Origin of the sequence: Streptomyces sp. A2-16, from assembly GCF_018128905.1 — a bacterium.
Lineage (GTDB): Bacteria > Actinomycetota > Actinomycetes > Streptomycetales > Streptomycetaceae > Streptomyces.
In genome coordinates this window covers 3,987,564-4,215,152 of record NZ_CP063808.1, presented here as the reverse complement: position 1 = coordinate 4,215,152, position 227,589 = coordinate 3,987,564, and the positions used below count along the sequence as shown (strand labels likewise).

The window sequence follows — 227,589 nt, the reverse complement described above, 5'->3', positions numbered from 1 at the left end:
ACAGCGACCACCCGTCCCACGCCCCCTCGGCCAACCACCGGTGACGCACGGACCCCGGCTCTCCTTCACGCGTTGCCCCCGCATCGGGTCGAGGAGAGCAGCCACCCACTCCGTTCCAGCACAGTCGCTCCCCTGGATGGCCGCGGTCGGATTGCCGCCCCACCACGACCGGGGCTGTGCTGGGGAAGGCTGCGCCGAACGGGCGCGGGCCTCGAGCGTGGGAGAGCGATCATGGGTGACTTCATGGTGAACACGTCCGTCGTCGGGGGGCAGTCGCAGCCCTGCGCCGACGCGCTGAACAGCAACGCCCTGTTCACAGCCCTCTGGGCGGACGACTCCGACGCCGGCATCAAGGGGCAGCGGATCAACGCCGCCGGAACGAAGGTCGGTACGGAGTTCCTCGCCAGTGAGGCGATCGCGGCTGACGGCAACACGAACCGACGGTGGCCCTTCCTCGACTCCGTCGGTATGAACACCTTCGCCACGTGGATCGAGCAACCCTTCAACCTGCCCCCGCCGACCCCGGTGGTGGTGCTTCGGCGGTTCTTCGACGGTCAGCCCGCCGGGCCGCCGGTCCAGGTCAGCACCGACTCGATCGACCCGGACTTCCCGCCCACGGTCACCCGCATGATCGACGGCGGTTGCCTGGTCACCTGGACGGGTGGCGGGGAGCAGAAGCGTATTCGCGCGCAGCGTTTCACGCCCGAGGGGCAGAAGACGGGCCCCGAGATCGCCGTGAACACCACCGCGGCCTTCCACCGCGACGCGGCAGTGACACTCCTGAGCGACGGGAACTACGTCATCGCCTGGACGAACGGCGAGCCGGTGGGAGGCGGCGGGCTCGTCTACCGCGTCTTCTCCCTCGACGGCACACCCCTGACCGGTGAGAAGCGTCCCAACCTCGCAGGCTTCAAGGGGCGGAGCGCGCTGACGGCCCTCGACAACGGTCGCTTCGTCGCCGCGCACATCAAATCGACGGTGCAGAGCGATCTCGGAGTCCTCCAGACGACGGCCGTGGCCAGCGTCATCGATCCGGAAGGCGGTCAGGTCGTCCTCAGCGCCTCCGCGGGCTCACCGAAGCACTTCCACCGCAGCTCTCCGGCACTGACGGCCCTGCCCGGCGGACGCTTCGTCCTCGCCTGGGTGGAAAAGAGCGCGGACACGGTCCAGACCGTGCCGACCGTCATGGCACAGCTCTGCTCGGACACCGAGCTCGAGATCGGCCCCAAGGTCCAGGCCAGCTCCGGCACCGACGGCAACCGTTTCCACCTGAGCGCCGCCGCCGTGTTCGGCAACGGCACTCCGGGCAGCGTGTTCCTGTCGTGGGCGGACGCTGCGAACGGCGGCGACACGACCATCCGGGGCAACGTCCTCACCGCCGAGCCCGGCGGGCTTTCCTCTTGAGCCCTCGTCACCCGAGTGCGCCCGCGCGCCTCCTCGTGAGGTGCCGGCGCATCCCAGCAGGATGCGGAACGGCCGTCCGAGCATCGAGGGCTGCCGCATGCGACAGGACCCGAACTACAGGGAGACTCCCATGCCGAACAACGCATTGGCTGGACCGGTGCCGGACCCGTGGCTGGCGGCGGTCAACGTCACGGTGCCGGTGTCCGTGGCCAACGACCTGGACAAGATGCAGGGCGTGATCAAGGACGTGATGACACAACTCGGGTGCCCCACCTGCCACTCGGGCCGAGACCTGCGCATCACCATCGCCCGCGACTTCGTGGTGGATCCGGACGGCCAGGTCCAGCCGGCGGTCTCTGCCCCGTTGACCCGCTGACCCAGGGCCCGCCATGACGAGACCAGGGGTGGGACTCACCTACGTACCCGGTCTCGACGACATTCTCCACGAGGTCGCCGACCTGCTCGACGTCGTCGAGATCGAACCGCAGAGCCTGTGGCGGGTCCGCGGAGACGGCGAGATCTCGGTCGACGAAGACGTACTGGAACGGCTCGCGGACCTCCCCGGCGCACGGCTGCTGCACGGGGTCGGCAATCCGGTCGGCGGCTCCTGCCTCCCCGACCCACGGCACGCGGCGCTCTTCGGTGAACTGGCCGGAAGGCTGCGCGCGCCGTGGGTCAGTGAGCATCTCGCTTTCAACCGGGTGGCGGACGGGCGGGACGGGTTCCACACCGGATTCATGTTGCCGCCCTGCCAGACGGAGGCAGGGGTGAGCGCGGCCGCACGGTCCATTCGCACCATGGCCGACGCTCTTCCGGTGCCGCTGGCCGTGGAGATCGGCGCGAACTACCTCCGGCCACGGCCCCAGGACCTGTCCGACGGCGCGTTCGTCAGGCGCGTCGTCGAGGACAGCGACTGCGGTCTGCTCCTGGACCTGCACAACGTCCTGGCCAACGAACGCAACGGCCGTGGCACCGTGGACGATCTGCTGGCCGACCTGCCGCTGGACCGGGTGTGGGAGGTGCACCTGGCCGGTGGTTCCGAGTACCGCGGGTACTGGTTGGACGCCCATTCCGGGCTCCCCGACGACGAACTGCTCGCGCTCGCCGACCGGATCCTGCCGCGACTGCCGGCCCTGCGCGCGGTCCTGTTCGAGGTGACGCCCTCGGCCGTACCGGATCTCGATGCGGGCGCAGTCCGCGAACTGCTCGTGGCCATGAGGGAGTTGTGGCCCGCGCAGGCCCACCCGGCACCGCTGTCGCCGCCGCGTCCGGCCGACGTTCCGCGTACGGCGGGTGTTCCGCGCCCGGCCGGAGGCGAGACGACCGCACCGTCCGACTGGGAGTTCACACTCGGCAGTCTGGCCGTCGGCCGCGATCCGGGAACACCGCTGGCCCAGGAGCTGATGACCGACCCGGCGATCGGGCTGCTCCGGGATCTGGTGGCCGAGTTCAGGGGCAGTGCGCTCACGGGCACCCTCCGGTACACCATGCGGCTGCTGTTCCTCACGCTGGGACCGGTCGGGACAGGCCAATTGCTCAGTGGCTACACGCGTTCGTGCCCGCCTCGCCTCTTCGCCTCCGAGGAAGCCTTCGCGTTCGCGGACCACCTGCGGGAGGTCTCGCCGCCCGTGCCCTGGCTGACGGACGTCGTCGAACTCGACCTCGGTCTCCTCCGCGCGCGCCTCGATGGCTCACCGTGCACCGTCTGTCTGCGCACGGATCCCACGGCCCTCCTGACGGATCTGGGAGCCGGCCGGCTACCGATCGCACCGCCTCGGGGCCACTACCGGGTCCGTCTCGTCGACGACGGGGCACCCGCCTGGACCGCGCCGGCCTGATCGTCGGAGAGCCCGCCGGCGAGTCACTGGCCCGGATCGAGGGGGGAGTCGATCCTGAAGCAGGCGGACTGAAGCTCGTCGAGTGTGCTCACCGGTTCGGCGAAGAGCTGGAAATCGCGGTGCCGGATGAAGCGATCGGGAAATTTCACGGATCGGAACGAGATCTGATTCGGATCGACCTCCGCCTGTTCAATGACGAAAGTCGAGTCCTCGCGGACCTCGGCGGCAACGTCAGGATCCGGAATCCCTTCGAAGAACTTGCTGTGAATACGAAACCCGTCGAACGTCGCGATCCGCAGGCAGAAGCCCAGGGGAGCCACAGCACGCAGCAATCTCCCCTGTTTTCCGACGCTCAGACTCGATCCATCCCACTCGAACGTGGCGTTGCCGCGGTCCACATCGCTTTCGATCTTGGCGATGTCCACGAGGCCGTCGTGATCGATGATGAAGAATTCCGGGAAGTTGTTCGAAAACAGCGAGAGCCTATTCGCGGCCATGACATCCTCCGTGCACTCGCACAATCAGGGCGCTATATCCATCATGTGCTTTCCAGGAAGCACATGCCACTCCGGCCGCCCTCGCGGAAGTTGAGCCGCCGGAAGTCGCCGTCGTCCGCCATCGGCACAGAACGCCCTCCCCGCCTGGTACGTCAGAGCGACTCATGGCGCGCTGAACGGGTGGACTCCGGCGGAGGCCGTCACACGGGCAACACGCACCACCTCGCGAATGGTGACGTAGCCCTTCCGCCCCCAATTCTGGAAGAGGGACTCAGACGTGAGACGTCGTATCCCCGCCCGCCGCGCCCTCGCCACGGCACTGCTCGCGGTGTCCGTGCTGGCTCCGACGACAGCGACACCGGCCGGCGCCGCCCAGGCCCTCGCACCGCACCATGCGGTCGACGAGGGTTGCCCCTCGCATGAACTCGACCCCGCCCTGGCCTCGCGGCTGGACAAGGCCATCGAGAAGGTTCGTCGGCAGGCCGGCATTCCCGGTGTGGTCGCCGGTCTGTGGATGCCGGGCAAGGGCAGCTACGTCCGTGCGACGGGCGTCGCCGACAAAGCCAGCGGCGAGCGCATGAACAAGGACGTGTTCGTCCGGATCGGCAGCGAGACCAAGACCTTCACGGCCACCGCGCTGCTCAAGCTCGTCGACGACGGCCGGGTCGGACTCGACGACCCGATCTCTCGCTACGTCCCGCACGTGCCCAACGGTTCGCGGATCACCTTGCGCCATCTCGCCGAGATGCGCAGCGGTCTCTTCCCGTACACCGACGACCCGGACTTCCAGCACGATCTGCTGAGCGACCCGCAACGGTCGTTCACCCCGAAGCAGGTTCTGGCGTACGGCTTCAAGCACAAGAACACCTTTGCGCCTGGCGCACAGTTCCAGTACTCCAACACCAACTTCGTTCTGCTCGGACTCGTGGTCGAGAAGGTCAGCGGCCACCGCCTCGCCGGTTTCATCGAGAAGCGGGTGCTGCGTCCCGCCCGCCTCTCCCACACGCTGCTTCCGGACTCCCCCGAGTTTCCGCGGCCGCACCCGCACGGCTACACCAATCAGACGCTGACCGGGGAGGTCGCCGACAGCACGGACTGGAACCCCAGTTGGGCCTGGGCGGCCGGAGCGATGATCTCCGACCTGCACGACCTGCGCAGCTGGGCGAAGACCGTCGCCACCGGCACGCTGCTGTCGCCCGAGACCCAGGCGCAGCGTCTCAAAATGCTGCCCACCGGCCACCCCGGCACGAGCTACGGCCTCGGCATCTTCAAGAGCGGCGGCTGGATCGGGCACAACGGCTCCATCCCCGGCTACGAGACCGTGACGGTCTACCTGCCCTCGAAGAAGGCCACCCTGGTCCTGATGATCAACACGGACATCACGTACCAGGGTCAGGAACCGTCGTCTCTGCTGGCGCGGGCCATCACGGAGATCGTGACGCCGGACAACGTCTACGACCGCCCGGCCCCCACGCGGTGGGCCGGTTCGACACTCCTGCCGTAGAGCCGGAGCTTCGCGTCCGGGCGCACCGGACGGGACGGTGGGGAGCCGGGGCCGCGGATACGGCCGGTCATCCGGGTGACCGGCTCCCCTTCTCCCACGGCCCAGCAGTTATGTACATTTGTACATAATCGATGGATGCGGGACCCGTCGCCTGCCCGCCCATGCTGCCTGAGCCCCCGCGGAGCCTCCCCTTGACAGACCCCGCCGTGCGTCGGCGCCGCCAGGCCCTGTACCTCTTCTTCTTCCTCCCGGGCATCGCCATGTCCTCCTGGGTCACGCGCACTCCCGACGTTCGGGATCAACTGGGCGTGTCCACCGCGGAGATGGGGCTGATCCTGTTCGGCCTCTCGGTGGGATCCATGATCGGCATCCTGTGCTCAGGCCGCTTCGTGGAACGGCTGGGCACCCGTCCCGTGATCGTGCTCGGCACCGCCCTGATCATCGCGGGCACGATGGTCATCGGCGCCGGAAGCGCCGTTCCCTCGGCACCCCTGGTCACAGCCGGGCTCTTCCTGTTCGGCGCGGGCATGGGCTCGGGCGAGGTGGCGGTGAACGTGGACGGCGCCGACGTCGAGCGCATCACCGACACCCCGGTTCTGCCCACGCTGCACGGCTGTTTCAGCCTCGGCACGGTGGTCGGCGCCCTCGCCGGGATGACCGCCACGGCCGCACAGCTCCCCGTCTCCTGGCACCTCGCCGTGATCACGCTCGCTGCCACAGGGATGCTGATCCACGCCTCCCGCGCGCTGCCGACGGGTGTCGGCCTCAGCACGAAAGTCCGCACCACCGACGCGGCCGAGCACACCGGACCGCAGGTCTGGAAAGACCGCAAACTGCTCCTCATCGGCGCCATCGTGCTGGCCATGGCCCTGGCCGAAGGAGCGGCCAACGACTGGCTTCCGCTGCTCATGGTGGACGGCCACGGCCTGGACGCCACAGCCGGCTCGCTCGTCTACGTCGGGTTCGCCGCCGCGATGACACTGGGGCGCTTCTGCGGCACGTACTTCCTCGTCCGTTTCGGACGCGCCACCGTTCTGCGGGCGAGCGCACTCTCCGGTGCCCTCGGACTCGTCCTCGTGATCTTCTCCGACAACGTGGCCGTGGCGGCGACCTCCGTCGTCTTCTGGGGACTCGGGGCCTCTCTCGGTTTCCCGGTGGCCCTGTCCGCGGCCGGCGACTCGGGCCCCGACCAGACCGCGCGCGTCTCGCTGGTCGCGATCATCGGCTACGTCGCCTTCCTCGTCGGTCCGCCGTCCCTCGGCTTCCTGGGCGACCACTACGGTCTGCGTACGGCGATGGTGGCGGTGCTGGTGCTGGTCGCCTCCGCCATCCTGATCGCCCCCGCCGCCGACACCCGCGACCGGGCCGCTGCGAGGCTGGACGCCTGAGGCAGGCCTGGTACCCGGGCGGGCGGAATCGAGGAGCGCCGTCCACCCCACCAGGTCCGATCAGGGCAGACCCGTACCGGTCTCTCGCCGCGGCAAGTAGGGTCCATCCTCGTGAGACTCGCGATCTTCGATCTGGACGGCACCCTGGTCGACCGCACCGGCGCCTTCGCCGATGCCATCACCTCCCTCAGCCACGACCACGGCTACGGCCCGGAGATCGAACGGTGGCTGCTGACCGAGCTGGCCGACCACGCCGAGCGCGCCGACTTCGACCGGCTGCGGGCCGCCTTCCCCGTCGGCGAGAGTGCCGACCACCTGTGGCGCGTGTACATCGACCGCATGGCGGCCTCCATGCACTGCCGCCCCGCCGTCCTCAGCAGCCTGGAACGCCTCAAGGAGGCAGGCTGGAGCATCGGTGTCGCCACGAACGGCGCCAGTGACATCCAGCGGGCCAAGATCCAGGCCACCGGCCTCTCCGAGCTGATCGACGGTATCGCCGCCTCCGGCGACATCGGCATCCGCAAACCCGACCCGCGCATCTTCGAGCTCGCCGCCGCACGCTGCGGCACACAGCTCTCCGCCGGGGACTGGATGACCGGCGACAACGCCGAGACCGACATCGTCGGCGGCCACGACGCGGGGCTGCGCACCATCTGGGTCACCGGCCGTCCCTGGCCCGACGGACTGGTGACTCCGCACCACACGGTCGACGACGTCATCGAAGCCATCGACTACCTGCTCGACCAGGACTCGGCGTAGCCCCGAAGAGAGATCACCTCCCGGCGCCGTACGGTTTCGTACCCTGGCACGCATGCGGACCCGTCCCACACTTCACTGGACCCCTCCCCCGGACCTGCCGCCGGGCACCACAGACCTGCGGCCGGTGGTCGACGCGCTCGGCGCCGGCGGTGTGCTGGTCCTCAGCGGGGCGGGCATCTCCACGGAGTCGGGCATCCCCGCCTATCGCGGCGAGGGCGGAAGCCTGAACCGGCACACGCCGATGACGTACCAGGACTTCACGGCGAGTCCGCAGGCCCGGCGAAGGTACTGGGCACGCAGTCATCTGGGCTGGCGTACCTTCGGCCGCGCCCGTCCCAATGCCGGGCACCAGGCCGTCGCCGCGTTCGCTCGCCGCGGTCTGCTCTCGGGCGTGATCACCCAGAACGTCGACGGTCTGCACCAGGCCGCAGGCGCCGAGGGAGTTGTGGAACTGCACGGGAGCCTGGCGCGGGTCCGGTGTCTGGCCTGCGACGACGTCACCTCACGCCGTGACCTCGCCGTGCGCCTGGAAGAGGCCAATGCCGCATTCGTGCCGGTGGCCGCGGAGATCAACCCCGACGGTGACGCCGACCTCTCCGACGAACAGGTCGCCGACTTCCGCGTCCTGCCCTGCGCGGCCTGCGGCGGCGTCCTCAAGCCGGACGTGGTGTTCTTCGGTGAGACCGTGCCCGCCCAGCGGATCGAGCACTGCCGCCGGCTGGTCAGCGCGGCGAGCTCACTGCTGGTTCTGGGCTCCTCCCTCACGGTGATGTCCGGACTCAGATTCGTGCGCCAGGCGGCCCAGGCGGACAAGCGGATCCTCATCATCAACCGGGACCCCACCCGCGGCGACCCGCTCGCCCGCACCCGCGTCAGCCTCCCGCTGGGACCCGCCCTGTCCTCGGTCGCCGACGCGCTGAACCTGCCGGTCCAAGGGCACAGGGCCGGATGAGGTCAGGCTCGTGCCGCTCGGGTCCCGGCCGGTTCGGGGGCCCGGGGCAGGCGTAGCCGGAAGCACGCTCCGAAGGGCTGGGGGGTGAGGGTCAGGGTGCCTCGGTGGCGGTGAGCCAGATCGCGGGCGATGGCGAGGCCGAGGCCGGTGCCGCCGTGGTCGCGGGAGCGGGCGTCGTCAAGTCGGACGAAGCGTTCGAAGATGCGCTCGGCTTCCTCGGCGGGCACCCCCGGTCCGTCGTCGTGCACCGTGAGGACGACCCAGTCGCCCTCGTTGCGGACCGTGATCTGGATGCGGTGCGCGGCGTGGCGTGCCGCGTTGTCGACGAGGTTGCGCAGCAGCCGTTCGTATTCGCCGGGGTTTCCGTGTGCGCAGGCGGGGGCGGTGCTGTCGCAGGTGAGGATCAACGGCCGTTCGGTGGGGGGGTATTGCTCGGTCAGCCGGGAGGCGAGGGCTGCCAGGTCGACGGATTCGGGGTCCGCTGTGGGGGTGCGGGTGTCGAGGCGGGCGAGGAGCAGCAGGTCCTCGGCGAGGGCGTGCAGGCGCCGGGTCTGCCGTGCCGCGGTGGTGGCCGCGGCGGGCCAGTCCGTGCGTTCCGGATAGGCGAGGGCGACTTCCAGGCTGGCCAGCAGGGTGGTGAGGGGGCTGCGCAGTTCGTGGGCGGCGTCCGCGACGAAGCGGCGTTGCTGGGCGGCGGCATTGTCGAGCCGCTGAAGGGTGCTGTTGATCGTGGTGGCCAGGGCGGTGATCTCATGTCCGGAGGCGGGGACGGTGACGCGTTCGCGAGGGTCGCTCGCGGTGACCGAGGCTGTGAGGACACGGATGGCTTCGACCGGCCGCAGCGCGATGCGGACGGCGAAGTAAGCGGCGGCGGCGATCAGTACGAGGCTCACGAGCCCGGCCCGCAGCAGCAGGCGGTCGGTGGTCCCGGTGATCTCCTCGGCGGTCTGCGGAAGCACCAGCACATAGACCCGCAGCCTGGCGTCGGCAGCGACACCCAGGGCGGCGGCCTTGTCGCCGCCGAGTTCCTGGGCACTGATGTCGGCGGAGAAGACCTCATAGGTCCCGCCGGCCATGTCACCTCTGACCCCGGAGTTGTAGTCACGGTTCACGGGCAGGCGGACGAAGTTGGGCGACCCGTGCCCGGTCGGGGCGGGCAGCACATGGCGAGTGCCAGGACCGAAGTCGACGATGCCTCCCCCGTAGGCGACGGCGCTGCGTCGGCCGGTCGCGACCACCTCGTACGGCACGGCGCTCGTGCGGACGGGAACCACGCCCTCGTTCACCTGGTCGACGAGCGACCAGAGCTGTGCCAGGGCTTGTTCCTCGGCGATCTGCGTGCTCTGGCGGTAGACGTCGTGGTGTACCCACCAGCCGATGCCGAACAGGATGACGGCGGCGGTCGAGGCGGTGGCCAGGGCCGCGCCGGCTCGTACCGAACGCGGCCACCAGCGGCGTCGCGGCTCAGTCGCGCTCACGGTCGTCCACCAGCCGGTATCCGGTACCCCGTACGGTCTGCAGGGACTGCCGCTGGAACGCGGCGTCCACCTTCTTGCGGAGGGCGCTGACGCGCGCCTCCACCAGGTTGGGATCCCATGCTTCGTCGGGCCACGCGTGGTACAGCAGGTCCGCCTTGGAGACCGCCTGACCGGCCCGGCGGGCCAGCAGTTCCAGCACGGCGAACTCCCGGGGTGTGAGTTCCACCCGTACCCCGGCCCGGCGGCAGACGCGGCCGGCGACGTCCAGGGACAGGTCGCCCACGGCGAGGACGGGCGGGGCGACCGCGGCGGCTCGTCTGACCAGGGCCCGCATGCGTGCGACGAGCACCATGTAGGAGAAGGGCTTGGCCAGGTAGTCATCGGCCCCCGTGTCCAGAGCCTCTGCCTGATCCCAGTCGCCGTCCTTGGCGGTGAGCACCAGGATGGGGGTCGCGTTGCCCTCCCGGCGCAACTGGGCGCAGACCTTGTACCCGTTGAGTCCGGGCAGCATCAAGTCCAGTAAGACCAGGGCGTATTCGCCGGTGCGGGCCATCCACAGTCCCTGTCGGCCGTCATGGGCGAGGTCGACGCTGTAGCCCTCCGCGGTCAGCCCCGTGTGCAGGGTGTGGGCAAGGTCCACCTCGTCTTCGACCACCAGGATGCGCATGCGGGGCAGCCTCGCACAGCGCCGGCCCGACTTCCTGATCGGCCGGTCAGCTCGGGTCAGCTACCGGTCAACGAGGTCCGGGCACGCTGACGGCGTTTTCTCCGCCGCAGCTGAAAGGCCCTGTCGCCCGATGTCCCTTGATGAACGTGGCTCCGCCATGGCCAGGACGCCATCACCGCGCCCGGCCACCACCGTTGTCGTCCTCGCGCCCTTGTCGCTGACCGTCGCGCTGGGGCTCTGGGGTATCCGCCGGGAGAACACCTTGTGGGGGGACGAGTCCGTCACGTACCAGCTCGCGCACCGCGATCTTTCGCAGATATGGCACACCGCCCAGCATGTCGATCTGGTCCATGCCCTGTACTACGCCGTGATGCACGGGATCTTCGGTCTCTTCGGCGGAGGGCTGCTGACCTTACGGCTGCCTTCCGTGCTGGCGATGTCCGCGGCAGCGAGCGGAGTCGGGCTTCTGGGGCTGCGCCTGGCGGGACCCCGTGCAGGGCTGCTGGCCGGGCTGGTGTTTCCGCTCCTTCCCCAGGTACAGAAGTACGCGCAGGAAGGCCGCTCGTATGCCATGGTCTGCGCCCTGGTCACCTGGGCCACCTGTGCGCTCGTGGCTGGTGTCGCGCACCGCGCCCGGTGGTGGTGGGTGGTCTACGGCTTCCTCATGCTGTCGGCCTGTCTGCTCCACGAGTTCGCGGTCCTCGCCCTCATTGCGCACGGCGTCACACTGGCCGTCTCCCGGGTGCCACGACATGTGCTCAGGGCGTGGGGAGCGGCCGCAGCGGGCGTGGTGACGGGGCTGTTGCCCATGGCGATCTGCAGCGTGGGGCAGTCGGGACAGCTGTCCTGGATCGACGGGCCGGTGCGGCTTCAATACTTCCTGGTCGTGGCGGTCCTGGGCGTGGCATGTGCCCTGGTGCCCCACAAGGTGAGGGGGCCGGTGCGGCTTTCCGGGCTTGCCGTGCCCATTCTCGTGCTGCCGGGCCTTCTGCTGCTGATCGCCTCACTGGTCAAGCCCCTTTTCGTCGACCGGTACGTGCTCTACAGCAATCTCGGAATCGCTTTGCTGCTGGGCGCCTCGATGGATCACGTCCTCGAGCGGCAGCGGCCCTCCCGCTACGTGTGGATGGCGGCGGTCGCCGTACTGGCCGTGCTCGTCCCGCCGAGCGTCTCGCTCAGGACGCCCCAGAGCCGGAGCAATGACGCCACCGCCATCGGCGCCGCCGTACGCAAGGAAGGGCGTCCCGGCGACGGGCTGCTCTTTCTGCCCGGTCAGCACCGGATCCTGACCGCGGCCAACCCCGAGGACACCCGCCTTCTGACAGATCTCGCACTGGCACAGGATCCCGTTTCGTCGAACACCCTTGCCGGTGTCGAGCTTCCCGCCCGGGCCATTGCGGCACGCATGCTGGATTTCGACCGGATCGTCGCCGTCCGCGCGGCCGGTGGGCACACCAACGCGCGGGAGGAAGCGAAGAAACGGACCCTGCGGCGCCACTTCCACGAGTACGCGACGACCCGGGTCAACGGGGCGCGAGTCACGGTCTACGTCCGAGACCGCGACCCGTCACCGAAGGCCGGTCCTGGATACAGCTGTCTCATGTGTAGTAGTCCGTGCAATAGGCCGAGTACTCCTCGACGCGGAAGCCCTCGAAGTCGCCCGCCTCTTCGCACTCGAGCAGACGCCGAAGTGCCGCTTCCGCTTCGGGTGTGCGCAGGAGCGAGAGATACGCCTTTGTCTCGGTGAGTCCCCGTCCGCACAGCAGCTGGACATCGATCGAGCAGGCCGCGTCCATGCTCGCGGTCTTCGCGCTCCAGATGAGGAGTACGTCGTCGATGACGCCCGTATGGAACAACTGGACGCAGCAGAGCTTCATCAGCTCGGTGTCGCCCGCGCCCTGAGAGCGTCGCTCGAGCAGGGTCCGATCGCGCAGCAGTTCGCGTACTTCGTCGAGGTCGGCGTCGACCGGGTGGAGGCCGTAACGGCGCAGGCTCTCGTCCTCGTTCACCCGTGCTCCTCCCTGTCTCGGCCTCGAACTCACACTCTAGGGTTCGGTAGTTCAGGGATGAGGCGGCGGGGGCGGCATGGTGGGCAGCCCCGGCGGTGGTTCCGGCCAGACCAGCAGGACCTGGCAGGGGGCATGGTCGACCACGAAACGGCTGGCCGGGCCCAGGCTGCGCGGCCCGAGACGGTTGCGGTCGCCGTCGCGGGCCAGGATCAGCAGATCGGCGCCCTCGGCCGCGGCGACGACCTCGCGCTCCAGGCGTCCGGTGCGTTCGACACGCGTACTCGGGCGCCCCAGCCGATCGGCAGCGGCCTGGAGCAGTTCCTGCGCGGAGGCGGCGGCGAGCTGTTCCAGACGCGTGCCCGGATCCCGCTGGGGGTGACCGCGGCCGAGCAGCCCGGCGAAGGCGCCGTGCGCGGCACCCGACACGTCCGCCGGGGTGACGTGCAGCAGGACGACGTCGGCGTCCGCCGGGGCGAGGGCGCGGGCGGCGTCCACGCAGGCGGGCCAGTTGCCCTCGACGATCCAGACGACCACAGCCATGAGGTCAGCCTCCTCCGATCACGGCCAGTGAGCCCCACAGTGCCAGCACCGCGGCCGCGAGGCTCGCCGGTACCGCGTACACGCCGAGCCGGGTGAACTCCTTCAACCCGACCTCGCCGTCGTGGGCATGGACGATACGCCGCCACAGCAGAGTGGCCAGCGAACCCGCATAGGTGAGGTTGGGGCCGATGTTCACCCCGAGCAGTACGGCGAGGACTGCGCCGGGACCCAGGGGGGCGGTCAGCGGCAGCAGCACGAGTACCGCGGGCAGGTTGTTGATCACGTTGGCGAGGACGGCGGCCAACGCGGCGACGGCGAGCAGTTCCAGCAGCCCGGTGCCGCTGGGGATCAGTTGTCCCAGAGCCTTGTCGAGCCCGTTGTCCACGACTGCCCGTACCACGATCCCGAGCGCCAGCACGAAGGCGAGGAAAGGCACGGAGGCGGCGCTCAGCAAGGCTCGCGGGGTGCTGCGGCGTCGGATCAGGGCTCTGACGGCGAGGGCCAGTGCGCCGGCCAGGGCCGCCCAGGCCGGGTCGATGCCGATGGCCGAGGTCAGCACGAATCCGGCCAGCGTGCATCCCACGGTCACCAGCGCGAACATCGGAAGCGGCGGCGGCTCGCCCGCGAAAGCGGCCTGCGCCCCGGCATCCAGGTCGGCGGCGAAGAAGCGGCGGAAGATCAGATACTCGACGCCGATCGCGGCCACCCAGGGCAGTGCCATGAGGGCGGCGAACCGGGTGAAACTCAGCCCACTCGTGTTGAACGCCAGCAGGTTGGTCAGGTTCGAGACCGGCAGCAGCAGTGAGGCCGTGTTCGACAGATGGGTACAGGCGTAGACATGCGGTTTGGGGCGCGCGCCGATCCGGGCCGCGGTGGCGAACACCACCGGTGTCAGCAGTACCACCGTGGCGTCCAGGCTGAGCACCGCCGTGATGACCGACGCCGCCAGGAACACCTGGACCAGCAGACGCCGTGGGCGGCCGGCCGCCGTGCGCGCCATCCACGCCCCGCACGCGTGGAACAGCCCGTCCTCGTCGCAGAGCTGGGCCAGTACGAGCACCGCCGCCAGGAAGCCGACGACGGGAGCGAGCTGTTCGACCTCGTCCAGCGCGGTGTCCCACGAGATCGCCCCGGTGGCGACGACCAGGACCGCCGCGGGGACGGCCACCACCGCCTCCGGCCAACCGAAGGGGCGGACGATCGCACAGGCCAGCACCATCACGAGCAGGGCCACGGACAGAGTCTCCGCGAGCTGGGTGTTCAGGATCGTTTCCTCCCGCGCGTCGGCGGATGACCCGCCTGTACATCACTGCGAAAGGTACCCCGCTCGAACCTCACGGGCGCACAGGGACGAGGGGGTGGTCCGACATCAGTGCTGTGACAGATTGGGGATCCTTCTCTGGCATGGCCTGGGGAGCGCCTGCAGAAGGTACGGCGCTGGGTCCGAAAGGTGGAAACACTGTGCGCGTGCTCTCCAGAACGTCGCTGGGCGGCGTGATCGAACAGCTCTTCACCCTCGACGAGATCCCCGGCGTGCTGTGGACACCGGAAGACGCGCGCGGCACCCGCCCCCTGATCCTGATGGGCCACGGCGGCGGACAGCACAAAAAGGCCCCCGGCATCCTGGCCCGCGCACGTCGCTTCGCCGCCGAAGGCGGGTTCGCGGTCGCCGCGATCGACGTGCCGTACCACGGCGAGCGGCCGACGGACGAGGAGTTCGACCGGCTCGCGACCGAGTACCGGGCGCATGCGGCCGCCGGAGCGGACACTGCTGAGCTGGACACCGCCCTGTACAGGCTGGTGGTCGGGCAGACCGTCACGGACTGGCGGGCGGTCCTGACCGCGGTCCAGCGACTCGACCACGTCGGCGCCGGACCGGTGGGCTACTGGGGCGTGTCACTGGGCTGCGCGCTCGGAATGCCGTTCATCGCCGCAGAGCCTTGCGTCCGCGCCGCGGTGCTGGGCCTCCAAGGGTCGCCCGAGCTGACCGGGACCGCCGCGCAGGTCACCGTGCCGGTGCAGTTCCTGGTCCAGTGGGACGATGAGCTGATGCCGCGTGAACAGAGCCTGGCGTTGTTCGACGCCCTCGGTTCAGCCGAGAAGACACTGCACGCCAACCCCGGCAAGCACGGAGATCTGCCGCGGTTCGAGTGGGACGACTCGCTACGGTTCTTCGCCCGGCATCTGGGCTGACGTCTGTCGTTCCAGCTGCCGTCTGTGGTTCAGGGTGCCGTCCGTGGTCCACGCTGCCGACGGCTATGAGGAGATCCTTCGTTCCTCGGGCACCAGACCGCGGAGTGTCCAGAGCCCGTACAGAGCCAGCAGTGGTTTGGCGAACGTCCACTCGCCGAAACGGTAGTCGTCCGCTCGCACGAGCTTCTGAGCGAGATCGGGTCGTCGGCGCCGCAGGTACGCGCGCGCCTTGAGCGCGTGAGCCGGCTGCGAAGCGATCTTGATGCGGTCGACGTCCTCGAGCAGCGGGATCACGTTCGTGACGTTCTCCCATGTCGTCGCGCTCTGGTCCTCCAGAAGCACCGTGCCGTCGAACCGGAGCACCGACTTCGCGTAGTCGGCCATCAGTTGGGCCTCCGCGGCGCAGCCGCCGGTCACCCCGCCGGTGAAGATCACGCGGGTGTTGGGCGTCGTGTCCTCGGCAATGGAGCGGATGCCGGCCCGGACCCGCCAGCGGTTGATGAAGTTCGCCGACGGCTGGGGGTTGCGGTAGCCCAGCACGACGACGGCTTCGGAGTTGCCCTCGCCGCTGCCCACGAGGGTTCGGGACCAGCGCCAGTTCAACCACTCGCCCCAAGCCAGCGCCACGGCTCCGGCCACCGCGAGTCCTGTCCTTCGTCGCATCCGGCGACTTTAGGGCACCGCGGTGCCCACCTGAGCCGGCAGCGGCCCTCCGCCGAAAGATTCTGGTCACGGATGCATGGACTCAACGACACCGGGCACGCGGGGTGCAGGGCCTTGCAGCGCTGTTCCCCCGTGGCGTTGCAAGGCCCTTCCCCTTCCTGACCGGGTGCCGGCCTTGTGGCGACGTCAGTCGAGCGCCCCGGCCTCCTCGGGGCGCTCGTCGTCGTCCGCGACCACGGCTCCCTGGGACGGGAGAGTGTCCCCGCTGCCGTAGCGGCGCAGCAGCCACCAGCCGAACGCGGCGTGAAAGACGTACACCGCCACCTGCCACCCGTCCGGGGCAGCGCCCGGAGAGCGGATCTGGAAGAAGTCGTCGAGCGCGTGGACGAGCACCATCGGCCAGACCGAACCGATCGCGAAGCGCAGGCCCGCGCAGGCGAAGCCGAACAGTCCGGCGGACAGCATCTGCCACAGTGTGTCGTCCAACGGGGCGCCGAAGAAAAGGTAGTTCTGCAGGTGCCCGGCACCGAAGAGCACGGCGACGCCGGTGGCCGCACGCAACGGGCCGAGCGGGGCGAGGGTCTGCTGGACGAGGCCACGGCTGCAGACCTCCTCGTTGAGGCCCACCCACAGCAGGGACACCAAGGAGCTGACGACCACCGTCGTACTGCCGTCGAGCCCGGCCAGCGCGTACGAACCGGCGATCAGCAGCATCGGCGCGGCCAGCCACCAGCGGCGGGGACGGCCGAGGGTGGCGGTCCCGGACACCCGCAGCCATCCCCACCGCCACAGCACGCACCAGACTCCGGCGAGACAGATCGCGTTGACCACGGTCGCACCCAGGCCGGGGAACCATGACGGTGCCAGCGGGGGCAGGATCACCTTGGCGAACAGCAGGAGCGCGGTGTGCCAGGCGAGCGTCAACTCCACGGCGCCTGCGAGGGGATGACGGGTTACGTGAGCCTTCCACCGTGCCATCACGGAGCGAGCGTAACCGCAGCCGCCCGCTCGGCGCCCCGTGTCGTCAGGAATGCGGTGGCCGCGAGGACGGCCTCGCATTCTGCCTCACGCACGGCCGAAGCGACGGTGGAAGTCCTCGGCCAGGGTGACACCTGCGGTCTCGGCCAGGTTCGCCGACGTCCAGTCCAAGCGGGCGAAGGCCTAGATATGGGAGTGCAACACAGCGCTCGGGCCCTGGCGTGGCGAGGCGGCCTACCGTCCTGTCCTGAGAACTCACCTGCCGGACGGCGTAGGGAGTACGTCCTGCGCTGGATCCGCCGGCCCTCAGACGTAATACCGGACACCCGCCAGACCCCGGACTCGACCAACCTCCGACAGTGATCGCCGCATGGGTGAAGTCGCCCCCTGCGAAGCCTGGTTGGTGGCGCTCACCGCCGACGGCAAACACGCGATCGGCGAGCCGCAGGCGAGGACATCCCCGAAGCACAAGAGGCTGCTCGCCGATCAATGAGTGGTTCCCGGTCGTGAGCCGACGCAAGCCGCGTGGGCGCGGGCAGGCCTGGTCATTGGCCGGCCTGCGACAGGCCGGCCACGAGTTGGGTGACGACGTCCAGGATCGACTTCCCGAACGCGGTCGGAGCGATCAGCACTCCGAGTGTGACGCAGAGGACCACGGTCATCTTCTCGTCGACCCGGCTCCGAGCGTGGGTACGGCGGCGCAGCCTCACCACGACGATGATGGCGAGCAGCGCCGCCACGTTGATGGTCACGATCACGTGCCCGGACCTCCCGTAAGTCCCCAACTTCCTTGCGAACACAGCACGTTCACTCCGATTTTCGCGAACGGCGCGGCTTGCGAGGTCTGGTCCGCTCGGTACTCACCGTTCCGGCAGAGGGTCGAGCCGAGCAGAGGTCCCCTGCAGCGCAGCTGCCCGAATACGTCATGCCGACGCCGGCGCACCTCGGCCACACAGGCCAGGCCAGCGATCGGGGTGTGCGGGTAGGTGGCTCACCAGCGCCCCCTCATGAACCTACGACGATTCGCGTACGACGAGCTCAGTGGGAAGCGTGACGCGCCGACGCGGTCTCTCGGGATCGCCGATCTCCTCCAGGAGGATGCGGGCGATCATGGCGCCGAGCTCCTCGACGGGCTGACGCACGGTGGTGAGGGGCGGATTGGTGTGCCGGGCAATGATGGAGTCGTCGAATCCGACCACGGCCACGTCGTCGGGGACCCGCCTCCCCTGCCTGCGCAGCTCCGCCAGAGCCCCCGCAGCCATGACGTCCGAGGCGACGAAGACGGCGTCGAGCTCGGGGACTCGTTCAAGGAGTGAACGCATCGCCGCCGCGCCGCCCTCCCCGGTGAAGTCGGCCGAGGTCACGAGTCGGTCCGTGGCCTCGTGGCCCGCCTTCTCGAGGGCCTCGCGCCAGCCCTGGAGCCTGCTGCGCGCCACGTCCATGTCGAGCGGTCCACTGATGGTGGCGACGGTGCGCCGCCCCCGCGCGAGGAGGTGGTTGACGGCCGCCGCGGCTCCCCCCGCGTTGTCGGAGTGCACATGGCTGAGCGACTCGTCGGAGGAACGGCGTCCGGCGAGCACCGTGGGCAGCCCCATGTCCTCCAGCAAGCCGGGCAGCGGGTCGTGCTCGTGCACCGAGACCAGGAGCACGCCGTCGACACGCCGTTCCGCGACCGACTCGGTGAGCTGGTCCCGCTCGGCCTGGTCGCGCACCAGCACCAGTTGGAGTTGCGTGCGGGTCTCCGCGAGGGCGGTGCTGACCCCGCGGATGACCGCCGAGAAGTAGGGCTCGGAGCCCAGTCTGCTCTCCGACTCGGGGATCACCAGGGCCACGGAGTTCGTCCTGCTCGTCTTCAGCCCCCGGGCAACCGAGTTCGGGACGTAGTTCAACTCGGCAATGGCGGCGAGCACGGCGGCCCTCGCCTTCTCACTGACGAGTTCGGAGCCGTTGATGACTCGTGAAACCGTGGTGCGTCCGACACCGGCGCGCGCGGCCACGGTAATGATGGTCGGGCGTTGCCTCTCCCCCATGGCGCCTCCCTCGCTCGGCGATGCCTGGACGGCTTTCACCTGCGCATTGTGCCAGACCCGAGGGGACCGCCCGCAGCGCCCCGGTGCGGGCTCGCGACATCTCTCGGCAACGAAGTGGATTCAACTTCTTGACAGACGCCTTTCGTGGCGGCCAGGCTGCGGGCTCTCAGGTGGGTACGTTCCCATCGACTTTTGGGAACGTACCCATCGGACAAATCGTGCCTACGGAGCGGACCGTGGGGCTCGAACTCCGGTGCGCCAGCGCCGCCGCTAGGAGGACGAAATGGACAAGTTCCGAAGCAAGTTGCGTACGAGGGTCGTGGCCGCCGTATCGGTCGCGTCGGCTCTCGGCCTGGTCGTGGGCTGCGGGGGCAGCGACGGCGGGACCGGTGGGGGCAAGAAGGACGGCAAGGTCACCATCACCATGGGGCTCTTCGGCGTCATGGGCTTCAAGGAGACCGGTCTGCTCGACAAGTACATGAAGGAACACCCGAACGTCGTCATCAAGGCGGACGTCGCGGGCGACGAACAGACCTACTACACCGCCCTGCAGACCCACTTGGCCGCAGGCAGCGGACTCAAGGACATCCAGGGCATAGAAATTGGTCGGGCCAAGGAACTGTCCGACACCCAGAAGGACAAGTTCGTCGATCTGGCCGGCGTGGCCGGGACGGATCACTTCCTTCCGTGGAAGCAGAGCCAGGTCACCGCCGCCGACAAGAAGGTCATCGGCCTCGGCACCGACATCGGCCCGATGGCGGTCTGCTACCGCAAGGACCTCTTCGAGCAGGCCGGCCTGCCCACCGACCGCGACGAGGTCGCCAAGCTGTGGGAGGGCGACTGGTCGAAGTACGTCGAGGCGGGCAAGCGGTTCAAGCAGGACTCGAAGGACGACAAGGTCGCCTTCATGGACAGCTCCAGCGGCCTGTTCAACGCCATGATCTACGGCAACTCCCAGCAGTTCTACGACAAGCAGGGCAAGCTGATCTACGCCACCAACCCTGTCGTGAAGGACGCGTGGAAGCTGGCCTCCGAAGCGGCCACCTCCGATCTGACCGCCAAACTCCGCCAGTTCCAGCCCGGTTGGGACCCCGGACTGGCCAACAGCACCTTCGCCAGCACCGTCTGCCCGGCGTGGATGCTCGCGCACATCAGCGAGAAGGCGGGACCGAAGAACAAGGGCAAGTGGGACGTCGCCAAGGCACCCAAGGGCGCCAACTGGGGCGGATCCTTCCTCGGCGTGATGGAGAAGAGCCCCGTCAAGAAGGAGGCGCAGGACCTCGTCGCCTGGCTCACCGCCCCCGAGCAGCAGGCCTACCTCTTCGAGAAGATCGGCAACTTCCCCTCTTCGCAGACCGCGTTGGAGATGCCCGAAGTCGTCAATGCCAAGTCGGACTACTTCAGTGGTGCGCCCATCGGGAAGATCTTCGGCGCCGCGGCCCAGGAGATCCCCGACGAGCAGGTGCTCGGCCGCAAGGACGGCACCATCAAGGACATCTTCTCGCAGGGTCTGACCTTGATCGAGGCGCAGAACAAGAGCCCGAACGCGGCATGGAAGACCACTGACGAGCGCATCGAGAAGGCCGCCGGCTGACCTGGGCCCCGTTGCCCTCCGCCGCCCGGCGCCCCACGCACGGCCCCTGAACGGGTCGCCGGGCCCTGCCCGCCTCTCCATCCCTCCAGGAAGGACGCCTTCCGGTGGCCATCTCCACCTCGACACCCCCAGACGGTGCGCCCGGCATCGGCGAGGAGCGTCAGCGGCGCCGTACGCTGCTGCACCGCCTCGACGTCCGGGGTGCGCCGTACGCCTTCGTCGCCCCGTTCTTCATCGTGTTCGCCGCCTTCAGCTTCTACCCGCTCATCTACACCTCGTGGATCTCGCTGCACCGCGTCGAACTGTCGACCCTGAACCTCATGGAATGGGTCGGCTTCGACAACTACACGGCGCTGTGGGACGACGACCGGTTCTGGAACGCGCTGCTCAACACCTTCACCATCGGCGTGCTGTCGACCGTGCCCCAACTGCTGATGGCGCTCGGACTGGCGCACCTGCTCAACTACCAGCTGCGCGGCTCGACGTTCTTCCGCGTCGCCGCCCTGACGCCGTACGCCACGTCGGTCGGTGCCGCGGCCCTCGTGTTCACGATGCTCTTCGAACGCGACTTCGGCATGATCAACTGGGTGTTGAGTCTTGTCGGTGTCGACAACATCGACTGGGAGAACAACAAGTGGGCCGCGCAGACGGCCATTTCCTCCATCGTGATCTGGCGCTGGACCGGCTACAACGCGCTGCTCTATCTCGCGGCGATGCAGGCGATCCCGCGCGACCGGTACGAGGCCGCGGCCATCGACGGCGCCTCGCGGTGGCAACAGTTCCTGAAGGTCACCGTTCCCGGAATCCGTTCCACCATCGTGTTCACCATCGTCCTGTCCACGATCGGCGCCACACAGCTCTTCGGTGAGCCCCTGATCTTCGGCCAGGGCCCGAACGGCATCACGGGGGGAGCCGACAACCAGTACCAGACGCTGGGTCTGCTGCTGTACGAGGAGGGCTGGAAGAACTACCAGATGGGCCGGGCCGCCACGGTCGCCTGGGCGATGTTCCTGCTGCTCATTCTCGTGTTCGTCGTCCAACGAATCGTCAAGCGTGTCCTCACGCGCAGGACCTGACCGGGAGATCTCCATGACCACAGACAGCATCCCGGTCCAGGCGACGGACACACGCCCCGGGACCACGCGGAAGACCAGCAAGGCCACCCCGTCCGGTGAACGGCGCCGCCGACTGTTCCGGCACCCGGGTGCCGGACGTCAGCACCACGCGGGTCCCGTCGCCTACATCCTGCTGGGGCTCGCGGCGCTGGTCTCACTGTTCCCGCTGTACTGGACGATGGTGGCGGCGTCGACCGACAACACGCGCGTCACCCAGACGCCTCCGCCCTTCCTTCCGGGGCCCCATCTCCTGGAGAACCTCGGCAAGGCCTGGGAGGACGCCGCGCTGGGCAAGGCCATGCTCAACAGCCTGATCGTGGCCGGTGTGATCGCCCTGTCCACGGTGCTGTTCGCCACCCTGGCCGGCTTCGCGTTCGCCAAGCTCCGCTTCAAGGGCCGCAACATCCTGCTGATGCTCGTGATCGGCACGATGATGGTGCCGCCGCAACTGGGCGTCGTGCCCCTGTTCATGATGATGACGGAACTGGGCTGGGGCCAGAAACTGCCCGCCGTCATCTTCCCCACCCTCGTCAGTGCCGTCGGCGTGTTCTTCATGCGGCAGTACCTGGCCGAAGCGCTGCCCGACGAACTCGTCGAGGCAGGCCGGGTGGACGGTGCGCACTCCCTGCGCATCTTCTGGAGCATCGTGCTGCCGATCGCCCGGCCTCCCATGGCCGTGCTGTTCATGATCACGTTCGTGCACGCCTGGAACGACTTCTTCTGGCCCTTCATCGTGCTCGACATGACCAATCCGACGGTACCCGTCGCCCTCACCCAGCTCAGCGCGGGATACGTGCGCGACCAGTCGCTGATCATGGCGGGCGCACTGCTCGGCACGCTGCCTCTGCTCGCCCTCTTCGTCGTCTTCGGCCGTCAGATCGTGGGCGGAATCATGCAGGGGGCCGTCAAGGGGTGAATGCCGTGCCGCCCCCGCTGTCGCGGCCCCTCGAAGGCCCCGCACCGCTTCGCCTCTCCCGCCTCGCACGTCACCTGGAAGGACCCACGTGAGCACCGCAACCCGACACGTCGCGCCCGCCCCGGAGAACACCACCGGCCGCACTTTTCCACAGGGATTCACCTGGGGCACTGCGACCGCCGCGTACCAGATCGAGGGCGCCGCCTCCGCGGACGGACGCACTCCTTCGATCTGGGACACCTACTCGCACACGCCCGGCAGGGTGCGCAACGGTGACACCGGTGACGTCGCCACCGACCACTACCACCGCTGGCGCGAGGACGTCGAGATCATGGCCGACCTCGGAGTGAGCGCCTACCGGTTCTCCCTGTCGTGGCCGCGCATACAGCCGACCGGCCGCGGCCCGGCCGTCGAAAAGGGACTCGACTTCTATCGCGCCCTGACCGACGCGCTGCTGGAAAAGGGCATCGAACCGGTCGTCACGCTCTACCACTGGGACCTGCCTCAGGAGTTGGAGGACGCCGGCGGCTGGCCGGAACGCGCCACCTCCGACCGGTTCGCCGACTACGCGGCCCTGGCAGCACATGCACTGGGAGACCGGGTGAAGACCTGGATCACCCTCAACGAGCCCTGGTGCAGCGCCTTCCTCGGCTACGGCTCAGGTGTCCATGCGCCCGGGCGTACCGAGCCGGTCGCAGCCCTGCGCGCGGCGCACCATCTCAACCTCGCCCACGGCAAGGCCGTCCAGGCTCTGCGCGCCGAACTGCCCGCCCGCGCCCAGGCGTCCATCACGCTCAATGTTCATCACGTCCGCGCGCTGACCGAGACAGCCGAGGATCTGGACGCGGCCCGGCGGATCGACGCACTGGCCAACCGCGTCTTCACCGGCCCGCTGCTGGAGGGCCAATACCCCCAGGACCTCCTCCAGGACACGGCGAGCCTGACCGACTGGTCCTTCGTACGGGCGGGCGACACCGCCACCATCCACCAGCCGCTGGACTTCCTGGGCGTCAACTACTACACACCCACACTTGTCTCCGCCGCCCGGGGCGAGGCAAGCCACGGATCCGACGGCCACGGGATGAGCGAGCACAGCCCCTGGCCGGGCGCCGATGCCGTCGCCTTCCACCGGCCGCCGGGCAGCACCACCGCCATGGGATGGGCGGTCGACCCCAGCGGTCTGTACGACCTGCTCATGCGACTCGACGCGGACTTCCCCGCGATGCCTCTGGTGATCACCGAGAACGGGGCCGCGTTCGACGACTACGTGAACCCGGAGGGCGAGGTGGCCGACCCTGAACGCATCGCCTACCTCCACGGCCACCTGTCAGCGGTGCACCGGGCGATCCTGGCCGGCGTCGACGTCCGGGGCTACTTCCTGTGGTCCCTGCTGGACAACTTCGAGTGGGGTTACGGCTACAGCAAGCGCTTCGGTGCCGTCTACGTCGACTACCCGACCGGCAAGCGCATCCCCAAGTCCAGCGCACGGTGGTACGCCGACGTGGCCCGCACCGGCAGTCTGCCGCAGAGCGGCGGCAACGGATGAGTACGGGGACAGCCGCATGGCCGCCCGATGCGCTCAAGGCTTCGCCCGGCCCACGGCGACAACTTCACGGTCGGACCTGCTCGCCGTAGAGGGTTCTCACTTATGCGGTGCATGCCGTCCCACACCTTCGCGTCCCGTACAAGGCGAAGCCGACCGAACCGGCGGGAAGGCGCGGCGCATCCCCCGTGAGAGCTACCCGGACCGTCCCGGCACGGGTGATTCGCGGATGCCGGCGGATTTCTAGCGTGGTCGTCGAGTCGGCCGCCACCGGGGTGGCCGTCGCCGCAGGGAGGTCACGATGAGCACGCCGTCCGCCGCGCAGCACGAGGAAGGGTCCACCCCGGACAAGAACGGTGGCGGCAGGAGTGGACGTCTCGGCCGGATCGTCCGCACTCCGCTCGGCTGGATGCTGACGGGCATGGTGGGTGTCGGCCTGCTCTCGGGGCTGACCGCGACCGGCCCTGGGCCGGTGCCGGTGCTGGGGGCGGCCGCCGCTGTCGCCGTGTACTGGGTGGTGATGCGCCGCATCGCGAAACGCTCCACACCGGAGATCGCCCGGCAGAGGGCCGGCCGGGAGGCGCTGCACGGCAGTGCGGTCGGCCTGGGCTTCGTCCTGGTCTCCGTCCTCCTGATCACGGTGTTCGGGGGCTACTCGTTCTCCTGGGCGGGCAACGGCTTCTTCTCCGTCGTCTGGTCCGCGGCGATGATGCAGGCCGGCGCCGCGGTCGCCGAGGAGCTGATGTTCCGCGGTCTCGCCCTCCAGGCTCTGGAACAGCTCTGGGGCAGCCGGGCTGCCATCGTGATCACCGCACTGTTCTTCGGAGTCGCGCATCTGGGCGCTCCAGGAGCCGGCATGTGGAGCGCGCTCGCCATCGCACTGGAAGCCGGTGTGATGCTCGGCGTCGCGTTCCTGTGGCGCCGTAGCATCTGGTTCGTCGCGGGTCTGCACTTCGCCTGGAACACCGCCGAGCAGCTGCTCGGTATCCCGGTCTCCGGACACACTCCCACGGGCCTGTTCACGGTGGACACCCACGGCTCTTCCCTGCTCAACGGCGGCACTTTCGGTCTGGAGGCGTCGATCGTGCCCGTTCTCGTCGGACTGCTGCTCACCGTCCGGATGTTCGTCCTCGCCGGCCGGAGCGGCGGTGTGCGGCCCCGGCGTCCCGTCCGGCACTGAGACGGGCCGGCTCACGGGACACCGGCCGATGGGAGGATGGGAGACGTGATGCTTCGTCAGGGACTTTTGCTGCGACCGTTGTTGCGGGCGCCGCTCGACCGGTGGAAGGAACAGGACACCTTCCTCAAGGACGGTTTCCTCGCCCTGGCGCTCACCCTGCTGGCCTTCGTACCGACCCTTTCGACGATCGGGGCGCAGATCGGTGATCTGCCCGAGAGGTCGGCGAACGGGCTGGGCGTAGCGCTGGTCCTGGCCCAGACCCTGCCGCTGGCGGCCCGCACACGCCGGCCCGGCGGTTGTCTGGCTGTCGTCGCCGTCGCGTTCGGCGTGCACCAGTCGCTGGGCTTCGCGACGACGTTCGGCAGCATGGGGCTGTATCTGGCGCTGTACTCGACCGGAGCGCACCAAGTCCGCTTCCGCCGGGCCCTGGCAATGGCGGCCGGCGCGGGATACGTCGTGCTCGCCGTCACCCTGCACCGGCTCGGCTCCCCGCAGGACGTGACGGACTATCTCGCGTTCTACCTCGTACTGGCCGGCGTCTGGCTGGTGGGGAGCGGCGTGCGCAGGCGGCGCGAGGAAGAAGCGCAACGGCGTCGGCTGGCGGCCGAGGTGGCCACGGCCGCCGAGCGGGCGCGGATCGCCCGGGAGCTGCACGACGTGGTCACCCACCATGTGACGGCCATGGTGGTGCAGGCGGACGCTGCGCAGTTCCTGATCACGTCCGCGCCGGAACGGGCCGCGACCGCCATGGCCTCCGTAAGCGACACCGGCCGCCGGGCCTTGACGGAACTGCGGTATCTGCTCGGCGTGCTGGAGGCGACCGGCGAGTCCACGACCGCCGGTCCCGCGCGCGGCTTGCTGCGTAAGGGCCTCGCGCGTGAGGGCCTCGCGCGTGAGGACCTCGCACGTCAGGACCGGGGGCCCACCCTGGGACAGCTGGAGGACCTGGTCGAGCAGGCCCGCAGGTCGGGACAGCCGGTCGAGTTCAGCGAGAGCGGCGAGCGGCGGCCGCGGAGCGTGGACGTGGAGCTGGCCGCGTACCGGGTGGTACAGGAAGCTCTCACCAACGCGATGAAGTACGCGACCGGGCAGCCGACACGGGTCCTGGTCCGGCACGGCGAGAAACGCGTCGAGATCGGGGTGACCACGGACGGGCCCGGCCCCGTCAGCTCACCGGCGGCCGTACCGGCCACCCGCGAACCGGGCCCCGAGGGCGGACGGGGGCTGGCAGGGCTGCGCGCCCGGGTCCGGATGCTCGATGGTGAACTGGAGGCCGGCCCCCGGCCGGAGGGCGGGTTCGAGATCCGTGCCACCATTCCGTCCGAGCCCGAGCCCGTTCGAGAGTGACCGGAGCGAACCCCGTGAGCGATGTGCCCCCACCGATCCGTGTACTCGTCTGCGACGACCAGGAATTGGTGCGAACCGGCTACGTCACCATCTTCTCGGCTCAGGACGACATGGAGGTCGTCGGTGAGGCTGCGAACGGGCACGCGGCGGTGGAGTCCGCACGGCGGCTGCACCCCGACGTGGTGGTGATGGACATTCGGATGCCCCTGCTCGACGGCATCCAGGCGACCCGGCAACTGGCCGGCCCCGGCGCCGGGGAACCGCCGAAGGTACTGGTCGTCACCACCTTCAACGTCGACGCCCATGTCTACGACGCACTGCGCGCCGGAGCCAGCGGCTTCCTCCTCAAGGACGCGCCACCCGCGGAGCTGGTCAACGGCATCCGGACCGTCGCCCGGGGCGAGGCCCTGCTGGCGCCCGCCGTCACCCGCCACCTCATCGGCCACTACGCCGAGCACCTGCGCCCGGCCGAGTCCTCCCGGCCGGCCAGAGAGGACGTCGTACGCGCGCTGACGCCCCGCGAACTGGAGGTGCTGCGGCAGATGGCCGAGGGGCTGTCGAACGCGGAGATTGCGGCGCGGCTGTACATCACCTCCGAGACGGTCAAGACCTACGTCTCCCGGATCCTGGCCAAGCTCGACCTGCGCGACCGGGTCCAGGCGGTCGTCCTCGCCTACCGCGTCGGACTGGTGCCGGGCACACCGTGAACCGGCGGCCCGGAACGTCACTCCGTCCGTACCCGCGCATCACGGCCACCGGCACCGGCTCGTGCGAGCACGGTCGACTGGGGTCGTACAGCATCACGGGGGGGGGACCAACGGAACCGAGTACGCAACTGGCCGGCTCAAGTGCTGGTGAGTCAGCTCCTAGCTGCACCTTCCCTGACGAATGGTGTGTACGGCGAGCACTGGGTTCATGGGCTCGATGAGTTGTTCAACGGCGACAGCCACTAGGTGAGTCGGGGCATCGGCGTGCAGCAAGGCACTCACGTACTCAAGGGCCTGTGATGGCGTCAGCGTCGGCAGTCTCCGGCGCAGGGTGCGTGCCGCTTGCATACGTCCGCGTGCTGAGGCAGCTTCGCGAACCTCATCGTGCAGATCGTCCACAGGGGTGCGGACTGCCAGCCCGCGGATGCGAACTCGGTAGTCGGTCTCCCAAGCTCCCTGTATCTCGGAGAGCGCTCCAATCCGATGCAGCCCTCCGTCGAAGCGGTCGACCAGATAGGGGCCGTGACCGATCAGCATGGTTGCGGGGTCTCGGGTACGCGCGTACTCCTCGGACTGCCAGTAGACCTTCCAGACCAGCTCGTGCTCCGCGACATGCAGCACCGTTGTGCGCACCGGGTCCACGCCAAGCGCCGCCCACCTCTGGTTCTCTCGGTCCAGCTCTTCCTCGACGATACGAACCGCGGTCTCTCGCTCGATCACGCGTGCAGCATCCACCACGGATCGGATGCCGGCCAGCAAGTTTCCTGGCCCGCAGTGACAAGTCCCCTCGTCGCGGCGACTCGCTCCTGCTACGTGCGGTTCTTGACGGCGTCGATCAGTCTCCCCACCCCGGCCCGGGAACGTGGCCGCCACCATCATCGAGACCGGCAGCACTCCCCCGCCTCGCACACCCCAGGGCCCAGCCGGGCGACGACCGACCGATGACAGCCGGAGGGCTCACCGGAGCGCGAACGAGGCCCGCTGATGCCACCTTGCTCCGTCGTGCACCATGAGATCGACCGACGACACGCGGGCAGTGACGGGAAGCCGGCCGCGAAGGTCGGCCTCGACCTCATCCAGCACGGCATCCTCCTGCCCCTGAGCGATGGTCAGATGCGGGACGACCTCGTCGAACTGCCCGCCGAACGGTGGGTTCTCCGGCCACCGGTCCGAGACTGCCTCGGTGAGCCGGCGGAACGGGAGGTCTGGTTCTGGGACGAGATACAAGATCCCCGGGAACCGCCCGCAGTGCTCGAACCGGGCCTCGAAGGGACGGTGACGCCCGATCACTTCTCCGATGGCGGCGAGGGCAGCATTGTCGATGCGGCTCTCCTCGAGGAACGGGAAGAGGACGGTGACATGGGCCGGAACACCCGCACGAGCTGAGGGATCCAGCCGCTCACGCCACGCTCGAACAGCAGGTTCTGCCTCGGGGACCCTCACGACGAGTCCCGACTGCCCTGCCTGAAACCCACCGGAGTCGCCGCGTGCCATCGCACCTATGTAGCAGCAAGCCCGGAACGGCGGCGACCCGATTACGATCGCGGGTGGTTGAACCCGCGGTGGGCACCCAACTCGAGGTCGGGTGGGCCGATCAACTCGTTCGAAGCCGGGGCACTGGCTCGTTAGCATGGCCTGATGGCCGGGACGAACGAGACGACCGACGCGCCGGCGCCCCGCGTGCTGGCCCGTGCCGCCGACGAGAACTTCGGTGAGTTCGAGCAGCGGGTGCGCCGCCGCCCCGGCCTCGGCGGGGCGGCGGCGTGTCTGGTGATCCTCGTCGTAGTCATGAACTTCCTGGCCAACGGGCTGGACAGCGTCTGGAGCCGCAGCGTTGTGGTGGTCGGCCTCCTGATCGTCATCACATGGGGTTATGTCTGGTTTCGGCGCGTGCGTGGTGGGCTCTACCTGTTCTCGGAGGGTTTCGTCGACGCCGCCGGCAGGCGTGTGGTCAGCGTGGCGTGGTCGCAAATCCGGTCGATCGAGGGCCAGAAGACGCAGTTCGCCATTGGCTCGCTTCCAGCGGGCAGTGCCTTCGCCTACGAGGTGGCGTTCACGTCGCGGGTGGGCGACCACGAAGTCGTGTGGAGGCTCAACACCACCTACAGCGACGTGATGGGGCTCGCCAAACTGATCTCCCGGCGTGCGGGTGTCCCGGTGACCGGCCTCACCAACCCGTACCAGCTGTGAAGTGGTCGAAGGCACGCTGAACGGCGCAGCACCGCGGACTTGCCGATGCCCGGGCAGGGCCCGGCCCGCGGGACGCTCCCGCCCACGGGTCGGGGGCTGCCCCGGCGGTGGAGCCGTACCGTGTTCGAACCGGCCATGCGCTCCCCATGGGCCGCCTTCGGGACGGAGGCAAGTCTCGCCGGGTGCACCGGACGGCCGGAGTCAGGAGCTCACCCATGGGCCCGAACCGCATGTCCGACCCCGGTCACCGATCCCGGTCACCGCGCCCGGGCCCGTCGTCGGGGGTCTGTCGCCGGGCGGCGGGTGGAGCGGCGGGGGGTCAGGAGCGGTTGCACGAGGCGGCGGCGGTCCGTGTCGGTGCGGGCGTTGAGGACGGCGATCAGCAGGTCGATGGCCTCCTCCCCCCTCCGGTCCGGGCGGAGGCTGAGCGTGGTGACGGGCGGGGTCGTGGTCGCGTAGTCCGGGTCCTCACTGACGCACGCCACCAGCAGGTCGCGCGGCACCCGAAGACCGTGGCGCCGGGCGGCGGCGAGGATGTTGTGGCCGGAGTCGGAGTAGACGCCGATCACGGCGTCGGGACTCGGCTCGCGGTCGAGGAGCCGTCGGACCGCGTCCTGTTCGGTCGTGAAGTAGTCCGGCATCGAGGCGTACTCCTCCACGAGCACGGGTGTGCGGTGGGCCTCGCACCAGGACCGGTAGGCGTGGGACATCAGCAGCGGGTAGGCGTCGTCGTGCTGGGGCAGGGAGAGCGCGATCCGCCGGGCACCGGACTCCGTGAGATGGTCGAGCAGAAGGGCCAGGCCCGTCTCGTGGTCCGTGTCCACCCAGGCGTCGCACCAGTGCGGTTGGGGCGGCCGCCCTTCGCAGACCATCGGGAGACCGCGCTCGCGCAGGAGGGAACGCACCGGGTCGTCCGCGCGCGGGCCGACGTGGACGACACCGTCCATCGGGGTGTTCAGCCACATCCACGGTGACATCGAGCTCGGCATCACCTGGAGCAGATAGCCACGCCGGTGCGCCTCCGCCATGGCTCCCAGCGTCAGTTGGGCGTAGTACGGGATCTCGGTGTACGGAACGGGCAGGTCGCCGTACGTCGTCATGGTCAGGCCGAGCACTCCGGTGCCGCCGCGGGCCACGGCCCGGGCCGTGCTGGAGGGGGCGTAACCGAGTTCGCCCGCCGCGGCCAGCACCCGCTGTCTGGTGGCCTCGGAAAGCCGTCCGGTGCCGTTGAGCGCGTTCGACACCGTGGCCGTGGACACGCCGGCACGTGCGGCGACGGCATCCAGGGTGGGACGCCGCCACACACGCGAACTCGTCATGCGTACCCCACGTTCCCCAACTGCGCTGTGACGGCTTGCGGTTAAGGCCTTAATCAGCCAGCGTGACCGGCGATGGCGGCGCGGTGCGGCCCGCTGGGTGAGGAGTTAACCAGATGGCAGAGCTCTTCGACGGGCAGTCACCGTGGCGCCGAGCGGCGCCGTCGTCGTCGCCGTCGCGAAACCGGATCGATGTAGTGGCGTCGCTGTAGGCATCTCGTGACCTGAGCAAGACACTCTGTTCCTGCCGGCTCGCCGGGTCGGGCCCTCATGCGTCACTCGGACAAGAAGAGGAAGCGGTGGAAGCGACACAAACACAGGTGCGGCAAGGCACCACATCTCCGGTCATGGCGGCGCGCTGGGCGCTGTGGACGTTCGTCGCCATCAACCTGGTGATCGTCGAGGTCCTGTTCGTCACCGCCGGGTCCGGCAAGAACGGCGTGCTCACCGTCGCCAAGTTCTTCGGCCTGCACGCCGCCGTGCTGATGCTGTTCCAGCTGCTGCTGGTGGCACGGCTGCCGTGGCTCGACCGCCGTATCGGCATGGACCGGTTGACGGTGTGGCACCGATGGGTCGGCTTCACTCTGCTGTGGACCATCCTCACCCACGCCCTGCTGGTGGTGCTGGGCTACGCGAAGCTGGACGACGCGTCGATGACGAAGACGTTCTCCTCGCTGGCCGGGGTGCCGGCCTCCCTGCTCGGCATGTGCGCCGCGGCGATCGTGGTCGTGGTCGCCGCGGTCTCCGCCCGGTTCGTGCGACGGCGGCTGCCCTACGAGGTCTGGCACGGCCTGCACCTGCTGCTGTACGTGGCGTTGGGGCTGGCGTTCGTGCACCAGCTGCAGGAGACCACGACCTTCACTTCCTCCGCGTTTGCGGAGCTGTACTGGTGGGCCCTGTGGCTGTTCGCGTTCGGTGCGCTGGTCACGGGGCGGTTCGTCATGCCCGTGTGGCGCAACGTCTACCACCGCTTCGAGGTGTCGGCGGTGGTCCCGGAGTCCGGGAACGTGGTGTCGGTGCACGTCACCGGCCGCAGGCTCGACAAGCTGCCCGCCCGGGCCGGTCAGTTCTTCATCTGGCGCTTCCCCGGCCACAACAACTGGTGGCTGGCCAATCCGTTCTCGCTGTCGGCGGCCCCGGACGGCCGGACACTGCGCCTGACCGCCAAGGCGGTCGGCAGCACCAGCGCGGGCCTGCGGCACCTGCCGATCGGCGGCCGCGCGTTCATCGAGGGCCCGTACGGCGCCTTCACCTCGCTGCACCGAACGCGGCCCGGCGCCCTGCTGATCGCCGGAGGAGTCGGCATCACGCCGATCCGAGCCATGCTGGAGGAGGAATCGGCCGGAGACGTCATCGTGCTCTACCGGGTGCGCACCGAGAGCGACGCCGTGCTGCTCGACGAGGTGCGCGACCTGGTCGCCGGCCGGGACGGGCGACTCCACCTGCTCACCGGCCACCGGAACGAGGGACCTCCGGTGTTCGAACCGGACAGGCTCCGCGCCCTGGTTCCGGACATAGCCGAACGCGATGTGTACGTGTGCGGCCCGCCCGCGATGACCTCGACCGTCCTCGGCTCCCTGCGGGCCCTGGGGGTGCCCCGAGGGCAGGTGCACGCCGAGCGGTTCGGACTGGCCTGACGCGCGGGGGCCACGGGCCCACGCAGTGACAGGTGGAGCGAGGGACGAGGTCCACGCGGCTCGTCGCCGACGGGATTGCGACGGCGGACCGCTCCGCCCGGACCCCGACGAGCTCGCCATCACGGACCGCGCCGCCCGGCCCCCGAGGGGTCCGGGCGGCGCGGTGCCGCTGCCGGTGTGTCAGGGAGTCAGCTGCCAGCGGGCGATGTATCCGACGTCGATGGACGCCCGGTCCTGGACCCGCAACTTCCAGGTGCCGTTGACCGGTTGGGCGGAGGCGTTGACCGTGAAGGTCTGGTCGACGTTGTCGGCGGAGCCGCCGCTGCGGTTGAGCAGGGAGTACACGGTGCCGTTGGGCCCGACGAGGTCGACGGTGAGGTCACCGCGGTAAGTGTGGACGATGTTGACGTAGACCGTGGTGGTCGCGGAGGCGTTGCCGTCGCGGCCGGTGATGGTCACCGGGGACTCCACGGCGGCCCCGTTGTCGGGGATGTCCACGCGGGTGGTGTTGGCGTAGACGTAGGCGATCTGCCAGGTGAAGGTGTCCGAGGCGCTCGCGCCGGTGCTGTCGGTCACGGTCACGGTGACGTCGCTGGTGCCGAGGGTGGTCGGGGTACCGCTGATCAGCCCGCTCGGGCTGACGGTGAGTCCCTCGGGCAGGCCGGTGACCTCGTAGGTCAGCGGTGAACCCGTGTTGGTGGTGTAGGCGTCCAGCTGGAGGCTCACGACCTGGTTGACGCCGCTGATCTGGTCGGCGACCGGGGCGAGGTTGACGCCGAGGGCGATGCGGTTGCCGACATTGATCCCGGCCCACGCGTCGGCGACGGCGAGGTAGGTCGGGCTGTAGGCGCCGAAGAGGTCGGCGGCGGCCGACAGGGTGGCGGTGCGGGCGCCGGCGTAGTCGGTCGTCGAGGTCATGTACGTCGTCAGGGCGCGGTACCAGATGGCGGCGGCGTTCTCGATGCCGATGCCGGTGACGGGCCGGCCGTCGGAGGTCGGGCTGTCGTAGGAGACCCCGTTGACGGTCTTGGCGCCGCTGCCCTCGGAGAGCAGGTAGAAGAAGTGGTTCGCGGGGCCGGACGAGTAGTGGACGTCGATGCTGCCCAGGGTGGAGCTCCAACTGTCCCTGGAGTCACCGTCCTTGGAGGGCTTGTCCATGTAACGCAGCGGAGTGCCGTCGCCGTTGATGTCGATCTTCTCGCCGACCAGGTAGTCGCCGGGGTCGGCGGCGAGGTTCTCGTGGAACTCGACGGCGGCGGCGAAGATGTCGGAGGTCGCCTCGTTCAGACCGCCGGACTCACCCGAGTAGATCAGCCCTGCGGTGGCTGCGGTGACGCCGTGGCTCATCTCGTGGGCGGCCACGTCGAGCGCGGTCAGCGGGTGGGTGTTGCCCGAGCCGTCGCCGTAGGTCATGCAGAAGCAGGAGTCCTGCCAGAAGGCGTTGACGTAGTTGCTGCCGTAGTGGGCGCGGCTGTAGGCGGCCACGCCGTCGTTGCGGATGCCGTTGCGGCCGTAGGCCTCCTTGTAGAAGTCCCAGGTGGCCGCGGCGCCGAAGGCCACGTCGACACCGGCGGTCTGGCGGTTGGACGGCAGGCCGTTGCCCCAGACATCGTTGTCGTCCGTGAAGAGGGTGCCGGTGCCCGAGGTGCCCTGGTTCAGGTCGTACGTCTTGTGCCCGGCACGGTCGGGGTCGGTGAGCTGGTACGTCGACCCGGACAGGGTGGTGCCCAGCGGGACGGTGCCGACGTACTGGCCGGTGCCCTCGCCGGTGTGGACCTTCTCGGCGGCCAGGAGTTCCTTGCCGGTGGCGGCGTCGGTGACGACCTGGAGTTCGCTGGGCGTGCCGTCCTTCTGGACGCCCTCGACGAGGGTCTCCCAGGCCAGCACGGGCTTGCCGGTGCCGGCCCAGACGACCAGGCGGGCGGTGTTCTCCACCTCTGCGCCCTTGACCTGGTTCTTCCTGGAGGCGGCGAGTGCCTTGTCGGTGGCGCCCCGGGCCGTGACCTTCGCGCTGAGCGAGGGCACCGAGAGCCGCGCAGCGTTCGCCTTGGTGACGGTCGTACGGCCGCGGCTGTCGTGCACGACGAGGTCTCCGCCCAGGACGGGCAGGCCGGCGAAGGTGCGCTCGTAGCGGGTGTGCGTGGCGCCGTCGGCGTCGGTGATGACGTCCTTGACGACGAGTTTCTCCTTGGCGCCGAGGCCGATGCGGCGCGCGGTGTCGGGCGCCGCGGACCGGGCGCTCTTGACCAGGGCGGCGCGGCGGGCGGGGGTCAGGGCGGTCTGGGCCGCGCCGGCCCGCGGGGTGGCGGTGATCTTCGCGGGGCCCGGGTCCTTCGGGGCGGCGCCGGCCAGGCCGGGGGCGGCCAGGCCGAGCAGGGAGCCTATGGCGGTGAGGGCGACGACGGTGGCGCGTCTGCGCCGCCCGAGCGCGCGGTGTGACTGGGACAACGAGTTCTCCTTCGAAACGACGGCCGGCCCGTGGTGGGGGCCGTGGACGAGACGGATCGGCGGGGTACACCGGTCCGGAGCGCTGCACGGCATGCGGGTGGAAGGAGGTGGGGGGTGGTGGGAACGCGGCTGTCTCGCGTACTGAATCTGTGAGGGAACTGTGAATGCCGGGAGAAGAGTGACACCGCGAGGACGTCGTTGTCATGAGTGCATCAAGACAACGGCTTGAATTGACCATGCCAGTCAGGCCAAACCGGCACACTCGGTGCCGGTTTGGCCTGACGTGTTCGCCGTGGCGTGTCGCCGCGGAATCACGACCACGAGGCCGCGACGTCAAGGACCCAGGTGACGCCGAAACGGTCGGTGAGCATGCCGTACAACGGCGCCCACGGTGCGCTCTCCAGGGGCCGTACGACGGTCGAGCCCTCGGCGAGCCTGCCCCACAGGGCGCTGATCTCCTCGGCGTCCTCGCCTCGCACGGAGACGAAGAACGCGTTCTCCCCCAGATTCCAGGGCAGTTGAGAGGGCACGTCGTAGGCCATGACGTGGAACCCGTCGTCGCCGACGACCTCGCCCCACATCACCCAGTCCGCTTCGCGCTCGTTCCCCACGGCTCCCGCGTCCTTGTAGGTGACCACGACGGTCCGTCCGCCGAAGACGGACCGGTAGAAGTCCAGCGCCTCGCGAGCGTCGCCCCGGAAGTTCAGGTGGGTGGTGGTCGTGACGGACATGTTCGTGCTCCTCGCCTCGGTGGTGAGTCGCTCCTGGTGGGCGGCTCATGGGCAACCCTGGCCGAGGTGGCGGACAGGTTGTGTCCTGTACTGCCACGAGAATGGGGCGCATGCAGAAAACCTCCTCCCGGCTGCTCTCGCTGCTCTCACTGCTGCAGACACACCGCGACTGGTCCGGCCGGGATCTCGCCGAGCGTCTCGACATCACCTCGCGCACCGTGCGCCGTGACATCGACCGCCTGCGTGAGCTCGGCTACCTGATCACGACCGTCAAGGGGCCCGGGGGCGGTTACCGGCTGGCTGCCGGCAACCACCTGCCGCCCATGCTGTTCGACGACGACCAGGCGATCGCCCTGGCGGTCGCACTGCAGACCGGGACCGTGGGCACCGCCCTCGCCGACGACGCCGTACGCGCGCTGGCCACCCTTCGCCAGGTCATGCCGCCCCGGCTGCGACACCGCATCGACCTGCTGCGCGTCACCGCGGTCCAGCCGCCCGCCGGCCACGAGGTCCCGCGGACCGACGGTCAGGTCCTGGTGGAGGTCAGCCGCGCCATCCACGCCCGTGAGGAACTGCGCTTCGACCACATGCCGGGTTCGGGCACCTCGGCCGATGCCCCTCGCCGTGTGCAGCCCCATCATCTGGTGACCTGGCGCCACCGCTGGTACCTCGTGGCCTGGGACCTCGACCGCGCGGACTGGCGCACCTTCCGCGTCGACCGCATCCGGCCCCGCACACCCACCGGGCCCCGCTTCGCCCCGCGTGAACTCCCCGGCGGCGACGTCGCGGCCTTCGTCACCAGCCGGTTCCGCGGCAACGACGGCACCCGTGCACGGTGGCCCTGCGAGGGCGAGGTCATCCTGCACCTCCCGGCCGCCGACGTCGCCCCCTTCGCCGAGGACGGAGTCGTCCAGGAACTCGGCCCCCACCACTGCCGGCTCACGCTCGGCTCCTGGTCGTGGACCGGGCTCGCCGCCGCCGTCGCCCGCTTCGACACCGACATCGAGGTCGTGGGACCACCCCGACTGGCCTCGGCGTTCGCCGAACTCTCGGCCCGGTGCGCCCGTGCCGCGAAGGTCGCTTGAGCACGCTTCATGGACAGGGTTTTGATCTTGTCCATTCGTCCGTTGCCAGCGCTTGTGAATCCTCCACAGGGCTGGGCGTCCCAGCTGCAGAACGAGGTCTCCAAGAGTGCTGTCACTCTCCCGTACGCGCTGCGACATGGCAGCGGTCATGGGAGCCTCGGGAGGCGCGTGGAAGCGTCCCGCCCTGGGCAACGGGGCGTCGTGAGCCACTGTCAGTCCTCGTAGTCCGCCAACTACTGCATATCTAGATCTATTTGCCCCTCCAAGGGGTCAGCGCAAGCATCCCGGCCACACGTAACACACTGAGCGGAACCAGATGAAACGCACCATTGGCCAGTCCATCGCCGCGACCTTCGCAGTCGCCGGGTTTCTGGTCTGGAACCACACCGGGACCTTCTTCGACGAGCCGCAAGTCTGATACGTCGCCCGGGTGGAGAGCCCGGGATACAGCAACGCCTCCGTCGCTCTGGACGGTCGCGCCCTCGTGAAGGTCACCAACAGCACCCACGGCACCGTGGCCGGTGGCATTACTCAGCAGGTCGTCCTGTGCGACGCGAAGGGAAGCATGGTGGGCGGCGACACCGGTTCCTCCGACAACGTCCCCGACAACTCGCCGCCCGACATGAACTAACGCGAGGCGTGGACGGGCATTCCTGCTGTGGCCAAGACTGTCCGTGCCGTGTACATGGTGTGGTCGGCCGAACCGTCGCAGCGTCCGTCGCCAACGACGGGGAGCTACTGGACGCCCGGACGTCGCGAGGGAGATCCACGTGCGCGAGTGTGGTGACGACGTCGCCAGAATCACAACAAACGTACCGCCAACTGGAGTTGCAAGGTCCCACCCCTTCGACCCGGGGCACCGTCCAACGGCTGGCGCACATTCGGTACCTGTACCGCGACGGCATCGAGCAGAGCAGTCGGCCGGCCCTGCTCCACTCGCGCGCCCATCACCTCCTTCCACGACGCCGTCGAGAATTCAGTGCGCATTCGGCGACAGGGATCGTCCTCCCTCGCGGCGCATGCTGCGGCCGGCAGTCGCCCGTTGTCGTCTCGCGGATCAACGGGTCGCACGGTGTGGGGTCAGAGGGCGGTCTCAAGATCGTGAGCGAACCAGCGCCTGGTGAGATCAATGGTCTCGCGCAGATGATCGGTGAAAAGCTCGAAGTGGGTCTGCGGGATCTCGACCACCTCAAGCTGCCCGATAGGGCTGAGGGCGCGGCGCGCTGCGGGCGCCGGGGTGATGGCGTCGTCCGTCGCAAGGACAGCGTGGACGGGGCAGGCGATGAAGTCGAGGTTGTCTGCCGGATGGTAGTTGGCGAGGTTCCACAGCGAGGCGAGGGTGACCTCGTTGCGGTAGGTGGGGGCGTCGGCGGTCATCCGTTCCATCCACTCCCAGGCGCCGTCACTGGTCATCGCGGCAACCTCACCGGGTTTGCCCGTAGTGGCGATCATGGCGGGCTGCTCACCCGCTGCCTGGCGGCGGGCGGCGTCCTCGAACATGTCGAGGACGCTGGGGTCCAGTCCGGAGGAGTCGAAGCCGGTGAAGGGGATCAGGGCGACGACGGAGCGTACCCGCGTGTCGGAAGCCGCGAGGGCGAGGGCGTGGCCGCCGGACATGCTGGTGCCGAAGACTCCGAGGCGGCTGCGGTCGATATCGGGTCGGCCGGTGAGGTAGTCGAGCGCATGACGGTAGGCACGCTGCTGGGCGTCCAGATCCATGTGCTGGCGGGGCTCACCCTCGCTGCTCCCAAAGCATGCGTAGTCGAAGACCAGGACAGCGATGCCGGCTTCGTTCAGGGCTGCCGCGTAGGGGGGCATGAGCATTTCCTTGACCCCGCCGAAACCGGCGGCCATCACCACCGCCGGTACGGGCGTGCTGGTGCTGTCGGGCAGGTAGAGATCAGCCGCCAGTTGCAGGCTGTCGGAGGCAAAAGTAACGGGCATGAAGGCCATCGCATGCTCCTGGCGCGAGGGCGGGCACACTGGCCCGCCAGTGGATCAGTGGATCCTTCCACCATAACTGAACCTGAGTTCAGGTTCAGTTAAAGTAACGGAGTGGCTATGAGAGGACGCGGGCAGCAGATGGAACAGCCCGAGCAGCGTGAACCCCAGCAGGAACGCAGCCGCGTCACGCAGCGCAAGATCTTGGACGCCGCAGGGCAGGTGCTGGGCGAAACCGGGTGGGACGGGCTGGTGATCTCGAAGGTGGCGGCAACTGCCGGCGTGTCGGTGGGATCGGTCTACGAACGCTTCACGGACAAGGGCGGTCTGGTGCGCGCCGTCCAGCACGATGTTCTGGACGCCGTGGACAAGGACCTGCGTGGCGCCTTCGCCCGCCTGGAGCGTGCGGAGCAGATTCCCGTGGCGGATCTGATTGCCGTGGCGGTGGTTGCGCTGGCGGAACAGCTGGCCCGGCACAGGACGGTCATGGGGCCGCTGATTCTGCGTGCGGCAACCGACGCGTCCTTGCGTGAACGCGGCAACGCCACCAGCGCACTGGCCGAGGAACTGTTCACCTCCCTGCTGGTGGCCCGGGCCCACGAACTTTCCTGCTCCGACCCGGCGACCGCCGTGCCCGTGATCTTTCGGACGGTGTTCAGCACCGCTATGTGGCAGGTGATGTTCGGCTCCGAAACGGGCCTGCAGCACGAAATCTCCGAGGAGCGACTGCTCCGAGAACTGATCAGTATGTGCCAGCTGTACCTGTTGAGTCCCGATGGCGGGCGGAAGTGATGCATCGTCATCGACGGGCAGCGTCCACCTGGCTCAGGGGGCATGGCCTGCTCAACGCTGTCAGCCATTGCAGCAGGCGACGGCGACGATTGTCCGGTCGGCGTGCGGGAGCGGTCATGCCTCGAACTGCCGTGCAGGTGCCTGCCCTTGTGCCGTGCGCGCGGCAGGCGTTCTGCCGCGCCCACGGGGTGGGTCAGCGCCGACGCAGCCGCTTGTCGGCGAGGGCCGGGATGGTGGCGTCGAAGTTGTCGGCGGGGTTGAGATCGGTGCCGGGTTCCACGATTTCGTCGATGCGGTCCAGAACCGCTTCGTCGAGGACGACGTCGGCGCCGGCGAGCAGGTCGTCGAGCTGTTCGAGCGTACGCGGCCCGATCAGTACGGCGCTGACCGCCGGGTGGGACCGGACGAAGCCCAGCGCCAGGTGCGTCATCGGTACGCCCATAGCGTCGGCGAGTTCACGCAACTGACGTGCGGCAAGCACCTTGGCCTGATTGGCGGGGCTGGCGAGATCGAAGGCGTGCTTCTCCATCTCCGCACGCTGCCCGCCTGTCGGATCGGTGCGGCCGGCCAGCCAGCCGCTGGCCAGTGGTGCGTAGGTGAGCGCGCCCATCCCGAATGACTGCAGGGTGGGGAACACGTGTGTCTCCGGGCGGCGGTTGAAGATGGAGTAGCGGGGCTGCTCGCTGACGAAGCGCCGACTCGCGCTGCGCGCGGCGGCCCACTGGGACGCAACGATCAGCTCCGCAGGAAAGGTGGAGGAGCCGATGGCACGGATCTTCCCCTCCCGCACCAGGTCCGTCAGGACGCTGAGAGTCTCCTCCGGATCTGTCCGGTAGTCCGGCCGGTGCATCTGGTAGAGGTCGATGTAGTCGGTGCCGAGGCGCCGCAGACTGTCCTCGACAGCGCGCCTGACCCAGCGCGCCGACCCGCCGGCCTGGTTGGGGTGCTCGCCCATCGGCAGGCCGAACTTCGTGGCCAGAATGACCTCGTCGCGCCGCCCGGCGATGGCCAGACCCACGACCCGTTCGGATTCGCCCCGGCTGTAGACGTCCGCGGTGTCGATCAGGTTGACTCCGGCGTCCAGGGCCCGGTGGACCATGGCCACCGCCTGGTCGTCGCTCGGGCCACCGGGGAAGCCGAAGTTCATCGCTCCGAACGCGATGTCGCTCACCACGATGCCCGATCCGCCCAAAGTGCGCTGTTCCATGATCACTCCGTAGGTTGCTGCTGGGACCCCCTTTCCGAGAGAACACTGCAGTTGCCTCGGGCGGAACGCACAGCTGTGGCCCGCCACGGCCTGAGGGGGGACAAACTGACCCCCCTCAAGCGTCTACCAGGGTCGTTAACCTGGGATGCATGAACGAACCTGCCGCCGACGGACTGGGGGCTTTCCTGCGCACCCGCCGCGCCCGCATTTCGCCGCAGGATGTCGGGCTGCCGCCGTCGGTGGGCATCCGCCGGGTACCGGGGCTGCGCCGCGAGGAAGTCGCCCTGCTCGCCGGTGTCAGCGCCGAGTACTACGAGCGGCTGGAACGAGGCCGCAGAAAGAGCGCGTCCGTATCGGTGCTCGACGCCATCGCCCGGGTGCTGCAGCTGGATGCGGCCGAACGGGACCACCTCCACGCCCTTGCCAGTCCCCAGGGGTCCAGACGGCCTCGCACGGCTTCCGTGCGCCTGCGGCCTGGGCTGCGCCGGGCTCTGGATTCGGTCACCGACGTTCCGGCACTGGTCCTCGGACCGCGCCACGACCTCATCGCCATCAACGATCTCGGAGGCGCGTTCTACGCGGGACTGGACCTCCTGCCCCCGGAGCAGCGGAACATGGTCCGCTATCTGTTCACCGTCGATGCGGCCCGCGACCTGTACGACGACTGGGAAGCCACCGCGCGCTCGGTGGTCGCCGAACTGCGCCGATACGCCGGCACCCACCCCCATGATCCAAAACTCACCGACCTCGTCGGCGACCTGGCCGTGCGTGACCGAGACTTTCGTCGCTGGTGGGCCGACCACGACGTGTACCGGCGCGACTACGGCAGCAAGCGGTACCACCACCCCCTCGTCGGTGACCTGGAACTCGGCTACGAGGCGATGACACCGGTTGGCGACCCCGACCTGACATTCGGGACGCACACCGTCGAGGCCCACTCGCCCTCCGCCGGGGCGCTGGCACTCCTGTCGAGCTGGTCGGCCTCATCCAGGCACGACAGCAGCGCCGACAGCGCAAACACGGCCGCTGCAGATGCCGCCACCATCGACCCCGGGGCAACCGCGTAGCCAACCGGTCACCATTCGCTGTCCGTGCCGGAGCATGCGACAGCAGATCATCGAACGGCGGTCGGCCGGAATCGTACCGACGAATACCACCTACCCAGAGCCTGTGTTGCGGGCTGCCCAAAAGGCCCGTCGGCGTCTGCTGACCTGAAGTCCGGCACGCGCTCCACGCCTCGCAGTCGTCCGGCGCAACCGGACTCCATACAACGCAAATCGCGACGAGAAGGGATCCGTCATGTCTCATCACCTCGACACCCCGCTGGCGGCGCAGAACGGCCAGCTGTTCATCGACGACCTCTACGTCTTCCCCGGCGAGGACAGCACGGTGTTCGTCATGGACGTGAACTCCAACATCACCGGGGTATACGCCGAGCCGGGCTTCCATCACGAGGCACGCTACGAGATCAAGATGCATTTCGACGGCGCCGACCAGGAGACGCTGACCTTCCGGTTTTCCTTCGGCGAACCCGACCCGAACGGTCGGCAGCCGCTGCGCCTGCACTCCCTGACCGATGGGAACGCCCAAGGTGACGACGCCGACGGCGAGTTGGTGCTGGAAGGCCGGACCGGCGAGATGGCCGAAGCAGGCGGCATCCGCGCCTGGGCCGGGCGGGTCCAGGAAGCCTTCTACGTCGACCTGTCCTTGCTTGCCGCCGTCAACGGCGCCGTAAGGAAGGGCACCGCGGTGGACCTGTCGTCCTGGAACCTCCAGGAGGCACAGAACTCCTTCGCCGGTACGACGGTGGAGGCGATCGTCCTCGAAGTCCCCCACACGCATGACCGATTGCGGCCCGGGGCCCGTACCGGAGTGTGGTGCGCTACCAAGCTGGCCACCGACGCCGGGGGCTGGCGGCAGATCAACCGGGCCGGCTACCCGATGATGTGGCCGATCTTCTGGCCCGACGACACAGATTTCTCGAACCCCGCCAATACCCGCCACCCGTCCCAGGACATCGCCGCCGACGGCCGGGCAATCGCCGATCAGATCGCCACCATGATCGCGGCCACCGGTACCTCGGCCGACCCCGCGGGTTACGGGCAGAGTGTCGCCGCACAGCTGCTTCCGGACGTCCTCCCCTATGTGATCGGCACCCCCGCCTCCTTCGGCTTCGCCGCCCGCAACGGCCGGACCCGCGCGGACAACGCACCCGAGGTGATGATGTCCCTGGTCACCAACATGCCTGTGCCCAGCGGCCTCTCGCCGGCCACCACCAAGGCCCAGCAGAACGACCAGTTCCCCTACGTCGTACCGCAGTGAGCACGAGACCCGCGACGCTGCACGGAAGCCGGTGGCGCGGAAGCCGTCCAGAAACCAACACCTATGCCGCAATACCTGCGGGCTGTAACCGCGGCCTGCGTCTCACCCCTGAGGAGTCATTCAATGAGCGTGTGGTTTGTAACGGGCTCGTCCCGCGGCCTGGGCGCGGAAATCGTGCGCGCCGCCCTGGAGAAGGGGCACCAGGTCGTGGCCACTGCCCGCAGCGCGGACGCGGTGCTCGGCCAGTTCCCCGACGCCGGCGACAGGCTGCTGGCGCTGCGGCTCGACGTGACGGACCCTGCCGGGATCGCCACGGCGGTGGCAACCGCCGTGGCGCGGTTCGGGGGCATTGACGTGTTGGTCAACAACGCGGGCCGCGGGCTGCTGTGCGCGGTGGAAGAGGCCGACGACGACGCAGTCCGCGCCGTGTACGAAACCAACGTCTTTGGGCTGCTGGCCGTCCAGCGTGCCGTCCTGCCCCTCTTGCGCAGGCAGCGCTCTGGGCATGTCATCAACATGAGCTCGATCGCGGCCTTCGGCGGCCTGGCCGGCTGGGGTGTCTACGCATCGACCAAGTACGCCGTCGAGGGCTTCAGCGAGGCGCTCCACGCCGAACTTGCCCCGCTCGGCGTCCACGTGACGCTCGTCGAGCCCGGCTACTTCCGCACAGACTTCCTTGAGCCGAGCAGCCTGCACACGGTCGAAGAGCCGATCGACGACTACGCGGCCACCTCCGGCGCGATGCGCCAGGCGGTCCCCAGCATCAACCAGACCCAGCAGGGCGACCCGGTCAAGGGCGCCCGCCTGATCGTCGAGATGGCTTCCAGTGCCGAGCCCCCGCTGCGCCTGCAACTCGGCTCCGACACGATCCAAGCGGCGGAAGCCAAGTTGGACGGCGTCCGTAAGGAAATGGACGCCTGGCGCCACATCGCGGTCACCAGCGACTTCAACTGACTCGTCGGCAGTGTGCGACTTCTACTGCTGGTGCGGCACATCCTCCTCGGGACCCGGAGTGAAGCCGTTGCTGTCTCCCGAGGAGCGTGCGGAGTTGGATCGGCGGGCGTACCGGGCGACGGTCCAGGCCCTGGCTCCGCGGGCCCGTAATGATCCTGTACCGGCCCCGAGGCATCGCCGCTCTTGGCGCGCACGGGATCTTCGGGTGGCCTCCGATGCGGTCGCCAGGCGGCGGCTGCTTCTCGTCCAGTGGCTGGAGGGGCCGACTGATGGGCCCGGACTGCCGGCCACCATCAGGGCACCACGCTGGAAGAGCTGCGAAGAGCGCCACTCGCCGGTCGCGGAGATCAATCATCGCCGGCTTGGGCCCCAACCGGCCGGAGGGTGCGGTGATGCTCCGGGTGGGCGAGAAGTCACAGCACCGAGCCCGGGACCGCGCAGCCTCCACTGCTGATGGGCCCGCCGGGAACACGGAGAGCACGCTCCAGCACTCGAAGCCCAGAGCTCTGGGCAGGACCGAGCCCGGACCACGGGTGGTCCGCCCGCGAAGCGTTCCATGGCCTGCGGCTGCATACCTTTCCTGACGGCCCCGTCCCGTCTGTCGGCCCGCCGTCCTGCGCGAACGCCTCCTCGTCACCGCCCAGCCCTGCGACCTGGTGCCAGGTACACCTCGGGCGCAACGGCTCGGGCGTGATCGACAAGGAGCCCGGTGCGATGATGGCCGTGACGATCCGCACGATCGTCTCAGCTCACCACCAACCTCGTGCTCACCCGGCAGGATGCCCGCCGACGTGCTGGGCGGCCAGTTTTCGGATCCAGTCCACCAACCCGCTGGAACGGCCTCAGATCGAACAGCCGCTCACCGAGACAACCCCAGAAAGTATGACCCAGGCCACAGTAGAGGCTGTCAACACTGTCCGCCTTGCCTGCGTATCCCCCCGCGCAATCACGCCTGGTGAGATCGGAGGATGCCGGATGAACGCGTGGCCTGATGGGAACGGCACGTACCCGTAGTGGGCGTCCGAATGTGGCGCGTACGGCGGAAGAAGGCCGAAGACGCGTCATTGGGGAGCGAGGCCGGGATGCGGGCCGCCTACAGCGAGTACGGCGGAGAGCTCCTGGGTTTCGCCTGCAACCAGCTCGGTGACCCGCAGCTGGCGGAGGAGGTCGTGCAGGAGGTGTTCCTGCGGGCCTGGCGCGCTTCGGATTCCTTCGACAGCAGGCGGGGCAGTCTGCGGACCTGGTTGTACGCGATTGCGCGCAACGCGGTCGTGGACGCGCGCCGGCGGCGTGGGATCAGGCCGGCCGTGGCTCATGCGGAGGAAGCTGAGCGGGACGCGAGGGCCACGGAGGCCGACCCGTACGACCAGTTGCTTGCGCGCATAGAACTGCGTGAAGCGCTGGACCGGCTGAGCCCCGAGCACCGAGAAGTGATCATCGAGGTGTACTTCCTGGGCAGGACCTGCGCCGACCTGGCCGACGAGCTGGGTATCCCGGCTTCCAGCACTCGTAGCCGCCTCTACCACGGTATCCGTGCGCTGCGCGGCATTCTCGACCAGAACGGATGGCTGGCGCCATGAACGACTTCTGCACTGCGATCCGCGAGGAGGTCACCGAACTCCTGCTGTTGGGCAAGCCGTTGCCCGCTCCGCTGGCCCGCCACGTGGCATCGTGCGAGGGGTGCTCCGAAGAAGCGGAAGGAGTGCGCCGGGTGGTGCGGACCTTTGAGCGTGCGGACTCCCTCCGTGTACCGTCCGCCCTTCCCGACGCCGGCCGGACATCAGCCGGGGTCCCGTCGCGGAAGCGGGTGCCTATCAGTCGCCGGATGGCTGCCGGAGTCTCGTCCCTGGTGCTGGCGGCGTGCGCAGCTTTTGTGACGATCGTGGCGACCTCCGGCAATGACAGCCACACGTCCGTCGCCGCGATTCAAGTCGCCCAGGACGGTGAGATGATCGCGCACCCCTGGGGCACCGAGATCCCGGTGTCGCTGTCCGGGATGCGGGACGGCACCACCTATCGGTTCATGACAGGCAACGCTCGTGGTGATCGGGTGCAGGCCGGCAGCGTGCAGCCGAGTGGGCAGAGCGACGGTCCCATGCGCGTTCACCTGACCACGGCCATGCGCAAGGACACCATCACCATGGTGTACGTCCAGGACGCTGACGGGCAGTTCGTCGCCCAGGCCGCAGTGGGACCACACCGCAGCTCCTGACACGGGGGCAGTCCCCCCGTAATCGACCACCCGAATCAGGGCCGGCAACATGCCTGGCCCCTCCTCGACGCGCCCAATGGGCGCACCTTATATGGAGGTTTGTACGTGATTTCGATCAAAAGGGCTGCGCGTGCCACCGCGGTGCTCACCGGCATCGGTGCCGCAGCCCTCGGAGCGGTGAGCATCGCCCAGGCCGACACGCCCACGACCTCCGGTCGGCACAGCGGAGTGACGGCCACCGCTGGTGACGGCACATCGGTGGCCGTGCCGATTTCGGGCCGCGACCGCGTCTACACCGCGGACCAGACCTCCAACACGGTCACGGTCATCGACCCCTCCACCAACAAGACGCTCGGCACGATCGCCCTCGGTGCACAGCGTCTGGGCGCAACGCTCAGCCCGCAGTACACCGACAACGTCGGCGTGCACGGTCTGGCCTTCTCCCGTGACGACAAGCGCCTGGGCGTCGTGAGCGTCACCAGCAATACGGTCGACATCATCGACACCGCCACCAACAAGGTGATCAACGAGACCGACGTCGGCCGTGCCTCGCACGAGGGCACCTTCACCGCAGACGGCAAGCAGTTCTGGGTCGCCGACCGCGGCCGGGACACCGTCACCGTCGTCGACGCCGTGCACGGCGGTGTGATGAGGAACATCAATGTCGGCCCCGGGCCCTCCAAGGTCGTCCTCAGCCCCGACGGCAGGACCGCCTATATCAACCACATCAGCGCGGCCGAGCTCACCGTTGTTGACGTGCGCACCCACAAGGTCCTCTACAACATCAAGGGCCTCGGCGACACCTTCTCCTCCGACGAGGCGATCTCACCCGACGGCACGGAGCTGTGGGCCGCGCACAAGCGCGTCGGCCTGACCAGCGTCATCGACCTCGAGCACCGCAAGGTCGCGGCCGTGCTGAAGACCGGTCCGGACACCAACCACCCCAACTTCGCCAACACGAAGAACGGCTCGTTCGCCTATCTGACCGTGGGCGGCCTCGACCAGACGCTCGTCTACCGCCGCAAGCCCGGCGGCACGCCCGAACTGGTGACCCGCATCCACGACACCGGCCACGCACCGCACGGCCTGTGGCCCAGCGGGGACGGCAGCCGCATGTATGTGGGCATGGAGAAGTCCGACGCCGTCGACGTCATCGACACCGCCACCAACAAGGTCATCGACACGGTCGGCGTCGGCCAGGAACCTCAGGCCCTGGTGTACGTGCCCAACGCGGCACCCGCAGGATCCGCTGCCAACCTCGGCCGTCAGGGGCTGGGGGAGGCACCCCGCAACGTGCCCACCACCCTGCCTGATGGCACGGCGGGCGAGACCATGCGCCCCGGTGACAAGGGCCGCCAGCTGGAAGCCACCATCCGCCCCGTGAGCGGGCTCGACATGATTCAGCTCCAGGCCCGCGGCCTTCAGCCGACCACCACCTACCAGGCCTACTCCGTCCAGACGGACGGCAGCAAGATCCGCCTCCTGTCGTTCACCACGGACTCCGCGGGCAACGCCCCCCAGATCCTGGCCTTCGCCGACTTCACCGGCGTGAGCGTCTCCATCACCGCCCAGGGCAAGGCCACCGCACAGACACTGGCTCGGATGTCGTCCGCGGTCGCTTCCATGCACCCCGGCTCGGACAGCACCGTCGAGGCTGCCGATCTTCTGTACTGCGACTGCTGCTGAAAGGCCTCACGCCACCATGACACGCTCACCTCGCATCCGCTCCAGGCGGCGCGCACACCGGGCGGCGGCAGTGCTGGCAACTGCCGCGGGAGCACTGTTCCTCGTGGCGGGGCCGGCCTCGGCACACGTGCGGGTTTTCGCCGACGGCGCCAAGGAGGGAAGCCCGGCCACCCTCCGGTTCCGAGTGCCCTCCGAGGAAGCGGACGCCACCACCGTCCGCGTCGACGTCACCCTCCCCAAGGGAGTCACGTCCACCGGCATTCCACCGGCCTCCGGCTGGACTCGGAAGGAGATTCCCTCTCCTTCCGGCGGAACGACCCAGGTCATGTGGACAGCCACAGCGGGCCACGAGATCAAACCCGATGAACACCGCTACTTCGACGTACAGGTGGGGCCGCTCCCGAAGAAGGCCAGTATCGCCTTCGATGTGGCCCAGACCTACTCGGACGGGTCGATCGTGAACTGGAACGAGCGTCAGACAGGCACCAAGATGCCGGACTTCCCTGCCCCCGTACTCGTCCTGGACGCGGCCGCCGCCAAGGCCGAGGAGATCCACCAGCAAGCCACCGCGCAGCCGACGCCGACTACCGCGGCATCCCCTGCAGCAGTGGCAGCCATTCAAGAACAAGCCGCAGGCGGGGTGTCGTGGCTCCCGTGGACTGTCGCCGGTGCCGCCGTCCTGGGCGCAGGCGCCGTGGTCGTCAAACGGCGCAGGACGCCTTCCCGCAGAGCATGAGAACAACAGTCGCGAGGAACTGACCGCGCCAAGAGTGGAGGGGCAGGGGCCAACACCCCTGCCCCTCCACTTCGTAGGCGCCTGTCCCCGCGCCGCTGCCCACACCAGCGGGGTACAGCCACGACCGTGAATGTGAGGACACGCACCATGCCCCTGTGGTCAGTAACCTTCCGCACTCACCTTCTTGACGGCGACACCCCTGTCCATGGCACACAGACCTGGGTCCTGGATGCCGCCTGCCGCCGCGATGCCCTCCTCATCGCGGCCGCCCGCACACAGTCGGAGGCCGCACGCCGCCACCGCCGCTACGCCATGGTCGACACCAGCACAGGCCACGCGGCACTCTGGCGTCCCCCATTTCTGGCAGCACCCTCAGAGACCGGCCCCTAGAAAGCGGATCCAGCCAACGGTCGCAACTCACATGCTGTGAGCTGGCCTCGCGCCTGCGGGGGAGACTGTCCGCATGGCCCTCAAGAAAGCAGAAACCCTCTCTGACCGGCGGGAATGACGACTGCTGAGGCCCCTGTCTCGTCACCGGCAGAGGCAATTTCCATCAGGCCGGGGCGGTACTGCTGGTCGCAACGGCCGCAAATCCGATGTGCAGGCGGGCCCGACAGCCGGTAGCGGTCCGCCGCGCCGCGATCGGGTCAGGGGGTCCCGTTGAATTCTTCGTGGAGGTGCGGCAGGAACGAGGCGAGGTGATTCATCTCAGCACCGCAGTGATAAAGCAGATCCTGGCCGAACGTCGGCCCCAGCGCCTTCTTGCCCAGACGCGGCAGTGCGGAGTCGCCCAGCTTCCGGGCGGTCTTTCCCCTCAGAAGTGCTGCTCCCCGGCCGGGTACGGAATGGTGGGGCAGGTCGAGGACTTGCGGGTCACTGAGGAAGAAACGGCTGCGCATTTCGGCGCCGTCGGTGGTGGGGCGGACCTGGTGAATGAGCCAGCCCTGGGCGACGGGGTACTGGCTGAGTCCGACCCGGGCGCAGATGACGGCGTGGCCGGGGCCGGGTTCGTCGAAGCCGAGGCGGGTGGGGTCGGTGAAGCGGATGGCGAGCCGATGGAGAAAGCCTCCGACGTACTCGTCGACGTAGGAGACGTTGTCGATGTAGCGCTGGCGGTCGGTCAGGGTGCGGTCGGCACTGCGGTCCTCGCCCAGGGCGGAGAACTGGTGGGCGTCGGGGTACCAGAGTTTGTAGCGGGCCGTCTCGGTGGAGTGCCAGCCGAACCACCAGTCCCACATCTCTGCGGTGACGCCGGGCATGTCGGTGAGGACGGAGACCATGACGCCGCCAGGGACGCGGGTCCAGCCGGTCTCCATCTTGTGGTAGCCGGGGCGGGACATGATGCGGGCCGCTTCGTCGACGTCGTAGGCGTATTCGGTCGGAGCCATGCCCGCGCCGATGACGTCCCGGACGTGGTTCTGGACGGGCAGGGTCTCGCGGCGGAAGTACTTGGCGTACGGTTTGGCTTCCTCGTCCTGGCGGTAGCCGAGGTAGCGCGCTTCCTGCCCGTAGCTGTCGGGGAAGCGGGCTCTGTCGGCGTCCGTGGGGCTGTACTGGATCATGGACGCTTCCTTGGGCAGAGGGGGAGACCACGGGTGGGTTCTGGAGTCTGTTACTGCTGATGGTCGCCGTGGTGGCGGACGCGGCCGAGGATTGCCCGGGTGGCGTGTTCGCCCAGGAGGATGCCGAGCAGCCCGATCAGGGCGGCCCACGGCGGGGCCGGCGAGGCGACGCCCATCAGTTGGTAGAGGGCTCCGGCCAGCAGCCCGACGAGGCCCGATGCCGCGTAGCGCCGCGCTTCTGGCGCCGTCATCGCAGCGCGCCCAGGAGCGTGTGGCCCAAGAGCATGCCCGCGAGGCCGGCAAGGCCGTACAGGGGCGGGGCCGGGGAGCGCACGCGCAGCAGTGCGTACACCACCCCGACCAGGACGCCTGCGGCAAGGGCCTCAAGATAGGGGGCCATTTCGTCAGGAGCCTGTCTGCTGCGGGGCGCCACCGCTCGGGGACGTCGCGGTGATGACGGGGAGGCGGAGCACGGCGTCGTGTCCGGCGCCGGTGTGGAAGATGTGCTCGGCCGTGTTGTTCAGGAAGTCGTGTCCGTTGACGAGGTGTTCGGCGGGCCAGCGGTAGATGTCGGCGCCCGCGATGGTCAGGCGCAGGATTTCCCCCGGCTGGAAGTGCGCGGTGATCGGCCAGATCTCGATATCGAGGCGCACGGGCCCGTTCTCGGGCAGGGGCAGGTCGCGGCGGTGGGCCTGGACGGGCCGCTCGGGGGTGGACAGATCAGGGTCGAGTTCGCGGCGGCTGGCACGCATCCACCCGTAGGCAAGAGGTCCGTCGTCGAGGTAGGCGACCAGCGGGTAGCAGACACGGTTCCCGTCGGTGTCGATCTTGTCGAGGGTGACGAAGACATCCATGTCGGCGGCGCCCGGGGATTCCGCCCAGAGAGTGAGGGAGACGGGGCCGGCCAGATCGGTGGTCTCGTCGAAGGTGAGGTCGAAGACGCTCCTTTGATCCCCTGCGTGCCGGTAGGGCTCAGTGGGTGACTTGGTGGGGTCGTATCCGGTCGTGGCCGCCCGGGAGGGGGTAGCGGGGAGCAGCCGGCCGGTCAGTGCGTCAAGGTGGTACGGGCGGTGGCGTACGCCTGCCGGGGGCCAGACGGTCTCGGCGCGGACGGGCCCGGTCTCCGCGCGGTCGCGGTACTCGACGCGGACGGGCGGCCAGGAGCTGAGGTCGTTGTCGATGCCTTTGAGGAAGTGGTCGAAGAACGTGCGCTGACGTTCGACGTTCCGCGGCGTGTAGTAGTAGCGCCACTCCTTGCGGCCGTGGACGTCCAGCCACTTCTGCGCGGAGCCCGTACGACGGTACGCCTCCAGGGTGCCGCGGGTGTGTGTTCCGTGGTTGCCCGTCGAGCAAACGAAGAACGCCGGAACCTCGATCTTCTCCAGTTGGAAGGCCCGGCTGGCCCAGTACTCGTCCAGCAGGGGGTGCGCGAGCAGCCCGCTGAAGACGTCCTCGATCCTGCCGCGGCCGTAGCCGGTCAGCTCGCCGGTGAGATGTCCGGAGAACTGGGTTTCCAGGATGCCGCCCTGGAACATCGACTCTCGGTAGACGTCGCTGATCCCTTCGGACGGGTTGATCGCGGCGAGGTGAGGCGGCCGGGTGGCGGCGACGGTGTACTGGGTCATGGCCAGGTAGGACACGCCGCTCATGCCGACCTTGCCGTTGCTCCAGGGCTGCGTTCCGGCCCATTCGACCAGGTCGTGCCCGTCCTCGGCTTCCTGCGGACTGAGATAGGTGGCGTCGCCTTCCGACCACCACGTGCCGCGCGGGTCGGCGTAGACCACCGCGTACCCGTGACCGACCCAGTACGACGCCACCGGCGCCTCGAAGCGGGTGCCTTCCGGCAGGGGAGGCTCGATGTCCGCGCCGGCCGCCAGGATCGGCGGGAAGCCGTTGTGCTTCCCGTACGGGCCGTACGCCAGCAGGACGGGCACATCGGCTCCGCCTTCGGGCCGGTATACGTCGACATACAGGACAGTGCCGTCCCGCATCTCCACCGCGACGTCCCGCTCGCACCGCATGCCGTCCTCCACCCAGGCCGCCGGGCGGAATCCCGGATAACCGCCTGCCTGCGGCGGCTTGGCCGGGGTGAAGAAGTCCTGGTCGGGTACGGCCTCCACGACAACCTCCAATTAGAGCGCCTGCTCCAGTTTCAATTGACATTAGAGTAACCCCTCTGGTTTGGGACTGTCACGAGGCGCGACAAGGAGAGACCGCGATGACGGAGCAGCAGGACGGGATGCGGCGGCCCCAGCAGGCGCGCAGCCAGGACTCGACAGCGAAGGTGCTCGATGCCGCGCTGCAGATCCTGAGCAGTCAGGGACCCAAAGCGCTGACCATCGCTGCCGTCAGCAAGGCATCGGGGGTGTCGAACGGGGCCATCTACCATCGATTCGTCGACCGCCGGAACCTTCTCGTGGCAGCCCAGGACCGCTTCCTGGCCCAGATCGAGCACGCCTGGCTCTCGCGCACCGCGCCGGCCTGGAATGTCGATGACCGCACAACTCTGCTGCACCGCCTGGTCGACGCGTTTGTCGATGTCTTCTCCGAGAACCGGCTGGTCTTCCAAGCGTTCATGCTCAGCGGCTACGACGACCCCGATCTGCGCGCCCGCGGCGCGGCGAGCACGAGGCGGGCCGCGGAGGAGTTCAGCGCCTTGCTGGCGGAGCGTTTCGGGACCAGTCCGGAAGCCGCTGACACGGCGTACCGGATTCTGTGGGGGCAGGCCGTCTCCACAGCACTGTTTGCCGACGACGAGGTCACCGCGCTCACGGTCAGCGAACAGAGCCGGCGCGGGCACCTGGTGCACGCCCTCCAGGCGGTCCTGGGGGTATGACTTGCTCTTGGTGCCTGCCCCAGCGGTGAACCCTCGGCAGATCCCCGACCGGCACCGAGCCAGCCACCGATGGCCCACCGCCACCTCGCTCGTCGCGTACGGACTGACACCCGCGGCCACGAATTCCTCTGTGGGTCAAGGCACAGCGAGCTCGGCTGCTACGGATATCAGTCGGATGTGGTGGGTGGAGGTACAGGGGCCCATGCCTTGGGTGAGGAAAGCACGAAGGACGTCGCCGGTTTGCCGAGCTCGTTGAGCTGATCGATCAACGGCTCCAGTGCTCCGATCTCGTGCGCGACCACGCGCAGGATGTGGTCGTCGGTGCCGGTGACGCGGTGATCTTCAAGAATGTGCGGTGCAGCTCGGGCAATGTGGGCGGTCTGGTGAGACTGGCGGACGCCTGTGGTGGACAGCACGACGAAGGCCTGGACGGGCCAGCCCGCCTTGGCCGGGTCGATTCGGGCGCCATAGCCGGTGATCACCTGAAGGCTCTCCAGGCGCCGGACCCGAGCGGCCACAGCCGGTGGGCTGAGTCCCACTCTCCGCGCGAGCTCCCGGAAACCCAGCCGGGCGTCTTCCTGCAGCAGCCCGAGCAGCTGCCAGTCCATGGTGTCCAGATTCGCCATGCTGCGATAGCAGCCTATGACTTGACGTTTGGCAAGTTCTTCGCGGCTGTATCGACGCGATATGCATTCCAATCCCGGAATCCCCTTGCGTACGGTCTCGACGTGCCTCATCCGGGCACGCCCTTCGATCTCGTGGAGAACTGATGAGCCGCCGTGGTCTGTGGCTGTTCCTGATCACGTCCGTACTGTGGGGAGTCCCCTACCTACTGATCAGCGTGGCACTGAAAAGCATGGGCCCGTTCAGCGTCGTAGCGGGGCGCGTTGCCTTGGGGGCGCTGGTATTGCTGCCAGTGGCCTGGCGACGCGGACTGCCCCGTCTGCTGCGCGAGCGATGGCGTCCGCTGCTGCTGCTCGCCGTGGTGGAGGTCGCAGTGCCGTTCACGCTCATCGCGTGGGGTGAGCACACCGTTTCGTCGGGGCTCACCGGGGTGCTGATCGCCACCGAGCCGCTGTTCATCCTGGCCCTGGGCGTGTTCCGGGGAAATCGTGAGCGATTGGCGCGAGGGGCCTGGGGCGGGGTACTGCTCGGCTTCCTGGGTGTCGTTGTCCTGCTCGGCGTGGCGGACGCAGGCGCTGGTGCCGTGCTGGTGCTCGCCGGCGCTGCCTGTTACGCGGGCGGTGCGGTACTGATGCATCGGCTCTTCCCCGATGTTCCACCGCTGACCGTCAGTGCGGGCATGCTGACGTTGGCCGCCGGTCCGTTGCTCGCAATAGCCGCATTCTTCGAACCGGTTCCCCACGTCACAGCCCAGGCCTCCTTCGCGGTACTCGGCCTGGGAGTGGCCTGCACCGCCGGCGGCTTCACAGCGTTCTTCGCTCTGATCGCCACCGAGGGCCCGGCACGAGCCGCATTCATCACCTACGTCGCGCCGATCGTTGCCGTAGCCTCCGGCGTGCTCCTGCTTTCTGAGCCGGTCACCTCTCGCACGATCGCCGGCATCGTGCTGATCCTGGCTGGTGCCGCATTGGCCGCTCGTCGTCCCCACAACGACACCCACGCAGCCGATACTGCTGAGGCACAACCCTTCCACACCGACATCACGACAGTGGCCGCGAATGAACAGACCGGTCACGTGCGGTGATGCAGTCATGTAGTGGCGGGTGTGCGAGGGCGGCTTTGCCGCACGCCGTCACAGGCAAGCGGTGTCGTCACAGCTGGGGTCTACCCCTGGGAGGTGGACGATGGCGCCGTGGCGCAGACGCTTCCAAGAGTGAGGTCCCGGATGTCGTCCTCGTACAGGGGCAGGGTGCGGCCCAGGTCCGTGTCCTCCTGCCGAAGTCGGTGCAGGTTCGCCTCCGTCCGTTCGCTGGTCTTCGTCGGGTGTCGCGGGCTGGCCGGGCCGTGAGACGCGGAGTCGGAAGTGGGTGTCAATCAGCTCCTTGTAGTGGCAGTGGAACGTGGCCTGCGGGATGCCGAGGTGGCGTTCGACCGGGGTGATGGTTGGCCGGCGTCCGGTGACGGCGGGCCTCGACGGTATCGGTGTCGGGCAGAGCGGGTTTCACGTCGTGGTCTCCGGGGCGTGCAGGGAAAGGCAGGAGGCCGTTTCGCAGCCTTGTTCTTCGAGGCGGTGGCGTACGTAGGGGGCGAGGCGATCGCCGTTGGCCGAGAGCGGTGTCCAGGGCAGCGAGGTGGCCGACGATGGCGTCGCGGTCGGCGGGGGGGGAGCACGGCGTTAGGGCAGGCCAGCAGCTGGCAGTCGGCCATGGCCGGTGTGTCGGCAGGGCCGGGGAGCGTACGGCACAGGGCGCGGTCGGGGTTGTGGACGCAGGCGAGGAAGGCTCCTGGTTACAGGTGGGAGTCGTGGCGGGCGATGATCCGGCGCAGCCGGGCCTCGTCGGTGACGACCTGGCCGTCGAAGACAGCATGGTGAGCGAACGCAGCGAGTCGGGCTTCGGCCTCCGCGCCCGCCGGACCGGGCCGTGCAGAAGGTCGGGTGACAGGACGGGCGAGGTTGGGCGGGGCACGCTGGGCCAGGCTGAAGTTGGGCAGGATGCGGCGGGTGAAGATCTGCCAGGTTGCGCCGTGAGTGCACCCGCCGTCCCGTGATCGACATGGCGCCGGACAATAGCCCGCGGACAGGCTCAACAGCGCATGACCGAAGAGGAACGGGCGCCGGAGGGGCGCGCGTCGAACGTGAGATCCATGGCCGGCAGGCGGCCGGTGGCGAGGTAGGCGTTGACCGTGGCGTCGACGCACGGTGAACCGTAGACGCCGTAGACCGCGTGCTGGTCGGCGCCGCGCAGGGTGACCAGGCGGGAGGAGGGCCACATCCGGCGCACCGCGGTGGCACCCTCGTAGGTGGAGCGCGGATCTCCTGTGGCGTTGACGAGGAGGGCCGGGAGGTCGTCCCTGATGGCCGTCGGGCGTTCGCGAGGCGGGTCCCAGAAGGCACACGGGTTGAGGTTGTTCGTGACGGGCCCGAACAACGCGTCGCGCACGCGGGCCCGTTGCACGTCGCGCCAGTACACTTCCGGGTCCCTCGGGGCGGCCGTGTCGCCGCACAGGATCGAGGTCTGGACGCTGCCGTAGTGCGAGTCGCTGCCGGTCAGCATGAACTCGAGGACCTCGGCGAGCCGAGGAGAAGGGGTGACCTGTCGCCCCTGCGCCGCCCGCAGCAGGTCCTGGACCCCCTGGGCGAAGTCCCCGTAGGCGCTGTCGTTGTCCTGCGAGAGGCCGTTGAACACGACGAGGGGAACGACGTGCTCGTCCACCCGGTACGTCCCGAGCCGCAGGGGCGTGCGGGCGGCGGCGGCCTGGATGCGGTCCACGGTCGCCAGCACCGCCCCGCCGGTGCGGCCCAGGCCGTAGGTCGCGTCACGGGCGGCGGCCCACGAGGCCCAGTCCGTCAGCGCGTGACGGTTGGCCTTCTCGCTGCCGCGCAGCAGCCGGGGACCGTAGCGGTCCGGGTCGACGACACCGTCCAGGACGACCCGCTCGACGCGGCGGGGGAACAGCGTGGTGTACACCTCGCCCAGGTAACTGCCGTACGAGTAGCCCAGGTAGGAGATCCGCCGCTCACCGAGCGCGGCACGGATCACGTCCATGTCGCGTGCCGTGTTGCGGGTGCTGACGTACGGCAGCACGTCACCCTCGTGCCGTCGGCAGCGCTGCGCGAGGTCCTGGGCGAAGGCCGTCATGCGGTCGAACCCCGCGCGGTCGACACCCGCGCCACGGATCGCGGAGCCGGTCGGCCAGTGGCAGTCCAGCGGGGTGCTCCGGCCGACGAAGCGGGGATCCACGCCCACCACGTCGTAGCGTGCGGCGACGTCCTTCATCGCGTCGCGGACCCACGGCGGGTCACCGAGCGTCTGCCCGCCGGGGCCGCCGCCGTTGAGCAGCAGCGGGCCGACACGGTGGGCGGTGTCGGTGGCGCGGATCCTGGAGATCGCGACGGTGATCGTGCGGCCGTCGGGGTCGCCGTAGTCCAACGGCACGCGCACGTCGGCGCATTGGGCGCCCGCCTGTTCGAGCTCCTTGCCGGTCGCGTCGTCGGGGCCGCGCACGCAGCTCTTCCAGTCGAGGCGCTGATGGTGGAAGCGCGCGAGGGGGTCGGAGGCGGCCTGGGCCGGGACAGCGGTGGCGGGTAACGCGGTGAGGGCGAGAGCGGTGGCGGCCACGCCCAGGGCGGCTTTTCGCGCCGTTGCCGAAGCGCCGTGCGGCGCGGGAGTCGAGCGGATCACTGGTGGTTCCCTTCGATCGGTGGTGTGGCACGGGAAGGCGGGTCTTCGCAGAAGGCGGTCCCGACGAGGTCGAGGAAGTCCTGTTCGGCCTGGAGCGTGGCCGGTACCTCGTTGAGCGCGACGGCCACACTCCGCCCACCCGGCCCCACCGCGGTCAGCGCCCGGTGCCCTCCGGGCACGGTTCCCGCGTGGCCCCACCACAGGCCGCCGCAGCGCAGCGGGGAGGTGATCAGGCCGAGCCCGTAGCGGGCGCCGGGCCAGAGGCGGTCGGGGTCGGCGGCCACCGTGCGCCGCATGTCGGCCAGTTGGTCCGCGGGCAACAGCCGGCCGCCGAACAGCGCGGTGACGAACCGGGTCAGGTCGGCTGGTGTGGAGACGAGTGCGCCACCGACTCCGCCGAAGGTCGTGTTCCATGCGGTGCCGTCCGCGAGGCGGCCGTCCTCGGACGCGAAGTAACTGCGCGAGTGCCGTCCGCGGATGCGGGTGTCGTCCCCGGGCCAGTAGGTGTCGCGCAGCCCGAGGGGCCGGATCACGCGACGGGTGATCTCCGCCTCCGGCGCATGTCCCGTGACCTCGCGGATGATCATTCCCGCGAGGAGGTAGTTGGTGGTGGCGTAGTGCCAGGAGCCGCTCGGGCGGGGCAGGTCGAGGGCGCGGGTGACGAGTTCGCGCGGCTCGAAGTGGCGGTACCGGAGGCGTTCGGGGTGCTCCCACTCGGGGGCCTCGAGGTAGTCGGGCAGTCCGCTGGTGTGCCGCAGCAGCTGCCGTACGGTGATGCGGCGGCCGTCGTATCCGTTGTGCCGGACGAGACCCGGCAGGTAGCGGTCGACGGGCTCGTCGAGCGAGATCCGGTGCTCGGCGGCGAGTTGGAGCACGACGGTCGCGGTGAACGTCTTGGTGACACTGCCCGCCCGTAATCGGTCGGTGACGTTCATGGGGCGGCCCGTGCTCAGGTCGGCCGTCCCGACACTCGCGGCCCAACTCCCGCAGGGCAATCCTTCGTTGGGGTCGGTGATCAGGACTGCGGCTCCGGTGATCCGGTCGCGATCGGTCAGGGTGCGCAGTGCCTGGCGCAGGTCGCCGTGCGGTGCGCACACGGACTGCTGCCGGGCCGGGGGCGGTTGTGCGGCAGCCGGGGCGACGGGCAGGACGAGGGCGGCCAACAGGGCCGCCGTTCCTGCGCGTCCGACCGGCCTCGAGGTGAGGAGGGAGATAGCCATGCGCCACAACGCTAGGCAGGCGCCACGCCGAGGTCACTCGGGCTGGCGGCCCATTCGCGGGTGGGGACAGCCACAGGGCGGACCCTGTGGCACACCCCCGCACTGGCCGGCATCGGGGCCGGGGTTCGGTGTGCGGGCCACGGCGGTCGACCCGACCGGGGCGGGGCCGCGGGTTCGGTGAACCTGCGGCCCCGCCCCGGTGTCGGGTCAGGACGGGTCGCCGTACTGGAGTCCGCGTCCGTTGGTGCCGACGTAGACGCGGCCGAAGGTGTCGGGGTCGCCGGTGACGATGCCGAGGCCGACGAAGTTGCCCCACTGGTGGGCGTCGTCGTTGACACGGAGCCAGGTGGCGCCCTTGTCGGTGGAACGGAAGACCCCGGTGACGTTCTTGACGGTGCCGATCAGGTACAGGGCCTGGTAGCCGGTGCCCGGCTTGGCCTTGCCGAACCCGAGGGCGGAGGCGGACTGCACCGAGCTGAGGGTGGTGAAGGTGCGCCCGCCGTCGGTGGAGTGCGACAGCCCCTTGCCGCCGCCGGCGATCCACAGGTCCCCGCCTATGCCGGGGACGGCCACGAGCCGGCCGTCGGGCAGGCCGGCGGCGCGGGCCGTGAAGGTGGCACCGCCGTCGGTGCTGGTGTAGAGGGTGCCGCCGGACAGGGAGTAGAAGGTCCGGGCCGCCGAGCGGTCGGCGACGACCACGGCGTCGGTGCCCAGGCCGGCGACTCTCGACCAACTCGCCCCCTGGTCGGTCGAGCGGTACGGGGCCTGGCCGGACTCGGTCCACACGATGGTGGAGCCGTCCGCCGCGAGCGCGATGCGGCCGCTGTCGGCGCTGCCCACCGGTTCCGCCGTGAAGCCCTGCCAGCTGCGGCCGCCGTCGGTGGACCAGGCGCCGTCCTGCGCGCCGCCACGACCGACCCGGACCATCATCGAGGGCTTGGACTGGGCGAAGTCGATGTCGCTGCTGTTGCTCATCAGCGGGTTCTTCAGCCGTCCGGCGGGCACCTTGGTCAGGGAGTCATGGCGGAAACCGCCCTGGTCGCCCATGGCGGTGATGACGGTGGCACCACCGGGCGGGGCGATCGCGTCCGCCAGCGCGGTCTCCTCCAGTCCCCGGGCGCCCGCGGTCCAGTGGCTGGTGCCGCCGGAGTCGGTGGCGGTGGCGTCCTTGCTGCGCCAGATGCCGTTGCCGGTGCCGTACAGCACGTGCCCGGAGTTGAAGGGGTCGATGGACAGGGCGGTCATCCAGTGCCCGATGCCGGTACCGACGTAAGGGGCGGCGGAGGCGTTCCGCACCGACTTGGCGGCGAGCGCCTTCCAGGTCGTGCCGCCGTCGGTGCTGCGGTACAGCTCGTCCTCGGGCCACCAGCGGTCGAGGGTCGTGACCATCACCGTGGAGGGCTTGCGCGGGTCGACGGCCAGACCGGAGAACCCGTAACCGCCCTGGGAAGGGGAGACGTTCTTCCAGGTGCTCCGCGAGGGCGTGTACTTCCACACCGAGCCCGCTGTCACGTCGTTGGGTCCGAGGGCGTTGGTGTACGTCAGGTACAGCGAACCGTCGCCGGACACCACACCGTGCTGGGGCAGTTGACCGGTGGGCTGCCCGGGGAGAGCCTGCCAGGTGCCGCCGCCGTCGGTGGAGCGGTACAGCGAGGTGGACTTGTCGTTGACGCCGACGTAGACCGTCCTGCTCCCGGCCGGGCCGTACGTCACGAAGGAGATGCCCCCGCCGCTGCTCGCACCGTCCTTGACCGGGAACGAGGAGACCTGTGTCCACGTCACGCCGTAGTCGGTGCTGCGCCACAGGCCGTTCTTGCGGGTGCCCAGCAGCAGGGTGTCGTGGTCGGCGGGGTCGACGACCAGGCGTTCACCCGCGCCGCGGCCCGGCTCGTTGGCACCCAGCTTGAAGGGCAGGTTCGTGCGCTTGAAGGTGCGGCCCCGGTCGGTGGACCGCAGGATCGCGCCGTTGCCCGCCCACTCGTTGGTGTAGGTCCCGGCACCGAGGTAGAGACGCTTGGGGTCGACGGGGTCGGTGGCCAGCGAGTCGATGCCCAGCAGGTTCCAGTCCTTGTCGCCGAACCGGTCGGTCAGCGGGATCCACTGCTCGGCAGCGGTGTCCCAGCGGTAGGCGCCGCCCATGTCGGTGCGCGCGAACAGCAGTCCCTTCTCACGCGGGTTGAACACCAGCCCGGTGACGTAACCACCGCCCACCACCTGGGCGTTCTTCCACACATAGGGTCCGGCCGCCTGAGTCGCGGCCGCTTTGACCAGCTTCCACTGCTGGTTGGTGCCGCTCTTGGCCGGATTCTGGACGATGGCCGCACCCTCGGCGGTGGAACCTCCGGCGACCTCCAGGACCTGGCCACTTCTGCGGGAGATGAAGGTGACGGCTTCGGAGCCGCTCACCTCCTTGATCCTCCATTGCTGGGAGGTGGTGGAGCTGTCGGTCCGCTGCTCGGCCGGGGCACCCTTGGCGGTCGAACTGCCCGCTATTCCCAGCACCTTGCCGCTGCTGCGGTTGACCAGCTCGTAGTAGCCGTCCGTGGTGGGCTTCAGCTTCCACTGCTGGTTGGCGGTCTTCTGGTCGGTCCACTGCTGGATGCGGGTGCCGTCGGCGACGGAGTACCCGTTGACGTCGAGCACTTTGCCGCTGCGTACGGAGACGAGCCGGTACCAGGCGCTCCGGTCGACCATCGCCGCCTGCGAGTCCTGCTGTGTGAACAGGAAGTACGGCACGACGGCGGCCGGCACGCCGAGCAGCAGACCGGTGGCGGTCCAGCGACGGCGGTGACGCCCGCGGCGCCCGCCGTTCGTGGGGTTGTTCATGGGAAGGACGTTCTCCTTGCGAGCTGTTGACCAGCGGAACCCGGATCCAGGCACTGCGGTGACCGGATCCGACTCCTTGTGGTCACAGGTCCCTCAAAGGGTTGCCTTGTGTCGCGAATTCCGTGGTTCACGGACTCGTCCGCCCTGACGGAGCCGCGCGGGCCCGTATTCGCCGGCTGACCAGGCGGTGCCAGCTCCTACGATCGGCCGGTGACCGAAACTCCGACGCACTGGACCGTGCGTCATTTCTCGCAAGCCAATCCCGCCGGCCCCGGCTGCGACAGCGTTCCGTCCCTGTTGCGGCGACTGGCGGATTCCGTCGAGGCGTTGGGGCCCGCCGAGATCCAGGACGTGGTGATCTCGTCGGAGATGACCGAGCACGGCCCCTGGTGGTCGGGGACCGTCTACTTCCATCTGCCTCAGGACGAGCACTGATTCCGGCTTTCACGGGCGTGCGCCGGATCACGACGGGCGCGACGGTGGCCGTGCCGAAGGGCTCCCTTCGTCGCCGTCATGTTCGTCGTGGCCGAGCCCCTACGACGAATCCCGGTTCGTGTCGCCGCCCGGCTGATCCAGTAGTGCCGGTACCTCGCTCAGCGACGACACGGACGGACCGGCCCAGTCGTCCTCGCGGGTGTGGGCGTCGTTGTCGGCCCAGTCCGTGGCCCGGAGCAGGAACGCTCGCATGCCGCAGCGGGACGCGCCGGTGAGTTCGTGTCCTCCCCCGTCGCCGATGTACAGGCACTCCTGCGCAGTGGCGTCGAGATGGTGCGCGATCAGACGGAAGAGCTCCGGGTCGGGTTTGCGCCGCCCCTCCTCGCAGGAGAGCACCCGCGCATCGACCAGATCTGCCACCGGCAGCCGCGGCCAGGTCTCGGCCAGCTCCGCGGTGCAGTCACTCAGCACGCCCACGCGCATTCCCCGCGCACGCAGTTCGCTCAGTGCCGGGACGGCGTCCTCGCGCAGGACGAAGAGCTCGCGTTGAGCCGTCAGTCGCGCGCTGCAGGCAGCGGCGAGGGCTTCGTCGCTCGGCTCGACTCCGCAGCGCCGCGCAAGCGTGCGGAAGGTCGCCGTCAGATCGCCCAGGCTTCCGGTGGCCCGTTCGGGAAACGAGGTGTCCAAGGCCGCGCGCCAGGTGCGCGCGGGGATGCCGAGGGGAGCCGCGCTCCGAGCGGCATGCTCATCCCAGACATGCGCCGGCGTGCTGGGAGTCAGGGTCCCGAAGAAGTCGAAGATGACTGCGGTGATCGGCATGGCCTGGACCCTAGCGCTCGCGGTGCGCTTGACGATCTCCAAAGTCAGAGCGAGCAGTCGGCTGATCGGCCGTCAGGAGAGCCCGCCGGCGCCACGGCGTGCCTTGGCACGGCCGGTCCGGGTACGGGAGCGACCCCACGGTGTCACAGCGCGATCAGCCCGGCTGTCGTCGCCTTGAAGCCGCAGGCGTCGAAGTAGAACGGACTGAGATGTTCCTCGAAGTCGACATGGAGCCACTCGCATCCGGCGGCACGGGCTTCATGGGCCGCGGTGGCCACCAGCGCGGCTCCGACACCTTTGGCCCGGCGGTCCTGTGCGACCACCGTGTCCAGGATGAAGGCGTGAACTCCGCCGTCCCAGACGACATTGACGAAGCCGACCAGCGAGTCGTCCTCCCGGGCGCAGACCCAGCCCAGGCTGTGGCGCTCCAGTCTTGCTCGCCAGTCGGTCCGAGCGACCGGGTGGTCGAAGCCGTCGGCGTGCAGCGCGTTGAGGGCGGCGTTGTCGACGTCGCCCCGCCACTCGTACGTGATCGTCACGGCTCGATCGTAGTGTCCGGGTGCCTTGTCGACGGCTCGGCATCGGCGGGGCTACGGGGATCGCCGCACAACCACGGTTGCCTGCCCCTTCGTTGCCCGGCCCATCGTCTCGCCCTCAGAGGAGTCGACCCGAAGCGTGAAGCGCGTCGAACACCATCTGGTCCACGGGCGAGACCCGCGCGCGGTCGCCGTAGCCGAACCAGTCCGACTCCTCGACCTCTCTTGAGGCGAGCAACGGGCCGGTGTGGTCGGCGGTGTAACAGATCATCCGGAACTCGGGGCGTCCGTCATGCTCCCTCCGCGTCTCGAAGGTGCCCACGTGCTCCATGGTGGAGGTGTCGACCCGGGTCCGGAGTTCTTCGTCGATCTCGCGCGCCAGGGTCTCGGCATCGGACTCGCCCGGCTCGCGCTTGCCGCCCGGGAAGTAGAAGACGTCCAGACCGTGGTTCCGCGTCACCAGCACCCGCCCTTCACGCAGCAGAACCCAGGCCACCTTCTCCGGGACCATCTCGACCTCTCCCATGCCCGGAAAGTACCCATCCCGCGGACTCGTTGATGCCTCGACGCTGCCGGATGCGCCGGCCGCCCGGTCTTCGCGTCCCGGAGGCCGTCCGGTCTGGCATCCTGCGGTTCCCCTGTGGTCTGTGACACCGCTGTGACCGGAGGTGTGGGTTCCGTCACAGCCCTTGCACGTGGCCCCTGGTGAGGTGGGCGGATGCCGACCGTCTCCCGCACCGCACCCACCGTCCTCGCCGCGGCTCTGCTGCTCGCCGCCTGTGGCACCCAGAGCGCGTCGCCGGGCGATGGGGACGGCAACGCCCCTGTCCGGGCAAGGGCGTTGTGCCCGGAGGACCAGGTGCCGTACGGCGGTACGCCGCGCTCCGAACCGTCCCCTCGCTCCACCGGCACACCCGCCGCACTGCCTCTGCCCTCCCTCGGCCGTACGACCGAGGACGGCGTCAAGATCACCGCGTTGTACGCCTGGGGCCCCGACAGCGGGTGCGCGGGTGTCGACTACAGCGCGGACTTCGAGCTCACCAACCAGCAGACGGAGAAGGCCGCTTACACCCTCACCTTCGGGTTCCTCTCGGCGTCCGGAGGCGCGGTCGACAACAGGGAGCGGACCGTCGAGACGGTCGGACCCGGACAGACCGTCAAGGGAACCGTCGTCATGACGGAGACGGCCGAGAACGCGCCCACGGTGACGGGCGTGCAGGTGACCAAGGTGCGCAGCGTCCCCGCAGTCGAGAGGTCGTCCGTCTCGGGAACGTGCCCGAAGTCGGGCGTGCGTCTCTACGCCGACCAGGGGGACGCGGCCATGGGGCTGCGCGTCGTCGGCCTGTACCTGGTCAACTGCGGTGCACGACCGTATCGACTCAACGGCTACCCGAAGCTCGAACTCGAGAACGCGGACCACGAGACCGTGCACGGCGTACGGATCCTGCGGGGCACCGAGGGGATCAGTACCGGGCTCGGAGGGGACAGCGCCCCGCGACCGGTGGTGCTGGGGCCGGGTGAGGCCGCGGTGACGTCGCTGGCCTGGCGCAACACCACTCAGGCCGGCGAAGCGGTGAACGCGCCGTACGTCCGCGTGTGGGCCACACCCACGGCCGATCCGGTGACGGTCGTACCGGAGCTCGATCTCGGGACGACCGGAAAGCTCGGTGTCGGCCCGTGGCGCAAGGACGAGACGTACCGGGGCTCCGCCACCACTCCCGCCGCCCGTCCTTGATGACGCTCCCAGCCGTGATCGCGTGCGCGTTCGCCGTGTTCCTGCTCGTGCACCCGCGGATCGCGCCCGGGATCAAGGTCATGCTCTTCACCGCTCCCCCGGTGGCCGGGGTCGCCTGGCTCCTGGTCGAGGTGTTCGGGCGGCAGCTCACCGCGGCGGTCGTCGTCGCGGTGTTCGTGGTGGTCCTGGTCGCGCTGATCGGGCTCCTCGGTCACCCTCGTCTGCCGATCTGGACGAAGGTGATCGTGTTCGTCTCGGTTCCCGTCGCGGCGATGGCGTGGCTGCTGGTCGTGACGGCGGACGACACGCTCAAGGATCCCGGCGAGGATCCGTGTTCCATGTACTACGGAGGGGTCGGCGTCTCGAAGGCCTTTCCCCCGCAGGCGTACTGCCGCTACGACGACGGCAGCACCCACGACCTCGCGTCCGGTGCCCAGTTCGTGTTCTGGAGCTGCTTCGTCGTCAGTCTGGCCCTGCTGTCGATCGGGCTGTGGCAGGTCGTGCGGGACCCGAGGACCTTCGTACGGCAGTTCCGGTTGCAGCTGACGGAGAGACAGTAGGACGGCCGGCAGGGCCTTTCGAACGCCGATGGGCGCGGAGTGCTACCGGTGGGCGCGGAGTCCGTCGAGGACGAGCGCGAGCATCCGGGGCGCCCGGTCCTCGGGAGTGGTCGCCGCCCGCCAGAGCGCACCGGTGAGCTGGAGGAAGTCGCCGGGATCGGCGTCCTCACGAATGCTGCCGTCCTTCTTGCCCGCGTCCAGCAGTTCCGTGATCGCGGCGACGACGGGTCCGTAGCTCTGCTCGCTGATCGCCTGGTGGGCGCCGGGGCTGAGTGCGTCGCCCAGGCCGTGCTTCCTGCGCATCGCCTCGACGAGGTCGATCGTCCACTGACGGAGTGCTTCGAGTGGCGGCAGCTCGGCCAGCAGGTCGGGGACGGTGCCGATGATGCGGACCACCTCGTCCTGGTAGACGGCCAGGACCAGCGCCTCACGGGTGGGGAAGTTGCGGTACAGGGTGCCCGCGCCGACGCCGGCGCGCTGGGCGACCTGGTTCATCGAGACACCGCCGTCCTCGGCGAACGCCTCGCGGGCGGCCGCGAGGATGCGTGCCCTGTTCTCTCGGGCGTCTGAACGGACCACGGGACCTCACCTTGATAAGTGGAGAGTTCTCCACTACGTTATTCGGAGAGCTCTCCACATACTCTAAGGAGCGTCATGCAATACATCAAGCTCGGCACGACCGGCCTCGACGTGTCCCCCGTCGCGATCGGCGCGATGACCTACGGCGAGCCCGACCGCGGGCACCCCGTCTGGTCCAGGGGCGAGGAGGACGCGCGCCCCCTCATCCGGCACGCGGTCGAGGCGGGGATCAACTTCTTCGACACCGCGAACATGTACTCCAACGGCTCCAGCGAGGAGATCCTCGGCCGCGCGCTCAAGGACTTCGCCGACCGGGACGCCGTGGTGATCGCCACCAAGCTGCGCCATCCGATGCGCCTGGGACCGAACGGACGGGGGCTGTCCCGCAAGGCGATCATGACCGAGGTCGACCATTCACTGCGCCGCCTGGGCACCGACTACATCGACCTCTACCAGATCCACCGCAACGACCACGCCACTCCTTGGGAGGAGACCCTCGAGGCACTCAGCGACCTCGTGAAGGCCGGCAAGGTCCGTTACCTCGGCGCCTCGTCCATGCACGCGTGGGAGTTCGCCAAGGCCCTGCACCTGCAGAAGGCGAACGGCTGGGCGCGGTTCGTGTCGATGCAGGACCACTACAACCTCCTCGCCCGTGAGGAGGAGCGCGAGATGATCCCGCTGTGCCTGGACGAGGGAGTCGGCACCGTCATCTGGTCGCCGCTGGCCCGCGGCCGCCTCGCCCGCGCGTGGGACGACGCCCGTTCGACTGCGCGCTCCGAGACGGACGGGTCCTACGCCGACCTGCTCTACTCACCGGCGCAGGAGGCGTCCAACCGCGCGATCATCGACGCGGTCGGGCAGGTGGCCGACGCGCACGGTGTCAGCCGCGCACAGGTCGCGCTGGCCTGGCTGCGCCGCCAACCGGTCGTCACCGCCCCGCTGGTCGGCGCCGGCTCGATCCAGCAGATCGACGAGGCCGTCGCCTCCCTCGACGTCGAGCTCACCGACGACGAGGTGCGCGCCCTGGAGGCTCCGTACACCCCCCGCTACGACTGGCAGGGCGTCTCGGACGAAGCCGAGTTGGAGGCCATCCGCCGGCGCGTCCCCGGAATGGCCCTCGCATGACGCCGATCGTCCGCTCCGGGGCCGCCGCCCGCACCGGAGCCCTGCTCATCCTCCTCGGCCCGCTCGTGTCCTGGCTCGCCGAGTTCGTCACCGCCGCCGCCTGGCAGGACCCGCCGTACGCGCCGCTCCACGACTGGGTCAGCCACCTCGGCCTGACCGGCCCGAAACAGACCGCCTTCGGACAGGTCGCCCATTCACCCCTCGGCGCCGTCATGGACACCGGTTGGGTGATCTACGGCGTCCTCCTGATCGCCGGCACGTTCCTCGTGTTCGACCCGCGCAAGGGCGCCCGCCCGACCGTCATCGTGATCCTCGCCGCCCTCGCCGGAACCGGGGTCTCGCTCGTCGGCATCTTCCAGGGCTCCAACGCCAACGTCGAGAACGGCCTGATCGCGTTCCACACCCTCGGCGCGCAGAGCGTCATGGTCACCGGCAACCTCATGGCGATCGCCGTCGGGCTCGGCGGAGCCCGGATCGGACTCGGGAGGGGCCGGTCGATCACCAGCATCGCGCTCGGCACCTTCGGACTGCTGGCGTTCCCGCTCTTCATGGCCGACGTGCTCACCGGCTGGATGTGGAACGTCGGCATGTTCGAACGCGCCGTGATCTACCCGATCATGATCGGCCACGCCCTTCTCGGAAGCGGCTTGGCCGCTGCCCGGCGGCGGCCCGTGACACACCCGCCCACCCCCCTCGACGTACGCGTCGCGAGCTGAGGAGACACGCATGAAACGAGTTCTGGTCACCGGAGGAACAGGATTCATCGGGAGCTGGTGCATCCTTGCCCTGCTGGACGCGGGGCACCCGGTCCGCACCACCGTACGCGACCTGCGGCGCGAGCCGGAGCTGCGCTCCTGGCTGCACGCGGCCGCACCGTTCGACGACGACCGCCTCACCGTCGTGCGAGCCGACCTCGAAAAGCCCGACGGCTGGGACGACGCCGTCGCCGACTGCGAGTACGTCCTTCACGTCGCCTCGCCGACCCTGCGGCATGTGCCGGCCCATGACGACGAGTTGGTGGTACCCGCCCGGGAGGGCGTCCTGCGGGTGCTGCGCGCCGCCCGTGACGCCGGTGTGCGCCGGGTAGTTCTGACCAGCGCCTTCGGCGCCATCGGGATCGGGCACCCGGAGCGTTCGACCCCGTTCACCGAGGAGGACTGGACCGACGTCGACAGCGACATCCCGCCCTATCAACGGTCCAAGACGCTCGCCGAGCGCGCCGCCTGGGAGTTCGTCGAGGACGAAGGAGGTGGTCTGGAGATGGCCGCGGTTCATCCCGTGGGGGTCCTGGGACCCGTGCTCGGCGCCGACGACCCGCCGTCGCTGCGTCTGGTGCGCAGGATGCTCGAAGGGCGGGTCCCCGCGTGCCCTCCCTTCGGGATGGGGTACGTCGATGTCCGCGACGTCGCCGATCTGCACCTGCGCGCGATGACCGATCCGGCAGCCGACGGAGAACGCTTCCTCGCCATCGCCGGGCACAGCATCCGCCTCGTCGACATGGCACGCATCCTGCGCGACCGCCTGGGCGAGCGCGCCGCGAAGGCCCCGACCAGGGAACTGCCCGTATGGCTGACGCGCGCCCTGGGCACCGTGAACCCGGAACTGCGCCTTCTCAGGCACCAGCTCGGCCGGGACCTCGACGCCACGAGCGCCAAGGCGGAGCGGCTCCTCGGTTGGCGGGCCCGTCCCATCGAGGACACCATCGCGGACACCGCCGAGAGCCTCCTCGCCCACGGCATCGGGACCTGAGCGGCCATCGGCCGACCGGGGCGGCACGCCTCTAGCACTGCGGTTGGGCCACGGGTTTCGCCGAGTCCGACGGAGACGGCGGGACCGCCCGCCTGCGCGGCGGAGAGGTCCCTCGGCCCAGGCGTCGGTCGACGGAGGCCATGAAGTTCACTGCGGGCCTGCGCACCCTGTCTCAACGGCGGGCCTGCGCACCCTGTCTCACAGTTCCTTGCGGAAGACCGTGGAGCTGTACCGGACCGTCATCCCGGCGCGCAGGTACAGGTTCAACGCGCCGGTGTCCGAGTGCGTGCCCAGGGAGCAGGTCCGTCGGCCTCGTTGATGGTGGGCGCGGAAGGCGCTGAGGAGCAGGAGTCGGGCGATGCCCCGGTTGCGGTGGTCGCGGCGCACGGCGACCTGTTCGACGTAGCCTTCGTCGGTGTCCGGGAGGTTCAACGAGATCACGGCGCCCACCAGTTGACCGTCGGCGAAGGCCAGCGTCGACGTCGAGGGGGCGAAGGTGGGGCGTTCGACGGTGTGCCGGGCCCATTCCTCGTAACCCATGCGCCGCTGCTGCCATTCGTCGAAGGCGTCCTGGACGAGCTGGTGTGTGTCGGCTTCGTCGCCGGCCCGGAACGGGCGAACCGTGATGCCCGCGGGCGGCTCGGGAAGGGCCGGCTCCTCCGTCATGCGGAACTCCAGCAGCCACTCGGTCACCATCGGCTCGTACGCGCGTGAACGCAGCAGCGCCACTGCGTCCGTGTGGCTGTCGGGGACGGTCTGGACGATGCGGGTGGCGCCCGTCTGCCTGGCCCGGGTCTCGGCCCAGGCCAGCAGTGAACCGCCCAGACCACGGCCCCGCTGCTCGGGGTGGACGTGCACCTCGCAGCGCCGGTTCACCCACGCCCGGGCGGCCAACTGCCCCGTCCGGTCGTGGATCAGCCGGGTGTCCGACTCCGGGACGAGGCCGGGCCTGGCGAAGTCGGCTGCGATGCGGCCGAGATCGGTCCGGCTCAGCCCGAACAGGTCGCGTTCGCAGGCCGCGACCAGACGATGGATGTCATCGAGGTCGTCGGCGGTGGCCGACCGCACCCGGTAGCCGGGAGGCAGTGCTGACACCAGATCTGACAAAGGAGGTCACTCCCGACGCGGCGTCGTTCACGGGCACGGACCGCGACAGTGTTCCGCCCGACCCCGACAGTGATCAACCGATTAACCCGTGTACGCCCCGCTGGATGGGAATCGGACCGGTTGTCGGTCACAGTGGACGCACTCGTTCAAGGGGGACGCGTGGAGGATGGAAGACCCTCGGCGGAAGCCGGTCTGTTCGCGCTGGAAGCCGTCGTCGTGGGGCAGCCGAAGCGTTCTCGGTGGCGCAGGTATCTGGGACCGGCCCTGGCTGTGTCGACCGTGGAGGGGACCCCGCTCGCCCGGGTCACGTACACCGACGACACGCACTGCTTGATGACGGACGCGTCGGGCGAACGCGTCGTCCGTATCGAGCAGTTCGGGCCTGCGGAGTTCCGTTTCACCGACGCCACGGACCGGGAGGTCGGCACCGCCAGTACCGGCCGGTTCGCCAAGACCTGGCAGCTGCGCCTGGGGACGGTGCAGGGACGCCGGCTCTTCCTCACGCGGCGGGGCCCTCTGTCCACCGAGTGGCAGCTCACGGAGACCGATCCGGATCAGGGCCCGGCGCCGGAGGTTCTCGGCCGGGTCACGGTGAGCACCGTCGACGCCTGGATCGGGCTCCAGCAGTACGTCGTCGAGACGGCCCCCGCACTGGACACCTCGGAACGGCGGACCGTCATCGCCTCGGTCGTCTGTCTGCACCTGCTCCGTCGCCCTCCGGGCAGCAGCAGCGCGCCCGCATGAGGCGCGGACCGAGCCCGCCGGAGCCACAACGTACGAGCCGCTGCGGGAGCGGCCGCAGGAGGCATCCGTCACAGAAATGATGTGTCCGCCGCCTCAGTGGGAAAACGACATCGTGACCCAAGGAGGATGACATGGCGAGCGATCGGATCGGACTGGCCGAGGTGGTGGCAGCGGCCGAGGATGCCGCACCAGTGGGCTCCCTCGACGTCGTGGCGCGCAACCTGCGCGACCGGTTCGGTGCCCGGCGTGTGTCCTTCCTGTTCGTCGACATGGTGGGGCAACGTCTGCTGCGGGTCAGCGACGAGGCCGCCGTGCCTCAGGAGCGCGACACCGAGCAGGTCCCTCTCATCGGCGACAGCGCCTACGACGAGGTCCTGCGCACCCAGAACCTGGTGCGGATCCCCAAGGACGGGGAGGGGCAGTGCGTCCTGGCGCCCGTCTCGAACCGGGGCGACACCATCGGCATCCTGGAGCTCTTCCTCACCCACGCGGACGCGGATGTCCTGGAGCAGGTGGAGGAGGCCGCGCACGCACTGGCCTACATCATCGTCACCGACCGCCGTTTCACCGACCTCTACCACTGGGGCAATCGCACCACCCCCGTCAGTCTCGCCGCCGAGATCCAGCGCCAGCTCCTGCCCTCGGCCGCGTCCTGCGAGGCCCCCGCCTTCGCCCTGGCCGGCGCTCTCGTCCCGGCCGCCGACATCGCCGGTGACACCTACGACTACTCGCTCGACCGCGACACCCTGCACCTGTCCGTCACCGACGCCATGGGCCACGACGTCGACGCGGCCCTCATGGCCACCCTCCTGGTCAACGCCTCCCGCGGTGCCCGGCGCGCCGGCGTGGACCTCGCCGAGCAGGCCCGCAGGGCCCACCAGGCCCTCCTCGACCACGGCCGACGCACCTTCGCCACCGGTCAGTTGTTGCGCATCGCCCTGGACGGCACCACGGCCCAACTCGTCAACGCCGGCCATCCCTGGCCGCTGCGGCTGCGCGAGGGCACGGTCAGCGAGCTGTCCCTGACCGTGAACCTGCCCTTCGGCGTCGTCGGCCAGGGCGCGTACCGGGTGCAGGACATCGACCTGCGTCCGGGTGACCGCCTCATTCTCTTCACCGACGGCATGGTGGAGCGGCAGGCGGAGAAAGTCGATCTGCCCGGCCTCCTCCTGGACACCGCGGCCGACCACCCGCGCGAGGTCGTGCGCCACCTGGTCCAAGCGGTCACCGACGCCTGTGACGGCCATGTGCTGGACGACGCCACCGTGCTGTGCCTGGACTGGTACGGGCCGCTCACCACCGACCCCGCCCCTGCCGTGGTCGGCGCCTGACCTCCGGCCACGGCAGGGGCGGCCCGGTGGCTCGATCTGCCATCATGAGCGAAACGGAACGTCGTTCCATGGATGGTGCGGAACACGGGCCCGTCGGGTGATGTGACGAGAGGAGCCTCGCGGTGAGCGACAGCCGCCAGGGCACGGAGAACGCCGCCGCGCCCCAGCGCAAGGACGTCCGGCGCAACAAGCAGCTCCTGCTGGATGCGGCCGCCGCGGTCTTCGTCACCTCGGGCGTGGACGCGCCGGTACGCGACATCGCGGCCCGGGCAGGCGTCGGGATCGGCACGATCTACCGGCATTTCCCCACCCGCGCGGACCTGATCGTGGCGGTCTTCCGCCACCAGGTCGAGACCTGCGCCGAGGCGGGCCCGGCTCTGCTGGCGAGCCGGCCCACCCCGTACGACGCGTTGGAGGAGTGGATCGACCTCTTCGTCGACTTCCTGGTGACCAAACACGGGCTCGCCGCCGCCCTGCAGCACGACAACGCCGGTTTCGAGAACCTGCACGCCTACTTCATCGACCATCTCGTGCCGGTGTGCCAGCAGCTCCTCGACGCCGCGGCGGCCGCGGGCGAGATCCGTGCCGACATCGGAGGGCTCGAGCTGATGCGCGGCGTGGGCAACCTGTGCGTCGGCGCGGAGAGCGACCCCAGCTACGACCCGCGCACCCTGGTCGCCCTTCTCGTCGCAGGACTGCGCCGGCCGGCCCGGCCGAAGTGAGCCGCGAGCGACCCGCACACCCCGCGACCGGTCCCGCCGCATGAGCAACGGCCCGCAGACCCCGCAACCAGTCCTGCCGCATGAACAAGGGCCCGCACACCCGCTGACCGATCCCGCCGCATGAACAGCGGCCCGCAGACCGCTGACCGATCCCGCCGCATGAGCAACGGCCCGGACTCCTGCCGCACCGCCCCCGTCAGCGGCCGTCGGCGGCTTCCGCGCGCGGCTGCCGGTACGGCCGTACCGCGCGCCGTGCTATCGCGAAACGGTGCGTCTCCGAGGGCCCGTCGTAGATCCGGAACGGCCGCACCTCTCTGAACAGGCGGGCGAGCGGCGCGTCGGCGGCCGAGATGCCGAGGGCTCCGCAGATCTGCACCGCGCGGTCGACCACCCGGTTAACCGCCTCGGCCACGAAGGTCTTGGACACCGAGGTCAGCTGGGAGGCGGCCGCCGACGCGGTGTCCAGCTCCCAGGCGGTGCGCAGGATCAGGGCGCGGCTCGCCTCGATGTCGATCTCCGAGTCGGCCAGCATCTGCTGGACCATGCCGAGGTCTCCGAGCGCCGATCCGAACGCCATCCGGCTCCCGGCCCGTTCCAGCGCGACGTCCTGGGCGCGGCGAGCCGCTCCCAGCCAGCGCATGCAGTGGGTCAGCCGGGCGGGGCCGAGCCGGACCTGGGCGCCGTCGAAGCCGCGGTCCACCTCGCCGAGGACCTGCCCCTCCCCCACCACGCAGTCCTCGAAGAGGATCTCGGCGTGTCCGGCGAAGAGCGACTCGTCGAGGGTCTCGATGTTGCGGACCAGGCGCATGCCGGGGGTGTCGGCGTCGACCAGGAACATGGTGGCGCCGCCCGGGTCGCCGGGGCTGCCCGAGGTCCGGGCCATGACGATGGCGAAGCCGGCCCCGTGGGCGCCGGTGATGAACCACTTGTGGCCGTCGAGGCGCCAGCCGCCGGGGACCCGGGTGGCCGTGGTGCGCAGGGAACGGGGATCGGCCCCGGCCCCCGGCGCCGGTTCGGTCATGGCGAAGCAGGACCGGGTCTCACCCGCGGAGAGGGGACCCAGATACCTCTGCTTCTGCTCCTCGGTGGCCACCTTCTCCAGCAGGTGCATGTTGCCCTCGTCGGGGGCGGCGCAGTTCAGCGCCAGCGGTCCCAGCAGCGAGTAGCCCGCGGCTTCGAAGACCGCCGCCTGCCCGCGCAGGTCGAGGCCGTGCCCGCCCCACCTCCTCGGCACGTGGGGAGCGAAGACACCCGCCTCGCGGGCGGCCTTCTGCAGGGTCTCGCGCAGGGCCTCGGGGGCGTCGTGCACGGACCCGCCGCACTCGCGCTCGGCCGGGACGACCACCTCTCGCACGAACTCCGAGGTGGACGCGACGAGTTGGGCGACTGCCGGATCGACATCGAACTGGATGGGCACGGATCCTCCCGGCGACGGGCGTACGGGCATCCGGCCCGCCGCGTCCTAGAAACTGTATAGCGTCTTCAGTATCTTGCCGGGAAGCACCCGGCGACGGGAAGACGCGAGGAGCACCGCCCATGACCCTGCCCGTGAGCACCGAGCCGGTCCGGATCGTCCGTCGTCCGGACCGGGTCGTCGAGCTGAGACTGACCGATCCCGCACGGGGCAACGCCCTGGACCTGAGGACCGCCGAGGCGCTGCGGGACGCGGCCCACGAGGTGGCCGCGGACCCGGGCGGCGCGGTGCTGCTGCGGACGGTCGGCGGCAGCTTCTGCGTGGGCGGTGACCTGCGCGCATTCGCCGGCCGGGGCGCGGAGACGGGCACTTATGTGCGTGCCGTGGCGGACGCGGCGCACACCGCGATACAGGCCCTGTACGACCTGCCGGTGCCGCTGGTGACCGCGGTACGCGGCGCGGCCGCGGGCGGCGGGGTCGGTCTCGCCCTCGTGGGGGACGTCGTCCTGGCTGCCCGGTCGGCGCAGTTCCGGCTGGCGTACACGGCGATCGGGCTCACGCCGGACTGCGGGGCCTCGTGGTTCCTGCCGCGCCTGGCGGGCCCGCGCAGGGCGGCCGAGCTGATCCTGACCGACCGGGTCCTGACCGGCGACGACGCCGAACGATGGGGTCTGGTCTCCCGTTCCGTGGACGACGGACACCTGGACGACGCGGCGCACGAGACCGCGTCCGCCCTGGCCGCCGGCGCCGGTGACGCGCTGCGTGCCGCGAAGTCGCTGCTGCGTGCCGGGGACGGTGACGGACTGCGGCAGCACCTCGCCGAGGAGGCGCGGTCGATCGCCGCCCTGGCGGACGGCCCGCAGGCACAGCGGCTGATGGCCGCGTTCCTGGCCGCGCGGAGCCGCCCGAAGGCCGGTGGCGACAGAGCCGGAGCCCTCGCACCGGAAAGTGTTTCTTGAGTCACTCTTCACTAACCAGCCCGTGTAGGCGTAACCTCCGGGCAACACAGAACCGAGGAACCGGTCACCACAGAACCGGGGAAATGGTGTGGCGATGCAATCTGCTGCCGTGGACCTTCCGGACGCGTCCGACGAACCCCTCACCGAGGCTGTCGTCGATCTCGTTCTGCGCGGTATGTGGCGCGGCCGGCCGGAGTCCGAGCACCGGCCACTGGTCGACGCCGGGCTGGCGATGGTCAAGGGCCCGGTGGTGCTGCCGACCGAGCGGGCCAAGGCCGTCGCCGCACAGGCACTGCGGGTTCCCGCCGATTCCGAACGGGAACAGCGCATCACCGCGGCGTACGAGGCGTTCCTGCCGGTCAACCGGAAGATCCGCGATGTGTGCACCGCGTGGCAGTGCCGCCCCGACGGCACCGCCAACGACCACTCCGACGACGTCTACGACGCCGGGGTGCGCGAGTCGCTGGAGGACGTCCACGAGGCCATCCAGCCCGTGCTGCGCCGGCTGGAACAGGTGCTCGCGGGCAGCGGACGGTATCTGACGGCCCTGGAGGACGCCCTCGACCGCTTCGACGACGGCGCACCCCAGTGGCTGGCCTCACCGCTGTGCGACTCGTACCACACCGTGTGGATGCGGCTGCACCAGGAACTGCTGCTCGTCCTGGGAATCAGCCGGGCCGAGGACGAGGCCCGTGAAGAGGAACTGGTCACGGGGGGCCGGGGGTGAGCGTCACCGACCGCGAGGCGGGCACGCTCCCACCGTCCGAGACGGCCTCCGGCAGTCCCGGCAGGGTTCTCGTGCCCTACGGACAGGGGCGAATCCGCGGCCTCGACGCCGCCGAGCTGGGCTCCCACGGCGCCGCCATGGACCGGCTGCTGGCCCTCGGCCTGCCGGTCGTTCCGGGGCTCACGGTGCCCGCCGGTGCCGCCGCGTCGCTGTGCGAGGCCGACACCGCCGAGGCCGCCGTGGAACTGGTCGAACAGCTCTCGGGGCGGCGCGTGGGCGACCCGGCCCGGCCGCTGCTGCTGCGCCTGTCGGCGAGCGCGCCCACCGAGGTCGCCGGACTCCCGCCCGACCTGGCCTGTCTCGGCCTCTCCCCCGCCGGTGCCGACGACCTGTCCGCCGTCATCGGAAGCGCCGACGCGCTGTACGAGGTGTGGGCCGGCACGGTGCGCATGATCGCCGAGTACGCCCTCGCCGTGCCCGCCGCCGTGCTCGACGACGCCCTCCTGGACACCCCCGAGCCCCGGGCACGCGTGGAGCTGCTGCTGTCCCTGGCGGCGGAGCACGGCTCGCGCCCCTTCCCCGACGCCCCGGCACAGCAGCTCGCGCTGGCCGCGCGCGCCCTCCTCGGCCGGTGGGACTCCCCCCGTGCACGAAGGTCCCGCCGCGCCCAGAAGCTCCCCGCCGACCTGGCCGTCGCCCTGCACGTACAGGCCCTGCGCATCGGGCCCGCCCACCACTCGGGCTACGGCACCGCGGTCAGCCGCGATCCCGGGACCGGTCGCTTCTCACCCCAGGGCGCCTTCTTCCGCGGAGTGCGCCGCAGTGCCCCGCCGCCGCACACCGGTGAACCGCTGGAGCGGCTCGCGGGCGGCACCGCGCTGCTCGAACACTCCCTGCTCACCCTGGAACGCCATCTGCGCACACCGGTGTCGGTCGACTTCGAGGTGCGCGACGACGAGATCTCCCTGCTCGCCGCCTCCCCGCAACCGCGCCCGCCGCTCAGGGCCTCGGTCTGTCTGGCCGCGGACCTGGCCCGCGACGGGGCCCTCGGCCACGAGGAGGCCGTACGCCGGATCAGCCCCTCGCAGGTGCAGGAACTGCTGCACCCCCGACTCCGGCTGACCGGAGGCGAGGAACTGCTGGTGAAAGGACTGCCCGCGTCTCCGGGGGCGGCGACCGGGGCGGTCGTGCTGTCCAGTGAACGCGCCCTGGAACTGGCCGCGGACGGCACACGGGTCGTCCTCGTGGCCGCCGAGACCAGCCCGGCGGACGTCCCCGGCATGCTGGCCGCCGCCGCGGTGCTGACCGGCACGGGCGGCATCGCCTCCCACGCCGCGGTGGTGGCCCGGGGCGCCGGCAAGCCGGCGGTGTGCGGCGCGGAGGGACTCCACGTGGACCGGACCGCGGGCACGGTGCGCTTCGGCGAGCGCGTGCTGCGCGAGGGCGACCCGGTCTCGCTGGACGGGCGTACCGGCGCCGTCTACGCCGGGACGCTGAGCGTCAGTGTCGCCGGACCACCGCCCGAGCTCTCCACCCTGCTGGGATGGGCGGACGGCGTGCGCCGGCTGGGGGTGCGGGTGAACGCCGACACGGCCGGCGAGGTGGACACCGCAATTGCCCTGGGTGCGGAAGGCGTCGGGCTGTGCCGTACGGAACACCAGTTCCTCGGCGAACGGCTGCCGCTGATCCGCCGGGTGCTCCTGGCCGCCGACCCGGCCTCCCGCGACGAGGCGCTGGTGGCGCTGGAGCGCGCCCAGCACGAGGACTTCCGCGCGCTGCTGGCCGCCGTGGGCGACCGTCCGGTGACCGTGCGCCTGCTCGACGCCCCGCTGCACGAGTTCCTGCCCGCACCCGGACAGGCCCAGGACGCGGCCGAGGAGCAGCGGGCCGCCGCCCTGCGGGAGGCGAACCCGATGCTCGGGCTGCGCGGGGTGCGGCTGGCGCTGCTGCACGAGAGGCTCTACCCGGCCCAGGCCGAGGCGCTCTTCACCGCCTGGGCCGATGTCGCCGCCACCGGAGTCCGGCCGCGGCTGGAGGTGATGATCCCGCTCGTCAGCCTGCCGGAGGAACTGGCCGCCGCGGCGGCCTACGTACGCGATGCCGCCGCCGCGGTCGCCGCCCGCACCGGGGTGGAGGTCCCGTACCGGCTCGGCACGATGATCGAGACCCCGCGGGCCGCGCTGCTGGCCGGTGAACTCGCCGAGCACGCCGAGTTCTTCTCCTTCGGCACCAACGACCTCACCCAGCTCACCTACGGCTTCTCCCGGGACGACGTCGAGCGCCAGGTGCTCGCCTCCTACCAGGAACGCGGGTTCCTGACCGCCAGCCCCTTCGCCCGCCTCGACCCGCACGGGGTCGGCGCCCTGATCGCCCTGGCGGCGGCGCGGGCCCGGGAGGTGCGGCCCGGCATCAAGCTGGGCGTGTGCGGCGAGCACGGCGGCGACCCCGAGTCCATCGCGTTCTGCGACGACCTCGGTCTCGACTACGTCTCCTGCTCCGCACACCGCGTACCGGTGGCCCGGATGGCCGCCGCGCACAGTGCCCTGCGGGAACCCGGCGAACAGAGCGGGAGCACACGATGACGACGACCACCGTGACCGACGGCACGGCCCTGTCGGACACCGAGTTGGAGGACCTGCGCGAGACCGTCCGGTCGGTGTGCGCGGACGCCGGCGGCACCGCCGCGGTCCGCCGGCTCTCCGAGGATGCCCCGGGCATCGACGCCGGGCTGTGGGACGTCCTCGGCCGGCAGGTCGGCCTCGCCGCCCTGGGCCTGCCCGAGTCGGCGGGAGGCATCGGCGGTCTCGCCGGGATCGCCGCCGTCTGCGAGGAGTTGGGCCGGAGCCTCGCACCGGTGCCGCTGCTGTCCTCGACGGTGCTGGCCGGGCAGGTGCTGGCCGGCTGCGGTACGGCCGACAAGGCGCTGGCAGAGCTGGCCGAAGGCACCGTGCACGCCCTGGCGGTGGCCGCGCCCGACGGGACCTGGCGGGCGGACGCCGTGCCGGTGGCCGTCTCCTGGCAGGGCAGCGTGCCGCTGCTGGACGGCACCGCGCCGTTCGTCATGGACGGCGCCGACGCCGAGGCGCTGGTGGTGGCCGCGGCCGGGGCCGACGGCGTGGACCTCTTCCTGGTCGACCCGCGCGAACCGGGGGTCACGGTGCGCCGGGTGCCCACGCTGGATCTCAGCCGGGGCCAGGCCGTGGTCGCCTTCTCCGGCTGCCGGGCCCGGGCCCTGACCGCCGGCGGCGAGGGGGCTGACGTCGTCTCCCGCGCCCTGGACGTGGCCCTGGTGGCACTGGCCGCGGAGCAACTCGGCGGTGCGCAGGCCGCGTTGGACATGACGGTGGCCCACGTGCGCGACCGAACCCAGTTCGGGCGGGCGATCGGCAGCTTCCAGGCGGTCAAGCACGCCTGCGCCGACATGCTGCTCCAGGTCGAGGCCGCCCGGTCGGCGGTGGTGCGCGCGGTCCGCTCGGACGGCACGCCCGAGGCGCTGGCCGAGGCCGCGGCCGTGGCACAGGCCTGGTGCGGCGAGGCGTTCGTCGCGGTCACCGCCCAGTGCGTGCAGCTGCACGGCGGGATGGGATTCACCTGGGAGCACGACGCGCACCTGTACTTCCGGCGCGCCCAGTCCGACGCGGTCCTGCTGGGCGGCGCCGCACACCATCGGGAACGACTGGCCGGTCTGCTGGGCTGGTGACGTGGAAGGCGGGACGGCATGACCACCAGACTCATCGACGAGTCGTTGTTCGAGAGCCGGGAGAACCAGAAGTACGAGGACGGGGCCCCACGGCGTCTCGTGGGCGCCCGCTGCTCCGGGTGCGCCACGGTCGTCTTCCCCCGGCAGGACTCGTGCCCCCGGTGCTCGGACGGGACGATGTCCGCGCAGGTGCTGCCGGTGAGCGGGCGCGTGTGGTCGTGGACGCTCCAGGCGTTCCCTCCCAAACCGCCCTACCGGCCGCCGACCGGCGGCCACCAGCCGTACCACCTGGGCTATGTGGACCTCGGTGAGGTCCTGGTCGAGGCGCGCCTGGCGGTACCCCGCGAGGAGGTCCGGATCGGTCTGCCGGTCCGGCTCACCACGGTGACCGCGTACCGGGACGACGACGGCACCGAGGTCGTGACCTTCGCCTTCCGCCCCGAGCGGGACGACGAGCGATGAGCCGGCGCGACGACGTGTACGTGGTCGGATGCGGGATGACCCCCTTCGGCCGCGACGAGAGTGTCAGCGCGATGGACATGGCCGAGCGTGCGGTCCGCGAGGCGCTCGCCGACGCCGGTGTCGCCTGGAACGACATCGGCTTCGCGGCCGGCGGTTCCGACGTGTCCGGCAAGCCCGACACACTGGTGGGCCGGCTGGGTCTGACCGGAGTGCCCTTCGTCAATGTGCAGAACGGCTGCGCGACCGGCGCCTCCACCGTCCTCACGGTGGCCGACGCGCTGCGCGCGGGCGAGGCCCCGCTGGGACTGGCGGTGGGCTTCGACAAGCACGAGCGCGGCGCGTTCCACGTCTCCCCCGCCCGCTACGGCCTGGGCGACTGGTACGCCGAGACCGGCATGATGCTCACGACCCAGTTCTTCGCGCTGAAGACCCAGCGGTACCTGTACGAGCACGGGATCCCGGAACGGGCGCTGGCGCTGGTCGCCGCGCGGGCCTTCCGCAACGGCTCGCACCATCCCCTGGCCTGGCGGCGCAAGCCCCTCACGGAGCGGGAGATCCTCGACTCGGCCGAGGTCAGTCCCCCGCTGACCCAGTACATGTTCTGTTCGCCCGGCCAGGGCGCGGCCGCGCTGGTCCTGGCGCTCGGCGACCGCGCGTTCGACCTGTGCGAGCGGCCGGTCAGGCTGGCGTCGCTGGCCTTCAGGACCCGGCGCTTCGGTTCGTTCGAGGTGTTCTCGCCCTGGCTGCCGCCGGGACCGCACCGCAGCCCCAGCGTCGACGCCGCGGAGGCGGCCTTCCGCACGGCCGGGGTGCGGCCCGCGGACGTGCAGGTGGCCCAGCTCCAGGACACCGACAGCGGATCGGAGCTGATCCATCTGGCCGAGACCGGGCTGTGCGGCCACGGCGAGCAGGAGGAGCTGCTGGCCGGCGGGGCCACCGAGCCCACGGGCCGGATACCGGTCAACACCGACGGCGGCTGTCTGGCCGGCGGTGAACCCGTGGGCGCGTCCGGGCTCCGCCAGTTCCACGAGGTCGTACGACAACTGCAGGGCCGCGCGCCCGGTCTGCAGGTGCCGGGGACTCCCCGGGTGGGCTTCACCCACGTGTACGGGGCGCCCGGGATCAGCGCGTGCTCGGTGCTCACGGTCTGAACGGCGGCGTTGCGGGGTGAATCGCGACGGTTCGCGGACCGTGGGCTGCGGGTTCCCGTCAGGGTTCGCCGGTCCCCGGGATGTCAGCTTCCCGAAGCCGCCGGCTTCGCCGGGGCCTGTTCGGCGGCAACGATGCGCAGCGCCAGGGCACGCACCGCCTCCAGCACGGACCGGGAGGGGAGCTGGGACAGTGGTCCGCCCTCCGCCCGCAGCGCGGTGACGAGCATGGTCGTGCTGATCAGGGTGCGGACGGCGAGCGCCTGGGCCGCGTGCCGTGCCTTCGCGGCGCGGGGGCTGCGGGTGGTGCTCTCCGGCAGATAGTCGTAGCCGCGCTGGATGTGCCGCTGCTCGAACTCGTCCCGCAGCACCTTGACGCTGCCGTTGGCCGAGGCGACCTGGACCTGGTACAGACGGGCCTCGTCCGGGTTCTTCTCCACCCACTCCCACACGGCGTCGATGACACGCACCAGACCCTCCGCGTCACCCGGCTCGGACTCCGGCCGGGCCGCCTCCACGACCGCGTTCAGCTGGTCGAAGACCCGGCGCATGGCGAGTTCGAGCAGTTCTTCCTTGCCGTCGAAGTGGTAGTAGACGGCGGTGGGGACCACCTGGGCCTCGTCCGCGATGTCCTGGACGCTGGTCTCCGCGAACCCGTTGCGGCCGAACACCCGCACGGCGGCGGTGATGATGTGCTGCCGTCGCGAGGGTCGGTGGGCGGGCTGCTTGCCGTTCTTCGTCGTGGCCGCCATCATGCTCCCTGCCCGCCGCCGTGAACCCGGGTTCCCGGGTCCTTCCGTACTGACCAGTGTATCCAGTAACTCCGATCCTCCATCGACATAATTCCTGCTGCTTACTGGCCTCCTGGAGACCGGCCGCCCGGCATACTTGACAGCATGACGACATCCGGAACCCGCGCCGCTCACCGTCCCTCGCGCAAGCAGTGGGTCATCGAGGCGGCCACGGAGTTGTTCGCCACCCAGCCGCCGGACGAGGTGACGGTGGCCGACATCGCCGCTCGCGCCGAGATGACCTCGGCAGCGGTGTACTACCACTTCTCCTCCAAGGACCAGGTCCTGGCGGAGACCATGCGGGCGTTCGCCGCCGCGCTGCGCGAGCAGTTGCAGGCGATCACCGACGCACATGAGCCCGGCTCGGACATCGGCACGTCGGTCACCACCCTGCTGGCCTGGATGGGTGAGCACCGCTCCGCCGCCACCGTGTTCTTCGTGTCGTCGGCCGGCATGAGTCAGGACGCGGAGGCGCTGCGTCAGGAGAGCCGTACTCAGGTGCTGGACGAGCTGGTGCGGCTGATCCGCAAGGCCCGCGTGTCCGTCTCCGACGCCGAGGCGGCGGTGATCGGCCTCGGTCTGCTGGCGCTGCTGGAGACCGCGGCGATCTCGCAGGTCCGGGGGGACGACGTGTACCGGTCGCTGGGACATCGCGCGTTCGTCCGCGAGGTCGGCGACCTCGCGGCGCGGATCACCGAGCCGGCCATGTAGGGCCTGGTGTGAAAGTGGGGCCGGGACTCAGTGTCCACGAAATTGTTGGACGGCCACGGCTGTTGATCACGTCATGACTCAAGGACCAGCGCCTCGCCCACTGTCCGACGAAGCCCTCTCCGACTTGCTCGGCAGGCAGCAGTTCGGCACGCTCGCCACCGTCAAGCGCAGTGGCCATCCTCATCTGACCACCATGTTGTACAGCTGGGACTCCGAGGCCCGCATCGTGCGGTTCTCCACGACGGCCGACCGCATCAAGGTCGGGCACCTGCGGCGCGATCCGCGTGCCTCCCTGCATGTGCAGGGCGCCGACGTGTGGTCGTTCGCCGTGGCCGAGGGCGAGGCCGAGGTCTCGGGGATCACGACGGTTCCTGGCGATGCGGTCGGTCGGGAACTGCTCGGAATGATCCCGCAGGCCGCGAAGCCCGAGAACGCAGACGCGTTTCTGGAGCAGTTGGTCGCCGAGCGCCGAGTGGTCATCCGCTTGAAGGTGGACCGACTGTACGGAACGGCACTCGACCTGTAGTCACCCCAAGGCTCCACATCTCACATCAAAAGGCGCAGCGGCCTGCTCAGCAACTCCCCCAGTGTGCGCAGGTATTCGGCGGCCGGGGCCCCGTCGACGGCTCGGTGGTCGAAGGTGAGGCTCAGGGTGAGCACCCGCGTCCGCAGCGGCCTGTCGTCCGCCCACTCGACGCCGTCCCTGAGCCTGCCCACCCCGAGGATCGCGACGTTGCCCGGGTTGATCACGGGGGTGAAGAAGTCGACGCCGTATCCGCCGAGCGAGGTGACCGTGAACGTGGCTCCTTCCAGCTGCGTCGGGGAGATCCGCCCTGCGCGCGAGGCCTCGGCCAGGGCCCTCGCCCGGCCGGCGATCGCGGTCAGCGACAGCGCCGCCGCGTCCTCGATCACGGGGACCATGAGGCCGCCCGGTACGGCCACCGCGAAGCCCAGGTGGATGTCGTCGAGCAGATGGATGCCGTCCTCCCGGACCGTGGCGTTGAGCAGCGGGTGCTCGCGCAGGGCCAGGGCGGCGGCCTTCAGGAGGAAGTCGTTGATGCTAGGCACCGGCAGGTCGCTGCCCGCCCACTCCTCCTTGAGCCGGTCCCGCAGGGACACCACGGCGTCCATCCGCACCTCGTAGCCGTGCGTCAGCTGGGCCATCTCCTGGAGGCTGGCGTGCATCCGGCGCGCGATGGTGCCGCGCATCCCGGTGAGCGGGATGACCTCGCCGGAGCGAGCGGGGCCGGCGGGCTCGGCCACGGCGGCGATCCCGGGTGCGACCGCGGGGGCGAGCGCCTCCAGATCCGCCCTGCGGATACGGCCGCCCGGCCCGGTGCCGTTCACCTCGGAGAGGTCGATGCCCCGCTCCTTGGCCAGCTTGCGGACCAAAGGCGAGACGGCGCTGCCGCCCGGTGGGAGGGACACGGCGAGCGCCGCCAGGTGCTCTTCCACGTCCTCGGAGACGATCCTGCCGCCGGGCCCGGTGCCGCGTACGACGGCGAGGTCGACGTCGGCGGCCGCGGCGACCCGACGGGCGTTCGGGGAGGACAGCAGCCGGTCACCGACACGGTCGATGGAAGCGGCGGCGCGTGGAGCCGCAGGGGCATCGGCGCTCGTGCCGGTGAAAGGAGCCTCAGAAGCACCCGGGAGCGGCGTGGGCGCGCCCACCTCCCCCGGCGGCTGCTCCCCCTCCGCCAGCAGCCATCCGATGAGGGCCCCCGCAGGCACCGTGGTGCCCGCCGGGACCACCGGGTGGAACAGGCCCCCGGCCTCCGCCTCGACGTCCACGTCCACCTTGTCGGTGGCCAGCCGCAGCAGCGCCTCGCCCTCGGCGACGGCCGCGCCGGTGGGCACCAGCCATTCGTCGATCGTGCCTTCCTGCATGGTCAGGCCGATCTTCGGCAGCAGAACCTCGACCGCCACGTCGGTCACGACCTTTCGAGCAGACGCCGGCACCCCTGGGCGATGCGGGCGCGATCGGGCACGTACGCCTTCTCCAGGACCGGTGAGAAGGGCACGGGTGAGAAGGGGGCGCCGATGCGCAGGACGGGCGCGTCCAGGTAGTCGAATACCACGTCCTGGATCTGGGCGGCGATCTCCGCCCCGAGCCCGCCGAAGGTGACGGCCTCGTGCACCACGAGCACGCGGTTGGTGCGGCGGACGGAGGCGAACATCGTCTCCGTGTCCAGGGGCTGCACGGTGCGCGGGTCGATCACCTCGATCTCCACGCCCTCGGCGGCGAGTTCGTCGGCCGCCGCGAGGGCCTCGCCCACCATGCGGCCGAGCGCGATCACGGTGACGTCGGATCCCTGGCGCGCAGTGTGCGCCTGGCCCAGCGGGATGCCGTAGATCTCCTCGGGCACCTCTCCGGTGCTGCCGAGCAGGACCTTGTTGAGCATGACGACGACCGGGTTGTCGTCCCGGATGGCCGAGACGGTCAGGCCCTTGGCGGTGTACGCGTCGCACGGCATCACCACCTTGAGGCCGGGCACATGGGCGAGCCATGCCTCCAGGCTCTGGCTGTGCTGGGCGGCGGCGCCGAGGCCCGCTCCGGAGGCGGTGGTGATGGTGAGCGGCACCGACAGGGCGCCGCCGAACATGTACTTCATCTTCGCCGCCTGGTTGACGATCTGGTCGAGGCAGACGCCGATGAAGTCCATGAACATCAGGTCGACGACGGGGCGCAGGCCCTGGGCGGCGGCTCCCACGCCGAGGCCGACCAGGGCGGCCTCGGAGATCGGGGTGTCGATCATGCGGCGGGGCCCGAACTCGTCGAGCAGGTTGTCGAACATGCGGAAGACGCCGCCGTACCCGGCCACGTCCTCGCCGGCGACGAAGACGTTCTCGTCCTCGCGCATGGCCTGCGCGAGTCCTTCGTTGAAGGCCTTGACGTAGGTGAGTTTGCGGGTGGCGAGGGCCGGCGCTTCGGTCGTGGTGGTCATGGCGGTCATCCTGAGTAGACGTTCATCAGCAGGTCGGCGGGGTCCGGCAGCGGGCTCGCCTCGGCGTACGCGATGGCGTCGGCGATCTCCTCGCGGGTGCGCTGCCATACGTCGTCCAGGTCGGCGCGGGTCGCGGTGCCGTCGGCGAGGGCCCGGGCCTCCAGCAGGTCGATGGGGTCGCGGGACTTCCACTCGGCGACCTCCTCGTCCGAGCGGTAGGGGTGGCGCAGGCCCTTGACGCCCTGGTGGTCGAAGAAGCGGTAGGTCTTGGCCTCGATCATCATCGGACCCGCGCCCGCCCGGGCGCGTGCGACGGCCTCGGCGGCCGCGCGGTGGACGGCGACCGCGTCCATGCCGTCGACGATCACGCTGGGCATGCCGTAGGCGGCGGCCCGGTCGGCGACGTCGGTGAGCAGCATGTGCCCGGACTGCGGGGTGAACTCCGCGTAGCCGTTGTTCTCGCAGACGAAGACCACCGGCAGGCCCAGGATCGCGGCCATGTTGGCGCCCTCGTGGAAGGCGCCGATGTTGGTGGCGCCGTCGCCGAAGAAGGTGACGGCGACGCTGTCCTCGCCCTTGTACCGGGCGGCGAAGGCGGCGCCCACGGCGATCGGGACGCCGGCCCCGACGATGCCGTTGGCGCCCAGCATGCCGCGGCTGAGGTCGTTGATGTGCATGCTGCCGCCGCGGCCGAGGCACGCGCCGGTGACCCTGCCGTACAGCTCGGCGTACATCTCGCGGAAGCCGACGCCCTTGGCCACGGCGTGTCCGTGGCCGCGGTGGGTGGAGGTGATCTGGTCGTCGTCGCGCAGGGCCGCCATCACTCCGGCGGCGACGGCTTCCTGGCCGACATACAGGTGGAGGAAGCCGGGCAGCTTGCCCGCCTCCATGAGCTTTCCCGCCTCGGTCTCGAACAGCCGGATGCGCACCATGCGTTCGTGCAGGTCCCTGATGACCTGTGTGCTGACCTGCGTGGATTTCTTCGATGCCGTCGACGCTCGTTGAGCCATCGTCCGCCCCTTCGTCCGAGGGAGGTTGCCAAGCAATCGGACTTACTTGTGCCGGTCTACAGTAACCAGCTGGGGGCACCTTACTGAAGAGGGTCTCTAATTACTATGCCCGGGACCCGACCGGCCGCCCCGCCCGTCCACCAACTCGACGACATTGCCCTCCGGATCGGCCCAGAAGCTGATCCGGCGACCGCGCGCATGGACCACGACAGGGTCCGACAGGGGCCGGGCACCGGCGGTCGGCAGCACCGCCACCACCGGGTCCATGTCGTCGAGGTGGAAGGTGAGATACGACAGCCCCGGACGCCCGGCCGACCAGGGCGCCGCAGGCGCCGACACCGGGGCCGACCGGGGAAGGATCAACTTCACGCACCCTCCGGAGGGCACCCGCAGCCAGACGACCACCAGCTCGCCGCCGAGCCCTGCGGGGCCGCCCACGGACTCCGGCACACGCGAGCGACGCTCGAGAAGGCAGCCGATCGCGTCGCAGTAGAAGCGCTCCATCAGCGCCAGGTCGCGCACCACCACACCCACCTCGAACGGCAGGGTCATGACCATCGCACCCACCCCCACGGGACGCCGAGCGGCAACTTCGACACTTTCTATTGACAGAGCACACTAAGTCCTGTTGCAGTTTCGGACACAACCCAGCCGTCGCGTTACGAAGCCGGTCACCGGCTCGCGGCTGGGAGGATTGTGAGGACATCGTGGTCCAGACCAGTTCGCCGGAGATCCGGGAAACAGCCAGCGGGCGCGGGTCACCGGCCTCGGCCCCGCCGGCTCCCTCGACCCCCGAATACGCGTCATGGATCAGCCAGGACCGGTCCACCGACCCGGCGTCCGAGACGATGCGGCGGGAGGCGGCCGAACTCGTCGAGCGGGTGATGGCGCACTACCGCGACAACACCACGCACGAGGCCGAGGGACAGTGGACCGAACCCGTCGCCCACTACCTCGACGCCCACCGCTGGCGGCGCGAGACGGACGCGGTCCACCGCAGCGTCCCGCTGCCGCTCGCCATGTCCAGCGAGCTTCCCGGCCCGAACACGTACAAGGCGATCGACGTGCTCGGCATCCCCGTGCTGATCACCCGTGACCGGCAGGGCGCCGTGCACGCGATGATCAACGCGTGCCGGCACCGGGGAGCCAGACTCCTCGAAACCGGCTGCGGGGTGTCGAAGCGGCTCACCTGCCCCTACCACTCCTGGTCGTACGACCTGGCCGGCGAGTTGCGGGGCGTGTACGCCGAGAAGACCTTCGGCGAGGTCCCGCGCGAGGGCCGCGGCCTCGTCCGGCTCCCGGTCGGGGAGCGCGCCGGAATCGTCTTCGTGTCCCTCGACCCGGCGGCCGAACCCGACCTGGACGCCTGGCTCGGGGACCTGCAGCCCCTCCTGGAGGGACTGCGCCTCGCGGAGTGCCACCACTACTCCACCAGCGAGCTGACCAGCCCCAACTGGAAGGTCACCCTCGACGGGTACCTGGAGACCTACCACTTCGCCTCACTGCACCCGAAGACGGTGTTCGAGACGAACCTGTCGAACATGATGGCCCACGACACCTGGGGCCCTCACCAGCGCATCGCACCGGCCCTGCGCCCCATCGCGCGGGCGGTCGAACTACCGCCCGAGCAGCGCGATCCCGGGGACTGCGTCGGGCCCATCTACTGGCTCTTCCCGGGCCTCGCGATCGCCGGCGGCTGGCGCCAGAAGATCGCGGTCTCCCTGGTACTGCCCCGCACGGCGACCGAGTCGGTGACCCAGCAGATCATCCTGCTGCGCGAACCGGCCGTCACCGACGAGGAACGCCAGGCCGCCGACCGGTTCGGCGAGTGGTTCCACGAGGTGGTCCGCGACGAGGACTACGCGACCACCTACGGAGTTCAGAAGGGCCTCGAGGCCCTGGACGGCACCGACTTCGTCTTCGGACGCAACGAGCCCGGACTCCAGCACTTCCACCGCACCATCCACGAACACCTGCAGCAGGGCGCCACCGGCGCGAGAGCCGCCAGGTGAACTACCAACCACACTCGCGGGAGAACACCATGGTGGCTACGGGCAGCCTCGACGGACGTGTCGCGGTGATCACGGGCAGCACGCGCAGCATCGGCCGCGCCATCGCCGAGGCCTTCCTGGCCGACGGCGCCACGGTCGTCGTCAGCGGCCGCAGCGAGATCAAGGGCAAGCAGGCCCTGGAGGAGATGGGCGCCGGGGACCGGGCCGTCTTCCACCCCTGCGACGCGGGCCGACAGGAGGACATCGAGGCCCTCGCCGACTTCGCCGGCGAGCGCTTCGGCCGCCTCGACATCTGGGTCAACAACGCCGGCGGCAGCTCCGGCTTCGCCCCGATCCACCAGCTCAGCGACGAGGCATGGCACAACGCCCTCGACCTGAACGTCAACAACTACTTCTACGGCACCCGCCGGGCGCTGCCGAAGATGCTGGACGGCGGCTGGGGCCGCATCATCAACATCTCCTCGGTGGAGGGCAAGCAGGCCAACAAGCCCGCGATCAGCCACTACATCACCAACAAGCACGCCATCCACGGACTGACCAAGGCGACCGCCTTCGAGTACGGCACCCAGGGCATCACCTGCAACGCCATCTGCCCCGGCGCCGTCGACACCGACCTCATGCGGGCCGCGGGCCCCGCCGCGGCGGAGGCCGAGGGCATCTCGTACGAGGAGTGGCTGGGCCGGTTCGCCGAGCATGCCGCCACCAAGAAGATCACCACCGTGGAGCAGATCGCGGCGGTCGCCTCCCTGCTCGCGAGCGACGCCGGGGCGGGTATCACCGGCACGCTGATCAGCGTCGACGGCGGAACAGCACAGTGGTAGGCACGGCACGGGCAGACGCGGGTACGGACAGCGGGAGATCTCGGTCATGAAGAGCTGGATCACGGACTGGCAGCGCAGTGAACGGCTGCCGCACTACACCCGGGCCAACGCGGGCGAGACCCTGCCGGAACCGGCCAGCCCGCTGGGCTGGACCCTGGTCTGGGGGCGGGGCCTGCAGGGGTGGCGCAACGGCTTCGTCGGGTTCGGCATCTACCGCGAGGAGGAAGTGGCCGGACCCCGGCCTCCGTTCGTCGGGATGTTCGGCGGCCACTTCTATCTCAACCTGTCCCACATGCGGCTGTTCGGCATCCGCATGGGCCAGACCGCGGACCAGATCGACACGGCCTTCGTCGGTCAGCGCTCCGACACACCGGTGTACGTGGCACACCCGGACGACCAGGACGAGGAGCTGACCGCCAAGGCGGGCGCGACACTCCAGCGGATGCTCGGCCAGGCCGGCTTCCCGGAGGCCGACGCCGACCGCGACCGGCTGCGCGCCCTGCGTCGCTCGCGCCCCGACCTGAGCGCCCTGTCCGACGCCGAACTGGTGGCGCACGCACGGTCGTTGCTGGGCGAGGTCGAGACGACCTTCCAGCGGCACGTCGAGTCCTCCCTGCCCGCGTCCGTCGGACCGGCGATCCTGGGCCCCCTGTGCGCGGGCGTGGACCGGCCCGGCGCCATGCTCGACCTGATCGGCGGTCTGGGCGACGTCGACTCCGCCTCCCCGTCGGCCGGGCTGTGGACGCTGTCCCGGCAGGTGGCGGCCTCGGCCGAGCTGAGCGCGCTCTTCGACCGGGGTCCGGCCGCGGTGGAGCAGGCGCTCGACGCCGCGACCGGCGATGTGAAGGCGTTCCGGGACTCCTTCGAGGAGTTCCTCGCCGAGTCCGGGGACCGCGGCCCCAACGAGTGGGACATCCACGCACTGTCCTGGGAGGCGGCGCCCGTCCAGGCGCTGGCCCTGGTCGACCGGATCCGGCACAGCCCCGACGACGACTCCCCCGCCGCCCGCCGCAAGCGCCTGACCGAGGGGCGCGAGCGGACAGCGCGGGAGATCCGGGCCCTGCTGCCCGAGGAGACCCAGCCCCTGTTCGACGCGGGCCTGCACGCCTCCCAGGTGTGGATCCCGGCCCGCGAGCGCACCAAGGCGAACTGCGTCACCGTCGTCAACGAGATCCGCATGGCGATACGGGAACTGGGCCGTCGCGGTGTCGGGGCGGGACTGTTCGCCCGGCCCGAGGACGTGATGATGCTGCTGGACACCGAGCTCGACGACTATGTCGCCGCCCCGGAGTCCTTCGGTCCGGTGATCGCACAGCGGCTCGAGGAGTACGCGGGCCTGCACGAACTGGAGCCGCCGTTCTTCGTGGCCACCGACGCGCAGACCGAGATCGACGGCTGGCCGCGACGCGCCGAGGAGCGCACCCCGGCGGCCGTCGAGGGCGATGTGCTCGGCGGGGTGGGCGGCAGCCACGGCACGTACACCGGCACCGTGCGGGTGGTCACCGACCCGGCCTCCTGCGAGGCGCTGGAGCCGGGCGAGGTGCTGGTCGCGCCGATCACCGACGCCGCCTGGACCCCGTTGTTCCTGGTCGCCGGGGCGGCCGTCGTGGACGTGGGCGCGCTCAACAGCCACGCCGTGGTGGTCTGCCGCGAGCTGGGCATCCCGGCGGTGATCTCCGTCGAGGGCGGTACGCGACGGCTGCGGGACGGCATGGTGATCACGGTCGACGGCGAGCGGGGCACGGTCACCGTGGACAGCGTCCCGGCACCGCTCGGCAGTTGAGTACGCCGCGGGCCCGTCGCCGACTCCCCATCGGTGACGGGCCCGCGGTCATGACCGCGAAAGGAAGCGTGTGACTGGCATGGCTGAGGCAATCATCGTCGCCGGCTGGATGGACTACGAGCCCGGCGACCGCGCCCCGATGCTGGCGGCTCTGGTCGAGCTGGGCCGGCGGACCCGTGCGGCCGAGCCCGGCTGCCTGGACTACGCGATGACCGCCGATCCCGACGACGAGCGGCGCATCCGGGTGTACGAGCACTGGACCTCGCAACAGGCCCTCGACGAGCACTTCGCCACCCCGCACATCAAGGACTTCCGGGCGGCGGTGGCGGGTCTGACCCGGGTGGGGGTCTCGCTGACGGCACACACGGTCGCCGCTTCCCGCCCCATGCGCTGAGACACACCGGAAAAGCGGCGCCCCCGGCGGGGGCGCCGCTTTCGAGTGCGTCAGTGGTCCAGCCGCACCAGCATCTTGCCGACATTGCCGCCGTCGAGCAGCGACAACAGCGCCCCGGCGGCGTTGTCCAGGCCGTCCACGATCGTCTCGCGGGCGGTGATGCGGCCCTCTGCGAGCCACCCCGCGACCCGTTGCTCGAACTCGGGGCGCAGGTCGTCGTGGTCGCGGACGATGAAGCCGCACAGGGTCAGGCGCTTGAGGACTGCTTGGATCAGATGGTTGATGTCCACGGTCCGCCGGTCGCCGCCGAACTGCGACATCATGCCGCACAGGGCGACCCGGCCGCCGGTGCGCAGCGCGTGCAGGGCGGCGGCGAGTTGCTCGCCGCCGACGTTGTCGAAGTAGACGTCGATGCCGTCGGGCGCGATCCGGGCCAGTTCGTCACGGACCGGGCCGGCGCGGTAGTCCGCGGCGGCGTCGTAGCCGAACTCCTTCACCAGCAGGGCGCACTTGTCGGGGCCTCCGGCGGTCCCGACGACGCGGTCCGCGCCCAGCAGGCGCGCGAACTGGCCGGCGGCGGTGCCGACGGCTCCGGCCGCCGCCGAGACGAAGACGGTGTCGCCCGGACGCAGCGCCGCGATGCGGGTCAGGCCCACGTAGGCGGTGAACCCGGTCTGGCCGAGCAGTCCCAGCCAGGTGGGCAGCGGGGCGAGCCGGGGGTCGATGCGCCCGGCGCCGTCGGTGTCCGCCGCGTCCAGCACGGCCCGCTCCCGCCAGCCGAGTTGATGGCGTACGTAGGTGCCCGGCGGCACCGAGGCGCAGCGGCTGTCCTCCACCACGCCGAGGGCGCGGCCGTCGAGCGGCGAACCCGGGGTGAAGTTGTGCGTGTAGTGCTTCTCGGTGCTCTCCAGGCGTCCGCGCATCGACGGGTCGACGCTCATGTAGAGGTTGCGAACGAGCAGTTGGCCTTCCCCCAGGGGCGGCAGCGGGCGGTCCTCGACGGCGAAGTCGGTGGGGAGCGGTGCTCCGTCGGGGCGGCGCACCAGACAGACCGCCCGGGTGGTGCGGGGCGTCACGGTGTTCACCGCTCCGGCTGCGGGGGCGTACGGCGCCGGGCGAGGCGGCCGACCCAACCGGCCATCTGCAGGTCGGCGTGGCGCAGTTCGCCCGACTGCCACCGGGCCTGGAAGTCGAAGAGGCCCTGGGTCCCGGTCGCGGGGTCGGTCACCTCGACCAGGCCGTCCTCGGTGAGCCGGTACACGTGCCCGGTCAGGGGGTGGATCACTTGCTTGGACATGGGGGCCTCACTCCTGCACTCGGCGGCGCACGCCGCGCTTGGTCACGGTCACCGGGCCCTCGACCAGGAGCCGGCAGGCGAGCCGGGTCAGGCCGTCCACCGGCCTGCGCAGGGCTTCGATGCCCTCGCGTTCCAGCGGGCCCACGGGGGAACAGTTCTCGGCGCCCTCGTCGACCTGGACGAAGCAGGTACGGCAGGTTCCCTTGCCTCCGCAGACGGTGGGCCAGCGGTAGCCGAGGCGCTGGGCGGCGGTGAACAGGTCCTCGCCGTCGAGGACTTCGAGCACGAGACCGGAGGGTCTGACCGCCACCCGGTGGCTCACTTGTCCATCCACTGGTCGAGCGTCCGGTTGAAGTGGCGGATGCGGCTCTCCTGGTAGTTGGCCAGGGTGATGCCCGGTTTCCGCATCGCCTTCAGGCCCTGCTGGACGTAGGGGAGGTTCTCGCAGTCCTGGTCGAAGACCGGTCCGAGCACGCCCAGTTCGGGGATGTCGGCGAAGAGCATGTCCTCTGGCACCCAGCGGATCTTCGCGGGGGCGGGCACCTCGCCGGGCTGCTTCGGGGACGACATGAAGATGATCTCGGCGGTGCACGAGTCGGGGTCGAGGCCGTTGGGCCGGAACCGGTAGATGATGTTGGACTTGGCCCCGCCCCAGGGGTTGAAGTTGGGGAACAACAAGTAGTTGATGGCGTCCAGCAGTTCGGTGTCGGCGGTCTGCGAGAAGTCCTGCTGCGAGGTGGCCGCCAGCTGGGCGCGCATGCGTTCGGCGAGGACCTGGCGGGCGGTGCCGCCGGGCGGGATCGCCGGCAGTTCGTCGCCCTCCTGCATCACCAGGTCCCGCCCTTGCGCGGCGGCGTAGAAGGCGCGCGAGTCGTAGAAGGTCTCCAGGACGTCCTCCTCCGTCACGGACTCGGCCACGTGCGGGCTGGGAGCACCCTGGATGTTGATCATCCGGTTCCAGTTCGGCTGGTCCGCCATGACGTCGTACTGCGAGTTGGCGTCGGCGAGCCACGGCAGCATCTGCGGGTGGGTGGCGATCACGTGGAACGACTCGATGAACGCGTCCTGGGCGACCTTCCAGTTGCAGGGCAGCACCTTGGCGATGTGGAGCGACTTGTAGCGGTTCTCCAGCGGCCAGATGTAGTAGTCGTCGAAGGTGCCGCGGTAGCTGTCGAAGGATTCGGCGTACGGGTCCATGTTGATGAAGACGAAGCCGCGCCAGGTGGCCACCTGGACCTCGGGCAGGGCGAACTTCTCCGGGGTGACGTGCGGGAAGTCCCAGGCGCAGGGCGGGCTCTGCATGGTGCCGTCGAGGTTCCAGGCGAAGCCGTGGAAGGAGCAGCGGAACTCGCTGACGTTGCCGCCGCCGGTGCGCAGTTTGCGGCCGCGGTGCAGGCAGACGTTGACGAAGGCGCGGATCTCGTCGGGGGCGGTGCGCACGACGATGAGGGAGTCGTCGCCGATCTCGTAGATCTCGTGGTCGCCGACCTCGGGGATCTCGCTCTCCAGGCAGGCGAACTGCCAGACGCGCCGCCAGACCTGCCGCATCTCGCGTTCGGCCCATGCGCGGGAGGTGAAGCGGGCGGTGTCGATGTCCTCGCTGCCGAGGTGGTCGTTGTGCTCGTACCTCAGGGCGGCGGGCACGGGGCGGCTGTCCTGGTCGAGGTAGTCCTGGACGCTGGGCCCCGGGCATCGGGCAGTGGCCGGCTCCGATGTTTCGTCCATCATCTCTCCTCAGGCAGAAACTTTAGATGGAGTGTAGTTACCAGTTGCGGCCAGGAGCAACAGTCGAGCCGGTCAGTAACCCCGCACTCTCCGAGGTCGCGGCCCTGTGGAGCCGGGAACCAGCAATTTTTTGCGGCGACCCTCTCCCCAAGGCCGCCGGGGCGTGTCACACTCCGACCCACTTGAGGCTGTAGTGCCTCAAAAGTTTCTCGATCCCGGGACGGTCTCTGCCGCGTCCCGGACCGGTGCCGCGGCGTTCCCGCCCGGCGCGACACGCAATCCATTCGCCTGACCGGAGCCGACCACCGCGGACGCGGGGCGCCCCGGGTCGCGACAGCACAGGCGACACACCACGGGAGTACTCAACGATGAGTTCCAGACCCCGTCGCGCGGCCCGCCGCGCTCTGACCGCGATCGTCCCCGTCACCGCCCTGCTCGCCCTGGCGGGCTGCGGCAGCGGGACGACGCCGGCCGCCGACTCCGCCAAGGCGGCGGCTCCTGACTCCCCCGGCCTGATCGCGGCCCGCAAGGCCGTGGCGAAGTACTCCGAGCACCCGGACAGGATCCCGGTCACCCAGCCGGTGGGCAGGAAGATACCCGCCGGGAAGACCATCGACTTCATCCTGTGCGGCGTGCAGTCCTGCCAGGACCTGGCCAACTTCTTCACCGCGGGCGCCAACGAGCTCGGCTGGCATGTGCGCCAGATCGCCACCCAGGGCACACCCGAGTCCGTCCAGAGCGCCTACGAGCAGGCACTGCGCGACAAGCCCGACGCCGTCGTCTCCTCCGGCTTCCCGCGCGCCGTGTACGCCAAGCAGCTCGCCCGGTTCAAGGAGGCGGGCATCCCCGTCATCCAGTCGAACGCCGACGACGTCGTGGGCGACGGTGTCTCCCTGCTCAAGAACGGGCCCCAGGACGTCGCGGTGCAGGGCGAGATGCTGGCCTCCTGGGTGGTGTCCGACAGCGACGCCCAGGCCGACACCGTCTACTTCGACCTCCCTGCCTACACCATCCTCAAGCCCGTCAAGGACACGTTCGCCGCCAAGTACGAGCAGTGGTGCGCGGGGTGTGGGCTGGACACCGTGGACGTGCCGATCACCGCGATCGGCAAGGACATGCCGGACCGGGTGGTGTCGTATCTGCGCTCCCACCCGAAGGTGACCCACGTGGTCTTCTCACTGGGCCTGCTCAACGTGGGCGTTCCGGCCGCGCTCAAGACCGCGGGCATCACCGGCAGGCACCTCGCCGTGAACGTCGGGGACGGACAGAACTACCAGTACATCCAGAGCGGACTCAGCGACGCCGCGATGGCCCTGAACTCGCACGAGGCCTCCTGGCTGCAGGTCGACGCGCTGGCCCGCCACTTCACCGGCCAGTCCATGGACGTGGACCAGAAGGCGGTGCTGCCCAACATGCTCATCACCAAGGACAACCTGCCCAGGACCCTCGGTGACTTCCCCATCGTCGAGAACTACCAGGCCCAGTTCAAAGCGCTGTGGGGCGTGAGTTGAGCGGGCCGGTGCTGCGGGTGTCCGCCCTGTCGAAGAGATTCGGCGGCACCCGGGCCCTGACGGACGTCGACCTCGAGGTGGCGCCCGGCGAGATCCACGCCCTGATCGGGCCCAACGGCTCCGGCAAGTCCACCCTGATCAAGATCCTCGCCGGGTACCACCACGCGGAGCCGGGCGCGGTGGCCGAACTCGACGGTGAACCCTTCGACCTGAGCCAGGTGGCAGCCTCCCGCCACGACCGACTGCGCTTCGTGCACCAGGAGCTGGGCCTGGTGGGCGAGTTGAGCGCCGTCGACAACCTCGCCCTCAGCCACGGCTTCGCCCGCACGGCCTTCGGCAACATCCGCTGGCCGGAGATGGAGCGGCGCACGCACGCCCTGGTCGAACGCTTCGGCCTCGGCATCGACGTACGCCGGCCCCTGTCGACGGCGACCCCCGTCCAGCGCACGGTGGTCGCCATCGCCGCCGCGCTGCAGGGCTGGGAGGGGCGGCGCGGTGTCCTGGTGCTCGACGAGCCCACCGCGGTGCTGCCACCCGGTGAGGTGGCCCGCCTGTTCGACATCGTGCGCGAGGTCCGCGACGCTGGAGCCGGCGTGCTGTACGTCTCGCACCGCATGGACGAGATCTTCGCGCTCGCCGACCGGGTCACCGTCATCCGCGGCGGACGACGGATCGCCACCCGCCCGGTCGCCGATCTCACCCCGCGTTCCCTGGCCGCACTGATGGCGGGAGAGGAGACGGAGACCGACCACCGTCCGCCGCCCCCCGCCACCGCCGGCGGCCCCGTGCTGCAGGTGCGCGACCTGTGGGCCGGGCCGCTGCGCGGAGTCGGCTTCGACCTGGCCGGGGGCGAGCGCCTGGGCGTCACCGGCCTGGTCGGCTCCGGCCACGAGATCGTGCCGTACGCGGTGTGCGGGGCCCACACCGGCCGGGTGAGCGGCAGACTGCGCCTGCCGGAACGCTCCACGCGGTGGACCGAGGCACGTGACGCCCGCGCTCTCGGCCTTCCCCTGGTCCCGGCGGACCGGGCGGGCGAAGGCGTGATCGGCGACTTCTCGGTCGGCGAGAACCTCACCCTGCCGCTCCTGGACCGGCTGCGCACCCGCTCCGGACGGCTGCGCCGACGCCGTGAGACCGCCCTGACGGAGGACTGGATCAGCCGGGTCGACGTACGGACGGACGGCCGCACGGCCAGGATCACCACGCTCAGCGGCGGCAACCAGCAGAAGGTCGTCATGGCCCGTTGCCTGGCCCAGCGCCCGCCGGTGCTGACCCTGTGCGAGCCCACGGCGGGCGTGGACATCGCCACCCGCCTGCAGCTCTACGACCTGATCGAGCGGCAGGCCGACGAGGGCATGGGCGTCATCGTGTCCTCCTCCGACACCCAGGACCTCCTCGCGCTGTGCACCCGCGTCCTGGTGGTACGGGACGGCCGGATCGCGCGGGAGATCAGCGGGCCGGACATCACCGAGTCCGCGCTCGTGCACGCCATGGAAGGAACCGAGTGAGATGACGTCCGTCCCGACCCGGGTGAGCGCCACCCTGTCGTTCCGCAACATCGGCGCGGTGTACGTGTGGCTGGTGATCGTCGTGCTCTTCTCCGTGTGGGCGCCGGACACCTTCCCTACGGCCATCACGGTCAAGCAGGTGCTCAACGGCAACGCGGTGGCCGGCCTGGTGGCACTCAGCGTCGTACCGCCGCTGGCCGCCCGCGTCTTCGACCTGTCGGTGGCCTACACCATGTCCCTGACCAGTGTGCTGACCGCCCACTTCCTGGTCTCCACGGGCCTCGGTCCCTTCACCTCGATCGCCCTGGCGATGACCGCGGCCCTGCTGGTCGGGGTGGTCAACGCCCTCGTGGTGGTGGTCCTGCGCGTCGACTCGTTCATCGCCACGCTCGCCACCGGCGCGCTGATCCAGTCCCTGATCACCATGGTCACCAACGACAGCTCGATCACCGGGGTGCAGCTGCTCGCCAAGCCGTTCGCGAGCATCGCTCAGCTGGACGCGGGCGGCATCACCCTGCCGGTTCTGTATCTGCTGCTCGCCGCCCTCGCCATCTGGTTCGTGCTGGAACACACCGCGACCGGACGCCGGTTGTACGCGACGGGGTTCAACACCGACGCGGCCCGGCTGCAGGGGGTGCGCACCGACCGGCTGCGCTTCGGGACCCTGGTGACGTCCGCGCTGCTCTCCGGTTTCGCCGGAGTGGTCTTCGCGTCCTCGGTGGGGTCGGGATCGCCGAGCGCGGGCAGCCCGTATCTGCTGTCGGCCTACGCGGCGGCCTTCGTCGGGGCGACCCAGCTGCGCGCGGGCCGCTTCAACGCCTGGGGGACGGTGATCGCGGTGCTGCTGCTCGGCACGGGCATCACCGGGCTCGGGCTCGCCACCAGCGCGCAGTGGGCCGCGAGCCTGTTCACCGGCTCGGTCCTCATCGTGGCGCTGGTCCTCACGGGCGGGCGGATCGCCCTGCCCACCGTGCTGCGCCGCCGGGCCGGGAAGCTGCCCGACCCCGAACAACCGAGAGGGAGTACCGATGATGAAAGCCGTGCAGTACCTGCGGGTGGGACACGCTCCTGAGGTCGTGGAGGTGCCCGTTCCCGAACCCGGCCCCGGTCAGGTGCTGTTGAAGGTGACGGCGGCGGGCCTGTGCCACTCCGACATCGCGGTGATGGGCTGGCCCGAGGAGGCGTTCCCCTACGCCCTGCCGATGACCCTGGGCCACGAGGGGGTGGGCACGGTGACGGCGGTGGGCGCCGGCGTCACCGAGGTGACGGAGGGCGAGGCGGTGGCGGTGTACGGCCCGTGGGGCTGCGGACGCTGCCACCCCTGCGCCGAGGGCCGGGAGAACTGCTGTCCGCACGCGGCGGGGCTCGGCATCGTGCCTCCCGGGCTCGGCCGGCCCGGCGCACTGGCGGAGTACCTGCTGGTGGACTCGCCGCGCCACCTGGTCCCCCTGCAGGGCGTCGACCCCGTGCAGGGGGCGCCCCTCACGGACGCCGGGCTGACCCCGTACCACGCGATCCGCCGGTCACTGCCGAAGCTGCTGCCCGGGAGCACGGCGGTGGTGATCGGCGTCGGCGGCCTGGGCCATCTCGCCGTGCAGCTGCTGCGCGCACTGACCCCCGCGCGGGTGGTCGCCCTCGACACGAGCGAGGACAAGCTCCGGCTGGCGGGCAAGGTCGGCGCCCACGAGACACTGCTCTCCGGCGGAGAGGCGAGCGCGCGGATCCGGCAACTCACCGGCGGTACGGGGGCGGAGGTGGTCCTGGACTTCGTCGGCGCCGAGCCGACCCTGGCGGTCGCGGCCGCGTCGGTGGCTGTGGCGGGCGATGTCACCGTCGTCGGCCTCGGCGGGGGCACGCTGGCCGTCGGCTTCGGCGGCGGGCTGCCGTTCGAGGTGTCGGCCGCCTTCCCCTACTGGGGCAGCCGGACCGAGCTCATGGAGGTCCTCGACCTCGCGCGCCAGGGGCTCGTCTCCTCGCACGTCGAGACGTTCACGCTGGAGCAGGCTCCCGAGGCGTACGCGCGTCTGCACGCCGGGGACATCAACGGCCGCGCGGTGGTGCTGCCGCACGGCTGAGCCCGAGGGAGCGGGGGCCGGCGCCCGAAGGCGCCGACCCTCTACTGCGTGTCCGTCATCCGCCGCACGCACCGCCGCAGCACCGTCAGGAACTCGGCCGTCCGCCACGGCCCCACGTCCACCCGCCCGGTGTCGTCCACGCCGAGGTCCTGCATGTCGTAGCGGCCCCGGCAGTGGCCCAGGGTGAAGTAGCAGACCTCGCCGCGGCCGTGCGGCTTGAGGTACAGCACCGGTCGGGGCGCGCTGTCGCGGGCGGCCGTGTCGCCCTCGGCGAATCCGCGGCACGGCCCCGTGTACTCGGCGTGCAGCAACACCTCGGGGTCGCCGTGCAGTTCGCACACGTACAGCTCGTCGGTGACGGTGAACGGCCCGATCCCGGCGACCAGTGGATGCTCGGGCCGGGTCACCCGCACCTCGTACGGTGCGATCGGCGGGTGGGCCAGGAACTGACTGCCGAGCACCTGGGCGAGGTCTCCGAGGAGCCGTGGGGTCGTGAACTCCCGTGGCCCGTCACCCGTCGACGGCTCGATCACCGCGTTGGTGCCGTGCAGGGCCAGCCAGCGCCCGCCCCGCTCGACGAAACGGGCCAGCGCGGCCCGCTGCGCCGGTCGGGGCCGGACATCGCAGGTGTAGGTGATCAGCAGGTCCGCGCTGCCGAGGGCGCCCAGGCAGTCGTAGTCCTGGTACACCGTGGTGCGCACCCGCGGCTGCTCGGCGAGCAGTTCCAGCAGCCTGAGCCGGGCGTGGTCGAAGTCGTGCCAGCGGCCGCCGCAGACCAGTACGGCGTCCAGGCGGCCGGCCGGGCCCGCCACGGCTCAGTACTGGACGCGGGTCAGCAGCCCGCCGTCCACCACGAGGTTGACGCCGACGCAGAAGGAGCCGGTCCGGCCCAGCAGGAACGCCACCGCCGCGGCCACGTCCTCGGCGGTGCCGTAGCGGCCGATCGGCAGCTTGGCGAGGACCTCCTCGTACACCTCGGGGCGGCTGGTGCGGATGGTCTCCCAGGCGCCTCCGGGGAAGTCGACGGGGCCGGGCGAGACGGTGTTGACGCGGATGCCCTTGGGGGCGAGGGAGTGCGCGAGGGCCGAGGCGTGCTGGACGACGGCCGCCTTGAGCGCGGAGTACGAGTTCGCTCCGGCCGGGCGCGCTGTGTCGGAGGCGTTGGTGGTGCCGATGGCGACGACGGCGGCCCGGTCGGAGGCCTCCAGGTGGGGAAGGGCCGCCTCGACGAGGCCGGCGAAGGGGATCAGGTCGCCGCGCAGGCTGTCCTCCCAGGACGTGGGGCCCTTCACGTTGCCCGCCGACACGTTGGACACCAGCAGATCGAGGCCGCCGAGTTCACCGGCGGCCCGCTGCACGAAGTCCGCGAGGGCGGCGGGGTCGGTGACGTCGACGGGTTCCGCGAACACGGTGGCGCCTTCGGCCCGCAGTTCGGCGGCCGCCTTGGCCAGCCCCTCCTCGCCCCGGGCGCACAGGGCCAGCGCGCAGCCCTCGGCGGCCAGGGTCGCGGCGATCGCCCGGCCGATGCCCCGGCTCGCACCGGTCACCAGCGCCTTCGCGCCTGTCAGTCCCAGATCCATCGTTGTCGCTCCTTGGTGAGAAAGCCTGTGGGAGACCGCTTAGTTGTCGGAAAGCTGCGAGAACGGCACCCGGTCGGTCCGCGGTTCCGGCGGCAGCTTGAGTACGCGTTCGCCGATCAGGTTGCGCTGAATCTGGTCGGTGCCTCCGGCAAGGCGGTAGCCGGGGGCGCCGAGCAGATGCTGGGTCCAGGCGAAGGTGCCCGGCTCCCCGGTGTCGGCGCTGATCCGCGCTCCCATGAGCTCGGCGGCGACCTGGCCGGTGCGGGTGAGCAGTTCGGAGGCCATGAGTTTGGTCAGGGAGGCCTCGGGGCCCGGCCGGCCGCCTGCGGCGCTCGTGCGGGCGACCCGGTCGACGGTGGCCTCGCGCAGGGCGGCGCGCACGTACAGGTCGGCGAGGAGCTGGCGCACCAGGGGGTCGGTGGTCCGGCCGAGGGAGCGGGCGAGCGCGAGGACGTCCGCAAAGGTGCCGCCCTTGCGGCGGTTGCCGCTGCCGGAGGCGGTCCGCTCGAAGGCGAGGGTGGTGGTGGCGACCTCCCAGCCCTGGCCCGGCCGCCCGATCCGCAGTGCGTCCGGGACCCGTACGCCGCTGAGGAAGACCTCGTTGAAGGAGGCGCCGCCGCTCATCTGCCGGATGGGGCGCACCTCCACTCCGGGGGCGTCCATCGGGACCAGGAAGGCGGTGATGCCGGCCTGCTTCACGACGTCCGGGTCGGAGCGGGCGAGCAGGAGCCCGTGGTCGGCGAACTGGGCTCCCGAGGTCCACACCTTCTGGCCGTCGATCACCCACACGTCGCCGTCGCGACGGGCGCGGGTGCGCAGGGCCGCGAGGTCGGATCCCGCGCCGGGTTCGCTGAACAGCTGGCAGGCGAGCCGGTCGGTGCGCAGGAACGCGCGGGCGTACTCCTGGCGTTGCTCGTCCGTTCCGAACAGGGAGACGGCCATCGCGACCAGGCGCACGGTGACGCTGATCAGCTCGGTGGACGGCGGCACCTCGAACGCGGACTCCTCCTGGGCGAAGAGCGCCGCATGCGCGGCGGTCAGGCCCGCGCCGCCCTTGTCGACGGGGAGCGTCAGCGCCTGGTAACCGGCGTCGAAGCGGGCCCGCTGGTAGGCGCGGCAGCGCTCCAGCAGCAGGCGTTCCTCGTCCTGCGGAAGGTTGTGGAACACGGCGAGGTCGGCGGCCGCTGCGGCGGACTCCGGCGCGCGCGCCGGTTCCAGCACGGTGGCCAGCCACTGCCGGACCTGCCGGCGCCATGCGTCCGGATCGGGCTGGGACATGGCTCCTCCTCGACTACTTACCAGACGGTGGATTGAGTAACGACGAGCGGACCGCATGCCTGTCTCGCGCCTTGATCCTGCGAGAACGGCTTCGTCCGGGATCAGAGTGTTCCGTACTTTCTTGATAAACGCTACAGTCTCCGCATCCCTCTCTCCCGTCGGCATCGGGAGAGGACCGCGGAGCCGCCGGAGGAGCCATGTCGCTGCTGCCACTCGACCGTCGCGCCCAGGAGACCCCTCACGAGCCCGCCCTGGCGGACGACCTGGGCGTGCTCACCTGGTCCGGCCTCGCCGACCAGGTGACGCGGGCGGCGGCCCGGCTGCTGGAGTTCGCGCCCGGACCGGACGACCGGATCGCCGTCCTCGGCGACAACGCGATCCCCACCCTGGTGGCCCATCTGGCGGGCCTGCGCGCCGGAGTGGGGACCGTGGCCACCTCCCGGAACCTCACCTCGGGAGAACTGGTCGACCAGATCATCGACGCGGGCGTGACCGGGATCGTCGCCGGACCGGTCGGCGCCGGTGCCGCCCTCGACGCGGCCCGCGAACTGGGCCTGCCGATCGTGACCCACGGAACCCCGGCAGCCGGGCACGCCTTCGACTGGGACCTGTGGCTGGCCGCCGCACCCGCCGACCGCGCCCTGCCGACGGGTCGGCCCGCCCGGCCGCCGCTCGTCTACACCTCGGGAACCACCGGACGGGCCCGTGGCACCGAGGTGCGCTGGGTCGGCGCCCCGGTCGCCGACAGCGCCGCCTACCTCGCCGCGATGTCCGCCCGGCCCGGCTTCCCGCCGGGCCCCCACCTGGTGTGCGGCCCCCTCCAGCACAACGCGCCGCTGACCTCGCTGCGGCACCTGGCGGCCGGTGAGCCGGTGGTCGTCCTCGGCAGATACGACGCGGAGACGTTCCTCAGCCGGGTGCACAAGTGGCGGGTCACGTCGACGGTGATGGTCCCCACCCACTTCCAGCGGCTGCTCGCCCTCCCGGACGACGTCCGCTCCCGCTACGACGTCTCCAGCCTCCGGCAGGTCTCCCACACCGGCTCCGCGTGCCCACCCGACGTCAAGCGCGCCATGATCGACTGGTTCGGTCCGGTGCTGACCGAGTCGTACGGCGCCAGCGAAGCAGGGACGGTGGCCCGCATCAGCAGCGACGAGTGGCTGGCTCACCCGGGCTCGGTCGGCCGCGTCCGGCCCCCGTTCGAGGTCCTGGTCACCGACGACGACGGCCGGCAACTACCGCCCGGCGAACGCGGGTTGCTGGCCTTCCGGGCACCGGACGAGCAGGGCGTCCGCTATCACGCGGACCCGGACAAGACCAAGGCCGCCTATCTCTCCCCCGGCGTCTTCACCCTCGGCGACATCGGCTACGTCGACGCCGACGGCTACATCTTCATCACCGACCGGGCCGCGGACGTCGTGGTCTCCGGCGGGGTGAACCTGTACCCGGCCGAGAGCGAGGCGGTCCTGCGGCAGCACCCGGCGGTCGTCGAACTCGCGGTGATCGGCGTGCCCGACCCCGACTTCGGCGAGGCGCTGCGGGCGCTGGTCGTGGTCGCGGGGGACGAGCCGCCGGCCGAGGAGCTGGACCGGTTCTGCCGCGAGCGCCTCGCCGCCTACAAGTGCCCGAAGTCGTACGAGATCGTTCCCGAGCTGCTGCGCAACGCGATGGGCAAGCTCGACAAGCGCGCGATGCGCCGCCCCTACTGGAGCTCGGAACGGACCATCGCCGGCTGAGCCGCTCCCCCGAGTACGCAAGGACCCCTCATGACCGAACTCCTTCTCATCCGGCACGGCCTCCCCATGGCCGGAGTGTTCGACCCGGGGCTGTCGCCCGAGGGCACCGCCCAGGCCGAACGCCTCGCCGCGTGGCTCGCCCACGAGGGCCTCGACGCCCTGTACGTCAGCCCGTTCCAGCGGGCCCGCGAGACCGCGGCACCTCTGGAACGCCTCACCGGCATGACCGCGACCGTCCTCGACGACCTCCGCGAATGGGACACGGACGTCTCCCAGCCCTACACCCCGCCGGAACAGATCGGCACGGGCGACCCCCGGGCGGCGGCGCTCGCCGAGGGACGCTTCGAGGACTTCGTGCCCGACCTCGACTGGACGGCCTTTCGCGGGCGAGCGGTACGCGCCATGGACACGATCCTCGACGCCCACCCCGGCGGGAGGGTCGCGGCCGTGTGCCACGGCGGCATCACCAACACCTATCTGGCGACGGTGCTCGGCCTGCCGACGATGTTCTGGTTCCACCCCGGCTACACCTCGGTCAGCAGGGTGCGGCGCATGCCCGGCGGCCGGGTCGTCCTGCACTCGGTGAACGAGACCGCCCACATGATCGCCGAGCGCGCCGCCGACCCGGTCGTCTGAACCCGCCCCCACCACCCCAGGAGGTCCCGGCCATGCCCGGATCCGTCATCGTCTCCGGCGCCAGGACGCCCATCGGAAAGCTGATGGGCGCCCTGAGCACCCTGTCCGCAGTCGATCTCGGCGCCCATGCCATCCGGGCGGCTCTCGCCGCCGCCCACGTGGACGCGCAGGCCGTGCAGGCCGTCGTCATGGGCCAGGTGGTGCAGGCCGGGGCAGGCCCCAACCCGGCCCGGCAGGCCGCGGTCCGCGCCGGGATCCCCTTCTCCGTACCGGCGAGCACCGTCAACAAACTCTGTCCGTCCGGGCTGCACGCCATCGCGCTGGCCGACCTCATGATCGCCTCCGGCCGTCACGAGGTGGTCGTCGCGGGCGGCATGGAGTCCATGTCCGGCGCCCCGCACCTGCTGCGCGGATCACGCACCGGCTGGAAGTACGGCCCCTCCACGGTGGAGGACTCCCTCGACCGCGACGCCCTCGTCTGCGCCTTCGACGGAGTCTCCATGGGCGCCGCCACCGAGCGGTACCAACAGCCGTTCGCCCTGACCCGGCAGGAACAGGACGAGTACAGCGCGCTGTCCCACCAACGGGCCGCCCGCGCCCAGCGGTCGGGCGCGCCGACCGAGGAGATCGCCCCCGTCACGGTGGCCGGACGCCGGGGCGAGACGGTGGTGGACGCCGACGAGGGCGTACGACCGGACACCACCGTCGAGTCCCTCGGGCGCCTGCGACCCGCCTTCTCCGGCACGGGCACCGTCACCGCGGGCAACGCCTCCCAGCTCTCCGACGGCGCCGCCGCCGTCGTCGTGATGAGCGCGGAGCGCGCCCGGCGGGAGGGCCTGACACCGCTCGCCGAGATCGGCGCCTACGGCACGGTCGCGGGCCCCGACCCCTCACTGCTCGTCCAACCGGCCGGCGCCGTCCGCGACGCCCTCGAACGCGACGGAAGGCTCAAGGCGGCCGACCTGGACCTGTTCGAGATCAACGAGGCGTTCGCCGGAGTGGCCCTGGCCTCCGTACGGGAGCTGGACATCGCCATGGACAAGGTGAACGTCAACGGCGGCGCGATCGCGCTCGGACACCCGGTCGGCATGACCGGAGCCCGCCTGGTGCTGACCCTCGCCATGGAGCTGCGGCGGCGCGGCGGCGGCAGCGGAGCGGCGGCCCTGTGCGGAGGCGGCGGCCAGGGTGACGCGCTGTTGCTGCATGTGCCGGCGCAGACCTGAGACCCGGAGCGCACCCACCATGAACGACCAACTCCCCCCGACCACCCTCACGGTGGCCGGCCGCACCCTCGTGGCCGACGGCGTCGTCTGCCTCACCCTGCGCCGCCCCGACGGCGGTCCGCTCCCCTCCTGGACCCCGGGCGCCCACATCGACGTACTGCTGGACGGCGACGCGCACGGCCTGATCCGTCAGTACTCCCTGTGCGGACACCCGGCCGACCGCGGGGCCTGGCAGATCGCGGTGCTGCGGGAACCACAGGGCCGCGGCGGCTCCGCGCACGTCCACGACCAGCTGCACGAAGGCGCCGACGTACGGGTCCGCGGCCCGCGCAACAACTTCCCGCTGCGGCCCGCCGACCGCCATCTGTTCATCGCCGGCGGCGTCGGGATCACACCCATCCTCCCCATGGTCGAGGCGGCCGAGGCCGCGGGGGCCGACTGGCGCCTGCTCTACGGCGGCCGCACCCGGACCTCCATGGCCTTCCTGGACCGTCTCGCCCCGCACGGGGACCGCGTCCTCGTCCGTCCCCAGGACGAGTACGGCCTGCTGGACCTGGCCGCCCACCTCGGCACACCCAAGGAGAGCACCCTGGTGCACGCCTGCGGTCCCGAACCCCTGCTGCGGGCGGTGCAGGAACAGTGCGCGGGCTGGCCGCCCGGCACGCTGGGCGTCGAACGGTTCGCGCCGGTGCCGACGGCCGCCGCCGGCACGGCCGCTGCCACGAGCTTCGAGCTGGAGCTCGCCCGTTCCGGGCTCACCCTCACCGTGCCGCCGGACCGTTCGGTGCTCGAAACCGTGGAGGAGGCCGGCGTCGACGTCGACTTCTCCTGCCGGGAAGGCACCTGCGGCACCTGCGAGACCGATGTGCTGGAGGGCAGGCCCGACCACCGCGACTCGCTGCTGACCGAGGACGAGCGGGCCGCCGGCGACACCATGCTCATCTGCGTCTCCCGCTCGTGCGGGCCCCGCCTCGTCCTCGACCTCTGACCCCGACCACCTCCCGCTCACCAGAAAGGACGGGCCCCGGATGCATCCCGTCACCCGTCTCGGCGTCGTCGGCTGCGGCCTCATGGGCTCCGGCATCGCCGAAGTCGCCGCCCGCCACGGCATCGACGTACGTGTCGCCGAATCCACGCCGGACGCGGCCGAGGCGGGCCGCCGCCGCATCACCGCCTCCCTCGACCGGGGCGCACGGCACGGCAAGCTCAGTGCGGAGCAGCGCGACCAGGCCCTCGCCCGGCTGTCGTTCACCGTGGACCTCGGCGACATGGCCGACCGCCAGTTCGTCGTCGAGGCCGTCGCCGAGAACCGCGACATCAAGACCGGGGTGCTGCGCGTCCTGGACAAGGCGGTCGAGGACCCGGCGGCGGTCCTGGCCACCAACACCTCCTCGATCCCCGTCGTCGATCTCGCCGTCGTCACCGAGCGGCCCGAGCGGGTCATCGGCCTGCACTTCTTCAACCCCGTCCCCGTGCAGCGGCTGGTCGAGATCATTCCCGCGCTCGTCACCGGCGCCGACACACTGAAGCGCACCCGCGAACTCGCCGGGCAGCTGGGCAAGGAGGCCGTCCAGGCACCCGACCGTTCCGGCTTCGTCGTCAACGCCCTCCTCGTGCCCTTCCTGCTCAGCGCGGTGCGCATGGTGGAGTCGGGCTCCGCACGGCCGGACGACATCGACCGGGGGATGGAACTCGGGTGCGCGCATCCCATGGGCCCGCTGCGCCTGCTCGACCTCATCGGCCTCGACACCGCCCAGGCCGTGGCCGAGTCGATGTACGAGGAGTACAAGGAACCGCTGTACGCCCCGCCCGCCCTGCTGCGCCGCATGGTCGCCGCCGGTCACCTCGGCCGGAAGAGCGGCCGAGGGTTCCACAGCTACGAGGGCTGAGCCGACTCCGGCCGCTTCGGGCAGCCCGGCTCAGACGGGGGGCCAGGTGCGCAGGGTGGCGTCGGCCGTCTCCTGGAGTTCGTCGCGGCAGACCCCGCCGGCGGCCTGGCGACTCTCGACGCGGACGGTCCGACGGGCACCTTCCAGGTCGAGAACGAGGAAGTGCGCTGGTGGGCCGGTGAATGGTCGGGCCCGGCGGTTCGGCTCGCCCCCGACCATTCTCGGGGCGCACGCACCGGGGCGGCGGCAAGGACGCCCAGCGCTGTCCGGCGGATCAGGCCCTAGTGACGCGAGGCCTCAGCCATGTCGGCCGCTTCGGAGTCCTCGCGGCGTATCCGCTCGACTCCCCAGGCACCGAGTGGTTCGAGCGCCCGGTTGAGCGTGTGCCCGTGCTCGGTGAGGGAGTACTCCACGCGCGGCGGCACCTCGGCGTAGACCTCGCGGTGCACGAGCCCGTCCTCCTCCATCTCCCGCAGGTGCTGCGTCAGCATCTTCTCGCTCACCCCCGGTAAGCCGCGACGGAGTTCAGCGAAGCGGCGTATGCCATGGGCTTCGAGCTCCCAGAGGATCAGTCCCTTCCACTTGCCGCTCACCACGTCGAGCGCGGCGTCGATGCCGCAGATGTAGGGCCCGCATCTCGGTGCCTTGGCCATCACTGAACCCCTTACTAAAAGGTAAGTACCGCAGAAAATAGTGGGTACTTCCGACACTAGCGGCGCTCTCCGACCATGGAGGAGTGATCGAACAACTGAACGCCACCAGCAGTCAGAACACCCCTGTCACCGTGATCGGGCTGGGTCCGATGGGCCAGGCGATGACCCGCACGCTCCTCGACTCCGGCCACCCGGTGACGGTCTGGAACCGCACCGCCGCCCGGGCCGACGGCGTCGTCACCGACGGAGCAACCCTCGCACCGACACCCCGCGAGGCGGTCGAAGCCAGTGACCTCGTGATCCTCAGCCTCACCGACTACCAGGCGATGTACGACATCCTCGGCACCGCCACCGCATCCCTCGCCGGCCGCACACTGGTCAACCTGAGCTCCGACACTCCCGACCGAACCCGCGAGGCAGCTACCTGGGCGGCCGGCCACGGCGCCGGCTTCCTCACCGGCGGGGTCATGGTTCCCGCACCGATGGTCGGCACGGACGCGGCCCATGTCTACTACAGCGGCCGCGAGCAGGTGATGGAGACCCACCGTGCGGTGTTGGCACCGCTGGGAACACCGAGGTATCTGGGCGACGACCCCGGTCTCGCGCAGATGATGTACCAGGCCCAGCTCGCGGTGTTCCTCACCAGCCTGTCGGCGCTGATGCACGCCACCGCGATGTTGGGCACGGCAGGGTTGAAGGCGTCGGAAGCGCTGCCGGAGCTGCTCTCCTTCACCGACTCGATCGGCGACATGCTGAGGGCCGGTGACAAGCAACTCGGCGTCGCGCTCGATGCGGGAGAGCATCCCGGCGATCTCAGCACCGTCACCATGATGGGTGCGACGTCCGACCACATCGTCGAGACCAGCACGTCACTCGGCCTCGACCTCGCGCTCCCACTGGCCGTGCAGGCCCACTACCGGCGGGCGATCGAGAACGGCCACGGCGGCGACAACTGGACCCGCATCATCGACAGCATCAGAAAGCAGCAGTGACCGAGGCACGGCAGCACTGACCGGACCGCGCACACGGATAAGCAGTGGAGACCTGGTCGTTGTGATGTCAGGGTGTGGTCCATGCCGTCGTCCACCAGCGAACAGATCCTCCGTGAACTGCACGCCTCGCTCACCCTGCGCAAGCGTCCGGAGGACGTGGCCCGGCTCATCCAGGACATGTACGCCGCCCAGGGAACCCGTCTCGACGCGGCAACCGAGGCGGCGCTCGCGAAGGCCGCCGAGCACTCGCTGCGCAATCTCTGGCACGGCTACACCTCCATGCGGGAGGAGTTCGCCCGCCCGGTCGGCGCACAGCGCCAACTCGCCCGAGCGGCACGCCTTTTCACGAGCATGCCGGAACTCCCGGCAAGCGCCGGGGACGATCCTGACCGGATCGAGGCGGTGATCCGGCGAGCGGGCGAGGAGATCGGCCGTTCGTACGGGCAGAACGACTTCGGCCTGGACCGCCTCGACCGGGCCGAGCGTACGGCGGCGGGTCTCGGCGACATCTCGAAACGCCAGTACAACAAGCGCTTCCGGCTCCTGCGCAGAATGGAGGCCAAGCTGGCCCGGCTCCTCCACGAGCAGCACCGACGTGAAGTGGTCATCACCGGCAAGGGTGCCCTCGCCCATGCCCTGCCCTACGAGCTGTTCGCCACGGATCCGGACACCGCGGCCTTCGTCGCCTACTTCACGGCACGCGGCTACATGCGCAGCGTCTTCACCAACGGGCGGCAGCGTCAGGTCTACGACGAGGTCGCCGAGGCCCTGCTCCAGCGCCTCAGGAACCTTCCCGAGAAGGCCTGTTGGTACGCGGTCGCCCATGTGCACCCCACGGGAGAGGTGCTCGCGCATGTGTCCGACGAGGACCTCACTCGCCTGCTGGTCCGCTGGAACGGATTCCTGCGCCGGGTCGCGGAACTCCTGGAGGACGCCTGGAACCGGCATCCGCTGGAACGCGACACGATGATCGTGCGCCCCGGCGACGACTCGTCGACGTGGAACCAGGCCGCGCAGGCGTGGAACACCGCCCGGGCCCACTGGTTCGCGCTGCTGACGGAGTTGGGGCAGGACGAGATCCTGGATCGGATCTGTCCCGGCAAGGTGCCCCGGCTGATGGCTGCCGACGTGGCCTACTGGCACCGCATGAGCGGCGGCGGCCTGCACCCGGACACCTACGTCTGGGCGGAGCTTCCCCTGCCCTGGGAAGTGCTCCGGGGTGAGGAGCAGTGCCCACGCTCACTCGTCGAGGCAGTCTGCGCCCGTCATCGGGTGGACCCGATCCGCGGAGCCTGGACCGCTCCCAGGCCGGTGGCCGAGGCCGTGGCCTTCCGGCGAACCCCCGAGTTGGTCCACGGAGTCCCCGTCGCCGACCCGCTCATGGCCGGCGCTCTCCGGTCGGCAGGAATCTTCTCCGGCAAGCAGAAGCGTGCGGCTGCTCAGGAGTGGACGTGACCTGGGCTCCGCCCGACAAATCAGTTGTCCCGCACAGCGGTTGCGGCGATGATCGCAGTGGCGACGAGGAAGCTCTGCGGAGGAGCGCCCGGCTCTGATCCCGGGTGGACGCAGGTTCGAATCCTGCCCTCGTCGCCTTTCTCCGTTTTCCCGCCAAGCGGTGCCCCCGGTTCTTCCCTCTCAGCCACCGCCCTCGGCCCCGATGAGGACGAAGGCCATCGTGGCCGGTCGGTCGCTGCGGTTGCGCCAGGCGTGCCGGGTTCCGTTCTGGATCACGATGTCGCCTGTGGAGAGCGGGGTGCAGCCGCCGTCGTCGAGTTCGAGGACGATCTCGCCCTGGAGCACGATGCCGTAGTCCACCGTCGGGGTCGTGTGCATGCCGTCGGGCTCGATGAGTTCGGCGATGCCGGGCGAATCGGCCCGCTGTTCCCGGTCGAAGGCGGCGGGGTCGAAAGCCGGATCGGCCAAGGCGGCCTCCGGCGGGAAGGTCAGGACGATGAACCTGCTGCCTCCCGGCGCCGGAAGCAGGCTGGTGACCTTCGGTGTAGGGTCCTCTCCGGCCCGGCTGACCGGTTCGCCGGGGTCGGTTGCCCACGCGAGGCGGGAGACCCAGCCCGGCAGGCTGGTGAACTCCCGGCTGCGGGGGACGGTGCCGTCGCTGACGACCACCGACTTGCCGTTCTCGTCGTGCCCGGTGACGACTCTGCGCATGGTTGCTCCTGGTTCGGTCCGCCGGATCCGCCGGACGATCTGTCATGCGGGCCGGCCGCTGCCGGTCTCGGCCGGAGGCCGAAGGGCCGTCGCCCAGGCATCCAGCACATCGGCCACCGAGGAGGCGGGCGCTCGCAGCAGTGCCGAAGCCACGGTGCGGACGAACAGCCGGTCCCGGTCGTCGGTGAGGTACTCCACCGGGGACTTGCCGTCCACCCGGGCGAGCAGCAGTGCGGGCAGCAGGGTGGCGGCCCGCGTCTCCAGGGCGGGCCGGGGTTCCCAGTCGACCCGTCGGACGTATTCCTCCGCCAGCACCCGGGCGGACCGCAGGAGTTCGGCGCGGCGGCCGGACACCACGAGACTCTTCAGGAGCAGATGATTGACGCAGAAGGCCAAGTCGAAGGCCGGGTCGCCGTACCAGGCGCACTCGGCGTCCAGGAGGACGGGCCCCGACGGGCCGACGAGGATGTTCTTGGGGCTGACGTCGCCGTGGACCAGGGCCAGGCGTGTGCCGGCCGTGCGGTCGGCGAGGCCATGGAGGATGTCGGCCAGGCCGGGGTGCGCCGCCGCGGTGGCCAGAAGGTACGGCTCGATCCGCAGGGCATGGAAGTTGTCGTCCGTGGCGAACTCCGAGGCGAGGCTCGCGTCACCCGCGCTTGCCGCGTGCAGGGTGCCGAGCACCTCTCCGAGGGCCGCCGCGGTCCTCACCTCCACCTCACCGGCGAGGAGTTGGGACTTCCACATGGGGTAGCGCTCGGCGGGCAGGTACGCCATCGCGAAGAGGCCGGCATCGGGGTCGTGCGCCAGCAGTTCGGGCACGCTGTCCGGCCGGTGCCGGGACGCGAACCGCATCCATGCCCATTCGTAGGCGTTGCGCGACACCGGCGCCTCCCAGTCGGCCGCGACCCGCAACCGGGCCAGGGCCCGCTTGACGCACAGCGAGCGGCCCGGCAGCTCCACCCGCCACAGGTCGGAGGAGACCCCGCCGGTCAGCGGCGTCCAACGCGCGGTTTCGCCGGGGTGCGCGAGCTTGTGGGCGAACAGGAAGTCGGACAGCGCGGAGTCCTGGCCCTGCGCGGTGGGGCTCATGACCGGTCACCCGAGCCGGCGGGCCTGACTCCGGGGTTGTTGCAGGGGTGTGCCGGTGCCTCGCCCGCCAGAATCCGTACGACCTCCTCCGCGGCGCGGCGGCGCAGTTCCGTGACCGAGGCGTCGGAGGAGAAGGCGACGTGGGGGGTGAGCAGCGCGCCGGGCTGGTCCAGCAGCGCGGCGGGAACACGGGGCTCGCTCTCCAGGACGTCGAAGGCGGCTCCGTCCAGCTGACCGCCGTCGAGCGCCTTGATGACGGCGTCGGTGTCCACCAGACCGCCGCGGCTGACGTTGACCAGCAGTCCGCCCGGCTTCATCAGCGCCAGCTGATCGGGGCCGATGAGATGGTGTGTGCCGGGCGTCAGCGGCACGTGAAGGATCACCGCGTCGCTGCGGCGCAGCAGTTCTTCCAGGCCCACCAGCTCGACTCCGGAGTCGTCCTTCGGCGGGTGGGGGTCGTGGGCCAGGATCCGGCAGCCGAACGCGCCGAGTTTGCGGGCGGTGGCGCGTCCGATCCGGCCGAAGCCGACCACGCCGCAGGTCAGCGTGGACAGACGGCGCAACCGGGCGCCGGCGGGATCCCAACGGCCCGTGCGGACCTCCCGGTCGAACACGGCCAGGCCCCGCGTCCAGGCGAGCACCATGCCGACGGCGTGGTCGGAGACCTCCTCGACGCAGTAGTCCGGGACGTTGGTGACCCACACGCCCCGCTCGGTGGCGGTGTCCACCGCGATGTTGTCGAGGCCGACGCCGAGTCTGGCCACGATCCGCAGGTCCGGCGAGGCGCCGATCGCGGTGGCCGAGACCGGCGCCCAGCAGGTGAGAATGGCCGCGGGGCGGTGCTCGGTGACCAGCTTCTCGATGGCCCCGGCAGAAGCGGGTGCCGCGGGGCCGGACACCAGCGTGTGGCCCGCGCCCTCGATGACGGATCGCTCGACCGAGTCGTCGGGCCAGGCGTGGTCGGTGAGCAGCACGGTGTCTGGGCGGCTCGGTGGTGTCATGGCAGATCGTCCTCGCAGAATCGTTCGGCCGCCGCGCACGGCCGGGCTTCACGCCCGGTCGCGTCCGGTCGGCAGGTCTGAGCATCACCCGGTACGGCAGCCGTCGGCCTGTCCGATGGTCGACGGCCGCCATGAGTGCGGGTGGGGAGTGTCGCTGGGCTTGCTCGGATGTCGTCGGCGATTCCCGACTCGTGGTCAGGAGGTGCCACTGCCTGGCCCCGGCAACCGGGTCACGAGTTGTCGGGGCAGGTCGAATCACTGTGTCACAGCCACGTGGTGCTAACGATAGCACCAGGGGTTCGAGAATCGTCAAGAACGTGTCGTACAGGCACCTACCTGCACCCTCTTCCTGAGCAGGCGGTCCCTGGCATCCCGGGAAAGCTCCGGCATTCCAAGAAATTCCGGCGCACGTCTTGACGCGCCGGACACTTCCCTTCATGGTTTCAGCCAACCCCGACCGTGCGGCCGATAAGTGTCCGCACAAGGTCCGGCAGTCGAAGACGCCATAGCCACGGACGTCCCCGACGGGCGCTGTACGACTGAATTCCGCACGCGGTGTCCGACCGCGCGGTGGCCGCTCGCCCGCATTCCGTCGGACGGCACCGATATCGCCGTCGCCGAATCAGGTCCGTGTTCAGCTCACCGCTTCTTGCCATCGCCGTGCGCTCCCGCGCGGCGATGGATCCGCCGCGGCCCGCCGCGGCCCATCCCCTCATCAGGAGCCGCCATGACTCACGCAGCGCAAGCAGACACGAGTGCAGTGCCCGTCAAAGGCACCCAGGAAAGCAGCCGCCCGCCCGTTTCCCGCGCCATGATCGGCGTGGGCTTCCTGCTGGTGGTCCTCTCCTACATGGTCAACGCGATGGACCGTCAGGTCTTTCCGCCACTGCTGCCCGACATCCGTGCGGAGTACGGGTTCTCGCTGGAGCAGGGCGGACTGCTGGCGACCAACTTCACCCTCGGCATGGCCCTGGCCGGCCTGCCCGCGGGTTATCTGCTGGACCGGTTCCGACGCAAGACCGTGCTGCTGGCCAGCATCGTGATCTACTCCCTCGGCACCATGGCCACCCCGCTGGCGACCGGCTTCGCCGACATGACGCTGTACCGGGTGGTCTCGGGCTTCGGCGAGGGCATGCAGTCCGCCGCGATCTTCGCCGCGATGGGTGCCTTCTTCGCGCAGCGGCGCGGTCTCGCCTTCGGAGTGATCGGCGTGGGCTACTCCGTCGGCGTGTTCATCGCCCCGCTCATCGGTGTCGAGCTCGCGAGCACCCACGACACCTGGCACTCGCCCTTCTACCTGTTCGGCACGGCGGGGCTGCTGATCGCCGCCGCCTCCCTGTTCCTGCTCAGGACCGGTCTGACCGAGCACTCCGTCGAGAAAGCCGTCTCCACCAGGGGCTACGACCACATGCCGGCCTCCGCCTACAACCGCAACACCATCGCGCTGGCCGTCCACGCGGTCATCAGCGGTGTGGCCATCTACGGCTTCCTCGGCCTCTACCCGACGTACCTCATCACCTCACTGCACTACTCGGCCGGGCAGGCCGCACTGGCCATGAGTTTCCTCGGTTTCGGCGGCATGACGGCGGTCTTCGGCGGCTGGCTCGGTGACCGCGTGAACCAGCGCAACCTGCTGATACTGAGCCTGCTGGCCGTCTCCGCCATCAGCGCGTGCATCTACGACACGCAGGCCGGCGTCGGCGTCCAGTGCGTGTTCGCCTTCCTCATGGGCGCCTTCGGCCTGGGATTCGTCTATCCCAACACCAACAGCGTGATGCAGCGGGCCGTCCGTCCGTCGCAGATCGGACGCGCCTCCGGCCTGTTCGTCACCAGTTACTACGGACCGGCGGCGTTCTCGGGCCTGCTCTTCGCCGCCCTGGTGGACGCCTTCGGCTGGGACCGGGCCGGGCTCCTCCAGGTCACGCTCCTGCCGCTGGCCGGCGTCGTCGCTCTGGCCTGCGTCCGCCCCGGGCAGTTCAACAACGTGGTCCGCTGACACACCGAAGGGGCTGCCCACCGCTTGCGGTGGGCAGCCCCTTCGGTCACCCCACGGGCCTCGGCACTCAACGGCTCTCGGCCACGACCGGGTTGCGCAGGACACCGACGCCCTCGATCTCGACCTCGACCTCGTCCCCGGGGCGGATCGGCCCGACACCGGCAGGCGTGCCGGTCATGATCGTGTCTCCGGGCAGCAGGGTCAGGTAGCGGCTGAGATAGCTGACGAGTTCGGGAACGGGGAGCATCAGGTCGGCCGTGCTCGCCGACTGCACGACTCGGCCGTTCACGCGGGTCGTCAACGCCAGTGCGGACGGGTCGAGTTCCGTGGCGATGACCGGTCCGAGGGGAGCGAAGGTGTCCTGCCCCTTACCGATCAGCAGCGTGCCGTATCTGCTTTCCTTGCGCTGTACGACGCGGTCGCTGACGTCGTTGCCGCACGTATAGCCGAGGATGTACTCATGGGCCTCGGAAGGCTTCACATGGCGGGCTTCCTTGCCGATGACGACGACCAACTCGCCCTCGAAATGAATCAGTTCGCCGTCCGCCGGATAGACGATCGCGTCTCCGGGACCCACGACCGCCGTGCTCGGCTTCATGAAACACACGGGAACTTCCGGAATCTCACGGTCGGTCTCGTCGACATGTGAGGCGTAGTTGTACGCGAACCCGAAGACACGGGGTTTATCGACCGGCGAAAGAACGACGACGTCACCCACTTCGTCCACACGGTCCGTAGGAGCCAATCCCGTGAAGGGATCACCCTCGAATCTGGCGATGGTCACGTCACCGGGTTCGAGTTCTCCGTAATGACACATGCCGTCGACGGCATACCTGACGATCCGCACGGACACCTCCGCACTTGGGCAGCCAGGGCCGGCTGCATGACCCATTCAAGAATGCTAACGTTAGCATGACAGGCTGCGACTGGACCCGCCACCCCACCTTCTCGACCACGGAGCGCAACACAAGTGCTATCGTTGGCATACGGAACGTGACGGCTGCGGGACGCGCCAGACGGAGGGGACCCTTACGTGATCACGACCAGGGACATCGCCGAACGCCTCGGGATCTCCGTCTCGACGGTCGGCCGGGCGCTCGCCGACGATGCGCGCATCAGCGAGGAAACCAAGTTCCGGGTCCGCCGGACCGCTTCCGAGATGGGCTATGTCGGCAACCGGGCGGCGCGGATGATGCGCGGCGCGTCCAGCAATGTGGTCGCGCTGGTGATCCCGGACATCCGCAACAGCTTCTACTCGACCATCGCCCACGAGCTCTCCAAGAACATGCAGGCCGAGGGCTTCCAGCTGATGCTCTCGGAGACCGACGACGACCGGATGGTCGAGCTGCGTCATCTGCGGGAGCTGTCCGCGAACCGGGTGGCCGGTGTCATCATCGTGCCCACCGCCCGCCCGCACAGCGAGTCCGTCAGACTCCTGCGCACCCTGCCGCACCTGCAGCTGCTGCGCCGCCACCCCTCGCTCGGCGCACAGTGGTTCGGCGTGGACGACCACGAGGCACTGCGCCGGGCCACGGCCCACCTGGTGGCACTGGGCCACACCCGCATCGCTTACCTGGGCGGCCCTGAGGAACTCCCCACAGGTGCCGAACGTCTGCGCGGATTCCGCACCGCCCTGCGGGAAGGCGATCTCCCGGATCACGCCGGACGCGCCGAGCTGGGGCCGCCGTCGTCCGTGCATCACGGGCGCGAAGCCGTGCGCCGACTGCTGCAGGAGCCGGCGGCTCCCACCGCACTCGTCCTGGGATCGATCCAGCTCACCCTGGGCGTGCTGGAGGAGCTGTCCGCGCAAGGCGTGAAGGTGCCCGACGAGCTGTCCGTGGTCGGGTTCGGGGACGAGCCCGGCTTCTCCTGGTGGGGTCCCGGGCTCACCACGATCGGTCTGCCCATCCAGGAGATGGCGACCGGGTGCGCGCTGTGGCTGTTGCGCCGCCTCAAGACCGAGCCGGGCAACGACGGGCCCTACACGTCGGTCTCCCCCGGGTCCCTGGTCATGCGCGGCAGCACGGCTGCCCCTGACGGCAGGGTTCCGTCCCGGTCCGCCTGATCGCCTGATCGCCTGATCGCCTGATCGCCTGATCGCCTGGAATCGTGAACGGCCTGGTGCCGGAGCACGAGAACATGAAGCACCTCGCACGAAACACCAAGGTGCCCGGAGCACAGCGCTCCGGGCACCTTCGCGTCCGCCGCCGCGTCAGTTCGTTCCGATGCGCAGCCGGCGCATGACCATGGCGGTGCGCGCGAGTTCGTCGAGCATCTGCTCGGCGGCCGCCTCGTGAATCTTGCCGGGCCGGAAAGCGCCTTCGTCGACCTGCTCGTTGACGAAGGGGATGCTCACGGTCGGCCCGATCGGAAGCATCCTGAGGTTGGCCACGACCTGCTTGGCCATCTGCACCGCCCTGGTGCCCGCCGAGACACCGCCGTAGCTGACAAACGCAGCCGGCTTGTGCTGCCACTCCAGCACGAGGTAGTCCCAGGCGTTCTTCAAGGGGGCCGGAAAGCCGCCGTTGTACTCGGGGGTGACGAAGACGAACGCGTCCGACGCCTCGACGATCCGGCTCCACGCGCGCGTGTGGCTCTGCGTGTACTGACGCAGAGCGGGCGGGTGCGGCTCGTCGTAGAACGGAAGGGCGAGTTCGCGCAGGTCGACCAGGTGCGACTCGAACTGGTCGCGCTCCGCGGCCCGGGTGGTGAACCAGTCCGCGACGGACCTGCCCACGCGGCCGGGACGCGTACTGGCGACGACTGTGGTGAGGGTCATGGGTGCCGCAGAGGGCTCTGCTGTCATGTCGGGCTCGCTTTCCTGTCGACCGCGCTCGGCCCGGTGGACCCACTCCGCCTGTGCTGTCCGTCCGTCCAGGAGGTCGTGGGTCCACCGGAGTACTTGCCGGAGCGCCATGAGTTGTGCGAACGATAGCACTGCTGTTGTCGACTCCGGCAAAGAAGCGGGCGAGCTCCGCGTTCAGCAGAGAGGAACTCCCCTCACCCCCTTGACAGAGTCACCGACGGTTCGCACGATTGCGCTATCGATAGCACGAGAGACCGGTGACGCTCCAGAAGGTCCGGCCGCGCCGTTTCGTCGGCATGGTCCCTCCCACAGGTCCTCGACCGCGTAGGCATCCGCCCCCGATGCCCTGCACGGGCAGGCTCGACGCCCTCCCGTGCGAACTCCGAAAGGTTGCACCGCAATGACAGACACGCGGATCGCCAAGCTCCACGGCCGCAGGGTGTGGGATTCACGCGGGCGGCCGACCGTCGAGGTCGAGGTCCACCTCGCGGACGGAGCGGCAGGGCGGGCCATCGCACCGGCGGGAGCCTCGACCGGCCAGGGCGAAGCGCTCGATCTGCGCGACGGCGGCTCCCGCTTCGGCGGCCTCGACGTCCGTCGTGCGGTCGGCTCGGTCAACCAGGAGATCGCGCCCGCCCTCCTGGGCCTCGACGCGACCGGCCAGGAGGCCCTCGACCGGCACCTGGTGAACCTCGACGGGACCCCTGACCGCAGCCGCCTCGGCGGCAACGCCATCGTGGCCACCTCCATGGCGGTGCTGCACGCCGCGGCCGCGTCGGCGGGCGTACCGCTGTGGCAGCACCTGGCGGGCGGTCGGCCGGTTCGCGTCCCCCTGCCGGAGATCCAGATCTTCGGCGGCGGCGCACACGCGGACCGCCGCGTGGACGTGCAGGACTTCATGGTGGTCTGCCCCGCCGCAGGCAGCTTCTCGGAGGCCCTGGACTGGACGGCCGAGATCTACCGGGCCGCCGGCAGCCTGATGCGCCGGGCCGGCAAAGCGCAGGGCGTGGCGGACGAGGGCGGCTTCTGGCCCGCGTTCGACTCCAACGAGGAGGCCCTGGAGACCCTGACCCTCGCCATCGAGACCGCGGGCTTCACACCGGCCACCCAGGTGGGCATCTCGCTGGACGTCGCGGCCTCGCAGTTCGGCAGCGACGGGCGCTACACGCTCGCGCTCGACGACCGCACGCTGGACACGGCGGCGCTGATCGACATGCTGGGCGACTGGATCGAGCACTACCCGATCCTGTCCGTCGAGGACCCGGTGGGCGAGGACGACCACGAGGGCATGGTGGAGTTCACCCGGCGCTTCGGCCACCGCTGCCAGGTGATCGGCGACGACTACCTCGTCACCGACGCCAAACGAGTGGAGGCGGCGGCCACCAACGGGGCGGCGAACGCGGTCCTCGTCAAGCCGAACCAGGCGGGCACCGTCACCGAAGCCCATCAGGCCCTGTGCGCCGGAAAGGCCGCCGGGTTCGGCACCGTCGTGTCGGCGCGCTCCGGTGAGACCGAGGACATCACGATCGCGCACCTGAGCGTCGGATGGGACGCGGGCCAGTTGAAGGTGGGCTCCTTCACCCGCTCCGAGCGCATGGCGAAGTGGAACGAGGTTCTGCGTATAGAGGAGGCCCTCGGTGATTCCGCGGAATTCAGCGGCTGGTCCGCCTTCGCATTCGCCGATTCCACGCCTTCCGCGACCGCACCGTAAAAGCGCTCCACAGTATTACAGTCATCGAAATCAAGAGCCGAATCGCGCACGGAGACCAGCATGCTGCCACCCGTCAATCTGCGTCCCAGTTTCAACATCACCCGCTCCAGTCACGTCCGGCTCACGGTCGCGGACCTGGCCGAGAGCCGGAACTTCTATGTGAGCACCCTCGGGCTCGTCGTCAGCGACGAGGACGAGCGCACCTGCCATCTGCGCGGTCTCGCCGAGGCGTGTCACCACAGCCTCGTCCTGGAGCTGGACGAAGAGGGAGCCGGTTCCTGCCGCAGGATCGGATTCCGGGTCTTCCTCGACGAGGACCTCGACATCGCCCACGACTGGTTCCGCGACCGGGGGCTGCCCGCGGAGTGGGTCGACATGCCGTACCAGGGCCGCACCTTGCACGTCAGCGATCCGGCCGGTACACCGCTCGAGCTCTGCGCGCACATGGAGACCCGCCCGAGGCTGCACATCGACTTCGAGCACTACAAGGGCGCCCATGCGCAGCGCCTCGACCACTTCCAGACCTTCGCGCCGAACACCTATGAACTGACCGCGTTCTACGGCGAACTCGGCTTCCGCAACTCCGAGTACCTCACCCACGGCGACAAACTGCTGAGTGCGTTCATGTACCGCAAGGGCACCTGTCTGGACCTCGCGATCGTGGAGAACACCGGCCCCGCCCTGCACCACTTCGCGTACACGGTCTCCGAGAGCCGCGACATCTTCACCGCGTGCGACTGGGCGGGCATCCTCGGCTACGGCGAAGGGGTGGAGCGGGGCCCGGGACGGCACGGGCCGGGCGGGATGCTCTTCACCTACCTCCGCGACCCCGACGGCCACCGGGTGGAGGTCTTCAACAGCCACTACCAGACCATCGACACCGAGGTCGAGCCGGTGCGCTGGGACGCGGGCTCGCTGAGCACGAACGTCCGCTGGGGACTTCCCGCCCTGGAGAAGTGGTACTTCGAGGCCTCGCCCTTCGTGGGTGTGAAGCAGCTCCCGCCGGCCCAGGCGCCGCAGCCGATGACTCTCGAGCGGTTCCTGCTCGAACAGTCCGCCCACTGATCCCTTTCGTCCCCCGAGGAGATGACATGGCACGCGTTCCCTACCTGCGCCGCGAGGACGCGGACGAGGCGAACAAGCCCCTGTACGACCGGCTCGAAGCCGAACGCAAGGTACCGACGGCGAACATCTTCCTCGCCCTGGCCGGCGCGCCCGAGCAACTGGACGGGTTCCTGACCTACGCCAACTCGCTGCGCGCCGCCGACCTCAGCCCCAGGCTGCGCGAACTGGCCATCCTGACCGTCGGTCACGTGACCCGTTCCGCCTACGAGGTCGCACACCACCAGTCGCACGGTCTCAAGGCCGGACTGACCGCGCAGCAGCTCGCGGCCGTGGGTGACTTCGAGTCGTCCGATCTGTTCGACCCGACGGAGAAGGCGGTCATGCGCCTCGCCAAGGAGTCCACGCTCCGGGTCGACGTCACGGAAGAGACGTGGCGTGCCGCCGCCGAGCACCTGACGGACCGGCAGATGGTCGAACTGTCATTGTCCATTGCCTGGTACAACTCCGGCGTCCGCATCATGGGTCTGCTCGACATCGACCTCGAGGACAATTACCCGAATCCGTTCGCGCATTCATAGTTCTCGGCACCTTACTGCTCATCAGAACCGGAGTATTTCAATGGCGAAAATGCTCGCTGCACGACTGCACGCACTCGGCGAGCCGATGTCCGTGGACACCGTCGACGTGCCCACTCCGCGGCCGACGGACGTGCTGGTGCGCGTCAAGGCGTGCGGAATCGTGCCGAACATGGCCAACGTGATCAACAACTGGCCCACCTGGTACCCGCACCAGCCCCTGCCCCAACTGCCCGCGATCTTCGGTCTGGACCCGGCGGGCGTGGTCGAGGAGGTCGGCGAGGCGGTGCTCAACACCAAGCCGGGTGACCGGGTCTACGTGAGCCCGCTGCGCTCCTGCGGCAGCTGTCAGGTGTGCCGCGGCGGCGAGCTCAGCCGGTGCCGCTACTTCACCCTGAACGGCTACTTCAGCACCTCCCGCGACGGTCAGCGGATCTTCGACCTGTACCCCTACGGCGGTTTCTGCGAGTACATGACGGCGCCGCAGCACTCGATCGTCAACATCCCCGACAACATGACGTTCGAACAGGCCGGCAAGCTCGGCTACATCGGCACCTCGTACCGGGCGCTCAAGTACGCGGCGGCCGGCCCCGGCCAGGTCGCGTTGATCGACGGAATCACCGGCACCCTGGGGGTCGCCTCCACCCTCCTCGCGCTGGCCTCGGGTGTCTCCAGGGTTCTCGGTACCGGCCGCAACGAGGAACTCCTCAAGCGCGTCAAGGAACTGGCCCCGGACCGGATCGAGGTCATGCGGCTGGGCGAGGGCTCCTCCGGCGCCTGGGCGAAGTCACGCACCGGCGGCGAGGGGGCGGACTTCGTCATCAGCGCCCTGGGAGCCAAGGCCCCGGTGGAGACCATGCTGGACTCCATGCAGGGCGTCCGGCGGGGCGGCAGGGTGGTCAACGTGGGCGGGGTGGCGGACCGGTTGCCCGTGGACGTGAAGTGGCTCATGGACGAGCAGGTCCACCTGATCGGCTCCAACTGGTTCTCCACCGCGCAGGGCCAGGAGGTCGCCGACATGGTGGCCACCGGAGCCCTGGACCTCAACTACCTGATCACCAAGTCCTTCCCCCTGTCCGAGGTCAACGAGGCGATCTCGGGACGCGCCACCGACCTGGACGGCGGATTCAGCAACTACGTCGTACTCCCCTGATCGCCCGACCACCGCACTCACCCCGCGGCGATCCTGTTCTGCCCTGACGCCGCCGCGGGGTGTTCGCAACCGCAGGGGGCCGCACCCACGGCCCGTGCTCTCGACGGCGCAGGCCCAGCAGCTTGGAGGCCCTGTGGAACTGCGCTGGCTGGAATCGTTCGTCGTCGTAGCCGAGGAACTGCACTTCGGCCGCGCGGCGGATCGTCTGCACCTGGCACCGTCGGCACTCAGCGCCCAGATCAGGGCACTGGAGTCGCATCTGGGTGCGCGCCTGATCGACCGGGGGCGACGCACCCGCCCGGCGCTGACCAGTGCCGGGCGCCTCTTCCTCGCAGAAGCGCGACTGACCCTCGAACAGGCTTCGCGGGCCGTGGCGGTCGGCCGTCGGGCGGGGCGCGGAGAGCTGGGACACGCCCAGATCGCGTACGTCGCCTCGGCCGCGTTCTCCGGGGTGCTCACCGATGTCCTCACCCGGTGCGCGGCCCCCGGCACCGATCTGACCGTGCAGGTACGGGAGTTGGAGACACCGGCCCAGCTGGAGGCGCTGGCCTGCGGTGACATCGACGTCGGCTTCCTGCGCTGGAGGCCGGAGTACCCGCCCGAGGTCACCGCCACGTGCCTGCTCGCCGAGGACGTCGTCGTGGCAGTGCCGGACGGCACACCGCTCGCGGCGTACGAGGCGATTCCGGCGGCCGTGCTGCGTGACGAGAACTTCGTGGCCCCGCACTTCGACGAGGAGTACGGCTGCCGCGACCAGATCCTGGACGTGGCCGGCCAGGGCGGCTTCAGCCCTCGGTGCGCTCCCCCGGTGCGGGACTACGTCGCCGCGCTGACCCTGGTGGGCGGTGGTCTCGCGGTGGCCCTGGTCCCCGACTCGCTCCGGCGCGTGCACATTCCCGGGGTGGCCTACCGTCCGCTGGCGGACGTGGCGCTCACCACCCGGCTGGTCGGTGCCTACCGCCGAGGGGAGACCTCCCCCGCGGTGCGCGCGGTGATCCGCCGGCTGCGGGAGGCCGCGGTCGCGACGGCTGCCGCGGTCGCCGACGGAACCCGGTCTGCCCGATGACCTCGCCGTGATCGGTGCCAGGCCCCATGGTGCGGCCGGTCAGGGTCGTACCGGCGCATGTTTGTGCGCGGATGACGCACTGTTTTAGCAGGTCAGATGGGGTGTGCTCGACCTAGGCTCACAACGGCGGCACACATCGCGTCGGCGTCGGTCCACCGCCGCTCGACGGAGGGACGGACGGAGAAGCACATGACAGCGATCAAGCACGTAGGCGTCGTAGGGGCGGGCCAGATGGGCCGGGGCATCACCGAGGTCTGCGCTCGGGCCGGGTTGCACGTCACCTTGTGCGACGTGAGCGAGGACCGGGCCCGGGCCGGGCTGGCGGGCGTGGCGGATTCCCTGCTCAAGGCGGAGAAGCGCGGTGCTGTCACGCCCGGGGACCGCGCGCTCGCCCTGGCCGGAGTCTCGGCCACCGACGATCTCTCCCGCCTCGCAAGGGCGGACCTGGTGATCGAGGCCGCCGTCGAGGACGAGGGGGCCAAGACCGAGCTGTTCCGGCAGTTGGACAAGGTCATGCACCCGGCCGCCGTGCTGGCCAGCAACACGTCCTCCATCCCCATAGCCAGGCTCGCGGCGGCCACCGGCCGACCCGAGGCGGTGGTGGGCCTGCACTTCTTCAATCCGGTGCCCGTGATGCCACTGGTCGAGGTGATCCCCTCGCTGCACACCTCGAGGGACACGGAACTTCGCGTGCGTGCCTTCGCGGGCGAGATTCTGGGCAAGAAGACGGTCGTGGCCCAGGACCGCGCCGGTTTCGTGGTGAACTCCCTGCTGGTTCCCTACCTGTTGGCCGCGGTCCGGATGGTGAGTTCCGGCACGGCGACCGCGGAGGACATCGACACCGGGATGACCGCCGGTTGCGCTCACCCGATGGGCCCGCTGCGTCTCGCCGATCTCATCGGGCTCGACACCGTCGCGGCGATCGGTGAAGCACTGTACGAGGAGTACCGGGAACCGCTCTACGCCCCGCCCCCCTTGCTGCGCCGCATGGTCGAATCCGGGCTGCTGGGCCGTAAGTCGGGACAGGGGTTCTTCGACTACCGGGTGGCCTGAGCGCCTTCCGGCGATGCCCTCCGCGGTGCCGTCGGGGCCGGCGCCGCGGAGGGCATCGTCGTATCGGACTCCCGCTGACACCATCGGTTCACGGGAAGGCGTCGCGGCGTTCACGCGCTGGGCGGTGCTTCAGAACGTCGGGCACCAGGCCACCGGCAGGCCCTTCGCCGCACTCGGCATGCGCACGGCAGCCGCGGGAGGGGCGCAAGCCTCGCGCTCCTCGTGTGCGGCCCGGCCGCGGCGCTGGGACGCGGGGGAGGATCCGCCGGGGCCGCACGCGGAAAACCAGCCGCTTCCACAGCTCCGGGCCGACGGTGCTGCCGACGCGACGCGAACCGGCCTCCCCGGGCCGGCCATCGGGGCGCCACCACCGACGTACTCGTCCAGGCAGCCATCGGGCGGCCAGTCGCGGTCCACCACCGGTCCGAGGCGTTCGCGGTCGCCCGCAGCACCGGAATCGTGCTGACGCCGTCGGCGTTGTCCCCCGGACAGGTCAGGCGACCCCTCGGCGGGCAGCGACTTCTCGCGTGAGCTGGGGAGCCACCGAGAACAGGTCGCCCACCACGCCGTAGTCGGCCACGGCGAATACGGGTGCGTCGGGGTCCTTGTTGACCGCCACGATGGTCCTGGACGTCTGCATCCCGGCGAGGTGCTGAATGGCCCCGGAGATGCCCAGGGCGATGTACAGCTGGGGAGACACCGTCTTGCCGGTCTGCCCCACCTGGTACTGGTGCGGGTAGTAGCCGGCGTCGACCGCGGCCCGGGACGCGCCCACCGCACCGCCCAGGGCGTCGGCCAGTTCCTCCACCACCTCGAAGCCGTCCGCCCCTCCGACGCCGCGTCCGCCGGAGACGACGACGCTCGCCTCGGTGAGCTCGGGCCGGTCACCCGCAGGGGTGGCGCGACGGGCGATGACGCGGGCGGATCCCGCCGGGTCGATCGGCGGCAGGACGAGCTCGTGCTCCACGGCCTCCACGGGATGTTCTTCCGGCTCGAAGGAACCCGGCCGCAGGGCGATCACGGGTATCCCGTGGCTGACCTCGGAGCGCACGGTGTACGACCCGCCGAAGACGACTTGAGTGACCGCCCCCGAGGAGTCCAGGTCGACCGCGTCGATCAACAACCCGGCGTCCAGCCGTGCGGCGAGACGCCCGGCCACCTCCTTGCCGTCGGTCGTCGCGGAGACCAGGACGGCGGCGGGAGAGACCGTCCGGACCGCGAGCAGCAGGGCGTCGACGGCGAGCGAGCCGACGAACTCGCCCGCCTCCGCGGATTCGGCCGCGTGGACGCCGGTTGCGCCGTGTCGGGCGAGGGACTCCTTGAGGCGGGCCGATGTGCCGGGCGTGCCCACGAGCACGGCCGCCGGATCGCCCAACCGCCGGGCGGCGGCCAGGAGTTCGTACGTGGACTTGTGGACGCGTTCCCCGTCGTGGTCGACGAGGACGAGGACGTCGGGCATGGCTGTGCCTGCTCCTTGGTGGTCGGGGCGGTTCAGAGGAGTTTCCGGGCGATCAGGTGCGCTGCGAGCTGCCGGCCGGCTGAGCCGTCGTCCGTGACGCGGACCCCGGCGACCCGCGCCGGACGCGGGACGGCCTCCAGCACGCGCGTACGGGTCACCAGGAACCCGGTGTCGTCCGCGTCGGGGAACAGGTCGTCGAGGCCGATCGTCACCACCGGCTTCTTCTTCGCGGCCATGATGCCCTTGAAGGAGGGATAGCGCGGCTCGTTGATCTTCTCGGTGACGCTGACCAGCGCGGGCAGCGGCGCCTCCAGCGTCACCTGACCGCTCTCGGTCTCGCGCTCGGCACGCACCCGCCCCGCGTCCAGGGCGAGTGCGCGTACGTGGGTCAGCTGCGGCAGACCGAGCAGGTCCGCGACGACGGCCGGGACCGCGCTCGCCTGTCCGTCGGTCGTGGCGTTGCCGGCGAGGACCAGGTCCACGTCCGCCACGGTCCGTACGGCGGCCGCCAGGACCTTCGCGGTGCTCACCACATCGGCGCCCTGGAGCCTGTCGTCGCGGATGTGGATTCCACGGTCTGCGCCCATCGCCAGAACCTTGCGGATGGCGTCGAGCGCGGAGTCGGGTCCCATGGACACGACGGTGACCTCTGCGTCCGTCGTCTCCTTGAGCGTCAGGGCTTCTTCCGCGGCACGCTCGTTGATCTCGTCCAGGACGAGGTCGGTGTTCGCACGATCGAGGCTGTGGTCGGTCTCGGACAGGGTGCGGGCTGCCGCGGTGTCCGGGACCTGCTTGACGAGTACGACGATGTTCACGGTCGTCTTCCTTCCGCCGGGGCGGGTCAGCGGAACGCCGGGTGGCCGGTGATCGCCTGTCCGACGACCAGCGTGTGCATCTCGCTGGTGCCTTCGTAGGTGAGGACGGACTCCAGGTTGTTGGCGTGACGCAGCGGCGAGTACTCCAGGGATATGCCGTTGGCGCCGAGGACGGTGCGGCACTCGCGGGCGATCGCGAGGGCCTCCCGTACGTTGTTGAGCTTGCCGACGCTGATCTGTTCGGGCCTGATGCGGTGCTGGTCCTTCAGGCGCCCCAGGTGTACGGCGAGCAGTGCGGCGCCGCCCAGGGACACGGTCATGTCGGCGAGTTTCTTCTGCGTGAGCTGGAAGGCACTGATCGGCTTGTCGAACTGCACCCGGGAGTCGGCGTAGTCGATGGCCGCCTGGATCGAGTCGCGGGCGGCGCCGACCGCTCCGAACAGGATGCCGAAGCGGGCCTCGTTCAGGCAGGAGAGCGGTCCGCGCAGGCCTTCCGCGTGCGGCAGCCGGGCCGAGTCGGGCAGCCGTACGTTGTCGAAGTACAACTCCGAGGTGATCGACGCCCGCAGCGACATCTTCTGCTTGATGTCCTGGGTGGTGAAGCCGGGCGTCCCGCGCGGCACGAGGAAGCCGCGGATGCCGTCCTCGGTCTGCGCCCACACGGTGGCCACGTCGGCGATACCGCCGTTGGTGATCCACATCTTGGAGCCGTTCAGGATCCAGTCGCCGTCCTCGCGGACCGCCTTGGTACGCATCCCGGAGGGGTTGCTGCCGAAGTCGGGCTCGGTCAGGCCGAAACAGCCGATCGCCTCGCCGGCGGCGAGCCGTGGCAGCCACTCCTGCTTCTGCTCCTCGGAGCCCCACTTCCAGATGGAGAACATCGACAGCGAGCCTTGCACGGACACAAAGCTGCGGAAGCCCGAGTCCGCCGCTTCCAGCTCCAGGCAGGCAAGCCCGTAGCTGACGGCGTTGGTGCCTGCGCAGCCGTACCCGTCGAGATGCATGCCGAGAACCCCCAACTTGCCAAGTTCTGGAGCGAGTTCGCGGGCGAAGTGGGCGTTCTCGAACCACTCACCGATGTGCGGGCTAACCCGGTCGGCGAGGAACCTGGCCACGGTGGACTGGATCTCGCGTTCCTCCTCGGTGAGGACGGAGGCGAGGTCGAACAGTTCGAGGGGGTCCTTCAGCGGCTTGGCGTTCATGTGGTGCTCCTTGTGATCAGTGTCGGGAGATCGAGGGGTCGGACGGGTCGTCGAGGATCTGTGCGGTGTGCTGGCCCAGTCGGGGCGGGGGCAGGCGGTACTGCGCCGGCGTGCCGCTCAGCCCGATGGGGTGCGCGACCTGGCGGTGGGCCCCGGGGTCTTCTCCGTCGGCGGGTGAGGCGGGGATGTCGACGATGCCCGGGAGACCCAGCTTGTGGGCGAAGGCGAAGGCGTCGTCGAGGGAGTTGACCGGTCCGGCCGGCACTCCGGCGGCCAGCAGGACGGTGGTCCAGTGGTCGGCGCCCGCAGCGCGGAAGCGCTTGGTCAGGGTGTCGCGCAGTGCGACGCGATGGGCGACCCGGTCGGCGTTGGTGCGGAAGCGGTCGTCGAGCGCGAGACCGGGGTCTCCGACGACCTCGGCGAGTGCCGTGAACTGCCGGTCGTTGCCCACCGCGAGGGCGATCGGCCGATCCGCGGTCGGGAGGGTCTCGTACGGGGCGATGCTTGGGTGCGCGTTGCCCATGCGGCCGGGAACCACCCCGGCGACGGCGTAGGCCGATGCCTGGTTGACCATGGCCGACAGCAGCGAGCCGAGCAGGTTCACCTCCACGAGCTGACCTTCGCCGGTGGCGTCCCGGTGCCGCAGGGCGGCGAGGATGCCGAGCGAGGCGTGCAGCCCGGTGATCACGTCGACCAGGGCGACGCCGGCCTTCACCGGTTCCCCGTCCGCGGTCCCGGTCACGCTCATCAGACCGCCGACGGCCTGTACGAGCAGGTCGTAGCCGGGGATCGTGGCACCCGCGCCGCTGCCGAAACCGCTGATCGAGCAGTAGATCAACGCTGGGTGCCGGGCCCGGAGTTCGCGTGGCCCGAGCCCCAGCCGTTCCATCGTGCCGGGGCGGAAGTTCTCCACCAGGACGTCCGACGCGGCGATCAGGGAGCGGGCCTGTTCGAGGCCGGTCTCGGTGGCGAGGTCCAGGACGACGGACCTCTTGTTCCGGTTGACGCCCAGGAAGTAGGTCGAGGTGCCGTTCCGGTCCGCGGGCGGGTGCCAGGCCCGGGTCTCGTCCCCGATGCCCGGTCGCTCCACCTTCACCACGTCCGCGCCGAGGTCGGCGAGGAGCATGGTGGCGTACGGGCCCGCGAGGACCCGGGAGAAGTCGGCGACACGCAGTCCGTGCAGTGCGGTGCGTGCCGTTCCGTCGGCTTCGCCGACCCGTCCGTCCGGGGCGTTGTCCTGGGTGTCCATGTGCCCTCTTCTCTCGTCGTGCCGCCTTCGCTCCCGTGACATGACCGGTGCCGTGTCCTGTCACCACCAGCGCTCCGAGGACACCGGCGGGCGGGTGAGTTCGACGAGGGGAAGTCCCTGCTCGCGAGGAGCCACCACGACACGCACTCGCGCCCCGACCCGGATCACGGCCGGCTCCGCTCCGGTGAGCCGGCAGACCAGGGTGAACTCCTCGTCCATCGCGACGAACCAGATGTTGAGCGGGGGCTGCCCGATGCGGCGGACAAGGGCCCCGGCACCCGCGCTGCGCTGTCGCTTGAAGGCGGTGGAGCCGCACGCGCGGCAGAAGGAACGTCGGTAGGCCGCGGTGCCGCACCACAGGCAGCTCTGGAACAGCAGTTGGGCGCCGACCTCGGGAGCGGGCGGGTCGGCGGTCACGGCCACGGCCCCCGCGAAGGGTTCAGGGCTGGCTGTCTGCAGCATCACGGCCTCCTGCGCTCACTGCGGTGAGCGAAAACGGGCGATCGGAATCCGATATGTCTCCCTCACCCTGGCCCTGCCGCGAACTGTCGGTCAACGACGAGATGACGCATCTTTGTGCGCGGAATACGTTCTGTTCACCCAGGTCAGAGGCCTTTGCGTCAACAGAGGACGACCCCGCCGCCGCCGGCTCGCACACCGGGGCACACTCAGGCGGCGCGATATCCGCCAGGCATATGCCGTCAGTACCACCCCCTCAATGGACGGCACAGAACTGCCGTATCCGCCGTACCCCTCCTCATCCCGACGACCGGTCCGCTTCCGTCAGAGCGGCCACCACGGGCAGGGACTGATGTACGACGTACGGACGACCGATTCCGAGGAAATGGATTCACGGAGGGCACCTGCGGCACTCCGGCCACACCCTCACCACGGGCACCCGGCACGGCCGGTTCACCCGCAGGGCTGCCGTCGGAAAGTTCAACGGAACACCCATCCACCGCCCGGACACCCGCATACCGTGCGGTGACCCGAACCGCCTCCGCCTCCCCCACCTTCTTGCGGTCCGTGACCTCCGGGCCCCCTGCGCTAGGAGTTTTGGGATGTCCTACGACCGCTCGGAATTATCCCTGCCGCACCGGCACAACGGACGGGTCCCCTCCCCCACCGCGCACCGGCCGACGCCCCTCGCGCCGGCCGCACCGCGGAGCGGCAGCGGGACCCGTCAGCGTTCGTGGTCCAGCTACCACCGCGCCCTGCGGGTCCTGCGCCGCGCCTGCCGCTGGCAGCGGCGCGTGGCCACCTTCCTCGCCCTCGGCTACTTCGCCGTCTTCCTCACCCTGACCGTCGAAGCCCCCGCCTTCATGGCCCGTCCGGCCCTCGGCGGGCTCCCCACCGGCCTGCTGCTCGCCGTCGCGCAGGTCCCCGTCACCTGGCTGGCCGTCCTGCTGTTCGAGTACACGGCGCGCCGGTTCGTCGACCCGCTGGCCCGCAGGGTCAGCCAGTACGCCCGCCCGGCCGACGGCGACGGTCGAGCGCGGGCATGACCGACCTCGGCGGCTCCGCGCAGACCTGGTCCCTCGTCGCCTTCTGCAGCGTCGTCACGCTCACGCTGCTGCTGTGCGTACTGACCGGCCCCGACCGCGACGACCTGGAGGAGTTCTACACCGGCTACCGCACACTCTCCCCGCTGCGCAACGGCCTTGCCGTCGCCGGCGACTACATCTCCGCCGCGACCGTGCTCACCATCGGCGGGGTCATCGCGCTGTGCGGCTACGACGGAGTCGTCCTGGCCCTGAGCACGCTGCTGTCGCTGCTCCTGCTGATGTTCCTGCTCGCCGAACCCCTGCACAACACCGGCCGGTTCACCATGGGTGACGCGCTGAGCCGACGTGTCCCCGGGCGGGCCGCACGCATCACCGCGTGTGCGGTGACCCTGTTGTCGCTGATCCCGATGATGATCGTGCAACTGGCGGGCGTGGGGCAGCTGTTGGCTTTCATCCTGGGCTTCTCCGACGGTGCCATGCAGACCGGCTGCATCATCGGCGCCGGCATCCTGATGATCAGTTATGCCGCCCTGGGCGGGATGAAGGGGACCGCGCTGATCCAGATCATCAAGACGGTGATGCTCCTGGGGTCCGGCCTCGTGGTCGCCGTGCTCGTCCTCGCCACCTTCGGCTGGCACCCGGGAACGATGGTCGACACCGCCGCGCAGCGCAGCGGGACCGGCCAGGCGTTCCTGCAGTACGGCCTGCAGTTCGCGGACGGGCCGCACCCCGCACTGGACATGATCAGCACGCAGGTCGCCATCGTGCTCGGCGGCGCCTGCCTGCCGCACGTCACCATGCGGATGTACACCGCCGGCAACGCCCGCCAGGTACGGCGCACGATGTCCTGGGCGGTGTCCTCGGTCGCCCTGTTCATGCTGGTGATCACCGTCATCGGCCTCGGCGCCACGGCCCTGGTCGGGCGCGAGCGGATCACGGCCGCCGACCCGCACGGCAGCACTGCCTATCTGCTCGGTGCGCGCGCCGTGTTCGGCTCCGACGTCTCCCGCGCCGAGAGCCTGGTGTTCAGCTCCGTCACCACGGCGATCTTCCTGACCCTCCTGGCGTCCGTCGCCGGGATGACGCTCGCCTGCGCCAACTCCCTTGCGCACGACGTCGCCGCCTCCCGGAACAGCACCATGCCCGCGCCGCGGGAGATGACCCTGGCCCGGCTCTGCGCGCTGATCGTCGGCGTGCCGGTGGTGCTGCTGGCCGCCCTCGCCCAGCACCGCAGCCTCCAGCCGCTGGCCACCCTGTCCTTCTGCGTGGGCGCCTCCGCCATCGCGCCCGCACTGGTCTACTCGCTGTTCTGGCGGCGCTTCAGCAAGGCGGGCCTGCTCGCCACCCTGATCGGCGGCTCGGTCGCCGTCCTGGTCCTGATGTCGGGCACCCGGCTCGTGTCCGGGTCACCGACATCGGCCTTCCCGGAGGCCGACCTGAACTGGTTCCCGTTCACCACGACCGCCCTGGTCTCCGTGCCCGTGGGCTTCGCGTGCGGCTGGCTGGGCACGTTCCTGAGCGGCCGCCGCAGCGCCCGCCGTGCCCGCGAACGGTACGCCGGCATCGAACAGTTGATCCTCGCCGGACCTCCCCGGCGCCGCCCCAGCTGGAGCCCGGACGGCCCATGAAGCGCGTTCCGAGAACTCCATGGACTCCCGCGTGTCGAGAATCCGGCGCCGGCTCCGTCCCGGGTTCAGAAGTGGCTCACACCGATGCGCCGGGCGGGCCGTGACGACGACGGGAGGATCCCACCATGGACGCCAGCGAGATCAGCGAGGTCCTCGAGCGGCCGATCAGCCGGGAGCTGCTGGCCCGGGACGTGACCCGACTGGCCTACGTCGCCAAGGACGGCACTCCCCGCAATGTCCCGATCGCGTTCGTCTGGAACGGCTCGGAGATCGTCATGTGCACCACGAAGAACGCCCCGAAGCTCGCGTCCCTGCGGGAGAACCCGGCGGTCGCCCTGACGATCGACACCGAGGTGCACCCGCCCAGGATCCTGCTCATCCGGGGCCGGGCCGAGCTCGACTACGTCGACGGCATCCCGGACGAGTACCTCCAGCCGACCAGCAGCTACGAGATGACCCCCGAGCAACGGGTCGAGTGGGAGGCGGAGGTGCGCTCGCTCTACCACGACGGCATGATCCGGATCGTCGTCACCCCGACCTGGGCGAAGCTGATCGACTTCGAGACGACTCTGCCGAGCGCGGTCGAGGAGCTGGTCCGGCAACGTGAGGAGCGTCTGCGTGCCTGAGCTCCGATCGCCGACACGGGTGGTCCCCGTGCCTCGCGAGACACGGGGACCACAGTCAGCGACTCACTGTGCCGCTACGGCCGTCAGCCGCAGGTCAGCGTCGGTACCGCCCAGTCGCCGTGGTCGTTGCCGTTGCCGTCACCGCCGTCGCCGACCTTGAGGTCGACCACCTTGGCGCCGCTGACGTCGACGTCGACGGGTACGGCGGCCTGTCGGCCGCTGATCGTCGGTGTGGTGACCAGGGTCCTGCCGTCGGCGATCACGGAGAACGTGACCGTTCCCGCGCCACCGGTCTCGTCGTCGACACCCACCTGTGCCGTCAGTCGCGAGCAGTTTCCGGCGAGGTAGAGCTGGATGTCGCTGACCGAGTTGGTGCCGAGCCCTTTGGCGTAGCCCACGCCGGCGATGCTGATCGGGCGGCCGTCTCCGGCCGCCTGCTCGCCGACGCTGCTGTCGCGCTCCACCGGACCCCAGCCGTTGGTGGCGGAGAGGAACGGCAGGTCGCTCACGGCGCTCTTCCCGGCCGGTGGCGCCGGTGGTATCCCGCCGATGATGCGCTCGTCGGCACCGGTGCCCTGCCGCCCGTTCTGCAGGTAGCGCACGGTGGTGGTGAGTGCGGAGGCGGAGGGCAGTTCCCCGGTCGGTGGCTGGACCTTCCAGGTGAAGGTGGCCGATCCGCCGGGCTTCAGGCTCTTGAGCGAGAGGGAGCTCGTGGCGCTCACGCTCCAGCCGTCGGGGGCGGCGAGCGAGGCCGTCAGCCGGGAGGCGGACGACCCGTCCTTCGGTACCCGCACGGTGGTCCGGGCTGTGAAGGCCTCTCCCGGCCGGGCCGTGTCGGGCACGTCCAGGGCGACATCCGTGCCCGGGGGCCTCGGCATCGCGTACTTCCGGGAGTCGTAGCGCGGGCTGTCGTTCTGCGCGACGCGCAGGGACGAGGCGTAGCTGCCGTAGTTGGTGAGCGAGACCTTGCCGAGACCGCCGGTGCTGCCGTCGAGGTTCCACACGGCGATGGCGATGCTGTTGCGGCCGTTCGGGTCGAGGATGCCGTCGGGGACGGGGAAGGTGTGCTGCGGGCCGAGGTAGTTGACGTAGTTGCCGACCTGCCAGCCGTTCACGAAGATCGTGGCGCGGTACTTGCGGGCCGGGTCGTCGGTGAACGTCAGGCCGAGTGAGGTGTCCTGGCCGTGCGGGAGGTCCAGGGTGGCATCGGTGCGGTACCAGGAGACCCCGGGTCGGGTGTCGGTCGTCGGCAGGGACACCCGGTTCCACTTGCCGTCCGGGTAGCCGGGCAGGGACCAGCCGGCCCGCTCCCCGTACAGGCCGCCCGTCGCGAGCGGTCCGCGCACCGGGTCCTGGAGGTCCTCGCCTCCGCGTACGCCCTGGAGGCGCCAGGTGACGGAGGTCAGCGGGGCTCCCACGAGGGAGGCGCCGGTCAGGCCGCGCGCGGTCTTGTTGCCGTTGGTCGAGTTGTAGTCCTCCTCGTGCCCCATGTTCACGGTGAGCACGGAGATGACGTTGTCGCCCTTGGGCCTGACCGAACCGGCGGGGAAGGCGAAGTCGGCGCTGCCGGTGGTGGAACTGCCCAGGAAGGTGCCGTTGAGCCAGGCGGAGAACGCCTGTGCGCCTCCCCCGGAGTCCGAGACCAGGTGGATGCCGGACTCCTTGCCGGTGGCGCGGAAGCGTCCGCGGTACCAGGTGTTGCCGGTGTGGAAGCCGTAGTCGTCCGCGTAGAGCACCGGCAGCTTGTTGACGCCGGAGACGCTGTTGGTGGTCGCCTTGTCGGCGACCTGCCAGCCGGTGTCGTCGAAACCGGGGGCCGCTTCCGGTGACTCCTCGGCGTGCTTCCAGTTCGTCAGCGCCGGGAGGTGGATCGCGGCGGCGGTCGGGATCCTGCCGGTGAGGCTCCGGGTGTCGGTCGCCCGGGTCTCCACCTTGCGGCCGTTCCAGGTGACGCGGGCCGCGGAGGTGAACACCTCGATGTTCCTGTCGTCGGCGTTGTCGCCGGTCAGCGCCACGGTGCGGCCGCTGTTGAGGCTGGTCGCCGTGCGCAGCAGGTGTGTGCCGCGCACCAGGACCGGGCCTGCCGCGGTGTCCTGACGCCAGAAGGTCTTCGCCGTGGCCTTGTCGCCCACGAGCAGCAGCAGCGGGCGCCGGCCTGCGCCGGTGACGCTGATGCGGATCAGCCCCTTGTGGGTGTAGTTCAGGCGCAGGTCGCCGGTGGCGGCGTCCCACGTGGTCGTCACCGGGCCGCCGGTGGCGGTCACGGTCGGCTTTGCGGTGTAGCGCAGGACGGTCTCGCCGTCGCTGTCCGCGTCTCCGTAGAGCACGGCGACGTCCCGGTCGCCGATGGTCGCGTCCGTCATGAGCTCCGAGGTGGAGTACTGCAACTGTGCTTCCCCGAGACGGTAGTCGGCCACGATCACATGGGAGTCGCGTCCGTCCAGGGTGATCGCGGTGCCGGGCTGCTGGGGCACGACCGGGTAGGTCGGCTCGTCGGCGGCGGTACCGGTGGGCACGTCGATCGCGTCGATGGCCACGTAGTTGTCGGTGGACCCGGAGCCGTGGTTCCCGGCGACCACGATCTTCAGCGTGTGCGCACCGGGCGCCAAGCCGGTCTTCTGGAAGACCACCGCCTGGTTCTCGGCGCCGGAGTCGTCGACCGTCGCCACCTTGGTGCCGTCGAGGTAGACGTCGGCGTTGCCGTGGTTGTTCGTCTTCGAGCCGATCCAGCGGATCGCGGTGCCGTCGAAGGGCACGGTGAGCGAGTCACCGGCCTTGTCGGAGAACGACTCGGTGTGCTTGTAGTCGCCGCCGGTGTAGCTCGTGTCGTGCACGTGGGACCACGAACCGGCGTACTGGAGCGCGGAGTCGGGGTCGTCCCAGGTGTAGGTGGTGTCCCCGGCCGGCTGGGCGTTGAAGTCCAGCGAGATGTGCGTCCTGTCGACCGCGGTGGACGTGGAGTTGCCGTGCCGCAGCACATGGAACTGCGTCCTGGTGTCCGGGTTCATCCGGGCGGTGTCGACGACCGCGGAGTCGTCCGGTGGTGTGCTCCTGATCGCGTCGGTCTTGGTCAGCGGGGCGACGGACTGGGTGAAGTACCCGATCAGCTTGTCCTCGTCGTACTTCGGATCGAGCTGCCGGGTCTCGCGGATCGCGGCTCCGTAGTCGTACGACGTGTAGTTCTGGGGCATGCTCAGCCAGCCCCAGTTGGTGCCGCCGTAGGTCATGTAGAAGCTCTGCGCGGTCGCGCCGACGGCGATGTTCTGCTTGTAGAACACGTTGGCGAACCGGTCGTTGATCAGCTGGGCGCACTTGTCGTAGCCCGGTCCGCCCCAGGGGTCGAAGGCGCCGCCCTGGAACTCGGGCGAGTACAGGGGCTTTCCGGCCGGGTGGTCGTAGCTGATGTCGGGGACGCCGTTCCACTTCGTGGGGTTGGAGCAGTCGAAGCCCTGCGGGTAGGAGTCGGGGCCGTCGACGTCCAGGGCGCCCGCACCGGAGTTGAAGGTGCCGTTGTTGTTGCCGGTCAGCGGCACGGTGATGCCGTCGGCGCGGGCCTTGTCCTCCAGGTGCTGCATGTAGGAGCGGGCGGCCGCGGAGCCGTTGTAGTACTCGTTCTCGACCTGGTAGGCGATGACCGACCCGGTGCCGTTGGTGAGTTGGTGCCGGGCGATGATCCGGTCGATCCGGCTCAGCCACTCGTCCGCGTACTTCAGGAAGCGCGGGTCGTCGCTGCGGTTGTTCTCCGCCTTGGTGGTCAGCCAGCCGGGGAGGCCGCCGCTGTCGACCTCCGCGTTGATGTAGGGCGCGGGGCGGGCGATGACGTACAGCCCGGCCTCCTCGGCCATGTCGAGGAGCTTGTCGACGTCACGGACCCCGCTGAAGTCGTACACGCCCGGCTTGGGCGAGTGGTATCCCCAGTCGAAGTACAGGGAGGTGGAGTTGAAGCCGGCGGCCTTCATCTTCTGGAAGATGTCGCGCCACAGGTCCGGGCTGGGGAGCCGGAAGTAGTGGAACTCGCCGGACCAGAGGTAGGCCCGTTTGCCGTCGACGAGGAACGAGTACCCGTCCAGACTCACGGTGTGCGCCTGCGCGGCGGCAGCGGGCGCGGGCGCGGCGGCGGATGCCGGCCCGTCCGCCTCCCGTGCCGTGGCGGGCGCGGTCATTCCCACCGCCAGGGCGATGGTCGCGGCCGTCGCGAGGACCGCCCTCCACCAGCCGCGGCGAGCGGGTCTCGCGGCCTCTGCATCGATCGGATTACCCCGCACTGCGGCCTCCCTCTCGCCTGAGCGATCAGCATCAAACAGACTCAGGCAAAGTCGAACAGTAAGGGGGCAGTTGGCTCCGCACAATGGGGCGGGAGAAGACGAACGGGACAGTGGGGACGGCTGGGCCCGGGACGACGATCAGACGGAAGCGGCTGAACACCGGGACGGCGGGCACCGGACTCCCCGGCGGAGGCCGCTCTTCTCCTGTCGCTCGTCAACTCCCGTGCCGAGAAGAGGTTTTCTCCCGCACGAGCACCGGAGAACCCGGCAGCCCAGTCCCCGGACCCGCCCACCCCGGCCGCCGCCTACGACGCCGTCCGGCGCCCCCTCACCGGTCTCCTCGCCGGCGCAGCCCACCAGCCAGGTTCACCCGTGACACGCCAACAGGTCTCCTGCGAGCGGCAGTTCACGGCGCGGTCAGGACACCGCCGAGCGACGCTCGAACACGACCTCCCGGGCCGTCCCGAGTGCCGTCGCCACCGCGCCGAGGAGGACCGCGTCCTCGCCCAGCCGACTGGGAGCGAGCTTCGGACGCAGCGGGGTCAGGGCCCTGAGGTTGTCGCGCACCGGTTTCAGCAGCAGGTCCACGCTGTGGCCGACTCCCCCGCCGAGGACCACGAGGTCCGGGTCGAGGACGGCGGCCGCCGCGGCCACCGTGTGGGCGATGCGCTCGCCCTCCAGCCGGACCGCCTGGACCGCGGCCTCGTCTCCCTGCCGGGCCGCGTCGAACACGGCCTTCGCGGTGAGCTGTCCCCGCATGCCGAACCGGCGCGCCGCCTCCACGACCGCCACGCCCGACACCGCGTCCTCCAGCCGCTCCGGTTTCTGCCGCCCGGGCCACGGCAGGAACCCGATCTCCCCGGCGAGACCGTGCGCCCCCGTGAACAGGCGTCCCTCGCTCACCACCCCCATGCCGAGACCGGTGCCGATGAGGATGTACGCGAACAGCCGGCTGCCCGCCCCCACGCCGTAGGTGTACTCACCGAGCGCGGCGAGGTTGGCGTCGTTGTGCACCTCCAGCGGCACGCCCAGCTCCTCGCGCATCCGGTCGACGAGCCCGGCCCGCCCCCAGCCCGGCAGGTGCATCGCGTACCGCACCCGGTGGCGTTCCTCGTCGTACACACCGGGCGTGCCCACCACCGCGTGCACCACCTCGCCCGCCGCCGTGCCCGAGCCTGCGACCACCTGCCGGGCCGTCGACACCACCAGGTCGGCCATCGCGCCCGAGCTGCGGGCCTGGTTGCGCACGTCGGAGCGGGCGACGACGGTGCCGTCCAGGTCGGCCACCGCGACGCGTAGCCAGCTGCGGCCCACGTCGATGCCGAGGACATGGCCGGCCGACGGGTCGGGCGCGTACAGCACCGCCGTACGACCGCGCTCGGGCACGTGCGTGCCCACCTCACGGACGAGTCCGGCCGCTTCCAGTGCGGCGAGCGCGCTGGAGACGGTCGGCTTGGACAGGCCGCTCTCGCGGGCGAGCTGCGCCCGGGACGCGGGGCCGGCCGCGCGCAGCCGCTCCAGCAGCAGCCGCTCGTTGGTGCTGCGCAGCCGCTGCCGGTTCCAGGGCTGCTCCTGCTGCTCCACGACGTCACCGGCGGCCATCACACCATTCTCACGCACAGGGAGCCCCCTCTTGACGCATCAAGTAAGGCTCCTTAACTTTATCGGCCAACAGCACCGGATACCGGCCCGCACGCCGCAGCTCACCCTCGTCGCGCCTCACCACCCCAGGAGCCCCCATGTCCGGTAGCCCGCCGCCCAGCGGTGGTTTCGTCCGTCGCGTCGGACTGTTCCAGGCCACGGCCATCAACATGAGCCAGATGTGCGGCATCGGACCGTTCGTCACGATCCCGCTGATGGTCGCCGCGTTCGGCGGCCCGCAGGCGGTGGTCGGCTTCATCGCGGGCGCGCTCCTCGCACTGGCCGACGGGCTCGTGTGGGCCGAAATGGGAGCCGCGATGCCCGGCTCCGGCGGCAGTTACGTCTATCTGCGCCAGGCCTTCCAGTACCGCACCGGACGGCTGATGCCGTTCCTGTTCGTCTGGACGGCCATGCTCTTCATCCCGCTGATCATGTCGACCGGCGTGGTCGGTTTCGTCCAGTACCTGGGCTACCTCGCCCCCGACCTGGGGCAGACCCCGGGCGACCTGGTCGGCCTGGGCGTCATCGCCCTGGTCGTGATCCTGCTGTGGCGGGGCATCGAACACATCGCGCGGATCACGGCCGTGATGTGGGCGGTCATGATCACCTCGGTGCTGCTGGTCATCGTGGCCGCGGCGAGCGACTTCAGCGCCCACCTCGCCTTCACCTACCCGGCGCACGCCTTCGACCTCGGCAGCAACACCTTCTGGATCGGCTTCGCGGGCGGCCTGACCATCGGCATCTACGACTACCTCGGCTACAACACCACCGCCTACATGGGCGCCGAGATCAAGGACCCGGGCCGCAATCTGCCCCGCTCGATCATCTTCTCGATCCTGGGCATCATGGCAATCTACCTGCTCCTCCAGATCGGCACGCTGGGCGTGATCGACTGGCACCGCATGACGGACGCGAAGGACATCGCCTCCACCTCGGTGGCCTCGGCGGTACTGGAGGAGACCTGGGGCAAGGGGGCCGCCGACACGGTCACCGTCCTCATCCTGATCACGGCCTTCGCGTCGGTCTTCACCGGCCTGCTCGGCGGCTCGCGGGTGCCCTACGACGCGGCGCGCGACCGGGTCTTCTTCCGGCCCTACGCCAAGCTGCACCCCAAGCACCGCTTCCCGACCCTCGGCCTGGCGACGATGGGCGTGATCACCGCGATCGGGTTCCTGATCGGCCGCCACACCGACCTGGCGACCCTGATCCAGCTGCTCACGACCGTCATGGTCATCGTCCAGGCCCTGGCCCAGATCGTGGCGCTGAGCGTGCTGCGCAGGCGCCAACCGACGCTGAGGCGGCCGTACCGGATGTGGCTCTACCCGGTGCCGAGCGTCATCGCCTTCGTCGGCTGGTGCGTGATCTACGGCTACGCGGACAAGAACTCGCCGGGCCGCCACCCCATCGAGTGGTCGCTGGCGTGGCTGGCCCTCGGCTGCGTGGCGTACGTGCTGTGGGCGCGCTTCGAGAAGGTGTGGCCGTTCGGCCCGAAGGAGATCACGGAGGACTATCTGACGCCCGAGCCGGCCCGAGCGGAGCCGGCGGGCACATGAGCCGGCCCGACGCTTCCCGCCGACCGGTGCCGCGCTCCGCCCTCGGGCCCACGTCGTCGTGCAGCCGGTGCAGGTGGTCGGCGGTGCCTTTGTCCTGCGGTGCCGTCCCTGGGTGGACGATCACCGTGGAGGGCGCCGTCCTCGGACGGCATCACGGGGCTCGCCGCCGCCACGCCGTCGGTCCTGGCCGGTTCGGACCGACGGCCTCGCCCGCCGGCTGTCCCCCTGCGTCACGACGACCGGCGGAGCGTTGAAGCCCGGTCCGCAGAAGGACCGCCCGCGGCGCCTCAGAGCGGCGTCGACGACGACGGCACGAACGGCGCTCCGTGGCCGGGCACGACGAGGGCCGGGCCGAGGGCCAGGACCTTCTCCCTCGCGGCTCGCAACTGCTCGCGGTCGGGGGCGAAGGGGTCGTCGGCCGGACCCTCGGCGGTCCACCACAGATGGGTCAGGACGACCAGGCCCTCGGCGGCCGTGACCAGGGTGCTGACGTCCTGTGCGGTGTGGCCGGGAGTCGTCATGAGCGTGATCGAAGGGGAGAGCCGGTAGCCGTCGGCGTCACGGTCCTCCCAGACGTCGTCGCGGTAGATGGCCATGTGGTCATGGAAGCGGGCCTCGGGGAACAGGGCCGCGTTCAGCGTGTGATCCGGGTGGTGGTGACTGAAGATCACGTCGGTGACGTCCTGCGGGATCAGCCCGTGGTGCGTGAGCGGGTCCAGGATGAGCCGGCGGTCCGCGACCATGCCCGGGTCGACGATCGCGACCGTGGATCCGTCGACGAGCAGAGTCACGGTTCCGGCGACCCGCTCGTCTGCGTAACCGGTGGTCAGGACGTGGAAGGCGGCGGTCATCAGCGACTCCTCGGGGGAAGAGGGTGTGGGACGCGGACTGGCGTCCGACTTCCCTCGGCGCACCACCGGGACCTTACCGAATGGCTTTCGGTAAATCGGCGGGATCAGCGCGTCCCACTCGCCGTCAGCCCGTGGTCGCACCCAAGGGCATGTCCTCGACCGAGCGCAGGTGCTCCCTCAGCCACTGCTCGGTGTTGCTCACGTGCAGCAGTGCGGCCGCCTGACTGAGGGACGCGTCGCGCGCCGACAGGGCGGCGAAGATCGCCTCGTGCTCGGCGAGGGTGCGGCCCGCCGCCTGGGCGTCGACCAGGCCGCGCCAGATCCGGGCCCGCAGCGTGCGACCGGAGATGCCCTCCAGGAGCGCGAGCAGGGATTCGTTGCCGGTGGCCGATACGACGGCCCGGTGGAAGGCCGCGTCATGGGCGTTGAGCCGTTCGACGTCGTCACGGGCCTCACGCATGGCGTCCAAGTGGCTCTTGACGTCGGCCAGTTGGTCGTCGGAGATCCGGGTCGCAGCGAGAGCGGTGGCGACCGGCTCGAGGAGCCGCCGTACCTCCATCAGGTCCCGCAGAGCCACCGAGTCGCCCTGCAGCAACTCCACCGCGCCGCCGAGGCCCTCCAGGAGAAGGCTCGGCTGAAGGCTGGTCACATAGGTGCCGTCGCCCCTGCGGACCTCCAGGACCCGCGCGACGGCCAGGGCCTTGACCGCCTCTCGGGCGAGGTTGCGGGAGAGTCCGAGCTGGGCGGCCAGGTCCGGCTCCGGGGGGAGCTTCGAGCCGGGCGGCAGGGCCCCGGTCCGGATCAGCTCACGGATCTGCTCGATCGCCTTGTCCGTCAGAGACACCGCGCATCCCTTTCCCCACGGTGCTCAGCGAGCACGTCCGACCCGATCGGCCCCCGAACGCGGAGATCACCCCGTAAGCGGCCCCCGTGCCGAAGATGACGCCGATGATACTGGGACGCGCGTAGCGGGCCCAGCCGGTCACCCCCTCACAGAGGGGCAGACATGCGATGTCTGGTCGATCCAATTACCCAGCAAAGGCGAACAAGTAGGGCAACTAGCCTAGCGGTAAAGGAACTTTCATCCCTGCAAACTGATTGACATTCAGCTGACCCATGGCGGACCTTCATCCGTAACAAGCGGCCCCTCACGCCCCAGGGATGTCTCCATGTCGAGTTCGATCAGCAGACGCCACTTGCTTGCCGGTGCCACCTTCGTGGCCGCGGCGGCCGTTGCCGGAGGTGCGTTCGGCGCCGGCGCCGCCCAGGCGGCCCCCACCACGTACACCCCCGACTGGAACTCGGTCGACCAGCACCCGCCGGCCCCGGAGTGGTTCCAGGACGCCAAGTTCGGCATCTACTTCCACTGGGGCGTCTTCAGCGTCCCCGCGTACGACAACGAGTGGTACCCGCGCAACATGTACCAGGCCGGGAGCAACGCGAACCAGCATCACATCGCGACCTACGGCCAGCCGTCCGCCTGGCCGTACCACAACTTCATCAACGGGGCGAAGGACCTGGCAGGCAACAGCGTGAAGTTCGCGCCGAAGCTGAAGTCGGCCGGCGGGAAGTTCGACCCCGACGAGTGGGTGCAGTTGTTCGTCGACGCCGGTGCCAGGTTCGCCGGGCCGGTCGCCGAGCACCACGACGGCTTCTCCATGTGGGACAGCCAGGTCAACGAGTGGAACTCGGTGAACAAGGGCCCGGGCCTCGACCTGTTGCGGCTGTTCTCCACGGCCATCCGCGCCCGGGGCCTGAAGCTGCTGGTGGCCATGCACCACGCGTACAACTTCACCGGCTTCTACCAGTTCGCCCCCGCGCAGACCGACCCCAGCCTCAAGAAGCTGTACGGGCAGCTGGGTTCGACCGCGGAGAACCAGCTCTGGTACGACAAGCTCAAGGAAGTCGTCGACCGGGCCCAGCCCGACATCCTCTGGCAGGACTTCAATCTCACCGCGGTCGACGAGCAGCAGCGCCTCAACTTCCTCTCGTACTACTACAACCAGGCCAACTCCTGGGGCAAAGAGGTCGTCGCCACCTACAAGGACGGCATGAACGGCAAGGGGGAGGTCTTCGACTACGAACGCGGCGGGCCTGCCGACCTCACCACGCCGTACTGGCTGACCGACGACAGCATCTCCAGCAGCAGTTGGTGCTACACGCAGGGCATCGGCTACTACAGCATCCAGCAGATGCTGCACTCGTTCCTGGACCGGATCAGCAAGAACGGCAACGTCCTGCTGAACATCGCGCCCATGGCCGACGGCACCATCCCCCAGGCGCAGAAGGACATCCTGCTGGGCATGGGTGACCACCTGAAGCGCTTCGGGGAGTCGGTGTACGGGACCCGCGCCTGGACGGCGTACGGCGAGGGCCCGACGAAGATGGGCGGCGGCGCCTTCACCAACCCCACCGCCGGTACGGCGCAGGACATCCGGTTCACCCGCAACAAGGCCGGTGACGTCCTGTACGCCAGCGTCCTGGGCTGGCCCGGCGGCTCACTGACCATCAAGACCCTCGGCTCGGACCGGATCAACCTCTCGTCGCTGACCTCGGTGAAGCTCCTCGGCTCCACCGCCGGCACCTACATCGACCTGCCCACACCGACGCAGAGTTCCACGGGCCTCACCGTCACCCTGCCGTCCTCGGCGCCGTACGACGCGGGCGCGTACGTGCTGAAGCTCGCCTTCTCCGGAGCGATCCCCGCACTGCGGCCGTCGGCCGGCGCCGTCGTCTTCACGGACGTCTCCTACACCGGCAGGGCCGCCGTGCTCACCGTAGGCGACTACACCGCGGCCGACCTGAGCACGGCCGGGCCCGGACCGGGCACCGTCTCCTCCCTCCGGCCGGCTCCCGGATACCAGGTGATCGGCTACTCCGGGGACAACTTCACCGGCACCGCCTGGACGTTCACCGCCGACAACCCCGACCTGCGGGCCACCGGCAACAACGACCGGATCACCTCGCTGAGGGTCCAGTTCAACCCGGCGACGTACTTCCGGATCACCAACGTCACCGACGGTCTCGCCCTGGACAGCGGCGGCGACGTGGCGTCCGGCTCCAACCTCAAGCAGTGGACCTGGGACGGCAGTTCGAACCTGCAGTGGCGTGCGGAGGCCGTGGCAGGCGGCTACTACCGGCTGGTCAACCGCACCAACGGCATGGTCGCCGACGGCTGGGGCGCCACCGCGGACGGGTCAGCCGCCCGGCAGGCCGCGTGGAACGGCGGCACCAACCAGCAGTGGACCATCACCCCCCGGGGCGGCGACCGTTACTCGATCGCCAACCGCACCACCGGCCTGGTCCTCGACGGCGGCGGCAACGTCTCCTCGGGCTCCGTCACCAAGCAATGGACCTACGGCAGCAGCACCAACCTGCTGTGGACCTTCACCGCGCTGTAGCGACAGGAGTCGGCGCCGTGGGCGGCCGGTGGCGGCCACCCACGGCATCGACGTCGGCCGACACGACATGTCCCTTCTCTTGTCAGGTACATGACGATTCTCTACAGTCCGAACAGAACGTTGCATGGGAGCGCTCCCAAATCCGGCGAGCAGGAGCGCCCCGAGAACCCTCGACCTAGGCCCCACCTCGGGAAAGAGGCACCGAATGCAACCCCTGTCACGCATCTCCCGCACCCCCCGCCGCACCTGGGGCGCCGTCCTCGGCACACTCGCCGTCATCGCCGCGCTCTTCGTCGCCACGCCCCCGGCCCACGCCGACACGACGGTCTGCGAACAGTTCGGCTCGACCGTCGTCCAGGGGCGCTACGTCGTCCAGAACAACCGCTGGGGCACCAACGACCCCCAGTGCGTCACCGCCACCGGCAACGGCTTCCGGCTCACCCGGGCCGACGGCTCCGTCCCCACGACCGGCGCGCCCAAGTCGTACCCGTCCCTCTTCTACGGCTGCCACTACACCAACTGCTCGCCGGGCACCAACCTCCCCGCGCAGCTCTCCCGCATCTCCAGCGCGCCGAGCAGCATCTCGTACGGCTATGTCGGCGACGCCGTCTACAACGCCTCGTACGACATCTGGCTGGACCCGACACCCCGCACCGACGGTGTGAACCGGACCGAGATCATGATCTGGCTCAACAAGGTCGGCCCGATCCAGCCCATCGGCTCGCAGGTCGCCACGGCCACCGTCGGCGGACGGACCTGGCAGGTGTGGCAGGGCGGCAACGGCACCAACGACGTGATCTCCTTCGTCACCCCGTCGGCGATCGGCAGCTGGAGCTTCGACGTGATGGACTTCGTCCGGCAGGCCGTCAACCGCGGGCTGGCACAGAACAGCTGGTATCTCACCAGCGTCCAGGCCGGGTTCGAACCCTGGCAGAACGGCGCGGGCCTTGCGGTGAACTCCTTCTCCTCGTCGGTCAACACGGGCGCCGGCCCCGGTGGCCCGGGCGGCAGCACCGCCTGCACGGTGTCGTACGCGACGAACGTGTGGCAGGGCGGTTTCACCGCGAACGTGACCGTCGCCAACACCGGTTCGGCACCCGTCGACGGCTGGCGCCTCGCGTTCACCCTGCCCTCCGGGCAGAGCGTCACCAGCGCATGGAACGCCTCCCTCTCCGCGACCTCGGGATCCGTCACGGCGAGCGGGCTGGCGCACAACGCGAGCATCGCCCCCGGCGGCAGCCAGACCTTCGGGTTCCAGGGCACCTACAGCGGCGCCTTCACCGGGCCGGGCGGGTTCAGTCTCAACGGCACGGCCTGCGGCCAGGCATGACAGGACCGGCGCCGGGCGCTCATGTGCCGCCCGGCGCCGCGTCGGCCGTTCCGCTCGACGGCGGGTCGGTCCTCCCGACGGCCGCGTACCTCGCCTCCGGGAGTCACCGACCCGCCTGACCATCTCCGTCAACTCGCTGTGCAGGCAGTGCCGTTGAGGGTGAAGGAGCTGGGCGCTGCCGTGTCGCCGGTGTGGACGGCCTGGAAGCCGATGCCGACGGAGGCGCCCGGAGCGATCGTGGCGTTGTGGGCGAGGTTCCTGGCCGTCACCTGGCCGGAGGCGGGCGAGTAGGCCGCGTTCCAGCCGGAGGTGATGGCCTGGCCGCCGGGCAGGGTGAAGGCCAGCGACCAGCCGTCGATCGCGGTGGTACCGGTGTTCGTGATGGTGATGGTGGAGGTCAGTCCGGAGTTCCACGCGCTGACGTTGTCGGTGACCCGGCAGGTGCCGGTCCCCGGTGAGGGGTCGGAGGTCTGGAACTGGGTGAAGAACTTCCAGACCTCGCCCGGCACCCAGGTCCTGCCGCTGTCACCGGGGGCTCCGTCCTGGGGAGCGGCGATGTGTCCCTCGTCGAAGGCCGCCCAGGCGACCGGATGCCCGGCCGAGCAGCCCGAGTAGGTGGTGACCCGGTGCGTCAGGCTGCCCTGGGCGGGCTCGGGCGGGTTCTGGGGGGTGCAGCCGTTGTTCCGGACGAACCTGTCCCGCATCGTCCGCCCGCCGGAGATGCCGAGCACGCTGTCCCTGAGGCCGTGCACTCCGAGGTAGGCGATGGGCTGGGTGCCACCGCTGCATCCGCTGAGCTGCCCGCCGCTCTGCACCGCGACCGCGCGGAAGACCGTCGCACGGGTACAGGCGAGGGCGTACGACATGGCGGCGCCGTAGCTGAAGCCGAGGGCGAAGCGCTGGGTGGTGTCGACGCACAGGTCCGCCTCGATCCGCCGGATCATGTCGTCGACGAAGGTGACGTCCTCCCCACCGGAGTTGGCCCAGCCGTTGTTGAGGCCCTGCGGTGCGACGAAGACGGTGCTGTTGTTCGCCAGTCGCTGGAGCCCGTAGTAGGCCCAGGTGCCGGTTTCCACCGTGCGGCCGGTGGAGACGTCGGTGGAGGTGCCGCCCAGCCAGTGGAACCCGAAGACCAGCCGGTGGGGGCGGTTGCGGTCGTAGCCGTCCGGGACCTTCAGGATGAAGCTGCGGTTCTTGCCGCCGCTCTGGATCGTGTACGTGCCGCTCGTGAGGGTGGGCGCCTTGCCGCAGCCCGGGCTCGCGGCAGCGGCGCGCAAGGGTCCGGCAGCCGTGCCGGAGACCGTCTGTCCGGTGGTCTCGCCCTGGCCGCGGGCCAGCGCCGTGCCGCCCGTGCTCAGCACGACCAGCACCGCGACCACGGCGGGCCATAACAGGCTTCTTGTTCTCTTCATGGTGCGACTTCCCTTCCGGTCAAGGGGTGTTGGGGGTGAACCGCCACCAGTCGATGTTGAGCAGGTAGCCGCTGCCGCCGGTGAACCGCAGATAGAGGTCCTGCGTCCCGGCCGCGCCGGCGACCGGGCAGGTCACCGTCGTCCAGGCCTGCCAGCCCCCGGTGCTCGGCACACCGCACCGGCCCACGACCGTCCCGCTCGGCGAGCCCAGGCGCAGTTCGACGGTGCCGCCCGAACTGCCCGAGGCAACGCGTGCGGTGAAGGAGGAAGCGCCCGCCCCGAAGGCAGCGCCCTTCACCTTGAGGTAGTCGCCGTTGTCGATCCAGCCGACGTTCATCCCGCCCTCGCCGGCCGGTTCGGTCTCGATACCGGAGCCCCAGGCGAGCGTCTCGGCCTCCTGCCGCGTGTACGGGTCGAGCGTGCCGACCTGGGGCGCGCCGCCGTTCGTCATGCCGATCACCGGGATCGTGCCGTCGGCGTTGTAGAAGAACCTCTCCACCGCGACGGAGCGGGTGAAGCCGCCGCCGCCCGGGAGTGCGCCGTTGTGGTAGAAGAAGTACGAACCGCCCTTGAAGTCCACGATCCCGGGGTGGTTGGTGAAACTGCTGCCCTGGGTGGGCATGACCGTCCCGCGGTAGGTCCAGGGCCCGGTCGGGCCGGGCGCCGTGGAGTAGGCGATGAACTCCGAGCAGCACTTGGCCGCGAACACCATGTAGTACAGGCCGTTCCGCTTGTAGACCCAGGGTCCCTCCTCGTAGAGCGTGGGACGGTTCGGGTCACCGGTGCGGGTGCCGAATCCCGCGGTGGTGAGCGGAATCCTGGTGACGGCGCCGGAGTAGGAGGTCATGTCGGCGTTCAGCCTGACGTAGGACAGATTCGGGTTGCCCCAGTACAGATAGGCCTGGCCGTCGTCGTCGACGAACACGGTCGGGTCGATCTCGCCGTTCTCCACCAGCGGTCGGCCGAGGGCGTCCCGGAACGGTCCGGTAGGGCTGTTCGACACCGCCACGCCGATCGCCATCCGGCCGGTCGCCCGGTTCTTCACCGGCACGTACCAGTAGAACCGGCCGTTGCGCTCGACGGCCTGCCCCGCCCACGCGTCGGCGGACGCCCAGCTGAAGGTGGCCAGGCTGAGCGGTGAGCCGTGGTCGGTCCAGTTGACCATGTCGGCGGAGGACCACACCCTCCAGTCCTTCATGGTGAAGTAGGTGGAGCCGTCCTCGTCGTGCCCGGTGTAGAGGTAGACCCGTCCGTTGTGGACCAGCGGGGCCGGGTCGGCCGTGTAGAGGTGCTGGATGATGGGGTTGTCGGCCCGGGCCGCCGGGGCCTGCACCGCGGCGGGGACGACGGTGAACGCCAGCAGGAGACCCAGCGTCCAGGCGACCGCCCGGGCAAGCCGTGTGCCGGTCGCGGGTGACGGCGGGGCGGGGGTCATCGCGGCCTCCGGGGGACGCTGACGGGCGGACGGGCCGTGGCCGGGTGCGCTGCGTTCCTCACGCCCGGCTCCACTTCTGGCCGGCCTGGCCGTTGCAGCTCCACAGCACCAGCGGGGTTGCGTTGGCGGTGCCGGACCCGTTGACATCGAGGCAGAGCCCCGCGTGGACATTGCGGATCGTCCCGTCGGAGCCGAGGGTCCACTTCTGGTTGTTCTGGCCGTTGCAGGGCCAGGTGATGACCCGGGTGCCGTTGGCGGTGCCCTGGTTGTAGGCGTCCAGGCACTTGTCGCCGAAGACGCGGATCTCGCCGCCGGCCCAGGTGGTCCACAGCTGGTTGGCGGCCGTGTGGCAGTCCCAGAGCAGTGCCGTGGCCCCGGCCGCGGTGGAGGCGTTGTCCACGTCCACGCAGCGGCCGGAGGCGTTGCCGCGCAGCCGGGAGGTGGTGGCGGCGAGCGGGCTGCCACCGCTCACCCGGAACACGGCCACGCCGTGCGCGGGGACGCTCGCCGAGATCTGCCCGGACGTGCTGGACGTGGCGCCGGTCCACTGGTCGGTCAGGGTGAACGGCCCGCCGGACAGGCCGACTTGCGCGGCCGTGGTGCTGATGGTCGCGGTGCCGCCGCCCCGGTTGAACAGGCCGACCGCGACCGAGCCGTCGGACAGGGGCTTGGCGAACACCTCGGTGTCGCCGTCGTCGCGCACCCTGCGTCCGCCCGCGCCCAGCGCGTCCTGGTTCACCGCCAGCAGGCGGGGGTTGCGCAGGATCGCGCTCACGTCGGCCGACATGGTGCGGATGTCGTTGCCCGCCATGAGGGGTGCGCTCAGCAGCGCCCACAGGGCGAAGTGGGAGCGGGACTCCGTCAGGGACAGGCCGGGGCGTCCCACGACCAGCATGTCGGGGTCGTTCCAGTGGCCCGGGCCGGACTGGGCCGCCAGCGGTGCGGTGATGTCCAGGACGTTGCCGACGCCCATCGGGTAGCTGTTGGTGTTGCCGTTCTGCCAGATGTCGAGCAGGTCCTCGGTCGTCCGCCACAGGTCGGCGACCTCGCCCCAGTTGTACGTGGCGCCGGTGATCGCGTGGAAGCTGTTGGGGTTGATGCTGTAGACGATGGGCCGTCCGGTGGCGCGCAGGGCGTCACGCATCAGCGTGAACCGCGCGACCTGCTCGTCGCGGGTGCCGCTGGAGGAACACCAGTCGTACTTGAGGTAGTCGACGCCCCAGGAGGCGAAGGTGGCAGCGTCCTGGGCCTCGTGGCCCCTGCTGCCCGTGGACCCCGGATAGGCGCCGCTGGTCTGCGCGCAGGTGCGCTCGCCGGGCACCTGGTAGATGCCGAACTTGAGGCCCTTGCCGTGGATGTAGTCCCCCAGCGCCTTCATCCCGCTCGGGAACTTGGTCGGACTCGCCCGCAGGGCGCCGGCCGCGTCGCGCTGCGGGTCGAACCAGCAGTCGTCCACCACCACGTACCGGTAGCCGGCATCCCGCATGCCCGAGGACACCATCGCGTCGGCGGCCTGGCGGACCTGTGACTCCGTGATCCCGCACCCGAAGCTGTTCCAGCTGTTCCAGCCCAGGGGCGGGGTGAGTGCGGGGCTGCCGGGGGCGGCCGAGGCGGTGGTGCGGGCGGAAGCCGTGAGGGACGCGGCGACCGCCAGGGCGGCGGCCGCGAAGACACGGAACAGGCGTCTGCCCGTTGGTCGGGGCACGGTGGACTCCTCCAGTAGACAGCGGATGACGGCCTCTCGGCGGCGTCTTATGTCATGCATATGACAGATGCCGAGAGTTCGAAATTTCGGGCAGATTTCGGATCGATGGCTGTACGGATGCTAGAGAGCGTGCGGAGCATGTCAACACCGTGGGAGTGGTCGATCGGCGTTCACATCGACTTCGTCGAGGGCTTGAATCGTCGAAACATTTCGGCCTCAACAGCGAATCCTGCGAGAGGCATTGACGGGATGTGTCAGCCTCATATCATCCTGGTTGCTCGGCGCATCAGTCGGCGTTCGCACTCTCGAACGAGCAGGACAGCCCCGCCCCCACAGCGCTCCCTCGCAGAGAGAACGACACATGGATATGTCATGTCCTGGCCAAAATATGGATCGACGACAGGCCCTCTCCACCGTCGGCGGGCTGGTCGCCGGCTCCTTCCTGCCGCCGGCGGGCAACTCCCCCGCCGGCGCCGCCGCGTCGTACACGAACCCGGTGATCTGGCAGGACTTCGCGGACATCGACGTCATCCGCGTCGGCGGCACCTACTACGCCTCGGCCTCGACGATGCACTACTCCCCCGGCGCACCGGTCCTGCGCTCGTACGACCTGGTGAACTGGGAGATCGCCGGTCACTCGGTGCCCGTCCTCGACTTCGGCGCCAAGTACGACCTGAACGGCGCCCGCGGCTACGTGCGGGGGATCTGGGCGTCTTCGCTGGCCTACCGTCCGAGCAACAGGACGTTCTACTGGCTCGGTCAGATCGACTTCGCGAGGACCTACCTCTACACCGCCACAGCCGTCGAGGGACCGTGGAGCAGACTGACGACGATCAACACCCCGTACTACGACGCGGGGTTGCTCGTCGACACCGACGACACCCTGTACGTGGCATACGGCAACACCACCATCAGCGTGGCCCAGCTCTCGCCCGACGGCCGCAACCAGGTCCGCACCCAGCAGGTGTTCACCACGCCGTCCAGTGTCGGCACCCTGGAGGGCTCCCGCTTCTACAAGATCAACGGTCAGTACTACATCTTCCTGACCCGCCCGGCCAACGGGCAGTACATCCTCAAGTCGTCGGGCGGCCCCTTCGGCCCCTACACGATGCGGCAGGTCCTTCTCGACCTGCGCGGCCCGATCCCCGGCGGCGGGGTCCCGCACCAGGGCGGACTGGTGCAGACGCAGGGCGGCGCCTGGTACTACATGGCCTTCGTGGACGCCTACCCCGGCGGCCGGGTGCCGGCTCTCGCGCCGGTGAGCTGGACCTCGGACGGCTGGCCCGTCGTCCAACTGGTCAACGGCGCCTGGGGCGCCTCGTATCCCGCCCCTGCCGTTCCCGCCCCGCCCCGCCAGGTCACCCCCATGACCGGCGTGGACACCTTCGACGGCACGGCCCTCAAGCCGAGGTGGGAGTGGAACCACAACCCGGACAACACCAAGTGGTCGGCCGGCAACGGCCTGACCCTGCGCACCGCGACCGTCACCAACGACCTGTACTGGGCCCGCAACACCCTCACCCACCGCATCCAGGGCCCCACCTCCACCGCCACGGTCCAGCTCGACCACTCGTCGATGCGGGACGGCGACCGGGCAGGACTCGCGCTGCTGCGTGACTCCTCCGCGTGGATCGGCGTCAAGCGCGAGGGCGGGACGGCACGCGTGGTGATGGTGGGCGGGCTCACCATGGACGGCAGCTGGAACACCACGGGCACCGGCAGCGAGCTCGCGAGCGCGGCCCTCTCCGGGGGCAGCGTCTGGCTGCGTGCGACCGCCGACATCCGCCCCGGCGCGGCACGCTCCGGAACCTTCTCCTACAGCACCGACGGCACCCGCTTCACCCGGCTCGGGCCCGCCTTCTCGATGGGCAACGACTGGCGTTTCTTCATGGGCTACCGGTTCGCCCTCTTCAACCACGCCACCCAGGCGCTCGGCGGCGCGGTCCGCTTCCCCCGGTTCGAACTGTCGACGCCCTGAACCCATCCCGTCGATCGCACAGCGCAACCCCCCACTCACCCGCACGAGGAGAACCATGAACCCGCTGAAACGGCTCGGCCGTCGCCGAGCCTCGGTGTTATCCCTGCTGGCCGTGGCCGCCCTGGTCACACCCGGTGCCGCGAGCGCCGCACCCGACGCCGTCCGCGCCTCCACGCTGGGCGCCCAGGCGGCCCAGTCCGGGCGGTACTTCGGCACCGCCGTGGCCGCAGGACGGCTCGGCGACGGCACGTACACCGGGATCCTGGACCGGGAGTTCAACTCGGTCACGCCCGAGAACGAGATGAAGTGGGACACGATCGAGCGCTCCCGCGGCCAGTTCAACTTCGGCCCCGGCGACCAGATCGCGAACCGGGCCTCGCAGCGCGCCCAGCGCCTGCGCGGACACACCCTGGTCTGGCACCAGCAACTGCCCGACTGGGTCAAGGCCATCAGGGACGCCAACACCCTGCGCAGCGTCATGAACAACCACATCACCCAGGTGATGAACCACTACAAGGGCAGGATCTACGCCTGGGACGTGGTCAACGAGGCCTTCGCCGACGGCGGCAGCGGGCAGCTGCGCAGCTCGGTCTTCCGGGACGTGCTGGGCACCGGCTTCATCGAGGAGGCCTTCCGCACCGCACGGTCGGCCGACCCCTCGGCCAAGCTCTGTTACAACGACTACAACATCGAGAACTGGAGCGACGCCAAGACCCAGGGCGTCTACCGCATGGTGCGCGACTTCAAGTCCCGCGGTGTGCCCATCGACTGCGTCGGCCTCCAGTCGCACTTCGGGGCGGGCGGACCGCCGTCGAGCTTCCAGACGACCCTGTCGAACTTCGCCGCGCTCGGCGTGGACGTCCAGATCACCGAGCTGGACATCGCGCAGGCCCCGACGGCCGCGTACGCCAACACGGTACGGGCCTGCATGAACGTGGCGCGCTGCACCGGCATCACCGTCTGGGGCATCCGCGACAGCGACTCCTGGCGCAGCGGTGAGAACCCGCTGCTGTTCGACCGGAACGGCAACAAGAAGCCCGCCTACCAGTCGGCGCTCACGGCGATGGGCGGCAGCGCCGCGGTACGACGGGCGGACGCCCCTGCGACCCGGTCCGCCGCCGCACTCCCCACGTCCTTCCGCTGGAGTTCGAGCGGCGCCCTGATCGCGCCGAAGTCGGACTCGACGCACAACATCGCGGGGATCAAGGACCCGTCGGTCGTCTACTACAACGGCAAGTACCACGTGTTCGCGAGCACCGCGAACGCCTCCGGGTACAACCTGGTGTACCTGAGCTTCTCCGACTGGTCCCAGGCGGGCTCGGCCACGCACCACTACCTGGACCGCACCGCCATCGGCACCGGGTACCGGGCCGCGCCGCAGGTCTTCTACAACGCCCCGCAGCGCCTGTGGTACCTCGTCTACCAGACCGGCAACGCGTCGTACTCCACCAACCCCGACATCAGCAACCCCAACGGGTGGAGCGCCCCGAGGAACTTCTACTCGTCGATGCCGGACATCATCCGGCAGAACATCGGCAACGGTTACTGGGTCGACATGTGGGTGATCTGCGACAGCGCCAACTGCTACCTGTTCTCCTCGGACGACAACGGGCACCTCTACCGCTCCCAGACGACCGTCGGCCAGTTCCCGAACGGCTTCACCAACACGGTCATCGCGGCCCAGGACTCCAAGTACGCCCTGTTCGAAGCGAGCAATGTGTACAAGGTGCAGGGCAGCAATCAGTACCTGCTGCTGGTCGAGGCGATCGGCTCGGACGGCGGGCGCTACTTCCGCTCCTGGACGTCGAGCAGCCTCGCCGGCTCGTGGTCGCCGCTGGCCGCGTCCGAGGGCAACCCGTTCGCCAGGTCCAACAACGTGACCTTCCCCGCCGGTGCCTGGAGTCGGGACATCAGTCACGGCGAGATGATCCGCGCGGGCTACGACCAGACACTCACGATCCCGGCCTGCAAGCTCCAGTACCTGTACCAGGGAAAGAACCCCGACGCCGGCGGTGACTACAACAGCCTCCCCTGGCGGCTGGGCCTGCTCACCCAGACCAACGCGACCTGCTGACCACCCGGGCCCCGCACCCCGTGCGGGGCCCGGTCACGCCCGTCCCGCGGGCCGCGCCTGCGAACCTCACTCCGGACGCGGGCGCGGCCGCCCCGGGGCCATGGCCCAGCGGATGGTGTGCGTCAGCAGCTGACCCGCGGGCTGCACCGCGAGACCCTCCACGACAGGAACCCGGGGCAGTCGGAGAACACCCCGTGCCCACCCCGGGAGCAGCGCGACCGCGTTCGCCGCCAGGACACCGTAGAAGGGCCGCACGGCAAGCGGTACGGGTGGGTGGAGCAGCAGGAACCGGGCGGCGGCCCGGGCTTCCGGGGTGGCTCGCAGCTCCGGCTGGTACGTGGCCAGCAGTCCGGCCAGGGCCCGGCGATCGCGGGGTGGGTCGAGCACGCCGAGCGCTTCGGCCACCCGCGCGGTGTCGGCCACGTAGGCGTCGTACCCCGCTGCGTCGAGCGGCCGGGCCCCGTAGCGTTCGTGCGCGCGCAGAAAGCTGTCCGTCTCGGCCGCGTGCACCCAGCCCAGCAGATGCGGATCCGCCGCGTGGTACGGCAGGCCCTCGGTGGTGGTCCCGCGCACCTGCCGGTGGATGGCGCGCACTCGTTCGACGGCCTGTCCGGCGTCGGAGGCGGTGCCGTAGGTCGTGACGGCCAGGAAGGTGCTGGTGCGCTGCAGTCTCCCCCAGGGATCGCCGCGAAATCCGGAGTGCGCGGACACGGCGGCCATGGCGAGTGGGTGCAGCGACTGCAGAAGGAGAGCGCTGAGCCCGCCGATGAACATGGACGCGTCGCCGTGGACGGTGCGAATGGGACGGTCCTGCCCGAACCAGCGGGGTCCGGGCGTGTCGTGGATACGGGCGCGGTTGGCGGGCCCGTCCGGACCGGCGACTCGGCGGAACACGGCCTGCCCCAGCCGGTCACGAAGGTCGGTCATCACACCTCCGCACCTCCTTCCCGCCCCATGAGCACACCAGGTGATCTGTCTTCCCCGGCAGCCGTGTCCACGGATGCGGTGCGCTTCGCCTCGGTGTCCTCTCAGGCGGGCCGCCCGGTCGGGCGCCCCACCGCGGCGAGCGCATCAAGGTTCAGTGGCGCCGCCCCCGGAGCTTGCCTAGCAGCTGCCGGGCCTGGGCCCGTCGGCGCGGGTCGGCCGAGGCCCTGCGCACCTGCTCCGCTGTACGTCGCCCCTGCGGGCTCCTGCTGAACTGCTTGATCTTCTCCAACATGCCAGGCACGACTGTCCTCCCGAGAAGGTCGACGAGATTTCCCGTCCTGTACGAAAAGGTCTCCGTACTGACGCGGTTACCCCGGGCCCACCGTCCCACCCCTGCCATCGGCCCGTACGACGGCACGGTCGCCGCGGTCGCCAGTCGCCGGGCAGCGCGTGCTCGGTGCCGATGGTGTCGTGCTTGTGCGTGCGGGCGGCCTCCTGCGCGAGCACGATGCTGTGCCGGTTGAGCTCGGTGGACCGCTCGAAGGCGTGGGGTGTGTGCCGTCGCCGGGCGGCCTGCCCGGTCACTCCGACGGCGTCGCCGATCGAGGTGGGCGATCAGGCCGGCAAGGCGTCCGTCCGGCGCAGATGTGCGTCGATGAGGGCGAAGGTGGCGTCCGGCTGTTCGATCTGCGGGAGGTGGCCGGCCTCGGGTATGACCTCGAACCGGCCGTTGCCGAACGCGTCGGCGTACGCGGCTCCGTAGGCGGGGGTGACGACGCGGTCGCTCTCGCCCCACAGGACGAGAGTGGGCACCTGGATCCGTCCGAGCCTGGACAGCAGGGTGGGGTCGTGCATGTAGGGGTCACCGGCCAGGACACGCATGGTGGCCATGTTGGCCCCTCTGCGCGCGAGTTCCTCGGCCGGTATGCCGGCCGGGTCGAGGTAGTAGCGGTCCGGGTCGTGCCAGGAGTGCTCCGCGACACCGCGGGCGTCGAGGGCGAAGAAGTCGGTGATCGGCTCCCCCTCGATGTGCACGCCGACCGCGTCGATCAGGACGAGACCGGTGATGCACCCCGTGGTGTCGCGCGCGGCCATCTCGGCGGCCGTCCAGCCTCCGAGCGAGGAGCCGACGACGAGGACGTCGCGCAGTCGGCGTTCGTCCAGGAGGTGCAGGTAGGCGCGGGCGAGGTCGTCGATGCGGGCGAGTCGTGCGGGGCGGTGGGTGCCGTCCCAGCCGGGGTGCACCGGCGTGATCGTGTGGGCGGTGCGGGCGAGGTGTCGGGCCAGGCCGGTGACGGTGGCGGGGCCTCCGCCGCCGTGCAGGACGAGGACCGGCCTGCCGGCTCCGGCCTCCGACAGCGTGAGGGACAGGTCGGCGTACTGGGCTGATGCGTTGGTAGGCATGCCGGACACTGTAACTAAACATCTTTATATAAGCTAGCTTGGTCATGGCGTAGACTCGGAGCATGCGCGGTGAGCTGCAAGAACTCGGCAGAGCGGTCAAGCAGGCCCAATATCGACAGCACAGGGCACTCGACAGCGCCCTCCAGGCCGTCGGCACGACACTGGCCCAGTGGGACGCCCTGCGCGCGATCGGCAACTCCCCCGGAGCATCCGCGCGCGAGCTGGCCTCGGCGACCTTTCAGACCGAGCAGGCCTTCGGCACACTGGCCGGCCGCCTCACGGCCCAGAACCTCGTGGAGCGCCGTCCCGGACACGGCCGGCGCATCGAACACCACCTCACACCTGCCGGCGAGCAGGTCCTGGCCGCCGGCCACAAGGTGGCCGACGAAGTCCTCGACGACTGCTTCTCCGCCTTGCCCGCCGCGGACCGCGCAACCCTGCTCAATCTGCTGCGACGCCTCACCGCACCATGACGGCGGCGTCCCGCGGCTCAGATCACGGGCGGCCGCTCGCGCGGGGCTTGCGTGGCGCCCTGCCCCAGGAGCCGACAGGCCGTTCCTGCCGACTCCGTGCGGCGAACTCCTGACGGGTCGCCACGGTGCGCGGCGGCGGGGGCAGGACCTTCTCCACGCCCCACGGCTCCGCAGTCGCCCATCCGAACCCCAGGACGATCTCCTCGAAGGCCGGCGCGAAGTCCGCGCCGACCAGGTCCGGCATCCGATGGCGCAGCTGTCGCACACGGGCGGTGAAGGCCGCGGGCAGCGGCACGTGATACGTCTCCAGACAGTGCGCGAAGTCCGCCCGCCACACCCACGAGCCATTGATGACCAGCGACGAACAGCCGGACGTGTGCCGGTGCACCTCACCCGTGAGGACGTCGACCCCCGCCTCCATGAAGTGCGTGAGGTGATGACCCGCGTCCAGGTACTCCACGATCCCCGCCTCGTCCGGTTCGCCGGACGCGCGCACGTGGTCCGCCAGGGTCCCGGTGGCCAACTCGCCCGGGTAACCGAAGTCGTCGAAGAAACCGAGCAGCCTCAGCATCCACACCCCTTCGGTCTCATCCGCGCACCCTCTTGCCTGACCTATCGATATTCGATAGATTTCCATCGCGATTCGATGGAAGGGTAGGTCATGGGAAAGCTGACGGTGAGCGCGCTGCGCGTCGTGCTCGTGATGGTGCTCGTCGGCACCGTGCTCGTGCAGGCGTTGATGGTGTGGACGTTGATCAGTGGGAACGACCCGGAGGACGGGTCGCTTCCGCTGACCGCGCTGCGGGTGATCACGATCCTGGGCATGGGGTCGGTCCAGGTGGCCGTCGTCTGCGTGGGGCGGCTGGTGACGATGGTCCGACGCGGAACCGTGTTCTCCCCCGCCGCCTTCCGGTACGTGGACGGAGTGATCGGCGCGATCGTGGCGGCCTCCCTCGTATGGTTCGCGGTCACCGCCGTCAACGCGCCGGGCCAGCGGGACGACCCGGGCGTCACCGTCATCATGGCCGGGATCGGCGTGGCCATCCTGGGAGTCGCTCTCATCGTGCTCGTACTGCGGATGCTGCTCGCCCAGGCCGTCGCCCGCGACGTCGAGGCGTCGCGGATGCAGGCCGAATTGGACGAGGTGATCTGATGCCGATCGCCGTCGACATCGACGTGATGCTGGCCAGGCGGAAGATGTCCGTGGGCGAACTCGCGGACCGGGTGGGGATCACTCCCGCCAACCTGGCGGTACTCAAGAACGGCCGCGCCAAGGCGGTACGTTTCGCGACGCTCGCCGCGCTCTGCGAGGTGCTCGAGTGCCAGCCGGGCGACCTGCTGCGCTGGGAGGCCGAGGACGGCACGGGCGAGAACGCGCCCTCGACGGGCGGGACGACGGCCGGGGCAGCCGCGAGTCCTTGACAGCGCATGCCGACGGCGGACCGCGTCGGCCGCAGACGGCATATACGTGGAGGGCGTGGAGGGCGTGGACACGCGCACGTGGAGCGCCGCTCACCCGGTGCGTGACGGTCATCGAGTGCGTGCCGGTCACAGCCTCCGAGTGGGACCTGGGGCGCAGGCGGACGTACCTCTGCGGGCGCACAGCGATCACTCGTGTGCGCCGGGTGAGGGAGCGATACGTCAGCACGGCGGGCGATGTGAGACCCCGTCAGCTCACGGGAGCCTGTCAAGGCGCCCGCGGAGCACGGGCGTCACCCACGAGGAAGGACCAGCGAATGAGCCGCAATGCGTCTGCTTCTCCGCGCATCCGTGTCGCCGTTGGCGCCGCCGTCCTGATCACCGTCGCGTGCACCGCCTCCGCCGCGGCCTTCGGCCGTTCGGCCGGAACCGACTCTCCCGGCGAGCCGCGGAAAGCGGCAGCCCTGACCGGGTCCGCCAAGCTCTCCCGCACTCTCGGGGACGACATCACCTTCACCTTCGACGCGCATCTGGCCGCCGAGCACCGGATGGATCCGGCGAAAGCCACCGGGACGTTCCGCTTCAGCCACTACCTCAACGGCGAGGGGGCCTGGGCCAAGGGGAAGATCGACTGCCTGGTGACCGGCGGGAAGGTCGCGGTCGCCACCGGGATCATCACCGGCAGCGACCTGCCGGGGGCGAAGGGCAAGCGGGTCGGTTTCACCGTGCACGACGTGGGCCGACACGACCGGCTGGGCTACAGCTGGGCCTCCGTGGGCAACCCCGTGGAGACGAAGGACCTGCCCAAGTGCGTGAGTTCGGCACCGTTCGAGCGTGTGAAGAACGGCACCGGCGACTTCCGTGTCCTGCCCTGGCAACCGGACTTCGTCGGGTAGGGCCGGGGCCGGGATCGACGCGGGAGGGCCGGGACCTGGGCCGGGATCGACGCGGGAAGGCCGGGGTCTGGTGAAGTCCCGCACCGGGGTGGCGTCCTGGTGCGGGATTCACGCGGTCGTCGGGGCGTTCGAGGTACGCACGGCGGCCGGCCCATGCACCCGAGCCGGTGGCGGCTGCCGCGGTCAGCGGACGGGAAACCCGAAGGAGTAGCCCTGTTCCTTGAGCCGGGGCAGGATCTCGCGCAGGGCCTCGACGGTCTGCGAGCGGTCGCCGCCCGCGTCGTGGAAGAGAACGGTCGGGCCATTGGGAAGTTCACGCTCGACCGTCGCGACCATGGCGGCCGCGCCCGGCCGTTCGAAGTCCTTGGAGTCCACGTTCCATCCCAGCGGACGCATGCCGCGGGAGGCGGCGAGCTTGCGGCTGTAGGGGGTGAAGGCGCCGCCGGGGGCCCGGTAGTACATGGGCCGTACGCCACCGGACGCCTGGGTGATCATCCGCTCGGCGTCGAGGATCTGCTGCGACTGGTAGGCCTCGGACTTCTTGTCCATGGTGGTGTCGTGGGACACCGAGTGGTCGCACAGCCGGTGTCCGGCGGCGACCACCTGCTTCACCAGGTCCGGGTGGGCCTGCGCCTGCGTCCCCACCATGCAGAAGGTGGCCTTCACCCCGTACTCCCGCAGCACGTCGAGGACTTGGGGGGTCCATGCCGGGTCGGGGCCGTCGTCGATGGTGATGTTGACGCCGCGCGCCCCCTTGTCCGAGGCGTGCGCGATGGTCACCGCGACCGGCTTCACCGCACCGCCTGGCGTGGCCGACGTGGTCGACTTGGGCGACGTGGCTCCTACGGCACCGGCCTGCGCGGTCCACACAGACGCACCGGCGGCGAGCATCGTCACCCCGAGCGCCGCCCCGAGTACCTTGCCGTTCCAGCCCCGCCCGCCGTGCCGTGCCATGTCCGCCCCGCTTTCGCGCAGTTCCTCGTCGATTCCCCGGTCACTCGGTGACCACCTGGCTAGACGAGGAACCGCGGCCACGGGATCCGTCCGTTACCGATCAAGGACAATTCCGGGGGAGTTCGCGGACAACCCGGCCGACCACGGCACTGTCACACCCGCGTGGGAGCGTGAGGGCACGGACGAACAGCGCCCGGTCGGCGCTCGCCCCTGGGGGCCTGCAACGCTCGCCCACAGCGGGCCGGGCAGCAACCGGGCCGCAACAACCACCGTGCGCCCTGACCCGAGGGAGGCCGCGTCGTGACCGACATCGACACGCAGTTCCTGCGCAGCCTGTTCGACGAGGAAGGCAGTCTGCACACCGCGGGCCGCACCGCGCTGTACCGGCTCTACGGCCTCGAAGGCCTGCTGTACGTCGGCATCTCCACCTGCCCGCTCACCCGCATCCGCACCCACCTGCAACAACAGCCCTGGGGCCCTCGCGTCATCGGAGTCCGGATCGACTACCCCCTCGACGCACACGCAGCCGAACGCGAAGCCGTCCACACCGAACGACCCCTGCACAACGTCGTCTTCAACGGATCGGCCCCTCCCCCGCCGCCCGACCGGGCTGCGCGGCTCAGGGCCGAACTCGCCGCGCAGCGGAGGCGGCTGGCGGAGCTCGAGGCCGCCGTACCCGAGTCCACCACCCACCTGCGCCTCATCCTCCGCGGCATCACCGCAGCGCAGGCAAAGGTGGCGAGACTCTCCACAGAGGCCGAGGAGGCCGAGGCGGCTCAGCACCCACCCGCACCATCCATACGCCGGACCAAGCGGACCAAGCCGTAAGCGCCGCGTCACCGAACAGCGTTGATCGAACCGGCCCGGACAGCTCCGGGCCGGCCTTCCGACGTGCCTGGGCACCCCCGGTGGTAGTGCCTGCGGTACCCGCGGATGGGCAGCGGGTGGGTTCGTGGCACACCCGGTGCGCACGGAAATCTGTAGCCATGACACGACGCATGGCAGTAGTCATTCCCTCGGTCCTCCTCTCCCTCGGCGCGATGGCGCCGGCCACTTCGGCCATCGGCGCCACCGGGCACGGGTCACCCGCCTCGGTGTCGGTGTCGAGGGCGGCGCTCTCCGGGCCGCACGCCGGGAGCGTGGTCGCCGCCCTCGAACGACATGCCCACCCGCTCCGGAGCACGGACCCGAAGGGCAGTCTGCGGGACCTCGACGCACTGGGCCGCATGGTCGGGGGCGCCAAGGTGGTGGGGCTGGGTGAGGCCACCCATGGATCGCGGGACTTCTTCCGCATGAAGCACCGGGTCTTCCGCCACCTGGTCGAGGAGAAGGGCTTTCGGACCTTCGCCCTGGAGCTGCCCTGGAGCAGCGGCGTGCGGCTCGACGAGTACGTGGTGAACGGGAAGGGCGACCTGAAGGACATCGCGCGTGAGGAGTTCCAGGGGTCGTACCGGATCTGGAACAACCAGGACTACCGCGACCTCATCGAGTGGATGCGCGACTACAACCTCCGCCATCCGAACGACCCGGTGCGGTTCATGGGCGACGACATGGGCTACGCAGGACCCGAACTGTACGAGCGGGTGACCGGCTATGTGGCCCGCAGGTACCCGCGGTTGCTGGAGCGCGTCACCGAGCTGTACCGCGGTCTGGCACCGACCACCGACGCCGGCACCTACAGCGAGGCGTACTTCCGGCTTCCGCTCGCCGAGCGCCGGGAGCGGGCCGAGCGGACCGGGCAGGTGTACGAACTCCTGCGGAAGCAGCGCCCGGCCACCGGAGCCGACCAGCAGGAGCAGCTGTGGACGGTGCAGCACGCCAGGGCCATTCACCAGATGGCCAGGGGCCTGGCCTTCGACTTCGCCGACGAGGCCCAGTCGGCGCAGATGATGAGACTCCGTGACCAGGTGATGGCCGAGAACGTGGCCTGGTGGCAGCGGCACACCGGCGACCGGATCCTGCTGTCGGCCCACAACACCCATGTGTCCTACGACTCGTTCGACGCACGGTATCCCAAGACGCAAGGCTCGTTCCTGCGCGATGCGTTGGGCGGGAACTACGTCAGCATCGGCTTCAGCTTCTACGAGGGTGCCTTCAAGGCGTTCGGCACCGACGACGACGTGATACGCACCTACCGGGTGGGCGCCGCGAAGCCGGGCTCCAACGAAGCCACCCTGGACAGGGCCCGCCAGGACGACTACTTCCTCGACCTGCGCACAGCCCCCGAGCCCGCTCGTGCCTGGCTGGACAAGGAGCGCGCCACCTGGAACATCGGCGCCGGGTGGCCCGACCCCGCGCAGTACACGGCCGCCTTCGGCCGGGCGCACGACATCCTCATCCACCTGCACGACATCGAGGCGACGACCTACCTCGGCACCTCCTGATGTGCCGCACCTCGCGGACCGCCCGGGTCGGCGCCCTCGTGGGATCGCCACCCGGGCGGCGCGCCGGGTGTCAGGCGCCGACCGGCGGCGGTGGCAGTTCCGCCGCCACCTCCACGGCGATGTCGACGGCACGGGCGGCGAGCGGTGAGTGGATACGCCCGGCCTGCCAGTGCAGGTGGATCTCACGTGGCGGCAGGGACGGCCGCAGCTCGTGGACGCGGAGCCTGTCGTCCGACAGGACGTCCGCGCCGAGGACGACGAGCCAGGGCAGGAGCGCCGATCCCAGGCCGGCCCGCACCATGGACAGCAGGGTGTCGTTGACCGCGGAGCGGAACACGATCCGCGGACGGGCGCCGCTGCGGGCGACGGCCTGTTCCATCGCCGGCTGGTCGCAGGTCAGCGGCCAGGCCACCATCGGTACGCCGTCGAGCCGCTCCAGCGGCACCGGACCTTCGGGGAAGACGCCGGCGCCGGCGACCAGCAGATACGGATCGTCGAGCAGCTTCCGGTGCTCGACGTCGCCGTCGATGCGGCCGTCGTAGAACAGCAGGTCGAGGTCGCCGAGCTGCGGCTGCTCCGGCTCCTCCTCGGACAACCTGATGTCGCAGCCGGGGTGTTCGTCGCGCAGCCGTCGGACGACCGACGGCAGGATCATGCTGGACACGCTCTGGAACGTGCCGATGTCGATCCGGCCGTCCCCCGCCTGGAACCGCTCGACGGCGTCCGCCAGCGCCTGCGCATTCGCCAGCAGTGCGCGGCCGTGGTCCAGGACCACGAGGCCGAGTGGAGTGAGCCGCACCGGCTTGGGGCCGCCCGGCCGGTCGAACACCGGGCCTCCGACGGTCCTCTCCAACGCGGCGATCTGCTGGCTCACGGTCGACTGGGTGTACCCGAGGCGGACGGCCGCCCGGCCGAACGAGCCCTCCTCGGCGATGGCGGCCATCGCCGCCAGATGGCGGACCTCGATAGTGCTCACGTCCTCCAGCTTAGCCACCATCTATCGGCAGAAGCGATCGCGTCCATCGGAAATCATCGCTTTTCACAATGCACTCGCGGACCCTAGCGTGCTGGACATGACCTCACATGAATCGCACGGCGAGCAGCTGCTCGCGATCAACGGCGTCGAGCTGTGTGTCGAGACTTTCGGAGACCCCACGGCCCCGGCCGTCGTGCTGGTCGCCGGGGCGTCCGCCTCGATGCTGTGGTGGGACGCCGACCTCTGCGAACAGATCGCCGCCCATGGCCGGTTCGTGGTCCGGTACGACCACCGGGACACCGGCCGGTCGACCTTCCGGCCGCCTGGCCGGCCGGACTACTCGCTCATGGATCTGAGCCTCGACGTGCTCGGCATCCTGAATGCCCTGGGCATCGAGCGCGCCCATCTGGTCTGTCAGTCCATGTTCGGCGGGACCGGACTGATCCTCGGTGTGGACCATCCCGGGCGCATCGCGTCGCTGACGTTCCTCTCCACCTCGACGGGTGCCGACGATCTGCCGCCTCCCTCGGGCGACCTGGCCATGCCTGCCGAGCCGGACGTCTCCGACACGGCCGCGCTCGTCGAGTACGTCGTCGACGGTGCGAGGGCCTGCTCCGGAGGTTCGCCGTACTTCGACGAGGCCGCGATCCGGGAACTGGTCCGACACGACGTGGCGCGCGCCGGGAACTACGCGTCGACGTTGTCCAACCACTTCGCCGTCGAGTACGACGAGCCGGCGCACGGCGGCTTCGGCGACATCGCGGCGCCGACCCTCGTGGTCCACGGTGACCTGGACCCACTGCTGCCGCTGCCGCACGGCGAGGCGCTGCGTGACGCGATCCCCGGCGCGCGGCTGCTGGTCCTCAAGGGGGCAGGACACGACCTCCCGCGTCCCGTGTGGGACGACTTCGTGGCGGCTCTGGTACGGCACACGCGGGGAGGTCGCTCATGAAACGGCTGCGGTCGGCTCTGTGGCTGCCGCTCTTCGAGGAACTCGCCGATCCGCGGGTGGTCCGGCGCCTCGCCGCCGAGGCGGAGGAGGCCGGATGGGACGGTTGCTTCGTGTGGGACCAGCTGTGCTGGCGGGCGCCGGTCCGGCAGGTCGCCGACCCGTGGATCACTCTGGCGGCCATCGCGACCGCGACCGAGCGCATCCGACTCGGCCCGATGGTGTCGGTCCTTCCCCGTCGCCGGCCGGCCAAGGTGGCGCGGGAGAGCGCGACACTCGACCGGCTCAGCGACGGCCGCCTCACCCTCGGCGTCGGCCTGGGCAGCGACCGGTTCGCCGGCGAGCTGTCCAGGACCGGCGAGGAGCTCGATGCCCGGCGGCGCGGGCAGATGCTCGACGAGTCCCTGGACATCCTGGCCGCAGCCTGGTCAGGCGAGACGGTGCGCCATCGCGGCGAGCACTACACCGTCGACGACATCACCTTCCTGCCGCGGCCGGTGCAACGCCCGGGCGTCCCGGTGTGGGCCGCCGGATTCCCGGGCAACGCCAAGCCGATCCGCCGCGCCGCACGGCTCGACGGCTTCTTCCCCGCCAATCTCGGGCATCCGGACCAGCTCGCCGAGGTCGTCGGCTCCCTCACCGCACTGCGCCAGGGGCGGATGGACTCGTACGACATCGCCGTAGGACTGCCCCTCGGTGTCGACCCCGAGCCCTACGCGCGAGCCGGTGCGACGTGGTGGCTGCCAGAGTTGGACCCGGGTGCGGGGCTCGACACCGTGCGGGGCGTGCTCCGCGACGGCCCGGCGGCATGAGGAGGCAGGTGCCTTGTTCGACTACGACGCGGAGCTCGTTCGCTATCAGGAGCGGCTGTGGGAAGCACTCGACGTCCGGCCCGGTGACCGGGTCCTCGACATCGGCTGCGGCACCGGCGGGACCACCCGGCAGGCGGCACGGGCGGCGTCGCCGGGTTCCGCGCTCGGTGTCGACGTCTCGGGCCCGATGCTGACGCGGGCCCGGCAGCAGGCCGGTGCGGAGGGGCTCGACAATGTCGACTTCGTGCAGGGCGACGCGCAGGACCACGCGTTCGTGCCGGAGCACTTCACCTTGGCCCTCAGTCGGTTCGGCACGATGTTCTTCTCCGACCCGGTGGCCGCGTTCGCCAACATCGGACGGGCCCTGAGCCCAGGTGGTCGGTTCGTGCAGTTGGTCTGGCAGGCCGCCGACCTCCAGGAGTGGCACACCGCCATCCGGGAGGCGCTCGCCGGCGGCCACCCGCCGTCGGCGTCGGACTCCACAGCGGGCGCGTTCGCGCTGTCCGATCCGCAGGGCGTGGCCGGGATGCTGGCCGCGGCCGGTTTCACGGCGGTGGACGTCGTCGACGTGCGCGAGCCCGTCTGTTACGGCCCGGACGCGGCCCGCGCGCGGGATGCCGTACTCCAGCTGCGCATGGCCGGCGACCGGGTGGGCGAGCTGGATGCCGTATCCGCCGAGCGCGCGCTCGATCGGCTGTCGAGGACTCTGGAGGCGCACGACACGGGCGCGGGCGTCTGGTTCGACTCCCGCGCCTGGCTGGTCAGCGCGCGTCGGCCTTGACCGTCCGCCCGGGTTCTTCGGCCGTGCCGTCGTCGTCATCCGGAACAAGTCGCAGGTGAGCGGTGATCTCCTTGCCCCGGCCGCGGCGCGTCACGACGACTCTGTCACTGACCGAGTGCACCAGGTACAGACCGTGCCCGCCGATGCGGCCGCGGTCGGGCGGCTGGACCTCCAGCGCGTCGGGCGAGGTGTCGTACAGGCTGATCGACAGCTCCGTGCCGGACAGCCGCAGCGTCAGCGCACAGGGGCCGGGAGCATGCCGCAGGACGTTCGTGACGAGCTCGCTGACGACGAGTTCGGCGTCCGTGAGGCAGGACGCGGGGACGGGCGGGGCGTCGCCGCACGGAGCGTGGGCGAGGACGGCGCGTACGTCCCGCCGCGCCTCCACGGCGTGGGGCGTGCTCGGGCCCCAGGCCGCCGCATAGCGCAGCCTGGCAAGATCGTCACCGTCCAGTTCATCTGCCGCCTGCTTCGTCAGCGGGATGACCATGTAGAACTCTTTCGTCGCGTTCACCACTGCGGCCGGTTGCCACTCCTGCGGCTACCCGGGCCCCGGGGACGTACGCAGGCGCCGGAACGCCGAAGGTGGGGGTCAGTCCCGACCGGCGCGGTCGGTACGGACCCGCTGGGCGACGTCGCGCAGCTTGATGTTGTGCTGCTGCGAGATGCGGCGCAGCACGTTGAAGGCGTCTTCCTCGCTCAGCTTGTGCCGTTCCATCAGGATGCCCATGGCCTCGCCGATGGCGTGCCGGGTCTTCATGCCGTCCTCGAGCTGGTCGATGGTGCGGGCGTCGGCCAGGGCCACGGCGGCGTGCGAGGCCAGCATCCAGCCGGCGGTCTCGATCTCCTCGCCGAAGGCGCCGGGACGGCGCGAGTAGAGGTTCAGCGCGCCGAAGTCCTCGTCATGGGTGTAGAGCAGCACCCCGGTCATGCTCCCGATGCCCAGGTCGCGGGCGGCGTCGCCGTAGCGCGGCCAGGACGGCTGCGGCTCGGTCATGTCCGGGATGCGGAACACACGCTCGCCGTTCTCGCCGTCCGCCCGGGCGGCGAGATCGAAGCACGGGCCCTCGGCGAACTCACCCTGCAGCCGGTCGGACGCCTCCACCACGTCGCCGCAGGCGGACAGCGTGACCGCGCGGCCCTTGCGGACCGCCAGGATCCCGGCCGCGTCGCAGCCCTCCACCAGGCGCACCGCCGACTCGGCGATCTCGTCCAGTGTCCCCTGCACCGAATCCTGCGCCAGCAGCTTCCGCGCGAGCTGGGCCATCGCCTCGCCGAACTCTCGCCACTCCACCGCCACCACCCACCTCGCTCACCGGTTCGACCGACGGTTCGGCCACCCTACCGCCGGGTTGCTCCCACCGTGGCGCGGAGCCGCGTCGCCGTGGCCCGCACCGGGCCGGTACGGGTGGAAGCCCGGGGAAGGTGCGTACCGTCGTGAGGTTCGTGGAAAGCGGGGTAGGAGGCCTTTCGCGGAAGCTACTGGAGGACGTCTTGGACTGGAGTCGTTTCGCCCGGCAGATGGCGGCGATGGCCCGCGATCTGCTGGCGCAGGATTCGGTGAGCAGCACGCTCGGCCGGATCTCCGACTCGGCCACCGAGCTCGTGGAGGGCTGTACGGCCGCCGGGATCCTCGTGCTGCACGACCACAAGGTGGAGACGCTCGCCGCCACGGACCAGCTGGTCATCGACAGTGACCGGCTCCAGGAGCGGCTGGCTCAGGGGCCCTGTTTCGACGCCGCCCGCACCTCGCAGGGCGCGCGGGTCTTCCGGATCGCCGACCTCACCGCCGAGCAGCAGCGGTGGCCCGACTTCGCCCCGCAGGCCCGCGCCCTCGGCGTGGGCAGCATGATGGGCTTCCTCCTGTACACGGAGGAAGACGACCTCGGCGCGCTGAACCTGTACTCGCGCGAGCCAGGGGCGTTCACCGAGGCCAGCGAGCTCGCCGGGTGGCTGCTCGCCTCCCACGCGGCGGTCGCCCTCTCTGCCGCTCGCACCCACGCGCAGATGGAGCAGGCCGTCGCCACCCGCCACGCGATCGGCGAGGCGATGGGCATCCTCATGGGCAGCCACAGCCTCAACGAGGAGCAGGCCTTCGACGTACTGCGCCGCTACTCGCAGGAGAACAACGTCAAGCTCCGTGAGGTCGCCCGCCAGGTCTGCGAGAAGGGCGGCCTCACCTGACCGGGGCCCCATCCGACCCCGGCCTCACCTGACCGCGGCCTCCCCGGCTCGATGGCTGAACCGGAGAAGCCTGGCCGGTGCGGCTCCCATGGGTACGCCGCCACGCCCGGCCTGCCTTTCAAGTCCCCAGCCCTGAGGGTGCTACTCCTGTGCAGCCGAATGCCGGACGCGCACGACGAGTTTGCCGGTGGCCCGGTCGTGTTCCATGTCGTCGTGGGCCCGCGGCACCTGCTCCAGGCCGTCGTAGACACGGTCCACGGGGAACGCCAGGCGCCCGGCGGCCACCGCCTCGAGGATCTCCTGGAACGTCTCCCGGGGGAGATCGGCGGCGTCGCCGAAGTAGCCCGCGAGGCGCACACCCCTCGGCAGGTACTCGTTCGGGGAGAAGTCCCGCACCGTCCACTGGTTGGACAGGCTGCCGCCGAAGCACCCCGTGCCGTGCACGCGTACCGCGCGCAGGGTGTCCGGCAGGGTCGGGGTGCCGACCAGGTCGAGGGCGGCGTCGACGCCGTCCGGGTACAGCTCGCGCACGGCGGGCGCGATCTCGCCGGTGTCGAGCAGGGGGTGGTCGACACCGTGCTCCGTCAGCAGGGCGAGGCGGTCGGCCCGCCGGGTCGTGGACAGCACCGTGGCACCGCGCCAGGTGGCCAGGGCGGCCGCCGCCAGACCGACCGAGGAGGTGCCGCCCCGGATCAGCAGGGACTGACCGGGTCTCAGGTCCAGGCCGACGGTGAGCGAGCCGTAGGCGGTCTGCACCATCTCCGGCAGGGCGCCCAGCACCTCCCAGGGCAGGTCGGTGTCGACGGGGATGACCTGGGACAGCGGCACCGAGGTGTACTCGGCGTAGCCCCCGTCGTAGGTGCGGCCCATGTCTCCCATCATCGCGACGACCTTCTGCCCGGGGACCAGCCCGCTGCCGGCCGGGGCCGCGTCGACGGTGCCGGCGGCCTCGATGCCCGGCACCCGGGGGAAGCTGACACCCACCCCCAGGCCCAGCCTGAGTTTCAGCTCCGAGCGGTTGAGGCCGAACGCCTCGACGCGGACGCGGACCCAGCCGTTCCGCTCGGGTGGGAGCGGGAGCGTGGTCAGCCGCAGGTTGTCCACGGGGCCGGGGGCGGAGAGCCGGACCGCGCGCATCGTGCTCGGCGAGGACGTCATGAGCCTGCTTTCTTCCCGGGGCGGGAGAGTCGGTCGGCGGTCGTCAACGTGCGGACGCTGCAGGTTCATTCCCGGCTTGTCGTCCGTGGACGATCACCGCGTCAGGTCCTGGGAGCGGTCGGCGTCCGGGTGCCCGGCGGGCCATGAGGTGAGGATGCGCAGCGCGTCGTGGGAGGGGGTGCCGGGTTCGGCGGTCAGGATCATCAGGCGCTGTCCGGAGCCGTCGGAGCCGGCCCAGGTGTCGCAGTCGAGGGTGAGGTCGCCCACCAGGTGGTGCCGGTAGTGCTTGGTGCCGTAACTGGCGCTGCTGACGCGGTGTTCGGCCCACCAGGTGCGGAAGTCGGGGTCCTGGAGGGACAGTTCGCCGACGAGCGTGGCGAGTTCGGGATCGTCGGCGTCCGCGGCCGCCTCCAGGCGCAGGGCGGCGACGGCTTCGCGGGCGTCGTGGGCCCAGTCCTGGTGCAGCTGCCGGACCGTCGGGTGCGTGAACACCAGTCGCAGGTAGTTGCGCCGGTCGGCCGGGAGGGCGGAGAAGTCGGTGTAGAGGGCCGCAGCGGCGGGGTTCCACGCCAGGATGTCCAGGCGCTTGCCGAGGACGAGCGCGGGGGTCCCGGTGAGCTGGTCGAGAAGCCGCCGCATGGCCGGACGCAGCCGCTGGACGGGCCGGCGGCGGCGTGGGCGGGCGTCGCTCCGGCCGGCGAGTTCGTAGAGGTACCGCTGCTGGTCGTCGTCGAGGCGCAGAGCGCGGGCCAGGGTGGTCAGCACCGGTACGGACGCCCGGACCCGGCCCTGTTCCAGCCGGGTGTAGTAGTCCACGCTGATGGCGGCCAGCTGGGCGACCTCCTCACGGCGCAGCCCGGCGACCCTGCGGGCGAGGTCCGTCTCGGCGAGGCCGCACTCCCCCGGGGTGAGCTGGGCCCGGCGGGCCTTGAGGAAGGCGCCCAGCGCCCGCGCGTCGGAGTCGGAAGTCATGCACACCAGTGTCCGCGCACCGCGCCCGCCACGGCACACGGGGTGAGGGGGCACGTTCTTTCCCAGGCAGAAACCTGACTCTCCCGCCGGTGCGCGGACCGAACGAACGTGGAGGTGTGCCCGGCGGGGTGCGGACTCAGGGTCCGCCGCACGGGTGCGTACGACACGTCGTCACCGTCTTCGGGAGAGTGCCTCATGGCTCGGACCACCGTCACCTTCGACAGCGCCGGCATCACGCTCGTCGGCCACCTCCACACCCCCGACGCACCGGCGTCGGGTCCGCGGCCGGCGCTCGTGGTCGGCCACCCGGGCACCGCCGTGAAGGAACAGACCTCCGGCACGTACGCGCGGCTGATGGCCGAGCGCGGTTTCGTGACCCTCGCCTTCGACGCCGCTCACCAGGGCGAGTCCGGTGGGCTGCCCCGGGGTCTGGAGGATCCCGCGCAGCGGGTGGAGGACTTCAAGGCCGCCGTCTCCTACCTCACCACGCGCGAGGAGGTGGACGCCGACCGCGTCGGGCTGCTCGGCATCTGTGCCTCCGGGAGCTACTCGCTGGCGGCCGCGGGCGGCGACCACCGGGTCAGGGCCGTGGCCGCCGTGTCCACCGCCGAGCCCGCCCGCCAGTTCCGCCTCGGGGCCGACGGCACCCAGGACCCGGCCGTCTTCCAGGCCCTGCTGGACGCGGCCGCGGCGGCCCGCAGCACCGCCGCACGCGGCGAGGACCCCGGCACGATGACCATGTTCCCGGAGACGGTGGAGCAGGCTCGCGCACTCGGCGGCGAGCACGGCGCCGAGGGCTTCGACTACTACTGCACCCCGCGCGGCGGGCACGAGCGCTCCGCGAAGACCCTCGCCTGGGAGAGCATCGACCGGATGGCTCTCCACGACGCCTTCCTCGCCGTCCCGCTGATCGGCCCCCGGCCCGTCCTGCAGATCATCGGGGAACGCGCCGTGACCGCGTGGATGGCCGTCGAGGCCCACCAGCGCGCCACCGGCCCCAAGGAGATCCACTGGATCAAGGGCGCCAGTCATGTGGACCTCTACGACAGGAAGCAGTACGTCGATCAGGCCGTCGAGAAGCTCACCGGCTTCTTCACCGCCCACCTCACCGACTGATCTGCCGTGCGGCGGACAGGGTCCGGGCCCTGCGGAACTCACTCCGCGCGAGCAGGGAGAACGTCACCGCGGCGGCCAGGGCCAGGGCCACGATCGCCCACTCCAGGGCACCGCTGTGCTGGTCGGGGTCGACTCCGAAGACCTCCTCGATCCAGTCGGGCCAGATCAGCGTCACCAGGAAGAGCAGTGCGCACAGGCCGGCCGCCAGCGCCTCGATACGGCCCCGCAGACGCATGTCTCGTGTCATCGCCGTCACCTTCGATGTGTGCCTGGTCGGGGCCCGGTCAGACCGTCGACAGGTCGATTCGGAACATGCCGCGGCCGTGTGTGGCGCTGACCAGCGTCTCGTCCATCCAGAACAGCTGGTCGACGGAGCAGTTGGCGGGCCCCTCGTTGGTCGCCGACCAGGTCACGCCGCGGTCCTCACTGGCGTAGAGCCCGACCTCGGTACCGCAGTACAGCAGTTCGGTACGGCGGGGGTGGATGGCGACCGCCCGGATCGGGACGTCGGGGAGTGTCTCGGCGAGCCGGCTCCATCGGGCGCCGCCGTCGTGGGTCACCCAGAGGTTGTCCGCCTCGAATCCGCCGAAAGCGACGAAGACAGTCTCCGGGTCCCGCGGGTCGACGGTGACGCAGGTGCAGTAGCGGCTCGGACGCAGCCGGTCGGGCCCGGTCACTCCGACCCGCGCCCAGGACGGGGTCGCCGCCGTGCCGTTGGTGGTGCGGAACAGCATGCCGTTGACGTGTCCCACCCAGATCCGGTCGGAGTCGCCGGGTGTCACCGCGAGTGCGCTGATCTTCGATCCGGCGCTGGGTTTGATGGCCTGCCAGGTGGGCCCGGACGAGGGCGTGTTGGGCTCCTTGGCGTTGTTCGTCCGCCACAGGGACAGTCCGCCGGCGAGCAGCCGGTCGGCGTTGTTGGGGTCGAGCGCGAACGGGGCGATGAAGAGCGCCTGGTTGTTCTTGGCGTCCGGGATGTGGAAGGGCAGGGGCTTCCAGTCCCACTCCCTGATGGTCTCGTTCCAGAACTGGCCGCTGATGTAGCGGTCGCCGTCGGTGTCGTCGCTGGTGCCGCCGTCGGTGTTGCGGTGGATGTTCAGGAAGACGTACTCGCCGTAGAAGACGTCGGGGTCGTCTGGGTCGGAGGCGCACCAGCCGCCGTCGCCCCCGAAGATCTGCTGCCAGCCCTCGGCGCCCAGGGCGGGGTCGAAGCAGAGGGTGCCGTTGTCCTGCGCACCTCCGATGATCTTTCCGGTGATCCGGTTTCCGGCTCCGGAGAAGAACTGGGTGACGCCGTAGTTGTTGTCCAGCTCGGTCCATCCTTCGACGAACGGCGGCTCCGGTTCGGTGCCGGTCCGGGACAGGTCCTGCGCCATGAAGACGCCGCCGTCGTTGCCGAACAGGACGGTGCGGTTGGCGGTGCCGTCGTACGACGGGTGCGAGACGATGGCGTGGTGGTCGGCGTGCACCGATCGCGGGTGCCACCAGGTGCTGATCTCGGTGATGTGGTCACCGCCGTCCGTGCTGCGCCACAGGTCGACCCCGCCGAGCACGACGAGGTTCGCGTCCGTCGGGTCACCGGCCCACACGGCGTTGCCGTACCAGCCCTGGTCGCCCAGGTAGTCGGCCACCTGACCGCTGGAGTCGAGGGTCCTGCGCAGACGGTAGGTCCGGCCGCCGTCCGTGGAGCGCCAGATGCGGCCGCTGGTCATCTGGACCGAGGCGTACACGATGGCGGGGTCCTTGGCCGCGTAGGCGAGTTCCACCCGCCCCGACCACGGCTTGCTCTCGTGGGTGGCGGTCTGCCAGGTGCGTCCGCCGTCGGAGCTGACGAAGGCCGCGCCGGCGTCCAGCGCGCCCGCCACGGCCCGCTGGTCGTCGGTGGGGTCGAACAGGACGATGCCGAGGGGGACGTCGAGGACCTGCGTCCAGTGCTTGCGCTCCGAGTCGGAGCAGCGGAACAGGCCGGTCGTGGTGGCCGCGAGGACCACCTCGCCGGTGCGGGAGACCGCGATCCGGGTCACGGCTCGGAAGTCCGCGGTCTGGGTGGCGGTGATCGGCGCCCAGTTCGCACCGTCGGTGGTGCGGAACACGCCGTTGCCGCGCAGGGCGTCGGCGTTGGAGAAGCCCTCGCCGGTGCCGACGTAGATCGTCATCGGGGCGGCGGGGTCCATGGTGAGACAGGAGCAGGCCAGATTGCCGAGGAAGTCGTCGACGGGCGCCCACTTCCGGCCGCCGTCACCGGTGTGCCACACACCGCCGCCGGCGCTCGCGGCCCACATCCTCAGCGGATCCTCGGGGTGGATCACGATGCCGCGGGTACGGCCGCCGATGTTGCCCGGGCCCAGCCATTCCCACTGTGTCAGCTGCATCCCGGCCGTCGGGGTCGGGCCTGCGGCGAAGCCCTCGGCGGCCGGGCCGGTGGGCACGCCCGCGGTCTGCGCGGCAGGCGGCTCAGCGATCCCGAGCCGCGCGCGCATCCGGTCGAGGGCGGTGCCCTGGGCGTTCGCGGGGACGGTGCCGTCGTCGCCGCGTTCCTGTTCGAGCCTGAACAGCCGTCGCGCGTTGGGCAGGTCGGGGTGGTTCAGGCGGCGCAGCGCGCGCCGTATCGCGGCGTCCGGGAGGCCCTGGAGCGTCTCGTTCGTCGCGCCACGGCTCCTGCGCAGGAGCGGCACCTGTTCGATCCGGATGTTCTTCTCCCGCGCCAGCTGTGCGTCGGAGATGGTCATGATGCCCCCTGGGAGGACGCGCTGAAGCCTCCCTCGAACACTGCTCGCCTTATCGGGATCCGACAATGCGATACGGGAAAGAGAGGGAGATAACTCCGCTTTGCGGCACCTGAGTTGTAAGGCCATGGCCAAAGCGTGCGCCTTCCACCATCGTCACCCCGGGCACCGGGAAGTGCCAACTCGACGGTCGCGCGGTCTCCGCGCCCCAAGTCCCGAATGACATAGGTGAGCGATTTCCTGAACACCTGCGCGAGCTGAGTTACGCTCTTCTCTCACTGGGGGTGAACTGGCGTGCATCGAAAGTGACTTCGGGGGATTCCTTGTCGGGACAGCGGCCGGCGTCGGCGGACGACGCGGCTGCCGCGCTGCGGCAGACCGGTGCCTTACCACTGCGGCTCGGCGACCCCCTGCGGGTCGGCCCCTACGCACCGGTGGCGCTGCTCGGCAGCGGCGGCATGGGACGGGTCTACCTGGCACGTCCCATGGACGACAGCCCGGGTCTGGTCGCGGTGAAGGTGATCAGGCCGGAGTACGCGGAGGATCCCCGGTTCCGGCGCCGGTTCGAGCGCGAGGCGTCCGTGCACGCCCGTCTCCGGACCCCGCACGCGCCGCGGCTGTGCGGCACGGGCTTCGAGGACGAGCTGCTGTGGATGGCCACGGAGTACCTCCCCGGCTTCGATCTGGCGGAGGCCGTCAAGGAGTACGGCGCCCTGGACACAGCCGCGGTCCGGCGGCTGGCGGCCGAACTGGGACAGGCGCTCTCGAGTCTCGCCGTCGAGGAGATCGTCCACCGGGACCTGAAGCCGTCCAACGTGTTGCTGTCCGTCCGCGGCGCGCATGTGATCGACTTCGGCATTTCGAAGGCCGCCGACGCGAGTGCGATCACCGGCACCGGCAACCGGGTCGGCACCCCCGCCTACATGTCGCCCGAGCACTTGAGGGAGGGCGTGTCCGACACGGCGTCCGATGTCTTCTCGCTGGCCGGGACACTGGTCTACGCGGCGACGGGGCGTGCGCCGTTCGGTGACGGCACCGGGGTCGACGTGATGCACCGGGTGGCGTACGAGGAACCGAACCCCCAGGTCGTCGGGGAGATCTCGGCAGCGGACGCGGAACTCGGTGCGCTCCTGACCGCCTGCCTGGCCAAGGAGCCGTCGCGGCGGCCCACCCCGCAGGAGCTGATCGACGCCGCCCGGGTACGACCCGTGGCGGACACCTGGCCGGAGCCGCTGGGCGTCGAGGTGCTCGCCCGGCAGCGAGCGTACGAGGCCCTGCACCTTCTGCCGGTGGCGAGCATGAGCCGCCTCCGGTCCGTCGGCGACCTGCCGATGCCGGTGTCCTCCCGGGGGCTGCAGGCCGCACCGGCCGATGCGCGGCCGCCTCATGAGCAGGCACCCGACGCGCGCCCGACGCATGCGCGGGCACCGGGTGCTCCGGCGCCGCACTCGCCGGTCCCCGGTGCCGCGCCGGCGGGCTCGTTGTCACCCGACGCCCAGGCGCGGGACTCGCAGGCACCGGATTCGCCGTCATCGGAGAAGACCGAAGGTTCCGCGGCCGTGCCTGCGCCGGGATCGCCGGAAGGGCGGTCGCGGCGGCGGCGGAAGACGTTACTCGTCGCCGTCGCGGGCCTCGCGATCTGCGTCGTGGCCGCGGTGGCGTTGCTGCTCATCCGTCCCGATGCCCCTGCCACCGCCTCGCCGAAGGCCGGTGGCGGCACGGCCGAGGGCACCGGCTCCCATGACGCCCCCACCGGTCCGGTGTCCCCGAGCACGACCGGGCGGACCCACCCGGACGTCGACGGCGCCCTGGCGGTGGAGCCGGACACGGAGGCGGGGACCATCTCCACCGAGCCCGGGGCCTCGGGCTCAGGGTCGGGCTCGGGCTCGGCGGGCGACCGGGACGAGGACGCCCCGGCTCCCGGTGACACCACGTCCACCGAGCCGTCCCCCACCGCTTCCGCCGACAGCCCGTCCGCCGGGACCGGCACCGCTCCCTGGCTCTCCGCGTGCACGTACTACGCCGGAAACGGGCGCACCCGCCTCGGCGACAGCGGCAAACGCGTGCAGCAGGTGCAGTGCATCCTGACGGAGCGCGGATACAGCGTGGGGAGCACCGGCGTGGACGGGGAGTTCGGGTCCGGCACCGAGAGCGCGGTCCGCTCCTTCCAGAGCGAGCGGGGACTGAGCGCCGACGGCGTCGTGGGACACGACACCTGGGCCGCCCTGCGCAGCACCGAATAACAGCGTCGTCCCCGCTGCGAACGCGCCGAACGCGCCGCGCTCACTCGTCGATCACCGCGCCGAAGTGGGCGCCGTGGCCGCTCCCGCCGAGGGCGGCGGCGCCGTAGGAACGCGACCCGTCGGCGAGCAGGCCGTCGCCGCTCGCGGGCACCAGCCACACGGCGCCGTCACCGGCGTTCTCGCCGGGCGCGGCGGCCACCAGCTCGGCCCGGCCGTCGCCGTCGATGTCGATGAGCCGCACCTGGGCGCCCCACCCGTCCCCCTCCTCGGCGGCACCCGGGATGCCCGCCGTGTTCTGGTCGAGGTGCTGGAACCGGAGGCGGAGGAACTGTCGTTCTGGGACCTGGTCGAGTGGGGCGCCGGGCACGTCTCCCTCGCCCGCCGTTTCACCGAAAGGCCGGTCCTGGCCCGGGCTTTGACGGACCGCTCGATGTTCCTTCTCGCCGCCCACCAGTACGGCGAGTCCTACGACGACTTCGTGGAGGTCTGCGCATTGCTGAACTGACGGTCAGTGCCGGGCGAACTGGACCCGGGTGGGCTGCACGACGTTCGGTTGCACGCCGATGCCGTCGATCTCCAGTCGCTCGCCGTAGATGTCGGTGATCCTGATCGGGCCACCGCAGCCGCTGCCCTGCTCGGAGAGGAAGTAGTTGTATTCGGTGCGGGGCAACTCGCGCCACCCCGCGGCCGTTTCGACTTCCAGCCGGGCCAGCGGGTTGCGGTGGCCGATCGCCTGGATGCCGCACCAGTAGCGGCTCGATCCGGTCTTGTACCGGATCGAGACCGTTTCGGAGGTGCTGGGGCTCTGCAGGCTCCAGGTGATCGGGATCCGGCCCTGCACGGGGGCGGCGAGCTTCGCGAACGCCTGCGGGCTGAGGTCGAGCTGGCCGGGTGCGCAGGGCAGCGGGCACTCGTTGGTGATGCGGACCGTGACGGAGGCGCCGCTCGCGGCACGGACGAGGATGTACGCCCCGCACGCCCTGGACGTCTCGTAGTCGGTGTGGTTCATCGCCGCGGTCATGACGTCGTCGGTGGGGCCGTACAGACAGGCGCCGTCGCCGTTGCCCACGTCGTAGAAGGTGGCCACGCCCTGGTAGGTGACCCCGGGCTTGATCCGTCCGGCCGCCGGGGCCGACGCGGTCGCCTTCCGCGCCGGGCGCTTGGCCGGCGTCTTCGACGGCCGGGGCGAGGCGCTGCTCGCATCGGCCTTGGGGCTGCTGGTGCGGGCCGAGACCGAGGGGGAGGCCGTGGCGGGCTTCGGCTCCTCGGCCGTCGGGGTGGGCGTGGCGGGGGCGCCGGCGACGGCTGTGGCCGCGGCCGGGCCCGCGTCGGTCCCGCGGTCGGGACCGAACGCGAGGACCAATGCCGTCACGAGCACGACGACGGCGACGACGGCCGCCGAGACGAGGGCGGTGCGCCCCCTGCCCGACGAGGGGGAACGATGCGAACGAGATGCCACTGTGCGCGTCCTTGGGTGATCCGTGCGAGCCTCCGGCGGAGGGCGCTTCCGACTTGTCAGTCGCCGCCGGTTCCCAAAAGGTTGCCGGGCATTTTCTGCGCCACCGCGTCCCCGGCCGGGTCCAGCCCTGTCATGAGTTCCGCGAAGGCTCCGGCCGCGGCCGGGGAGGTGAAGAGGCGGTCGAGGCGGGCACGGGCCAGGTTGCGCAGGAAGGGCTCGGCGTCGCCCGCGTCGTGCAGGGTGCGGGTGAGCCAGTGGGAGAACTCCTGGTCGTTCCAGACGCGGCGAAGACAGCGCGCCGAGTAGGCGTCGAGGGCGGAGTCGTCGCCTCGGAGGAAGTCACGCACGGCCCGGACGAAGACATCGGCGTCGTACAGGGCGAGGTTCATGCCCTTGCCGCCCATCGGGGACACGATGTGCGCCGCGTCGCCGACCAGGAAGAGACGGCCGTGGCTCATCGGTTCGTGGACGAGGCTGCGGAGCCGGAACACCTCGCGGTCGGTGATCGGGCCGGCGACGAGAGCGGGGTCGCCGAGCCGGGTGCGCAGCGCGTTCCAGACGCGGGCCTCGGGCCAGGCGGCCGGGTCGTCGTCGGGCGGGCACTGGAGGTAGTAGCGGCTCGCGTGCGGGCCGCGCGGGAAGTGGGCGGCGAAGCCCTCCCGGCTCACGGCCAGCAGGGGGTGGGCCGGGGGCGGGGCGTCGGCCAGGACGGTGAGCCAGCCGATCCCGTGGTCGAAGGCGTACGCGGTCAGCGCGCCGTCGGGGATCGCCGTACGGCTGACGCCGTGGTCGCCGTCGCAGCCGGCGACGAAGTCGCAGGTGATCGTGCGGAGCGTGCCGTCGGCGGTGCGGTAACCGACGGTCGGGCGGTCGCCGGTCAGGTCGTGCAGGGAGACGTCGGCGGCCTCGAAGCGCAGGTCGCCGCCGTCCTCGAGATAGGTGGCGGTGAGTTTCTGCACGAGGACCTGTTGGGGGCACAGACGGGCCGCGGGACCGTCGGAGCCGTCGCTGTCGGACAGCAGCCGGTTGCGCCCGTCGACCCGGAACTCGAGGATGCCGTCGTAGGGGATCCCGCCGAGGACCCGGTCCGCGAGCCCCCAGGAGTCGAACATGCGGACCGCGCGCGTCTCCACGATGCCGGCCCGCTGGCGCTGCGCCACGTGGTCGCGGGAGCGGCGTTCCAGCACGACGCAGTCGATGCCGCAGTGCCGCAGCAGCGTGGCGACGGTCATCCCGGCCGGCCCCGCACCGATCACCACGACGGTCGTGGACTCGGCAGGATGATCCAGCAACTCGCTTGCCTTTTCGGCCACTTGGGCACCTCCGGCACCAGCGTATCGGGGCCTGGCGCACGCGGGGCCGGGTTCGATCAGCGGCGTCCCCGCTGATCGAACCCGGCCCCGGAACGGCAGTGCGCTCAGCGATGGCAGGTGGTGATGCCCGGTCGCCAGGGGCAGGCGAGCCCGGCGAAGCCGCCGTTCGCCACGACGTCCACGGTGAGCGTGTCGCCGCCCCGCAGCACCCGCCGGTCCTGGACGAGACCGTCCGCCCCGTCCCGGATCGTCTCCACCAGCCACCGGCCCGGACCGAGGGACAGCGGCACCGCGGCCGTACGGGCGGCACCCGCGTAGACGCCACCGAGGAACCAGCGCTGCCCGCTGCGGCGGGCCAGCACGGCCTCCTGACCGGGTTCGCCGGCGAGCAGGCGGGTGTCGTCCCAGGCGGCGGGGACCTGGTCGAAGTAGGCCCGGGCGAGCGGCCGGGCCTCGTACGACTCGGGGGTGCCCGCGAACATCTGCAGTCCCGACTCGTAGGCGACGGTGAGGCCGACCTCGGCCGCGTCGGAGTTGGGCCGCAGGCCCACGCGCTGGAAGGCGCCGGGGGTGAAGTCCATGGAGCCGATGACGTTGCGGGTGAAGGGCAGGGTGGTGAGGTGGGCGGCGGTGTTGGTCCGCTTCTCCTCCCCCGCGACGCCCTCCAGGGTCATGACCTGCGGCCAGGTGCGCTGGATGCCCTTGGGAATCGTGGAGCCGTGGAAGTCGACCATGAGGTGGTGGGCGGCCGTCTGCGCGAGGATCGTGTCGTACCACTGCAGCATGGGCTGCGCCTCGGAGTTCATGAAGTCGATCTTGACGCCCTTCACGCCCCACTTCTCCAGGGTCGGCAGCCACTGGGCGCGTTCCTCGGGGGTGTCGAGGTCGCGCTGGTGGATCCAGACGATGATGCCGACACCCTTGGCGCGGGCGTAGCGGACGAGTTCCGGCATCCAGCTGTTGGTCTGCCAGTCCGGATCGGTGATGTCCCACTCCCCCGGCCGGTAGTACCAGCCGGCGTCGACGGCCTCGTAGGGCCAGTGGCGTTCGGCCGCGTAGTCGACGTACGCCTTCTGCGCGGCGAGGCTCTGTCCCGCCTCCCTGCCGCCTGCGAGCCACGTCCACAGGACCGTGCCCGGGCGGATCCAGGAGGTGTCGCGGACCTTGGAGGCGGGGGCGAGGTCGTCGGTGAACGTGGAGCGGGTGACGGTGGCGAGGTCGCCGGTGACCATGGCCCGCCAGGGGGTGGCGAGGGGGCCGTCGGCCTTCACCCGCTCGTCGGCGAGCTTGATCCGGTAGGTGCCGGTGCCCTGGGTGTGGGCGAGGCGGGCGCCGGAGTAGGCGCCGGTGAGGTCGGACTCGGCGAGCAGGGTGTAGCCGCCGTCGGTCGAGAACAGGGCCTGGTCGGAGTACTCCGCCGTGGGCGCGGTCGCCGCCGTGTACTGGGTGAACTGGCCCTCGTTGTCCACCCGGTAGGTGCCGAGCCACGCCTTCGCGTCCGCCGGGAGGTTGAAGGCGGACGTCTCGCCGAGGACGTCACCGGTTCCCTCGGGCAGGACGTAGCGGTAGGCGACACCGTCCGCGGAGGCGCGGACGACGAGGTCGAGTCGGGCGCCCGCGGGGGTGGCGAAGGACAGCCGGGCCTCGTTCATGCGGACCCGGCGGTCCAGCCGCTTCCCGGACTTCGTGCGGTAACGCTCCTCCACCGTACGGTTCTTGCGGTTCAGGAAGCGCAGGTCCTTGGACAGGTCGGCCTGTTCGGTGACGATGCCGACGGGCGACGGTTCGACGACCGTACGGCCGTCCCGGGACACGGCGAGACTCAGCGCGCCCGTGGCCGCGTCGAGGGAGACCTGTGCGCGCGGCGCCCGCGGTCCTGCGGCCAGGGACCAGGACTGGTCGTGCAGGTGGTCGGCTTCGTACTGTTCGGCTCGAGCGGGTGCCGTGGTGAGCAGTGCGGCCGCCAGGGAGGCGCACAGTGCGGTGACCGCGGTTCTGATCGGAACTGCCATCGAGATCCTCCGAGTTGTGTGGCCTTTACGGCAGTCCCCAGGCCGGCCCCGGTTCGCTGACGGCGACGGGCGCGATGCTCAGGTCGGGTCGGGAGCCGGTGTGGACGAGCACCTCGCGGCCGCGGGGCAGGTCGATGGCGAGGGTGCCGTCGCCGAGGTCGCGGGTGCGGGCGGGGGTGCCGTCGTCCAGTACCGCGGTGAGGCGTCCGGTGAGTCCGTGCCGGAGCCTGAGGGGCTCGCCCGCCAGGCTCCTGACCCGGATGAACCGGGTGGTGCCCGCCGTGCGGACGGCGCTGACCAGGAAGGCGCCCTGCGTACGGAAGTTGTGCAGGGTGAGGTCGGCCCAGGCGGTCGGGACGGCCGGGAAGACGCGGATCACCCCGCCCCAGCTCTGGCAGAACATGTCGTGCAGGGACTGCGAGGCGGACAGCGGGGTCTCGATGACCGGGCCGGCCTCGGTGTAGTGGGTGTTGGGGCGGCAGGGATACCGGGTGGTGGGGTCGAAGAACTTGCGGAGATAGGTGATCGCGGTGTCGCCGTCGCCGCTCATGGCGTACATGGAGGCCGCGCCGGTGTAGCTGTAGCCGCGGTGGGCGCCGGTCAGCGCGTGCCAGTGGACGAGCGACTTGGTGATGAGATCGCGGTTCTCGGGCTGGTCCCAGTTGACGAGGTACAGGGGGTACACCATCAGCAGGTGCGAGTAGTGGCGGTGGGACTGGGCGTAGGGGGTGTCCGCACCGATCATGAAGCCGTCGGCGTCGACCGGGTACGGCGTGAGCCTGGCCAGCACCTCCTGCCAGCGCGGGATCAACTCGTCGTCGACGCCGAGGAGTTCGGCGGAGTCGAGAAGGGTCTGGCAGGCCCAGCGGATCAGGGCCAGGTCGTAGTTGGTGTCCTGCGGCGGTACGACGGGGTATTCGGGCGAGAGGGTGCTGGGCAGATGGAGCTTGCCGTCGCTGCCCGGGGTGAGGAAGTGCAGGTAGTAGTTGACGGCCCGGCGCAGCACCGGGTAGATGGTGTCGCGCAGCAGCGACTTGTCCATGGAGTGGCGGTAGGACAGCCACACGTTGTGCAGGGCCCAGGTGAGGTCGCCGGTCTCGGCTCCGGTGCCCGGCCGGCCGACGCCGCGGTTGGCGAACATGTCGGAGCTGCGGCCGACGCCCGAGCTGTCGGCGCGGTAGGCGGCCGGCACATTGGCGATGAGCTGTTCCTGGTTCTGGCGCAAGGTGGTGGCGAGGGAGTCCAGCTCGGGGTGGTTGAAGCCGTGGATGAGCCAGTACTCCAGCTGGACGTTGAGGTTCCACCAGACCGCGGGCCACGGTGTGGGCTCCAGCCAGGGTCCGGAGGTGGCCATGACGGGGCCGCCGGCGCGGCTGGCGGAGGCGACCTTGTAGAGCTGGATCCAGTGGAAGCTCTGGAGCCGCTGGTCGGGGAACGACACGAAGCTCTTGCGGTAGAAGTCGTGCCACCAGCGGATGTGCTTCTGCCTGAGCGCGCTGTACGACTTCGCGCGGCGGAGGTTGCGCAGCGAGTCGGCCTCGGCGGCGCTGTCGGAAGGGTGGCTGTGGCCGACGCTGAGGAGCAGGTCGCCGTCGGTGCGGCGGTGGGCGGTGGCGGTCTGGCCGCCGGCGGTGAGAGGTTGGAGGACCTGTTCGGTGCCGTCGGTGGCGGTCCGGCTGGTCCAGGGCGGGTTGGCGGTGTAGTCGGCGGGCGGGGCCTCGCTGATCCTGCGGGGGCTGATCGCCTCCTCGGGGTGGAAGGTCCAGGTGACCCGTTCGCCGCCGCCGGCCGTGACGCGGACGGCCAGAGTCTCGTCGTGGATGAGGGCGGCGAGGGTGAGGGTGCCGGCCGTCGTGGTGACGGTGCCGGTGAGTTCGGCGTTCCACAGGCTCAGCCGCCAGTCGACGGCGGTGATGGTGCCGGCCGGTTCGAGGGTGAGGTGGCCGACGGGGAGCCGGCAGGTTCCCCAGCCGCTGCCGAACTCGGGGCGGTGGTCCTGGACCCGGCCGTGCTGGACGGTGAAGCGGATCCGGTTGGCGCCTGGCTCCTGGTAGATCATGCTGCCGAGCAGGCCGTCGCCCAGGAACGGACCCTCGTACCAGAGCGTGGGCAGTCTGGTCCACAGCAGGTCCTGTCCGCGCAGGAACCGCGCCCAGGCGTCGTCGCCGGTCATGGTGTCGCGGAGTTTCCAGGGGCGTGGGGCGACGCCCTGCGAGGACACCGGTTCTTCGGCGTGGGCCGTTCCGGGTAACGCGGCCGCCGCGGCTCCGCCCAGCGCGGTGCCGAGTACGGCTCTGCGGGGCGGCTGCGCGGATCTCTCCGGCTGCGAGGTCATCATCGTCCTCCCTACCTGACGGATCCTTGATACATCGGGTGTATCGGGGAACCTAGGAGGCCCTTGTGTACCTGTCAATGACTTCAACACCTCGCGAATCACATGTACTTCACGCCATTCACGAGTCCGGACAGCTAGACACCCACGTCAGCTGGCCTAGACTATTCTCTACGATCCATCCGATGTATCTCTCCTTTCGCCGTCGACGTTGACACCCGACAGGTTCGGCGTCACGGTGAGGGTTCTCCCGCGCATCGGGCCCGGAGGTCTCGCCTTGGCCGGTTCATCCGCACCGAACACGGACACCGAACTCGTCGAACGCGTAAGGAAACTGCAGCCGCTCATCCGGTCCCACGCCCTGCGCACGGAGCAGGAACGCCGGGTGACACGCGAAGTCGTCGAGGCCCTGACGGACGCCGGGGTCCACCGCATGAACATCCCCCGCAGGTACGGCGGTCACCAGTCCTCGGCACGGACTCAGGTCGACGTGCTCAGCGAGGTCTCCGCCGCGTGCGGGTCGGCCGGGTTCACGGCGCTGATCCAGGCCGGCTGCGCGTTCATCGCCGCGCTCTTCCCGGACGAGGCACAGGACGAGATCTTCGCCCGCCCCGACGTGCGGGTCAGCGGCACCCTCGTCCCGAAGGCGAAGGCCCGTGCGGTGGACGGCGGTTACGTGGTCGACGGAACCTCTCCGTTCGCCACCGGCTGCCAGGACTCCGACTGGCATCTGCTGACCGCCGTGTCCCACTCCGGGGACGACCGCCCACCGGAGCTGCTGTGGACGGCCGTCCCCATGAGCGACCTCGACGTGCTCGACGACTGGCAGGTCTCGGGTCTCGCCGGGAGCGGCAGCAACAGTGTCGTCGCCCGTGGCGTCCACGTGCCGGCCCACCGAGTGCTGCCCCTGGGGCCGCTGCTGGGCGGCTCCTTCCCGTCCCGGCGCAACAGCGCCGACCCCTTCTACGGCATGCCCGTGCTCCTGCTGTTCTGCGTCTGGACGGCGGCCGGTGCCCTCGGCCCCGCCCGGACGGCGCTGGCGGAGTTCGGCGATCGCGTCCACCAGCGGGGCATCACCTACACGATCTACGAGCGTCAGCACGAAGCCCCGGTGACCCATCTGCAGTTCGCCGAGGCCGCCATGAAGATCTCCTGTGCGGAGCTGCTCACGGACGAGTTCGTCTCGCTGATCGACGCCCGGGTCGCCGACGGCAACGCGTACACGCCGCGGGAACGGGCGCGGATCCGGGCCCAGTCCGGCTATGCGGCACGACTGTGCAAGGAGGCCGTGGACCTGATCGGTTCCGCCTCCGGCGCGTCCTCGCTGCGTCTGGACGCGCCGGTCCAGCGTGCCGTGCGGGACCTCAACGCCCTGACCCTGCACTCCTTCGTCAACCCGACCGCCAATCTGGAGCTGTACGGCAGGGTGCTGTCCGGGCTGGACGCCGGTACACCGTTCCTCTGACCCGCGCGGGTCCGCGAACCGGTCAGCCGTTGGCCAGGAGTTCCAGCGTGTCGATCACCCGGTTCGAGAAGCCCCACTCGTTGTCGTACCAGGCGACGACCTTCACGTGGCGGCCCTCGACGCGGGTCAGCGCCGAGTCGAAGATCGACGAGGCGGGGTTGCCCGTGATGTCCGAGGAGACCAGCGGGTCCTCCGAGTACTCGAGAACACCCGCGAGGGGCCCCTCGGCCGCGGAGCGGTACGCCGCGAGGACGTCCTCTCGGGTCACGTCACGGGCGACGGTCGTGTTCAGCTCGACGATCGAGCCGACCGGCACCGGGACGCGGATCGAGTCGCCGGACAGCTTGCCGTCCAGGTTCGGCAGCACGAGGCCGATCGCCTTGGCGGCGCCGGTCGTCGTGGGCACGATGTTGACGCCGGCGGCGCGGGCGCGACGGGCGTCGCGGTGCGGACCGTCCTGGAGGTTCTGCTCCTGGGTGTAGGCGTGCACGGTGGTCATGAAGCCGTGCTCGATGCCGGCGAGCTCGTCGAGAACCGACGCCAGCGGGGCGAGCGCGTTGGTCGTGCAGGAGGCGTTGGAGACGATCGTGTGCAGGTCCGGGTCGTACGCGTCGGTGTTGACCCCGTACGCCAGGGTGACGTCGGCGCCGTCCGAGGGCGCGCTGACGAGGACCTTCCGCGCGCCCGCGTCGAGGTGGGCGCGGGCCGCCTTGGCCGAGGTGAACCGGCCGGTGGCCTCCAGCACGATGTCGACGCCGAGCTCGGCCCAGGGAAGCTGTGCCGGTTCGCGCTCGGCGAGCACGGTGATCCGTCGGCCGTCGACGACCAGGGTGTTCCCGTCGACGGTCACCGGACGGCCGAGGCGGCCGGCCGTGCTGTCGAAGGCGAGCAGCCTGGCGAGGGTGGCCGGCTCGGTGAGGTCGTTGACGGCGACGATCTCCAGGGAGCTGTCGCGTTCGAGGAGCGCGCGCAGCACATTGCGTCCGATGCGGCCGAATCCGTTGATGGCGATGCGAGTCATGAATGGTGTCCCTTCCCTATGCCCCCAGGCTCGCGCGCGCCGTCGACAGCTGACAGTGGCGGGATCGCCATGGTTCAAAAGGATCGCGCCAGGCGGCGGCAGGGGTCACTCGCCCCGGGTGAAGGTGCGCCGGTACTCGCTCGGCGTGGTCCCCAGGATCCGCTGGAAGTGCGTGCGCAGATTCGCGCCGGTCCCGAGCCCGACGTCGGTGGCGATCTGCTCGACACCGCGCTCCGAACGCTCCAGCAGCTCACGGGCCAGGTCGATGCGGGCGCGCATGACCCACTGCATGGGCGTGTATCCGGTCTCCTCGACGAACCGGCGTGAGAACGTGCGCGGAGAGACCGCGGCCTGCCGCGCCAGGACGTCGAGGGTGAGGGGTTCGTCGAGTCGGTGCAGGGCCCACTCCCGGGTGGCGGCGAAACGCTCACCGAGCGGCTCGGGCACACTGCGCGGCACGTACTGCGCCTGACCGCCGCTGCGGTAGGGGGCCGCGACCAGGCGCCGGGCCGCGTGGTTGGAGGCGGCGACCCCGAGGTCACCGCGCAGGATGTGCAGACACAGGTCGATCCCGGAGGCGGCGCCCGCCGACGTCAGCACGCTGCCCTCGTCGACGAACAGCACGTTCTCGTCGACCCGGACGAGGGGATGTTTCGCCGTCAGCGCCCTCGTGTAGTGCCAGTGGGTCGTGGCGCGTCGGCCGTCGAGCAGACCGGTCGCGGCCAGTGCGAAGGCGCCGGTCGAGATCGCGGCCAGCCGCGCGCCCCGGCCGTGGGCGGCGACCAACGCCTCGACCACCGCGTTCGGCGGGTCCTCGCGGTCGGGGAACCGGTAACCGGGGATGAAGACGAGGTCCGCCCACGCGAGCGCCTCCAGGCCGTGGGCGACGTGGTACGACAGCCCGTCACCACCGCTCACCAGCCCGGGGGCCGCCCCGCACAGCCGCACCTCGTACGGCATGCTCGCGCGCGTGGTGAACACCTGTGCGGGGATGCCGACGTCCAGGGGCTTCGCGCCTTCCAGGACGAGAACGGCGACGCGGCGAAGGCGGGAGTCGGACACGGGGACGGGCTCCGCAGCGGTCAGGCGTCCTGGACGGTCGCGGTGACGGGTGTGCCGATCTCGACCGTGCGGCTGACCGTGCAGAGGCGGTCGTGGGAGGTCTTCACGGCCCGGGGCAGGATCGAGCGGGCCCGGTCCGCGCCCTCGCCGTCCGGGAAGGTGACGGTGAAGGTGACCGCGAGGTCGGTCAGCCGGTTGCCGAGCTCGTCGTTGATCTTGTTGCCGCTCACTTCGACGGAGAAGGCGGCGGGTTCGGCGTGGCGGCTGGTGGCGAGGTCGACGTCGACCGCCGTGCAGCCGCCGAGGGCGGCGAGGAGCAGTTCGACCGGGGTGAACTCGCTGTCGGAGCCGGTGCCGAAACTGATCGTGCCGCCTCGGACGTTGGTGGCGACGAAATGGCCGGTGCCGGTGCGCTCGACGGTGACGGACCGCGCGGAGTTTTCGCTCATGCCCAGGACATTAGTGCCAGGTCACCGAAGCGCGCAGGTCACCACTCGGCCTCCAGCTCCTGAGTCAGCCGGGAGACGGCGCCCAGGTCGGGCAGGCTCCGCAGCTTGGCCACCGCCTCCCGGCCGCCGAAGGCGCGCTGCTCGGCGGTCACCGTCGGATCGACCGCGCAAGCGGCCTGTACGTACACGTAGTTGAGGTCCGTCGCGAACAGCATCGAGAAGGCGTCCACGCCCTTCACCACCGCGCAACCCCCGGCGTCCCGGTAGGCGCGCACCAGCCGCCGAGCGGCCCCGGCGTCGACGCGGTCGCCGCCCGACCACACGTAGAGGGCCCGGGCGAGTTCACGCTCCGGAGAGACGGGCCCGGCGTTGTCCCAGTCGAGGAGAACCGGCCCGCCGGGCCCGACCAGGACGTTCTGCGGGCGCATGTCGAGATGGGAGGTGACGACGTCGCCGGGAACCGACGGCGACACATGGTGTCCCAGTTCCACGGCGGTCGTGCCGATGAACCGCTCCAGTTCCTTCGCCCAGGGGAGGCCCGCACGACCGACCCGGTCCAGCAGTCCGGCCCAGTCCTGGTCCCGGGGACACTGCTCGTACCACGCGCCCGGTGTCTCTCTCGTGCCCTGCCCCGCCTGGTGCAGAAGGGCGAGCGTACGGCCGCACCAGCTCAGGATCTCCGGGTCCGACGGGTCGGCCCCGGCGCCGTCGACCCAGTCGTACACCTTCACCCAGGAACCCTCGGGGAGCCGTACCGCACGGACGCCGGTGCGGTCGGGCATGAGGCGTGGTGCGGAGATGCCGAGCGGTTCCGCCGCGTCGCGCAGGGCGGCCTCGGCCGCGACGTCCGGCTCGCCCTTCTCGAAGAGCAGCTCCTTCACGGCCCAGGCGGTGCCGTTCCCGGACAGCTTCCAGATCTGTCCGAGGGCGCCGCGGGCGACGGGCGCCATCGTCCATGTCCCTGTGCCGAGCGCATAGGTGTCCGCGATGAGTTCGCCCGTGTTCCGCATGCAACTCCCCGCTTCCGCCGCCCTGTTGCGTGAGCCTATCCGCAGCAGCCGTTCGTGGTGCGGCAGAAGCAGGACGCCTCGACCGGCACGTCGGCCAGCGCGGCGGCGATCCGAAGCTGCTGTGCGACGATCCGCGCCTCCCCTTCCTTCTTCCCGCGGACCAGGCACTCGTGGAGGCCGTGCAGCGCCCACACGTTGCCGGGGTGCTGGAGCGGCCGCGGAAGGCTGTCGTCGAGGCCGAGGTCGGCGCGGTAGACGGCCTCGGCCTCGGCGACACGCCCCTGTTCGAGCAGGAGGGCGCCGTAGGCGTGGCGGGTGGGCTGCATCCAGCCCCAGGGCTCGTCGTAGGGGAGGTTGTCGTCCAGCTCCACCGAGCGTTCCAGAGCCGCGAACGCGCTGTCGAACTCGCCCTTGCGGTAGGCGAGTTCACCGTCCAGCATCGCGGAGGCGATCGCCAGGACGTCGGCGCAGGTGTTGTTGAAGAGCATCCGGGTCTCGGGGACCCGGGCGACCGCCGCGTGGAAGAGGGTCCGCTCGGCTTCCGCCTCGGTGACGCGGCCGAGGGCGGACAGGGCGACGCCGCGGGCGTAGTGGAGCATCGCGGTCGTCACGCAGTACAGCCGCGGGTCGGCGGGCAGCGGCAGGTCCAGGATGTCGCTCCAGCGACCGAATCGGATCAGGACGTGGACCCGCATCGCGAGGAAGCCCTCCAGCCAGTCGGCCATCGGCGGGCTCTCGACCCGCAGCAGCTCCTCGGGGATCGACGCCTCCAGCTGCGCGGCGGTCTCCAGGGCGACCTGCGACCGGCCCAGGAACATCGCCCCGTAGATCTTGAAGTGGTAGTTGTGCGAGCGGTAGAGCGTGTAGAAGTTCATCGCTCCGGCCCGGGCACGGACCTTCTCGTCGGCGACGATCGCGGCGCTGTTGTCGCTCACCACCCGCCGGTAGTCGCCGCACAGCACCTCCAGGTGCGAGGGCATGTGCAGGAGATGCCCGGCGTCCGGCACCAGGCCGCGCAGCCGGTCCGCGACGGCCAGGGCCGCCTCCGGCGTGGGCGACATCTCCATCAGGTGGACGTACAGGTGCAGGACGCCCGGGTGGTCGCGGCCGGTGGCGCCGGCGAGCGCGCGCTCCAGAACGGCCCGGGCCTCGCGGGTGCGCGCGCCCGCGGCGGGTTCGCCGGTGCGCAGGTCCCACAGTTGCCAGGGCGTGAGGTTCATCAGCGCGTCCGCGTACAGGGCGGCCACGTCCGCGTCGTCCGGGGCGAGCTCGTGGACGGCGCGCATGCTGTCGGCGTACGGGCCGTTCCACACCGCGCAGTCCTCGGCGGGCTTCGCCTGCGGGTAGCGGGCGCGCAGGGCACCGATCAGGGCCCGCTCCACCACGGTGGCGCGGACGGCCGCCTTCTCGTGGGCCGACTCGACGGCCGCATGGGTGCGCTCGACGGTCCGGGCCAGGTCCCGGTCGTCGAAGAACTCCCAGGGCTTGTTGTAGTTGGGGCCCAGCGCGTAGGCGATGCCCCAGTGGGCCATCGCGCAGTCGGGGTCGGCGGCGGCCGCCTTCTCGAAGCAGGCCACGGCCTCCTCGTGATGGAAGGCGTACGTCCACACCAGGCCGCGGTCGAACCAGAGTTGGGCCTCGGCTGAGCCGGTGGTGACGGGTCGACCATGGGCGCCGAGGTCGTAGTAGTCCATACGCCGCTCCTCGCACTGCGGGCTGTGCTGTACGGGAGTCGATTCTGCCCGAAGAAGGGCCTTTCGGGCATGTGGGCGGCGTGCTGTCGCCCGAACGAACGCAGGTGCCGGAGCCGGGACTTGCGGTAACCCGTCAATCCCGGCTCCGGCACCTGCCGGGGCGCGCCAAGCCGTCACACACGGAAGATCTCGAGGAAGCTGCTCCAGAAGCCCTTCTCGGCCGGCTGCGGGGCCGCGGGTGCGAGGACCCGTGAGGCGGGGGCGGGCTGCTGGACGACGGTCGGACGCGGCGCGGCGGAGGTGCCGTACGCCGATGCCATCGGGGTGGCCGGGGTGGGGCCGAACCGGACGGGGAGGGCGACCCGTGGGCCCGCAGGTGGTCGTAGACCTTCTACGGGTCCGCGGCGAAGGAGCCGTCGTACCTGGGGCATCTGGCCGCACCGGTGGCGGCCGTGTCATGAACGTCCATGTCTGTGCCCTTTGGTGGCCCGGACCGCTCGGTCCGGGCGGGGGGTGGTGGTTCAGGCGGCTCGGTCGAGCAGGTGACGTACGAGGGCGATCAGGGCGCGGGCGGAGGAGCGCTGATCACGGGCGTCGCAGTGGATGACGGGAGTGTCCGGGAGCAGGTCGAGCGCCTCGCGGATCTCCTCCTCCTCGAAGTGGCTGGTCTGCGAGAAGATGTTGACGGCGATCGCGTACTCGAGGCCGTACTCGTCGATCAGGTCGATGACCGGGAACGTCTCCTCCAGGCGCGAGGGGTCGACCAGGACCAGGGCGCCGAGTGCTCCGCGGGCCATGTCCTCCCACAGCTGCATGAAGCGCTGCTGTCCGGGGATGCCGAACAGGTACAGCACCAGTTCGTCGCTCAGGGTCAGCCGGCCGAAGTCCAGCGCCACGGTGGTGGTCGCCTTGTCCGGAGCCCCGCGCAGGTCGTCGACGTGCATGGACGCCTGCGTCATCTTCTCCTCGGTGCGCAGCGGAGTGATCTCCGACAGGGACCCGATGAAGGTCGTCTTGCCCACGGCGAAGTGTCCGACCACCAGGATCTTCGCGGCGGTGGTCACCTCGGCGGAGACGTAGATGGAGCCGTTCGCCCCGGGGCCGGCCGATGTTGCGGGTTTCGAGTCCATGCAGAACCTTCTCGAGTATCGCTCGGGGAACGTGCTGGGCGGGGGCCGGTTCAGCGCGGCGCAGGAGGTGCCCCTGCTCGAATGAATCGGACAGCAGCAGTCGGGCCACGCCGACGGGCAGTCCCAGATGACCGGCGACTTCGGCGACCGACAGGTAGCCGCCCGAACACAGCTCCCGAATGGCCAGCCACCTCGGAGCCTGCCCCGAGCGGCGGGGTCCGGTCGAGGGCCAGGCACACCAGCGGGTGCAGGGCCAAGTCGTCGTCGGAGGGGAGACGACGGCCGCCCGTGATGACGTGGGAGCGGACGAAGTCGCTGGTTACCGGAGCGTCCTCGCCTGGCCAGGTCATGCGTCCACGCCGGTGTTCTGGCGCGGAGTCGCGCTCATCGCCCTGGTCAGCGCCCGCACCGTCTTCTGCATCCGGATCGACATGGCCTCCATGTCGACGTCCAGGGCGGTCGAGACGGCGAGGCAGGAGCCGCTGCCCCCGGCGATGAGGAGGGGTCGCCTTGGTCGCCGACTCGGCGTCCTTGCGCGCCTCTTCCGGATCCGCGGTGTGCCGTGCGCTCACCGACGAGTACGTCGTCCGGAGCCCGGCGAGCTGCCCTCGCACGCTCGCCATGTCGCCGTGCAGTCTGTTGTTCGCGCGGAGCTGGATGTTGGTTCGCCGTGCGCGCCATCACTGCGAAACCCGCAGCGATGAGTACCAGGAGCAGGATCGAAAGGAGTGGATCTTCGAACAATGACGTCATGAGACTCTCTTCAAGTCGCCGCGCGTCGGGAGACCGACTGTGCATGGGACCCCCGGACACCCCCCCTCGCCGAGCGGCGCGGGTCTTACCGGCGGACCAACCGTCACTCCTTCACGATGGGGCCGTTTTGGCTGTCCCCGTACGCGCGTATGACGCGCCATCAGCCTACTGAAAAGCGTAATGATCTTATCAGTTGTCACAGTGTTAACAGGCGTACCAGAGGCCACACTTGACGACTCTCCACAAAGATCCCGCAAAGGACTCATCAGCTGCTGTCGGCACTCACCACCGGCCGCGCTCGGCGGCTCGACCCGGTTCGACGCCGGATGCACCGGTCACGTCGGGAGAGCCCCTGTTCCAGCGCTCGTTCATGATCAACAAGCGCAGCCTGCCACGGCCCGGAGAACGCCTTCTCCCCGCTCTTTCCCCGCTCCGGCCGCCCCGGGAAAACTCGTTTGCGCCCGCCGCGCCCGCCCCGGACGCTTGGCTCATGTCCTATGCCCTGCGCGCTGCCGCGCCCACCGACGCGTCGGCCGTCACCGAGCTGCTCAACGAGATCGACCGGATCGAGATCGGGCGGCCCGAGACCGATCTGCACACGGTGGAGTCCGATCTGGGGCATCCCGACATCGACCTCGACCGCGACTCGTGGCTGGCCTTCGACGGCCCGCGCCTGGTGGCGTACGCCCTGGTGTGGGACGACTCGAAGGGCGAGCGCATCGACGCCGACCACTACGTACTGCCCGACCACCAGCGGGCGGGTGCACTCCTGCTGGAGGCGCTGGAGTCCAGGGCCCTGGAGAGGGCCCTGGCGAACGGCGCCTCGAAGGCCGTGCTCCATCTGCACCTCAACTCGGCACCCACGACCGACCTCGCGCTGATACGGGCGCGGGGCTGGTCGGTCGTACGCCGCTATCACGTCCTGGAGCGGGCGCTGCGCACCGGCGAGGACCTGCCGCCCGAGCCACCCGCTGGTGTGCGGGTGCGGGCCTGCGCCGAGGAGGCGGACCGGAAGCAGGCACACGCCCTCTACCAGAGCTCCTTCGCCGAGCACTTCGACTTCCAGCCGCGCCCGTACGACACGTGGCTGCACGACATCCACGCCGACCGGCTCGACTGGTCCCTGGTGTGGCTCGTCTCGGTGGAGGACCTCGGGGACGTGGGCTTCCTGATCGCCCGCGACGACCGCGAGGCCATGGGGTGGATCCGCAGCGTCGGAGTCGTCCCCGAGGCCCGCGGGCGGGGCCTCGGGGGGCTGCTACTGCGGCAGGCCTTCGCGGCGTTCGCGGCCCGCGGGCGGGACACCGTGGGCCTCGGCGTGGACACCGAGAACGCCACCGGGGCGCCCGAGTTGTACGCGCGCAACGGAATGTCGGTCCATTACGCCGTCGACACCTGGGAAATCGTTTTGAGCTGAATTACCGTGGCGCCGAGGACCGTTGTCGGTTTTCAGTCGCGCAGCAATGCGCAGACGAAGTTCTCCTGAAGCGCGCGCATTCTCCGCAGCTGTTCCGGGGCGGAGGACTGGGTGATCTGAGAGGTCACCGAGAAGGTCAGTGAACGGCGGCCGTCGGGGGTGGCCGCGATCAACTGGGTATATCCGAGCGTGTTGCCGGTGTGACCGAGGACGACACCGCAGCGCGTCTGGTAGCGGAAGATGGCCAGCCCCGCGGAGTTGCGGCCCGGTCCGGCGGGCTCGGACGCCCCCTCGACCCACTGCCGCTGCTGCTCGACGACGTTCCTGCCGTACAGCCGGCCGCCCGCGTAGCCGCGGATGAAGCGGGTCATGTCGGCCGGTGTGGAGACGATGCCTCCCGAGGCCCACACCCCCGACATGCCGATGACCTCGCTGACGTCCTCCGGCGGCGGCGGACTCACGTCGTAGCCGTGCAGGTAGGGCTCCGGCATCCGGTAGCCCTGCGGGAGGCTGGTGGAGCGCAGCCGCAGCGGTGCGTAGACGAGCTTGCGCAGCAGGTCCTCGTACGGCGTGCGGGTCGCGGCCTCCGCCATCAGCGCCACGGCGATGTTGTCTGAGTTCGAGTAGCGGTACTGCGAGCCCGGCTCGAAGAGCAGGGGCTGGTCGGCGACGTAGTCGAGCAGGCGCCGGGAGTCGAAGTGGTGGTGCGGGTCGGCGCTCAGCGCGGCGAGGAACCCGGGGCTGCGGGAGTAGTCCGGCAGACCGCTGGTGTGATTGAGGAGTTGACGCAGCGTCACCGCCGCCCATGCGTCCGGGAGTTGGGGAAGCCGTTGGCCCAGAGTGTCGTCCAGACGCAGGACACGGTGGTCGACCAGGGTGAGGGCCACGGCCCCGCTGAAGGCCTTGGCCGTGCTCGCGATGCGCATGTGGTCGTCCGGGTGGGGCGGGCGGCCCGTGCGGAGGTCGGCGACCCCGGCGCGGACGACGCGGGTGCCCTTCTCGGTCCGCAGGACGGCGATGGCTCCGGGCGGACCGTCGGGGCGGTGCACGAAGTCCTCGAGCTGACGCTGGAGCGCCTTGTGGCCCGAGGGGTCGGCCGCGGCACCGGCGGTCGCCGGGGACAGTGCGGCGAGACAGGCCGCGAGGACGGACGCCGCTCTCAGGCGGGATCGGCGCAGGGACATGGAGGCTCCCGGGGGGTGGGACGTCATGGCCCGTCAAGCCTCACCGGCACCCGCGGTCTCCTGCTTCCCGTGCTGCTGCATACGGACCAGTGCCAGGGGCACCGAGGAGTGCCGTCATTTCATTCCGCCGGGATCAGCGGTCACCCGGAGCATGCTTAGTTGGCTGATACAACGGTATCTCTCGGGGGCGGCCGGTGGGGGTTCGGTCCCATTCGGTTTCCCGGACCGGGAATGGTGCACATCGATTTTCGGGGTGCCGTGTCGGCAAGTGTCGGAAGCCTCTGTGCGTCGAGGTGGCCGCCCGCCCGGAAACCGCGGCGGACAGCCACCTCTGGATCTCGCTCGTGCCGGCCGATGTCACATGGAACGGCGGCTGGTGCGTCGCAGGAGAACGAAGCCGGAGATCAGGAGGATCGCGCCGAGTGCGGCCGGCCACAGCTGCGCGCCGGTCTCGGCAAGACTGCTCTGGCTGCCCTGGGGCTCGGGCTGGGCTACGGCTACGGGGGCGTCGGTGGCGGTGTTGTCCTGCGGGGCGGGCTGGTTCGCCTGGTCGCCGCCGTTGCCGCTCCCGATGCCGCTGCCGGTCCCGGGTGACGGCGCGGTCGTGCTGTGGGCGGTGGGTGAGCTGTAGGTCTTCGGCTCGTCGGCGGGGGCGGTCGTCTGACCACCGGCGGGGGCTTCGGTGGTCGGCGTCGGCTGCTGCGGCTCGCCGCCGTTTCCGGGGTTGCCCTCGGAGCCGTTGTCGTCGCCGTCGCCGTTCCCGTTGCCGTTGTCGTTCCCGTTCCCGGGGTCCTGGCTGGCGCCGGGGTCGGGAGTGGAGCCGTTGCCGTTGTCTCCGCCGGGGTTGCCGTTGTCTCCGCCGCCGTTGTCCCCGTTGCCGTTGTCCCCGCCGTTGCCGTTGTCACCGTTGCCCGGGTCGTCCTGGCCGGTGCCCGCGCCGCACTGGCGGCCGTCGTTGATGCAGCCGACCATCTCGTTCATCAGGTTCTCGTCGAAGACGTTGATGAAGTCGCCGTGGTCGGTGACGGCCTTGTGCAGCTGCTCCGGGAAGGAGTCGACCGCGAACAGCGGGGTGGTGCGGCCGCCGTCGTTCAGGCTCGGCGCGTCGACGTCGTAGACGATCCGCTGGACCAGCTGCGGGATGGCCTGGAAGCCGCCCGGGCAGCTGCCGTCGTTCTGGGCGAACGCCACATGCGTGCGGTGGTTGGCGCTGTCGATGTTGCGGCCGTCCCAGCAGCTCTGGAACTTGAAGGTGCGCACCACGTCACTGCCCTGCGGGCACAGCGGGTACTTGTCCTTCAGCTGCCGGTCCTCGAACCCGGTGCAGCTCCAGGACGCGTTGGCGTTGGCGGTTCCGTTGACGAACGCCTTGGCGTCACCGGTGATGATGCGCAGCAGCCGCGGCATCGCGGTGACCTTGCTGCGGGGGTTGCCGACGAAGGTCAGCGTCACTTCCTTGGGCGTGACGATCTGGCCTGCGTTGCCCTCGATGCCACCGCCGGGCTTGTTGGCGTCCCGCTCCTGCGTGCCGTTCTGGAGCCGGATCACGGGCCAGTAGTACGTGGACTTGTCGCCCTGGTCGACACAGCTGGTCTCGGCGTTCGCCAGGTCCTGGTCGCTCGCGAAGGCGGTGTTGGACTGGTTGCCGATGTAGTCGTGGAAGTGGTGGGCGCCGTTGGAGACACCCGGGGCGACGATGACGTTGTCCGAGTTGAACAGGCCGTTCGCGTTGACACCGCAGCTGGTGACGAAGGTGCCGCGGGAGGCGTCGCCCTGAGCCGGCGGGGCCTGTGCGGCGGGAGGGGCGCTGTTGATGTCGGCGTAGTCGGCGGCGACGGGCCCGTTGCCGGCCTGCCCGCCGTTGCCCTGCTGCTGACCGCCCTGGTCCTGGCCGTCGCCCTGCTGGCCGCCCTGGTCCTGGCCGTCCCCTTGCTGACCGTCCTGGTTCTGACCGTCCTGGCCCTGGTCGTCGCCCTGCTGCTGGTCCTGGCTGTCGCCGTTCTGGTTCTCGGTCTGGCGCAGGGTGCAGCCGGCCATGTCGCCGAGACCCTCGGGCTTTTCACCCGACCGTTCGAGGGCGGCCTTGATGCGGTCGATCGTGGCGGCGCGGTTCTCCTGGAGCGGGTCGACGATACGGCTCTGCGCGGACTCGCGGTCCTGCACCGACGGGTCCTGGAGCTGCTGGTAGGCCTCGGCTATCTGCTGGTCCAGCAGGGCGAGTTCCTTGTCGACGTCCGCCCTCGACCCGTCGGGCACGCTGGTCAGCGTGTCGCCGACGTCCGGGCAGTCGATCGTGACGGCTCCCCACGACGTCTGCTGCGGCGTGCCGCTCTCCGTGGCGGAGGCGTACACATTCGCCGCGACCAGGCCACCACCCCCGAGCATCAGAGCCACTGCGGCAAAGGTCGCACGTCGTGCGCCTGTCGGTCGTCTGCGATTGCTGCGTCCCACGGAAATACTCCTGCGCGTGTCGACTCTCCGGGCATGCAAGTCCCCCGCCCCATACGGACGGCGGGCCCCCCGTGTTCAAGCGCCTCGGAAATTCACAGCACTCTCTTATGGAACACCCGGTTCCACCACCCCCTCCCGAACCCCTGTGCAGGGAAAACGAGATGACTCGTACACATCTGCGCCTCTACGGTTCTCGCCATGAACGGCACGGGCGCCGAGCGCCTCCTGAACGTCGTGGACATCGAAGCCACGTGCTGGCCCGGTTCCCCTCCCCCGCGAGCGGTCTCCGAGATCATCGAGATCGGGCTGACGGTCGTGGACCTGTCGACCGCCGAGCGCGTCGAGCGGCACCGGATCCTGGTGCGGCCCGTCCGCTCCGCCGTCAGCGAGTTCTGCACGGAGTTGACCGGCCTCACCCAGGACGAGGTCGACGGAGGCCTGTCGTTCGGGGAGGCCTGCCGCCTGCTGGCCGCCGAGCACGCCAGTGGTGCGCGCCCGTGGGCGAGTTGGGGCGACTACGACCGCAACCAGTTCACCCGGCAGTGCGGGGCCACGAGGACGCCGTATCCCTTCGGCCACCGCCACACCAACGCCAAGGCGGTCTTCACCGAGGTCCACGGCCTGCGCAAGCGCCCGGGCATGGCACAGGCGCTCGCCATCGCCGGGCTCCCCCTCGAAGGCCGCCATCACCGCGGCGAGGACGACGCGTGGAACATCGCGGCCCTGGTGCTGCATCTGGCGGAGCGGGACGGCTGGCCCGCGCGATGAGTCGTCGGGCGAGGGCCGTGCGGTCGGGACGGCATCGTCGTCGCACCGCCTTCGGAACCAGCCCCGCCGGGCGTCCGGACCTCGCTCCCGCACCGCCGTGTCGAAGTCGGTCCCGCGGGTACCCGAACCTCCCGTCACGGCCCCTCGGGTGCGGGCCGGCCAGGAAGGGGGCACTGATGACGCAGCACGCCGACGACGACATCGACCGCCACGGGGGCGCCGCCGGACTGCGACTGGCGACGGGGAGCGGCGCCGACGCGCTCGCCGCGAGTCTGCCGGTGGACCGCAACCAGGCGATCCTGGAGGCGGCCAAGCAGGTCGGCGCGATCCTGAAACGGGAGGGGCACCCGTTCGCGCTCGCGGGCAGTGTCGCCGTGTACGCGCACGGCGGGGCCCAGAATCTCCAGCACGACGTCGACTTCGCCATCCTCCCCGAGGACGCGCAGTCCGTCGCCGAGACCCTGCGTGAGGCGGGTCTGGACGTGCGGACGCCCCCGGAGGACTGGCTGCTGAAGGCCGACTGCATGGGCCAGCAGGTCGACCTGATCTTCGAGATGGCGCACCAGCCGGTCACCAGGGACCTGCTGGCGCGGGCCGACGAACTCTCGGTGGACTCCGTGTTCATGCCGGTGCTGTCCCCGACCGACCTGCTGCACAGCCTGCTGTCCGCGTTCTCCGAGCACCACTGCGACTTCGGGGCCGTTCTGCCGATCGCCCGCACGCTGCGGGAGAAGGTCGACTGGGAGGGCGTACGCCGGGACTGCGGGGACGCGCCGATGCCGGACGCGTTCTTCTACTTCCTGGAACGGCTGGAGGTCATCGAGCCGAGGGCGCAGGAAGGAGGACGGTCATGAGCGAGCCCGCGACGGAACACTCCGAGGAGAACGTCGAGTACCGCGTCGCCCACCTGCGCGACCGGCTGGCCGCCGAGGAACTCGGCGAGCTGGGAGTCCGCGCCGAGGTGCGGGCCGGTGCGGTGGTGGTCACCGGCACGGTGCCGTCCGCACAGTGCCGGGAGACCGTGCTGCGCACCGTCCGCGAGGAGCTGGCCGGGCTCGCCGTGCACACCGACGTGGTGGTGGCGGACAACGCCACGCCCGATCATGCGGAGGAGCTGCCGTGATCCGTGTCGCCGCCGTGGGGGACATCCACATGGGCCCGGAGAGCCAGGGTGTGCTGCGTCCCGCCTTCGACACCCTGCCCGACTGCGCCGACCTGCTTCTGCTGGCCGGGGACCTCACCCGGCACGGCACCCCGGAGGAGGCCCGGGTGGTGGCCCAGGAGGTGCAGGGTCTCGCGGTGCCCGTCGTGGCGGTCCTCGGCAACCACGACCACCACGACGAGCAGCCCGAGAAGGTCGCTGCCCTCCTGGAGGACGCCGGCGTCCGGGTGCTGGAGGGCGAGGGGACGGTCGTGGACTGCGGCGGCACGCGTGTGGGCATCGCCGGTACCAAGGGTTTCGGCGGCGGGTTCGTGGGCCGCAGCGCCGGGGAGTTCGGCGAGCCGCTGATGAAGGAGTTCGTACGGTACTCACGGCGCTGCGCGGACTCGCTGCGCACCGCACTGGAGGAACTGGACCGGCAGGGCTGCGGGACGCGGGTGGCGCTCACCCACTTCTCCCCGGTCGCCGACACGCTCGCCGGTGAGCCGCCGGAGATCTATCCGTTCCTCGGCAGCTATCTGCTGGCCGAGGCGATCGACACCGCGGGGGCCGACCTGAGCGTGCACGGACACGCCCACGCGGGCACCGAGCACGGGATGACGGCAGGCGGCGTGCGGGTGCGGAACGTGGCACAGCCGGTGATCCGCAGGGCGTTCAACGTGTACCACCTGCACACCGACTGACGCCCTCGAACGCGTACCGTCCGCAGCCCTGGCGACGCCGGCCGCGCCTCAGCCTCCGGAGCGGGCACGGTCGTGGTCCTCCCACGCCTCGTCCCGCAGCTCCGGGCGCAGCAGGACCTCCACCGCAGTGCGGGCCAGTGCCTCCGCTGCCGCGAGCATCGCCTGACGGCCGCGCTCGGAGCCGGCCGCGACGGCGAACTCGGGCGTGTGGTCCGAGCCGTCCTCCTCCATGATCGCCACGAAGGGATGGATGGCGGGCACCCGTCCGCTGACGTTGCCGACGTCGGAGGAGCCGAGGTAGACGCCCGGCGCCGGCGGTGTCATCCCGATCCCCGCCCCCGCCAGGTGGTGGGCGAACCGGGCCGACAGCACGGTGCTGTCCCGGAAGTGCTCGTAGCGCGGAGTGGCCCGCTCCACCGTGACCGTCGTGCCCGTCGCCCGCGCCACCCCCTGGGCGCAGGTCAGCAGCTCCCCGGCCAGCTCCTCCAGGGCGGTCGTGGTCAGCGCGCGCAGCCCGAAGAGGCCCTCCGCGTACTCGGGGACGATGTTGGTCGCCTTGCCGCCGTCCGTGACGATGCCCTGCACGTGAGAGCCCTCCGGGAGCCTGCGTCCGACGACGGCCAGCGTGTTGAAGAGCTGGATGAGCGCGGCGAGCGCGTCGACGCCCTCGGTGGGGTTGCCGGTCGGGTGGGCGGCGCGCCCGCGGAACGCGACCCGGTACTGCGCCTGCGCGGTCAGCGGCGCCCACTGCCAGCTGTGCACACCGGGGTGGAACATCAGCGCGGCGTCGATGTCGTCGAAGACCCCGGCGTCGGTCTCGGCGACCTTGCCTCCGCCGCCCTCCTCCGCGGGCGTGCCGATGGCCCACACGGTGCCCGCGTCCCGGTCGAGCACGGCCCGGGCGGCCAGGGCCGCGCCCAGGCCCGCCGCGGCGATCAGATTGTGGCCGCAGGCGTGGCCGAGGCCCGGCAGGGCGTCGTACTCCAGCAGCAGGGCGACCGCGGGGCGGGCCCGGGTGCCGGAGCGTGCCGTGAACGCGGTGGGCAGTCCCGCGACGTCCCGCCGCACCGTGAAGCCCGCCCATTCGAGCTCCCCGCACAGCAGTGCGGCGGCCCGGTGCTCCTCGAAGGCGTACTCCGGGTCGGAGTGCAGCATCCGCGCCATGTCCCACAGCCGATCCGCCCGTGCGGCCACCTCGGCACCCACTCGCGCGAGCACCTCGTCCACGGCGTCGGTCACATCGGCCTCCAGGGAACGTCGTACGACTGTGTCCCGATGCGAGTTCCTTCGGCCGGGCCGCCTTACACCCCCGGCACGGCCACCGGTGCCGGGAGTTCGGGTACTCCTGGCCGTCCCGGGGGGACACGTGTCTCGCGGAGGGCGTGGAGCCCGGGGTGGTGCGGCGGCGGGCGGGGGCGGCGCGATCCGCACGAGGCCCGACACGTCTGTGACCAGGCGTAGGGACGGCGGCCGAGGGCACTCGAGGGGCGGAGGTGAGAGAACATGGGACACGGAGGAAACGTCATCGACGAGCTGATGACCGATCACCGCGAGGTCGAGGAGCTGTTCGGGAAGATCGAGGCGCTGGCGCCCGGTGAGAAGAACCGCAAGGTGTACGCCGACCAGGCCACCATGGAACTGGTCCGGCACTCGGTCGCGGAGGAGGAGTACCTCTACCCGGCGGTGCGGGAGCACCTGGTCAACGGGAACACCATGGCGGACCGGGAGATCGACGACCACTCCAAGGCCGAGCAGCTGATGAAGGACCTGGAGCGCTGCGAGGCGGACGATCCCGAGTTCGACCGGCTCGTGGGCGAGCTGATGAGCGAGGTCCGCTCGCACATCGCCGAGGAGGAGGAGACCCTCTTCCCGCAGCTGCGTGTCGCGTGCTCGGAGAAGGAGCTCGACGCGTTGGGCGACAAGGTGCGCCGCGCCAAGAAGATGGCACCGACCCGCCCGCACCCGTCGGCCCCTGACACCCCTCCGGCGAACAAACTCCTCGCACCGGGCACCGGCCTGGTCGACCGCCTGCGCGACGCACTCTCGGGCCGCGGCAAGGAGGACTGAGGTCCGGGGACCCTGCCAGGGGTCAGGGAACAGCGGCAGGGCACGGGGGCCTCGGTGACCCGAGCGGCCCCCTGGCAGGGCACGGGGTGTCGGTGGTCCGAACGGTCCCCTGGCACGGCACGGGGTGTCGGTGGTCCGAACGGTCCCCTGGCACGGCACGGGGTGTCGGTGGTCCGAACGGTCCCCTGGCACGGCACGGGGTGTCGGTGGTCCGAACGGTCCCCTGGCACGGCACGGGGTGTCGGTGGTCCGAACGGTCCCCTGGCACGGCACGGGGTGTCGGTGGTCCGAACGGTCCCCTGGCACGGCACGGGGTGTCGGTGGTCCGAACGGTCAGCGCCCCCCGGCAGAGCACGCCGGCCCCGGTCTCGTCGTGGAGCGACGGCCCGACACATTGCGACCGCCACCGCCCTGCCCGCTCGCCCCGATCGCCTGCCGCGCCCTCCCCAAGGCATGCCGCGCGGCGCAACCGTCACGCGGCGAGCGCCTCGCCCGAAAGTCGCTCCAGAAGCTCCGACCGGTGCAGTCCCGCCACCGGTGCGACCAGGTCGGGATGGCGGAGCAGCGCGGCGGCGTCCCGGTCCGCCGCGTCCGGGGTGAGCAGACGGCGGAACACGGCCGGTGAGCCCGTCGTGTGCTCGCCCTCCGCGATGTCGGCCACGGCCCGTTCTGCCAGGTCCGGGTCGGTGAGCAGACAGGCCGCCCAGCTGGCCACGACCTCGTCCACCCAGGAGCGCCAGGCATGCTCCTCGGCGTCCCGGGTCTCGGCGCCCTCCGCCCCGGTGACCCAGTCGAGGCGGGCGGAGCCGCCCGGGCCCGCCACGCCGACCAGGCCGGCGTCCATCGCCGTCGGATAACGCAGCCACGCGGCGACCGTCACCGCCTGCCGCGCCTGTACCTCGCACAGCGCGGCGTCCAGCGCGCCGCCCACGGGTGGATAGGCGCGGGTCAGCCAGTAGGCGGTCGCCGCGATGACCGGGGAGAGATCTGCTTGCACTGCCGGGCCGCCCGAGGTGCTGGTGGGAGAGGGGACTGCGCGAAACCGTAGCCCGCGGTCCCGGGAGGACGACATGGCTCCGGCCTCCCTCGGTACGTGGCTTCGGCCACACCGGCCCCTTCGCTCGCCTACATCTCCAGCCAGAACCGAGTGCGCTTCAGCCACAGATCCAGCAGCTCCGCGTCCCCTCGTGTCTCGACACCGGGCGCCGGACGGGCGTAGAGGAACAGGAGCAGATCCGTCACCGGCCCGCGCACGCTCACGGCGGCCTCGCCGGACCCGCGCCGCCAGGCCGGCCGCCGCCCGGTGAGGTCGAGCAGCCACTCCCCCGCAGCCCCCGCGTCGAAGCCCAGGGTCCGCCCGGGCCCGAGCAGCTCCGGCACGCCGGGGAGGGTTTCGTAGGCCTCGGGAACGGTGGAGAACTCCAGCCATTCCTCCACCGCGTCCACAGCGAGAGGCTCCTCGACCACGAACCGCGCCCCGGTCACCAGGGCCGCGTCGGCCCGGTGCAGGAGGGTCTCGTAGGTCATGCGCCGGGCCCAGAACATGGTGGACTGCTCGACCAGTTGCTCGTCGGCGGGGGTCCACACCGGTACGTGGGGACCGGCCGCGCGCAAGGCGCCCGCCAGTCGTGTCGCGCCGTCCACGAGCCAGCCGCCGAGCACGGCGTCGTCCAAGTGGGCATAGGCGGCGGGGTCGTTGACCATGTCGTCGTCGATCGGCTCGACGGCCCTGGTCTCGACGATGTCATGCGCCCAGCGGTGATCGCCGCCCACGTGCCGCAGGAGCCGGCCCAGGTTCCAGCCGGGGCAGGTGGGCACGGGGGCTGCCGGGTCGGCGCCCTGGACGTGGCGGGCGAGCAGGTCGGTCTGGGCAACGATCGCGTCGCAGTACTCGTCGAAGCTCAACAACGTTTCCCCCATGGCCGCACGATGCGTCGTTCCTGCCTGCACCTAACCTGACTCCTTCGAGTATCACCACTGAAAAAGAGGAGACACGGCCATGCTGGTCAGGGCGGGGAACACATGGCTTCGGACGGCCTCTGCGGTGTTGCTGGCAGGTGTGCTGACAGGCTGTTCGCAGGCCGCGCAGGAGAGCGACGCGAAGGCGTCCGTGCGCCCGTCGGCGACGGCAGGGACTGCGGGGACTGCCGGTGCGGACGGCTCGGCGGTGAGCAGCGGCGACACGATCGGCGCCGCCGGTTCGGCGTGCGAGCTGCCCGCCACGTTCGACATCGCCGAGAAGTGGAAGGCACAGGCCGTTCAGGCGCCGCTGCGGCAGGGGCCCGTCACCCTGGCCTGCGAGATCGACGCGAAGCCCGCGGGCAACATCGGCTTCCTGCGCGTGTGGACCGGAAAGCCGGGTGGCGCCGATGCGCGGACCGTGCTGGAGGACTTCGTCGCGGCCGAGGACGGCGTCAGCGGGGAGAAGTACCGGACCTTCAGGTCCGGCGCTCTCTCGGGCGTGGCGGTCGAGTACCTGTACGCGAGCGAGCTCCTCGACGAGACGAAGAAGGAGAGCGCCTTCGCCGTCATGACCGCGGACGGACCGGTGGTGGTGCACCTCGGCGGGCTCGACACCGAGGAGCACGAGGAGATGCTCCCGGCGTACGAGCTCGCGCGGCGCACCCTGCGCACCGTCTGAGACCGGGCCTCGGGCTCGCGGGTCAGGCCTCCGTTCCCGTGTAGAACGCGATGGTGGCGGCCGCTGTCCTGTTCGCCGTCTCCCCGTCCACGCCGGAGGCGGCGTACGCCTCGCCCCATCCCTCGCCCGAGCCGGTGATGAACGCGCTGCCTTCGCGTGTGGTGTGCCAGGTGGCGGCCTCCTCCTTGCTCAGGCCCCCGCCCGCAAGGTGCAGGGCGAGCCCGTAGAGCCCCAGGTCCCAGCCGACTCCGACGGCCCCGGGCCCGAACTGGTCCCAGAACTCGTCCGGTACGACGGCCACGTGCTCGAGTTCGAGGACCGTGCGCTCCCCGGCCTCGGGCGTGAGGCGCACCTCGACCTCGCTGAAGCCCGGGTCGGGGCCGTACAGCCAGCTCACCCGCAGCCGCTCGGGTTCGGCGCACTCGAGGATCTCGCCGCCGGCGTTGCCCTCCAGCTGGTAGCGGCCGCCGACCTTGAGCTCGCCGCTGACCGGCATGAACCAGCGCGCGATCCGCTCGGGCGAGGTCACCGCGTCCCACACGTCGGCGATCTCGGCGTCGTACGTGCGGCGCAGCAGGACCGTCCGGGCCTCGCCGGCCTCGACCTGGCGGGTGCCGACCCGCCGGTGCATTCGGTTGATCGCGTCGGCGATCTCACTCATCCTGGCTCACCTCTCCTTGCAGTCTGCGCTCGCGCTTTCCTCGCGCGAGCTCTGTTCCGAGCGCGTCGAGCCGCTGGTCCCAGAAACCCCGGAAGCGCTCCAGCCAGACGTCCACCTCCCTGAGCGGCGCGGCCTCGACGGCGTACAGCCGTCGGGTGCCCTCGGCGCGGACGGAGGCGAAGCCGCTGTCCCGCAGCACCTTCAGATGCTGCGAGACGGCCGGCTGGGAGATCCCGAACTCGTCCCGGATCACGGCACTGACCTCGCCCGACGCCTGCTCGCCCGAGGCGAGCAGTTCCAATATCCGGCGCCTGACCGGATCCCCGAGTACGTCGAACGCGTGCACGTGCCCCACTATGCCACCTGCCGCTTATATAAGCCAGGCCTTAAGAAAGAGGCCGGGGCCGCGGACCGCTCCGCGGGCCGGGCCGTCGCCGGAGGGTCAGGACGTGGTGGAGGCGGTCAGGCCGGTACCGCCTCGGGTCGCAGCATGGGGTGGCGCGAGGCGGTCAGGCCGGTACCGCCTCGGGTCGCAGCATGGGGTGCCGCGCGATGAGCTCGTCCGGCGCGGCGAGCGCCTCGGTGCGCCGCCTGTGCCCATCGGCGTACCGCCGCGCGCTGCAGCAGGGTGGCGGCACAGGTCGTGGCGAGCGCCTCCACGAGCGGGGCGTGGTGGGCGCGGTGGGCGAACAGCGGCACCCGCTGCCCGCTGGTCATGCCCGAGGTGACCCGCTGGTGGGCGTGGCGCACGGCGACGGTCAGGGCGTGCCGTGTCACTCCGAGGCTGTAGGCGCTCATGCACAGCTTACCCATGGCCACGCGGCCGACGGAGCGCAGGAACCGTTTGCGCGGGCTCCCCAGGCAGGAGACACGTTCGCTCTCGTCCGTCAGCCGGCCGAGGTGGCGCAGTGGTCGACCGGGCTGCTGGCGGTCTCGGGCAGCAACTCCACCTCGACGCCCGGCAGATGGCGGCCGTGCACTCCGGTCAGCGAGGTCAGGAACAGGAAGACGCCCTCGTCCTTGCCGTCGATGACCAGACCGGCGGCGACCAGGGCGTCCTAAGGGACGCCCGCCAAGGAGGTGTTGGGCATCCAGCTGCGGGCCCCGCGTCGGGGTGCTGAGCACGAACCCGCCCGTCTCCCGGTCCAGGGTCGCGGTCGTCTCCAACGGGCACGTTCGAGGAATGCAGGCGAACCGTGCGTCGACATCCCGGCGTCCCGGCTTCACCACCCGCGTCCCGGCTTCACCACCCGCTGACGCGGCTCCAGAAGGCCTCGACGACCGGCGCGCCCGCCGTCGGTTGCGTGCCGTCGACGACGTGGTAGCCGTGGTGCTGGGCGGCGGTGGCGCAGGCGTGGTTGGGCAGGACGCGCAGGCGGGTGCCGATGGGCAGTTCGGGCAGGGCGGCTCCGTCGCGGACGGTGAGGGTGCCGTGTTCCTGGCTGGCCGCCGTCATGACCAGGCCGGGAACGGGGTTGCCGTCGAGGTCGGCGACCAGGCCGTACCCCTGGTCCTGCGCCTGGGCCGCGGTGCCGCGGTCGCGGGACATGGCCATCCAGCCGCCGTCGGTGATGATCCAGCCGTACTCGGGGCGGTGGCCGATGACGGTGACGACGACCGACAGGGCGAGGTCGTCGACGCCGCAGACACCGAGACCGGCCATCACCAGGTCGAAGAACACGTAGTTGCCCGCGCGCAGTTCGGTGACGCCGGTGAGGTCCTCGGCGGCATGGGCGGTCGGGGTGGAACCGACGCTGACGGTGGCCACGGGCAGACCCGCGGCCCGCAGCCGCTCGGCCGCGGCGACGGCGGTGTCGCGTTCGTTCACCGCGGCCGCGCGCCGCTCCTCGGCGGTGCGGTCGAAGTAGGACTCGCCCGCGTGGGTCAACACCCCGTCGAGACAGCCCGCTTCGTGCAGGATGCGGCCGATCGCGGGAAGCCCGGGAGCGTCCGGCCTGAGGCCGCCGCGATGCCCGTCGCAGTCGATCTCGATCTGGGCGGGGACGGGAAGTCCGGCCCGCCGGGAGGCGTCGGCGACGAACTCCGCCTGCTCCGCGCTGTCCAGCAGGACGCGCAGGGTGACACCGCGGCGCAACAGGGCGACGACACGCGGGAGTTTGTGCGGGTCGATCCCCACGGCGTAGGTGATGTCGGTGTAGCCGCCGTCGGCGAACGCCTCCGCCTCGGCCAGGGTGGACACGGTGATCGGGCAGGGTCGGCCGCCTTCGTGCAGGAGGGCGGCGACGTCGAGGCTCTTGGCCGTCTTCACATGGGGCCGCAGGCCGACGCCGAGACGGTCGGCCCTGGCCGCCAGCCGCGCGACGTTGCGCCTGGCCTTGTGCAGGTCGAGGACGGCGAACGGGGTGTCGGGGTCGGCCAGGGTCCGGGCGGGGGCGGTCACCGGGTCGGCGGCGGGTGCGGGGCCCGCGGTGGGTACGGGGTTGTTCACAGGGTGATGTCCATCTTCTTCAGGAGGGCCAGGCCCAGGTACAGGTCCTGCACTCCGATGCCGGAGCTGTCGAAGACCGTGATGTCACTGTCGGCGGTGCGCCCCTCGGCGCGGCCGGTGAGGACCTCGCCGAGCGGGGTCAGGGCGGTGCCCGCGGGGGCGTGCTGGGTCTCGCCCATGCGGCGGGCCTGTTCGGGCAGGTCGCAGAAGACCCGGGCGCGGGCGAACAGTTCGGGTGGGAGTTCCCTCTTGCCGGGGGCGTCGGCGCCCATGCAGGACAGGTGCGTACCGGGGCGGACCCACGAGGCCTCGAACAGCGGCGGGGTGTCGGCCCGGGCGGTGGTGGCGGTGACGATCACGTCGGCCCGGGCGCAGGCCTCGTCGGCTTCCGCCGCACGCGCCCGGTGCCCCTGCGCGAGCAGTGCCGCCGCGGTCCGCTCGGCACCCTCGGCGGTGCGTCCCACCACCAGGACCTCGCCGATGGGCCGGACCCGGCTGACGGCCCGCACCTCGTAGGCCGCCTGGTGACCGGCGCCGAAGACCGCCAGGGTGCCGGCGTCGGGGCGTGCCAGCAGGTCGACGGCGAGGGCGTCGGCGGCCGCCGTCCGGTAGGCGTTCGCGGCGCCGACCTCCAGCACGGCCGCGAGCCTGCCGATCCTCTGGTCGAACAGCAGCAGGGTGGAGTGGTGGCGCGGCAGCCCATGGTCGGGGTTGCCCGGCCAGTACGTGCCGATCTTCACACCGGCGTGTGTCGCGGACGCGGACGGCTTGAGGGTGAACCGGTTGCCCGGATCGGAGCCGTGCACGGCGAGCGAGGGGAAGACCGGGCCGTCGACCGTGGCGGCGAAGGCGGCGCGGGCCGCCTCCAGGGCCAGGTCCTCGTCGACGAGCGCGGCGGTCCGTTCCTCGGCGATGTGCAGCAGAGGCCGTACGGCCGGCGGCGGGCCCGGGTCGGTTGCGGCGGAGCTCACGCGGGGCCTCTCACTTGCTGTAGTTGTAGACGGTCGCGCGGGACACTCCGAGCAGATCCGCGATGGTCTGCGCGGCGTCCCGGGAGTCGAAGTAGCCGTCCTGGTGCAGCCGCCGCACGAGCACCTTCTTGTCCTGTCTGCTCAGCGAGCGGGGTGTGGCGGCGCGCTCCGCGGCCAACTCCTCGACCGCCTGGCGCAGTTCGCGCGTGTTGCGGTCGCGCAGGGTCTCCAGGGGCTGCTCGCGGGACTCGGTGTCGGTGGCGACGAGGTTCGACAGGGCGAGCGTCACGGGGGAGAGCACCGACACGTCGAGGTTGAGGCACAGGGCCGCGATGTACTCCCCTGCTTCGTTCCTGATCCCGATGGACGTGCTCTTGGCCGGGCGGCCGTCGGGGAACCGGTTCGGATAGTTCTGGATGACGCTCGGGTACTCGGGGTCGGCGATGCGGGCGAGTCCGAGCTCGGTGGCGGAGTCCCCGACCCGGCGGCCGGAGAGGTTGTTCTCGATCGCGCGGACCGCGTGCCGCGGATCGCGCAGGTCGTGCAGCACCACCTCGCACAGCCCGGGGAACATGCGGCCTAGCGCGACCGCGATCTTCTCGGCCTCGCCGATCAGGTGCTCGTCCGCACCGTCATGACCGCCCTTCACCACCGACACTCCACCCCGGATCGCATGGGACCGATTGACTTGGACTGATTATCTAGATCTGGATCCTGACTCTAAGAGTCGAACGGACAGTTGTCCAGCAGGGTGAGGGAGGTATACATATGGGCCGCCCGGGTGCGGGCCGGGGCCCTTGTGGCGCATTCTTGCTGTGTCGCCCGCGGGACGGCGCACGGACGAGGTAGGGCCGATGACTGGGAGCGTCGAAGACCCACACCCGACGGCCGGTCGGCTGGCGGCGCTGCTGATCGACGCTTCGACGGAGGCGGTCAGCGCGGCCGGCGGCCACGCCGGAGGGGTCTATCTGCGCTCCCGCACCCCCGGTCTGCTGCGGCTCGCCGTCCTGTCCGGGCTGCCCGGGCCGCTGTTCCGCCCGTGGTGGCGGCTGCACTTCGACCGCCCTTTTCCCGTCGCCGACGCCTACCGGCTCGGTGTCCAGGTGGTCCTGCCGAACGCCACCGAGACCATGCGCCGCTATCCGCAGTTCGCCGCCGGGCTGCCGTACCAGTTCGGCTCGCTCTACGTGCCCGTCGTCGCCGGTTCCACCACCTACGGTGTGCTGACCGTGCTGCGCCCGGCCGTCACCGACGCCGCCGACGTGCTGTCCGAGCGCGACCGCGTGGTGCGCCTCGCCCATGAGCTCGGCGAGGCGCTGCGGGGCCTGGAGGACGGACACCCCGGCCAGGTCGCCTGGGACGGCGAGCCCGTCTGTCTGCGGCCGCCGACCGCTGCCACGTCCGTGGGCCGCACCGGACGCTTCGCCTGGGACCCCGGGGCGCCCGGCATCACCCTGGACGAGGACCTGCACACCCTCCTGGGCGTGCCGCCCAGCGAGTTCCCCGGCACCGTCGAGGCGTTCGCCGAGGCCGTGGCCCCCAGTGACGCGCACCGCATCCTGGCAACCCTGCGGGACACCGCCGCCGGGCGCCCGCCCGCCCTGCCCCTCTATCTGCGGGACGAGGACGGGGAGCTGCGTCTGCTGGACCTGTGGAACGCCTACGAGCCACCCGCCGCACCCGCCGTCCGGGGCGTCGTCGTGGCCCCCGGTCCCGCCCCCACGGCCGACTCGGCGGCCGACCTGCTGCCCGACGGGGTGTTCTGCGTGGACCGCCTGGGCCTGGTCGTCTACGCGAATCCGCGCGCCGCACAGCTCCTGGGCCGGCCCCGGGCCGAACTCGTCGGCCGCGACCTGTGGGAGGCCGTGCCCTGGCTGGCCCGCCCCGACTTCGAGGACCACCTGCGGGCGGCCCTCCTCACCCCTGACCCGGTCCACTTCCATCTCGTACGACCGTCCGCGCCGCAGCCCGACACCCGGACGACCGCCCGGGACAGCGGCGCCCCGACGTCCGCCCGGGACACCACGGCACCGCGATCCGCGCAGGACGGCGGATCGCCCCACCCCGCTCCGCACTCCGGGTCGCCCTCGCCGGCCCGGGACACCGAGCCGGCCCCGCAGCCGTCGTACGAGAGCGACTGGCTCGCCCTCTCCGTGCATCCCGGTCCGGACCGGCTGACCTGCACGGTCCGGCCCGCGAGCCGGGTGAAGGACAGTCCCGCGGGACAGGGGCCCGCCGAGCTGTCCGAGGCGGGTGTGAGCCCGCTGGCGCCGCTGTACCGGCCCATCGCGCTGGCCATCGCCCTGACCGAGGCGGTCACCGCCCGGCAGGTGTCCGCGGTCGTGATGCGGGAGCTGCTGCCCGCGTTCGGCGGCCGTCGGCTCGCGATCTACCTCCTCCAGGAACGCCATCTGTACCTGGAGTGGGAGACCGGCTTCCCCAAGGGCTTCCTCACTCCCTTCGACGGCGTGGACCTGGACGCACACCTGCCCGGCGTGGAAACGCTCACCACCGGCCGTCCGCTGTTCTTCGACTCGATGGAACAACTGACGGCCGCCTACCCCGGCATCGCCCTGGACGCGGCCGAGGGCGCCCGGGCCTTCCTGCCGCTCATCGCCTCCGGGCGGGCGGTCGGCTCCTGCATCCTCGGCTTCGACCGGCCGCGCAGCTTCTCCACCGAGGAGCGCACGGTGCTCACCGCGCTGGCCGGGCTCATCGCCCACGCCATGGAGAAGGCACAGCGCTACGAGTCGGAGACCGCGCTCGCCCGGGGCCTCCAGCAGGCGCTCCTGCCCCGCCGGCTGTCGGCGCACCCCCAGCTGGAGACCACCGGGCGCTATCTGCCGGGCACCGCCGGTATGGACGTCGGCGGGGACTGGTACGACGTCGTCGAGTCCGGAGACGGGCTGGCCCTGGTCATCGGGGACGTCCAGGGGCACGGCGTGCAGGCGGCGGCCACCATGGGTCAGCTGCGCAGCGCGGTCAGGGCGTTCGCCCTCGGCGACCGGTCGCCCGACGAGGTCATGAGCAGCACCAACCACCTCCTCATCGACCTCGATGCCGGCCTGTTCGCCAGCTGCTGCTACATCCGGCTCGACCCCGCCACCGGGCTGGCCAGGGCGGCCCGCGCCGGGCATCCCCCGCCCCTGCTGCGCAGCCCCGACGGCCGCACCCGGGTCCTGGACCTGCCCGGCGGGGTCGTTCTCGGGGTGGCCCCGCGGGCCCCCTATCCGGTGACCGAGTTCCAGGTGGAACCCGGCGCGATCCTGGCGCTCTACACGGACGGACTGGTGGAACGGCCCGGCAGCGACATAGACGAGGGGATCACCGCACTGCGGGTGGCCCTCGCGAAGGCCGGCGCCCCGTCAGCCCGGCCCGGCGGGCGCTTCCTGGCGGGCGTGGCGGACCGGCTCACGGCCACCGCCCGGCACGCCCTCGACCGCCCCGACGACATCGCGCTGCTGCTCGCCACCCGGCGCGCCGCACCCCCGGGGCCACCATGAGGAAGGCCCGCGGTCCGCGGAGCCCTGTCACACCGCGTGACGCCCCTCGCCTCCCGAGGCGCGGCAGTGTAGACATGGGCACATGGTCCGACTCCCGGGCCGTTCCGGGGGCGGCTCGGCCCGTCGCCCCGGCGGCCCCCGCCCACCGCAGACATCCGAGCACGCTCACGACCGGCACGAGGGCCCGCTGAAGGGCAGTTCGCCCACGCGGGCGGAGCGCGACGCACCCGCCAAGCGGCGCCGGCCGGGAGCCCTGCGGGCGGCGGTCGGCGGACGCAGTGTGGCCGGACAGGTGTTCGTGCTGCAGGTCGTGATCGTCCTGCTGCTGGTCGTGGCCGCGGTGGTGACCCTGGTGCTCCAGGTGCGGCACGACAGCACCGTCGAGGCCCGCAATCGTTCGGTGGCCGTGGCGCAGGCCTTCGCCAACGCCCCGGGCACGGTCGAGGCCCTCAAGAGTCCCGACCCCTCCGCGGTGCTCCAGCCGCGCGCCGAGGCGGCCCGCCGGGCGACCGACGTGGACTTCATCGTCGTCATGGACACCGACGGCGTCCGGTACACACACCCGAAGCCGGACCGCATCGGAAAGAAGTTCGTCGGGAACATCGCCCCGGCGCTGGCCGGACGCGTGGTGACCGAGGACATCACGGGAACCATCGGACCGCTCGTGCAGGCCGTCGTCCCGGTCAAGGACGGCGGGAAGGTCGTGGGCCTGGTGTCGGCCGGCATCACCACCGCGAAGGTGGGCGGCACCGCCAACCAACAGCTCCCGCTGCTCTTGATGGCCGCCGCCGTGGGACTCGCGCTCGCCACCGGCGGCACGGCACTGGTCAGCAGACGTCTGCTGCGCCAGACGCACGGCCTGGGCCCGCACGAGATGACCCGCATGTACGAGCACCACGACGCGGTCCTGCACGCCGTGCGCGAGGGCGTGCTGATAGTCGGCGGAGAGGGCCGGCTGCTGCTCGCCAACGACGAGGCGCACCGGCTGCTCGACCTGCCCGCCGACGCCGAGGGCCGGCACGTCCTCGACCTCTCCCTCCCCGCCGACACCGCCGGGCTGCTGGCCTCCGGACGGGTCGCCACCGACGAGGTGCACCGGGTCAAGGACCGTCTGCTCGCCGTCAACCAGCGGCCCACCGACATCCAGGGCGGCCCGCCGGGCAGCGTCGCCACCCTGCGCGACTCGACCGAGCTGCGCGCCCTGTCCGGGCGCGCCGAGGTGGCCCGCGAGCGCCTCGACATGCTGTACGACGCCACGGTCGGCATCGGCACGAGCCTGGACGTGACCCGCACCGCCGAGGAGCTGGCCGAGCTCGCCGTGCCGAGGTTCGCGGACTTCGCCACCGTCGACCTCTTCGACGCGGTGCTCACCGGCGGTCAGCCCGAGGCGGCGACCACCCTGCGCCGCACCGCGCTCAGCGGCATCCGTGAGGACGCCCCGCTGTACAAGGTCGGCGAGCGCATCCCGCTGACCGACTCCGCGCCCCAGACCCGCGGCATCAGCGGCGGCCGGGCCGTCCTGGAGGCGCGACTGGCCGAGGCCACCGGGTGGCGCGCGCAGGACCTGGAGCGCTCCGCCCAGGTCATCGAGTACGGCATCCACTCGCTGATCGCCGTCCCCCTGCGGGCCGGGAATCTCGTCCTGGGCACGGTCAGCTTCTGGCGCTCGGACAAGCCCGAGCCCTTCGACAGCGAGGAGGTCACCCTCGCCGAGGAGCTGGTCACCCGGGCCGCGGTCTCCATCGACAACGCCCGCCGCTACACCCGCGAGCACACCATGGCGGTGACCCTCCAGCGCAGCCTGCTGCCGCGCCGGCTGCCCGAGCAGGACGCCCTGGACATCGCCTACAAGTACCTGCCCGCGCAGGCCGGGGTGGGCGGCGACTGGTTCGACGTGCTCCCGCTGTCCGGCACGCGGGTGGCGCTCGTGGTCGGCGACGTCGTGGGGCACGGACTGCACGCCGCGGCCACGATGGGAAGGCTGCGCACCGCGGTGCACAACTTCTCCGCCCTGGACCTGCCGCCCGACGAACTCCTCGCCCTGCTCGACGAGTTGGTCGCCCGTATCGACCAGGACGAGGCGGAGGAGAGCGGCGACTCCCCCGTCACCGGCGCGACCTGCCTGTACGCCGTCTACGACCCGGTCTCCCGGGTGTGCACGATCGCCCGGGCCGGCCATCCGCCGCCCGCCCTCATCCACCCCGACGGCAGCGTGGAGTACGCCGACGTGCCCGCCGGTCCCCCGCTCGGCCTCGGCGGTCTGCCGTTCGAGACGGCCGATCTGGAACTCGCCGAGGGCAGCCGGCTGGTGCTCTACACGGACGGGCTCGTGGAGGACCGCGAGCGGGACATCGACGTCGGTCTGGAGCTGCTCCGCACCTCGTTGGAGCAGGCGGGTCCCTCGCCCGAGGAGACCTGCAAGGCGGTACTGGAGGCGCGGCCGCCGTCCCGCGCCACCGACGACATCGCCCTGATCGTGGCCCGGACCCGGGCGCTCGCTGCCGACCGGATCGCCGAGTGGCAGGTCCCCGCCGACCCGGCGGCCGTCTCGGACGTCCGGGCGTCCGTGTCCCGGCAGCTGTCCCGCTGGGACCTGGACGAGCTCGCGTTCACCACCGAGCTGATCCTGAGCGAGCTGGTCACCAACGCGATCCGCTACGGCGGCGACCCCATCCACGTCCGAATCCTGTACGACCGGGCCCTGATCTGCGAGGTCTTCGACAGCAGCAGCACCTCACCGCATCTGCGGTACGCGGCGATGACGGACGAGGGCGGCCGCGGACTGTTCCTGGTCGCCCAGCTCAGCGAGCGCTGGGGCACCCGGTACACCCCGGCGGGCAAGGTCATCTGGGCGGAACAACCGCTGCCGTGACCCGGTCCTGCCGCTTTCACCACCCATAAGGTGACCTTATGAGCCCATAGATCGGACCCGCGTACCGAGTAAGGCTTGCCTTAGCTTAGGCTTCCCCCGAGTTGATCTGTCGCCGCTCGAAGGGAACCTGATCATGCCCCGCCCCCTGCGGGTAGCCATCGTCGGAGCCGGCCCCGCCGGGATCTACGCCGCCGACGCGCTGCTCAAGTCAGATGTGGCCGCCGAACCCGGTGTCTCCATCGACCTCTTCGAGCGGATGCCGGCCCCGTTCGGACTGATCCGTTACGGCGTGGCTCCGGACCACCCCCGGATCAAGGGCATCATCACGGCCCTGCACCAGGTGCTCGACAAGCCGCAGATCCGTCTGTTCGGCAACGTCGACTACCCGGCCGACATCAACCTCGACGACCTGCGCGCCTTCTACGACGCCGTGATCTTCTCCACCGGCGCGACCGCCGACCGCGAGCTGCGCATACCCGGCATCGAGCTCGACGGCTCCTACGGCGCCGCCGACTTCGTCTCCTGGTACGACGGCCACCCGGACGTCCCGCGCACCTGGCCCCTGGAGGCCGAGAAGGTCGCCGTCCTCGGCGTCGGCAACGTCGCCCTCGACGTGGCCCGCATCCTGGCCAAGACGGCCGACGAGCTCCTCCCGACGGAGATCCCGCCGAACGTGTACGAGGGCCTGAAGGCCAACAAGGCGCTGGAGGTGCACGTCTTCGGCCGCCGCGGCCCGGCGCAGGCCAAGTTCTCGCCGATGGAGCTGCGCGAGCTGGACCACTCCCCCAACATCGAGGTCATCGTCGACCCCGAGGACATCGACTACGACAAGGGCTCGATCGAGACCCGGCGCGGCAACAAGCAGGCCGACATGGTCGCCAAGACCCTGGAGAACTGGGCGATCCGCGACACCGGCGACCGTCCGCACAAGCTGTTCCTGCACTTCTTCGAGTCGCCCACCGAGATCCTCGGCGAGGACGGCAAGGTCGTCGGGCTGCGCACCGAGCGCACCGCCCTCGACGGCACCGGAAACGTCAAGGGCACCGGGGAGTTCAAGGACTGGGACGTCACCGCGGTCTACCGCGCGGTCGGCTACCTCTCCGACAAGCTGCCCAAGCTGCCCTGGGACATCGACTCGGGCACCGTCCCGGACCAGGGCGGCCGCGTCATGCAGGAGAGCGGCGAGCACCTGCAGTCGACGTACGTCACCGGCTGGATCCGGCGCGGTCCGGTGGGTCTCATCGGCCACACCAAGGGCGACGCCAACGAGACGGTGTCGAACCTCCTGGACGACTTCGCGAACGACCGCCTGCAGACCCCCGGTTCGCCCGAGCCGGAGGCCGTGGACGCGTTCCTCGCCGAGCGCAACGTCCGCTTCACCACCTGGGAGGGCTGGTACAAGCTGGACGCCGCCGAGAAGGCGCTGGGCGAGCCCCAGGGCCGCGAGCGCGTGAAGCTCGTCGAGCGCGAGGACATGCTGCGCGAGAGCGGCGCCTGATCCGAGCCTGCGACGCCGGTCGTGCCACGGGCCCACAGGGTCGGCGCGACCGGCGTCGCGCTGTTCAGGCGCGCTGTTCAGGCGCGCTGTTCAGACGTGGTCCTCAGACGTGGTCCTCAGACGTGGTCCTCAGGCGCGGTCCTCAGGCGCGGTCCTCAGGCTCGCCGCTCAGGCGCGTTGTGCACGGAACCCTCGCCGCCGTCCGGTCGTTCCTTCCGTGTCCGGACAGCCGTGCGGGCGGACGCGGGACGAACGGGGTGGGTGTGGCACGCGTACTGGTCATCGGCGGCGGAATCGCCGGCACGGCGGCGGCGCTGGCCCTGCACAAGGCGGGCTTCGAGACCGCCGTGCACGAGGCGCATCCGGACGCGGCCGAGGACATCGGCGCGTTCCTCACCCTGGCGAGCAACGGCATGCGCGCCCTCGCCGAGTTGGAGGCCTCCGCGGCGGTCACCGCGATCGGCTTCCCGCTGACCTCGCTGCGGGTCCTCGACGACACCGGCACCGAGCGGGCGCACACGCCCATGGGCGAGACCTCCGACCCGCACCTGCGCTACCGCTGCCTGCGCCGCGGACACCTCAACACCGCGCTCCAGGCGGAAGCCACGCGCCGGGGCATCCCCGTCCGGCACGGCGCGCGGCTCGCCTCCGTCGAGGACGGCCCCGGCCGCGTCACCGCGCACTTCGCCGACGGCACCAGCGCGACCGGCGACCTGCTGATCGGCGCGGACGGCCTGAACTCCGCCGTACGGCGGTCGGTCTCCCCCAGCACTCGCCCCTTCCACGCCGGCCAGTACGTCTTCTACGGCTACACGCGCGCCGCGTCCGCCCCCGGACCGGACGCGAGCATCACCATGGTCCGCGGCAGCGGGGCCGCCTTCGGCTACGCGGTGTCGCCCGACGGGGAGACGTACTGGTTCGCCCGGGTGAGCGGCGACCCGCTGCCCGCCGAGGAGCTGGAGCAGGGCACGCCCGCCGACTGGCGGGACCGGCTGCTGCCCCTGCTGCGCGAGGACGCCACGCCGGCCGCGGACCTGGTGGCGGCGACCGGTGACGACCTCATGGTCACCAACGCCACCGAGATCCCCACCGGCACCCCGTGGCGCTCGGGACGGATCCTGCTCGTCGGGGACGCCGCCCACGCGGCCTCCCCCGCGACGGGTCAGGGTGCCTCGATGGCCCTGGAGGACGCCGTCGTCCTCGCCAAGTCGCTGCGGGACGCACCGGACACGGAGTCGGCGCTCACCCTCTACGAGGAGCTTCGCCGCCCCCGCGTGGAGCACAACATCACGGTCAGCGGCAACATCTCCCGGGGCACCCACACCCCCTCGGCCGCCTCCCGCCCCTCCGACGAGGACCTCGCCCGGCTCCTGGAGTGGGGCACGGACCTCCGGGCGGAGCGGCACCCCCACTAGAATTTGAGCCCGAACGACCTGCGTACGACGAAGGAGCCGCCCGTGCCCGGCCAGCGATCCATCACCCAAGCCGAGAAGCTCGCGGCCGAGAAGCTCGGTGGTTTCCCGATCCGTCGGGACCAGATGGCTGCCGTGGCGAACATCTACCGGGCCGCTTCCGCGGTGCGCCAGCACCTGGAGAACTCCGTGCTGCGCGGCTCGGACCTGACCTGGACGGCGTTCGTCGTCCTGTGGGTGGTCTGGGTGTGGGGCGAGTCGGAGACCCGGCACGTGGCCGAGGAGGCCGGGATCTCCAAGGGCACGCTCACCGGGGTCTCGCGGACCCTGGAGTCACGCGGACTGCTGAGCCGTTCCGGGCATCCCACCGATGGTCGGCTGGTGCTGCTGAAACTCACCGACGAGGGCGAGGAGCTGATGCGTCGGGTGTTCCCGGCGTTCAACGAGGAGGAGGCCTTCGTGACGGCGGGCCTCAGCGACACCGAGTGCCGTGGTCTCGCCGAGGGGCTGCGCCAGGTGGTGCTCCAGGTCGAGGAGCACGGCGAGGAGCGGCGCCGCGAACTGCTGGACGGCTCCGAGCCCGCGCCGCGGCGCAGCGGGCGCCGGTCCAAGGCCTGATGCCCCTCGGCCGGATCAGGACCCGGCCCTCCTCAGCCGGCCCTCGGTCCGGCCCCTCCTCAGGAGAACAGCGCCTGGACGTCCGGCTTCTTGCCGCCGAAGATGCCGTCCTGCTCGCCGAGCGTGGCGAGTTTCTCCAGGGAGGCCAGGTCCACCTCGGGCGGCCAGCTGGGGAGGATGAGCTCGCTCAGCACAGCGCCGCTGATCTTGGTGTAGGCCGTGAGGATCTGCCGGGCCTCGTCCGGGTGGCCGGTGGCGTACCGCAGTGACTCCGTCATCGCCTCGGTAAAGTTCTTCACCAGCCCGGGATTCTGCTGGGCGATCTTCGTCGAGGTGAACCAGGTCGCGACCGTGAGCTTCGGGTCGGTCTCGGCGAAGGGCGAGGCGATGACCCGGGCGCCCTGGCCCTTGGCGATCGTCTGGGCCGGCTCACCCATCCACGCGGCGTCCACGCGGCCGCCGTCCAGCGCGGCCGGCATCTGGTCGAACGGGATCTCCACGAACTTCACCTTCGCCGGGTCGCCGCCGTCCTCGCGCACCGACTCACGGACCGTGGTGTCCCCGATGTTCTGAAGGGTGTTCACGGCGACCGAGCGTCCCGCCAGGTCCTTCGCGGACTTCACCGGGCTGTCCTTCTTCACCAGGACGCCGGTGACGTCGGCCCCCACCTTGCCGTTGGAGGCCGCTCCGTTGACCACCGACTTCACGGGCACGCCCTTGGTCTGCGCGAGCATCAGGGAGGTGGTGTTGCTGAAGCCGAACTGGAACTGGCCGCTCACCACACCGGGGATGATCGCCGCACCGCCCTGCGCGGTCACCATCTTCAGCTCGATCCCCCGAGCGGCGAAGAACCCCTTCTTCTGCCCGAGATACAGCGGCGCCACGTCGACGATGGGGATCACCCCGACCGTGACCTGTGTCTTCTTCGCTCCGCCCGCGGACGACGAGTCGCCGCCTCCGGAGTCCGAGGAGCCGCATCCGGCGGCACCCACGAGGGTCACCGCCGCAACGGCCAGTCCGAGCAAGCGCCTTTGCATGGGGCCCTCCTGACGAGACGACAGAACGCCTCACGACCCGTCCACTGATGTTGTGCACATCATTGACGCCCGCAATGTACACGCCTACTTTCGCCGGTGTCAGTCCCCCCGACCGCAGGAAAAACGGACTGCGCCCAAGGAGCCCACGTCTCGTGATGCACCGCATCCGCACCCGTACGCTCGTCACCGTCGCGGCACTGCTGCTCGCCACCCCCTTGGCACCGGCCGCCCAGGCCGCCGAGGACACCCATGTCGAAGGCAGGCTGCCGTCCGGCGCGACCTACCTGATGGATGTGCCGGCCGGCTGGAACGGCACGGTCCTCCTCTACAGCCACGGCTACACACCGCCCGGCGTCCCCAACCCGGCGCGCAACGCGCCCGACGACTCCACGAAGTCCCTGCTCCTGAAGCAGGGTTACGCGCTGATCGGGTCCTCGTACGCCACCACCGGCTGGGCGGTCACCGAGGCCGTGCCCGACCAGCTCGCCACACTCGACACCTTCACCGCCCGCTTCGGACGGGCCGGCCGCACCATCGCCTGGGGCACGTCCTACGGCGGCCTCGTCACGACCGCCCTCGCGGAACGCCACGCGTCCCGCCTGGCCGGTTCGCTGTCGATGTGCGGGCTGGTCCAGGGCGGTGTCGCCAACTGGAACAGCACCCTTGACCCGGTGTTCGCGCTGAGGACGCTCCTCGCCCCGGGCTCCGGGATCCGGCTGACCGGGCTGGCGAGCCCGGCCGCCGCGACCGAGGCGGCCGACGCCATGACAGGTGTCCTCGCCGAGGCCCAGCACAGCGCCGCGGGCCGGGCCCGCATCGCGCTCGCCGCGGCCCTGCACAACATCCCCGGCTGGAACGACCCGACACAGCCCCGGCCCGCGCCCTCCGACTGGGACGCCCAGCAGTCCGGCCAGTACCAGGCGGTCGTCGGGCTGGTGCGGTTCCCCGCCTTCGTCTGGCGTCAGGAGGCCGAGTCCCGGGCGGGCGGCAGCATGTCGTGGAACACCGGGGTCGACTACCGCGCGATGCTGCGCAGTTCCCCCTACCGCAAGGAGGTCCAGGAGCTGTACGCCAAGGCCGGCCTCTCGCTGAAGTCCGACCTCAACGTCCTCGACAGGGCCCCGCGCACCCGCGCCGACGCGAAGGCCGTCGACTGGATGAGCCGTACGAGCTCCTTCACCGGCCGCCTGAGCAAGCCCCAGCTGAACATCCACACCACCGGTGACGCGCTGATCCCGGTGCAGTCCGAGAGCGCCTACCGCAGGGCCGCCACGGCCGCGGGCTCGACTCCCCTGCTGCGGCAGCGTTTTGTCGACAACGCGGGTCACTGCACCTTCAGCCCGGGCGAGCAGATCGCCGCCCTGCACGCACTCGAGGACCGGATCACGACCGGCCACTGGCGCGGCAGCGATCCCGCGGCCCTCAACTCCCGTGCGACCGCGGCGGATCCGGGGTCACCGGCCCGCTATCTGCCCTACTCCCCCACCGGTTATCCCCGTCCCTACGACCGCGCGCACCCGCTTGACGGTCACCGGCCGTAGGACCTGCGATCACGGTTCCGAGGTCTCGGACTCGAGCGAGGTGCGGGTGGCTTTGCCGTAGACGCCGGACTCGTCCTGGAGGACGAAGCGGGTGACCTGGTAGGTACGCACCGCGCTCTGGACCTGCTGGTCGAAGTCGCCGTCGGCCTCCCCGTCGTAGAGGCCGACCTGCTGGAGACGGAGCTGGAGTTCGACGACCTCGGGCCCGTGGTCGCCGAAGCCGAGCACAGGGGGCTGGCCGTTCGACACGGTCGGGCGGGGGGCCACCGTGGCGGTGGCCGCGGCGCTCGACGGGGGTCCGCTCGGGGTGGCCGTGCCCGTCGGGGACGCGCTCTCGTCGGCCTGTGCGCTCGGCGAGGAGGAGGGCGGTGCGGACGACCGCGTCGAGGTGGCCGCAGGAGAAGAGGCAGTGACGGACGGACCGTTCGACGACGGTGGGACCTCCGGCACTCCGGCACGTACGCCGCCGGCCACGGAACCGTCCCGGGCGGGGCCGTCGTAGGTGAAGAGCCCGCCGACGACTCCGCCCGTGATCAGGACGGCGACGGCGGCTCCCGTCCCGGCGACGACCGTCGTCCGCCGCCGGCGACCGGCCGGGGCGCCGGCGACCGGGGGTTCCGCGAGCGGCTGTTCGAAAGGTGCCGGACCGGCGTCCGCTCCGAGCATGACCGTGTCGCTCAAGTCCCCTGCACCACGCGGTTGTTCCGGATCCCCGGCCGGGTCCGTCGGTTCCTCACCGACCTCCACGAAGGGCCGGATGCGCACCGGGTCGAAGTCCTCCGCGGCCGCCGCCTCGGCCGTACGGGACTCGAGGTGGGCCTCGGCGGCGCGATGCGCGCAGGTGCAGGAGGGAGTGCCGTCCGCCGCCCTGGGCGCCCCACACTCCGGGCAGACGAGGACTGGTGGTTCACTCACGCGCGTTCCCTCTCCGTACGATCTTCATATCGTAGACAGATATGCCGCGCGGAAATTCCACAACTCGTATCCCAGCGGAACCACGGCTGCCGCAGGGCCCGGTTTCAGCCACGCCTCGTGAAGCGGAGGTGAACGGCGGCAGGCATGCCATCCCAACAGCCCTTCAGATACGGGGAACTTGACCACCAAGGAACGCGCGAGACCGCGACAACATGGGGTAACCAGCGGTAACTTCTGTCCCGCCCGCTCCATTCACCCGCGCACTCCCCCAGGAGACACTCCCCATGCGCAGATTCTTCGCCGCTCTGGCGGCGGTCGCTGCCGTCGTCGGCGGACTCACCGTCACCGCACCCCCCGCGGCGGCCGCCGACTCGGGCAGCTTCAACGTGCTCACGTACAACGTGGCCGGCCTGCCCTCGGCCATCAACAGTTCGTCGACACCGCGCGAGTCGAGCACCACGGCGATCGGCCAGCGGATCGCGCCGTACGACATCGTCCACGTCGAGGAGGACTTCAACTACCACTCCTACCTCTACGCGGCCGACACCAACCACGCCTACCGCACCCCCACCAGCGGTGGCGCCGGGATCGGCAGCGGCCTGAACACCCTGTCGAAACTCCCCTACGACGAGGACGACTTCGAGCGGGTGCGCTGGAACTCCTGCCAGGTGGACTCCGGCGACTGCCTGACCCCCAAGGGCTTCACCTTCATGCGCGAACGCCTCGCCGAGGGCGTGTACGTCGACTTCTACAACCTGCACACCAACGCGGGCACCAACGACGGCGACCTCGCCTCACGCGCGGACAACCTCAACCAGCTCACCGCCTTCATCAAGACCCACTCCGCCGGAAACGCGGTCGTCGTCATGGGTGACACCAACACCCGCTACACCCGCTCCGGCGACACCATCGCCGAGTTCGGCGCGGCCAACGGCCTCACCGACGCCTGGGTCCAGCTGATCCGCGGCGGCAGCGCGCCCGCCAAGGGCAGCGACGCCCTGGTCTGCGACCAGACCGGAGCCACCGTCCCCAACACCTGCGAGGTCGTGGACAAGGTCCTCTACCGCGGCAGCAAGCTCGTCTCGCTCAACGCCACGTCCTACAACAACGAGCACGCCAAGTTCCTCACCGACGCCGGGCTGATGCTCTCCGACCACGACCCGATCACCATCGGGTTCACCTGGTCGCGCAACTCCGCCTTCCAGCTCAGCGACCAGTACGGCGGCCCGCACGGGGACTACTACAACGACATCGTCAGCGTCCCCGCCGGTGCCCGCGCCACCAGCATCGGACTGAGGTCGGGCTCCCGGGTCGACCAGCTGAGCGTGACCCTGGCGAACGGCACCACGCTGGCCCACGGCGGCACCGGCGGCACCGCGTCCTCACTGACGCTCGGCAGCGGCGAGTACGTGACCACGGCCAACCTGTGCCAGGCGGAGAAGGACGGTCACACGCGGATCTTCTACGCCAAGTTCACGACCAACCTCGGCCGCACCCTGGCCGGCGGCACCACCACCTCCGACTGCGTGACCCGCACCGCCCCGACCGGCTGGCAGATCGCCGGATTCCACGGCCGCTCCGGCGACGAGGTCGACAAGATCGGCTTCATCTACACCCAGCGCTGATCCACCCAGCGCTGATCCACCCGGCGCCGATCCACTCGCCCCGGGGTGCCCCCAGCGCCCCGGGGCGCACAGGAAGCACAAAAGAACGCCGGGACGATTGACGCGCTCATGGCCAGGCCCTACTTTCTGATCGATTTCCCGAACCTCGTTCGAAATCCCGGTCATTGAGGTGCCCCCGCACGCCACCCTGGAGAGCAAGATGAGCGCAAACCCCCACCTGACCCGCCGCGGCCTCCTCGGCATGACGGCCGCCGTACCGCTCGCCCTGACGCTCGGCGCGGGCACCGCACAGGCCGCCGACTCGGCCTACGCGATGGTCTACTTCACCGAGTCCACCAACCTCGGCGACGGTACCGACTACGGCCTGCACCTGGCCGTCAGCCCCGACGGTCTGAACTGGACGCCGCTCAACCAGAACAACCCCCTGGTCACCCCCACCGCGGGCGCCCTCGGTCTGCGCGACCCGTTCCTGATGCGCAAGCAGAACGGCACGTTCGTCGTCCTCGCCACCGACCTCAAGGGCACCGACTGGAGCTACAACAGCCAGTACATCCACGTCTGGGACTCCACCGACCTGCGCACCTTCACCGGCTACCGGCGCCTGAAGCTGCACGACATGACGACCCACAGCTGGGCGCCCGAGGCGTTCTGGGACGCGGGCCGGGGTCAGTACGCGGTCATCTACTCCTCGGTGAACTCCAGCGGCCACAACGTGATCATGGTCAACTACACCAGCGACTTCGTCACCGCGTCGGCCCCGCAGGTCTTCTTCGACCCCGGGTACGACGTCATCGACGGCGACATGGCCGTGGGCGTCGGCGGCTACAACTACCTCTTCTTCAAGAAGAACCAGACGCTGGTGAGCGCCAGGTCCACCTCGCTGAACCCGGGCAGCTTCACCGAGTACAGCGCGGGCGTGGCACACGGCGGCACCGAGGCACCCACCGTCGTCAAGTCGCTGACCACCGGCACCTGGTGGCTGTGGGGCGACACCTACACACCCAACGGCGTCTTCTACGCCTGGCAGTCGAGCAGCCTCGCCTCCGGCACCTGGACCGCCCTCGACCAGAAGACCTACACCCAGCCGGTCAACTCCAAGCACTGCGGCATCACGACGATCACCACGGCCGAGTACAACAACCTGCTGGCCAAGTGGGGCGCCCCGGCCTGGAACCGGCTCAAGTCCTACAACTACCCGGCCCGTTACGTCCGCCACTCCGACTACGTGGGCCGCATCGACGAGTATCCGATCGAGCCCTACAAGGACTCGCTGTGGACCCTCGTCCCCGGCCTCGCCGACAGCTCCGGAGTCTCCTTCCGGTCGGTCAACTACCCGACCCGCTACCTGCGGCACTACAACTACGCGCTCCAACTGGACGCGAACGACGGCACGTCGACGTTCGCCGCCGACGCGACCTTCTACCGCACGGCGGGCCTCGCGGACGCGAGCTGGACGTCGTTCCGCTCGTACAACAACCCCACCCGCTACATCCGCCACTCCAACTACGTCCTGCGCATCGACCCGATCTCCACGACGACGGAGAAGCAGGACGCCACATTCCGAGTAGGTTACTGATTCAACCGAAAAGCCCCCCTGTCGCTCCGCGTTGTATACGCTCCAGGTCGTCTTCACGAGACCTTCACAGGGGGGCATTTCCATGCGCAGAGGACACATAGCCGCCGTCGCGGCCGCAGGTGCGCTGACCGTGCTGAGCGCGATCCCGGCCCACGCCGCCGAGTACTCGTCGGCGCTCAAGCTGAAGGGCGTGCAGTACGACGCCCCGGGCCGGGACTCCAACAGCTGTGCCACCGGCAACACCGACGAGGAGTACCTGACGATCAAGAACTACTCGAGGACCGCGACGGTGAACCTCAAGGGGTACGTCGTGAAGGACGCCGCGGGCAACAAGTTCACGTTCACCGCCAGTCACTCCCTCCAGCCCGGCGACTACGTCAAGCTCCGGGGCGGCCGCGGCGACGACTCGGACGCGAAGAACGTCGTGTACCGCGACAACTGCAACTTCATGTGGAACAACGACAAGGACACCATCTACCTGTACAAGCTGTCGGGCGCCCACGCCGACACCCACGCGTACACGAAGCGCGCCAACGACCGGGACGGCAACGGGTACATCACGTTCCACGGCTGAGCAGGTCGCGTCCGCTCACCACGGCCAGCGCGGCGGTCAGGGCGACCAGGGCCGCCGCCTGGGTCAGGACGCCCACACGCAGTGCCCCGGGCAGGACGTCGAGCCACGGGTAGACCGCGGCGATCCGGACCGCCAGGAGGAGCAGCCCCAGTGCCGCGAGGGCGGCGGCCTCTCCCGCGGGGACACGCCGCTCGCCGCGTACGCGGTACAACAGCCAGGCGAGAGCCGTCACGAGGTAGCAGGTGACGAGCGCCCAGACGGTGTCGACCCCGCCGGGCAGAGCCACGACGGACCCGCCCATCAGCACACTGCAGGCGGCGAAGACGAGACCGGGCGTGCCCGCGGGGA

At 70.5% G+C, this 227,589-nt stretch carries 206 protein-coding genes, 1 tRNA gene and 4 pseudogenes (2 of these 211 running past the window's edge); 111 read left to right on the top strand and 100 right to left on the bottom strand.

What is annotated here, in order from left to right:
* The 4 genes from IOD14_RS18990 to IOD14_RS18975 form a co-directional block, all read left to right on the top strand.
* On the top strand, positions 1-44 hold the final stretch of the coding sequence (locus IOD14_RS18990) for a hypothetical protein (protein ID WP_123993291.1). It extends 646 nt beyond the left edge of the window; only the last 44 of its 690 coding nucleotides appear in the window; its start codon lies off the left edge, out of view; its stop codon occupies positions 42-44.
* Between the two features lie 187 nt (positions 45-231).
* Entirely contained in the window at positions 232-1,404 is a 1,173-nt protein-coding gene (locus IOD14_RS18985) for a hypothetical protein (RefSeq protein WP_212670857.1), read from the top strand.
* Between the two features lie 130 nt (positions 1,405-1,534).
* On the top strand, positions 1,535-1,780 hold the full coding sequence (locus tag IOD14_RS18980) for a hypothetical protein (protein WP_123993293.1): 246 nt from the start codon (positions 1,535-1,537) through the stop codon (positions 1,778-1,780).
* Positions 1,781-1,793: 13 nt separating this feature from the next.
* Positions 1,794-3,242 (top strand): DUF692 family multinuclear iron-containing protein, encoded by a 1,449-nt coding sequence (locus IOD14_RS18975; RefSeq protein WP_212670856.1) that lies wholly within the window; start codon positions 1,794-1,796, stop codon positions 3,240-3,242.
* 23 nt (positions 3,243-3,265) lie between these two features.
* Here the strand turns inward: IOD14_RS18975 and IOD14_RS18970 are convergent, their stop codons facing one another.
* Positions 3,266-3,739, bottom strand: coding sequence for an AbfB domain-containing protein (locus IOD14_RS18970; protein ID WP_212670855.1), 474 nt, complete (start codon positions 3,737-3,739; stop codon positions 3,266-3,268).
* Between the two features lie 277 nt (positions 3,740-4,016).
* Between IOD14_RS18970 and IOD14_RS18965 the strand changes: the two genes are divergently transcribed.
* The 4 genes from IOD14_RS18965 (at position 4,017) to IOD14_RS18950 (ending at position 8,342) form a co-directional block, all read left to right on the top strand.
* Positions 4,017-5,243 (top strand): serine hydrolase domain-containing protein, encoded by a 1,227-nt coding sequence (locus IOD14_RS18965; RefSeq protein ID WP_212670854.1) that lies wholly within the window; start codon positions 4,017-4,019, stop codon positions 5,241-5,243.
* Between the two features lie 191 nt (positions 5,244-5,434).
* A complete protein-coding gene (locus tag IOD14_RS18960; protein ID WP_212670853.1) occupies positions 5,435-6,631 on the top strand; it encodes an MFS transporter in 1,197 nt (398 codons plus the stop codon).
* A 111-nt stretch (positions 6,632-6,742) separates the two neighbouring features.
* On the top strand, positions 6,743-7,390 hold the full coding sequence (locus IOD14_RS18955; RefSeq protein ID WP_123993298.1) for an HAD family hydrolase: 648 nt from the start codon (positions 6,743-6,745) through the stop codon (positions 7,388-7,390).
* A gap of 52 nt (positions 7,391-7,442) precedes the next feature.
* Positions 7,443-8,342 carry an NAD-dependent protein deacetylase gene (locus IOD14_RS18950; RefSeq protein WP_212670852.1) on the top strand — a complete coding sequence of 300 codons (900 nt, stop codon included), beginning with the start codon at positions 7,443-7,445 and terminating at the stop codon, positions 8,340-8,342.
* 2 nt (positions 8,343-8,344) lie between these two features.
* On the opposite strand, the gene IOD14_RS18945 is transcribed toward IOD14_RS18950, so the two are convergent.
* Both IOD14_RS18945 and IOD14_RS18940 read right to left on the bottom strand, forming a co-directional pair.
* Positions 8,345-9,820: a HAMP domain-containing sensor histidine kinase gene (locus IOD14_RS18945; RefSeq protein ID WP_212670851.1), complete on the bottom strand. Its 1,476-nt coding sequence runs from the start codon at positions 9,818-9,820 to the stop codon at positions 8,345-8,347.
* Positions 9,807-10,487 (bottom strand): response regulator transcription factor, encoded by a 681-nt coding sequence (locus tag IOD14_RS18940; RefSeq protein WP_212670850.1) that lies wholly within the window; start codon positions 10,485-10,487, stop codon positions 9,807-9,809. The genes IOD14_RS18945 and IOD14_RS18940 overlap by 14 nt, the downstream gene beginning before the upstream one ends.
* Positions 10,488-10,698: 211 nt before the next feature.
* Between IOD14_RS18940 and IOD14_RS18935 the strand changes: the two genes are divergently transcribed.
* Complete coding sequence (locus IOD14_RS18935) at positions 10,699-12,234, top strand: glycosyltransferase family 39 protein (RefSeq protein ID WP_349252429.1); 1,536 nt, start codon at positions 10,699-10,701, stop codon at positions 12,232-12,234.
* 313 nt (positions 12,235-12,547) lie between these two features.
* Here the strand turns inward: IOD14_RS18935 and IOD14_RS18925 are convergent, their stop codons facing one another.
* Positions 12,548-13,036 (bottom strand): universal stress protein, encoded by a 489-nt coding sequence (locus IOD14_RS18925; RefSeq protein WP_123993302.1) that lies wholly within the window; start codon positions 13,034-13,036, stop codon positions 12,548-12,550.
* Positions 13,037-13,040: 4 nt separating this feature from the next.
* The gene (locus tag IOD14_RS18920; protein ID WP_212673313.1) at positions 13,041-14,300 is read right to left on the bottom strand and encodes an SLC13 family permease; all 1,260 of its coding nucleotides are present in this window, start codon (positions 14,298-14,300) and stop codon (positions 13,041-13,043) included.
* Between the two features lie 197 nt (positions 14,301-14,497).
* On the opposite strand from IOD14_RS18920, the gene IOD14_RS18915 reads away from it, so the two are divergent.
* Positions 14,498-15,229, top strand: a complete 732-nt coding sequence (locus IOD14_RS18915; protein WP_212670848.1) for an alpha/beta hydrolase — start codon at positions 14,498-14,500, stop codon at positions 15,227-15,229.
* Between the two features lie 63 nt (positions 15,230-15,292).
* On the opposite strand, the gene IOD14_RS18910 is transcribed toward IOD14_RS18915, so the two are convergent.
* Entirely contained in the window at positions 15,293-15,892 is a 600-nt protein-coding gene (locus IOD14_RS18910) for a YdcF family protein (RefSeq protein WP_123993305.1), read from the bottom strand.
* Between the two features lie 186 nt (positions 15,893-16,078).
* Positions 16,079-16,822, bottom strand: coding sequence for a CPBP family intramembrane glutamic endopeptidase (locus tag IOD14_RS18905; RefSeq protein ID WP_249125958.1), 744 nt, complete (start codon positions 16,820-16,822; stop codon positions 16,079-16,081).
* A gap of 418 nt (positions 16,823-17,240) precedes the next feature.
* Between IOD14_RS18905 and IOD14_RS44760 the strand changes: the two genes are divergently transcribed.
* Complete coding sequence (locus IOD14_RS44760) at positions 17,241-17,363, top strand: hypothetical protein (protein ID WP_280846071.1); 123 nt, start codon at positions 17,241-17,243, stop codon at positions 17,361-17,363.
* Between the two features lie 52 nt (positions 17,364-17,415).
* Here the strand turns inward: IOD14_RS44760 and IOD14_RS18900 are convergent, their stop codons facing one another.
* Positions 17,416-17,625, bottom strand: a complete 210-nt coding sequence (locus IOD14_RS18900; protein WP_212673311.1) for a hypothetical protein — start codon at positions 17,623-17,625, stop codon at positions 17,416-17,418.
* Positions 17,626-17,883: 258 nt separating this feature from the next.
* Complete coding sequence (locus tag IOD14_RS18895) at positions 17,884-18,900, bottom strand: LacI family DNA-binding transcriptional regulator (RefSeq protein WP_212670847.1); 1,017 nt, start codon at positions 18,898-18,900, stop codon at positions 17,884-17,886.
* Between the two features lie 283 nt (positions 18,901-19,183).
* Here IOD14_RS18895 and IOD14_RS18890 point away from each other — a divergent pair, with 283 nt between their 5' ends.
* From IOD14_RS18890 to IOD14_RS18860, 7 genes are all read left to right on the top strand, one after another.
* Positions 19,184-20,494: an extracellular solute-binding protein gene (locus IOD14_RS18890; protein ID WP_123993308.1), complete on the top strand. Its 1,311-nt coding sequence runs from the start codon at positions 19,184-19,186 to the stop codon at positions 20,492-20,494.
* A 146-nt stretch (positions 20,495-20,640) separates the two neighbouring features.
* Positions 20,641-21,570 (top strand): sugar ABC transporter permease, encoded by a 930-nt coding sequence (locus IOD14_RS18885; RefSeq protein WP_249126277.1) that lies wholly within the window; start codon positions 20,641-20,643, stop codon positions 21,568-21,570.
* Positions 21,571-21,583: 13 nt separating this feature from the next.
* On the top strand, positions 21,584-22,525 hold the full coding sequence (locus tag IOD14_RS18880; protein ID WP_123993310.1) for a carbohydrate ABC transporter permease: 942 nt from the start codon (positions 21,584-21,586) through the stop codon (positions 22,523-22,525).
* 88 nt (positions 22,526-22,613) lie between these two features.
* Complete coding sequence (locus IOD14_RS18875; RefSeq protein ID WP_212670845.1) at positions 22,614-24,071, top strand: GH1 family beta-glucosidase; 1,458 nt, start codon at positions 22,614-22,616, stop codon at positions 24,069-24,071.
* A gap of 298 nt (positions 24,072-24,369) precedes the next feature.
* Positions 24,370-25,248, top strand: coding sequence for a CPBP family intramembrane glutamic endopeptidase (locus IOD14_RS18870; RefSeq protein WP_212670844.1), 879 nt, complete (start codon positions 24,370-24,372; stop codon positions 25,246-25,248).
* Between the two features lie 48 nt (positions 25,249-25,296).
* Complete coding sequence (locus IOD14_RS18865) at positions 25,297-26,595, top strand: histidine kinase (protein WP_212673310.1); 1,299 nt, start codon at positions 25,297-25,299, stop codon at positions 26,593-26,595.
* A 23-nt stretch (positions 26,596-26,618) separates the two neighbouring features.
* Positions 26,619-27,302: a response regulator transcription factor gene (locus IOD14_RS18860; RefSeq protein ID WP_212673309.1), complete on the top strand. Its 684-nt coding sequence runs from the start codon at positions 26,619-26,621 to the stop codon at positions 27,300-27,302.
* A gap of 159 nt (positions 27,303-27,461) precedes the next feature.
* Here IOD14_RS18860 and IOD14_RS18855 read toward each other — a convergent pair whose 3' ends face one another.
* Together IOD14_RS18855 and IOD14_RS18850 are read right to left on the bottom strand one after the other, a co-directional pair.
* Positions 27,462-28,022 (bottom strand): YrhB domain-containing protein, encoded by a 561-nt coding sequence (locus tag IOD14_RS18855; protein ID WP_212670843.1) that lies wholly within the window; start codon positions 28,020-28,022, stop codon positions 27,462-27,464.
* 237 nt (positions 28,023-28,259) lie between these two features.
* Complete coding sequence (locus tag IOD14_RS18850) at positions 28,260-28,796, bottom strand: 2'-5' RNA ligase family protein (protein ID WP_212670842.1); 537 nt, start codon at positions 28,794-28,796, stop codon at positions 28,260-28,262.
* A 144-nt stretch (positions 28,797-28,940) separates the two neighbouring features.
* Here IOD14_RS18850 and IOD14_RS18845 point away from each other — a divergent pair, with 144 nt between their 5' ends.
* Positions 28,941-29,492 carry a DUF6585 family protein gene (locus IOD14_RS18845; protein WP_123993316.1) on the top strand — a complete coding sequence of 184 codons (552 nt, stop codon included), beginning with the start codon at positions 28,941-28,943 and terminating at the stop codon, positions 29,490-29,492.
* Between the two features lie 257 nt (positions 29,493-29,749).
* Here IOD14_RS18845 and IOD14_RS18840 read toward each other — a convergent pair whose 3' ends face one another.
* Positions 29,750-30,811 (bottom strand): LacI family DNA-binding transcriptional regulator, encoded by a 1,062-nt coding sequence (locus IOD14_RS18840; RefSeq protein ID WP_212670841.1) that lies wholly within the window; start codon positions 30,809-30,811, stop codon positions 29,750-29,752.
* A gap of 344 nt (positions 30,812-31,155) precedes the next feature.
* Here IOD14_RS18840 and IOD14_RS18835 point away from each other — a divergent pair, with 344 nt between their 5' ends.
* Positions 31,156-32,445 (top strand): ferredoxin reductase family protein, encoded by a 1,290-nt coding sequence (locus tag IOD14_RS18835; RefSeq protein ID WP_212670840.1) that lies wholly within the window; start codon positions 31,156-31,158, stop codon positions 32,443-32,445.
* Between the two features lie 180 nt (positions 32,446-32,625).
* Here IOD14_RS18835 and IOD14_RS18830 read toward each other — a convergent pair whose 3' ends face one another.
* Together IOD14_RS18830 and IOD14_RS18825 are read right to left on the bottom strand one after the other, a co-directional pair.
* Positions 32,626-34,893 carry a M4 family metallopeptidase gene (locus IOD14_RS18830; RefSeq protein WP_123993318.1) on the bottom strand — a complete coding sequence of 756 codons (2,268 nt, stop codon included), beginning with the start codon at positions 34,891-34,893 and terminating at the stop codon, positions 32,626-32,628.
* A 311-nt stretch (positions 34,894-35,204) separates the two neighbouring features.
* Positions 35,205-35,624 carry a VOC family protein gene (locus IOD14_RS18825; RefSeq protein ID WP_212670839.1) on the bottom strand — a complete coding sequence of 140 codons (420 nt, stop codon included), beginning with the start codon at positions 35,622-35,624 and terminating at the stop codon, positions 35,205-35,207.
* A gap of 110 nt (positions 35,625-35,734) precedes the next feature.
* Here IOD14_RS18825 and IOD14_RS18820 point away from each other — a divergent pair, with 110 nt between their 5' ends.
* Positions 35,735-36,709 (top strand): WYL domain-containing protein, encoded by a 975-nt coding sequence (locus IOD14_RS18820; protein WP_212670838.1) that lies wholly within the window; start codon positions 35,735-35,737, stop codon positions 36,707-36,709.
* Between the two features lie 430 nt (positions 36,710-37,139).
* Entirely contained in the window at positions 37,140-37,340 is a 201-nt protein-coding gene (locus IOD14_RS18815; RefSeq protein WP_212670837.1) for a hypothetical protein, read from the top strand.
* Positions 37,341-37,789: 449 nt separating this feature from the next.
* Here IOD14_RS18815 and IOD14_RS18810 read toward each other — a convergent pair whose 3' ends face one another.
* Positions 37,790-38,662 carry an alpha/beta hydrolase gene (locus tag IOD14_RS18810; RefSeq protein ID WP_123993322.1) on the bottom strand — a complete coding sequence of 291 codons (873 nt, stop codon included), beginning with the start codon at positions 38,660-38,662 and terminating at the stop codon, positions 37,790-37,792.
* 129 nt (positions 38,663-38,791) lie between these two features.
* Between IOD14_RS18810 and IOD14_RS18805 the strand changes: the two genes are divergently transcribed.
* Complete coding sequence (locus IOD14_RS18805) at positions 38,792-39,442, top strand: TetR/AcrR family transcriptional regulator (RefSeq protein WP_212670836.1); 651 nt, start codon at positions 38,792-38,794, stop codon at positions 39,440-39,442.
* 193 nt (positions 39,443-39,635) lie between these two features.
* Here the strand turns inward: IOD14_RS18805 and IOD14_RS18800 are convergent, their stop codons facing one another.
* The gene (locus IOD14_RS18800) at positions 39,636-40,649 is read right to left on the bottom strand and encodes an aldo/keto reductase (protein WP_123993324.1); all 1,014 of its coding nucleotides are present in this window, start codon (positions 40,647-40,649) and stop codon (positions 39,636-39,638) included.
* A gap of 149 nt (positions 40,650-40,798) precedes the next feature.
* Between IOD14_RS18800 and IOD14_RS18795 the strand changes: the two genes are divergently transcribed.
* From IOD14_RS18795 to IOD14_RS18765, 7 genes are all read left to right on the top strand, one after another.
* A complete protein-coding gene (locus tag IOD14_RS18795; protein WP_123993325.1) occupies positions 40,799-41,716 on the top strand; it encodes a helix-turn-helix transcriptional regulator in 918 nt (305 codons plus the stop codon).
* Between the two features lie 232 nt (positions 41,717-41,948).
* Positions 41,949-42,971, top strand: coding sequence for a DUF4331 family protein (locus tag IOD14_RS18790; protein ID WP_212670835.1), 1,023 nt, complete (start codon positions 41,949-41,951; stop codon positions 42,969-42,971).
* Positions 42,972-43,094: 123 nt separating this feature from the next.
* Positions 43,095-43,925 (top strand): oxidoreductase, encoded by an 831-nt coding sequence (locus IOD14_RS18785; protein ID WP_123993327.1) that lies wholly within the window; start codon positions 43,095-43,097, stop codon positions 43,923-43,925.
* Between the two features lie 1,013 nt (positions 43,926-44,938).
* Positions 44,939-45,505 carry a sigma-70 family RNA polymerase sigma factor gene (locus tag IOD14_RS18780; RefSeq protein WP_212670834.1) on the top strand — a complete coding sequence of 189 codons (567 nt, stop codon included), beginning with the start codon at positions 44,939-44,941 and terminating at the stop codon, positions 45,503-45,505.
* Entirely contained in the window at positions 45,502-46,137 is a 636-nt protein-coding gene (locus tag IOD14_RS18775; RefSeq protein WP_212670833.1) for a hypothetical protein, read from the top strand. Before IOD14_RS18780 ends, IOD14_RS18775 begins: the two co-directional genes overlap by 4 nt.
* Before the next feature lie 105 nt (positions 46,138-46,242).
* On the top strand, positions 46,243-47,823 hold the full coding sequence (locus IOD14_RS18770; RefSeq protein WP_212670832.1) for a beta-propeller fold lactonase family protein: 1,581 nt from the start codon (positions 46,243-46,245) through the stop codon (positions 47,821-47,823).
* 16 nt (positions 47,824-47,839) lie between these two features.
* Positions 47,840-48,559: a DUF1775 domain-containing protein gene (locus IOD14_RS18765; RefSeq protein ID WP_212670831.1), complete on the top strand. Its 720-nt coding sequence runs from the start codon at positions 47,840-47,842 to the stop codon at positions 48,557-48,559.
* A 647-nt stretch (positions 48,560-49,206) separates the two neighbouring features.
* Here the strand turns inward: IOD14_RS18765 and IOD14_RS18760 are convergent.
* The 4 genes from IOD14_RS18760 to IOD14_RS18745 are packed head-to-tail and all read right to left on the bottom strand — an operon-like array spanning position 49,207 to position 52,241.
* Complete coding sequence (locus tag IOD14_RS18760; protein WP_212670830.1) at positions 49,207-50,121, bottom strand: hypothetical protein; 915 nt, start codon at positions 50,119-50,121, stop codon at positions 49,207-49,209.
* A 50-nt stretch (positions 50,122-50,171) separates the two neighbouring features.
* Positions 50,172-50,372 carry a DUF1427 family protein gene (locus IOD14_RS18755; RefSeq protein WP_212670829.1) on the bottom strand — a complete coding sequence of 67 codons (201 nt, stop codon included), beginning with the start codon at positions 50,370-50,372 and terminating at the stop codon, positions 50,172-50,174.
* Entirely contained in the window at positions 50,369-50,521 is a 153-nt protein-coding gene (locus tag IOD14_RS18750; protein ID WP_123993334.1) for a DUF1427 family protein, read from the bottom strand. The genes IOD14_RS18755 and IOD14_RS18750 overlap by 4 nt, the downstream gene beginning before the upstream one ends.
* 4 nt (positions 50,522-50,525) lie before the next feature.
* Positions 50,526-52,241 (bottom strand): CocE/NonD family hydrolase, encoded by a 1,716-nt coding sequence (locus tag IOD14_RS18745; RefSeq protein WP_123993335.1) that lies wholly within the window; start codon positions 52,239-52,241, stop codon positions 50,526-50,528.
* Positions 52,242-52,339: 98 nt separating this feature from the next.
* On the opposite strand from IOD14_RS18745, the gene IOD14_RS18740 reads away from it, so the two are divergent.
* The gene (locus IOD14_RS18740; RefSeq protein ID WP_123993336.1) at positions 52,340-52,957 is read left to right on the top strand and encodes a TetR/AcrR family transcriptional regulator; all 618 of its coding nucleotides are present in this window, start codon (positions 52,340-52,342) and stop codon (positions 52,955-52,957) included.
* 167 nt (positions 52,958-53,124) lie between these two features.
* Here IOD14_RS18740 and IOD14_RS18735 read toward each other — a convergent pair whose 3' ends face one another.
* Positions 53,125-53,583 carry an Lrp/AsnC family transcriptional regulator gene (locus IOD14_RS18735; RefSeq protein ID WP_212670828.1) on the bottom strand — a complete coding sequence of 153 codons (459 nt, stop codon included), beginning with the start codon at positions 53,581-53,583 and terminating at the stop codon, positions 53,125-53,127.
* A 143-nt stretch (positions 53,584-53,726) separates the two neighbouring features.
* Here IOD14_RS18735 and IOD14_RS18730 point away from each other — a divergent pair, with 143 nt between their 5' ends.
* A complete protein-coding gene (locus tag IOD14_RS18730) occupies positions 53,727-54,665 on the top strand; it encodes an EamA family transporter (protein WP_123993337.1) in 939 nt (312 codons plus the stop codon).
* Positions 54,666-55,665: 1,000 nt separating this feature from the next.
* Here IOD14_RS18730 and IOD14_RS18725 read toward each other — a convergent pair.
* The 3 genes from IOD14_RS18725 to IOD14_RS18715 form a co-directional block, all read right to left on the bottom strand.
* Entirely contained in the window at positions 55,666-57,264 is a 1,599-nt protein-coding gene (locus tag IOD14_RS18725; RefSeq protein WP_123993339.1) for an alpha/beta hydrolase, read from the bottom strand.
* Positions 57,261-58,484 (bottom strand): serine hydrolase domain-containing protein, encoded by a 1,224-nt coding sequence (locus IOD14_RS18720; RefSeq protein WP_212670827.1) that lies wholly within the window; start codon positions 58,482-58,484, stop codon positions 57,261-57,263. Before IOD14_RS18720 ends, IOD14_RS18725 begins: the two co-directional genes overlap by 4 nt.
* Positions 58,485-58,691: 207 nt before the next feature.
* Positions 58,692-61,310, bottom strand: coding sequence for an RICIN domain-containing protein (locus IOD14_RS18715; protein WP_212670826.1), 2,619 nt, complete (start codon positions 61,308-61,310; stop codon positions 58,692-58,694).
* A 210-nt stretch (positions 61,311-61,520) separates the two neighbouring features.
* On the opposite strand from IOD14_RS18715, the gene IOD14_RS18710 reads away from it, so the two are divergent.
* The gene (locus IOD14_RS18710; RefSeq protein ID WP_212670825.1) at positions 61,521-61,745 is read left to right on the top strand and encodes a hypothetical protein; all 225 of its coding nucleotides are present in this window, start codon (positions 61,521-61,523) and stop codon (positions 61,743-61,745) included.
* Between the two features lie 99 nt (positions 61,746-61,844).
* Here IOD14_RS18710 and IOD14_RS18705 read toward each other — a convergent pair whose 3' ends face one another.
* From IOD14_RS18705 to IOD14_RS18695, 3 genes are all read right to left on the bottom strand, one after another.
* Positions 61,845-62,564 (bottom strand): HAD family hydrolase, encoded by a 720-nt coding sequence (locus IOD14_RS18705; RefSeq protein WP_123993341.1) that lies wholly within the window; start codon positions 62,562-62,564, stop codon positions 61,845-61,847.
* Positions 62,565-62,707: 143 nt separating this feature from the next.
* The gene (locus IOD14_RS18700) at positions 62,708-63,103 is read right to left on the bottom strand and encodes a GNAT family N-acetyltransferase (RefSeq protein WP_212670824.1); all 396 of its coding nucleotides are present in this window, start codon (positions 63,101-63,103) and stop codon (positions 62,708-62,710) included.
* Positions 63,104-63,218: 115 nt separating this feature from the next.
* Complete coding sequence (locus IOD14_RS18695) at positions 63,219-63,626, bottom strand: NUDIX domain-containing protein (RefSeq protein WP_212670823.1); 408 nt, start codon at positions 63,624-63,626, stop codon at positions 63,219-63,221.
* A gap of 192 nt (positions 63,627-63,818) precedes the next feature.
* Between IOD14_RS18695 and IOD14_RS18690 the strand changes: the two genes are divergently transcribed.
* Positions 63,819-64,835, top strand: coding sequence for a DUF4232 domain-containing protein (locus IOD14_RS18690; protein WP_212670822.1), 1,017 nt, complete (start codon positions 63,819-63,821; stop codon positions 64,833-64,835).
* A 14-nt stretch (positions 64,836-64,849) separates the two neighbouring features.
* Complete coding sequence (locus IOD14_RS18685; RefSeq protein ID WP_148095004.1) at positions 64,850-65,395, top strand: hypothetical protein; 546 nt, start codon at positions 64,850-64,852, stop codon at positions 65,393-65,395.
* Positions 65,396-65,437: 42 nt separating this feature from the next.
* Here IOD14_RS18685 and IOD14_RS18680 read toward each other — a convergent pair whose 3' ends face one another.
* On the bottom strand, positions 65,438-65,974 hold the full coding sequence (locus IOD14_RS18680) for a TetR/AcrR family transcriptional regulator (protein WP_123993346.1): 537 nt from the start codon (positions 65,972-65,974) through the stop codon (positions 65,438-65,440).
* A 75-nt stretch (positions 65,975-66,049) separates the two neighbouring features.
* On the opposite strand from IOD14_RS18680, the gene IOD14_RS18675 reads away from it, so the two are divergent.
* From IOD14_RS18675 to IOD14_RS18665, 3 genes are read left to right on the top strand one after another with little or no spacing between them, the layout of a single operon-like run.
* The gene (locus IOD14_RS18675; protein ID WP_123993347.1) at positions 66,050-67,099 is read left to right on the top strand and encodes an aldo/keto reductase; all 1,050 of its coding nucleotides are present in this window, start codon (positions 66,050-66,052) and stop codon (positions 67,097-67,099) included.
* Complete coding sequence (locus tag IOD14_RS18670; protein ID WP_212670821.1) at positions 67,096-67,815, top strand: DUF998 domain-containing protein; 720 nt, start codon at positions 67,096-67,098, stop codon at positions 67,813-67,815. The genes IOD14_RS18675 and IOD14_RS18670 overlap by 4 nt, the downstream gene beginning before the upstream one ends.
* Before the next feature lie 10 nt (positions 67,816-67,825).
* Positions 67,826-68,848 (top strand): aldehyde reductase, encoded by a 1,023-nt coding sequence (locus IOD14_RS18665; RefSeq protein WP_123993349.1) that lies wholly within the window; start codon positions 67,826-67,828, stop codon positions 68,846-68,848.
* 198 nt (positions 68,849-69,046) lie between these two features.
* Here the strand turns inward: IOD14_RS18665 and IOD14_RS18660 are convergent, their stop codons facing one another.
* Positions 69,047-69,943, bottom strand: a complete 897-nt coding sequence (locus IOD14_RS18660) for a GNAT family N-acetyltransferase (protein ID WP_249125957.1) — start codon at positions 69,941-69,943, stop codon at positions 69,047-69,049.
* Between the two features lie 171 nt (positions 69,944-70,114).
* Between IOD14_RS18660 and IOD14_RS18655 the strand changes: the two genes are divergently transcribed.
* The 3 genes from IOD14_RS18655 (at position 70,115) to IOD14_RS18645 (ending at position 72,752) form a co-directional block, all read left to right on the top strand.
* The gene (locus tag IOD14_RS18655; RefSeq protein ID WP_123993351.1) at positions 70,115-70,699 is read left to right on the top strand and encodes a hypothetical protein; all 585 of its coding nucleotides are present in this window, start codon (positions 70,115-70,117) and stop codon (positions 70,697-70,699) included.
* Positions 70,700-70,830: 131 nt separating this feature from the next.
* Positions 70,831-72,030, top strand: a complete 1,200-nt coding sequence (locus IOD14_RS18650) for a PP2C family protein-serine/threonine phosphatase (protein ID WP_123993352.1) — start codon at positions 70,831-70,833, stop codon at positions 72,028-72,030.
* Between the two features lie 122 nt (positions 72,031-72,152).
* Complete coding sequence (locus IOD14_RS18645) at positions 72,153-72,752, top strand: TetR/AcrR family transcriptional regulator (protein ID WP_123993353.1); 600 nt, start codon at positions 72,153-72,155, stop codon at positions 72,750-72,752.
* A gap of 196 nt (positions 72,753-72,948) precedes the next feature.
* Here IOD14_RS18645 and IOD14_RS18640 read toward each other — a convergent pair whose 3' ends face one another.
* Positions 72,949-74,169, bottom strand: a complete 1,221-nt coding sequence (locus tag IOD14_RS18640; protein ID WP_212670820.1) for an acyl-CoA dehydrogenase family protein — start codon at positions 74,167-74,169, stop codon at positions 72,949-72,951.
* A 119-nt stretch (positions 74,170-74,288) separates the two neighbouring features.
* On the opposite strand from IOD14_RS18640, the gene IOD14_RS18635 reads away from it, so the two are divergent.
* The 6 genes from IOD14_RS18635 to IOD14_RS18610 all read left to right on the top strand — a co-directional run bounded on the left by IOD14_RS18635 (position 74,289) and on the right by IOD14_RS18610 (position 81,165).
* Positions 74,289-75,125: an enoyl-CoA hydratase/isomerase family protein gene (locus IOD14_RS18635; protein WP_212670819.1), complete on the top strand. Its 837-nt coding sequence runs from the start codon at positions 74,289-74,291 to the stop codon at positions 75,123-75,125.
* A 94-nt stretch (positions 75,126-75,219) separates the two neighbouring features.
* A complete protein-coding gene (locus IOD14_RS18630; protein ID WP_249125956.1) occupies positions 75,220-75,852 on the top strand; it encodes a hypothetical protein in 633 nt (210 codons plus the stop codon).
* Positions 75,849-78,434 (top strand): putative PEP-binding protein, encoded by a 2,586-nt coding sequence (locus tag IOD14_RS18625; protein ID WP_212670818.1) that lies wholly within the window; start codon positions 75,849-75,851, stop codon positions 78,432-78,434. Before IOD14_RS18630 ends, IOD14_RS18625 begins: the two co-directional genes overlap by 4 nt.
* Positions 78,431-79,552 carry an acyl-CoA dehydrogenase gene (locus tag IOD14_RS18620; RefSeq protein ID WP_212670817.1) on the top strand — a complete coding sequence of 374 codons (1,122 nt, stop codon included), beginning with the start codon at positions 78,431-78,433 and terminating at the stop codon, positions 79,550-79,552. The genes IOD14_RS18625 and IOD14_RS18620 overlap by 4 nt, the downstream gene beginning before the upstream one ends.
* An 18-nt stretch (positions 79,553-79,570) precedes the next feature.
* Entirely contained in the window at positions 79,571-80,014 is a 444-nt protein-coding gene (locus IOD14_RS18615; protein WP_123993358.1) for an OB-fold domain-containing protein, read from the top strand.
* Entirely contained in the window at positions 80,011-81,165 is a 1,155-nt protein-coding gene (locus tag IOD14_RS18610; protein ID WP_123993359.1) for a thiolase family protein, read from the top strand. Before IOD14_RS18615 ends, IOD14_RS18610 begins: the two co-directional genes overlap by 4 nt.
* Positions 81,166-81,248: 83 nt before the next feature.
* On the opposite strand, the gene IOD14_RS18605 is transcribed toward IOD14_RS18610, so the two are convergent.
* Entirely contained in the window at positions 81,249-81,917 is a 669-nt protein-coding gene (locus IOD14_RS18605; protein ID WP_249125955.1) for a TetR/AcrR family transcriptional regulator, read from the bottom strand.
* 141 nt (positions 81,918-82,058) lie between these two features.
* Between IOD14_RS18605 and IOD14_RS18600 the strand changes: the two genes are divergently transcribed.
* Positions 82,059-82,664 (top strand): TetR/AcrR family transcriptional regulator, encoded by a 606-nt coding sequence (locus IOD14_RS18600; protein ID WP_123993360.1) that lies wholly within the window; start codon positions 82,059-82,061, stop codon positions 82,662-82,664.
* A 73-nt stretch (positions 82,665-82,737) separates the two neighbouring features.
* Positions 82,738-83,190: a TIGR03618 family F420-dependent PPOX class oxidoreductase gene (locus IOD14_RS18595; protein WP_123993361.1), complete on the top strand. Its 453-nt coding sequence runs from the start codon at positions 82,738-82,740 to the stop codon at positions 83,188-83,190.
* A 20-nt stretch (positions 83,191-83,210) separates the two neighbouring features.
* On the opposite strand, the gene IOD14_RS18590 is transcribed toward IOD14_RS18595, so the two are convergent.
* The 4 genes from IOD14_RS18590 to IOD14_RS18575 form a co-directional block, all read right to left on the bottom strand.
* Positions 83,211-84,590: a dihydrolipoamide acetyltransferase family protein gene (locus IOD14_RS18590; protein WP_249125954.1), complete on the bottom strand. Its 1,380-nt coding sequence runs from the start codon at positions 84,588-84,590 to the stop codon at positions 83,211-83,213.
* 5 nt (positions 84,591-84,595) lie between these two features.
* On the bottom strand, positions 84,596-85,609 hold the full coding sequence (locus IOD14_RS18585; protein WP_123993363.1) for an alpha-ketoacid dehydrogenase subunit beta: 1,014 nt from the start codon (positions 85,607-85,609) through the stop codon (positions 84,596-84,598).
* A 5-nt stretch (positions 85,610-85,614) separates the two neighbouring features.
* Positions 85,615-86,619 (bottom strand): thiamine pyrophosphate-dependent dehydrogenase E1 component subunit alpha, encoded by a 1,005-nt coding sequence (locus IOD14_RS18580; RefSeq protein ID WP_249125953.1) that lies wholly within the window; start codon positions 86,617-86,619, stop codon positions 85,615-85,617.
* 96 nt (positions 86,620-86,715) lie between these two features.
* A complete protein-coding gene (locus IOD14_RS18575) occupies positions 86,716-87,171 on the bottom strand; it encodes a VOC family protein (protein ID WP_249125952.1) in 456 nt (151 codons plus the stop codon).
* A gap of 155 nt (positions 87,172-87,326) precedes the next feature.
* Between IOD14_RS18575 and IOD14_RS18570 the strand changes: the two genes are divergently transcribed.
* From IOD14_RS18570 to IOD14_RS18555, 4 genes are all read left to right on the top strand, one after another.
* Positions 87,327-88,631 carry an aromatic ring-hydroxylating dioxygenase subunit alpha gene (locus IOD14_RS18570; RefSeq protein WP_123993365.1) on the top strand — a complete coding sequence of 435 codons (1,305 nt, stop codon included), beginning with the start codon at positions 87,327-87,329 and terminating at the stop codon, positions 88,629-88,631.
* A 29-nt stretch (positions 88,632-88,660) separates the two neighbouring features.
* On the top strand, positions 88,661-89,452 hold the full coding sequence (locus IOD14_RS18565; RefSeq protein WP_123993366.1) for an SDR family NAD(P)-dependent oxidoreductase: 792 nt from the start codon (positions 88,661-88,663) through the stop codon (positions 89,450-89,452).
* A gap of 46 nt (positions 89,453-89,498) precedes the next feature.
* Positions 89,499-91,235 (top strand): PEP-utilizing enzyme, encoded by a 1,737-nt coding sequence (locus IOD14_RS18560; RefSeq protein WP_123993367.1) that lies wholly within the window; start codon positions 89,499-89,501, stop codon positions 91,233-91,235.
* 79 nt (positions 91,236-91,314) lie between these two features.
* Complete coding sequence (locus IOD14_RS18555; protein WP_123993368.1) at positions 91,315-91,629, top strand: putative quinol monooxygenase; 315 nt, start codon at positions 91,315-91,317, stop codon at positions 91,627-91,629.
* A gap of 50 nt (positions 91,630-91,679) precedes the next feature.
* Here the strand turns inward: IOD14_RS18555 and IOD14_RS18550 are convergent, their stop codons facing one another.
* From IOD14_RS18550 to IOD14_RS18535, 4 genes are read right to left on the bottom strand one after another with little or no spacing between them, the layout of a single operon-like run.
* Entirely contained in the window at positions 91,680-92,714 is a 1,035-nt protein-coding gene (locus tag IOD14_RS18550; RefSeq protein WP_123993369.1) for an NADP-dependent oxidoreductase, read from the bottom strand.
* Positions 92,711-92,926 (bottom strand): transposase, encoded by a 216-nt coding sequence (locus IOD14_RS18545; RefSeq protein ID WP_123993370.1) that lies wholly within the window; start codon positions 92,924-92,926, stop codon positions 92,711-92,713. The genes IOD14_RS18550 and IOD14_RS18545 overlap by 4 nt, the downstream gene beginning before the upstream one ends.
* A 7-nt stretch (positions 92,927-92,933) precedes the next feature.
* Positions 92,934-93,236 carry a 2Fe-2S iron-sulfur cluster-binding protein gene (locus tag IOD14_RS18540; RefSeq protein ID WP_249125951.1) on the bottom strand — a complete coding sequence of 101 codons (303 nt, stop codon included), beginning with the start codon at positions 93,234-93,236 and terminating at the stop codon, positions 92,934-92,936.
* An 8-nt stretch (positions 93,237-93,244) separates the two neighbouring features.
* Positions 93,245-94,654 carry an aromatic ring-hydroxylating dioxygenase subunit alpha gene (locus IOD14_RS18535; protein WP_212670814.1) on the bottom strand — a complete coding sequence of 470 codons (1,410 nt, stop codon included), beginning with the start codon at positions 94,652-94,654 and terminating at the stop codon, positions 93,245-93,247.
* A gap of 365 nt (positions 94,655-95,019) precedes the next feature.
* On the opposite strand from IOD14_RS18535, the gene IOD14_RS18530 reads away from it, so the two are divergent.
* The 4 genes from IOD14_RS18530 to IOD14_RS18515 are packed head-to-tail and all read left to right on the top strand — an operon-like array spanning position 95,020 to position 99,745.
* Positions 95,020-96,162, top strand: coding sequence for a substrate-binding domain-containing protein (locus IOD14_RS18530; RefSeq protein ID WP_123993372.1), 1,143 nt, complete (start codon positions 95,020-95,022; stop codon positions 96,160-96,162).
* On the top strand, positions 96,159-97,670 hold the full coding sequence (locus IOD14_RS18525; protein WP_212670813.1) for a sugar ABC transporter ATP-binding protein: 1,512 nt from the start codon (positions 96,159-96,161) through the stop codon (positions 97,668-97,670). Before IOD14_RS18530 ends, IOD14_RS18525 begins: the two co-directional genes overlap by 4 nt.
* A 1-nt stretch (position 97,671) precedes the next feature.
* Positions 97,672-98,742, top strand: a complete 1,071-nt coding sequence (locus IOD14_RS18520) for an ABC transporter permease (RefSeq protein ID WP_123993374.1) — start codon at positions 97,672-97,674, stop codon at positions 98,740-98,742.
* A complete protein-coding gene (locus IOD14_RS18515) occupies positions 98,702-99,745 on the top strand; it encodes an NAD(P)-dependent alcohol dehydrogenase (RefSeq protein ID WP_212673305.1) in 1,044 nt (347 codons plus the stop codon). The genes IOD14_RS18520 and IOD14_RS18515 overlap by 41 nt, the downstream gene beginning before the upstream one ends.
* Positions 99,746-99,786: 41 nt before the next feature.
* Here the strand turns inward: IOD14_RS18515 and IOD14_RS18510 are convergent, their stop codons facing one another.
* Genes IOD14_RS18510 through IOD14_RS18500 form a run of 3 tightly spaced genes read right to left on the bottom strand, consistent with a single transcriptional unit; the run spans position 99,787 to position 102,603 of the window.
* Positions 99,787-100,557 carry a ThuA domain-containing protein gene (locus IOD14_RS18510; RefSeq protein ID WP_212670812.1) on the bottom strand — a complete coding sequence of 257 codons (771 nt, stop codon included), beginning with the start codon at positions 100,555-100,557 and terminating at the stop codon, positions 99,787-99,789.
* 3 nt (positions 100,558-100,560) lie between these two features.
* Positions 100,561-101,325 (bottom strand): SDR family oxidoreductase, encoded by a 765-nt coding sequence (locus IOD14_RS18505; RefSeq protein ID WP_123993376.1) that lies wholly within the window; start codon positions 101,323-101,325, stop codon positions 100,561-100,563.
* 39 nt (positions 101,326-101,364) lie between these two features.
* On the bottom strand, positions 101,365-102,603 hold the full coding sequence (locus IOD14_RS18500; protein ID WP_212670811.1) for an acyl-CoA dehydrogenase family protein: 1,239 nt from the start codon (positions 102,601-102,603) through the stop codon (positions 101,365-101,367).
* 197 nt (positions 102,604-102,800) lie between these two features.
* On the opposite strand from IOD14_RS18500, the gene IOD14_RS18495 reads away from it, so the two are divergent.
* Genes IOD14_RS18495 through IOD14_RS18475 form a run of 5 tightly spaced genes read left to right on the top strand, consistent with a single transcriptional unit; the run spans position 102,801 to position 108,087 of the window.
* Positions 102,801-104,339, top strand: coding sequence for an AMP-binding protein (locus IOD14_RS18495; RefSeq protein ID WP_212670810.1), 1,539 nt, complete (start codon positions 102,801-102,803; stop codon positions 104,337-104,339).
* A 30-nt stretch (positions 104,340-104,369) separates the two neighbouring features.
* The gene (locus tag IOD14_RS18490) at positions 104,370-104,975 is read left to right on the top strand and encodes a histidine phosphatase family protein (protein WP_123993379.1); all 606 of its coding nucleotides are present in this window, start codon (positions 104,370-104,372) and stop codon (positions 104,973-104,975) included.
* A gap of 32 nt (positions 104,976-105,007) precedes the next feature.
* On the top strand, positions 105,008-106,198 hold the full coding sequence (locus IOD14_RS18485; protein WP_212670809.1) for an acetyl-CoA C-acyltransferase: 1,191 nt from the start codon (positions 105,008-105,010) through the stop codon (positions 106,196-106,198).
* Between the two features lie 19 nt (positions 106,199-106,217).
* On the top strand, positions 106,218-107,186 hold the full coding sequence (locus IOD14_RS18480; protein WP_212670808.1) for a PDR/VanB family oxidoreductase: 969 nt from the start codon (positions 106,218-106,220) through the stop codon (positions 107,184-107,186).
* Positions 107,187-107,226: 40 nt separating this feature from the next.
* Complete coding sequence (locus IOD14_RS18475) at positions 107,227-108,087, top strand: 3-hydroxybutyryl-CoA dehydrogenase (RefSeq protein WP_212670807.1); 861 nt, start codon at positions 107,227-107,229, stop codon at positions 108,085-108,087.
* Between the two features lie 281 nt (positions 108,088-108,368).
* Here the strand turns inward: IOD14_RS18475 and IOD14_RS18470 are convergent, their stop codons facing one another.
* Entirely contained in the window at positions 108,369-108,740 is a 372-nt protein-coding gene (locus IOD14_RS18470; RefSeq protein ID WP_123993383.1) for a helix-turn-helix domain-containing protein, read from the bottom strand.
* Between the two features lie 83 nt (positions 108,741-108,823).
* Here IOD14_RS18470 and IOD14_RS18465 point away from each other — a divergent pair, with 83 nt between their 5' ends.
* The 3 genes from IOD14_RS18465 (at position 108,824) to IOD14_RS18455 (ending at position 111,322) form a co-directional block, all read left to right on the top strand.
* Positions 108,824-109,732 (top strand): NAD(P)-binding domain-containing protein, encoded by a 909-nt coding sequence (locus IOD14_RS18465; RefSeq protein ID WP_123993384.1) that lies wholly within the window; start codon positions 108,824-108,826, stop codon positions 109,730-109,732.
* An 81-nt stretch (positions 109,733-109,813) separates the two neighbouring features.
* Positions 109,814-111,187, top strand: coding sequence for a hypothetical protein (locus IOD14_RS18460; RefSeq protein ID WP_212670806.1), 1,374 nt, complete (start codon positions 109,814-109,816; stop codon positions 111,185-111,187).
* Between the two features lie 62 nt (positions 111,188-111,249).
* Positions 111,250-111,322 (top strand) — tRNA-Gln (locus tag IOD14_RS18455).
* Between the two features lie 45 nt (positions 111,323-111,367).
* Here IOD14_RS18455 and IOD14_RS18450 read toward each other — a convergent pair.
* From IOD14_RS18450 to IOD14_RS18440, 3 genes are read right to left on the bottom strand one after another with little or no spacing between them, the layout of a single operon-like run.
* Positions 111,368-111,898, bottom strand: coding sequence for a cupin domain-containing protein (locus tag IOD14_RS18450; protein ID WP_123993386.1), 531 nt, complete (start codon positions 111,896-111,898; stop codon positions 111,368-111,370).
* 42 nt (positions 111,899-111,940) lie between these two features.
* The gene (locus IOD14_RS18445; RefSeq protein ID WP_212670805.1) at positions 111,941-112,987 is read right to left on the bottom strand and encodes an aminoglycoside phosphotransferase family protein; all 1,047 of its coding nucleotides are present in this window, start codon (positions 112,985-112,987) and stop codon (positions 111,941-111,943) included.
* Positions 112,984-113,988, bottom strand: a complete 1,005-nt coding sequence (locus IOD14_RS18440) for a C-terminal binding protein (RefSeq protein WP_123993388.1) — start codon at positions 113,986-113,988, stop codon at positions 112,984-112,986. Before IOD14_RS18440 ends, IOD14_RS18445 begins: the two co-directional genes overlap by 4 nt.
* Before the next feature lie 727 nt (positions 113,989-114,715).
* Between IOD14_RS18440 and IOD14_RS18435 the strand changes: the two genes are divergently transcribed.
* Positions 114,716-115,984, top strand: a complete 1,269-nt coding sequence (locus IOD14_RS18435) for an MFS transporter (protein ID WP_212670804.1) — start codon at positions 114,716-114,718, stop codon at positions 115,982-115,984.
* A 67-nt stretch (positions 115,985-116,051) separates the two neighbouring features.
* Here the strand turns inward: IOD14_RS18435 and IOD14_RS18430 are convergent, their stop codons facing one another.
* Positions 116,052-116,831, bottom strand: a complete 780-nt coding sequence (locus IOD14_RS18430; RefSeq protein WP_123993390.1) for a fumarylacetoacetate hydrolase family protein — start codon at positions 116,829-116,831, stop codon at positions 116,052-116,054.
* Between the two features lie 186 nt (positions 116,832-117,017).
* On the opposite strand from IOD14_RS18430, the gene IOD14_RS18425 reads away from it, so the two are divergent.
* Positions 117,018-118,049 (top strand): LacI family DNA-binding transcriptional regulator, encoded by a 1,032-nt coding sequence (locus IOD14_RS18425; RefSeq protein WP_212670803.1) that lies wholly within the window; start codon positions 117,018-117,020, stop codon positions 118,047-118,049.
* Positions 118,050-118,196: 147 nt separating this feature from the next.
* Here the strand turns inward: IOD14_RS18425 and IOD14_RS18420 are convergent, their stop codons facing one another.
* Complete coding sequence (locus IOD14_RS18420) at positions 118,197-118,763, bottom strand: NAD(P)H-dependent oxidoreductase (RefSeq protein ID WP_249125950.1); 567 nt, start codon at positions 118,761-118,763, stop codon at positions 118,197-118,199.
* A gap of 427 nt (positions 118,764-119,190) precedes the next feature.
* Between IOD14_RS18420 and eno the strand changes: the two genes are divergently transcribed.
* The 6 genes from eno (at position 119,191) to IOD14_RS18390 (ending at position 125,413) form a co-directional block, all read left to right on the top strand.
* The gene (eno, locus tag IOD14_RS18415) at positions 119,191-120,501 is read left to right on the top strand and encodes a phosphopyruvate hydratase (RefSeq protein ID WP_212670801.1); all 1,311 of its coding nucleotides are present in this window, start codon (positions 119,191-119,193) and stop codon (positions 120,499-120,501) included.
* A gap of 60 nt (positions 120,502-120,561) precedes the next feature.
* Positions 120,562-121,566 (top strand): VOC family protein, encoded by a 1,005-nt coding sequence (locus IOD14_RS18410; protein ID WP_212670800.1) that lies wholly within the window; start codon positions 120,562-120,564, stop codon positions 121,564-121,566.
* A gap of 26 nt (positions 121,567-121,592) precedes the next feature.
* A complete protein-coding gene (locus IOD14_RS18405; RefSeq protein ID WP_123993395.1) occupies positions 121,593-122,144 on the top strand; it encodes a carboxymuconolactone decarboxylase family protein in 552 nt (183 codons plus the stop codon).
* A gap of 49 nt (positions 122,145-122,193) precedes the next feature.
* The gene (locus IOD14_RS18400; protein ID WP_249125949.1) at positions 122,194-123,294 is read left to right on the top strand and encodes an alcohol dehydrogenase catalytic domain-containing protein; all 1,101 of its coding nucleotides are present in this window, start codon (positions 122,194-122,196) and stop codon (positions 123,292-123,294) included.
* A 94-nt stretch (positions 123,295-123,388) separates the two neighbouring features.
* Positions 123,389-124,360: a LysR substrate-binding domain-containing protein gene (locus IOD14_RS18395; protein WP_249125948.1), complete on the top strand. Its 972-nt coding sequence runs from the start codon at positions 123,389-123,391 to the stop codon at positions 124,358-124,360.
* Between the two features lie 189 nt (positions 124,361-124,549).
* On the top strand, positions 124,550-125,413 hold the full coding sequence (locus IOD14_RS18390) for a 3-hydroxybutyryl-CoA dehydrogenase (protein ID WP_123993398.1): 864 nt from the start codon (positions 124,550-124,552) through the stop codon (positions 125,411-125,413).
* Positions 125,414-125,906: 493 nt separating this feature from the next.
* On the opposite strand, the gene IOD14_RS18385 is transcribed toward IOD14_RS18390, so the two are convergent.
* From IOD14_RS18385 to IOD14_RS18365, 5 genes are read right to left on the bottom strand one after another with little or no spacing between them, the layout of a single operon-like run.
* Positions 125,907-126,872 (bottom strand): electron transfer flavoprotein subunit alpha/FixB family protein, encoded by a 966-nt coding sequence (locus IOD14_RS18385; RefSeq protein ID WP_123993399.1) that lies wholly within the window; start codon positions 126,870-126,872, stop codon positions 125,907-125,909.
* A 32-nt stretch (positions 126,873-126,904) separates the two neighbouring features.
* On the bottom strand, positions 126,905-127,687 hold the full coding sequence (locus IOD14_RS18380; protein WP_123993400.1) for an electron transfer flavoprotein subunit beta/FixA family protein: 783 nt from the start codon (positions 127,685-127,687) through the stop codon (positions 126,905-126,907).
* A gap of 26 nt (positions 127,688-127,713) precedes the next feature.
* Complete coding sequence (locus IOD14_RS18375; RefSeq protein WP_123993401.1) at positions 127,714-128,889, bottom strand: acyl-CoA dehydrogenase family protein; 1,176 nt, start codon at positions 128,887-128,889, stop codon at positions 127,714-127,716.
* Between the two features lie 16 nt (positions 128,890-128,905).
* Positions 128,906-130,138 (bottom strand): CoA transferase, encoded by a 1,233-nt coding sequence (locus IOD14_RS18370; protein WP_123993402.1) that lies wholly within the window; start codon positions 130,136-130,138, stop codon positions 128,906-128,908.
* Between the two features lie 60 nt (positions 130,139-130,198).
* Positions 130,199-130,600 carry an OB-fold domain-containing protein gene (locus tag IOD14_RS18365; protein WP_212670798.1) on the bottom strand — a complete coding sequence of 134 codons (402 nt, stop codon included), beginning with the start codon at positions 130,598-130,600 and terminating at the stop codon, positions 130,199-130,201.
* Between the two features lie 599 nt (positions 130,601-131,199).
* Here IOD14_RS18365 and IOD14_RS18360 point away from each other — a divergent pair.
* The 3 genes from IOD14_RS18360 to IOD14_RS18350 all read left to right on the top strand — a co-directional run bounded on the left by IOD14_RS18360 (position 131,200) and on the right by IOD14_RS18350 (position 133,897).
* On the top strand, positions 131,200-131,643 hold the full coding sequence (locus IOD14_RS18360; protein ID WP_212670797.1) for a DUF485 domain-containing protein: 444 nt from the start codon (positions 131,200-131,202) through the stop codon (positions 131,641-131,643).
* Positions 131,640-133,271 (top strand): cation acetate symporter, encoded by a 1,632-nt coding sequence (locus IOD14_RS18355; protein ID WP_212670796.1) that lies wholly within the window; start codon positions 131,640-131,642, stop codon positions 133,269-133,271. The genes IOD14_RS18360 and IOD14_RS18355 overlap by 4 nt, the downstream gene beginning before the upstream one ends.
* Before the next feature lie 125 nt (positions 133,272-133,396).
* On the top strand, positions 133,397-133,897 hold the full coding sequence (locus tag IOD14_RS18350; RefSeq protein WP_212670795.1) for a pyridoxamine 5'-phosphate oxidase family protein: 501 nt from the start codon (positions 133,397-133,399) through the stop codon (positions 133,895-133,897).
* Between the two features lie 83 nt (positions 133,898-133,980).
* Here the strand turns inward: IOD14_RS18350 and IOD14_RS18345 are convergent, their stop codons facing one another.
* Both IOD14_RS18345 and IOD14_RS18340 read right to left on the bottom strand, forming a co-directional pair.
* Positions 133,981-138,162: a beta-galactosidase gene (locus IOD14_RS18345; RefSeq protein ID WP_212670794.1), complete on the bottom strand. Its 4,182-nt coding sequence runs from the start codon at positions 138,160-138,162 to the stop codon at positions 133,981-133,983.
* A 417-nt stretch (positions 138,163-138,579) separates the two neighbouring features.
* Positions 138,580-139,764 (bottom strand): ROK family protein, encoded by a 1,185-nt coding sequence (locus IOD14_RS18340; RefSeq protein ID WP_123993407.1) that lies wholly within the window; start codon positions 139,762-139,764, stop codon positions 138,580-138,582.
* Between the two features lie 137 nt (positions 139,765-139,901).
* Between IOD14_RS18340 and IOD14_RS18335 the strand changes: the two genes are divergently transcribed.
* Entirely contained in the window at positions 139,902-141,356 is a 1,455-nt protein-coding gene (locus IOD14_RS18335; protein ID WP_123993408.1) for an APC family permease, read from the top strand.
* Between the two features lie 287 nt (positions 141,357-141,643).
* Here the strand turns inward: IOD14_RS18335 and IOD14_RS18330 are convergent, their stop codons facing one another.
* Both IOD14_RS18330 and IOD14_RS18325 read right to left on the bottom strand, forming a co-directional pair.
* Complete coding sequence (locus IOD14_RS18330) at positions 141,644-142,207, bottom strand: MBL fold metallo-hydrolase (protein WP_123993409.1); 564 nt, start codon at positions 142,205-142,207, stop codon at positions 141,644-141,646.
* Positions 142,208-142,331: 124 nt separating this feature from the next.
* Positions 142,332-143,051: a FadR/GntR family transcriptional regulator gene (locus IOD14_RS18325; RefSeq protein WP_123993410.1), complete on the bottom strand. Its 720-nt coding sequence runs from the start codon at positions 143,049-143,051 to the stop codon at positions 142,332-142,334.
* Between the two features lie 325 nt (positions 143,052-143,376).
* Here IOD14_RS18325 and IOD14_RS18320 point away from each other — a divergent pair, with 325 nt between their 5' ends.
* Complete coding sequence (locus IOD14_RS18320) at positions 143,377-145,608, top strand: alpha-L-fucosidase (protein WP_212670793.1); 2,232 nt, start codon at positions 143,377-143,379, stop codon at positions 145,606-145,608.
* A gap of 205 nt (positions 145,609-145,813) precedes the next feature.
* Positions 145,814-146,938: a cellulose binding domain-containing protein gene (locus tag IOD14_RS18315; protein ID WP_212670792.1), complete on the top strand. Its 1,125-nt coding sequence runs from the start codon at positions 145,814-145,816 to the stop codon at positions 146,936-146,938.
* A 128-nt stretch (positions 146,939-147,066) separates the two neighbouring features.
* Here IOD14_RS18315 and IOD14_RS18310 read toward each other — a convergent pair whose 3' ends face one another.
* The 3 genes from IOD14_RS18310 to IOD14_RS18300 are packed head-to-tail and all read right to left on the bottom strand — an operon-like array spanning position 147,067 to position 151,490.
* Positions 147,067-148,350 (bottom strand): cellulose binding domain-containing protein, encoded by a 1,284-nt coding sequence (locus tag IOD14_RS18310; RefSeq protein WP_123993413.1) that lies wholly within the window; start codon positions 148,348-148,350, stop codon positions 147,067-147,069.
* A gap of 19 nt (positions 148,351-148,369) precedes the next feature.
* On the bottom strand, positions 148,370-149,785 hold the full coding sequence (locus tag IOD14_RS18305) for a glycoside hydrolase family 43 protein (RefSeq protein WP_123993414.1): 1,416 nt from the start codon (positions 149,783-149,785) through the stop codon (positions 148,370-148,372).
* 58 nt (positions 149,786-149,843) lie between these two features.
* Positions 149,844-151,490 carry an RICIN domain-containing protein gene (locus IOD14_RS18300; RefSeq protein WP_212670791.1) on the bottom strand — a complete coding sequence of 549 codons (1,647 nt, stop codon included), beginning with the start codon at positions 151,488-151,490 and terminating at the stop codon, positions 149,844-149,846.
* Positions 151,491-151,878: 388 nt separating this feature from the next.
* On the opposite strand from IOD14_RS18300, the gene IOD14_RS18295 reads away from it, so the two are divergent.
* Positions 151,879-153,468, top strand: a complete 1,590-nt coding sequence (locus tag IOD14_RS18295; protein WP_212670790.1) for a glycoside hydrolase 43 family protein — start codon at positions 151,879-151,881, stop codon at positions 153,466-153,468.
* A 55-nt stretch (positions 153,469-153,523) separates the two neighbouring features.
* Positions 153,524-155,542: a non-reducing end alpha-L-arabinofuranosidase family hydrolase gene (locus IOD14_RS18290; protein WP_212670789.1), complete on the top strand. Its 2,019-nt coding sequence runs from the start codon at positions 153,524-153,526 to the stop codon at positions 155,540-155,542.
* Between the two features lie 66 nt (positions 155,543-155,608).
* Here the strand turns inward: IOD14_RS18290 and IOD14_RS18285 are convergent, their stop codons facing one another.
* The 3 genes from IOD14_RS18285 to IOD14_RS18275 form a co-directional block, all read right to left on the bottom strand.
* Complete coding sequence (locus tag IOD14_RS18285; protein WP_212670788.1) at positions 155,609-156,469, bottom strand: oxygenase MpaB family protein; 861 nt, start codon at positions 156,467-156,469, stop codon at positions 155,609-155,611.
* A gap of 151 nt (positions 156,470-156,620) precedes the next feature.
* Positions 156,621-156,770, bottom strand: a complete 150-nt coding sequence (locus tag IOD14_RS18280; protein WP_174269360.1) for a hypothetical protein — start codon at positions 156,768-156,770, stop codon at positions 156,621-156,623.
* Between the two features lie 314 nt (positions 156,771-157,084).
* Positions 157,085-157,873, bottom strand: a complete 789-nt coding sequence (locus tag IOD14_RS18275) for an alpha/beta fold hydrolase (RefSeq protein ID WP_123993418.1) — start codon at positions 157,871-157,873, stop codon at positions 157,085-157,087.
* A gap of 62 nt (positions 157,874-157,935) precedes the next feature.
* Here IOD14_RS18275 and IOD14_RS18270 point away from each other — a divergent pair, with 62 nt between their 5' ends.
* The gene (locus tag IOD14_RS18270) at positions 157,936-158,346 is read left to right on the top strand and encodes a MarR family winged helix-turn-helix transcriptional regulator (RefSeq protein ID WP_123993419.1); all 411 of its coding nucleotides are present in this window, start codon (positions 157,936-157,938) and stop codon (positions 158,344-158,346) included.
* 22 nt (positions 158,347-158,368) lie between these two features.
* Here IOD14_RS18270 and IOD14_RS18265 read toward each other — a convergent pair whose 3' ends face one another.
* Positions 158,369-158,917, bottom strand: a complete 549-nt coding sequence (locus IOD14_RS18265) for a hypothetical protein (protein WP_123993420.1) — start codon at positions 158,915-158,917, stop codon at positions 158,369-158,371.
* Positions 158,918-159,007: 90 nt separating this feature from the next.
* On the opposite strand from IOD14_RS18265, the gene IOD14_RS18260 reads away from it, so the two are divergent.
* The 3 genes from IOD14_RS18260 (at position 159,008) to IOD14_RS18250 (ending at position 160,661) form a co-directional block, all read left to right on the top strand.
* Positions 159,008-159,499 (top strand): DUF2975 domain-containing protein, encoded by a 492-nt coding sequence (locus IOD14_RS18260; protein WP_123993421.1) that lies wholly within the window; start codon positions 159,008-159,010, stop codon positions 159,497-159,499.
* A complete protein-coding gene (locus IOD14_RS18255) occupies positions 159,499-159,768 on the top strand; it encodes a helix-turn-helix transcriptional regulator (protein WP_123993422.1) in 270 nt (89 codons plus the stop codon). Before IOD14_RS18260 ends, IOD14_RS18255 begins: the two co-directional genes overlap by 1 nt.
* Before the next feature lie 314 nt (positions 159,769-160,082).
* Positions 160,083-160,661: a hypothetical protein gene (locus IOD14_RS18250; RefSeq protein ID WP_123993423.1), complete on the top strand. Its 579-nt coding sequence runs from the start codon at positions 160,083-160,085 to the stop codon at positions 160,659-160,661.
* A gap of 183 nt (positions 160,662-160,844) precedes the next feature.
* Here the strand turns inward: IOD14_RS18250 and IOD14_RS18245 are convergent, their stop codons facing one another.
* Positions 160,845-161,615: a polysaccharide deacetylase family protein gene (locus IOD14_RS18245; RefSeq protein ID WP_123993424.1), complete on the bottom strand. Its 771-nt coding sequence runs from the start codon at positions 161,613-161,615 to the stop codon at positions 160,845-160,847.
* Positions 161,616-161,915: 300 nt separating this feature from the next.
* Between IOD14_RS18245 and IOD14_RS18240 the strand changes: the two genes are divergently transcribed.
* A complete protein-coding gene (locus IOD14_RS18240; RefSeq protein WP_123993425.1) occupies positions 161,916-162,443 on the top strand; it encodes a GIY-YIG nuclease family protein in 528 nt (175 codons plus the stop codon).
* Between the two features lie 170 nt (positions 162,444-162,613).
* Positions 162,614-163,999: an erythromycin esterase family protein gene (locus IOD14_RS18235; RefSeq protein WP_249125947.1), complete on the top strand. Its 1,386-nt coding sequence runs from the start codon at positions 162,614-162,616 to the stop codon at positions 163,997-163,999.
* A 70-nt stretch (positions 164,000-164,069) separates the two neighbouring features.
* Here the strand turns inward: IOD14_RS18235 and IOD14_RS18230 are convergent, their stop codons facing one another.
* Positions 164,070-164,975, bottom strand: a complete 906-nt coding sequence (locus tag IOD14_RS18230; protein ID WP_174269361.1) for a LysR family transcriptional regulator — start codon at positions 164,973-164,975, stop codon at positions 164,070-164,072.
* A 97-nt stretch (positions 164,976-165,072) separates the two neighbouring features.
* Between IOD14_RS18230 and IOD14_RS18225 the strand changes: the two genes are divergently transcribed.
* Genes IOD14_RS18225 through IOD14_RS18215 form a run of 3 tightly spaced genes read left to right on the top strand, consistent with a single transcriptional unit; the run spans position 165,073 to position 167,517 of the window.
* Positions 165,073-165,927: an alpha/beta fold hydrolase gene (locus IOD14_RS18225; protein WP_123993428.1), complete on the top strand. Its 855-nt coding sequence runs from the start codon at positions 165,073-165,075 to the stop codon at positions 165,925-165,927.
* The gene (locus IOD14_RS18220; RefSeq protein ID WP_123993429.1) at positions 165,924-166,736 is read left to right on the top strand and encodes an LLM class flavin-dependent oxidoreductase; all 813 of its coding nucleotides are present in this window, start codon (positions 165,924-165,926) and stop codon (positions 166,734-166,736) included. Before IOD14_RS18225 ends, IOD14_RS18220 begins: the two co-directional genes overlap by 4 nt.
* Before the next feature lie 13 nt (positions 166,737-166,749).
* Positions 166,750-167,517: a class I SAM-dependent methyltransferase gene (locus tag IOD14_RS18215; RefSeq protein WP_212670786.1), complete on the top strand. Its 768-nt coding sequence runs from the start codon at positions 166,750-166,752 to the stop codon at positions 167,515-167,517.
* Here the strand turns inward: IOD14_RS18215 and IOD14_RS18210 are convergent.
* Positions 167,498-168,031: an ATP-binding protein gene (locus IOD14_RS18210; protein ID WP_249125946.1), complete on the bottom strand. Its 534-nt coding sequence runs from the start codon at positions 168,029-168,031 to the stop codon at positions 167,498-167,500. The genes IOD14_RS18215 and IOD14_RS18210 overlap by 20 nt on opposite strands.
* Before the next feature lie 78 nt (positions 168,032-168,109).
* Positions 168,110-168,811, bottom strand: a complete 702-nt coding sequence (locus IOD14_RS18205; protein ID WP_249125945.1) for a GAF and ANTAR domain-containing protein — start codon at positions 168,809-168,811, stop codon at positions 168,110-168,112.
* Positions 168,812-169,011: 200 nt separating this feature from the next.
* Here IOD14_RS18205 and IOD14_RS18200 point away from each other — a divergent pair, with 200 nt between their 5' ends.
* Complete coding sequence (locus IOD14_RS18200; RefSeq protein WP_249125944.1) at positions 169,012-169,701, top strand: GAF and ANTAR domain-containing protein; 690 nt, start codon at positions 169,012-169,014, stop codon at positions 169,699-169,701.
* 141 nt (positions 169,702-169,842) lie between these two features.
* Here the strand turns inward: IOD14_RS18200 and IOD14_RS18195 are convergent, their stop codons facing one another.
* Both IOD14_RS18195 and IOD14_RS18190 read right to left on the bottom strand, forming a co-directional pair.
* Positions 169,843-170,859 carry a zinc-binding dehydrogenase gene (locus IOD14_RS18195; RefSeq protein WP_123993431.1) on the bottom strand — a complete coding sequence of 339 codons (1,017 nt, stop codon included), beginning with the start codon at positions 170,857-170,859 and terminating at the stop codon, positions 169,843-169,845.
* 93 nt (positions 170,860-170,952) lie between these two features.
* Positions 170,953-171,831 (bottom strand): helix-turn-helix domain-containing protein, encoded by an 879-nt coding sequence (locus tag IOD14_RS18190; RefSeq protein WP_212670785.1) that lies wholly within the window; start codon positions 171,829-171,831, stop codon positions 170,953-170,955.
* A gap of 195 nt (positions 171,832-172,026) precedes the next feature.
* Between IOD14_RS18190 and IOD14_RS18185 the strand changes: the two genes are divergently transcribed.
* Positions 172,027-172,947: an alpha/beta hydrolase gene (locus IOD14_RS18185; RefSeq protein WP_212670784.1), complete on the top strand. Its 921-nt coding sequence runs from the start codon at positions 172,027-172,029 to the stop codon at positions 172,945-172,947.
* Here IOD14_RS18185 and IOD14_RS18180 read toward each other — a convergent pair.
* Together IOD14_RS18180 and IOD14_RS18175 are read right to left on the bottom strand one after the other, a co-directional pair.
* Positions 172,937-173,194, bottom strand: a complete 258-nt coding sequence (locus IOD14_RS18180; protein WP_249125943.1) for an ABC transporter permease — start codon at positions 173,192-173,194, stop codon at positions 172,937-172,939. The genes IOD14_RS18185 and IOD14_RS18180 overlap by 11 nt on opposite strands.
* A gap of 37 nt (positions 173,195-173,231) precedes the next feature.
* The gene (locus tag IOD14_RS18175; protein WP_212670782.1) at positions 173,232-175,676 is read right to left on the bottom strand and encodes a hypothetical protein; all 2,445 of its coding nucleotides are present in this window, start codon (positions 175,674-175,676) and stop codon (positions 173,232-173,234) included.
* Positions 175,677-175,996: 320 nt separating this feature from the next.
* Here IOD14_RS18175 and IOD14_RS18170 point away from each other — a divergent pair, with 320 nt between their 5' ends.
* Positions 175,997-177,916: a serine/threonine-protein kinase gene (locus IOD14_RS18170; RefSeq protein ID WP_212670781.1), complete on the top strand. Its 1,920-nt coding sequence runs from the start codon at positions 175,997-175,999 to the stop codon at positions 177,914-177,916.
* Between the two features lie 40 nt (positions 177,917-177,956).
* On the opposite strand, the pseudogene IOD14_RS18165 reads toward IOD14_RS18170, so the two are convergent.
* A pseudogene (locus tag IOD14_RS18165) lies at positions 177,957-178,217 on the bottom strand (FG-GAP repeat protein); the annotation flags it as partial.
* Positions 178,218-178,220: 3 nt separating this feature from the next.
* Between IOD14_RS18165 and IOD14_RS18160 the strand changes: the two are divergent.
* Entirely contained in the window at positions 178,221-178,421 is a 201-nt protein-coding gene (locus IOD14_RS18160) for a hypothetical protein (RefSeq protein ID WP_174269339.1), read from the top strand.
* Positions 178,422-178,424: 3 nt separating this feature from the next.
* Here IOD14_RS18160 and IOD14_RS18155 read toward each other — a convergent pair whose 3' ends face one another.
* The 4 genes from IOD14_RS18155 to IOD14_RS18140 form a co-directional block, all read right to left on the bottom strand.
* Positions 178,425-179,375 carry an expansin EXLX1 family cellulose-binding protein gene (locus IOD14_RS18155; RefSeq protein ID WP_212670780.1) on the bottom strand — a complete coding sequence of 317 codons (951 nt, stop codon included), beginning with the start codon at positions 179,373-179,375 and terminating at the stop codon, positions 178,425-178,427.
* Positions 179,376-179,431: 56 nt separating this feature from the next.
* Positions 179,432-180,688 (bottom strand): 4-hydroxybenzoate 3-monooxygenase, encoded by a 1,257-nt coding sequence (locus IOD14_RS18150; RefSeq protein ID WP_282959518.1) that lies wholly within the window; start codon positions 180,686-180,688, stop codon positions 179,432-179,434.
* Positions 180,689-180,792: 104 nt separating this feature from the next.
* Complete coding sequence (locus IOD14_RS18145; RefSeq protein ID WP_212670779.1) at positions 180,793-182,700, bottom strand: glycoside hydrolase family 97 protein; 1,908 nt, start codon at positions 182,698-182,700, stop codon at positions 180,793-180,795.
* A 25-nt stretch (positions 182,701-182,725) separates the two neighbouring features.
* The gene (locus tag IOD14_RS18140; protein WP_212673301.1) at positions 182,726-185,035 is read right to left on the bottom strand and encodes a Tat pathway signal sequence domain protein; all 2,310 of its coding nucleotides are present in this window, start codon (positions 185,033-185,035) and stop codon (positions 182,726-182,728) included.
* A gap of 235 nt (positions 185,036-185,270) precedes the next feature.
* Between IOD14_RS18140 and IOD14_RS18135 the strand changes: the two genes are divergently transcribed.
* Positions 185,271-186,497 carry an acyl-CoA dehydrogenase family protein gene (locus IOD14_RS18135; RefSeq protein WP_348540891.1) on the top strand — a complete coding sequence of 409 codons (1,227 nt, stop codon included), beginning with the start codon at positions 185,271-185,273 and terminating at the stop codon, positions 186,495-186,497.
* Between the two features lie 22 nt (positions 186,498-186,519).
* On the opposite strand, the gene gap is transcribed toward IOD14_RS18135, so the two are convergent.
* The 9 genes and pseudogenes from gap to IOD14_RS18090 form a co-directional block, all read right to left on the bottom strand.
* Positions 186,520-187,518, bottom strand: a complete 999-nt coding sequence (gap, locus tag IOD14_RS18130; protein WP_123993435.1) for a type I glyceraldehyde-3-phosphate dehydrogenase — start codon at positions 187,516-187,518, stop codon at positions 186,520-186,522.
* A 105-nt stretch (positions 187,519-187,623) separates the two neighbouring features.
* Positions 187,624-188,580 (bottom strand): helix-turn-helix domain-containing protein, encoded by a 957-nt coding sequence (locus IOD14_RS18125; RefSeq protein WP_123993436.1) that lies wholly within the window; start codon positions 188,578-188,580, stop codon positions 187,624-187,626.
* A gap of 20 nt (positions 188,581-188,600) precedes the next feature.
* Positions 188,601-189,029 carry an OsmC family protein gene (locus IOD14_RS18120; protein WP_123993437.1) on the bottom strand — a complete coding sequence of 143 codons (429 nt, stop codon included), beginning with the start codon at positions 189,027-189,029 and terminating at the stop codon, positions 188,601-188,603.
* A gap of 38 nt (positions 189,030-189,067) precedes the next feature.
* On the bottom strand, positions 189,068-190,039 hold the full coding sequence (locus tag IOD14_RS18115; RefSeq protein ID WP_212670777.1) for a phosphotransferase: 972 nt from the start codon (positions 190,037-190,039) through the stop codon (positions 189,068-189,070).
* A gap of 35 nt (positions 190,040-190,074) precedes the next feature.
* The gene (locus IOD14_RS18110) at positions 190,075-191,733 is read right to left on the bottom strand and encodes a hypothetical protein (protein WP_212670776.1); all 1,659 of its coding nucleotides are present in this window, start codon (positions 191,731-191,733) and stop codon (positions 190,075-190,077) included.
* Positions 191,734-191,906: 173 nt separating this feature from the next.
* A complete protein-coding gene (locus IOD14_RS18105) occupies positions 191,907-192,053 on the bottom strand; it encodes a hypothetical protein (RefSeq protein WP_249125942.1) in 147 nt (48 codons plus the stop codon).
* A 201-nt stretch (positions 192,054-192,254) separates the two neighbouring features.
* The gene (locus IOD14_RS18100; protein ID WP_212670775.1) at positions 192,255-192,863 is read right to left on the bottom strand and encodes an ATP/GTP-binding protein; all 609 of its coding nucleotides are present in this window, start codon (positions 192,861-192,863) and stop codon (positions 192,255-192,257) included.
* A pseudogene (locus IOD14_RS18095) lies at positions 192,847-193,213 on the bottom strand (DUF742 domain-containing protein); the annotation flags it as partial. The gene IOD14_RS18100 and the pseudogene IOD14_RS18095, both read right to left, overlap by 17 nt.
* Positions 193,210-193,362: pseudogene (locus IOD14_RS18090) on the bottom strand (roadblock/LC7 domain-containing protein); the annotation flags it as partial. The pseudogenes IOD14_RS18090 and IOD14_RS18095, both read right to left, overlap by 4 nt.
* A 744-nt stretch (positions 193,363-194,106) precedes the next feature.
* Between IOD14_RS18090 and IOD14_RS18085 the strand changes: the two are divergent.
* Positions 194,107-195,033: a GNAT family N-acetyltransferase gene (locus IOD14_RS18085; protein ID WP_123993441.1), complete on the top strand. Its 927-nt coding sequence runs from the start codon at positions 194,107-194,109 to the stop codon at positions 195,031-195,033.
* 32 nt (positions 195,034-195,065) lie between these two features.
* Here the strand turns inward: IOD14_RS18085 and IOD14_RS18080 are convergent, their stop codons facing one another.
* Both IOD14_RS18080 and IOD14_RS18075 read right to left on the bottom strand, forming a co-directional pair.
* Positions 195,066-196,217 (bottom strand): serine hydrolase domain-containing protein, encoded by a 1,152-nt coding sequence (locus tag IOD14_RS18080; protein WP_249125941.1) that lies wholly within the window; start codon positions 196,215-196,217, stop codon positions 195,066-195,068.
* 357 nt (positions 196,218-196,574) lie between these two features.
* Positions 196,575-198,602: a DUF1996 domain-containing protein gene (locus IOD14_RS18075; RefSeq protein WP_249126274.1), complete on the bottom strand. Its 2,028-nt coding sequence runs from the start codon at positions 198,600-198,602 to the stop codon at positions 196,575-196,577.
* A gap of 264 nt (positions 198,603-198,866) precedes the next feature.
* On the opposite strand from IOD14_RS18075, the gene IOD14_RS18070 reads away from it, so the two are divergent.
* The 4 genes from IOD14_RS18070 to IOD14_RS18055 all read left to right on the top strand — a co-directional run bounded on the left by IOD14_RS18070 (position 198,867) and on the right by IOD14_RS18055 (position 201,281).
* Positions 198,867-199,436 carry a 3'-5' exonuclease gene (locus tag IOD14_RS18070; protein ID WP_123993444.1) on the top strand — a complete coding sequence of 190 codons (570 nt, stop codon included), beginning with the start codon at positions 198,867-198,869 and terminating at the stop codon, positions 199,434-199,436.
* Between the two features lie 176 nt (positions 199,437-199,612).
* Complete coding sequence (locus IOD14_RS18065; protein WP_212670772.1) at positions 199,613-200,290, top strand: nucleotidyltransferase family protein; 678 nt, start codon at positions 199,613-199,615, stop codon at positions 200,288-200,290.
* Positions 200,287-200,559 (top strand): BON domain-containing protein, encoded by a 273-nt coding sequence (locus tag IOD14_RS18060; RefSeq protein ID WP_212670771.1) that lies wholly within the window; start codon positions 200,287-200,289, stop codon positions 200,557-200,559. The genes IOD14_RS18065 and IOD14_RS18060 overlap by 4 nt, the downstream gene beginning before the upstream one ends.
* On the top strand, positions 200,556-201,281 hold the full coding sequence (locus IOD14_RS18055; protein ID WP_212670770.1) for a metallophosphoesterase: 726 nt from the start codon (positions 200,556-200,558) through the stop codon (positions 201,279-201,281). The genes IOD14_RS18060 and IOD14_RS18055 overlap by 4 nt, the downstream gene beginning before the upstream one ends.
* A gap of 48 nt (positions 201,282-201,329) precedes the next feature.
* On the opposite strand, the gene IOD14_RS18050 is transcribed toward IOD14_RS18055, so the two are convergent.
* Positions 201,330-202,520, bottom strand: a complete 1,191-nt coding sequence (locus tag IOD14_RS18050; RefSeq protein ID WP_123993448.1) for an amidohydrolase — start codon at positions 202,518-202,520, stop codon at positions 201,330-201,332.
* A gap of 264 nt (positions 202,521-202,784) precedes the next feature.
* Here IOD14_RS18050 and IOD14_RS18045 point away from each other — a divergent pair, with 264 nt between their 5' ends.
* Positions 202,785-203,348 carry a hemerythrin domain-containing protein gene (locus tag IOD14_RS18045; RefSeq protein WP_123993449.1) on the top strand — a complete coding sequence of 188 codons (564 nt, stop codon included), beginning with the start codon at positions 202,785-202,787 and terminating at the stop codon, positions 203,346-203,348.
* A 472-nt stretch (positions 203,349-203,820) separates the two neighbouring features.
* On the opposite strand, the gene IOD14_RS18040 is transcribed toward IOD14_RS18045, so the two are convergent.
* Together IOD14_RS18040 and IOD14_RS18035 are read right to left on the bottom strand one after the other, a co-directional pair.
* Entirely contained in the window at positions 203,821-204,345 is a 525-nt protein-coding gene (locus tag IOD14_RS18040; RefSeq protein WP_212670769.1) for a hypothetical protein, read from the bottom strand.
* Between the two features lie 128 nt (positions 204,346-204,473).
* Positions 204,474-205,268, bottom strand: a complete 795-nt coding sequence (locus IOD14_RS18035) for a maleylpyruvate isomerase family mycothiol-dependent enzyme (RefSeq protein WP_212670768.1) — start codon at positions 205,266-205,268, stop codon at positions 204,474-204,476.
* A 79-nt stretch (positions 205,269-205,347) separates the two neighbouring features.
* Between IOD14_RS18035 and IOD14_RS18030 the strand changes: the two genes are divergently transcribed.
* Complete coding sequence (locus IOD14_RS18030; protein WP_123993452.1) at positions 205,348-205,989, top strand: lipoprotein; 642 nt, start codon at positions 205,348-205,350, stop codon at positions 205,987-205,989.
* Positions 205,990-206,011: 22 nt separating this feature from the next.
* Here IOD14_RS18030 and IOD14_RS18025 read toward each other — a convergent pair whose 3' ends face one another.
* From IOD14_RS18025 to IOD14_RS18000, 6 genes and pseudogenes are all read right to left on the bottom strand, one after another.
* Entirely contained in the window at positions 206,012-206,650 is a 639-nt protein-coding gene (locus IOD14_RS18025) for an SRPBCC family protein (RefSeq protein WP_212670767.1), read from the bottom strand.
* Positions 206,643-207,005: a metalloregulator ArsR/SmtB family transcription factor gene (locus IOD14_RS18020; protein WP_123993454.1), complete on the bottom strand. Its 363-nt coding sequence runs from the start codon at positions 207,003-207,005 to the stop codon at positions 206,643-206,645. Before IOD14_RS18020 ends, IOD14_RS18025 begins: the two co-directional genes overlap by 8 nt.
* Before the next feature lie 233 nt (positions 207,006-207,238).
* Positions 207,239-207,817 (bottom strand): annotated as a pseudogene (locus IOD14_RS18015) (acyl-CoA oxidase); the annotation flags it as partial.
* A 76-nt stretch (positions 207,818-207,893) separates the two neighbouring features.
* Complete coding sequence (locus tag IOD14_RS18010) at positions 207,894-209,051, bottom strand: DSD1 family PLP-dependent enzyme (RefSeq protein ID WP_212673300.1); 1,158 nt, start codon at positions 209,049-209,051, stop codon at positions 207,894-207,896.
* A 44-nt stretch (positions 209,052-209,095) separates the two neighbouring features.
* Positions 209,096-210,070 (bottom strand): ornithine cyclodeaminase family protein, encoded by a 975-nt coding sequence (locus IOD14_RS18005; RefSeq protein ID WP_123993455.1) that lies wholly within the window; start codon positions 210,068-210,070, stop codon positions 209,096-209,098.
* A gap of 10 nt (positions 210,071-210,080) precedes the next feature.
* Positions 210,081-210,722, bottom strand: a complete 642-nt coding sequence (locus IOD14_RS18000; protein WP_212673299.1) for a PAS domain-containing protein — start codon at positions 210,720-210,722, stop codon at positions 210,081-210,083.
* Positions 210,723-210,924: 202 nt separating this feature from the next.
* On the opposite strand from IOD14_RS18000, the gene IOD14_RS17995 reads away from it, so the two are divergent.
* From IOD14_RS17995 to IOD14_RS17975, 5 genes are all read left to right on the top strand, one after another.
* The gene (locus tag IOD14_RS17995; protein ID WP_212670766.1) at positions 210,925-213,573 is read left to right on the top strand and encodes a SpoIIE family protein phosphatase; all 2,649 of its coding nucleotides are present in this window, start codon (positions 210,925-210,927) and stop codon (positions 213,571-213,573) included.
* A gap of 82 nt (positions 213,574-213,655) precedes the next feature.
* Positions 213,656-216,445 (top strand): SpoIIE family protein phosphatase/ATP-binding protein, encoded by a 2,790-nt coding sequence (locus tag IOD14_RS17990; protein ID WP_212670765.1) that lies wholly within the window; start codon positions 213,656-213,658, stop codon positions 216,443-216,445.
* Between the two features lie 133 nt (positions 216,446-216,578).
* Positions 216,579-217,943: an FAD-dependent oxidoreductase gene (locus tag IOD14_RS17985; protein WP_123993459.1), complete on the top strand. Its 1,365-nt coding sequence runs from the start codon at positions 216,579-216,581 to the stop codon at positions 217,941-217,943.
* A gap of 263 nt (positions 217,944-218,206) precedes the next feature.
* Positions 218,207-219,358, top strand: coding sequence for an NAD(P)/FAD-dependent oxidoreductase (locus IOD14_RS17980; protein WP_212670764.1), 1,152 nt, complete (start codon positions 218,207-218,209; stop codon positions 219,356-219,358).
* A gap of 42 nt (positions 219,359-219,400) precedes the next feature.
* Positions 219,401-219,973 (top strand): MarR family transcriptional regulator, encoded by a 573-nt coding sequence (locus tag IOD14_RS17975; RefSeq protein ID WP_123993461.1) that lies wholly within the window; start codon positions 219,401-219,403, stop codon positions 219,971-219,973.
* A 59-nt stretch (positions 219,974-220,032) separates the two neighbouring features.
* On the opposite strand, the gene IOD14_RS17970 is transcribed toward IOD14_RS17975, so the two are convergent.
* Positions 220,033-221,010 (bottom strand): ABC transporter substrate-binding protein, encoded by a 978-nt coding sequence (locus tag IOD14_RS17970; RefSeq protein WP_123993462.1) that lies wholly within the window; start codon positions 221,008-221,010, stop codon positions 220,033-220,035.
* 155 nt (positions 221,011-221,165) lie between these two features.
* Between IOD14_RS17970 and IOD14_RS17965 the strand changes: the two genes are divergently transcribed.
* Positions 221,166-222,551, top strand: a complete 1,386-nt coding sequence (locus IOD14_RS17965) for a hypothetical protein (RefSeq protein WP_212673298.1) — start codon at positions 221,166-221,168, stop codon at positions 222,549-222,551.
* A gap of 9 nt (positions 222,552-222,560) precedes the next feature.
* Here IOD14_RS17965 and IOD14_RS17960 read toward each other — a convergent pair whose 3' ends face one another.
* The gene (locus IOD14_RS17960; RefSeq protein ID WP_212670763.1) at positions 222,561-223,466 is read right to left on the bottom strand and encodes a peptidoglycan-binding protein; all 906 of its coding nucleotides are present in this window, start codon (positions 223,464-223,466) and stop codon (positions 222,561-222,563) included.
* A 284-nt stretch (positions 223,467-223,750) separates the two neighbouring features.
* On the opposite strand from IOD14_RS17960, the gene IOD14_RS17955 reads away from it, so the two are divergent.
* The 3 genes from IOD14_RS17955 (at position 223,751) to IOD14_RS17945 (ending at position 227,241) form a co-directional block, all read left to right on the top strand.
* Positions 223,751-225,091: a jacalin-like lectin gene (locus tag IOD14_RS17955; protein WP_212670762.1), complete on the top strand. Its 1,341-nt coding sequence runs from the start codon at positions 223,751-223,753 to the stop codon at positions 225,089-225,091.
* A gap of 199 nt (positions 225,092-225,290) precedes the next feature.
* The gene (locus IOD14_RS17950; RefSeq protein WP_212670761.1) at positions 225,291-226,667 is read left to right on the top strand and encodes a glycoside hydrolase family 43 protein; all 1,377 of its coding nucleotides are present in this window, start codon (positions 225,291-225,293) and stop codon (positions 226,665-226,667) included.
* Positions 226,668-226,749: 82 nt separating this feature from the next.
* The gene (locus IOD14_RS17945; RefSeq protein ID WP_212670760.1) at positions 226,750-227,241 is read left to right on the top strand and encodes a lamin tail domain-containing protein; all 492 of its coding nucleotides are present in this window, start codon (positions 226,750-226,752) and stop codon (positions 227,239-227,241) included.
* Here the strand turns inward: IOD14_RS17945 and IOD14_RS17940 are convergent.
* Positions 227,225-227,589 carry the final stretch of a hypothetical protein gene (locus IOD14_RS17940; RefSeq protein WP_123993467.1) on the bottom strand. Its footprint extends 640 nt past the window's final position, so the window shows 365 of its 1,005 coding nt (coding positions 641-1,005); its start codon lies beyond the right edge, outside the window; its stop codon occupies positions 227,225-227,227. The genes IOD14_RS17945 and IOD14_RS17940 overlap by 17 nt on opposite strands.

Bases quoted from the DNA above. Each gene is read 5' to 3' on its own strand.
- IOD14_RS18985 (WP_212670857.1), top strand. From the start codon at position 232: ATGGGTGACTTCATGGTGAACACGTCCGTCGTCGGGGGGCAGTCGCAG.
- IOD14_RS18980 (WP_123993293.1), top strand. From the start codon at position 1,535: ATGCCGAACAACGCATTGGCTGGACCGGTGCCGGACCCGTGGCTGGCG.
- IOD14_RS18975 (WP_212670856.1), top strand. From the start codon at position 1,794: ATGACGAGACCAGGGGTGGGACTCACCTACGTACCCGGTCTCGACGAC.
- IOD14_RS18970 (WP_212670855.1), bottom strand. From the start codon at position 3,739: ATGGCCGCGAATAGGCTCTCGCTGTTTTCGAACAACTTCCCGGAATTC.
- IOD14_RS18950 (WP_212670852.1), top strand. From the start codon at position 7,443: ATGCGGACCCGTCCCACACTTCACTGGACCCCTCCCCCGGACCTGCCG.
- IOD14_RS18940 (WP_212670850.1), bottom strand. From the start codon at position 10,487: ATGCGCATCCTGGTGGTCGAAGACGAGGTGGACCTTGCCCACACCCTG.
- IOD14_RS18925 (WP_123993302.1), bottom strand. From the start codon at position 13,036: ATGGCTGTGGTCGTCTGGATCGTCGAGGGCAACTGGCCCGCCTGCGTG.
- IOD14_RS18910 (WP_123993305.1), bottom strand. From the start codon at position 15,892: ATGCGACGAAGGACAGGACTCGCGGTGGCCGGAGCCGTGGCGCTGGCT.
- IOD14_RS44760 (WP_280846071.1), top strand. From the start codon at position 17,241: ATGGGTGAAGTCGCCCCCTGCGAAGCCTGGTTGGTGGCGCTCACCGCC.
- IOD14_RS18895 (WP_212670847.1), bottom strand. From the start codon at position 18,900: ATGGGGGAGAGGCAACGCCCGACCATCATTACCGTGGCCGCGCGCGCC.
- IOD14_RS18890 (WP_123993308.1), top strand. From the start codon at position 19,184: ATGGACAAGTTCCGAAGCAAGTTGCGTACGAGGGTCGTGGCCGCCGTA.
- IOD14_RS18880 (WP_123993310.1), top strand. From the start codon at position 21,584: ATGACCACAGACAGCATCCCGGTCCAGGCGACGGACACACGCCCCGGG.
- IOD14_RS18870 (WP_212670844.1), top strand. From the start codon at position 24,370: ATGAGCACGCCGTCCGCCGCGCAGCACGAGGAAGGGTCCACCCCGGAC.
- IOD14_RS18865 (WP_212673310.1), top strand. From the start codon at position 25,297: ATGCTTCGTCAGGGACTTTTGCTGCGACCGTTGTTGCGGGCGCCGCTC.
- IOD14_RS18850 (WP_212670842.1), bottom strand. From the start codon at position 28,796: ATGGCACGCGGCGACTCCGGTGGGTTTCAGGCAGGGCAGTCGGGACTC.
- IOD14_RS18845 (WP_123993316.1), top strand. From the start codon at position 28,941: ATGGCCGGGACGAACGAGACGACCGACGCGCCGGCGCCCCGCGTGCTG.
- IOD14_RS18840 (WP_212670841.1), bottom strand. From the start codon at position 30,811: ATGACGAGTTCGCGTGTGTGGCGGCGTCCCACCCTGGATGCCGTCGCC.
- IOD14_RS18835 (WP_212670840.1), top strand. From the start codon at position 31,156: ATGGCGGCGCGCTGGGCGCTGTGGACGTTCGTCGCCATCAACCTGGTG.
- IOD14_RS18825 (WP_212670839.1), bottom strand. From the start codon at position 35,624: ATGTCCGTCACGACCACCACCCACCTGAACTTCCGGGGCGACGCTCGC.
- IOD14_RS18820 (WP_212670838.1), top strand. From the start codon at position 35,735: ATGCAGAAAACCTCCTCCCGGCTGCTCTCGCTGCTCTCACTGCTGCAG.
- IOD14_RS18810 (WP_123993322.1), bottom strand. From the start codon at position 38,662: ATGGCCTTCATGCCCGTTACTTTTGCCTCCGACAGCCTGCAACTGGCG.
- IOD14_RS18805 (WP_212670836.1), top strand. From the start codon at position 38,792: ATGGAACAGCCCGAGCAGCGTGAACCCCAGCAGGAACGCAGCCGCGTC.
- IOD14_RS18800 (WP_123993324.1), bottom strand. From the start codon at position 40,649: ATGGAACAGCGCACTTTGGGCGGATCGGGCATCGTGGTGAGCGACATC.
- IOD14_RS18795 (WP_123993325.1), top strand. From the start codon at position 40,799: ATGAACGAACCTGCCGCCGACGGACTGGGGGCTTTCCTGCGCACCCGC.
- IOD14_RS18790 (WP_212670835.1), top strand. From the start codon at position 41,949: ATGTCTCATCACCTCGACACCCCGCTGGCGGCGCAGAACGGCCAGCTG.
- IOD14_RS18785 (WP_123993327.1), top strand. From the start codon at position 43,095: ATGAGCGTGTGGTTTGTAACGGGCTCGTCCCGCGGCCTGGGCGCGGAA.
- IOD14_RS18775 (WP_212670833.1), top strand. From the start codon at position 45,502: ATGAACGACTTCTGCACTGCGATCCGCGAGGAGGTCACCGAACTCCTG.
- IOD14_RS18765 (WP_212670831.1), top strand. From the start codon at position 47,840: ATGACACGCTCACCTCGCATCCGCTCCAGGCGGCGCGCACACCGGGCG.
- IOD14_RS18760 (WP_212670830.1), bottom strand. From the start codon at position 50,121: ATGATCCAGTACAGCCCCACGGACGCCGACAGAGCCCGCTTCCCCGAC.
- IOD14_RS18755 (WP_212670829.1), bottom strand. From the start codon at position 50,372: ATGACGGCGCCAGAAGCGCGGCGCTACGCGGCATCGGGCCTCGTCGGG.
- IOD14_RS18750 (WP_123993334.1), bottom strand. From the start codon at position 50,521: ATGGCCCCCTATCTTGAGGCCCTTGCCGCAGGCGTCCTGGTCGGGGTG.
- IOD14_RS18740 (WP_123993336.1), top strand. From the start codon at position 52,340: ATGACGGAGCAGCAGGACGGGATGCGGCGGCCCCAGCAGGCGCGCAGC.
- IOD14_RS18735 (WP_212670828.1), bottom strand. From the start codon at position 53,583: ATGGCGAATCTGGACACCATGGACTGGCAGCTGCTCGGGCTGCTGCAG.
- IOD14_RS18730 (WP_123993337.1), top strand. From the start codon at position 53,727: ATGAGCCGCCGTGGTCTGTGGCTGTTCCTGATCACGTCCGTACTGTGG.
- IOD14_RS18720 (WP_212670827.1), bottom strand. From the start codon at position 58,484: ATGGCTATCTCCCTCCTCACCTCGAGGCCGGTCGGACGCGCAGGAACG.
- IOD14_RS18715 (WP_212670826.1), bottom strand. From the start codon at position 61,310: ATGAACAACCCCACGAACGGCGGGCGCCGCGGGCGTCACCGCCGTCGC.
- IOD14_RS18705 (WP_123993341.1), bottom strand. From the start codon at position 62,564: ATGCCGATCACCGCAGTCATCTTCGACTTCTTCGGGACCCTGACTCCC.
- IOD14_RS18695 (WP_212670823.1), bottom strand. From the start codon at position 63,626: ATGGGAGAGGTCGAGATGGTCCCGGAGAAGGTGGCCTGGGTTCTGCTG.
- IOD14_RS18690 (WP_212670822.1), top strand. From the start codon at position 63,819: ATGCCGACCGTCTCCCGCACCGCACCCACCGTCCTCGCCGCGGCTCTG.
- IOD14_RS18675 (WP_123993347.1), top strand. From the start codon at position 66,050: ATGCAATACATCAAGCTCGGCACGACCGGCCTCGACGTGTCCCCCGTC.
- IOD14_RS18670 (WP_212670821.1), top strand. From the start codon at position 67,096: ATGACGCCGATCGTCCGCTCCGGGGCCGCCGCCCGCACCGGAGCCCTG.
- IOD14_RS18665 (WP_123993349.1), top strand. From the start codon at position 67,826: ATGAAACGAGTTCTGGTCACCGGAGGAACAGGATTCATCGGGAGCTGG.
- IOD14_RS18650 (WP_123993352.1), top strand. From the start codon at position 70,831: ATGGCGAGCGATCGGATCGGACTGGCCGAGGTGGTGGCAGCGGCCGAG.
- IOD14_RS18635 (WP_212670819.1), top strand. From the start codon at position 74,289: ATGACCCTGCCCGTGAGCACCGAGCCGGTCCGGATCGTCCGTCGTCCG.
- IOD14_RS18630 (WP_249125956.1), top strand. From the start codon at position 75,220: ATGCAATCTGCTGCCGTGGACCTTCCGGACGCGTCCGACGAACCCCTC.
- IOD14_RS18620 (WP_212670817.1), top strand. From the start codon at position 78,431: ATGACGACGACCACCGTGACCGACGGCACGGCCCTGTCGGACACCGAG.
- IOD14_RS18615 (WP_123993358.1), top strand. From the start codon at position 79,571: ATGACCACCAGACTCATCGACGAGTCGTTGTTCGAGAGCCGGGAGAAC.
- IOD14_RS18610 (WP_123993359.1), top strand. From the start codon at position 80,011: ATGAGCCGGCGCGACGACGTGTACGTGGTCGGATGCGGGATGACCCCC.
- IOD14_RS18605 (WP_249125955.1), bottom strand. From the start codon at position 81,917: ATGATGGCGGCCACGACGAAGAACGGCAAGCAGCCCGCCCACCGACCC.
- IOD14_RS18600 (WP_123993360.1), top strand. From the start codon at position 82,059: ATGACGACATCCGGAACCCGCGCCGCTCACCGTCCCTCGCGCAAGCAG.
- IOD14_RS18595 (WP_123993361.1), top strand. From the start codon at position 82,738: ATGACTCAAGGACCAGCGCCTCGCCCACTGTCCGACGAAGCCCTCTCC.
- IOD14_RS18585 (WP_123993363.1), bottom strand. From the start codon at position 85,609: ATGACCACCACGACCGAAGCGCCGGCCCTCGCCACCCGCAAACTCACC.
- IOD14_RS18580 (WP_249125953.1), bottom strand. From the start codon at position 86,619: ATGGCTCAACGAGCGTCGACGGCATCGAAGAAATCCACGCAGGTCAGC.
- IOD14_RS18575 (WP_249125952.1), bottom strand. From the start codon at position 87,171: ATGACCCTGCCGTTCGAGGTGGGTGTGGTGGTGCGCGACCTGGCGCTG.
- IOD14_RS18565 (WP_123993366.1), top strand. From the start codon at position 88,661: ATGGTGGCTACGGGCAGCCTCGACGGACGTGTCGCGGTGATCACGGGC.
- IOD14_RS18560 (WP_123993367.1), top strand. From the start codon at position 89,499: ATGAAGAGCTGGATCACGGACTGGCAGCGCAGTGAACGGCTGCCGCAC.
- IOD14_RS18555 (WP_123993368.1), top strand. From the start codon at position 91,315: ATGGCTGAGGCAATCATCGTCGCCGGCTGGATGGACTACGAGCCCGGC.
- IOD14_RS18545 (WP_123993370.1), bottom strand. From the start codon at position 92,926: ATGTCCAAGCAAGTGATCCACCCCCTGACCGGGCACGTGTACCGGCTC.
- IOD14_RS18535 (WP_212670814.1), bottom strand. From the start codon at position 94,654: ATGATGGACGAAACATCGGAGCCGGCCACTGCCCGATGCCCGGGGCCC.
- IOD14_RS18530 (WP_123993372.1), top strand. From the start codon at position 95,020: ATGAGTTCCAGACCCCGTCGCGCGGCCCGCCGCGCTCTGACCGCGATC.
- IOD14_RS18520 (WP_123993374.1), top strand. From the start codon at position 97,672: ATGACGTCCGTCCCGACCCGGGTGAGCGCCACCCTGTCGTTCCGCAAC.
- IOD14_RS18515 (WP_212673305.1), top strand. From the start codon at position 98,702: ATGAAAGCCGTGCAGTACCTGCGGGTGGGACACGCTCCTGAGGTCGTG.
- IOD14_RS18505 (WP_123993376.1), bottom strand. From the start codon at position 101,325: ATGGATCTGGGACTGACAGGCGCGAAGGCGCTGGTGACCGGTGCGAGC.
- IOD14_RS18500 (WP_212670811.1), bottom strand. From the start codon at position 102,603: ATGTCCCAGCCCGATCCGGACGCATGGCGCCGGCAGGTCCGGCAGTGG.
- IOD14_RS18495 (WP_212670810.1), top strand. From the start codon at position 102,801: ATGTCGCTGCTGCCACTCGACCGTCGCGCCCAGGAGACCCCTCACGAG.
- IOD14_RS18490 (WP_123993379.1), top strand. From the start codon at position 104,370: ATGACCGAACTCCTTCTCATCCGGCACGGCCTCCCCATGGCCGGAGTG.
- IOD14_RS18485 (WP_212670809.1), top strand. From the start codon at position 105,008: ATGCCCGGATCCGTCATCGTCTCCGGCGCCAGGACGCCCATCGGAAAG.
- IOD14_RS18480 (WP_212670808.1), top strand. From the start codon at position 106,218: ATGAACGACCAACTCCCCCCGACCACCCTCACGGTGGCCGGCCGCACC.
- IOD14_RS18475 (WP_212670807.1), top strand. From the start codon at position 107,227: ATGCATCCCGTCACCCGTCTCGGCGTCGTCGGCTGCGGCCTCATGGGC.
- IOD14_RS18470 (WP_123993383.1), bottom strand. From the start codon at position 108,740: ATGGCCAAGGCACCGAGATGCGGGCCCTACATCTGCGGCATCGACGCC.
- IOD14_RS18460 (WP_212670806.1), top strand. From the start codon at position 109,814: ATGCCGTCGTCCACCAGCGAACAGATCCTCCGTGAACTGCACGCCTCG.
- IOD14_RS18450 (WP_123993386.1), bottom strand. From the start codon at position 111,898: ATGCGCAGAGTCGTCACCGGGCACGACGAGAACGGCAAGTCGGTGGTC.
- IOD14_RS18445 (WP_212670805.1), bottom strand. From the start codon at position 112,987: ATGAGCCCCACCGCGCAGGGCCAGGACTCCGCGCTGTCCGACTTCCTG.
- IOD14_RS18440 (WP_123993388.1), bottom strand. From the start codon at position 113,988: ATGACACCACCGAGCCGCCCAGACACCGTGCTGCTCACCGACCACGCC.
- IOD14_RS18435 (WP_212670804.1), top strand. From the start codon at position 114,716: ATGACTCACGCAGCGCAAGCAGACACGAGTGCAGTGCCCGTCAAAGGC.
- IOD14_RS18420 (WP_249125950.1), bottom strand. From the start codon at position 118,763: ATGACCCTCACCACAGTCGTCGCCAGTACGCGTCCCGGCCGCGTGGGC.
- eno (WP_212670801.1), top strand. From the start codon at position 119,191: ATGACAGACACGCGGATCGCCAAGCTCCACGGCCGCAGGGTGTGGGAT.
- IOD14_RS18410 (WP_212670800.1), top strand. From the start codon at position 120,562: ATGCTGCCACCCGTCAATCTGCGTCCCAGTTTCAACATCACCCGCTCC.
- IOD14_RS18405 (WP_123993395.1), top strand. From the start codon at position 121,593: ATGGCACGCGTTCCCTACCTGCGCCGCGAGGACGCGGACGAGGCGAAC.
- IOD14_RS18400 (WP_249125949.1), top strand. From the start codon at position 122,194: ATGCTCGCTGCACGACTGCACGCACTCGGCGAGCCGATGTCCGTGGAC.
- IOD14_RS18390 (WP_123993398.1), top strand. From the start codon at position 124,550: ATGACAGCGATCAAGCACGTAGGCGTCGTAGGGGCGGGCCAGATGGGC.
- IOD14_RS18385 (WP_123993399.1), bottom strand. From the start codon at position 126,872: ATGCCCGACGTCCTCGTCCTCGTCGACCACGACGGGGAACGCGTCCAC.
- IOD14_RS18375 (WP_123993401.1), bottom strand. From the start codon at position 128,889: ATGAACGCCAAGCCGCTGAAGGACCCCCTCGAACTGTTCGACCTCGCC.
- IOD14_RS18370 (WP_123993402.1), bottom strand. From the start codon at position 130,138: ATGGACACCCAGGACAACGCCCCGGACGGACGGGTCGGCGAAGCCGAC.
- IOD14_RS18365 (WP_212670798.1), bottom strand. From the start codon at position 130,600: ATGCTGCAGACAGCCAGCCCTGAACCCTTCGCGGGGGCCGTGGCCGTG.
- IOD14_RS18360 (WP_212670797.1), top strand. From the start codon at position 131,200: ATGTCCTACGACCGCTCGGAATTATCCCTGCCGCACCGGCACAACGGA.
- IOD14_RS18355 (WP_212670796.1), top strand. From the start codon at position 131,640: ATGACCGACCTCGGCGGCTCCGCGCAGACCTGGTCCCTCGTCGCCTTC.
- IOD14_RS18350 (WP_212670795.1), top strand. From the start codon at position 133,397: ATGGACGCCAGCGAGATCAGCGAGGTCCTCGAGCGGCCGATCAGCCGG.
- IOD14_RS18340 (WP_123993407.1), bottom strand. From the start codon at position 139,764: ATGGCCGCCGGTGACGTCGTGGAGCAGCAGGAGCAGCCCTGGAACCGG.
- IOD14_RS18335 (WP_123993408.1), top strand. From the start codon at position 139,902: ATGTCCGGTAGCCCGCCGCCCAGCGGTGGTTTCGTCCGTCGCGTCGGA.
- IOD14_RS18330 (WP_123993409.1), bottom strand. From the start codon at position 142,207: ATGACCGCCGCCTTCCACGTCCTGACCACCGGTTACGCAGACGAGCGG.
- IOD14_RS18320 (WP_212670793.1), top strand. From the start codon at position 143,377: ATGTCGAGTTCGATCAGCAGACGCCACTTGCTTGCCGGTGCCACCTTC.
- IOD14_RS18315 (WP_212670792.1), top strand. From the start codon at position 145,814: ATGCAACCCCTGTCACGCATCTCCCGCACCCCCCGCCGCACCTGGGGC.
- IOD14_RS18310 (WP_123993413.1), bottom strand. From the start codon at position 148,350: ATGAAGAGAACAAGAAGCCTGTTATGGCCCGCCGTGGTCGCGGTGCTG.
- IOD14_RS18305 (WP_123993414.1), bottom strand. From the start codon at position 149,785: ATGACCCCCGCCCCGCCGTCACCCGCGACCGGCACACGGCTTGCCCGG.
- IOD14_RS18295 (WP_212670790.1), top strand. From the start codon at position 151,879: ATGGATCGACGACAGGCCCTCTCCACCGTCGGCGGGCTGGTCGCCGGC.
- IOD14_RS18290 (WP_212670789.1), top strand. From the start codon at position 153,524: ATGAACCCGCTGAAACGGCTCGGCCGTCGCCGAGCCTCGGTGTTATCC.
- IOD14_RS18285 (WP_212670788.1), bottom strand. From the start codon at position 156,469: ATGACCGACCTTCGTGACCGGCTGGGGCAGGCCGTGTTCCGCCGAGTC.
- IOD14_RS18275 (WP_123993418.1), bottom strand. From the start codon at position 157,873: ATGCCTACCAACGCATCAGCCCAGTACGCCGACCTGTCCCTCACGCTG.
- IOD14_RS18270 (WP_123993419.1), top strand. From the start codon at position 157,936: ATGCGCGGTGAGCTGCAAGAACTCGGCAGAGCGGTCAAGCAGGCCCAA.
- IOD14_RS18265 (WP_123993420.1), bottom strand. From the start codon at position 158,917: ATGCTGAGGCTGCTCGGTTTCTTCGACGACTTCGGTTACCCGGGCGAG.
- IOD14_RS18260 (WP_123993421.1), top strand. From the start codon at position 159,008: ATGGGAAAGCTGACGGTGAGCGCGCTGCGCGTCGTGCTCGTGATGGTG.
- IOD14_RS18255 (WP_123993422.1), top strand. From the start codon at position 159,499: ATGCCGATCGCCGTCGACATCGACGTGATGCTGGCCAGGCGGAAGATG.
- IOD14_RS18250 (WP_123993423.1), top strand. From the start codon at position 160,083: ATGAGCCGCAATGCGTCTGCTTCTCCGCGCATCCGTGTCGCCGTTGGC.
- IOD14_RS18245 (WP_123993424.1), bottom strand. From the start codon at position 161,615: ATGGCACGGCACGGCGGGCGGGGCTGGAACGGCAAGGTACTCGGGGCG.
- IOD14_RS18235 (WP_249125947.1), top strand. From the start codon at position 162,614: ATGGCAGTAGTCATTCCCTCGGTCCTCCTCTCCCTCGGCGCGATGGCG.
- IOD14_RS18225 (WP_123993428.1), top strand. From the start codon at position 165,073: ATGACCTCACATGAATCGCACGGCGAGCAGCTGCTCGCGATCAACGGC.
- IOD14_RS18220 (WP_123993429.1), top strand. From the start codon at position 165,924: ATGAAACGGCTGCGGTCGGCTCTGTGGCTGCCGCTCTTCGAGGAACTC.
- IOD14_RS18195 (WP_123993431.1), bottom strand. From the start codon at position 170,859: ATGACGTCCTCGCCGAGCACGATGCGCGCGGTCCGGCTCTCCGCCCCC.
- IOD14_RS18190 (WP_212670785.1), bottom strand. From the start codon at position 171,831: ATGACTTCCGACTCCGACGCGCGGGCGCTGGGCGCCTTCCTCAAGGCC.
- IOD14_RS18185 (WP_212670784.1), top strand. From the start codon at position 172,027: ATGGCTCGGACCACCGTCACCTTCGACAGCGCCGGCATCACGCTCGTC.
- IOD14_RS18180 (WP_249125943.1), bottom strand. From the start codon at position 173,194: ATGACACGAGACATGCGTCTGCGGGGCCGTATCGAGGCGCTGGCGGCC.
- IOD14_RS18175 (WP_212670782.1), bottom strand. From the start codon at position 175,676: ATGACCATCTCCGACGCACAGCTGGCGCGGGAGAAGAACATCCGGATC.
- IOD14_RS18145 (WP_212670779.1), bottom strand. From the start codon at position 182,700: ATGGCAGTTCCGATCAGAACCGCGGTCACCGCACTGTGCGCCTCCCTG.
- IOD14_RS18140 (WP_212673301.1), bottom strand. From the start codon at position 185,035: ATGACCTCGCAGCCGGAGAGATCCGCGCAGCCGCCCCGCAGAGCCGTA.
- gap (WP_123993435.1), bottom strand. From the start codon at position 187,518: ATGACTCGCATCGCCATCAACGGATTCGGCCGCATCGGACGCAATGTG.
- IOD14_RS18120 (WP_123993437.1), bottom strand. From the start codon at position 189,029: ATGAGCGAAAACTCCGCGCGGTCCGTCACCGTCGAGCGCACCGGCACC.
- IOD14_RS18115 (WP_212670777.1), bottom strand. From the start codon at position 190,039: ATGCGGAACACGGGCGAACTCATCGCGGACACCTATGCGCTCGGCACA.
- IOD14_RS18110 (WP_212670776.1), bottom strand. From the start codon at position 191,733: ATGGACTACTACGACCTCGGCGCCCATGGTCGACCCGTCACCACCGGC.
- IOD14_RS18105 (WP_249125942.1), bottom strand. From the start codon at position 192,053: ATGGCATCGGCGTACGGCACCTCCGCCGCGCCGCGTCCGACCGTCGTC.
- IOD14_RS18100 (WP_212670775.1), bottom strand. From the start codon at position 192,863: ATGGACTCGAAACCCGCAACATCGGCCGGCCCCGGGGCGAACGGCTCC.
- IOD14_RS18085 (WP_123993441.1), top strand. From the start codon at position 194,107: ATGTCCTATGCCCTGCGCGCTGCCGCGCCCACCGACGCGTCGGCCGTC.
- IOD14_RS18080 (WP_249125941.1), bottom strand. From the start codon at position 196,217: ATGTCCCTGCGCCGATCCCGCCTGAGAGCGGCGTCCGTCCTCGCGGCC.
- IOD14_RS18075 (WP_249126274.1), bottom strand. From the start codon at position 198,602: ATGCTCGGGGGTGGTGGCCTGGTCGCGGCGAATGTGTACGCCTCCGCC.
- IOD14_RS18070 (WP_123993444.1), top strand. From the start codon at position 198,867: ATGAACGGCACGGGCGCCGAGCGCCTCCTGAACGTCGTGGACATCGAA.
- IOD14_RS18065 (WP_212670772.1), top strand. From the start codon at position 199,613: ATGACGCAGCACGCCGACGACGACATCGACCGCCACGGGGGCGCCGCC.
- IOD14_RS18060 (WP_212670771.1), top strand. From the start codon at position 200,287: ATGAGCGAGCCCGCGACGGAACACTCCGAGGAGAACGTCGAGTACCGC.
- IOD14_RS18045 (WP_123993449.1), top strand. From the start codon at position 202,785: ATGGGACACGGAGGAAACGTCATCGACGAGCTGATGACCGATCACCGC.
- IOD14_RS18035 (WP_212670768.1), bottom strand. From the start codon at position 205,268: ATGGGGGAAACGTTGTTGAGCTTCGACGAGTACTGCGACGCGATCGTT.
- IOD14_RS18030 (WP_123993452.1), top strand. From the start codon at position 205,348: ATGCTGGTCAGGGCGGGGAACACATGGCTTCGGACGGCCTCTGCGGTG.
- IOD14_RS18025 (WP_212670767.1), bottom strand. From the start codon at position 206,650: ATGAGTGAGATCGCCGACGCGATCAACCGAATGCACCGGCGGGTCGGC.
- IOD14_RS17995 (WP_212670766.1), top strand. From the start codon at position 210,925: ATGACTGGGAGCGTCGAAGACCCACACCCGACGGCCGGTCGGCTGGCG.
- IOD14_RS17990 (WP_212670765.1), top strand. From the start codon at position 213,656: ATGGTCCGACTCCCGGGCCGTTCCGGGGGCGGCTCGGCCCGTCGCCCC.
- IOD14_RS17985 (WP_123993459.1), top strand. From the start codon at position 216,579: ATGCCCCGCCCCCTGCGGGTAGCCATCGTCGGAGCCGGCCCCGCCGGG.
- IOD14_RS17970 (WP_123993462.1), bottom strand. From the start codon at position 221,010: ATGCAAAGGCGCTTGCTCGGACTGGCCGTTGCGGCGGTGACCCTCGTG.
- IOD14_RS17965 (WP_212673298.1), top strand. From the start codon at position 221,166: ATGCACCGCATCCGCACCCGTACGCTCGTCACCGTCGCGGCACTGCTG.
- IOD14_RS17955 (WP_212670762.1), top strand. From the start codon at position 223,751: ATGCGCAGATTCTTCGCCGCTCTGGCGGCGGTCGCTGCCGTCGTCGGC.
- IOD14_RS17950 (WP_212670761.1), top strand. From the start codon at position 225,291: ATGAGCGCAAACCCCCACCTGACCCGCCGCGGCCTCCTCGGCATGACG.
- IOD14_RS17945 (WP_212670760.1), top strand. From the start codon at position 226,750: ATGCGCAGAGGACACATAGCCGCCGTCGCGGCCGCAGGTGCGCTGACC.